The sequence below is a fragment of the Tistrella arctica genome (assembly GCF_039630945.1).
Taxonomy (GTDB): Bacteria; Pseudomonadota; Alphaproteobacteria; order Tistrellales; family Tistrellaceae; genus Tistrella; species Tistrella bauzanensis.
This window is the reverse complement of the sequence record NZ_JBBKTV010000003.1, coordinates 338204-568347: the sequence shown is the minus strand read 5'-3', so window position 1 is coordinate 568347 and position 230144 is coordinate 338204. Positions and strand designations below refer to the sequence as shown.

Here is a 230144-nt window from a genome sequence, read left to right as displayed (position 1 = left end):
ACGAGGGCCGGTCGGTGTTCTGGCGCTATTCCGACAACCGCTGCGCGCTGATCCTGTATTTCCCGGCCAGCGACGCCGCCAATCCGCGCGGTGCCCGGCCCAGCCATGGCGTGGTCCGCTGGTTCGCCGGCCACAGCGCCGCCACTGCCGATGCCGATTGTCTGGCCGGCTTCGATCGCAGCAATCTGGCGGCTCAGCTCTCGCCGACCGGCATCTGAACCGGGGCCGGCAGGGCGGCGGGTGGCGTCTTCAGCTTGTAGCGGCACAGATCCGCCACCATGCAGGCGGGACAATCGGGCTTGCGGGCCTTGCAGACGTAACGCCCATGCAGGATCAGCCAGTGATGGGCATGCAGGCGATAGGCCTTGGGGACTTTACGCTCCAGGGCCTTTTCCACGTCCAGCGGTGTGCGGCCGGGGGCAAGCCCGGTGCGGTTGCCGACCCGGAAGATATGGGTGTCGACCGCGATGGTCGGCTCGCCAAAGGCCACGTTCAGCACCACATTGGCGGTCTTGCGGCCAACGCCGGGCAAGGCTTCCAGCGCCGCCCGGTCGCGCGGCACCTCGCCGCCATGCAGATCGACCAGCAGCCGGCTCAGCGCGATGACGTTCTTCGCCTTGGCATTGAACAGACCGATGGTCTTGATATGCGCCTTCAGCCCGTCCTCACCCAGCGCCAGCATCGCGGCCGGGTTATCGACCTGCTGAAACAGCAGGCGGGTCGCCTTGTTGACCCCCACATCCGTCGCCTGGGCAGACAGAACCACCGCCACCAGCAACTGGTAGACAGTGCCATAGGCAAGCTCGGTCTGCGGCGCCGGATCGGCGGCGGACAGCCTGCGAAAGAATTCCTCGACATCGGCGCGCTTCATGGGATCAGACAATACCGCCGGCGGCCGGTGGTTGGAAGCGCCTGTGGTTGTGACGCATACTTGGCGGCGGCGGGCAACAATCCATATACTGAAGCCATGAGCCAGAACCCGCCCGCGCCGTCCGCACGCCTTGGTGATGTCGTTCCGCCAGTCACCGATCAGCCGCTGATCTTCGATGCGCTGCTGACGCCGCACCGGTCGTTGTCGCATGGCGGGTTCAAATGGGTGATGATCGCGCTGGCGGCGGTGCTGGCACCGATGGGGCTGTATTTCCTCAGCCTGGGCGCCTGGCCGGTCTTCGGCTTCTGCGGGCTGGAACTGCTGCTGGTCTGGCTGGGGTTCCGGTTCAGCTATCGCACCGGTCAGGCCCATGAACGCCTGCGCCTCACCCCCGACAATCTCAGGATCGAGCAGACCGACCATCGCGGCCAGACCCGCGCCCATGAATTCCAGCCCTATTGGCTGCGACTGGAACTGATCGAACCCGATGCCGGCCAGGAAGACGGCTTCGGCCCGCAGGAACTGGCCATCACCAGCCATGGCCGCCGCCTGATCATCGGCCGCTTCCTCACCCCGTCGGAACGCCGCGACTTCGCCCGCGCCCTGGAAGGCGCCCTCCACCGCGCCCGCATGCCCCAACCGACCCGGCAGGTGCTGGCGTGACTGGCGGTGGGGTCAGGCCTGCATGTCGGTCCTGAAAACGCCGCGCCCGGCAGATCAGGCACCCGCACCGTTATAGGCATAATCACCGGAAGCGATCTGACGATCGCGCTCCCGCAATGCGTCGCGCTGCCGACGATCCCGTTCAAGAAGTGCGCGCTTCCACTGCGGGAGCGCTTCATAGAGAGCCCGATTCCGTTCCGCAGTCGCCTGGAGTTCAGTTGACATCGTCTGTCTCCTCCTCTGGATCCCGCCCGGCCCTATATGCTTCCGCCGTCTCAAGGTCAATATATGGGAAGGTCGCGCTCGATCTCGATGGGATCGCTTCCACCGCATCCCATGACAGAGCATAGCCAGCACCATCCTTCCGTGGCCGCCATTCGAACAACCGCTGAAAATTATGAGGGGCTATCCCTACGAAGGGTTCGAACCGCGTCCGCAGTTTATCCTCACACTCGTCGGCCTCGCTTGCAATCAGTTGTCCGTAGAGCCGGGTGGTGAGGCTCTTCGGATAGGGTTCGATATAGACGACCCGGGAAATTCCAGCCGCGAGTATGTGCCGCGCACACATATGGCAGGGGAATGTCGTGCTGTAGAGAACGGCCCGGTCGACGCCGATACCCCGGCGGGCGGCATCGGACAGGGCATGCATTTCCGCATGCACCACACGCCCGAATTCGATCAGATTCGCCAGCCGCGTTTCCTTGAAACCTGTCTTGAGCGGCCCGGTGAGGATCTCAGCCGTGATTTTTTCGGCCGGTTCCTTCAGTTTATGGGCCGTGCCGAGCCATTCGAGAAATTCCGCCACGATCTCGTTGCGCATGATCGCATTCGCGTCATAGCCCAATCGGAAATCACGGCTATCCTCAGCCTCGTCATCACCGTCCCAGAAGATGCCGCCGCCTGAGCGGGGAACGTCATTGCAGCCGCCGGTCAGATAGGTGTCATCGGGCGAGATGATGACCGCGCCAACCTGCCGTGACAGGTCTGCCGACCGCATCGCCGCCGCCCGCGCATGGAACATCCAGTACTCATCGCGTTGTGGCGTCAGGAAAGGGTTGCCGAAAATCAGTTCAACGATGCGCCGTAACGTGTCAGGCAGGGATGGCGTCATCGACACGAAGGCATCGGCCAGTGGAAAGACATCCCGGAGGTTCTGACCAATGTCTGTGCCCGGTCGGCGCTCATCGATCTCAATCAGGCTGACAGCTTTCCTCCGTATAGCGTCATCCACCATGCAGCGCAGGCTGCGCGCGATCTGCCCGGCCAAGAACTCGATCCGCTGGCTGCGCGGCGCATAGGCGGATATGAGGAAGACCGACTCCCCATACACACGGCGCAGAACCGTTGCTTCATGGGGATGCTTCAGAGACCGGATGATGTAGGCCGTGGCGGCCACAGGCGTATTTCCAAGATCAACGATGTCGCTCTGTTCATGATCCTGCGCCCGGCCTGCTTGCTGCCCCTGATGTACTCGTATGCGGCGTGACTTGATATCCGAACAGACCAGCGACATCAGCGCGCCACCATCGCCGGACTCTTTGCGCATCCGATCGCCCTCATTCATCAGGTAAGTCAGGCGCTCAGCTTCATCTGCCCACGGCTGCGCGGCACGACCCGCCCAGGCTGCGATCAGCGCACTGACCCGGATGGCTTCCGTCCTATAGCCGACCCCGGCGAGCGCGCGGGTGAGTTCCGTCTCAACCCGAGCAAGGTCGGTGCCGGCAGCACCAATCAAAGCAAAAAATATTTCCGGGCGCTCAATTTTTGTTTGTATTTCTGAAGCTTTCGCGCCCATTGGCTGCTCTCATATTAACCATTGATCGTTTTATTTTAGAATCATCCTCCATTTACACTCAACATCATTGTTTTACCCGTTCCATAACTCGTCCCCATGCCAGACGACACGTCTACCCTCCCCTTGACCCGCCAGCACCCAGGCGCGATCATCCCCGCCTGTTTCGCAATCCACGCAACCCCCGCTTCATGAGGATCGCGATGTCGCAGAACGCACGCCCGCTGGGTGGTGCGACGCCGTTGGTGACGCGTGGCTTCGGGCCGGCCGATTATGGCTGCCTGGTGCTGCTGGCCGCACTGTGGGGCGGGTCGTTCATGCTCATCAAGACAGCGCTGCCGACCATCGGGCCGCTGACCATCGTGGTCGCGCGGCTGGTGCTGGGGGCGACCGCGCTGTTCATGGTCATGCGGCTGCGCGGGCTGCGCCTGCCCGCAGGGCTCGCGGGCTGGACACCGTTCCTGGTGTTCGGGGCGGTGGGCAATCTGGCGCCGTTCTCGCTGATCGCCTGGGGGCAGCAGCATGTGCCCTCGGCGGTGGCGGCGATCCTGATGGCGGCGATGCCGCTGTTCACGCTGGTGCTGGCGCGGGTGGTGCGGCCGGCCGAGAACCCGGTCACCGCCGGCCGGATCGCCGGCATCGCCCTGGGATTTTCAGGCGTGGTGGTGCTGGTCGGGCCGTCGGCGCTGACCCAGGCGGGGGGCGGCATCGGCGAGATGGCAATCCTGGGAGCGGCGCTGTGCTATGCCATCGCCTCGCTCTATGCCGAGCGGGTGCGTCATGTGCCGCCGCTGGTCTCGGCCACCGCCACCCTCACCTCGGGCGCCATTCTGGCCCTGCCGCTGGCGCTGATGCTGGAACAGCCCTGGACCCGGGCGCCGGCGCTGGACGCGGTGCTGGCGGTCACCCTGCTGGGCGTCGCCTGCACCGGGCTCGCCTATCTGCTGTTCTATCGGCTGATGGCGCGCGGCGGCGCGGTTCTGGTGGCGCTGAACAATTATCTGATCCCGGCATTCGGCGTGATGTGGGGCATGCTGCTGCTGGGCGAGGAACCCAGCCTGAATGCCTTCATCGCCCTTGGGCTGATCCTCTGCGCCATCACCGTCGCCAACCGCCGCAAGCGCTGAACTCGGGCGCCTCAGCGCAGATCCAGAACATCGCGCATGTCATAAAGCCCCGGCGTGCGGCCGGCCACCCAGATCGCCGCCGCCACCGCGCCCCGGGCAAAGGTCTCCCGCGACGAGGCCCGGTGGCCCAGTTCCAGCCGCTCGCCATCGGCGGCGAAGATCACCTGATGGTCGCCGACCACATCGCCGCCCCGCAGCGCCGCCATGCCGATGGCACCACGCCGGCGCGGGCCGGTATCGCCATCGCGGCCGCGATCGGCCACATCATCCAGCGAGACATCGCGGCCGCGCGCCGCCGCGCGCGCCAGTCCCAGTGCCGTGCCGGATGGCGCGTCGATCTTGTGGCGATGATGCATCTCGACGATTTCGATGTCGTAATCGGGCCCCAGCCGTGCCGCCGCCTGTTCAACCAGATGCATCAGCAGCGTCACGCCCAGCGACATGTTGGGCGCATAAACCATCGGCACACCACGCGCCGTCTCGCGCAGCATCGCCTCATCGCCGGCATCAAGGCCGGTGGTGCCGGTGACCAGCGCCTTGCCACGGGCGGCGGCGAGCCGCGCATGGGCCACGGTCGCCTTCGGGCGGGTGAAATCGATCACCACATCGGCCGCGTCGAACAGCGCCGCCGGGTCGTCGCCGACCGGGATCCCCAGCGGGTCCGTGCCCGCGAACCGGCCCAGATCCTGGCCCACCGCCTCATTGCCTCGCGCCTCGGTGCCGCCGGCGATGCGGCAGCCATCGGTGGCGGCGATCGTGGCCAGCAGCATACGTCCCATCCGCCCGGCACAGCCGACCACCCCGATCGCGATCCCGCTCATCTTGCCGTCTCTCCCGCTTGATCCATCATGCCAGCGTCTGGCGAAACATCGCCACGCACGCAAAAAAAGGCGCGAGGTGAGAACCCGCGCCTCGTGTCGCCTGCCCGCCGGTCTGTCCTACCGCATATCGGCGCGCAGCGAAAGCCGCGCGCCGATATCGTGGGCCAGCCGATCGGCCGGTCAATCGGTCAGGTCCGACCACAACTCCTTGACCTTGGCGAAGAAGCCCTCCGATTGCGGGCTCGATGACGAGCCGCCCTCGTCGCCGGCCTGTTCGAATTCCTCCAGCAATTCGCGCTGGCGGGCCGACAGGTTCACCGGGGTCTCGACGGTGATGATCACATACATGTCGCCGCGGGTGCCGCGCCCCTGCACCGCCGGCATGCCTTTCGACCGCAGGCGGAACTGATGGCCCGACTGGGTGCCGGCCGGGATGTTCAGTCGCACCCGCGCGCCTTCCAGCGTCGGCACCTCGACCGTGCCGCCCAGGGTTGCGCGCACCATCGGGATCGGCACCCGGCACGACACGTCGACGCCGTCACGCTGGAACACCGGATGTGGCGCCACCGACAGGAAGATATACAGATCGCCTGGGGGCCCGCCGCGCACGCCGGCATCGCCTTCGCCCGACAGCCGGATGCGCATACCGTCTTCGACGCCGGCCGGAATGTTCACCGACAGGGTCTTGTCGCGGCGCACGCGCCCGGCGCCACCACAGTTGCGGCATGGATCCTTGATCACCCGCCCCACGCCATGGCAGGCCGGGCAGGTGCGTTCGATGGTGAAGAAGCCCTGGGTCGCGCGCACCTTGCCGTGGCCCTGACAGGTCGGGCAGGTGACCGGCTGGGTGCCTTCGGCGGCACCGGATCCGTCGCAGACCTCGCAGGTGGCAGAGGACGGCACGGTGATGTCGGTCTGCTTGCCGTTGAAGGCATCTTCCAGGCTGATATCCAGGTCGAAGCGCATATCGGCGCCGCGCTGGCCACCGCCGCGCTGGCCGCCACCGCGCCCGCCGCCCATGAACTCGCCGAAGATGTCCTCGAACACATCAGCGAAGGACGATCCGAAATCAGAGGCGCCACGCCCACGGCCACCACCGCCCATGCCCGCCTCGAAAGCGGCATGGCCGAACTGGTCATAGGCCTGGCGCTTCCTGGGATCCTTCAGGATCTCATAGGCCTCGTTGATTTCCTTGAAGCGTCGCTCGGCCTCGGCATCCCCCGGATTGCGGTCGGGGTGATACTGCATGGCCAGCTTGCGGAACGCCTTCTTCAGCGCGGCGTCGTCGGCGTCGCGTGCGACACCCAGCATTTCATAGTAATCGGCCTTCGCCATGGTCGTGGACTATACCTTGAGCCGGGACAGCCGCGCCGGGGTGGCGGGCGCCTCTGCCGGAGCCTTCGATCATGGGCTGGGCACGCCGGACCGGACCCCCGCGCACCACCCCCTCAAAACGGCCGCGGGCGACCGGCGCCAGATATGGCACCGACCGCCCGTGGCATCAGGCGTCGGGCCTCAGGCCCGGCCGCCCTTGTCGTCCTTCACTTCCTCGAAATCGGCATCGACCACACCGTCATCGGCCGGGCCCTTGCCGCCGGCGGCGCCGGCACCGGGGCCCTGGGCGCCCTCCTGCTGCTCGCTCGCCTTGTACATGGCCTCACCAAGCTTCATGGCCGCCACCGACAGCGCCTCGGTCTTCTGCTTGATGTCGTCGGCATCGTCGCCGTTCAGCGCGGCCTTGAGCGCGGTCACGGCATCCTCGATCGCCGAACGCTCGTCGGCGCCGATCTTGTCGCCATGCTCGGCCAGGCTCTTCTCGGTCGAATGCACCAGACCGTCGGCGTGGTTGCGGGCCTCGACCAGCTCCTTGCGCTTGCGGTCGTCGGCGGCATTGGCTTCGGCTTCCTTCACCATCCGCTCGATCTCGGCATCCGACAGGCCGCCGGAGGCCTGGATGCGGATCGCCTGTTCCTTGCCGGTCGCCTTGTCCTTGGCCGACACATTGACCAGGCCGTTGGCGTCGATGTCGAAGGTCACCTCGACCTGCGGCACGCCCCGCGGCGCCGGCGGAATGCCGACCAGATCGAACTGGCCCAGCATCTTGTTGTCGGCGGCCATCTCGCGCTCGCCCTGGAAGACCCGGATGGTCACCGCCGTCTGGTTGTCATCGGCGGTGGAGAACACCTGGCTCTTCTTGGTCGGGATGGTGGTGTTGCGCTCGATCAGCTTGGTCATCACGCCGCCCAGCGTCTCGATGCCCAGCGACAGGGGCGTCACGTCGAGCAGCAGAACGTCCTTGACCTCGCCCTTCAGCACGGCGGCCTGGATGGCGGCGCCGATGGCGACCACCTCATCCGGGTTCACGCCGCGATGCGGCTCGCGACCGAAGAACTCCTTCACCTTCTCGATGACCTTGGGCATGCGGGTCTGGCCACCGACCAGCACGACCTCGTCGATCTCGCCGGCGGTCAGGCCCGCATCCTTCAGCGCCTTGCGGCACGGGTCGATGGTCCGGTCGACCAGATCGCCCACCAGCGCTTCCAGCTTGGCGCGGGTCAGCTTGATCGCCAGATGCTTCGGGCCCGACTGATCGGCGGTGATGAAGGGCAGGTTGACCTCGGTCTGCATGCCGCTCGACAGCTCGATCTTGGCCTTCTCGGCGGCTTCCTTCAGCCGCTGAAGCGCCAGACGATCGCCGCGCAGGTCGATGCCGCTCTCCTTCTTGAACTCGTCGGCGAGGTAATCGACGATCCGCATGTCGAAATCTTCGCCGCCAAGGAAGGTATCGCCATTGGTCGACTTCACCTCGAACACGCCATCGCCGATCTCGAGGATCGAGACGTCGAAGGTGCCGCCGCCAAGGTCGTAGACCGCGATGGTCTTGCCGTCGTTCTTCTCAAGCCCATAGGCCAGCGCCGCGGCCGTCGGCTCGTTGATGATGCGCAGCACCTCAAGGCCGGCGATCTTGCCGGCATCCTTGGTCGCCTGACGCTGGCTGTCGTTGAAATAGGCCGGAACGGTGATCACGGCCTGGGTGACGGTCTCGCCCAGATAGGCTTCGGCCGTCTCCTTCATCTTCTTCAGGATCTGCGCGCTGATCTGGCTCGGCGACTGCTTCTTGCCGCGCACCTCGACCCAAGCGTCGCCATTATCCGCCTTGACGATCCGGTAGGGGACCATCTTGGCGTCTTTCTGGGTCGTCGGGTCGTTGAAGGTGCGGCCGATCAGCCGCTTCACCGCGAACACGGTGTTCTCGGGGTTGGTCACCGCCTGGCGCTTCGCCGGCTGGCCGACCAGAATTTCGTCATCTTCGGTGAACGCCACCATCGACGGGGTCGTGCGCGCACCTTCGCTGTTCTCGATCACCTTGGCGTTCTTGCCGTCCATGATGGCGACGCAAGAATTGGTGGTGCCCAGGTCGATGCCGATGACTTTGCTCATGGTTTCGGTCTCTCTCAGGTAGCGGGCGCCGACGGCCCAGACAGAGCGGCGCCGACGGCCCCCCCGTTTCCATGTTGTGAATGGCTGGAAGGGTCCATGCGAGGCGGCGGTCCGATGCCCAACTTCATCCCACCGTCGCGGTCAGGGCGTCATATAGGGGGGCGGAGGCGGGCGCGCAACCATGGGAGGGCCCGAGAAATGCGGCAACCCCGACCGGATGATGATCCACGGCGACATTGAACGCACAGGCTTTGCTGTCGCATGATATATGCGCCTTATGCGGCATATCCGTGGATACCCGTGGACAATTTTTTCCGCAAGTTTATATTTAGGTGAACCCAGGTAAGCGATGAGACGCTGGCGGACGAATCGCTGATCCTCGTGTTCTCAGGAAAATGGCACGCCTTATGGATGTTGAGACAGGTGTTCGCGGCGATCGACGAGGCCGCCTGCAAAGCACAGTCGCGGAAAGCTGCCGGCAAAGTGCCGGAACGCTCTGACATCAGCGCCGATCACATGACAACCCTCATGGAGACATTCTGCGAGATCGGACGGCACAAGCTGCCGAAAACGAACTTCGTTCTGGAAGATCTGCCGACGACCAATCGGATCTATGCGTTCAAGCGCGATCAATTGAGGGTTTACGGCGCCTTCGTGGAGCCATCGGACCATCCACGGACGTTTCTCTGCACGGCCATCGATCCGGGAAAGAAGCGCAACCAGCCGAACAAGGCGATCATCGCTCGCGCGGACCGGCTGATGTCCGATCACCTCGATCTGATACGGGCACGGCTCGTGCCCTCTGACATGCAGGAGTAGACCCACATGTCCCGTCCCCAGCCAACAGGCTTCACCCGCCTCATCCCCCGCGACCGCGATCCGGTCAGTTTCGTGGTCGACACCCAGATCCGGATCGCGCGTCTGATGGAGGCCCGCGGCATGTCCAACAAGGAACTGGCCGACGCGTTGGGGGTTGGCAAATCGCGCGTCAGCAACATGTTCGGCTCTCAGCCCAATCTGACGCTCGAAACCCTGGCGAAGGTATTCCTGGCTCTGGGCGCCGAACTGCCCCGCGTCACCACCGACGAACTCGACGCCCTGCTTGCGGCCGATGAAGCGATCATGCCGCCGGATATGATGGATCGACAGGGGCACTGGCAACCTGTCAGCGAGGATACCGCCCATGATGTGCGGCCGGTGGTATCGACCACGACGCCCGCTGCCAGCACGAAACCGTTGACATCGCGTCGCTCTGGCGCGGGCGCGTCCTGGCTGGTGGCTGCCTGATGGCGGCGGGCAACGCCCGTTCGGATGCCTATGATCATGTTCACCGGCATGCGCAGATCGACGACGTCCTGCTGACCAAGGCGGATATCGAGGCACACGACGCGGCCCGGGCGCTCGTGGCCGACCATCGGCCGAAACTGCGCTTCCTGATCGAACGTCGCGAGCCGCTGGTTGATCTGGACCTCGAAACCGGCATCGCGACCGGGCGCTTCAGCATGTGTGTCACCATCGACGCGCCCAAGGCACTGGTCGAAGATCCCCAGGCAGTATCCACCCCCTCCGCCACAGACGACGCTGTGGATAAAACCCGCATTCTGATCATCGAGGCGGAACACAAGGCGATCTTCTCGAACATACCACACGATGCGGAACCCGACGCCGTCGGCCTGTTCATCGGCCTGGTCGGTAAATTCGCGGTCTATCCCTATTTCCGCAATCTGGTGTCGCAGGCGGCCGGCATGACCCATCTGGATCTGCCGATCCTGCCGGTGCTGCGCGATCCTCAGGACCGCCCGGACCGGCCACACCAGCCAGCCCCGGCCGCCGACACCACAACCGCGCCGACCAAACCCCGAAAACGCCGCAAGCCCGCTGAAGCCGCCAACAAGGATTGACGGCCTTAGCGGGCTTGAACGGGTCAGGTGAACGTCGGTGGTCAGGCCGAGGTATCGACCCGGCTGCCGGGGTTGGCGTCACCGGCGGGGGCGGCGCCCTCTTTCGGCCCGCCGCGCGACACCGACACCATCGCCGGGCGCAGCAGGCGATCGGCGATGACATAGCCGGTCTGCAGCACCTGCACCACGGTGCCCGACGGCTTCGTCTTGTCCTCGACCTCCATCATCGCCTGATGCAGCTTGCTGTCGAAGCGCTCGCCGGCCGGATCGACCCGGCGGATGCCATGGGTTTCCAGCGTCTGGCGGAAGCTCTGCAAGGTCATGTCGATGCCCTGGGCCAACTGGTCGACCAGCGGGTCGGCGCCGCGCTTGTCGGCCGGCACCGCCAGCGCCGCGCGTTCCAGATTGTCCGACACCGACAGCACGTCGCGGGCGAAGCGGGTGACGGCGTATTTGCCGGCATCCTCAACCTCGCGCTGGGCACGCCGGCGCAGGTTTTCCATATCGGCCAGCGTGCGCAGATGCTGGTCGCGGGCCTGGGCCAGCTCGGCCTCCAGCGCCGCGATCCGGGCCTCCGGCGCCTCGGCGGCTTCGGTCTCCGGCATCTCGGGCGCCTCGGCGCCGGTGATTTCGGCGGCCTCGGGGGCCTGCTTCTGGTCACTCATCTCGAACCTGCTCCATCATCGTTCAGTCGAACCCACGGCCCGGGCTGCTCTTGAAGGCTGTGGCCCGCCCCGGCCGCGCTCCGCGAAAGGCGGATCCCCCGGCATGTCCGGCCGCGATCCGCGCGCTCCTTGTGGCCACGCATCCCGTGGCCCGCCCGCCTCAACCGATCAGTCGCCCGATCAGCTTGGCGGTATAATCCACCACCGGCACGATCCGGGCGTAATTCACCCGGGTCGGGCCGATCACCCCGATAGCACCGACATAGCGCCGGTTCTGGTCGGTCAGGGGGGCCGCGATCACCGAACAGCCGCTCAGGCCGAACAATGCGCTTTCCGCCCCGATGAAGATCTGCACCCCCTCGGCACGCTGGCTTTCATTCAGCAGCCGCAGGATGTCCTTCTTGGTCTCCAGCGCCTCCATCAGCCGCCGGATACGTTCCAGATCCGACAGGGCCGACACGTTCTCCAGCAGCCGCGACCGGCCGCTCACGATCAGCAATCCGTCATCATGGCCCCCCGACCAGGTCGCCAGGCCCTGTTCCACCACCTTGGCGGTCAACTGGTCGATCTCGGCGGCGTTACGGGCGATCTCGCTGTCGATCAGAACGCGTGCGTCTTCCACCGTGCGGCCGCGCAGCCGCGCGCTCAGATAATTGCCGGCCTCGATCAGCTTCGATGGCGGCAGACCCGGTGGCAGCGGCATCACCCGGTTCTCGACCACGCCGTTCTCGTCGACCAGGATCACCAGTGCCCGGTTGTCCGACAGCGGCACGAATTCCACATGCTTCAGCCCGGCCTCGCTCTTGGGCGCGATCACCAGCCCCACGCAGCGCGACATCTCGGCGACCACGCCGCTGGCCTCGGTCAGAACCTGCGAGACGCTGCGGCCGGCGCCGGCGCACTGGGCATCGATGGTGCGGCGCTCGTCATCCGACAGGTCACCCACTTCCAGCAGCCCGTCGACGAACAGCCGCAACCCCATCTCGGTCGGCAGCCGCCCGGCGGAAATATGGGGCGCGTAAAGCAGCCCGCTTTCCTCAAGATCGGCCATGACATTGCGGATGGTGGCGGAGGACAGATTGCTGCCCAGCCGCCGCGCGATGGTGCGCGAGGCCACCGGTTCGCCGGTCTCGACGAAGGCATCCACCACGTGGCGGAAGACCTCACGCGAGCGTTCGTTCATCTGCTGGAAGGCACGCGGCGGCCCGCCCAGGCCTTCGAGCGCTTCGAGTGCCTGCCGGTCGATCGTCTCGCGATCCCCCGTGCCACGTGCCATGCCAACCCGTCCCGTCCTGTCCGCGTGCCAAGCCCGATGGCGGCCGTCCGCCATCGTCGGCGCGATATCGGCGTCGCCGCTATGTAGGAACCATGCCGCACAGCGTCAACGCCCACAATATCGGCCACCACACCGCCCCGATCCGGAATGATAGCCAGTTTCGCCACGGGCGTGTCGAATATCCCCGGTCGCCCCGTCACGACGGCGCGCCCCCTGTCATTGCAACCCCGGCGTCGAGCGCGTAGTTTTCCCGATCGGAGGCGGCGGTGCCGTTCATCCGCCCGCTCCCTCTCCCCACCGTCCAGGGCAGGTGCCCGTGCATCGCCCCGCTGCCGAGGCCCAGAACCCCATGCGCGAACTTCCCATGCGCCTTTCCGGTCGTGCCGCCGACGCGCTGCGCGTCATCCGCTTCGAACCCATGGTCAACAAATATGCCGAGGGCTCGTGTCTGGTTCATTTCGGCGACACCAAGGTTCTGGTGACGGCGAGCGTGGAAGAGAAGGTGCCGCCCTTCCTGCGCAACACCGGCAAGGGCTGGGTCACCGCCGAATACGGCATGCTGCCCCGCGCCACCCACAGCCGCACCGACCGCGAGGCGGCCAAGGGCAAGCAGCAGGGCCGCACCGTTGAAATCCAGCGCCTGATCGGCCGCAGCCTGCGCGCGGTGGTCGACATGCAGAAGCTGGGCGAGCGTCAGGTCCGCGTCGATGCCGACGTGATCCAGGCCGATGGCGGCACCCGCACCGCATCGATCACCGGCGGCTATGTGGCGCTGTGGCTGGCGCTTCAGAAGCTGGTCGCCAGCCGCGATCTGGCCGAGCACCCGATCACCCGCGCGGTCGCCGCCATCTCCTGCGGTCTGGTCGATGGCGAGGCGGTGCTGGATCTGGATTACGAGGAAGACAGCCGCGCCGAGGCCGATGCCAATTTCGTGCTGGCCGAAGGTGGCGGCATCGTCGAGGTGCAGGCCACCGCCGAGGCCGATCCATTCTCGCCCGCCCAGTTCCGCCGTCTGGTCGAACTGGCCGAGATCGGCACCGCCCGCCTGTTCGAGATGCAGAAGGAAGCGATCCTGGCGGCCATGGCCGGCCGGACCGACTTCGCCACCCCGCCGCCGCTGCCGCCCTCGCAGCAGCCCCAGAACCAGCGCAAATCGCAGGATCGCGGCGGTCGCGGCGGCCAGGGGCGTGGCGGCAATCACGGTGGCGGCAATCGGAGTGGTGGTGGCGGCGGCGATCGCAGCCAGCAGAACAACCAGCCCGGCAAGCCGCTGGGGACGCTGGGCGATGCGCTTGCCGCCGCCGCCCGCAAGGATCGCTGAGACCGGATGCCCGTTCAGGATGCCGAACCGATGACTGATGCCCGCACACACCGCCGCCTGACCGAACCGCGTCTGGTCATCGCCAGCCACAACCATGGCAAGGTGGTGGAAATCCGGGCATTGATGGCGCCGTTCGGCATCGATGTGGTCTCGGCCGGCGATCTGGGCCTGCCGGAACCGGATGAGACCGGGCTGACCTTCATCGACAATGCCGTACTCAAGGCCCGTGCCTCGGCCGAGGCATCGGGCCTGCCGGCGCTGGCCGATGACAGCGGCATGACGGTCGCGGCACTCGACGGCGCGCCCGGCATCTATTCCGCCCGCTGGGCCGGTCCGTCGAAGGATTTCGGCGCGGCCATGGAGCTGGTGCGCACGCGGATGGGCGACAATCCCGACCGCAGCGCCGCCTTTGTCTGCGCGCTCGCCATCGCCTGGCCCGACGGCCATATCGAGACCTTCGAAGGCGTCATCGGCGGCCATCTGGAATTCCCGCCGCGCGGCGATTTCGGCTTCGGCTATGATCCGATTTTCGTGCCCGAGGGCGAGACCCGCAGCTTCGGCGAGTTTCCGCCCGAGGAAAAGCACCGGATCAGCCACCGGGCGCGGGCCTTCAACGATCTGGTGCGCGCCTGCCTGGATGGCGCTGGCGGGGCGTGACCTGATGACCGAACCGCTGGCGCTGTATGTCCACTGGCCGTTCTGCGTGTCGAAATGCCCGTATTGCGACTTCAACAGCCATGTCCGCGCGCGCATCGACGGCCCGCGCTGGGAACGCGCCCTGCTGACCGAGCTTGAGGACGAGGCCGCCCGGCTGGGCCCGCGGCCGCTGGGCTCGATCTTCTTCGGCGGTGGCACGCCCTCGCTGATGGACCCGGCCACCACCGCCCGGATCATCGAGCGCGCCCGCGCCCTGTTCCCCACCGACGGCGCGCCCGAAATCAGCCTGGAGGCCAATCCGACCACGGTGGAGGCGGCGAAGCTGGCCGATTTCCGCGCCGCGGGAGTCGAGCGGCTGTCGATCGGCGTGCAGGCGCTGGACGATGCGTCGCTGGCCGCGCTGGGCCGCGCCCATGGCGTGGCCGAGGCGCTGGACGCGATCGGCAATGCCCGCAGCATCTTTCCCCGGATGTCGTTCGACCTGATCTATGCCCGCCCCGACCAGACCATGGCCGGCTGGATGGCCGAACTCGACCGGGCGCTCGATCTGGCCGCCGACCATCTGTCGCTGTATCAGCTGACCATCGAGCCGGGCACCGCCTTTCACACCCGCCATGCCCGGGGCGAGTTGGTCCTGCCGGAAGACGACGCCGCGGCCGATCTGTTCGAGGCCACGAACCACCGGCTGGCGCAAGCCGGCATGCCGGCCTATGAGGTGTCGAACCACGCCCGGCCGGGGGCCGAATGCCGCCACAACCTCGCCTATTGGACCTATGCCGATTATGCCGGCATCGGCCCCGGCGCTCATGGCCGGGTGCCCACCGGCCCCGGAGGCGCGCGTGAGGCGACCCGCCGCGCGCGGGCGCCCGAGACCTGGCTGGATCTGGTCGACAGCCATGGCCATGGCCGTGACGAGGCGGTGGTTGTGGGGCCGGCACGGGCGGCCGAAGAGGCGCTGATGATGGGGCTCAGGCTGGATGCGGGCATCGACCCGGCGGTCTTCGCCCGCCGCACCGGGCTGACACTCGATCAGGTGGTCGACCGCCGGCGGCTGGATCAGGCCATCGAGGGCGGCTTCGTTCAGAACCGCGCCGACCGGCTGGCCGCCACGCCATCCGGGCGGCTGGTGCTGGGCACCCTCACCGCCCACCTGCTTGCCGACGATCTCGACGCGCGCTTTCCCGACTGAGACCTGAAACCAACTGAGAACCGAACACGGTACCGGCCCGGCCGCCTCAGCGCGCCGGTGCCAGACCAGTCGGTGCCAGACCAGTCGGTGCCGCACCACTTGCCGACGGAGCGACACTGCCGGTTGCGGGCGTGGTGCCGGTGGGTGCGACGCTGCCATCCGGCACCGCCGGAGTGGCCGGGGTGGCAGGGGCCGTGGGGGCTGCCAGCGGGTTGGAGCGGATCACCCCCTCACCCGGCCGGGCGCCGGCGGTGAAGCGGTCGGCCGCCGGGTCGAGCAGATCGGCGCCGGTGGCGGCGACACCATAAATCGCCAGCGCATGTTCGGCGCCGCCGCGGGTGTCGAAACGGAACAGGCCGTTGACGCCGGCGAAACCGTCGGGGCTGTCGAGTTCGTGGGCAAGCTGGCCCTTGCGGCCCAGCACCGCCGCCAGGGCGGTCGCGTCATAGGCAAGGCCGGCAAGCGCCGGCGGCGTTGCGCCGAACAGGGCGCTGAAACGGCGGGCAAAGGTTTCCCAGGCCGCGCGGTCGGGGGCGGCGAACCAGGCTCCCTGAAGATTCTGGTCGCGGCCGACCGGCTGGTTCTGCCACAAGGCGGTGCCCAGAATCTGCACCTCGCCCTGATCGATGCTGTAATAGGGCAGCAGGCTGGCGATGGCACGCAGCCTTTCCCCCGCCTCAGCCAGCAGCAGGCTGTCGAAAGGCGGTTGCGGCTGGCCGCCCGACAGGCGCTTCACCGCATCCTGCGCATCGCTGCCGGGATCGGAATAGCGGGCGATGTCGATCAACTCGGCGCCGGTGCGGGTGACGGCCCGGCGATAGCTTTCGGCCAGCCGGTCGCCATAGGGGCCATAAGGCAGCAGGGCCGCGAAGCGGGTCTTGCCATGCTGGACCGCGAAATCCACCACCCGTTCCACCTGCACCTCGGGCGCCAGCCCGATCAGGTGCACGCCCGGGCGCAGCGCGCCGGTGTCGTTGGAGAACGCGATCACCGGCACCTCACGCGGGCGGGCGACATCGGCGACCGCCGGCACGTTGCGGCCATAGATCGGCCCCAGGATCACGGTCGCGGCCTGGGTCTCGATCAGATCACGGGCAGCGGCGGCGCTTTGTGGCGGCTCGGCACCGCTGTCACGCGGCAGCAGCACCACGTCATCGGCCTTCACATCCGACAGCGCCAGCGTCGCCGCATCGATCATCGCCTGACCGAAACCCGCCTGCGGCCCCGACATCGGCACCAGCAGGCCCACGCGCAGCGCCTGGGGCGGCAGGTCCAGCGGGCTTGGCGGGGCCACGGGCCCGACCGGCTGTTCCGGCAGCACCGTGATCGGCGCCGTGGGCTGCGGCGCTTGTGCCGGAGGGGCCGGCGGCTCTACCTTGGCAGTCTGACAGGCGGCCAGAACCAGCAGGGCCGCAAGAGGCAAGAGACGCAATGACGACGCGCGTGAGCGACGAAGCAGATGACGAAGCAGGCCACCACCAGCCCGGACAGGCCGGTGTGGCGGAGCGACAGAATCCTGAGGGTCCAGAGGGGCCTGAAGGTCTTGGTGCCGATGGGCGGTCATCACAGGATCGGATCTCATCAGATGTCGTTGCGGCAGGGGCCGACGCGGCCGGAACCGGCCCGGCGCGACCGGTTGCGCCAGAGGCGTCCGGTGGGCCTGCGGCCGACGACGATGATGCGGAGGCGGCAGACCCTGCAACCCCCGACGGCGACCAGAGTAACGGCAGCCCCCTGCCGAGACAACACGCCCTGCATGGCAACCGTGGGGCAAAGCCGGGACGGCCGCTTGATGCAGGCCCGCGGACGGTACGGCCGCTTGATCCAGGACTCTACGCGGTCGCGACGCCGATCGGCAATCTGGGCGACATGACCACGCGGGCGCTGGAGGTGCTGGCATCGGCCGATCTGGTGCTGTGCGAGGATACCCGCACCACCGGCCGGCTGCTGAGCCATTGGGGCATCCGCGCCAAGCTCGTCCCCTATCACGACCATAATGCCGCCCGGATGCGGCCCGAGGTGCTGCGCCGGCTGGATGAAGGCGCGCGGGTGGCGCTGGTTTCCGACGCCGGCACGCCGCTGGTGTCGGACCCGGGCTACAAGCTGGTGCGCGCGGTCGCCGCGGCCGGCCATCAGGTGCGGGCCGTGCCGGGGCCATCGGCGCTGACCGCCGCCCTGTCGATCGCCGGCCTGCCCACCGACCGGGTGCTGTTCCACGGCTTTCCGCCCGCCAAGGCGGGGGAGCGGATGCGCAGCTTCCGCCGGCTGGCGGACGAGCCGGCGACGCTGGTGTTCTATGACAGCCCCAACCGCATCGCCCGCACGCTGGCCGAACTCGCCGAGGCCCTGGGGCCGCGGCCGGCGGCCGTCGCCCGCGAATTGACCAAGCTGTTTGAAGAGGTGGTGCGCGGCACCCTGCCCGAGCTGGCGGCACGGTTCGAGGCCGCGACCCCCAAGGGCGAGATCGTGCTGCTGGTTGAAGGCCATCGCGCGCCCGAGGCCACCGATGCCGATGACGACGATGCCCTGCCCGCGGGCCCCGGCCGGCTGGATGCGGGCGCCGTCGACAAGCTGCTGCCGCCGCTGGTCAAGGCGATGGGGGCCGCGCGCGCGGCCCGGCTGCTGGCCGAGATCACCGGCAGCCCCCGGCGCGCCTTCTATGCCCGCGCGGCGGCGCTGGGCGGCGCATCCGACGATGGCGCCTGCGATCCGCAGGACGATCCGGCGGCATGACCCGGGAGCGCGCGCCTTCCGGCCGGGATGGCACAAGTCGGGATCGCGCAGACGGCGCGCGCGCCGGCCGGGGCCGCCGGTCGGAACGCGCCGGCAGGCGGGCCGAGTTTCTGGCGGCGCTGCGGCTCAGGCTGTGCGGCTGGCGGGTGCTCGCCCGCCGGCTGAAGACGCCGGCCGGCGAGATCGACCTGCTGGTGCGGCGCGGCCGGGTGGTGGCGATCGTCGAGGTCAAGCGCCGCCCCGACCGGATGGCAGCCGGCGAGGCGGTGATGCCCGCCCAGCGGCGGCGGCTGGCCGGCGCCGCCGCCTGGGTGCTGGGCCAGGGCGCGCGGATCGGTGCCGGCGGCGTCGATTGCCTGCGGTTCGATCTGGTCTGGGTTGACCGGCTGGGTCTGCCGCATCATCTGCCCGATGCCTGGCGGCTTGATCCATGATCCCGCCCCGGAAGTGATCCCGCCCCGGATACGGGCACGCCGGCACATGGCGTTGCCGCGCATCGCGGTGCTAGGATGCGCCCAACCCCGCACGACCACCGGTCCCGGATAGATGTTGACCCCATGACCAGCGAATTGATCACCGGCCCCCCGCGACATGTCCGGCCATGGCCGCTTCTGGCCCTGTTGTCGGCCACAGCCGGCCTGGGGCTGCTTCAGGCCTGCGCCCCGGCGGTGGCCACCGGCGGTGTGACGGCCGTATCGGCGGCGGCGGATGAACGCGGCATCGGCGGCGTGATATCGGACGCCGATATCCGCGCCGGCATCGCCCGACGACTGTTCGAGCGCCAGGTCGACGAGCTGTACCGCCCGGTGCATATCCAGGTGAATCAGGGCCGGGTGCTGCTGACCGGCCGGGTTGCCACGCCCGTATGGCAGGCCGAGGCGCAGGCGATCGCCGCCGGCGTGCCCGGTGTCACCGCGGTGATGAACGAGGTCCGGGTGGCCGAGGCCGGCGATCTTGGCGATTACGCCCGCGACACCTGGATCACTACCCGGCTCCGGGCCGCGATCCTTGCCGACGATACGGTCAATAGCTTCAGCTACAACATCGAGGTGTCGGGCGCCGTGGTCTATCTGATCGGGCTGGCCAGCAGCGATGCCGAACATCTGCGGGTGGTGGAGATCGCCCGTGGCATCCCCAATGTCAGGCGCGTGGTGTCACATGTTCAGGTCAAACCCGCGGCCGCTGCCGGAGAACGGTCATGAGCACAGAGACGCCCCCTGCCGGGCGGGCGGGTTCCGTCGATCGCGCGGCCATCGCCCGCCGGCTGGAAGCCATCGGCCGGCTGGATGACGAGGCGATCCCGATCGCCGAGACCGCGCTGATGCTGTCGATGCTCGACCATCCCTCAGCCGACCTCGCCGCCTGTCGCGACCTGCTCGACGAACTGGCGCTGGCCGCCGAGACCGAGGCCCGGGCGCGTGGCCTGAAGACCGGGGTCGATGCGGCCGACAGCGACGATGCCGCCGGCGACCGCGCCCGGCTGATCGCCGACACCCTGTATGGCCGCTTCGGCTTTGGCGGCGACGAGCAGACCTATGACGAGGACGACAATGCCAGCCTGGCGCGGGTGCTGATCCGCCGTCGGGGCATGCCGGTGGCGCTGGGCATCCTGGCCATGCATCTGGGCGAGGTGCTGGGCTGGCCGGTGACGGGGGTGAATTTCCCGGCGCATTTCCTGGTCCGGGTCGATGGCGCCCATGACCGGGTGCTGGTCGATCCGTTTCATGGCGGCCGGATCATGGAAACCCCCGATCTGCGCGCGCTGCTGAAACAGGTGTCGGGCGAGACCGCCGAGCTTGAGGCCGGGCATTACCGGGCGGTCGACCGCCGCGCGGTGCTGCTGCGGCTGCAGAACAATCTGAAGATCCGGGCGTCGGGGCGCGGCGAGCTTGAACGAGCCCGCGACATCCTGGCCCGCATGCTGCTGATCGCCCCCACCGACTGGGCGCTGTGGTACGAGCTGGGGCTGATGCGCGCCCGGCTTGGCGAACAACTGGGCGCCGTGCAGGCCCTGGAGGTTTTCGCCGCCAACACCACCGCCGAGGAACCCCGCCGGCGTGCGCTGACCCTGGTCGAGCGCCTGCGTGCCGAGATCAACTGACGCATCCCCGTGAAGGAAACCGTTCGATGAGCCTTGCCGTCGCCGTCCAGATGGACCCGATCCAGTCGATCGACATCAATGCCGACAGCACCTTCGCGCTGATGCTCGAAGCCGAGCGCCGCGGCCACCGGCTGTTCTATTACCTGCCCCGCGACCTGTCGCTGCGCGACGGCCGGGTCACCGCCCGCGGCCACGAGATCACCGTGCGCCGCATGGCCGGCGATCATTACCGCATGGGCGCCGCCGAGGTGCGGGATCTGGCCGGTACCGATGTGGTGCTGCTGCGCCAGGATCCGCCCTTCGACATGGCCTATATCACCACCACCCATATGCTTGAGCATGTGCATCCGAAAACGCTGGTGGTGAATGATCCATCATCGGTGCGCAATGCGCCCGAAAAGCTGCTGGTCACCCATTACCCCGACCTGGCGCCACCGACGCTGATCACCACCGACGTGCTGGCGCTGCGGGAATTCCGGGCCGAGCACCGCGACATCATTCTGAAGCCGCTCTATGGCAATGGCGGTGCGGCCGTGTTCCGCATCCGCCCGGATGACGAGAACTTCAACAGCGCGGTCGAGGTGTTCAGCCGGCTGGGCCGCGAGCCGATCATCGCCCAGCGCTATCTGCCCGATGTCCGCCAGGGCGACAAGCGGATCATCCTGGTCGACGGCGAGCCGCTCGGCGCCATCAACCGGGTGCCCGCCGAGGGTGAGGCGCGGTCGAACATGCATGTCGGCGGCCGGCCTGAGGCGACCTCACTCACCGCGCGTGAGCGCGAGATCTGCGAAGCGATCGGCCCGTCACTGAAGGCCCAGGGGCTGATCTTCGTCGGCATCGACGTGATCGGCGACTATCTCACCGAGATCAACGTCACCTCCCCGACCGGACTTCAGGAGATCGAGCGCTTCGACGGCACCAATCTCGCCGCCTCGATCTGGGACGCCATCGAAAGCCGGCGCTGAGGGCACACCGGCCGCTATCCATTCCCTGTTCATCAGGCCAGGAGAGATCCGGACCATGACCACCGACGACGTCATCATCTGGCACAATCCGCGCTGCTCGAAATCACGGGCCGTGCTCGACCGGCTCACCGCGCGCGGCGTCAATCCCATCGTGGTGCGGTATCTCGACACCCCGCCCGACGCGGTCAAGATCGCGGCGGTGCTCGGCATTCTGGGCGTGGATGCCCGCGCGTTGATCCGCAAGGGCGAGCCGGAATACAAGGCCCTGGGGCTGGATGACCCGGCGATCGGCGACAGCGCGCTGATCGCCGCCATGGCCGCCCACCCCAAGCTGATCGAGCGCCCGGTCGTGATCCACCGCCAACGCGCGGTCATCGGCCGACCGACCGAGGCGGTCGACAGCCTGTTCTGATCAGGCGCGGGGCCCGCGCGTCCCGACCGGCACGCAGCTTGCTTTACTTTGCGCGCATTGATTGATACGTAGCGCGATCATCACGAAAAATGGTTTAATCTCTCAGCATCGTTGCATGTTGGCTTCCGTGCGGCGCCATCCGCGTGATGCGCGCCGCGTGGACGCGCTGCGCAACGGACAGTGCAACGACCCAGCCGAGGGAGAGGCCGACGTGGACGCCAGCACCCACAGCCTGCACCGTTCCAGCCCTGCCATGGCCGAAGATGCAGGGGCCGGGGATACGGAGGCCGGGGATACGGGGGCCGATGATGCAGGGACGCCGCATCCATCGGCGCGAACCGGCACACTTGCCGACGCCGACGCCCTGTTTCATGCCGGCGTCGGCCAGCGCATCCGCCGCATCAGGCGTGCCCGTGGGCTCACTCAGGAACGCTGTGCCGCAGCCCTGGGCATCAGTTTTCAGCAGTTGCAGAAGTATGAGAAGGGCCGCAACCGCATTGCCGCCTGCACGCTGGTGCGTCTGGCCGAGGTGCTGGAGGTGGCGCCGGATGCCCTGCTCGACGACACCACCGACCCGCTGACCGTGCCCCCCCGCCGGCGGCGCGACCCGAAGCCGGACCCGAAGCCATTGGCCATCGCCCGGCCGACGCCGGGGGTGGAGGCGGTGGCCGATCCCACCGCGCGGCGTGCCCTGACCGATCTGATCCGGGCGCTGTCGAGCGCCGGCCTCAAGCGCGCGACCTGACCCGACGGACCGCCTACCATCGCATGCCCGACACATGAAACGCCGCCGGCTCCCTCTACGGGAACCGGCGGCGTTTCATGTGTGGCAGATCAGGGCGGGCAGATCAGGGCGGGCAGGGCATGGCGGGCAGGCATGGCCCCGGCGTCACGCCGCCATCACTGCGGCTGGCTGCGGCGCTGCTGTTCGGCCTGATACAGCTGCACGAAATCGATCGGGTCCAGCATCAGCGGCGGGAAACCGCCATCGCGGGTGGCGTCCGAGATGATCCGGCGCGCGAAGGGGAAGATCTGACGCGGGCCTTCGATCAGCAGGAAGGGCTGGACCTGTTCCTGCGGGAAATTCTCCAGCATGAACACGCCGGCATAGGACAGTTCGCACAGGAAGGTGGTGGTTTCTTCGTGCTTCGCCGAAGCCGACAGCTTCAGTTCGACCTCGAAATTGTTGTCGCCCAGTGGCTGGGCGCCGACATTCACCGTCACCGCGATGTTCGGCCGGTTCTGGGCCGAGGCGATCAGCGAGCGCGGCGCGTTCGGGTTCTCGAACGACAGGTCCTTGATGTACTGGATGGCAAGACGGAAGCGCGGTGCGGCATCGGTGCCGGCGCCGGCGGCATCATTGCCTTCGGGCGTCTGGGTGTCGGCCATGGGGTGCTGGTCTCCGCTCGGTGACGCAGGCGTGTGCCTGATGACGAGATGGGGTCTGGACAAGATCAGGCCCGAACAGGCGGGCGCCGGGTTGAACGGCGCCCGGATGGGCCGGCCCCGTTCGGCCTAACATGAGACCGCCCCCGACGGCAAGCCGCGCGGGTTGAAGATTGCCGGCTCGTGGCCGGAGGCCGGTGACAGATCTGACATGGCGGGTCAGCGGCCGATCAGCGGCGGGTCGTCATCGGGACCACCTGGCCGGTCCCGGCGGCGCGAGGCATCCTCCTGAGCCGAATACTCACCCTCGATGATCACCGTGCCGTCAGCCGATCGCCAGGTGCCGCCGCCCTGGCCGGGGCCGCCGCTGCGGGTGGCCATCATGAACCGGGCGCGGGCCTGGATCTGGCGCTGCAACACCCGGCGCAGGCCCGGCACCAGCAGCAGGGCGCCCAGCGCGTCGGTGAAGAAGCCCGGCACCAGCAGCAGCACCGCCGCCAGCCCAAGGAACAGGCCGTCGAACACCTCGTCGACCGGGGCTTCGTTGCGCTCCAGCCGGGCGCGGGCATTCATCAGCGCGCGAAGGCCCTGGCGGCGGAGCATCCAGGCACCGATCACCGCGGTCAGCACACACAGGCCCACCGTCGGCAGGGCACCGATCTCGCCGCCCACCTGGATGAACAGCACGATCTCGACCAGCGGCGTGATGAGAAGGATAAGAAGCAGTGAGACTGCGGCGACCATGCTTGCCCTTTCCTGAACCGACCCTTATGTAAGGGTGGAAGCGGCGCCGTCCAACCCTCGCTGTGTTCGTGTGACGTAATCCGAACCGCCGCCCTTGGCGATACGTTTGGTCGTGCCGGTTCCGGCGGGTGCGGCCGACCGATCGTGCCCCGCCGCCGAACTCCTTCGCGCGGACGCCTCCGACGGCCAGGTCCAGTGTTCATGGAATATCTCGACATACTCTTCTTCGCCCTGGTTGCCGTGTTCGTGGCATTGCGGCTGCGTGGGGTGCTTGGAACGCGGACCGGCCATGAGCGGCCGCCCGAGGACAAGGCGCTGTCGCGGCGAAATGCCGCAGCCGGTGCCAAGGCGGGCGATCCCGCCGCACCGCCCGGCCCCGCCCGGGTGCTGCCGTTTCCCATGTCCGACAGCGTCATGGCCCTGATCGACGAACCGGCGCGCGAAGGCATCGAGTATATCCGCCGCGCCGATCGCAATTTCGACCCCAAGGGCTTCCTCGACGGTGCCCAGCAGGCGTTCGAGATGGTTCTGGACGCCTTCGCCCGCGGCGACAAGCAGACGCTGGAAATGCTGCTGTCACCACAGGTGATGGCCGGCTTCTCGGCCGTGATCGACGAGCGCGAGGCGGAAGGTCAGACCCACAGCACCCGGATCGTGTCGGTGCGCGAGCCGCGCATCGCGGAAGCCCGGCTGGCGGGCAGCCTGGCGCAGGTGACGGTGCGGTTCTCGACCACCCAGATCAACCAGACCCTGGACAACCAGGACCGGGTGATCGCGGGCGGTGCCGAGGAAATCGACCTGATCGATCTTTGGACGTTCGAGCGTGACACCCGGTCCAGCGATCCGAACTGGATGCTGACCGCCACCCGCAGCGGCGCATGAGCCGAGCGGTGATGGCGCCGCGGGTCGCGGCAGCGGTCATTCTGCTGGTGGTGCTGGTTGTGACCGTGGTCGCCATCGGCCCGCGCGCGCCCGGCCCTGCCCCTGAGGCGCCCCCCCCGCCGGCCCCGGCGGCACCTGCCGGTCTCGCGCGGTTCGAACGGGTCGCCTTCACCGATCTGGCCGGCTGGGATGCCGATGACCAGTCGGCGGCGCTGGGCGCCTTCCAGATCTCGTGCCGGATCATCCTGCGCCGGCCGCCCGATGCCCTGCTCGACCGCAGCGGCCGGTTCGGCACGGTCGGCCACTGGCGCGATCTGTGCGGCGCCGCGGTCGATCTGCCGCTGGATGACGCCGGGGCCGCGCGCGGCTTCTTCGAACGCCATTTCAACGCCTGGCAGGTGATGAAGCCCGATGGCGACGTCCGGGGCCTGTTCACCGGCTATTACGAGCCCGAGCTTGCCGGCGCGCTCAACCCCGATACCCGCCATGACGTGCCGCTCTACCGGCTGCCCGATGATCTGGTGGTCGCCGATCTGGGCGCCTTCGACCAGAGCCTGGATGGCCGTCGGATCGTCGGCCGGGTCAGCGATGGCGGCCGACTTGAACCCTATTACGACCGCGCGGCCATCGCCGATGGCGCGCTGGACGATCGCGGCCTGGAACTGCTGTGGGTCGACGACCCGGTCGATGCCTTCTTCCTGCAAATTCAAGGCTCCGGCCGGGTGCGGCTGCCCGACGGGCAGGTGCTGCGCGTGGGCTATGCCGGCGCCAATGGCCGGCCCTATCGCTCGATCGGCAAGGTGCTGATCGATCTGGCCGAGATGAACCCGGAAGAGGTGTCGCTGCAGACCCTCCGCGCCTGGCTGGCGGCACACCCAGACCGGATGGCCGAAATCCTCGACCAGAACCCGTCCTATGTCTTCTTCCGGCTGCTTGAGGATGATGGGCCGCTGGGCGCCATGGGCGCCGTGCTCACCCCCGGCCGGTCGCTGGCGGTGGACCGGGGCGCGCTGCCGCTGGGGGCACCTGTCTGGCTCGACACCACCTATCCCGATGACGTCGGCTCTATCGGCGGCACGCCGCTGCGCCGGCTGATGGTCGCCCAGGATACCGGCGGCGCGATCAAGGGTGCGGTGCGCGGCGACGTGTTCTGGGGGCCGGGCGATTTTGCCGAACTGGTCGCCGGCCGCATGAAGCAGCCCGGCGGCTATACCCTGCTGCTGCCGCTGGCGATCGACCCGCAGGCCGCCGCCGCCGAGGCACCACCCGCCGGTTGAACCGCCGGTGCCGGGCCGTCTGCGCTGAAAGCTTGCCTCTGTGGCCGCATCGTCCCATCCTCGTCGGCAAATGGCGGTCGGACGACCATGCCCGCTCAACGGGCGGCGCCGGGCGCGAAGAAGGCTTGAAGAGGACGAGACCCAAGGTGAGCGCTGACGTTGAGGACAAGGCGGGATTGCCTCCCCGCGCCCTGCAGCCGGTGACGGTCGGGCTGTTCGCGACCTGTCTGGTCGACATGTTCCGGCCCAGTGTCGGCTTCGCGACCGCCAGACTTCTGGAAGCTGCCGGCTGCCGGGTGGTTGTGCCCGATGCCCAGACCTGCTGCGGCCAGCCGGCCTATAATTCCGGCGACAGCAAGGACGCCCGGGCGCTGGCCCGCGACATGATCCGGCTGTTCGAGCCGTTCGATTATGTGGTGGTGCCGTCGGGTTCCTGCGGCGGCATGATCTCGCATCATTATCCCGATCTGCTGCGCGACGATCCCGACTGGGGGCCGCGCGCCCGCCGGCTGGCGGCGCGCTGCTATGAGTTGATGGCGTTCCTGGTCGATGTCCGGGGGATGGACGCGGTCAGCGTCCGCCTGGATGCCACGGTCACCTATCACGACAGTTGCTCAGGGCTTCGTGAGCTTGGCGTCAAGGCCCAGCCGCGCCGGCTGCTCGACAGCGTCGAGGGGCTGACCCTGAAGGAGTTGACCGGCGCCGAGGATTGCTGCGGCTTCGGCGGCACCTTCTGCGTGAAATATCCCGACATCTCGGGGCGGATGGTGTCGAACAAGGTGGCCGATATCCGCGCCACCGGCGCCGACATGCTGCTTGCCGGCGATATGGGCTGCCTGCTGAACATGGCCGGGCGGCTGAAGCGCGAGGGTTCGACCGTTCAGGTCCGGCATGTGGCCGAGGTTCTGGCGGGCATGACCGACACGGCACCGATCGGCGATACCGCCGATGCGGCCCGTCGTCGCTGACCGCCGGAGGCCGATCGATGCAGGCGACCAGTCATCAGTTCAAAGACAACGTCAAGCGGGCGATGGGCGATGCCGAGCTTCAGGCATCCCTGTCGAAGATCAAGAACGGCTTCGTGCCCAAGCGGGCGGCGGCGGCGGCGGCGCTGCCGGAATTCGAGACGCTGCGCGACGAGGCCCGCGACATCAAGAACCACGTTCTCGGCCATCTCGACATCTATCTTGAGCGGTTCACCGCCGAGGTCGAGGCGCGCGGCGGCCATGTCCACTGGGCACCGACCGCCGCCGATGCCCGGCGGATCATCATCGACCTGGCCCGCGAAAGCGGCGCCCGGACGATCACCAAGTCCAAATCGATGGTGACCGAGGAAATCGCGCTCAACGACGCGCTGGAACAGGTTGGGATCGAGCCGATCGAGACCGATCTTGGCGAATACATCATCCAATTGGCCAAGGAACCGCCCAGCCACATCATCGCGCCCGCGATCCACAAGACCAAGGAACAGGTGGCGGAACTGTTCCTGCGCCACCATGGCCGCTATGGCAAGACCCAGCGCCTGACCGAGCCGACCGACATGGTCCGCGAGGCGCGCGAGGTGCTGCGCCAGAAATATCTCGATGCCGATATGGGCATCACCGGCGCCAACTTCCTGGTCGCCGAGACCGGATCGATCATCCTGGTCACCAATGAGGGCAATGCCGACCTGACCCTGGCCCTGCCCAAACGCCATGTGGTGGTGGCGGGGATCGAGAAGCTGGTGCCGACGCTGGAAGACGCCTCCACCATGCTGCGGGTGCTGGCGCGATCGGCCACGGGGCAGGAATTCTCGTCCTACACCACGCTGGTGACCGGGCCGAAGCGCGATGGCGATCTCGACGGCCCCGACGATTTCCACATCGTGCTGCTCGACAATGGCCGCTCGGGCATGATCGGCACCGAGTTTCAGGACATGCTGCGCTGCATCCGCTGTGGCGCCTGCATGAACCACTGCCCGGTCTATAACGCCGTCGGCGGCCATGCCTATGGCTGGGTCTATCCGGGGCCGATGGGCGCCGTGCTCACCCCGGCGCTGATCGGGGTGGATGAAGCCGGGCATCTGCCCAATGCCTCCACCTTCTGCGGGCGCTGCGAACAGGTGTGTCCGGTGCGCATTCCGCTGCCCCGGATGATGCGCGCCTGGCGTACGCGGGAATTCGAACGCGGACTGAACCCCACCGGACAGCGCTGGGGCCTGGGCCTGTGGGCCTGGTTCGCCCGCAGGCCGCGTGCCTACCGGCTGCTGTCGCGCACCGGTGCCGCGGTGCTGGGCCGGCTGGGGCGCGGCAATGGCCGCTTCCGCCGCCTGCCACTGGCCGGCGGCTGGACCGGGGTTCGCGATCTGCCGGCACCGGAAGGCCGCAGTTTCGTCGCCGCCTGGAAGGCCGATGGCCGTCCCACAGCCATGCCCATCTCCCCGACACAGGGCACCACCGGGAGCACGAAGTCATGACCGCCGACAGCGCCCGTACCGAGATCATGGCGGCGGTCCGCGCCGGCATCGGCCGCGATGCCGCCAATGAAGCCGATGCCCGCGCCCGGGTCGCGGCCCGGCTTGCCGCCCACAAACCCAATACCGTGCCCGCCCGCAGCGATCTGGACCCGGCCGGCCGGGTGTCGCTGTTCATCGACATGCTGCGGAAGGTTTCGGGCACCGTGGCGCGGGTGGACGGCACAGGCCAGGTGCCGGCGGCGATCCTGGACTATCTGGCGGCCTGCAACCTGCCGATGGCCGCCGCCCGCGCGCCCGATCCGCTGCTGGATGCCATCGACTGGCAGGGGTTGGCGCCGATGCTGTCCCTGCGCGCCGGGCCGGCGCAGGCCGCCGACGAGGTGTCGGTGACCTCGGCCTTCGCCGGCATCGCCGAAACCGGCACGCTGGCGCTGGCATCGGCCGCGACCCATCCGACGACGCTGAATTTCCTGCCGGAAACCCATATCGTGGTCTTGCCAGCGGCCCGCATTGTCGGCACCTATGAGGATGTCTGGGCGCGGATGCGGGCCGAACTTGGCCTGCTGCCGCGTGCGTTGAACCTGATCACCGGCCCCAGCCGCACCGGTGATATCGAACAGCAGATCGAGCTGGGCGCCCACGGCCCCCGCCGGCTGCATGTCGTGATCGTCGACGAGGCCTGAAACCACCCATGCCGCAACGCCCGCCCCGACTGCCGCAGAGGCCGACGACCGACCGGCCGACCAGAGAGAGGCCGGGCACGGACAGAGATGTGTTGCGCCCCGATCTCGATACCGAGGCGCGGCTGTTCGAGCGGGCGATGCGGGCCGAGGCGGTGGCGGCCGAAACCGGCTGGCGCGGCCCCGACCTGCCATCCACCCATGCCACGGCTGCTGCCGGCGATGCCGATGGCGTGGCGCCGCAGCCGCGCCGCCGGGCACTGGACGCGCTGAAAAAGCCGGCCGCGACGCCAAAGCTGGTGCGCCGGTCGGCCCGTGGCCTCAGCCGCGCCGAAACCGCGCTGTTCGGCGCGGCGATGTCCGACGTGACGCCGATCAAGGGTCATGCGCCGGTCGCCGTGCCGCCGCCGCCCGCCCCGCCGCCGGCCGCGCCGTCACCGGCCATGGCATCCCCGGCACCGCCGGCATCCGCCCCATCCGCGCCGACATCACGCGGTCGCGTGGCCACCTTGGCACCGCAGCCGCTGGAAGCCCTGACCCGCAAGCCGGTCGATGGGCTGGATCTGCGCAACCAGACCCGGTTGCGGCGCGGCGCGATGCCGGTTGAGGCGATGCTGGACCTGCATGGCCATAACCGCGAGGTCGCGCGCGGCATGCTGGTCGATTTCATCGCCCGCTCCCATGCCCGGGGCCTGCGCTGCGTGCTGGTGATCACCGGCAAGGGCGGGCCGCGCCCGCAGCCGGTGGTGCGCCGGCGCGGCGACCCGCTGCCCGACGAGACCGTGGCGGCGCCACGCGATCCCTGGGCCACCAACCCGGCGGGCGTGATCCGCGGCGAATTGCCGCGCTGGCTGAACGAACCCGAGACCCGGCCGAAGGTGCTGGCCTTCACCCATGCCCGCCAGATGCATGGCGGCTTCGGCGCGGTCTATGTGCTGCTGAAACGCGACCGATGACCCCGTTCGGCGAAAGGCTGCGCCAGCTTCGGGCACGCCGCGGGATCAGCCAGAAGCAGATGGCCCATGACCTGCAGATCTCCAACGCCTATCTCTCGGCGCTGGAACATGGCCGGCGCGGTGCACCCACCCGGTCGCTGCTGATCCAGATCTGCACCTATTTCAACATCATCTGGGACGAGGCCGAGGAACTGGAGCGGCTGGCCGGGCTTTCGCATCCGAAGGTCACGGTCGATACCGGCGGCCTCAGCCCCCGCGCCACCCGGCTGGCCAATCTGATCGCCGACCGCATCGCCCGCTTCGATGATGCCACCCTCGACCGGCTGCTCGCCATTATCGACAGCGTGCCTGGCATCGACAGCGTACCCGGCTCCCGCCCCGAACGCCCCTAGCTGCCACCAAACGCCCGCAATCATGAGGACATCCGTCATGGCCCCGCCCGCCCAAGCCCGTATCGCCATGGTCGCCAGCCTGAACGCCGACCGGGTGATCCGTCTGGACCGGCGGATCGTGTCGGGCGGCCGGCCGCGCGGCACCGATGAGGGGCCGCGCATCGGCGGGTCGGGCGTCAATGTCGGCACCGCGCTGATCCTGGCCGGCCACCCGGTGCAGCTCATCACCCGGGTGGCGCATGACGCCCTGGCCGACCGGCTGGTGGCCGAGGTGGAGGCGATCGGCTTCGATGTATCGAAGCTCGACCGCGGCCTTGACCATTCGCCTGAAACCATGCTGCTGCTCGACCCGGAAGGCGAGCGCACGATCCTGAAGATCGGCCATCATCTGGCCTGGGTGCCGCCCGAAGACGTGCTGGATGGCGCCGACTTCCTGTTCCTGAACAGCCGCAACCCCGATGCCGGCCGGATCCTGGCCGCCGCCGCCGCGCGTGGCATGCCGCGCATCGCCCAGATCCCGCCGGCCGAACATGAAGCCGGCCTGCCCGCCGGCAGTTGGCCGGCCGAGGTGTTCGTGGCCTCGATCGACGATCTGGCGCCGGCCGCCGCCGCCGATCCCTGGGCCGCCGCCAGCCGGCTGGCCGGGCCGGGCCTCCGCTGGGTGATCGTCACCTATGGCGCCGATGGCTGCGATGCGATCGGCCCCGATGGCCGTCGGCATCACTGCGCCGCCCCGCATGTGGCGCATGTGGTCGATACCACCGGCGCCGGCGACGCCTTCGCCGGCGGCTTCACCGATGCCTGGCTGCGCGGCGCCGATATCGACACCGCGCTGGCCCGGGGCAGCGCCTTCGGCGCGCTGGCGGTTCAGACCGAAGGCAGCGTGCTCAAGAGCCTGCCCGACTAAGCAAAGCTGACCCGCGCCCGGATCAGCAGCGCCGCCATCGCCAGTACCAGGGTCGCCGCCAGGATCACGCCGGTGGCGCCATTGGCATCGAAGATCAGGCCGCCCGCCGCCGCACCAGTGGCGATGGCCAGTTGGATCGCGGCGACGATCAGCCCGCCGGCGCTTTCGGCCTCGTCCGGCACCGCCCGGGTCAGCCAGGTCGACCACGCCACCGGTACCGCGCCGAAAGCCATGCCCCACAGTGCCAGCATCGCCGCATCGCCGGCGACACTGCCGCCGAACCACACGAGCCCCAGCCCCAGCGCCACCATCAGCACCGGCATCGCCAGCAGCACCGCCTTCAGATTGCGGGCGATCAGCGGCCCGGCCAGACCGGTGCCGACGAAATTGGCCGCGCCGAAACCCAGCAGGATCGCCGAGATGCCGGTGATGCCGACCCCGGTCACGGTTTCAAGGAAGGGCCGCAGATAGGTGAACACGGCGAAATGGCCGGTGAACACCAGCAGCACCGCGATCATACCGGCGCCGATGCGCGGCCGGCGCAGCACCAGCACCAGGGTGCCCAGCCGGGTGGTGCCGGTGGGGGCCATGCGCGGCAGGGTCGCGAACTGTACCATGAAGGCCAGAAGCCCGAGGCCGGCCGCCATCAGAAACACCATCCGCCAGCCCAGCAGATCGCCCAGAAAGCTGCCCAGCGGCGCTGCCGCCACGGTCGCGGCCGAGACACCCGCGAACACCATCGACAGCGCCTTGGGCACCATCGCTTCGGGCACCAGCCGCATCACGGTTGCGGCCGACATGGTCCAGAATCCACCCAGCGCCACGCCCAGCAGCACCCGCGCCGCGATCAGCAGCCCCAGATCCGGCGCCACCGCCACAAGCAGGTTCGATGCCACCAGCAGGCCGGTGAAGCCCAGCAGCACATACCGCCGGTCAAGACGGCGGGTGGCGGCGGCAATCACCAGGCTGGTCACCAGCCCCACCGCGGCGGTGGCGGTCACCGCCTGGCCGGCCAATCCTTCCGTCACACCCAGATCGGCCGCCATCGGCGTCAGCAGGCTGGCGGGCAGGAACTCGGCCGTCACCAGGCCGAACACGCCCAGCGCCATCGACAGCACCGCCCACCACGCCCCGGCACTGGCACTCGCACCGGCCGGACCGGCGGCGGTGGCGGTCGTCACACAATCACTCACGACCATGTCCTTATCGTCAGGAAGGGTTCAGTCAGGTGCGGAGGATAGGCTGGACAACCCGGACGCACCATGCCATCACATCCGGAATGTTTGACCAATCGTCCGGAAGCCATGGCTGACCCGTCCACTTACCCACCTTCCGCCGATCTGATCAGCGAATTGCTGATGGGGATGCGGATCGACGGCGTGCGATATCGCCGCATCCAGCTCACCGCCCCCTGCGGCATCCGCTTTGGCAATGACGCGGATGCCGATGGTGGATGGGCGCAGTTTCATTTCGTCGCCCGGGGCACCGTGTTTCTGCGCAGCCCGGCCGGTGTGGCGCACAAGCTGGCGGCGGGGGATGCGGCCCTTCTGCCCCGGGGCGGCGCCCATGGCCTGCTGTCCGCCCCCGATCTGCCGGCGCGGGACCTGGCGGGTTTCCAGGCCCACACGATCTGCGAGCGGGTGGAGATGGTGCGGGCCTGCGATGGCGATGCCTGCCCGCAATCGGGGGCCGTGGTGTTCAGCGGCTGCATGGCGTTCGATCTGGGCGGCATGCATCCGCTGCTGGCGCTGATGCCCGAGGTGATGTCGGTCGCGACGCTGCTTGATCGCAATCCGGAAATTCTGCCGATGCTTGAGGCGATGGAGCGCGAGGCCTGTGCCGGGCGGGCCGGGTTCGCGGCCATTCTGGCGCGGCTGGCCGATGTGGTCGCCGCCTCGATCATCCGTGGCTGGGTGGAATGCGGTTGCGGCGAGGCCACGGGCTGGGTGCAGGCGCTGCGCGACCCGCGCCTCGGCCGGGTGATCCTGGCCATGCATCGCGACCCGGGCCGCGCCTGGACCCTGGCCGAACTGGCGGCACAGATGGGCGCCTCGCGTTCCGTCTTCGCCGAACGCTTCCTGGCCGCCACCGGCACCACGCCGCTGCGCTATCTCACCGATCTGCGCATGCGCCTCGCCGCCGGCTGGATCGCGCGCGACCGCCAGTCGATCGACAGCGTCGCCGAGCGCCTGGGCTATGCCTCGCAGGCCGCCTTCAGCCGCGCCTTCAAGCGCGTGACCGGCCATCCGCCGGGGGTGGCGCGTGGTGCCAGCGCGTGATGCCTGAGGAGAGGGCCTTACAGATATGCAATTGCAGAAACATATATTCTTATAGTTGAATTTCTATTGTTTATTTGAACGCAGATTAATTTTGGGCAACACTTCCAACGGTTACATCTGCGGAAGGAGAGCGACGGATTGGAAGCGATCGAATCCGCAGCGAACGTTGTCATGCGCAACGCGCCACAATTCAGTTCGGTGGAAACCGCGACCATCGTCATGACGTCCGCCACCATCATGCTGGGCGCCGTTGCGCTTCTGATTGCGGTGGTCGCGTTCTTCGGCGCCACCTATATTAAGCGGACAGCCAGCCGACAGGCGGAGCAGGTTGCAGGCAAGGCCCTGACCAGCGCGGTTCGGACCTATCTGGACGGACCGGAATTCCAGGCCAGGATCGAGCTTCTGATCGAACGCGGCATCGCGGGACTGGCGGCAGCCAGCGTCGTTGCCGCCGACGAGCGCAGGCCCGGTTCCCAAAGGCCGCAGGAGACCACCAGCGATGATTGAGCATGCCCTTCGCGCAGATGAGGCAGATGCAGGGGCGCCCCATGCCGTGGTTCCCGGCGCCGTGTCGCGCCACCAGCAGTCAGCACCGGTCAAGATCGTCGCCATCGCACGAGATTTGGGACTGAGAGTGTGGACGGAGCCATTGCCCGATGCCCTCTCGGGCAAGCTGGTCCGCGACCCGGAACGTGCCGGTGCCTCCGGCTGGGCAATCATCGTCAACGCCCAGCATGTGAAGGCACGTCGTCGGTTCACCATCGCCCATGAGATCGCCCATTTCCTGCTGCATCGCGATCAGGCATTGCAGGGCGTTCAGGATGATGCCTTCTATCGCAGTCATCTTTCAGGCGCGATCGAAACCGAAGCTAACCGGTTCGCGGCCCAGTTGCTGATGCCATGGCCGTTGATCCGCAGCCTGAACGCCGAGGGCGTGACCGAAATCCGCGACCTTGCCGCCCGGCTGGAGGTCTCGGAAACCGCCATGCGCATCCGGCTGGGACTGCCGACCTGACAGACCCTGAATTGCCATGCAGATAACGGGCGCCGCGTCACCGCGACGCCCGTTTTCGGTATTATTCCGCCCACGACATCTCGGTCAGCGGGGTGATCAGCTCGGGCGCGTTCTGCCAATAGCCGCGCAGGCGCGCGTCATAGACACCGGCCTGGGCAAGCTGGAACAGGAAGCCGTGCACCGCGTCGTCGGCCAGCTTGGTCTGCATGGCCTTCAGCTTGTCGGTCTGAGCGGCCGGGTCGACGGTCTTGCGGAAATCGTCATACATCGCGCGGAAGTCGGCATTGTCATAGCCATAGAAGTAATCCAGGCCGCGGATGTAATTGTTCAGATCGCGCGGCGAGACATGCGCGATGACCGTCATGTCATACAGCTTCTTCTTATAGACCTCCGACAGCCAGAACGGGAATTCCACGTTCGAGAGCTGCACACGAATGCCGCCTTCCGCGAGCTGTTCACGGATGATCTCGCCCGAGCGGCGGGCATAGGGCGGGGGCGGCAGTTGAAGGGTGGTCTCGAAACCATCCGGAAAGCCGGCCTCGGCCAGCAGTTCCTTCGCCTTGGCCACGTCATGCGGATAGCGGCCGGTCAGGTCGACATAGGCCGGGTTATGGGGCGGGAAATGGCTGCCGATCGGCGTGCCATAGCCCGACATGGCGCCGTCGATGATCTCGCGGCGGTCGAGCAGATGGTTGATCGCCCTGCGCACGCGGATGTCGTTGAACGGCGGCTTGGCGTTGTTCAGCGCCAGGATCACCTCGCCCTCGGTTGTGCCCGAGACCACGACGAAGCGCTTGTCCTGCTTGAACTGTTCCAGCGTCTCGGGCGCCGGGATCACCGGGAAGGCATCGATATCGCCGGAAAACAACGCGGCGGCGGCGGTGTTGGGATCGGGGATCACCCGGAACGACACCTCGCGCAGCGGCGCCGAGGCTGCCAGCCGGTTGGCGTCGTTGCGCTCCAGCACCACCCGGTCGCCCCGCACCCAGCCCTTGACCTTATAGGGGCCGGAGCCGACCGGATCGGTCTTGTTGGTGGCGGCGCTGTCGGGATGCACGATCGAGGCATCCCCCATCGCCAGATTCGACAGGAAATAGGCGTCGGGTTCCTTCAGCCGGATCACCACCGTCAGCGGGTCGGGGGTCTCGATGGCGGTGATCAGCGCGAAGATGGTCTTGGTCGGGTTGACGCTGTCGGGCGCCATCGCGCGCTCGAAGGCGAACTTCACCACCGAGGCGTCCAGCGGCTTGCCGTCGGTGAAGGTCACGCCCTCATGCAGCTTGAAGGTGTAGACCGTGCCATCGGGCGAAATCTCCCAGGACTTCGCCAGCAGCGGCTGCACCGCGCCCGACTGGTCGGCCGTGGTCAGGGTCTCGAACACATTGCGGGTCAGGATGGTGTCGATCGAGGCGGTGGCATCCGCGGTCGGATCCAGCGAGGTCGGTTCCTGCTGAATGCCGATGACCAGGGTATCACGGGGTGCCGCCTGGACGGACATGACTGCGCCAAGGACTGCGAAGGCAGCCAATGCAGCAGCTTTGAGCGTGCGACGATGCATGCGGGTGCGATCCTGTTCCTGTCTTGTGGCGGCGTCCTGTCCGTGGCGCGGGCGCCTGCATACGGAAGCCTGCCTTATGGGTGCGCCGGGGGGAGAGGCCGGTGAACGACAAGATGGTAGCGGATCACGACCGAAGTTTTGCAGAAATATGACAGTTGCATGACGACACCCGCATCGATTGAACGATGCGGGTGTCGCCGGCTTTGCGGATCTTGCGCGGTTGCAAGCGGGCAGCCATCCGGGCGAGGGGTGCCCGGCCTAGAGGATGAACTTCGACAGATCCGAATCACGCGAGATGTCGCCCAGCCGCGCCTCGACATAGGCGGCATCGATCACCACCGTGTCGCCGGAATGATCGGTGGCGGCGAAGCTCACCTCGTCGAGCAGCTTCTCCATCACCGTATGCAGCCGGCGGGCGCCGATATTCTCGACCCCGCGGTTGATTTCCGCGGCGATATCGGCCAGGGCCGCAATGCCGTCGGTGCGGAAATCGAGCGTCACCCCCTCGGTTCCAAGCAGGGCCGCGTACTGCTTCACCAGGCTCGCCTCGGGCTCGGTCAGGATCCGGACCAGATCGTCGCGGTTCAGCGCATCCAGCTCCACCCGGATCGGCAGCCGGCCCTGAAGCTCGGGCAGCAGATCGGACGGCTTGGCGACATGGAAGGCGCCCGAGGCGATGAACAGGATATAGTCGGTCTTGACCGCGCCATGCTTGGTGGCGACCGAGGTGCCCTCGATCAGCGGCAGCAGGTCGCGCTGCACGCCCTCGCGGCTGACATCGCCACCGGTGCGGCCTTCGCGCGCGCAGATCTTGTCGATCTCGTCGAGGAACACGATGCCGTTCTGCTCAACCTGGGCCAGCGCGGTCCGGGTGATGTCTTCCTGATCGAGAAGCTTGTCGCTTTCCTCGGTCAGCAGCAGTTCCATCGCCCGCTTGATCCCAAGCTTGCGGCGCGACTGCCGGCCGCCGAACATCTTCGACATCATTTCCGACAGATTGGCCATGCCGGCCTGGGGCGGCAGGCCCGGCACCTCGAACACCGGTGCTGCACCGGCGCTTTCGGCAATCTCGATCTCGACCTCGCGGTCGTCGAGCGTGCCCTCGCGCAGCATCTTGCGGAATTTCTGGCGGGTGTCGGCATTGGCGTTCTCGCCGACCAGCGCGTTCAGCAGCCGTTCCTCGGCGGCAAGCTCTGCCGGGGCGCGGACGTCGCGGCGGCGCTGCTCACGCACCTGCACCAGCGCCACTTCCACCAGATCGCGGATGATCTGTTCGACATCGCGGCCGACATAGCCCACCTCGGTGAACTTCGTCGCCTCCACCTTCAGGAACGGCGCGTTCGCCAGCTTCGCCAGCCGGCGGGCGATCTCGGTCTTGCCGACGCCGGTGGGGCCGATCATCAGGATGTTCTTGGGCAGAACCTCCTCGCGCAGCGCTTCAGGCAGTTGCTGGCGGCGCCAGCGGTTGCGCAGCGCGATCGCCACCGCCCGCTTGGCCTGGCTCTGGCCGATGATGAAACGGTCGAGTTCCGAGACGATCTCGCGCGGGGAAAAGGCCGGGGTATCCATCACGCGTTCTCCAGGCTCTCGACGATGACTTCGTGGTTGGTGTAGACGCAGATATCGGCCGCGACCTTCATCGCCTTGCGGGCGATCGCCTCGGCGTCCAGCCCCTCGATATCGGCCAGCGCGCGGGCGGCGGCCAGGGCATAGGTGCCGCCCGATCCGATGCCGATGATGCCGTCCTGCGGCTCCAGCACGTCGCCATTGCCGGTCAGCACCAGCGACACCTTGGCATCGGCCACCGCCATCATCGCCTCCAGCCGGCGCAGATACCGGTCGGTCCGCCAATCCTTGGCAAGCTCGACGCAGGCCCGCGCCAACTGCCGGGGGTGGCGTTCCAGCTTGGCTTCAAGACGCTCCACCAGCGTGAAGGCATCGGCGGTGGCGCCCGCGAAGCCCACGATCACGCTGCCGTCGCCGATCCGCCGCACCTTGCGGGCATTGGCCTTCATCACCGTCTGACCGAGCGACACCTGCCCGTCACCCGCGATCACCACCCGGCCGCCGCGGCGCACCGAAAGGATCGTGGTGCCGTGCCATGTCGTCGTCGTCTCACCATTGCTCATCTGTCTGGAGCCCGTCCTCGATAGACACCGGTGGCAAAGGCGGATGCCACCGGAATGCCCGCTCATGTGGCCCGGAACGGCGCGGGGGTCAAGTACCGGCTGCCCCGCACGGGCTCAGTGGCTGTGATCGCCCATGGGTGCCGGGCGGCCATGATCGCGTGGGTGGGCGCCCAGCAGATGGCGGACGACCGGCGGCTCGGTGCCCCGGTGGAAACCGGCCACCCGCTCCTGATGGGCGACATCGCTCAGGGTCACCCGGCGGTGATGGCGCAGATGTTCCAGCCAGGATGCGGCGAAGAAGATCTCCTCGAACCGGCCCGGATCCTCGGCATCCTCCAGCACCCGCCAGCCGAAGGCGCCGTCGCGGCGGCGGATGCGGGCCAGGGGCTGGATGGCGTGCAGAAACGCCTGACGCTCCGCGGGATCGATCCGATAGGTGATGGTCACCAGCACCGGCCCGCGATCCCCGGCGATCGGGCCTGCCTGCGCCGGCTCCGGCCAATGCATCGAGGGCGTGAGGTCAGGCGTGCCGGCGGGCAGGGCAACCAGACGCGCGACAATCAGGGCCGCCAGACCGCCCCCGGCGGCGGCGATCAGCAGTGCCGTCTGGATCGACAGGGCCTGCGCGACACTGCCCCAGATCGCCGATCCCGCGGTCATCGCGCCGAAGAACACCATCAGATAGATGGCAAGCCCGCGCGCGCGCACCCAGTTGGGCAGCACCGACTGGGCGGTGACGTTCAGATTGGTCAGAACCGCGATCCAGGCGCCGCCGGCCACGAACAGCAGCAGGCCGGCGATCCAGGGCAGCTCCACCAGGGCCAGGGCGGCGGTGGCGGTGGCGGTTGCCAGGCTGCCGGCCAGCACCAGCATGGCACCGGGCAGCTTCAGCCGCGGCATCAGCAGCGCGCCGCTGACGGCGCCGGCGCCGATCGCCGCCAGCAGGATGCCATAGGTGGTGGCATCGGCGTTCAGCCGTTCGCGCGCGATCAATGGCAGCAGCGCCCAATAGGCCGATCCGAACAGGAAGAAGGTGGCGGCGCGCAGCAGAACCCGCTTCAGATCGGCCGATCCGGCAGCATAGCGCAGCCCGGCGCGCATCGCCGGCAGAAAGGCTTCGGGCGGCAGATCGGCTGGGGCGGGCATCCGGCGCCACCAGATGAACACCGCGATCACCACCAGATAGGACAGGGCATCGAACAGATAGGCGGCGGCAACCCCGGCCGTGGCGACGATCAGCCCGCCCAGGGCCGGCCCGATGGCGCGCGACACGTTGATGCCCAGCGAATTCAGCGCCACAGCCGGGCGCAGTTCAGCCTTGCCGACGATTTCGGGAATGATCGCCTGAAAGGCCGGCCCGGCCAGGGCGGCGCCGGCGCCGGCAACCAGGATCAGCGCCAGCAGCAGCCAGGGTGTCATCAGCGCCAGATGCGCCGTGGTGGTCAGGGTCAGCGCCACCAGCAGCAGCCCGGCCTGCACGCCGATCAGCAGCCGGCGCCGGTCGACGATGTCGGCGAGCGCGCCTGCCGGCAGCGACAGCAGGAACACCGGCAGCGTCGTCGCCGCCTGCACCATCGACACCAGCAGCGGCGAGGGCGACAGCTCGGTCATCAGCCAGCCGGATGCCACGTCGCGCACCCAGGTGCCGGTGTTCGACACCAGCACCGCCAGCCAGATGAACAGGAACACCCGGTTGCGGAACGGCGCCCAGGCGCTGGCGGGGGCGGAAGCGGGTGTGGTGGCGGGATCAGGGGCGGCGGATGTGGTCATGGCGATGGCTCACTTGGTCTGGAAGGGAACCTGTACGGCAGTTAGACCGCCCAGCAGGAACAGCCGAACACGCCCCAGAAGCTGCGGTCATCCGCGGCAGGCCCGCGGGCGGCAAGCGCGCGGGCATGATCATGGCCATGCACGCCGCAGCCATTGGCGCAGCCGCAGGCATGGGCCATGGCCGGGCTGGCGGCCGGCCCGTCAACCACCGGCCGGCGCTGATAGCCACCGAACCGCCGGACCGGCGACCAGTCGGGCATCGCCGGGGGCAGGTCGGGCGCCAGCCCCGCGAAATCCTCGCTGGCATGAACCACACTGCCGCCAAGCAGGGTCAGCACGCTTTCGGTGTCTTGCAGCGCGTCGTCCGGCACGGTCATGATATCGCGATCCAGCACCGCCAGATCGGCCAGTTGGCCGGGCGTGATCCGGCCCTTCTTGCCCTCTTCGGTGGAAAACCAGGTATTGCCGGCGGTCCACAGATGCAGCGCCTCGTGCCGGTCCAGGCGATTGGCCCACGGATAAAGCTGCAGGCCCCCCAGGGTGCGCCCGGTCACCAGCCAGGCGAACGACACCCATGGATTATAAGAGGCCACCCGCGTCGCATCGGTGCCGGCCCCCACCGGCACGCCGGCCTCCAGCATCCGCCGCACCGGCGGGGTGCGTTCGGCCGCCGCGTGGCCATAGCGGTCGACGAAATCCTCGCCCTGGAACATCATCCGGTGCTGAACCGCGATGCCGCCGCCCAGCGCCGCCACCCGGTCGATATTGCGGTCGCTGATCGTCTCGCAATGGTCCAGCATCCAGTGCAGGCCATCGATCGGCATCTCGCGGTTCACCGCCTCGAAGGCGTCCAGCGCGCGGGTGACGGTCTCGTCATAGGTGGCATGCAACCGCCAGGGCCAGCGGTTTTCCACCAGCACCCGCACCACATCCTCAAGCTCGGTTTCCATGGATGGGGCCAGGTCGGGCCGGGGCTCGCGGAAATCCTCGAAATCGGCGGCCGAGAACACCAGCATCTCGCCGGCGCCGTTATGGCGCAGGCTGTCATCGCCTTCGCCGGGCCGGATCATCCCGCCCCAGCGCTTGAAATCCTCGACCTCGCCACCCGGCTTCTGTGTGAACAGGTTATAGGCGATGCGGAGCGTCAGCAGCCCCTCGGCATGAAGCTGGCGGATGATCGCATAGTCATCGGGATAGTTCTGGAAGCCGCCGCCGGCATCGATCACGCCGGTGACACCCAGCCGGTTCATCTCACGCATGAAATGGCGGGTGGAATTCGCCTGATACTCCGGCGGCAGCGGCGGCCCCTTGGCCAGGGTCGCATACAGGATCATCGCGTTCGGCCGGGCCAGCAGCAGGCCGGTCGGCTCGCCGCGGGCATCGCGCTGGATCTCGCCGCCGGGCGGGTTGGGGGTGTCCTTCGTATAGCCCACCACCCGCAGCGCCGCGCGGTTCAGCAGCGCGCGGTCATACAGATGCAGGATGAACACCGGGGTGTCGGGGGCGACCGCATTCAACTCGTCCAGGGTCGGCAGACGCTTTTCGGCGAACTGATGCAGGGTGAAGCCACCCACCACCCGCACCCATTGCGGCGCCGGGGTGTTGTCGACCTGCCGCTTCAGCATCGCCATCGCATCGGCCAGCGAGCGCACGCCATCCCAGCGCAGTTCCAGATTATAGTTCAGCCCGCCGCGAATGATGTGCATATGGCTGTCGATCAGCCCCGGCACCACCCGCCGGCCGCCCAGATCCAGAACCCGGGTATCCGGTCCGGCGCTGGCCATGATCGGCCCGGCATCGCCCACGGCGCTGAACCGGCCATCGGTGATCGCCACCGCCTCCGGGTCCGGTATCGACGGGTCCATGGTGGTGAAGCGGCCATGGGTGAGGATCAGGTCCGGGGCGGTGGTGCCGGTCATGACGGGTCTCCTGAAGGGGCGTGCAACGGGTCAGCCGCGGGGGTCGGGATCACAGGGCGGGGTGGGGTGCGCCCCGGTGCCGCCCGACGGCAGGTCGCCCAACACATGCGCGGCACAGGTCTGGCTGATGCTCGACACGGTCAGCGTCTCGCCGCCGATCACCCGCTTGGCCAGCGGCACCACCTGTTCGCCCAGAAGAATGCCCAACAGGCCGATCAGCGCGATCACCGGCGGTGCGGGGGAGCGGACATGCAGCATGGAATAGACCACGCCGACCAGCAGCCCGGCCCCCAGGGCCATGGCATAGGATCTGATATCGGCCATCACCGGCCTCCTGCATGGGGTGCGGGCCTGCCGGGGCAGGCCCGTTGACGCGGGGGGGAGACGATGCGGGGAAGACGGGGGCGGATCAGGCGGCGGCGACCGGGTCCAGGGTCGGCCCGTGGGTCACGCGCTCGGGCGCGCCATGAACCATGGTATAGGCATAATCGACACCCATGCCATAGGCGCCGGAATGCTCGCGCACGATGTCCATCACCGCGTCGTAGCTGTCCTTGCGCGCCCAGTCGCGCTGCCATTCCAGCATCACCTGCTGCCAGGTGACCGGCACCACGCCGACCTGGATCATCCGCTGCATGGCATAGTCATGGGCGGTCTTGCTGGTGCCGCCGGAGGCATCCTCGACCATATAGATCTCGTAGCCGCCTTCCAGCATCGCCGACAGCGCGAAGGAGTTGTTGCAGACCTCCGTCCACAGGCCCGACACCACCACCTTTTTGCGGCCATTGGCGGCCAGCGCGTCGCGCACCTTCTGGTCGTCCCAGGAATTCATCGAGGTCCGCTCCAGGATCGGGCTCTCGGGGAACACGCCCAGCAGTTCCGGATAGGTGTGGCCCGAAAAGCCCAGGGTCTCGACGGTGGTGATTGTGGTGGGGATGGCGAACACCTTCGCGGCCTTGGCCAGCGCCACGACGTTGTTCTTCAGCACCTGCCGGTCGATCGACTGCACGCCGAAGGCCATCTGCGGCTGCTGGTCGATGAAGATGATCTGGCAGTTATGGGGGGTGAGCAGTTCCAGCTTGGTATCGGTCATGATCCTGGTCCCGTGATGTCGATGATGATGGAAAAGGTGAGGCGTCGAGACCGCTCAGCCGCGCAGGAAGGCGAGCATGTCCTGATTCAGCTGTTCGTTGTGGGTGTTGGTCAGGCCGTGGGGCGCGCCGGGATAGACCTTCAGCTCGGCATGCGGCACCAGATGCTTCGAGGCGCGGCCGGCGGCATCGATCGGCACGATCTGGTCGTCGTCGCCATGGACGATCAGGGTCGGCTTGTCGAATTTCGCCAGGTCTTCGGTGAAGTCGGTTTCCGAGAAGGCCTTGATCGAGTCGAAGGTGTTCTTGTGACCGCCGGTCATGCCCTGGAACCAGAAGGCATCGATCATGCCCTGCGACGGCGTGGCGCCCGGCCGGTTGAAGCCGAAGAACGGGCCCGAGGCGATGTCCTGATACAGCTTGGAGCGGTCGGCGAGGCTGGCGGCGCGGATACCGTCGAACACCTCGATCGGCAGACCGCCGGGATTGGCCTCGGTCTTCAGCATCAGCGGCGGCACCGCCGAAATCAGGCCCAGCCGCGCCACCCGGCCGGTGCCATGGCGGCCGACATAGCGGGTGATCTCGCCGCCACCGGTGGAGAAGCCGAACAGCGACACGTCATGCAGATCCAGGGCCTGGATCAACTGCGCCAGATCGTCGGCGTAATGATCCATGTCGTTGCCGTCCCAGGGCTGGCTCGACCGGCCATGACCGCGACGGTCATGAGTGATCACGCGGAAGCCGTTATCGGCCAGAAACAGCGCCTGGATCTCCCAGCTGTCGGCGTTCAGCGGCCAGCCATGGCTGAGGATGACCACCGGCCCGTCCTTCGGCCCCCAATCCTTGTAATAGAGCTCGACATTGTCGCGGGTGATGATGCTGGGCATGACATGGGTCTCCGTGAAATTGAGGTCGCACCGGTCCTGTCACCGCCGGATCTGATCCGACGGGGTGGGGCATAGCAGCGTGGTGATCGATGGGAAAAGCCCAGGTCACACAAGTCATGGCCATGTCATATGACCATTCCGACCCGGATTAACTTGAAGATCTGTTCGACATCAAGGCAGAAAGATGCCTGTCACATCCGTGTCATCTGCTCCCTGCCCGGTCTGTCCTCGTGCTGTGTCTTCAGAATACCGTGGGGTTAAAAAACTGCAAATTGCGATACTGCAAAAGGATGTTTGCAGAAATGCGGGTGGCGATGGCACGAACGCAAATGGACCGTAACGCCGGTCAGGGCATTACGGTCCATCGGGTATGGACAACCGCCGGCTCAGAGCAGATGTCGGTACTGCACGAAGCCTGAGCGGGTGGCGATGCGGTCGTACAGTTTCATGGCGTCGGTGTTGGTCTCGTGGGTCAGCCAGTGGACGCGTGAGCAGCCGGCGGCGCGGGCGATGTCGTAGACATGGGTGATCAGCCGGCGGCCGATGCCGGCGCCGCGGATCGACGGGTCGACGAACAGATCCTGAAGATAGCAGTAGTCTTCGGTCGTCCAGCACGAGCGGTGGCGGACATGGTGGACCATCCCGATCGCGGCATCGCCCCGCCAGGCCAGCGCGCCGCCCATCGGCTCGGCCGCGTCCAGCATCCGCGCCCAGGTGACCGCCCTGACCGCGTCGGGGATGTCGACCTTGTAGAAGGCCTGATAGCCCCGCCACAGCGGCAGCCAGGCGTCGTGGTCGGCGGCGGTGAACGGCCGGATGGTGATGGTGGTGTCGGGGGTGTCGGGGGTGTCGGTCATGATGCGGATCTCGATGCCGGAGGGGAGGGGAGCGACGATGCCGCCGCCGCCGGGCGCGGGGGCCGCGAGCCCAGCGCGCACAGCGCGGCGATGAAGATCAGGGTGAAGCCGGCGATATCGCTGGTGGATGGCCGCTCGCCCAGCAGCAGCACGGATGCCGCCACCCCCACCACCGGCACCAGCAATGTACCCAGACCGGCCATGGCGGCGGGCAGCCGCGACACCGACTGGAACCACAGCAGATAGGCAAGCGCGCTGCCGATCAGGGTGTTATAGGCCAGCCCGATCGCCGGGATCAGGTGCAGGCCCTGGCCGATGCGGGCGCCGTCGATCAGGAAGCCGATGGTCACCGCCACGGTGCCGGCAGCAAGCTGCCAGGCGGTGATCGCCAGCGGGTGGCCGCGGATGCCGGCCCATTTCAGCCAGACCGTGCCCGCCGCCCAGCTCACCGCCGAGCCAAGCGCGAACAGCACGCCCACCGGCATGTCCTGGCCCCAGAGCGGCCAGAGCAGCACGCCGAGCCCGGCCATGCCCAGCAGCAGGGCGCCACCCCGCCACCGGTCCAGCCGTTCCCCCAGCGCGACGCGGGCAAACAGCGTCGCCCAGATCGGCATGGTATAGGCGCAGATCGCCGTGCGGCTGGTGGTGGTGCCAAGCTGCGCGAAAGCGGCCAGAATGCCGAAGCCGCCGGTGCTGAGCAGGCCCGCCATCGCCAGATGATATCTCTGGCGCCCGGATTCGATGTGAAGGCTGACACCGCGCCAGCGCGCCACCGCCATCAGGATCGCCGCCGCACAGCCGAACGACACCACCCGCAGCGCCCAGGGCGACAGATCCTGAAGTGCCGCGCGGCCCGCCGGCCAGTTCAGCCCCCAGATCACCGTCACCAGCAGCAGCGAGGCGCGGGCGGCCAGATCGCCGCGATGGTGGCTGCCGGCGGAAGCGAGGCCGGTCATCAGAAGCGCAGCCGCTGATGCTGGCGGCCGGTCTCGTCGAAATTCTCCGGCCGCAGCCATGCCTGATAGCCGGCCTTCAGCCGCGGCCATTCGCCATCGGTGATCGAGAACCATGCGGTGTCGCGGTTGTGGCCCTTCACCACCATGTGCTGGCGGAAGATGCCCTCGAAGCTGAAGCCGAAGCGTTCCGCCGCCCGCCGCGAGGGCGCGTTCAGGGCATTGCATTTCCATTCGAACCGACGATAGCCGCTGGTAAAGGCCAGATCGGCGAACAGGAACAGCGCCTCGGTCGCCACCCGGGTGCGGGCGATCGCCGGCCCCCACAGGATGCTGCCGATCTCGATCACCCCATGGGTGGTATCGATGCGCATCAGGGCCTGCCGGCCCTCGGCGCGGCCGGTCGCCTTGTCGATCACCGCGAAGAACAGCGGATCCGTGCCCGATGCCGCCTTGTCGAACCAGGCGCCGAACGCGGCTTCATCTTCCGGCGGCGTCTCGAACAGCCAACGGAAGCGGTCGTCGGCGCCGGGTGCCGCCGATGCCTGAAACAGCGCGCGGGCATGGGCCGTGGCATCGAACGGCTCCAGCCGGACATAACGGCCGTCCAGGGCCGCGCGCGGCGGCGGCGGCGCGCCGGTCCAGGCGGTGAGATCGGAAGACGGTGTGGTGGTCATGAGCGTATGTCCTGCGGGTCGGCGACGCGATGGCGGGTGCTTGTCATTTGCACGCCCGACAGGTCTGATGTAAACGTCCAGTTTCAGGATTATGACCAGACCGGTTTGACAGGGACATCATGCACCCGGCCCCGACATGGCTGATGCCCGACCGCGCGGCCGGGGATCTGGAAGGCCAGATCTATCGCGGCCTGCGCGACCGCATCCTGTCGGGCCAGATGGCGGCGACGCAGCGCCTGCCATCGACCCGCGCCATGGCCATGGCGCTGGGGGTGGCGCGATCGACCGTGGTCCATGCTTATGACCGGCTGAAGGCCGAGGGCTATCTGGATGGCCGGCCCGGATCGGCGACCGTGGTTGCGGCGATCGCGCCGGCACCGGCACCGGCGCCGCGCCGGGCGCCGTCACCGGTGCCGGTGACCGCTGGTGCCGGCGGCGAGGCACCGCCCCGGCTCTATGCCCCCGGTATGCCGGATCTGGCCAGCTTCCCGCATGCCGACTGGGCCGCCTGCCTGAAGGCCGGCGCGCGGTCGTTCCGCACCAGCGATCTGGGCTATGCCGAAACCACCGGCCTCGCGGCGCTGCGGCAGGCGATCATCGATCATGTCAGTGTGACGCGTGGTGTGTCGGCGACCGCCGATCAGGTTCTGATCCTGCCATCCACCCGCGCCGCGATCGATCTTCTGGCCACGGTTCTGCTGACCGGCCGGGGTGCCGGCCGCGAGGATGTCGTCTGGCTGGAAGAACCGGGCTATCCCGCCGCCCGGGCCGTGTTCGCCGCCGCCGGCGCGCGGCTGGCGCCGGTGCCCTGCGATGCCGCCGGGATCGATGTCGCCGCCGCCCTGGCCACCGGCCAGCCGGCCCCGCGGATCATCTACACCACGCCCTCGCATCAATACCCGACGGGGGTGACCATGACGCTGCCGCGCAGGCTGGCGCTGCTGGAGGTGGCGCGTTCGGCCGGCGCGATCGTGATCGAGGATGATTACGACAGCGAGTTTCATTATGGCGCCCATCCCATCGCCGCCCTTCAGGGCATCGACCGGTCGGATGTGGTGGTCTATCTCGGCACCTTCTCGAAGACCCTGGCCCCCGGATTGCGGGTCGCCTACATGATCGTGCCGCAACGCCTGTGGGCCCCGGTCTCCACCGCCTTCCGGCGGCGGGGGGCTGCGGTGTCGGGCCATATCCAGGCGGGCCTTGCCCGGTTCATGCGCGATGGCCGGCTGCGCGCCCATCTGCGCCGCATGACGCCGGTTTATGGCGCGCGCATGCGGGCAACGGCCGACGCCCTGCGCCGCCATTGCGGGCCGGTGCTCGATCTTGGCGATGGCGAAGACGGGCTGCAGCGCGCCACCTGGTTTCGCGATCCCGCCTGCCCGGATGTCGCCATCGCCGGCCGGCTGGCGGCACAGGGCTTCGGCATGCAGCCGATGTCGGGCTTCTTTCTGGGGCCGCCGCGCCCCGGGCTGCTGTTCGGGATCGCCGCCGTCGATCCTGCCCGCATCGATGCCGATGCCGCGCGGATCATGGGCTGCTGCGGCCCTCGATGAACGACCGCCGCCGGGCCAGCATGGTGGCGCAGTACTCCAGAAAGGTGTGCACCCGGCCGGATTTGCGCAGATCCGGATGGGTCAGCAGCCACAGCGCATCGGCCAGCGCCGGATCGGCAGGGCCGATACGGACCAGATCGGGGATCATGTCGCCGGTCATGCAGGGCAGATAGCCAACGCCCACCCCGGCCGAGATCGCCGCCGCCATGCCCTGCACAGAATTGGTCCGGAACACGATCCGCTCAGGCGGCACTATCGTGTCGATCAGCCGGGTGACCTTCAGCCCGGCCAGCTCGTCGCAGAAGGATGCCCACATGTGATCGGCCAGACGGTCTGGGTCAGGATGGCCGGGGCCAGAGGGTCCGGGGCCAGAGCGTTCGGGGCCAGGGGGGCCGCCGGCAAAATCGCTCCGCCGGCCATAGGGTGCCCAGCCGATGTCGGCAATGCGCCGGCCGACCATGGTCTCAGGCGGATTGTCGGTCGCGCGCACCGCGATATCGGTTTCACCACGCGCCAGGTTCAGCGCGTCATTGCCGATCACCATCTCGATCCGCACCGCCGGATGCAGCCGGGTGAAGCCGGCGATCACCGGCATCAGCAGGAATGTCGCCAGCCCATCGCTGGTGGCGATGCGCAACGCACCGGCCAGTTCCTGATCCAGCCCCGCCAGCCTGCGGGTGACGGCGACGATGTCGATTTCCAGCCGCTGGGCCAGGGCCACCAGCTCGGCACCGACCGGGGTTGCGACATAGCCCTGGCGGCGGCGCTCGAACAGCGACAGCTCAAGCAGCTTCTCGATCTCGCCCAGCCGCCGGAACACGGTCGAGGCATTGACCCCGATCTGCGCCGCCGCGGCCGACAGGCTGCCCAGCTCGCCGATCGCCTTCACCACCCGCAGATCGTCCCAGCACAGCTTCTTCAGCGGATCGTTCACGCAGGGCCCCTTCACCCGGTGTCCGGCCGGCGCCGGAGCGATCATGGTTCCGCCCGCATGATCGCCCATGACCGCCGCCGATGTCATGGCGATTTGGCGGGTATTGCTCCGCATGGCGGGCGACACCCGGTCATCCGGCCGATTTTCTTTGGGTTTTCCCCCTGAATTTCATACATCTACCCCAGATCCCGATCCACCACCCCAAGGCCCGGCAGAACCCGCCAGCGGAGACGAGATGAGCCAGCGCACCGCCACGGTCACGCGCAACACCCGCGAGACGCAGATTTCCGTGACCGTCGACCTCGACGGCCAGGGCCGTTATGACGTGAAGACCGGCATCGGATTCCTCGATCACATGCTGGACCAGTTGTCGCGTCACAGCCTGATCGATCTGACCGTGCGTGCCGAAGGCGATCTGCATATCGATTTCCACCACACCACCGAAGACAGCGGCATCGCGATCGGCGAGGCGGTGGCGAAGGCGCTGGGCGACCGGCGCGGCATCACCCGCTATGCCCATGCCTATATCCCGATGGACGAGACCCTGACCCGGGTATCGCTCGACCTGTCCAACCGGCCCTATCTGATCTGGAAGGTGAATTTCACCCGCGACAAACTCGGCCAGATGGATACCGAGCTGTTCAAGGAATGGTTCCAGGCCTTCGCTCAGGCGGCCGGCGTCACGCTGCACGTTGAAAACCTCTACGGCGAGAACAATCACCACATCGTCGAGTCGTGCTATAAGGGCCTTGCCCGGGCGTTGCGGCAGGCGATCGAGATCGACCCGCGCGCGGCCGGCGCCGTTCCGTCCACAAAAGGGGTGCTGGGCGGATCGCTCTGACCGCCCCCCCACCGCCACCCCCCTCTGCCATCATCACCATCCGGTTCCGGAGCCCATGCGCATCTATTCGGTTCACGTGCCCCCGCTGATCAGCCCCATCGACCGCGCCCGGGTCGTGGCCGAGGGGTTTTCGTGGGCGGGGTTCGTGCTGGGGGTGCTGTTCGCGCTGTGGCACCGGCAATGGCTGGCCGCCGTGCTGCTGCTGGTGGCCGGCATGGCGGTCTCGGCGGCGCTGGGTCTGGCCGGTGCCGGCGAGGTTGCGATCACCATCGCCAATCTGGCGGTGAGCGCGGTCTATGGCGTGGTCGCCAACGATCTGCGCCGCCGCCGCTATGCCCGGCTTGGCTGGCGCGAGATCAGCCCGATCGCGGCCAGCGATGGCGACGAGGCGCTGTATCGGGCGGCGATGCTGTATCAGCCGGCCGCCCCGGCACCCCGCCCTGGTCACGACCAGCAGCCGCTGCACAACCTTGGCCATGGCGGGGGCCATCTGGGCGGTCTCGGCGCATCCTGAGCCCGCCATCGCCGCCGGTCGATGCAACCGGCACCAGACCCGCTTCCTGACCTGCACGTGAAGGCACCCATGAACATCGTCGTCATCGACTACGGCTCAGGCAATCTGCGCTCCGCCGCCAAGGCCTTCGACCATGGCGCCCGAGAAGCCGGCGTCGCCGCCACGGTGGTGGTCAGCTCCGATCCCGATCAGATCATGCGTGCCGACCGGCTGGTGCTGCCCGGGCAGGGCGCCTTCGCCGATTGCCGCGCCGGGCTCGACCAGATCGACGGACTGGCCGAGGCGCTGGAGGTGGCGGTGCGCCGCAAGGGCACGCCGTTCTTCGGCATCTGCGTCGGCATGCAGTTGCTGGCGACCAGCGGCTTCGAGCATCGCGTCACCGAGGGGCTGGACTGGATCGGCGGCCGGGTCGAGGCGCTGACCCCATCGGACCCGGCGCTGAAGATCCCGCATATGGGCTGGAACGGGCTGGACTTCACCCCCGGCTGCCATCCGGTGCTGGCGGGCATCGCCCCCGGCGCCCATGTCTATTTCGTCCATTCCTATGCCATGCGGGTCGATGAGCCGCGCGATCTGCTGGCGACCGCCGATTATGGCGGACCGGTCACCGCGATCATCGGCCGCGACAACATCATCGGCACCCAGTTCCACCCGGAGAAAAGCCAGCATGTCGGTCAGGCGCTGATCGGCGGCTTCCTGCGCTGGAAGCCCTGACCCGCTCTCCCCGCCCCACCCCCACCCTCACCCGCCACACCGACACCGACACCGACACCGACACCGCGTCATACCAGTCGAGGACCGCTGCCCCGTGATCATCTATCCCGCCATCGATTTGAAGGACGGCGCCTGCGTGCGTCTGGTGCAGGGCGACATGGACCGCGCCACGGTGTTCGCCGACGACCCGGCGGCCCAGGCCGCGCGCTTCCAGGCCCAGGGCTTCACTTGGCTGCATGTGGTGGACCTGAACGGCGCCTTCGCCGGCCGGCCGGTCAATGGTGCCGCGGTCGACGCCATCATCCGGGCGGTCGACATGCCGGTGCAATTGGGCGGCGGCATCCGCGATCTGGCGACGGTTGAAAGCTGGCTGGGCCGTGGCCTGTCGCGGGTGATCCTGGGCACGATCGCGGTGCGCGATCCGGCGCTGGTGCGCGAAGCCTGCCGGCTGTTTCCGGGCAAGGTGGCGGTGGGCATCGATGCCCGCGACGGCATGGTGGCGGTGGAAGGCTGGGCCGAGACCTCGACCATGAGCGCCGCCGATCTGGCGCTGGCCTTCGAAGATGCCGGCGCCGCCGCGATCATCTATACCGATATCGGCCGCGACGGCACCCTGGAAGGCCATGATGCCGAACAGACCGCCCGCCTGGCCGACCGGCTGACCACGCCGGTCATCGCCAGCGGCGGCGTGGCGGCCATCGACGATATCCGGGCGCTGAAGGCGGTGGAGGCGCGCGGGGTCGCCGGCGTCGTCACCGGCCGCGCGCTCTATGACGGCCGGCTCGACCCGGCCGAGGCGCTGGCGGTCGCGGCCGGCGCCTGATCCACTCCCCCGCCTCCGCACCACCGCACCCACGCATCATCTTCCAGCCAGCGGACGCCCCGGACATGTTGAAGACCCGCATCATTCCCTGCCTGGACGTCAAGGACGGCCGCGTGGTCAAGGGCGTCAATTTCATCGGGCTGCGCGATGCCGGCGATCCGGTGGAGCAGGCGCGGGCCTATGACGCCGCCGGCGCGGATGAATTGACCTTCCTCGACATCACCGCCTCGCATGAAAATCGCGGCACGATCCTCGACGTGGTGGCGCGCACCGCCGAGCATTGCTTCATGCCGCTGACCGTGGGCGGTGGCGTCAGGGCGGTGGAAGACATCCGCGCGCTGCTGTTGGCCGGGGCCGACAAGGTGTCGATCAACTCCGCCGCCGTGACGCGTCCGGAACTGGTGGCGGAGGCCGCCGGCAAATTCGGCAGCCAGTGCATCGTGGTCGCGATCGACGCCAAACTGGGCGAGAGCGGCCGGTTCGAGGTCTTCACCCATGGCGGCCGCAAGCCCACCGGCATCGATGCGGTCGACTGGGCGATGCGGATGGCGGAACTTGGCGCCGGTGAATTGCTTGTCACCTCTATGGACCGTGACGGCACCCGCGCCGGCTTCGATCTGCCGCTGACCCGGGCCATGGCCGATGCGGTGCCGGTGCCGGTGATCGCCAGCGGCGGCGTCGGCACGCTCGACCATCTGGTCGACGGTGTCCGGCTTGGTCATGCCTCGGCGGTGCTGGCCGCCTCGATCTTCCATTTCGGCCAGCACAGCATCGCCGAAGCCAAGGCCCATATGGCCGCCGCCGGCATTCCGGTGCGGATGCCCGGCCAGTGACGCGCCCCACCGCCTTGTCCGCTTTATTCGAGGTATGATGCCGATGTGCGCCAGCCATGAGACAGACACCACCAGCCCCGGTCTGGATGCCGCCGGCGGCGCGGGGCGGTATGACGCGCTGCTGGCCCGGATCGCCTTCAACGCCGACGGCCTGGTGCCGGCGATCGCGCAGGATGAGGCCACCGGCCAGATCCTGATGATGGCCTGGATGAATGCCGAAGCGGTGATCGAGACGCTTCAGACCCGCCGCGGCGTCTATTGGTCGCGCTCACGCAACCGGATCTGGCGCAAGGGCGAGAGTTCCGGCCAGATGCAGCACTTGAAGGCGTTTCGCATCGATTGCGATGGCGATACTGTGCTGTTGCTGGTCGACCAGCAGGGTGTGGCCTGCCACACCGGCCGACGCAGTTGTTTCTATGACCAGGTGAACCCGGAGACCGGCGCCATCACCACCATCATGACCCCAGAGATCGACCCGGAGACGCTTTATGGCCGCTGACACCACGAAAACCGCCCAGACCCCGGCCAGCAGCACCGGTTTCAACGCCGCCGGCCAGACCGATTGGGAGGTTCTGGAACGGCTGGTGACCACCATCCGGTCGCGCAAGGGCGCCGACCCGTCATCCTCTTATGTCGCCAAGCTGCTGGGCAAGGGCCGGCTGAAGATGGCGCAGAAGGTGGGCGAGGAAGCGGTCGAGGTCGCCATCGCCGCCGTGGCCCAGGACAAGGCGGCGCTGGTCGATGAAAGCGCCGATCTGCTGTTTCACCTGATGGTGCTGTGGGCCGATGCCGGGCTGGACCCGGCCGATGTGATGGCGACCCTGGCGCGGCGCGAGGGCCGGTCGGGCATCGAGGAAAAGAAGAGCCGTAAGGGCTGATGGCACCGCTGCACCGCGCATGCGAATGGTTGACGCGGCGGGCAGGGCGCTGGAACATGGCGTCCGCCCTTCGTTCTTCATGCAAACCTCGTCTTTCGCGCAGACCCGGCAGCCGGAGCCAGCCCGCCATGGCCTATGACCAGACCAATATCTTCGCCCGCATCCTGCGCGGCGAATTGCCCTGCGATACGGTCTATGAGGACGAGCATGTGCTCGCCTTCAACGACATCCGGCCGCTGGCGCCGGTGCATGTGCTGGTGATCCCCAAGGGCCCCTATACCTCGCTGGACGATTTCACCGCCGATGCGGGGCCCGAGGTGGTGGGCCACTACTTCAAGGTGGTGGGCGAGATCGCCCGCAAGGCCGGCGTGGCCGAAACCGGCTATCGGATCCTGTCGAATATCGGCGGCCATGGTCATCAGGAAGTGCCGCATCTGCACGTCCATGTGCTGGGCGGCCGGCCGCTTGGCCGGATGCTGCCCGACGCCCGTGGCTGACGACGCCCGTGGCTGACGGCGCAGGCGTGCCGAAGCGGCAGGCTAAGCCTGCCGCTTCATCCATATTGCCGGCCGCTTAATCCATATTGACCAGCGGCGCGGGGGCGCTGATTGTGGCCGCGATCTTGGCCCCTCAGAGAAGCACGCCCATGCGCCGCAGCCTTGCCCACTTCCTCGGATCGCGGGGATGGGAATATTTCATCATCGCCGTCATCGTCCTGAACGCCATCACGATGGGGCTGGAAACCGATGCCGGCCTGCGCGCCGCGATCGGCGGCACGCTGGCGGTCATCGACCGGATCATTCTGGCGATCTTCGTGGTCGAAATCGCCCTCAGGCTGTTTGCCTTCGGGTTCCGGTTCTTCCGCGACCCGTGGAGCCTGTTCGACTTCGCGATCGTGGCGATTTCGCTGATGCCGGCCAGCGGCCCGTTCCAGGTGCTGCGCTCGCTGCGCATCCTGCGGGTGCTCAGGCTGATTTCGGTGGTGCCGTCGCTGCGCCGGGTGGTCGGCGGGCTGGTCGCGGCCCTGCCGGGCATGGCGTCGATCGTGGTTCTGCTGGTGCTGATGTTCTATGTCTTCGCGGTGATGGCGACCGGGCTCTATGGCGCCAGTTTCCCCGACTGGTTCGGCACGCTTGGCGCCTCCACCTATACGCTGTTCCAGGTGATGACCCTGGAAAGCTGGTCGATGGGCATCGTGCGGCCGGTGATGGAAGCCCATCCGCTGGCCTGGACCTTCTTCGTGCCCTTCATCCTGTGCAGCACCTATGCGGTACTCAACCTGTTCATCGGTGTCATCGTCTCGGCGATGCAGGAACAGCATCAGGCGGCGGTCGATGCCGAACGCGTGGTGCCTGAGATGGACACCGCCGCCCTGGTGGCCGAGGTCCGCGCCCTGCGCAGCGAAATCGCCGAACTGAAGACCGCGATGTCACCACCGGCCGCCTGATCGGCATCCGCCGCCCGGTCAGTCGCGTTTCTTGGGCGGCCGGCCCCGGCGGCGGCGCGGCGGCAGCGGCGGGCCGCTGCCCTCGGGCGGCAGGTTCAGGCCCTGGAAGGCGTCGGCGATGTTGCGGATGGCGGTGGCCAGCGCCCGCCGCCGCGCCGGATCGCTGATCCGGGCATAGGCGACCAGCAGATCCTGAAGCTGGCGATCCTCGACCGGCGACACCACCGGAAACGGTGTCGGTGCCTCGGCGGCATGGGGCTGCGACATCCAGGCCTCCAACCGGGTGCCGGTGGGCAGACCTTCGAAGAAATACGACACCGGCACCCGCAGAAAGCGCGCGGCCAGAAACAGCCGCCCGGCGCTGATCCGGTTCATGCCGCGTTCATATTTCTGGATCTGCTGGAAGGTCAGGCCCAGCGCCTCGCCCAGTTGATGCTGGCTGATCTCGCGCATCTGGCGCAGTGCCAGGATACGGGCGCCGACATGCGCATCGATCGCCTGGGCGCTGACCACTCGCGGGTCGCTGCCGCCAGCGTCGTCATCGGCTGGTGGCCAGTCGGGCACGCCGCCTTCGGCGACCAGTTCCCCGGCAGCATCCGGCATCGCTGTCGTCTCCGCTGATTGCACCATGTCCGGTTGCCGCCTGCGACCTTTTGACGGGGCCTTGTGGTCTGGGGCGTCGTTCTGGTCGTTGTCTGTCATCGGAAGCGGTCCGTTGGTCACTGGTGATGATGGGGAAGACGGGGCCGGTTTCCGCCCCCATCGGAGGGTGGCACACGCATGCCTGCGGCCAGCCGTGGTGGGCGGCGATAGGCAAGCGCCTCACCCAGTTGCGCCCGGCCTATGGTGTCACGGCCGGCAAGATCGGCGATGGTCAGCGCCACCCGCAACACCCGGGTCATGCCCCGTGCCGACAGACGCAGGCGGTCGGCCGCCGTCAGCATCAGGGCTCGGGCGTCCGGTTCCAGCACCGCCGCCCGGTCCAGCGCCACGCCGTCGAGTTCGGCATTGCACAGTGGCCGGCGCAGATGCGCCGGCATTTCGGGCGTGGCCACCAGCGCGTGATTACGGGCATTGGCGCGGGCACGGGCGGCCATTACCCGGTCGCGCACCGGCGCGCTGGCCTCGCCCGGCCCCTGGGTCAGGATGGCCGCCGGCGGGGTTGGCGCCAGTTCGATGGTCATGTCGAACCGGTCCAGCAGCGGCCCGGACAGCCGGGTCTGGTAATCGACGGCGCAGCGCGGCGCGCGCGGGCAGGCGAGCGCCGGATCGGCGACATGGCCGCAGCGGCACGGGTTCATCGCCGCGATCACCTGCACCTGCGCCGGATAGGACACATGCAGTGCCGCCCGCGACACCACCGCCTCGCCCTGCTCGATCGGCTGGCGCAGGGCTTCCAGGGTGGCGCGCTGAAACTCGGGCAGCTCGTCCAGGAACAGCACACCGCCATGCGCCAGACTGATCTCGCCAGGGCGCGCCCGGTTGCCACCACCGACCAGGGCGGCGGCCGATGCCGAATGATGCGGATCGCGGAACGGCCGGCGGATGCGCGGGCGGATCGCACCACGCCCGGCCACACTCTCGATCAGGCACAGATCCAGCGATTCCGGCGGTGACAAAGGGGGCAGCAGGCCGGGCAGGCGCCGCGCCAGCATCGATTTGCCGGCGCCGGGCGGCCCGATCATCAGCAGATTGTGCCGGCCGGCCGCCACCACCTCCAGCGCCCGCCGGGCCAGAGGCTGGCCGCGGATATCGGCCAGATCCGGCGCCGGCGGGTCGTCGTCCAGCCGGGGTTCGGCCGGCACCGGCAGGGTGCTGCGGCCCGACAGATGCCCCAGAAGCCCCAGCAGATCGGCCGCGGCCACCACCGCATGACGATCGCCGGCCCAGGCCGCCTCGTCGGCATTCGCCGCCGGGCAGATGATCCGCCGGCCGGTTTCAGCGGCCATCACCGCCGCCGGCAGCACGCCCGCCACCGGTGCCAGCGCGCCATCCAGCGACAATTCGCCCAGCGCCAGATGGCCGTCGAGCGCGCCGGCCGGCAGGGCGCCGATGCCCAGCATCAGTGCCAGCGCGATCGGCAGGTCGTAATGCGAACCTTCCTTGACCAGCCCCGCCGGCGCCAGATTGACCAGGATCCGTTTGGGCGGCAGGGTCAGCCCCAGCCGACCCAGCGCCGCGCGCACCCGTTCGCGCGCCTCGGTCACCGCCTTGTCGCCCAGGCCGACCACGGCGAAGGCCGGCAGGCCGGCCGAGATCGCCACCTGAACCTCAACCGGAACCGCCCGAATGCCAACCAACGCCACCGTGTCTACATGTGCCATCACGCGCCAGCCATTTCATGCGCGTGCAGGGCCCGCCGGCCGCTGCCGCCGGTGGGTTTCAACAAACGCCGGACGCACGTCACATCGGCACGGCCGCGCGCACCAGCGGGTCGGCCGCTGCCGAAGCACTCAATCCACAACGCCTGCACGCAGGAAACTCCTCCGCCGCACGCCGTGGGCGTGTGGCGTGCTATCTGTGCGCCATACTGTTCTACCTGATCGTTAGTCGACCGCCATGATTTCGTCAATAATCATGGAGTTTAAATCAAGTTCTTCCCGACATTTACAGCTAAAGCGGGTTGTCAGACAAGCTTAAATACCTTGACGGGTAATCAACACGAATAAACTACCGATACGATAGTACTATGGTTAATTTGTTACCTAAAGAAGAAAGCCCAGTGTGAATGGACAGCCTATACCGCAGATAGGCACGCGACGGTAGTTTTAGATTATCCAAAGAAACCTTAAATCGTGTATCCGCAGACGGATATCACGTCTCTTCATCAAAGATCGCCACCAAAACGTGGAAGGCAAGGTAAAAATCGCGGCGGACATCCACCTTATCTTAAAAAAATATCCAAAATATCGGTCGCCCTGCACCAAATTGCAGTCATAACCACCATGATCTGGCCAGTCCCCTCATAGTCAAATGATCCGAAAGTTGGACTTTAACCATGATGTCATGCAACAGCAGGTTATATCAATTTGTGAAATATTATCCCGCCGGTCAGACCGCCCTATGGATCTGTCAATGACCGCCGCGCCGCGGCACAGGCTGCGCCGCCGCAGATCGTCGCAGAAGCAGGGTGGCCGCAAAGGGCGGTCACGGCGGAAGGCAAAGGGTGACGGCGAGGACTGAAACCCGGCTCAGTCTTCAGCCAGCCACAACGCCGCTTTGACCTCTTTCAGAATGAAGGCCTGATGGGCTTCCAGTTCGGCCGGTGTCGGCGCATGGGGGCGGGGCGGGCGGGCGATGGTGCGGCGGCGGCCATCTGTCTGGCCATCGCTCCGGCGGTCGGCGGCCAGATCGAAGCCGCGCTGACGGTCGCCCAGCAGGTGCAGATACACCTCTGCCAGCAGTTGGGCGTCGAGCAGCGCGCCATGCAGATCGCGGCCGCTGTTGTCGACGCCGAACCGGCGGCACAGCGCGTCCAGGCTGGCCGGCGCGCCGGGAAACCGGATCCGGGCCATCTGCACGGTGTCGATCGACCGGCTCATCGGGATCGGCGCGCGGCCCAGCCGGGCAAGTTCGGCATTGATGAACCGCATGTCGAAACTGGCATTGTGCGCGACAAGCGGGCTGTCGCCCACGAAGTCGAGAAACCGGTCCGCCACCGCCGCGAAAACCGGTTCTGGCTTCAGCCGCTCCCAGGTCAGGCCGTGCACCGCCACCGCCGCCTCCGGCACATCGCGTTCCGGATTGATATAGACGTGGAATTCGGCGCCGGTGCGCGCCTGATCCAGAATCTCCACGCAGCCGATCTCGACGATCCGGTCGCCGGTCGCCGGGTCGAAGCCGGTGGTCTCGGTGTCGAACGAAATCTCGCGCATCGGGCGGGTCTCCGGGTGGGCTGGGTAGCTTGGATGAAAGCGCGTGCGGAACGGCGGTCGGTATCAGCCGCCCGGCCGCCGTCTGGCGCCGGTTGGTGGCTGACTGCGTGGATGATGCAGGCGCGGGCGCTGCCAATGGCTCTTCCACATCCGGTGCGGCCGGCCGGCCAGCCGGTCCAGGGCCAGGGTCAATGCGCGGAAGGCATGGGCGCGGCCAAGCCCGGTCTGGATCACCGCATCGGCGCCGCGGCGCTTCTCGGCATCCGGCACCTGTTTGGCCAGGATGTCGCGGAATTTGGGCCGGGTCATCCCCGGCCGCGCCAGCACGCGGCGCGCCTGCACCCAGTTGGGGGCGCTCACCACCAGCACCGCATCGACCCGCCGGTTGCCGCCGCTTTCGAACAGCAGGGGGATATCCAGCACCACCAGCGGCGCGCGCCGGCGGGCATGGGTTGCGATGAAATGGTGCTGGGCGTCGCGGACCAGCGGGTGGAGGATCCGCTCCAATGCCCGCAATTCCGCCTTGCGGCCGAAGACCCGGGCGCCCAGCGCCACCCGGTCGATGCGGCCATCGCGCACCGCTTCGGGGAAGCGCTCGGCCACCGGCCCGAAGCCGCGGCCGCCGGGTGCCAGAAGCTGATGAACCGTGGCGTCGGCATCGAAGACCGGCACCTTCAGCCGCCGCAGCATGGTCGATGTGGTCGATTTGCCCATGCCGATCGATCCGGTCAGGCCGATGATCTGCATAAACCTCAGTCTCCGATCAGATCGGCCGCGACATGGCGGCGCAGGGCATCGTCGACCACCGGCCGCAGGCCGAACCAGTGCTCGAAACCCGGCACTGCCTGATGCAGCAGCATGCCCAGCCCGTCCACCGCCACCAGCCCGCGCGCGCGGGCCATGGCCAGCAGGGGGGTGTCCAGCGGATCATAGACGATATCCGACACCACCAGGCCGGCGCCGGCCATATCCAGCGCCATATCCAGCGGCGGCTGGCCGGCCAGGCCCAGGCTGGTGGTGTTGACCAGGGTGCCGCAGCCGTCCAGCGCCTGCCCGCGTTGCTGCCAGTCCACCGCCAGCAGCCGGCAGCCGGGCAGATGCGGCCCCAGATCGGCAACCAGCGCCGCCGCCCGCGCCCCGCTGCGGTTGGCGATCCGGATCTCGGTGCATCCGGCCGTGGCGAGCGCATGGACCACGGCGCGCGCCGCGCCACCCGCCCCCAGCACCAGCGCCGGCGCCACCACGTCGCGGCCGGGGGCACCGGCTGCGAGCGCCGCGCCAAAACCATAGCCGTCGGTGTTATAGCCAGCGATGCCATGGGCGTCATCGAAGACCAGCGTGTTCACCGCCCCGATCGCGCGGGCGGCGGGATCGATCCGGTCGACCATCGCCATCGCCAGTTGCTTGTGCGGCAGGGTGAGGTTCACACCGCGAAACCCCATCCGGGGCAGGGCATGCAGCACCGCCGCCAGATCGGCCGGGTCCACCGCCAGCGGCAGATAGGCGCCGTCGATGCCATGGCGGGCCAGCCAGAAACCGTGCAGCCGGGGCGACCGCGAATGGCTGACCGGATGGCCGATCACCCCGGCCAGCCGGGCCTTGCCGCTGATCCAGCCGGGGTGCGGCGCCGGCGGCATGTCGGTGGGCTGCGCGCTCATGTCTCGATCACCCCGCGGCCGCGCAGGAAGTCCAGCAGTTCGATCAATGGCAATCCCAGTATCGTGAAGTAATCACCCTCGATCTTCGAGAACAACTGTGCACCCAGTCCTTCGAGCTGATAGGCGCCCACCGAGGTCAGCATGTCGTTGCCGGCGCGGTCGAGATAATGCTCGATGAACGCGGCCGAAAGCGGCCGCATGGTCAGCCGGGCACGGCCGATGGCATGCCAGACCCGGTTGCCATCCACCATCACCACCGCCGCCGAGATCAACTCATGGCGCCGGCCCGACAAGGCTTCCAGGGTGGCGCGCGCGTCGGCGCGGCTGGCGGGCTTGTCGAACCAGCGGCCATCGGCGACCAGCATCTGATCGGCGCCCAGCACGGCCAAGCGGCCGGCACGGGCACTCAGCCGCCGGGCCTTCATCTCGGCCAGCATCACCGCCACATCCTCAGGCGGCGCCGCCTCGGCCTGCATCGCCTCTTTCACCGCGGTCTCGTCGATCCGCGCGGGCAGAGCGATGAAATCCAGCCCGGCGCCGCGCAGCATCGCCGCCCTCGCCGGACTTTCCGAGGCCAGGATCAGCCGGGGTTCGGGCGCATCACCGGGCGGCGCCTGATCTTGCGGGTCGTGGTCGGCCATGGTCATCGGGTCTCCGGTGTCCACTGGGTCAGTTGTCGCCGATATGGCGCAGATACATCTGATAGATCGCCGCGGCGGTTTCCTCGATCGAGCGGCGGGTGACGTCGATCGACGGCCAGCCCTTGCGCTCGAACAGCCGGCGGGCGGCGATCACCTCGGTGCGCACCGCCTCCAGGTCGATATATTCGCTGTCATCGGGCTGGTTCAGGCTCAACAAACGGTTGCGACGGATCTGGACCAGCCGCTCCGGGCTGGTGGTCAGGCCGACGATGAACGGCCGGGTTGCCGCCTCCACCTCGTCGGGCAGCGGATGACCGGGCACCAGCGGCACGTTCGCGGCCTTCACGCCCCGATTGGCCAGATAGATCGCGGTCGGGGTTTTCGAACTGCGCGACACGCCGACCAGGATCACGTCGGCATCGTCAATATCCCATAGCGACTGGCCGTCATCATGGATCAGGGCGAAATGCATCGCGTCGATCCGGGCGAAATATTCCTGGTCCAGCATGTGCCGGCGGCCGGGCCGGCGCGACACCGTCACTCCCAGATAGCCGCTGACGATGTCGGTGATCGGGTCCAGAACCGGCACGCACGGCACTTTCAGGCGCCGGCAGGCCTCTTCCAGCCGCTCGCGCAGTTCTGTCAACGCCAGGGTGTACATCACCAGCCCCGGATGGGCCTCGATCGAATTGATCACCTTCTCAAGCTGAGCAGGGGACCGGACCAGCGACCAGACATGCTCGCGCGCATCGACGCCGTCGAACTGGGCCAGCACCGCGCGCGCGACCGTGTTCACGGTCTCACCGCTTGAATCCGATACCAGATGCAGGTCGAACAACACCTGCTGGCGGGCGGCATCCACGCCATGGGCGCCACCGCGCAGCGGCATCATCGCCGCATCATTGTCGATTGACTGTGGCATTCCGGCTGCAGGTGGGATCGCCGGTAGGGTGCCGGTGCCGGCATCGACCGCCGGCGCCGACGCGGCATCAGGCTCGGTTTTCCGGTCAGGCATGGGGGTCTCCGGCAGAGCAGGGTGATCCTCGGTACCACAGCAAGCAGCACGGGAACAGAGATCGCGGCAGCGTTCGTGTTCTCATTTTGTTCGCTTCTTGTTCACGTCTGTGGATAACCGGGAATCATGGGGGTTAAAGCCGTTTCGGGGCTGGGCGCTCATATTGCGTCACCATGTTTCATCTGTCATCCGCCGAGCCGTCTCCATGTGGGCTTCTTCAGGGCGTGGGCTGCACCGACCCCGGGAGGAGGTCGGCCGGATTCGGAGTTTTCCACGTTATCCACGACATTATCCCCTGCGAGAAAACGCCTGACTCCGAAGTTATCCACGCTCACACCCGCAGAGCCCCTTGAGATTGCCCACATGAGGATGGATCTGTGGATGGTTTGTGGACGGGTGGGGATCCCCGTTATCCACAGGCACCTACTATCCTCTACAGCCTTCATCCCAATCCTCTCCTTTCATTTGAGAGGAGGCGGTCTTGTCCACAAACCGGGTCTGAGGTCATGATGTGTGGCGGACACCGCGCCCCGATCGGGTACCAGCCCGATGCCCGCCCCTGGTCGAGACCACTGAAGCCGTTGCCGAAACGGCAACAGGTACCGGGGTTCGTCGCTCGAAAGCGCCGGCTGGGACATTCGGTCGCGGGCCAAAACGAAAGCCGGCCCGGTGACGGTGCTGGTGTCGCCCGCCGGTGCAGGGCATGATCCGTCGCACCGGGATCAGGGCCGGTCGATGTCATCCATCGACGCGGCCGTTTTGCCTGACAGGGAACCGAGGACCGCATCGATGACCGAGACCACCAAGCCGCTGCTCGCAGCCCTGAAGGGCGGGCATCCGGACCGGACCCCGATCTGGCTGATGCGTCAGGCTGGCCGTTATCTGCCCGAATATCGTGCGTTGCGCGCCCAGGCGAACGGCTTCCTCGATCTGTGCTACACGCCCGATTTCGCCACCGAAGTGACCCTTCAGCCCTTGCGCCGCTTCGACCTGGATGCGGCGATCCTGTTTTCCGACATCCTGGTCGTCCCCCATGGACTGGGCCAGAAGGTCTGGTTCGTCGAAGGCGAAGGGCCGAAGCTCGAACCGCTGACCGGGACGGCGGCACTCGACGCGCTCGATCTGGCCGCCATGGCTGAGAAACTGAAGCCGGTCTATGAAACCGCGGCCCGGGTGAAGGCGGCCCTGCCGGCCGGCAAGGCACTGATCGGTTTCGCCGGCGCCCCCTGGACGGTCGCCACCTATATGCTGGAAGGCGGATCGAGCCGGGATTTTCTGAAGGCCAAGCGCTGGGCCTATGGCGATCCGGACGGGTTTCAACGCCTGATCGACCTGCTGGTCGATGCCACCGTCCAGCATCTCGAAGCCCAGATCGCAGCCGGTGCCGAGGCCGTGCAGATCTTCGATAGTTGGGCCGGCACGCTGGATGAAGACGCCTTCGAGCGTTGGACGGTCGCCCCGATCCGCGCCATCGCCAGCCGGATCCGGGCCAATCATCCCGATGTGCCGATCACGGGCTTTCCCAACCGCGCCGGCACGCTATATGAGAGCTTCGCCCTGCATGCGGGTGTCGATGCGGTCAGCATCGACCCCACCTGGACCGTCGAGGCCATCGCCCGGCGGCTGCGGCCGCATGTGGCCGTTCAGGGCAATCTCGATCCCGGCCGTCTGGTCGCGGGCGGGCCGGACATGATCCGCCGGGTGCGGGCGATATGTGACCGCCTGGCCCCGATGGGCGGCTTCGTGTTCAATCTCGGCCATGGCGTTCTGCCGTCCACCAATCCTGATCATGTGGCTCAGGTGGTCGAAGCGGTACGGGCCGCCGATGCCGACCGGGTGTAAAGACAGGTCATGATCCAGGAACGTGATAATTCGGAAACGGGACGAATTGCTATCCTGTTATTCAATCTGGGCGGCCCGGATGGTCCCGACGCCGTCCGGCCGTTCCTGTTCAACCTGTTCAACGATCCGGCGATCATCGGCGCCCCGGCGCTGATCCGCTGGGCGATCGCCACGCTGATCAGCCGCAGGCGGGCGCCATTCGCCCGCCAGAACTACGCCCTGATGGGCGGTGGTTCCCCCCTGCTGCCGGAAACCCAGGCCCAGGCACGTGCGCTGGAGGCCGATCTTGCCGGCCGGGGCATGACGGTGAAGACCTGGCCGGTGATGCGCTACTGGCATCCCTTCGCCGACCGGGTCGCCGCCGAGGTCAAGGCCTGGTCGCCTGATCGGATCGTGGCCCTGCCGCTCTATCCGCAATATTCCACCTCGACCAGCGCCTCGTCGCTGAAGGACTGGGCCAAAGCCGCGCGCCGTGCGGGCCTTGATGTGCCGACGACCACCCTCTGCTGCTATCCGCAGCAGCCCGGGCTGATCCGTGCCCATGCCGAGTTGATCGCCGAACGCTGGCGTCAGGCCGAGACCGGCGCGGATGGCGGGCCGGCCAGGCCGGTGCGGCTGCTGCTGTCGGCCCATGGTCTGCCGAAGAAGATCATCGAGCGCGGCGATCCCTATCAATGGCAGGTGGAACAGAGCTGTGCGGCGATCGTGGCCGCACTGGCGCCGCTGATCGGCCGTTCGGGGCCGGATGATCTCGACTGGCAGGTCTGCTATCAGAGCCGGGTGGGGCCGCTGGAATGGATCGGCCCGTCCACCGATGCGGAAGTGGAGCGGGCCGGCCATGATGGCCGGGCGCTGATCGTGGTGCCGGTGGCTTTCGTGTCCGAACATGTCGAGACCCTGGTGGAACTCGACATCGAATATCGCGAACTGGCGGAGAAAGCCGGCGCCATGCCCTATTACCGGGTGCCGACACCATCGGTGCATCCGGCCTTCATCGGCGGGCTGGGCGATCTGGTGGTGCAGGGGCTGGACCGGCTGACGGCAAGCGGGGGCCGGCCGGTCGCGCCGGATGTGGCCGGCACCGGCTGTCCGGCCAGCTTCAGCCAGTGCGCCTGCCGTGCCGCACGGCTGAGCCACGCCTGAGCCTGCCGTGCCGCCATCTTGAGCCCGTTCTCAACGACCCAAGCCAACGGAGCCATAGCCGATGATCGACAGCCTGGCGGGTGCCTATCCCTGGATCAAGGCGCTGCACGTGATTTCGGTCATCGCCTGGATGGCTGGCATGCTGTATCTGCCGCGCCTGTTCGTGTATCACGCCGACGCCGTCCCCGGTTCCGAGGTGTCGGAGCGGTTCAAGGTGATGGAACGACGGCTGCTGAAAGCGATCATCAATCCGGCGATGATCGCCACCTGGCTGTTCGGCCTGGGCATTCTGGCGACGGGCGCGGTGTCGCTGTCGGAAGGCTGGCTGCATGCCAAGCTGGCGCTGGTGCTGGTGATGTCGGGCATGCATGGTGCCTTTGTCGGCTGGACCCGGGCCTTTGCCGAGGATCGCAACACCCGGCCGGCGCGGTTTTATCGCTGGATGAACGAGGTGCCGACCCTGCTGATGATCGCCATCGTCATTCTGGTGATCGTGAAGCCGTTCTGACCGGCGGATGTGCCGGGATATGCCCCTGAACGGGGGGATGTGCCGGGTCGATCTGATCCCCGTCGGGTGGTTTTCCGCGAAAATCGACCAAAGCAGGGGGTGTTTCTGTCGTATCGGGTTTGACAGCGGCCATCCGAAGCGCTAACTGATTAGGCATCGGTACGGTCAACGTGCCGATGAAGCCGGTATCGGGACACCCGCTCCTCGGTCGATGGCAGGCCGGAACGTCAGGCCAGCCAAGACGGATCATACGGATGGGCGTCGCGACGCGGCCCGTTTGCCCGGTGGTGTCACCCAACCTTGCAGCCTTGTCTGGCTCACGGCCAATCTGGCTGGTTCGGGTGGACTTATCATCCGGGACCGTGGCTGCCGATACCGGTCAGCGGATTGCCCGGCTGTATACGCCGACGTGGTCCATCACGTCCTTCCTTGTCGATCGAACCTCTTCAGGGCCTGTCATCATGGGTCTGTCATCGGGCGCCGGCGCGAAACGGCGACCGCCGGTTCGGGTTGGTCTCCGGCAATCTCCGGTCACCAGCATCCGCCGGTCCGGGTGACAGCATGATCGTGAACCGTCCGGCGGTCTGCCGGGCGTTCATCCATATGCCTGAGCGCGAAGTGCGATCGATCTATCCCGGCCTGACGTCCGGACGGCCCGGCCGTTTATCGCCCGGCCCGACCAGTGTATGGCATAGGGTCAGTGCAGCCTTGCGGGCTGCCGGCCCCCGATCGGAATCCATCGCATGAACCTGCAGGAACTGAAGACGAAAACCCCGGCGGAACTGTTGCAGTTCGCCGAAACCCTGGGCGTCGAGAACGCCGGCACGTTGCGCAAGCAGGATCTGCTGTTCGCGATCCTGAAGCAGTCGGCCGAACAGAATGTCGCCATCCATGGCGGTGGCGTGCTCGAAGTACTTCAGGACGGGTTCGGCTTCCTGCGGGCCCCGGAAAGCAATTATCTCGCAGGGCCGGATGACATTTATGTCAGCCCCCAGCAGATCCGCCGCTTCGGCCTGCGCACCGGCGACACGGTCGACGGTCAGATCCGGGCGCCGAAAGAGGGTGAGCGCTATTTCGCGCTGCTCAAGGTCACCACGATCAATTTCGAAGAGCCGGACCATGCCCGGCACAAGATCAATTTCGACGATCTGACCCCGCTCTATCCCAATGAGCGGCTGAACCTGGAACTCTCCGACCCGTCGAAGAAGACCACCACGGCGACCCGGGTCATCGATCTGGTGTCGCCCTTCGGCAAGGGCCAGCGCGCCCTGATCGTGGCGCCGCCGCGCACCGGCAAGACCGTGCTGCTGCAGAACATCGCCCATGCGATCGCGACCAACCATCCGGAATGCTATCTGATCGTGCTGCTGATCGACGAGCGGCCGGAAGAGGTGACCGACATGATCCGGTCGGTGAAGGGCGAGGTGATCAGCTCCACCTTCGACGAGCCGGCTTCGCGCCATGTTCAGGTCGCGGAAATGGTGCTCGACAAGGCGAAGCGGCTGGTCGAACACAAGCGTGACGTGGTGATCCTGCTCGACTCGATCACCCGTCTGGCCCGCGCCTACAACACCGTGGTCCCGTCCTCGGGCAAGGTGCTGACCGGCGGTGTCGATGCCAACGCCCTGCAGCGCCCGAAGCGTTTCTTCGGTGCGGCCCGCAACATCGAAGAGGGCGGTTCGCTGACCATCATTGCCACCGCGCTGATCGACACCGGGTCGCGCATGGACGAGGTGATCTTCGAAGAGTTCAAGGGCACCGGCAATTCGGAACTGATTCTCGACCGCAAGCTGGCCGATAAGCGCACCTTCCCGGCGATCGATATCGGCAAATCCGGTACCCGCAAGGAAGAGCTGCTGGTCGATCGCGGCACCTTGTCGAAGATGTGGGTGTTGCGTCGCGTGCTGATGCCCATGGGCACGATCGATGCCATGGACTTCCTGGTCGACAAGCTGAAGCATACCAAGAGCAATGCCGACTTCTTCGACTCGATGAACAGCTGACGGCCGCAGGCCCTTCTGATCACGACCGAATGATGTTCCACGTGAAACGGCCGCCGTACCCATTGCAGGTGCGGCGGCCGTTTCACGTGGAACTCAGGGTACCATCTGACTGGCCGATCATCCGATCGGGCATCATCCGATCAGGGGGCGGATCAGGGGATCAGAACCGTGGCGCCGGTGGTGGCGCGGGCTTCCAGATCGCGATGCGCCTGGGCGGCGTCGGCGAGCGGATAGGTGCGGGCGGCCCCCACCTTGACCTTGCCCGATGTCACCACGTCGAACAGATCCCGGGCGGTGTCGCGCAGCTCCTGTTTGGTGCCGGTATAATGCATCAGAGAGGGGCGGGTGACGTACAGGCCGCCGCGCTGGTTCAGTACCACCAGATCGACCGGCCCGACCGACCCTGAGGACTGGCCGAAGCTGACCATATAGCCACGGGTCTGCAGGCAGTCGAGCGAGGCCATGAAGGTGTCCTTGCCGACCGAGTCATAGACGACCGGCACGCCCTTGCCATCGGTCAGCGCGCGGACCCGCTCCACCAGATTCTCCTCGCGATAGAGAATCGTGTGATCGCAACCATTGGCCCGCGCCAGCTCGGCCTTCTCGGTCGAACCGACCGTGCCGATCACCGTGGCGCCCAGCGCCTTGGCCCATTGGCAGGCAATCTGGCCCACGCCACCGGCCGCGGCATGGATCAGGATCGTCTGGCCGGCCTGGACCGGATAGGTACGGCGCAACAGGTATTGTGCGGTCATGCCTTTCAGCATCATCGACGCGGCGGTGACGTCGTCGATCGTATCGGGCACCGGCACCACGCGGTCGGCGGCGATCAGCCGTTCCTCGGCATAGCTGCCGACAGGGCCGCTGGCATAGGCAACCCGGTCGCCCGGCTTCAGGTCGTCGACGCCGTCACCAACGGCCACCACCTCGCCGGCGCCTTCCATGCCGAGCACCGCGGGCAGGGCAGGCAGGGCATACAGGCCGGTGCGGAAATAGACGTCGATGAAGTTCAGGCCCACGGCCGTGTGCCGGATGCGGATCTGGCCGGGGCCGGGCGCCGCGACCTCGACCTCGACATAGGCCATGACCTCGGGGCCGCCGGTCTTCTCGATCCTGATCGCCTTCACCATGGGGGTGTCTCCTTGCATTTGCGGGGCGGGTGTCCAAGTTTGGGCCATGATGATCGGCGACGGCGCGTCGTCATGCAATGGCGCTGCCCGGGCCCGGAACGGAACAGCCCGTTTCCCGAGGCCGGCAGCGAACGAAAAAGGGGCAGCTCTGAAGAGCCGCCCCCATGGTTCGCATATCTGGTCGCCAGGGTTCCGGCGATGATCTCGTTCCGGCGATGGTCTCGTTCAGGCAATGGTCTCGTTCAGGCGATGGTCTCGTTCAGGAAGGCGAGGGTGCGGTCGTCGGCCTTCAGCGCCGCCTCCTGGACGAAATTGCCGCCGCCGGGGCGGGCGAAGGCATGGTTGCAGCCCTCATAGACGTGCAGTTCCACCTGAGGATTGCCCGACAGGCCGTCTTTGATCTTGGCCTGGGCCTCTGGCGGGACGAAATCATCCTTCGCGGCAACATGCATCAGCACCTTGCCTGAAATATTGCCGGCCTCGCCCAGATGCTCGTCCAGCATCACGCCGTAATAGCTGACCGAGGCATCGATATCGGTGCGGGCGGCGGTCAGGAAGGCCAGACGGCCACCCAGACACCAGCCGATGGCGCCGACCTTGCCGGTGCTGCTTTCGCCGCGGGCATAGGCCACGGTCTGGGCGATGTCGTCGACACCCTTGTCGACATCGAAGCCCTGGAACAGTTCGAAGGCGCGCTGCCAGTCGGCCTCGCTCTGATCTGTCAGCATGATGCCGGGCTCCTGGCGCCAGAACAGGTCCGGCACGACGACCGTGAAGCCCTTGGCGGCGAAGCAATCGGCCTGATAGCGCATCAGGTGATTGACGCCGAAAATTTCCTGGATCAGCACCAGAGCCGGCCCGCTGCCACCGCGCGGCCTGGCCACATATGCCTCGAACGTGCCGCCATCTTTGGCTGTGATCTGAACCATGCTGCCCACTATTCGGTCCCTTCGGCTTTCTGGATCAAGGACATGATATCCGCGTCTGCCGCGATCCCCGCACCAATCCGGCCCGTATGATGAGACCACAGGCTTCTAGAGCAGACGCAGGGTTTCGCCCGGCATCCGGGCCCGCTCAAGGTGAAGCAGAAACCGTTTGGTGTCAACGCCACCCCGTGCTGAGAAACCCCCGATTGATGAACCACCCCCCACCACCCGGTGGCAGGGGATGATGATCGGGATCGGGTTGGCCCCGCAGGCGCCGCCGACCGCCCGCGCCACCGACCCCAGTTGCCGGGCGATGGCGCCATAGGTCAACGTCTCACCATATGGAATATCGAGCATGGATTGCCAGACCGCGCGGCGGAAATCGGTGCCCGCTGGCGCCAATGGCAGGTCGAACTGCATCAGCTCTCCCGCCAGATAGGCGCGAAGCTGGGCTTCGGCTTCGTCCAGCAAAGCCGTGACCGACGGATGCGGGCTTCCCGTGACGCGGTTCTGAGCGGCGGACGGCAGATCTGCCGGATCGCACCAGTCGAGGGCGACCAGAGCATCGGCGCTGGCGGCAATCCGCACCGGCCCCATCGGTGTATCGGTCACCAGCCGGGTGGCGATAGTCCGGGCCGATGCGGCGCGGATCCGGCCTGATGGCGGCGGTGTCGCGATGTGGGTGTCGGTCATGTCGCCTCCGGTCCTGATGCGCCGGCGCTGCCGGCGGATGACAGGGTGCTGCCCTCAAGCCGCGTCGGGCAGAAGTGCTGCCGCCAATGCCGCCGGATCGTGGATCGGCAATCCGCAGCGTGTGCCCTGGCAATGATAGGCGGTGGCGCGGCCGTCGACCATGGCTTTGCCGGTGGCCGGATGGCCGGCGGGCAGGGGGGTCGTGGGGTCGATCCGGCGCAGGTCCAGCAGCGGCCGGCCGCTGGCCGCCGCCGCCCGCCACAGGGCTTCGGTTTCGGGCGCGCCGGCCGGACCGGCGATGACCACCTGATCGGCCGTGTCGAGCAGCAGGCTTGCCACCAGCAGCGAGGCGATGCCGAACGGGTTCTGGTCGGCATCGGCCGAGAAGGCGGCAATGGTCGCGCGGGCACGGGCCGCATAGGTGTCGTCGCCCGTGGCCAGGAACAGCCGGGCCAGCGCCTGGGCCATCAGCCCGTTGCCCGATGGCAGCGCATTGTCGGCGGCGGGGCGGCTGCGCACCGGCAGCACCTCGCCATCATCGGCGGTCATATGATAACCGCCGCCCGATGCGGCATGATGGCGCTCCACCGTGTCGGCCCAGCCCCGGGCCAGCGCCAGGCGCCGGCCGCCATCATCGTCGCGCGCCGCCTGATCCAGAGCAATGGCCGCCAGAATCATCGCCGCATAATCATCCACCAGCCCCGGATAGACCAGCCGCCCGGCGCGCGCCGCATGGCCGAGCCTGGGGCCCTGGGCGTCGTCGCGGCCATGACTTGCCACCACCGCATCGAAGGCGCGCGCCGCGCGGGCGATCCAGTCCGGCCGGTCCAGGATCATGCCGGCCTCGGCCAGGCCCGCGATCATCAACCCGTTCCAATCGGCCAGAACCTTGTCGTCACGCCCGGGATGCACCCGCGCCTCGCGGTGCAGCCGCAGCGTTTCGCGGATGTCGGCCAGCCGTGCTTCCACCTCGTCCGACAACCGCTCGCCGCTGAACAGCCGGTTGGGGATCGACGCGCCCTCGAAATTGCCGCCGGGCTCGATGTCATAGACCCGGTTGAACAGCGTGGCCTCTTCAGGGCTCAGGACATCGGCCACCTGTTCAGGCGTCCAGACATAGAACCGGCCTTCCTCACCCTCGCTGTCGGCATCCAGGCTGCTGGCAAAGGCACCGCCGCCGGTTTCCATCTCGCGCTCCAGCCAGGCCACGGTTTCGGCCACCCGCTCGGTGAAGACGGACACCGGATTGCCGGCAGCCGCGGTCCTGGCGGCGGCGCGGGCATAGATCGGCAGCAACTGGGCGTTGTCGTAGAGCATCTTTTCGAAATGCGGCACCAGCCATTCGGCATCCACCGAATAGCGCGCGAAGCCGCCGCCCAGATGGTCATAGATGCCGCCGGCGGCCATCTGGTGCAGGGTGATGTCCAGCGCCTCGGCGGGTTTGCGGGCGTTAGCGCCGCCTCTGGCGGTGGCGGCATCCAGCAGCGCCAGAAGTGGGGTGTTGGGGAATTTCGGGGCGCCGCGTATGCCGCCCTGCTGCAGATCATAGATCCCGGCCACACGAACCGCTGCTGCCATCACCTGTGCCGGCGCGGGCAGGGGGCCTGGCCGGCTCTGGGCCAGAACGGCCAGTTTGGTGCCAATCGCGGATGCGTTGTGACGCACGTCATCGGATTGGTCATGGTATATTCTGGCAATCTGTTCGAGCATGTCACGAAAGGCCGGCAGGCCATGGCGTGGCTCGGGCGGGAAATAGGTGCCCCCCCAGAACGGGGCGCCGTCGGGGGTCAGGAACATGGTCAATGGCCAGCCGCCGGGCTGGCCAAGGGCCTGCAAAGCCGCCATGTATACTTCATCGACGTCGGGCCGTTCCTCGCGATCGACCTTCACGTTGACGAACAGACGGTTCATGACGGCGGCGGTTTCGGGCTTTTCGAAACTCTCATGCGCCATCACATGGCACCAGTGACAGGCGGCATAGCCGATCGACAGCAGGATCGGCCGGTTGTCCGCCCTGGCACGCGCGAAGGCCTCCGGGCCCCAGGGCTGCCAGTCCACCGGATTGTCCTTATGCTGAAGGAGATAGGGGCTGACTTCCCTGTGAAGTGAGTTACCGGACATCATTTAAACCTACGAGTGTGTTGGCGCTTGCATTCTCGGCAGCGATCACGGACTGTCCTAACCAAGTGGCGTCCATGACCGTGTGTGGCAAGCGCGGACGAGCGAAGCAAATCAGGGAACCTGCCCGATGAAGATCTCTGTTGATCTCGATTGCACGCCCGAAGAGGCCCGCCGCGCGGTGGGTCTGCCAGACCTGACGCCACTCCATGACATGTTCCTTGCCGAAATGCAGAAGCATATGTCGTCGGCGATCAAGAACATGGACAGCGACCACATGATCCGAAGCTGGATGCCGGGAGGGCAGGGCTGGGACCAGATGCAGAAATTCTGGACCGGTCTCGCCGCTGCCGGCACCACCGGAGGCGTCAAGAAGGACGGTTGACGTGAGCGGGGAACGTCTCGACCCGCCGCTCTATTACGAGCGGCACATTTTCGTGTGCACCAACGAACGCCCGGCCGGGCATCCGCGCGGCTGCTGCGAGGCAGGCGGTGCCACGAAGCTGCGCAATTATATGAAGGCCCGCGCCAAGGAACTCGGCATCCCGTCCGCACGGGTCAACAATGCCGGCTGCCTGGATCGCTGCGAGTTGGGGCCGACATTGGTGATCTATCCCGAAGGTGTCTGGTACGGTTATCGGACCACCGAGGATATCGACGAAATCCTGACGGTTCACATAGCCGGCGGCGGTCGGGTCGAGCGGCTGATGTTGAAGCCGGGCGACGACGAGCGGGCCAAGGCCGCACTGGCCGAGGCACGGGCGGCGGCAAAGGCGGCGGCCGCAGCCGGTTGATCCGTCATCCCGGTCTTGTCACCGGCGGCTGACCCCCGCATCCTGTGGCCAATGGGGCCGGCGCTGTTCGCGGTGCCGGCCCTGTTGCATTCGCGGCCATGTCTCTGATCAGGGTCAGGGGCGCTGTGCCGATGCCTCCTATCATCCAGGGCCGCCGTCTGTCGTGACCATTGCTTCCGATCCATCTTCGCCGATGCCTGCCATGCCGTCATCGGCGGGGGCGCGACCAGCCACTATCTTCGCGCGGGCGACGCCGCCGGGGCGGGGGGCGGTGGCGATTATTCGCCTGTCGGGTCCGGCGACCGATGCGGCACTGACGGCGTTGACCGGCGGGCGCGATCTGCCGGTGGCCCGGATGGCGGTGGTGCGGCGGCTGGTCGATCCGGCCGATGGCCGGATGCTCGATCAGGCGCTGGTGCTGCGCTTCGAAGGCCCTGCCAGCTATAGCGGCGAGGATGCGGCCGAGCTTCATCTTCATGGCGGACCGGCGGTGGTGGCGGGTGTGCTCGACGCGCTGGGCAGGCTGCCGGGTCTGGTGCCGGCGGGGCCAGGCGATTTCACCCGTCGCGCCGTGCTCAACGGCCGGCTCGATCTCACCGCGGCCGAAGCCGTTGCCGATCTGGTCGCCGCCGATACCGCCGCCCAGGCGGGTCAGGCGCTGGCGCAGCTCGGTGGCCGGCTGGGGCGGATGGTCGAGGACTGGCGCGCGCGTCTGATCCGGGCCGCGGCCATGGTCGAGGCCGAGATCGATTTTCCCGATGAAGACGTGCCCGATGGCATCGCCCGCAGCGTCGCCCCGGCGATCCTGAAGCTTGCCGCCGAGTTGCGGCTGGCGCTGGCCGATGACCGTTCGGGGGAACGGCTGCGTGACGGCGTGGTTGCGGCGGTGATCGGGCGGCCCAATGCCGGCAAGTCGAGCTTGGTCAATGCGCTTGCCGGGCGTGACATCGCCATCGTCACCGACCGGCCCGGCACCACCCGCGATCTGATCGAGGTGGCGCTTGATCTGGACGGTGTCGCCGTCACCCTGATCGATACCGCGGGCCTGCGCGACAGTGACGATCCGATCGAACTTGAAGGTGTGCGGCGCGCCCGCGCCCGCGCGGGCACGGCCGACATCCGGATCGTCGTGGTCGATCCGGCCGGGATCGCGGCGGCCGGAGGCTTGGGTGCTCTGCTGGCGGAAGCTGGTGCGCGGCCGGGCGATCCGGTGGTGCTGACCCGTCGCGATCAGCTCGGCGATCAGGCGGTCACGGCGTTGACCGCAACCCTGCCACCCGGTCATCAGGCGTCGGCGGTGTCTTGCGTTTCAGGGCTGGGCATGGAAGATTTCGCTCGCCGGCTCAGCGGAATTGCAGCCGATCTCACCGGCGGCCGCGAGGGGGCGATGATCACCCGGGCACGGCACCGTGCGGCATTGGAGGCGGCGGCCGACGGCTTGATGGCGGCGGTTGCCGGCCTCGATCATCCGGTGCCGATGCTGGAGCTGGTGGCCGAGGACCTGCGGATGGCCGGTGATGCGCTGGGCCGGATCACCGGCCGGATCGATGTCGAAGACCTGCTGGATGCGATTTTTCGAGAGTTCTGCATCGGCAAATGATATTCAGACGGAACATGAGGCGCCGGCGGAAAACGACGTCGGATGAGGCCCTTGGCCGATGATGTTCCACGTGAAACAATGGGGGACCGAGGTGATGTCCGATACCGCCCAGACCAGCGCATCGCGGCCGGTGGCCCGTGTCGGGGGCGTCGACGTCATCGTCATCGGTGGCGGGCATGCCGGGGTCGAGGCCGCGGCCGCTGCGGCCCGCATCGGGGCGCGGACCGTTCTGGTCACCCATCACCGTGCCACCATCGGCGCGATGTCGTGCAATCCGGCGATCGGCGGCATCGGCAAGGGAACGCTGGTGCGGGAGGTCGATGCCCTTGACGGGCTGATGGCGCGGGCCATCGACCGGTCGGGTATTCAGTTCCGGATGCTCAATGCCAGCCGTGGACCGGCAGTGCAGGGGCCGCGGGCGCAGGCAGACCGTAAGCTCTATGCCGCGGCCATGCTCGATCTGGTCACCCAGACCGCCGGGCTCGACATCGTTGAAGGCGCGGTCGACGATCTGATCGTCGATGATGCCGGGCGGGCGGCGGGCGTCGTTCTGGCCGACGGCCGGCGGTTGACCGCGGCGGCGGTGGTGCTCACCACCGGCACCTTCCTGCGCGGGGTGATCCATCTGGGCGACAGTCGCATCCCGGCCGGCCGCGTGGGGGAGGCGCCGGCGGCGGCACTGGGTGCGCGACTCGAAGCGCTCGATCTGCCGATGGGTCGATTGAAAACCGGCACGCCGCCACGGCTCGACGGGCGGACGATCGACTGGGCGTCGCTGACCATCCAGCATGGCGATAGTCCGCCACGGCCGTTCTCGGTGATGACCGACCGGATCACCGTGCCCCAGATCGCCTGCCACATCACCCAGACCACGCCGGCGGCTCATGACGTGATCCGGGCCCATCTGCACGAAAGTGCGGTCTATTCCGGGCGGATCGCCGGGCGGGGGCCGCGCTATTGTCCCTCGATCGAGGACAAGGTGGTCCGCTTCGCCGATCGGGACAGTCACCAGATCTTCCTTGAACCCGAGGGGCTGGACGACGACACCGTCTATCCCAACGGCATTTCCACCAGCCTGTCGGAAGCGGCACAGGCGCTGATGCTGCGCCAGATCCCCGGGCTCCAAGCGGTGCGGATCATCCGGCCGGGCTATGCGATCGAGTATGATTATGTCGATCCGCGCTCGCTGTTGCCGACGCTTGAAAGCCGGGTGATGCCGGGGCTGTATCTTGCCGGCCAGATCAACGGCACCACCGGTTATGAGGAAGCGGCGGCCCAGGGCCTCACCGCCGGCGCCAATGCAGCGCTGGCGGCGGGCGAAGGCGGTGCCGCCCACAGCGGCGGCCGGCGACTTCTGCCCGATCGGGGCCGCTCGCTGACCGGGGTGATGATCGATGACCTCACCACAAGGGGCGCCGACGAGCCCTATCGGATGTTCACCTCGCGCGCCGAGTACCGGCTGTTGCTGCGGGCCGACAATGCCGACCTGCGGCTGACCGACGAGGGCGCGGCCCTGGGCCTGATCGGGCCGGAGCGGCGTGCCGCCCATGCGGCCAAGATGGCGGCGCTGGGCGAGGCCCGGCAGATGGCCCGGTCGCTCACCCTCACGGCCGAGCAGGCCCGTGGACATGGCATCCCGGTCAACCGCGATGGCCGGCCGCGCAGCCTGTCGCAATTGCTGGTTCATCCGGAAGCCGGCCGGGATCTGCTCGCCGGCATCTGGCCAGCCTTTGGCGCTCTTCGCCCCGACATCCTTGAACAGATCGAAATCGAGGCCCGCTATGACGGCTATCTCGGCCGGCAGGAGGCCGATGTCGCGGCCTGGCGGCGCGAGGGCGGGCTGGCGATTCCCGACGGGTTCGATTATCGCCAGGTTGGCGGATTGTCGTCGGAGATGCGCGAGAAGTTCGATCGTCACCGTCCCGCCACCATTGCCGCCGCTCAGGCGATTGCCGGGGTGACGCCGGCGGCGCTGACCCTGGTCATCGGGGCGATCCGGCGCGGTCATGTCGCGGCCGTGGCGGCGGCGGAGTAGGGAGCATGGCGCGCAAGCCCGCACAGGGTAAACTACCGGGTAAACCACAGGGCAAACCACCGGGCAGATCAGATCCCGACCACAGCCGCCGATCGACGGCTGCCGACAGCGTCGCGGCACCCGGTGCCGACCATGACCGGGTCTGGCCGCGCATCCTTGATCTTCTGCCTGAGGTTCCACGTGAAACAATCGGCCGGCTGGAGGTTTACGCTCGGAGTCTCATCCGCTGGCAGGGTGCGATCAATCTGGTCGGGCCGGCAACTCTGCCCGAATTGTGGCGTCGCCATATGCTCGATTCGGTGCAGCTTCTGCCGCTGATCGGTCCGGGCCGTGGCCGGCGGCTGGTCGATCTGGGCTCGGGCGCCGGCTTTCCCGGGCTGGTGATCGCGGCCTTGGGCGATTTCGAGGTTCATCTGGTCGAGAGCGATACCCGCAAGGCGATTTTCCTGCGTGAGACGGCGCGGGCGATGGGGATCACGGTCACGGTCCATGCCCAACGGATCGAACGGCTGAAACCATTCGGCGCCGACATCGTCACCGCCCGTGCGCTGGCGCCACTCGACCGGTTGTTTGACATGGCTGTACCACTCGCCGGGCCCGATGCCGTATTCTGGTTCCTGAAAGGCGCGCAGGCGCCGGCCGAGCTGGCATCTGCCCGTGCATGCTGGACAATGCAGGTGGTATGCCATAGAAGTATGACCGACGAGGATGGCGTCATCCTTGAAGCGAAGGGGCTGTCTCGTGTCCAAGACCGTGACCAATCCCGCTGATGCGGCGCCTGCGGGCCCCGGTCGCGTGCTGGCCATCGCAAACCAGAAGGGCGGCGTGGGTAAGACCACCACCGCGATCAACCTTGCCACCGCGCTTGCCGCCGCGCGCAAGCGGGTTCTGGTGATCGATCTCGATCCGCAGGGCAATGCGTCCACCGGCCTGGGCATCGATGCCTCGCGGCGCAATCCCTCAAGCTACGATGTTCTGATGGGCGATGCCTCGCTCAAGGACGCCATCGTCAAGACCGAAGTGCCGGGGCTGGATGTGGTGCCCTCGGTGGTCGACCTGACCGGTGCCGAAATCGAGCTGATCGAGCGGCCGGCCCGTGAACGGCGGCTGCGGATGGCGTTGGGAGCCGAGGGACTACCGCGGTATGACTATCTGTTCATCGACTGCCCGCCGTCGCTCGGTATCCTCACCCTGAACGCGCTGGTCGCGGCCGATGCGGTGCTGGTACCGCTGCAGTGCGAGTTCTTTGCGCTGGAAGGCGTCAGCCAGTTGGTGCGGACGGTCGATCGGGTCAGGCGGTCGCTGAATCCCCGGCTCGATATTCAGGGCGTGGTGCTGACCATGTTCGACAACCGCAACAACCTGTCCAATCAGGTGGCCGCCGATGTGCGCAATTTCTTTGGCGACAAGGTCTACAAGACGGTGATCCCCCGCAATGTCCGGGTCTCGGAAGCGCCGAGCCATGGCAAGCCCGTGCTGCTCTATGACCATCGCTGTGCCGGTGCCCGTGCCTATATCCATCTGGCGGGCGAGGTGTTGAAGCGTGAACGGGGGGTGGCTGCGTGAGTGCGGAGGAAACCGGCGGCCGCAAGCGCGGCCTGGCCCGTGGCCTGTCGGCGCTTCTGGGCGATACCGTGATTGAAGACGCAGCCCCGGCCGCCGCCGTGGGCGACATCCGGATGATGCCGATCGAGCGGCTGCATCCCGGCCGCTATCAGCCGCGCCGCCATTTCGACGAAGAGGCATTGGCCCAGCTTGCCGCCAGCCTGCGCGAGCGTGGTGTGGTGCAGCCGATCCTGGTCCGACCGGTCGACGATGGCCGCTTCGAGATCGTCGCCGGCGAACGCCGCTGGCGGGCGGCCCAGATTGCCCGGCTGCATGAGGTGCCGGTCATCGTCCGCCATATGGCGGATCATGACGCGCTGGAAATCGCGTTGGTCGAGAACATCCAGCGCCAGGATCTGACGCCGCTGGAAGAAGCCGAGGGCTATCGCCGGCTGATGGGCGAGTTCTCCTATACGCAGGAAGAGCTGGGCCGGGTGATCGGCAAGAGCCGCGCCCATGTCGCCAACATGCTGCGCTTGCTGAACCTGCCCGACGCGGTCAAGGAAATGCTCGACGATGGCCGGCTGACCATGGGCCATGCCCGGGCCATTGCCACCGCCGAGGACCCGGCGTCCCTGGCCCGGCGGATCGTCGATCGTGGATTGACCGTGCGCAATGCCGAGGATCTGGCCCGCGGCGACGCCGAAAAGCGCGCCGGCCGCGATGGCAGCCGCAAGCCGGCCGGCGGCCGGCCGCGCAAGGCGGCGGGCGATGCCGCCCCGACCGCTGCCGCCGGTACCAAGGACGCCGATACGCTGCGACTGGAAGAAGATCTGAGCGAAACGCTGGGGCTGAAGGTGACCATCACCCCGAGTTCACCGCAGGCGGGCATGCTCTCGGTCAGTTACGGTTCGCTCGAAGACCTGGATGACCTGCTGGCCCGGCTGACCTCCCGCGGGTAATGCGGCGACCACCGGTATGACGAGTATGACCGATAAGAAGGACATGCCGGTATGGCCGTCAGCGCCGCCGGCGCCGGGCGGCCGCTTCGGCGGTAATACCCATAAGCGCCTGCCCGACAACGGTTTCCTGCGGTAGTCCCTGCTTCGCGCGCGCTTCCGCCTCGGCAAGCCTGCCCAGCGCCCGTGCCAGTGCCGCTGCCGGCCATACCGCCAGGGTCTGCTTGAAGACCGGGATCTGCTTGAAGAAGACCGGCGGCTTCAGCACCCGCATCGCCGCCTCGATATCCTGGCCGGCATCCAGCTCTGCCCGTGCCTGCAGCAGCCGGCCGAAATGCCGGGACACGACACGGAGCAACGCGATCGCCGAAATGCCTTCGGCAAAGGCACGCTCCAGCGCCCGGTCGAGGGCGGCGGCATCGCCGCCGGCACTGGCCGTCGCCACCTCGTCGAGCGCCACACTGCCGGCATCCCCGATCGTCGCCTCGACATCGTCGAGCGTGATGCGTTGCCGACCATGGGCATAGAGCACCAGCTTGTCGAGTTCCATCCGGGTCAGCGCGCGATCGGCGCCAAGAACCGCGGCCAGGGCCAGCAGAGCATCGGCATCGGCCATGAAGCCGGCCTCGCTCAGATGGCTGCGGATCACCTCGGCAAGATCGCGGCCTTCATCGCCATAACAGGCGATGGCGGCGGCGTTGGCGGCGGATTCAAACAGTTTGCGCAGCTTCGATGCCGGCCCGAGTTCGCCCGCATCCACCACCACCAGCGCATCGCCAGCCGGATCGGCCAGGAACGCCGCCAGCGCCGATGCCACAGTGTCGGTCCCCTCACGCAGCCGCACCACCCGCCGCCCGCCGCCAAAGGCAATAGCGGCCGCCTCGTCGGCCAGCCGTGCCGGATCCTCGGCCAGGCTCCGGGGATCGAGTGTGGCGATGCGGAACGGATCGGCCAGATCCGGCACCACCGACCGGGCCAGACGATCGGCGCGTTCCTTGATCAGCCCGCGATCCGGACCATAGAGCAGCACGGCGCGCCAGGCTGAATCCGGCCGGCTGGTGCGGGCCTCGGCGTCGCGGGGGGCGATCTTGACCATCGGCGGCGGCGGCCGTCAGGCCGGGTTCTGGTCGAAATAGATCGCCAGCCGGATCTGCACCTCGCGGGCCGCTTCTTCAAGCGCACGCTCGATCGCATCCTGCCGCGACACCAGGATCGCATAGGGCGCGGTGATCTGATTGTAGCTGTTGATCTGGCTGACCGTGCCGTCGGAGAGCAGCAGATCGGCGTTGTTCTCGCCGGCCCGCACGGCCACCAGCCGATAGACCACCTTGACCGTCACGTTATAACGGCTGGCCGTGGCGTCTTCGTTGATCGCAAGCCCGGTTTCGCTGATCTCAATGCCGCTGTCGAGCCGATAGCGGTTCGGCTCGACATCACCCTTGCCGGCCAGCAGCCGCTCCAGAGTGTTGCGATAGATCTGGCCGGCGCGGTCGGGTACCGGTGACACCGATACCGCGGCCAGGGCCCTGGTCACGTCGGCCCCGCTTGAGGCCGGCGCATAGAGCGGCCGGAAGCCGCAGGCGCCGAGTGCCAGCGCCGCGACCACGGCGAGCACCGCCGGGATACCCGCCCGGTGGCGTCGCGCCAGGACACCAGGTCGGCGGTCAGCCGACAATGTTGAGGATGCGGTTCGGGACATAGATCACCTTCCGCGGGCTGCGGCCGTCGAGGGCGACCTTGACCTTGTGATCGGCCAGGGCCTGTTGGACTGCCGCGTCCTGATCGAGATCGGGCACGACATCGAGCTTGCTGCGCACCTTGCCATTGACCTGAACCGGCAGGGTGATGGTGTCCACCGTCACCAGCGCCGGATCGAAATCGGGCCAGGCCTGATTGGCGAGCAGGCCGTCATGGCCGGCCACTGCCCACAATTCTTCGCCCAGATGCGGTGTCATCGGCCCGATCAGGCCGATCACCGCATCCAGAACCTCGCGCGCCACCGCGGCGTCGGTGGCATTGTCGGCCAGCGGCGTGAAATCGAACAACGTGTTCGACAAGGCCCGCAACCGGGCCACCGCCTTGTTGAAGTGGAAGCGCTCCAGATCGTCGGACAGATCGCGGATGGTCCGGTGCAGCGCCCGGCGGATCTCCAGCGCCGGGCCCTCGGCCGCGGCAAGCGCCGCCGTGATGTCGGCACCGGCGGGTGCCGACAGCACCTGCCATTCCTCGACCAGACGATATAGCCGCGACAGATAGCGATGCGCGCCTTCGGCGCCGGCATCGGTCCATTCCAGATCGCGTTCGGGCGGGCTGTCGGACAGCATGAACAGCCGCGCGGTATCGGCGCCATAAGCCTCGATGATCGCCATCGGATCGACGACATTGCGCTTCGACTTGCTCATCTTCTCGATGCGGCCACGGGTGATCCTGCCTCCGGTCTCGGCATGGACCAGTTCACCCTCGGCGTCCTTGACCACCTCTTCCGGATAGACCCAGCGGCCCTGATCGTCCTTATAGGTCTCGTGAACCACCATGCCCTGGGTCAGAAGCCCGGCGAAGGGCTCCTTGATGTCCAGCAGCCCGACCTCGCGCATCGCACGGGTGAAGAAGCGGGAATAGAGCAGGTGCAGCACGGCATGCTCGACGCCGCCGATATACTGGTCGACCGGCAGCCATTTATCGGCGGCGGCGCGCGGGAAGGGCGCATCGCTGGTCAACCCGGTATAGCGGGCGAAATACCAACTGCTTTCGAAGAAGGTGTCGAAGGTATCGGTTTCGCGCCGCGCGGGCTTGCCGCAGTTGGGGCAGTCGACATGCGCCCAGGTCGGATGACGATCCAGCGGGTTGCCGGCGCCGTCGAACACCACGTCGTCGGGCAGGGTCACTGGCAGTTGATCGTCGGGCACCGGCACCGGCCCGCAATCGGGGCAGTGGATGATCGGGATCGGGCAGCCCCAATAGCGCTGCCGCGACACGCCCCAGTCGCGCAGACGGAAGGTGGTTTCGCCCCGGCCCGCGCCCAGGCGTTCCAGTTCCTCGATCGCGCGGCGCTTGGCATCCGCCACGCTCAAGCCGTCGAGGAACTGCGAATTGATGATCATGCCGTCGCCGGTCAGCGCATCGGCGCCGATCTCGACCGGGGCATCGCTGTCGGTGCCGGCCGGTCGCACAACGGCCTTGACCGGCAGATCGTATTTGCGGGCGAAATCCAGGTCGCGCTGGTCATGCGCCGGGCAGCCGAACACGGCGCCCGAGCCATATTCCATCAGCACGAAATTGGCGACATAGACCGGCAGCGTCCAGCCGGGCACGAAGGGGTGGGCGGCCTGGACATCCAGCCGGAATCCCTTCTTTTCCGCGGTTTCAACCGCTTCCTCGCTGGTGCCGGTGCGGTTGCATTCCTCGATGAAGGCGGCGAGGTCGGGGTTGGTGGCGGCTGCCGCCTCGGCCAGCGGATGATTGGGCGCGATGGCGCAGAACGAGGCACCGAACAGGGTGTCGGGGCGGGTGGTGAAGACCTCCAGCCCGTCGAACGCCGTGCCGTCCAGGGAGGCGGGCGTGTTCGAGAGCGCAAAGCGCAGCCGTGCGCCTTCCGAACGGCCGATCCAGCGCGCCTGCATGGCCTTCACCCGCTCAGGCCAGCGGTCCAGCCCGTCGAGACTGTCGAGCAGATCGTCGCCGAAGGCGGTGATGCGCAGGAACCATTGCGACAGCTTGCGCCGTTCGACCAGCGCGCCCGAGCGCCAGCCACGGCCGTCGATCACCTGTTCATTGGCCAGCACGGTCTGGTCGACCGGATCCCAGTTGACCCAGCTCTCCTTGCGATAGGCGAGACCGGCCTTCATGAAGGCCAGGAACATGCGCTGTTCATGGACGTAATAATCGGGCGAGCAGGTGAAGATCTCGCGTGCCCAGTCGTAGGACAGGCCCATGGACTTCAACTGGCCACGCATGGCGGCGATGTTGTCATATGTCCAGGTGCCTGGGTGAATGCCGCGCTCGATGGCGGCGTTCTCGGCCGGCATGCCGAAGGCGTCCCAGCCCATCGGGTGCAGCACGTTGTAACCACGCGCCCGGCGATAGCGCGCCGTCACGTCGCCCAGGGTATAGACCCGGACATGTCCGATATGGATCCGGCCGGACGGGTAGGGGAACATCTCCAGCACATAGTATTTCGGCTTCGACGACGTTTCATCGGTCGTGAAGGTGCCGTTCTGGTCCCACACCTGCTGCCATTTGGGCTCGATCGCCTTGGGATTATACCGGGCCATTTTTCCGTAACGCACTGCGCGGGCACGAGATGCCGGCATCGTTCCGCTCAGGAAACGGCGCCGGCACCGGTCGCCCGGTTGAAGAGAACGGGCCGGGAGACGCGCCACGCTGCTGCGGTGGCGGTGGCCCCCGGCTCCGGGAGGGGGCGGCGTCAGCGCGCGGTGCTGACCACGCGAAGCTGACGGGCGCGGGTGAGGATCGCGTCCTCGATCCGGGTGGTGACCCCGGGCTCAAGCGCCATGTCGACCCAGGCACCGGTCTCGTCGCGGCGCTGCTTGAAGGCGGCGACGCGCAGACCGTCGGCACGAAGCTGACGATCGAGGATATAGACCGTCAGCTTCATGCGCTCGGCCGGGGTTTCCGGCGCGCTGTACCAGTCGGTGATGATCACGCCGCCGAACGGGTCGGCCGAGGCCAGCGGCATGAAGCTGATCGTGTCGAGCGAGGCGCGCCACAGAAAGCTGTTGACGCCGATCGGCGAGGCGCCGCCGGTGCCGTCGCGGGCCTTGTCGGTGTCGAGAATGTTCAGGCCGCCATCGCCGAAGATGGTCTGGCGCTCGGTCTGATAACTGCCGCCGCGCTGTCCGGGCACCGATGTCGGATAGCTTGCCTCGGTTGGCACACCGCTGCAGCCTGCGAGCAGCGCAAGCGCGCCCGCGAGCGCCGCGAACCGCAACTGATCCTTGCCCGTGACTGCCATGGCCGTTCCAAACCTCTCTGGTTTCAAGTCCGGCATCCTGCCGGCAGTGGTCGTGTGGCCGCATCCCGCGTGACGTAGCCGGACCTTTGGTTGCCGAACTATATGGCAAGCCGTCCGCCGCCTCAACCGAAGCCGACATGGCGCCGGGCGGCGACGGCCGGGCATTGCGTAAATCCGGCCGTCTCCGCCCGTCATGGGCGCCCTCCGCGCGGATCACCAGACATCCGGGCAACCCGGAGGTGATCGTGATGATCCTGTGATCATCCTGTTGCTCTTTTGCTACATTGTGACGGAAATCACTGACTCGCGGTATTGCGGCGCGTTGACGGCGCGTGCAGTGCGGAAGAACATAGGTCTCGACGGACAGGGCGGTTCCCCGCGCATCAACGCCCATCAGGTTCCGCGACAGACCAAGAAGATTGAGTGGCCGGCATCAGGCCCGATCGAACACATGACGGCCCTGGCCCATGCCGGCTTCCGGACAGCCAAGGTCATACCGGCTTCAGATCCGGCACCTGACCGGACGCTTTTGACACGTTCTCCAAGGGGACCCGACCCGATGAAGAAGATCCTGCTCGGCAGCACCGCGCTCGTCGCCGCCGCCGCTGCCTTCGCAGCCCCCGCTTCGGCTGCCGAGAAGATCAAGCTCGGCCTGGGCGGCTATTATCAGACCGCCTTCGTGCTGATCGACGAAGATGTCGCCAACACCCGCACCGACAGCCTGAAGCAGGAAGGCGAGGTCTATTTCACCGGCGAGACCACGCTCGACACTGGCATCACCGTCGGCGTGATGGTTCAGCTTGAGGCCTATACCACCGACGACCAGGTCGACGAGCACTATGTCTACTTCGATGGCGGCTTCGGTCGTGTCCAGTTGGGTGCCGCCGACTCGGCCGCCTATCTGATGCACTATTCGGCCCCGACCGCGATCGCCGGCCATGGTGTCGACAGCCCGAACTTCTTCCATGCCACGCCGCCCGGCACCCATGGCATCGCGTCGAACTACACCTTCCTGAACACCACCAGCGACGCCAACAAGCTGACCTATTTCACCCCGCGCTTCGCGGGCTTCCAGCTTGGCCTGTCCTACACCCCCAGCCTGGCCGGCGGCCTGGGCGGCAGCTCCGGTTCCTATGGCAACCTGCCCGACAACACCGTCGGCGCGCAGGAGAAGATCGTCGAGATCGGCGCCAACTACGTCAACAGCTTCGGTGGTATCGACGTCGCGATCTCGGCCGGCTATCTGACCGGCTCTCTGGAGCAGGATGCGGCCGGGTTCGATGACCAGGAAGTCTTCACCCTGGGCACCCAGATCGGCTTTGCCGGCTTCACCTTCGGCGGCGGCTATCAGAAGAACAATCTGGGCGTGGCGCTGGACGAAGACCTTGAGCAGTGGAATGTGGGCCTGACCTATGGCTTCGGTCCGTTCACGGTCGGCGCCGGTTATGGCTATGGCAGCCAGACCTATGTCGGCGGCGTCGAAGACGAGCTCAGCACCATCGAGGTCGGTGGCACCTACGAGATGGGCCCGGGCATCAGCCTGATGGCCGGCTATTTCAACTACGAGTTCGACTCGACCATCCCGGCGAACCGCAACACCTCGGACGCCTTCATGATCGGCACCTCGTTCGACTTCTGATCGGGCGAACCGCCCCCGGTCCGGCAAGTCCGGCCGGGGGCGGTACACTGATCGGTCAGTTGCGATGAACCCCCTCGAACCCGGCCTCCGCTCTTTGTTCAGCCGATGATGACCCGATCCTGGCCATCCTCATGCCTGTTGTTTCTGCGCCACAGTGTGGCGGGAAGCGCGCCATGCAGGGTGAGTGTTGCTTGACCACCGATAGCCTCGGATGGAACATGGCGACGCACAGCGCTTTGGATACGGCTTCGACGGCACCCTATTACGGGCTGTATCCCCTGGCGCGCGATGCCGCGTCGGGCCATTCGTGCTTGGAGAAAAATCCGAGACGACGGGCCTGGCTCCCACCGGTTCTAGGGGAACTGACCGATGAAGAAGATTCTGCTTGGCACGTCCGCCATCGTCGCCGCCGGCCTGCTGGCTGCGCCCGCCAATGCCGCCGAGAAGATCAAGCTGGGCCTGGGTGGCTATTACCAGACCGCCTTCGTGCTGATCGACGAAGATGTCGAGAACACCCGCACCGACAGCCTGAAGCAGGAAGGTGAGATTCACTTCCTGGGTGAGACCACGCTCGATAACGGTATCAAGGTCGGCGTGAATGTGCAGCTGGAGGCCTACACCACCAGCGACCAGGTTGACGAGCATTACGTCTATTTCGAGGGTGGCTTCGGTCGCGTCAACCTCGGCGCCGAGAACTCAGCCCCGTATCTGATGCATTATTCGGCTCCGTCGGCGGTTGCCGGCCATGGCGTCGACAGCCCGAACTTCTTCCATGCCAGCCGTCCGGTCGGGCATGCCCTGGGCTCGAACGTCACCTACCTGAACACAACCAGCGATGCCAACAAGCTGACCTACTTCACCCCGCGCTTCTCGGGCTTCCAGCTGGGTCTGTCGTACACCCCGAGCCTGGCCGGCGGCCGTGGTGGCTCGTCGGGCGCCTATGGCAACCTGTCTGACAATGTGGCGGGTCGTCAGGAGAAGATCGTCGAGGTCGGCGCCAACTACGTCAACACCTTCGGCGCCTTCAATGTGGCGGCCTCGGCCGGCTACACCGGCGGTTCGCAGGAAGTCGACATGGTCGGCGGCGACGATGTCGAGGCCTGGAGCCTGGGGGCGAATGTCGGCTATGCCGGCTTTACCTTCGGTGGCGCCTACATGACCAGCAACCAGGGCCTTCAGCTCGAAGACGATCTGGAGCAGTGGAATGCCGGTCTGACCTATGGCTTCGGCCCCTACAAGGTCGGCGTCGCCTATGGTTATGGCAGCCAGACCATGCTCGGTGGTCGTGAGGACGAACTGGCGACCCTGGAAGTCGGTGGCACCTATGCGATGGGCCCGGGCGTCAACCTGATGGCCGGCTACTACAACATCGACTTCGACTCGACCGACAGCACCCTGCGCAACACCGCGGACGTGTTCATGGTCGGCACGGCGCTGTCGTTCTGATAGCAGCCAGAGGTCACCGATCGGGTCTGCCTGATCGGATGAAGACGGGGATGGGCTTCGGCCCATCCCCGTTTTTTGTGGCATGACCAGCTTGTCTGCCCGCTGATCCTCCCCCCGCGCGGCGGACGTCCGGGGCGGAGGCCGAAGCCCGACAGGCCCTCTCCGGTGCATGGCCGGCGGGATCCTGTGGCGCCCGGGCCGTCTTTCATCACCACGATAAAAAGAGCCGGGCACCGGATGGCGCCCGGCTCTTTTTATTGCGCTGCACAGGGCACACAGGCGGCGTGGCGCCTGAAAAATCAGGTCACTATGTGGCATCGCAGCGGCATATCATCTGGCGCTGCACGGTGTGGTGTTGATGACACAGTGCGCGGTAACCGACACAGAAGGCCGCCGGTTTTCTTGACGGGCATGGGTGCCCTGCGTTTATTTGAGACGTCGATTGTGACGGTGATCACGGAACGCCCGGAACGGGGTGACGTCTGTCACGTCAGTCAGCATCAGCCTTCGGGAGCACGGGCCCCGATGGAATGTACCGCCCGGGCACATGTTTCGAGGCGGCCTCGATCGAGAGAGTGAGGGAGAGCATGAAGAAGATTCTCATCGGCACCACGGCCCTCGTCGCCGTCGGCCTCATCGCCGGCCAGGCTTCGGCCGCCGAGAAGATCCAGCTGGGCCTGGGCGGCTACTACCAGTCGTTCTTCAAGATCACTGACCAGGACGACATCGGCGCGACGGCCTATCGCAGCGACAGCGTTGTTCAGGAAGGTGAAATTCACTTTAAGGGCGAGACCGTCCTTGACAACGGCCTGAAGGTCGGTGTGCAGGTGCAGCTGGAAGGCTATACCACCGGCGATCAGATCGACGAGCACTACGTCTATTTCGATGGCTCCTGGGGCCGCGTGCTGCTCGGTGCCGAGAACTCGGCTGCCTATCTCATGCAGTACACCGCGCCGTCGGCCATCGTTGGTCATGGTGTCGCCACCCCGAACTTCTTTGGTTTCTCGATTGGCGACAATCAGACCGATCTCACCTATGTGAACGAGACGTCTGACGCCAACAAGCTGACCTACTTCACCCCGCGCATGGCCGGCTTCCAGCTCGGTCTGTCGTACACCCCGAGCCTCGCGGGTGGCACGGGTGGTTCGTCGAACTCCTATGGCAACCTGACTGATGACGTGGCTGGCCGTCAGGAGCAGATCGTCGAAGTCGGCGTCAACTACGTCAACAAGCTTGGCGCCGTCGATCTGGCCGTGTCTGGTGGTTACCTGAAGGGCAGCCTTGAGGCGGAAGCGCTCGGCGTGGACGACCTGCAGGTCTGGAGCTTGGGCATGAATGTGGGTTATGCCGGCTTCACCTTCGGCGGCTCCTACATCAATGACAACAACGGCCTTGAGGGCGACAACGACATGGATCGTTGGAACGTGGGCCTGACCTACGCTTTTGGCCCGTATACGGTTGGCGGCGCCTACGCGCACAGCGCCCGTGAGTTCAGCAACGGCAGCGGCGATGACGAGCTCGAGTTCTACGAGATCGGTGGCACCTATGCCATGGGCCCGGGTGTGAGCCTGAGCGCTGGCGTCCAGTTCATCAATGCGGACAGCGATCGCGCGAGCGCACGTCAGGAAGGCACGTCCTTCCTGGTTGGTACCGGCATCAGCTTCTGATCCTGTCGGTATCACCGCTATCATCAGCCCTCCGGGTCGATGGCACGAAAAGAGGGCGGGTCTTTGGACCCGCCCTTTTTGTATGGTGGCCGGCGCGGGCATGGCGGCCGGTCATCTGTCGGGCAGCTTTTGTCGGGCGCCATTTTCGGCTATGGATGGGGGCCAAGCATTCCCAATGCCGGCGGCCCATGTCGTCGGATATCCGGTCGAGGATTTTTGCCGTCATGGGCGCGATCATCTGGCTCGCCTCTTACCCCAAATCGGGCAACACCTGGACGCGTGCGTTCCTCCACAATCTGCTGCGCGATGCCAAGTCCCCGATACCGCCCGACCGCTTCGCTGAATTCTGCTTAGGCGAGAGCAAACCCGACTGGTATCTGCGCTATCTGGGCAAGCCACTGACCGAGGCGACCGAGGCCGAGATCATGAAGATCCGGCCGCTGGTGCAGCGCGACATGACGCAGGCCTTCCCCGACAGCGTCTTCGCCAAGACCCACAACATGGTGGCTGAGCGCCATGGCGTGCCGCTGATCAGCATGGCCCACAGCGCCGGCGGGATTTACATCGTGCGCAATCCGCTGGACGTGGTGTCGTCGGTGGCCGATCACTTCGGCCTGGATATCGATGGCGCCAGCGCGATGATGGCCAATGAGGGCGCGATCACCGCCACCGACGAGCGGAACGTCTTCGAGGTGCTGGGCAGTTGGTCGCAGCATGTGGAAAGCTGGACCCAGGTACCGAGCCCGGGGCTGCATGTCATGCGCTATGAGGACATGACCGACCGGCCGCAGCAGACCTTCCGCAAGCTCACCGATTTTCTGGGCCTGAAGCCGCCGCGCGAACGGCTGGAGCGGGCGATCCGTTTCTCGTCATTCAAGATGCTGAAACAGATGGAAGAGCGTCACGGCTTCCGCGAGCGCAGCGTCAATTCCAAAGCCTTCTTCCGATCGGGCGGCGCCGGCAAGTGGCGTGAACGCCTGACCCCCGACCAGATCCGCCGGATCATCGCCGATCATCACCAGCAGATGGCGCGGTTCGGCTATATCCCCGCAGATTATGCCGATGCGCTGCCGGATCCCGAGGCGGGGGTGATGGCGGGCGGCGGTGAAAGGACACGATGAGCGAGCAGCGTGCCCGGCGTTTAGCCCTGTCGACCGCGCTCGGTCTGGCAAAGCGCGGCTATTTCATTCCATATCGTTATGCGGAACAGGTGGAGGCGGTCCGGCCCAAGGGGCCGCATCCGGCCGCCGAGGCGCTGTTCCAGGCCATGGAACCGGTGTTCGCGGCCGTGCTGGATGCCGCGGCCGATTATCGCGACGATCTGGCACGCCTTGCCGGCGCGCGGCCGCCGGCGCCGCGCTGGTCGCAGGACTGGTTTCCACGACTGGATGCGCTGGCCGCCTATACCATGGTGCGGGCGGCGCGGCCGCGGCGGATCATCGAGGTCGGATCGGGCCATTCCACACGCTTCATCGTTCAGGCATTGAGGGATGACGGCCACGGCGCCGAGATGACCGCGATCGACCCGGAACCGCGCGCCGCCATCGACGAGCTTGGCATCGCGGTGATCCGCAAGCCGCTGCAAAGTGTGCCGCTGGGCCATTTCGCGGCGCTGGGCCCGGGCGATATGCTGGTGGTGGACAGCAGCCATATCCTGATGCCGGGCAGTGATGTCGACATCGTGCTGAACCGGATTCTGCCGATCCTGCCCAAGGGCGTTCTGATTCATTTCCACGACATCTTCCTGCCCGACGGTTATCCGCAGAGCTGGGCATGGCGGGGCTATAACGAACAGCCGGCGGTGGCGGCACTGCTGTTCACCGGCGGTTACAAGCCGCTGTTCGCCAGCCGTTACGTCGCCACCCGGATGACCGGCCGGGTGCAGAACGGCATTGCCGGCGGCCTGCCGCTGCTGGAAGGCGCCTATGAATCCAGCCTGTGGCTGGAAAAGCTGGTCGATGCGGCGGTGGCGCCGCCGGATTGAGCGGCGCGGCCAGGGCCTGCCGACAGCGCCTGCGGTCAGCGCGCGAAGGCGTCGATGGCGGCGAAACCCTTGAGATTGGGGCAGGGGGTCACCTGGCGAAACGTGGCGGCGGTCATGCCGCCCATCGCCAGCACCGGCAGGCCGGCGCGCGTGGCCAGCGCCCGGAAGCGCAGCGGCCCCAGCACCCGGGCGCCGGGATGGCTGCGGGTGGGCAGCACAGGCGAGACCAGCACCAGATCGACCTTCAGGCGCCGGGCGCGGACCAGATCCGCCCGGTCATGCACGGCGGCGGTGACCAGCATCGGGCGCGGCTGACGCTGGATATCGGGCCGCTGCAGAAGGTGGCCGGGCAGATGCAGACCGTCGGCCCCCACCGTCAGCGCCAGACCGATATCGCCGGCGATGATCAGAACCAGACCGCGCGCGCGGGTGATGGCGCGCCAGCGTCGGGCGAGGGCAGGCCGGTCGGCCGCCGGATAATCGCGCAGCAGCACGGCGTCGCCACGCCTGAGGCCCCGGGTCAGGCCGGCTTCGGGCGGGCCCTGGCGGGGGCGGTCGGTGACCAGAACCGTCAGGCGATGCATGCCGTCGCTGTTGAGAAGCCTGCTGCCTCGGCTATGATGGCGCCCCATATCGCAGTCGCCCATGCATGAAGGGTGGTGGCGGGGCCGTTGGCCCGGTCCTGTACATCCGCAAGCCTTGAGGGAGCCCCAGCCCGATGACCGACGTCAAGGCCAACCTGGCTCATGTCCGGGCCGAGATCGACCGCGCCGCCCGCGATGCCGGGCGCGCACCCGCCGATGTGACCCTGGTCGCCGTGTCCAAGACCCATGACGGGCCGGCGATCCGGCCGGCGCTGGACGCGGGGCAGCGGGTGTTCGGTGAAAACCGGGTGCAGGAAGCGGCCGGCAAATGGCCCGCGCTGCGCGCGGCGTTTCCCGATATCGAACTGCATCTGATCGGGCCGCTGCAGACCAACAAACTGCGTGAGGCGGTTGAGCTGTTCGACGTGATCCAGAGCGTCGACCGGCCGAAACTGGCGCGCAAACTGGCCGAAGAGGCGGGGCAGGCCGGTCGCCTGCCGCGGCTGCTGGTGCAGGTGAACACCGGCGAGGAACCGCAGAAAGCCGGAGTGCTGCCGGCTGATCTGGATGGATTTCTGCGCGAATGCCGCGAGGAGCTGGGACTGGGCATCAAGGGGCTGATGTGCATTCCGCCGGTCGATGATCAGCCGGGGCCGCATTTCGCCCTGCTGGCCGATATGGCGAAAGCCCATGACCTGCCGGTGTTGAGCATGGGGATGAGCGGCGATTTCACCGTCGCGGTGCAACTGGGCGCCACCCATGTCCGGGTTGGCACGGCGATCTTCGGCAGCCGGCCGCCGCTGCCCGGCACCTGAGACGTTACCGACGCAGTCTTAAGGCCAGACGCGGGCTCAAGGTCAGAAGCGCGCGCTGATGGTCAGGGTGTCGCCGGGGCCGGCATCGGCCAGCACGCCACGCAGGTCGTCCATCGCCAGCGCGATGCAGCCTTCGGTGCCGGCGAAATCCGGCCGGGCCACATGCAGGAAGATGGCGCTGCCACGGCCCGGCACCACTGGTGCATCATTCCAGCCCAGCACCGCGATCAGGTCATAGACGTGGTCGTCGCGCCACAGCCGTTCGTGATGGGCGGGAAAGGGCAAGTCGACCGGGCGGTTATAGAACGGGTTCTCCGGCTCATCACACCAACCATGCTCGGGGCGGATTTCCTCGACCGGCAGCCGGGTCTGCGGCGGCTCGATGCGGTCGGCACGATACAGCACCCGGCGGATCGGCAAGGTGCCGATCGGGGTGGCGCCGTCACCTTCGCGCTTGGCGACGGTAATGCCGTTGCGGCCGATCGCGACCGGCAATCGCCGATCACGCCACCAGAACCGGAATTTTGCGAGCAATGGATCATAACGTACGAGCATGGCGCCTAGTCTGCCACGGCAGCGGTACGGCTTGAACCGCAAGCGGCCCATGACCCGCAATTGTCACGGCGCCTCAGCATTTCACGCCAAGGCTCCGGGATTGTAAGGCTCAGAGATCGCGGGCGATACCGGCCGTGCCGGCGGCGGCGCCCCGGCCGGCCCGCATCTGCGCCTGATAGCGGTCCAGCGCCTGGTTCATCCGGGCCGCGAAATCGGCCGCGGCGAGCGGGCCGGCTGCGGCTGCGGCGGCACTGGTGTCGGCGCTGGCATCGCTGGCGGCCGGTGCGGGCTCGTTCAAGGCACGCAACTGTTCGACCTGTGCGGCATCGGTGCCGCCGGAACCGGCCTTCTCGGCGCCGGCTGCGGACTGGCGTGCGGCATAGGCGGCGGCACCGGGGGCGGTGACCGGCAGTCGCGGCTTCAGGGCGGTGGGGCCGTCGATACCGAGGAAGGCGGCGGCGGGGATGATCCGGCCGCCCATATCGCTGCCAGACGACCCGCCGGCAGCGATCCGGCCGCTGGCACCGTCGTCGAAGGACAGATCCGCAAGCGGCGTACCGCCGGCACCGCCGCCGGGGATGCTGTCGCGCAGCATGGCTTCAATCTCGCGCTCGCTGGGCCGGGCGCCGGCGGTGCGGCGGTCGTCGGTGCGCCGGTCATTGGTGCGGCGGGCGCCGGCGGCGCGGGCCTCGGCTTCATCGATCGCCAGGCTGGCGGTGGCCGGCAGCCGTCCGGGTGCCGCCGCCGGCGCCGGGGCGGCACCGAAGGCGCCCAGCAGCGCCGCGAACTGATCTTCGTTCAGGCCGCGACCACCGGCGGCCGGCTGCCCCTGCGCCAGTTGCGCCTCGGCGGCGCCGGCCGGCTTCGCGCGCGGCGGCTGGCCGAGGGCTGCCACATGGGCACTGCCGGCCAGACGCTGGGTATCGGCGGCGGCGGTGTCGACCATGCCGGTGGTGGTGGCGGGGTCGGGCAGGGCGCTGTCATCGCCGGCATCGGCCAGGGCGGTGCCGCCGGTGTCGCCGCCGGCCTCGTCGCCGGTCACCCAGGCGAGCATGCGGTCGCCCAGCGTGGCGCCGTTGGTGTCGGTGGTGGCGTTTTCCATCATGGCGCCGATCAGGCCCACCGGGCCGCCAAAGGCGATGCCGCCCAGCATCCGGGCGCCGGGGGCGATGCTGTCGCCGGTGATCGCCCGATAGACCGTGCCCACGATCGGCAGTTGCTGCAACGGATTGACGAGGTCGACCAGGTCTCCAAAGGTGAAGCCGTCCTCGCCCCAGAAGCCGGTCTCTTTCGCGCTGGTCCCCGTGTCGACAGCCGTGGCCTCGGCGTCGCGGCCACGTGCCGACGGCACATCGCTGGCACCGCCGGCCCAGGCCGGCGTGTCATAGCGGTATTCCGAGCGGTCGCTGATGAACATCGGGGGGAAACCGGTTGCGATGAAGGGGAACAGGGGATGCCGTATGCCATACGGCACCTGTGAGCCCTGTCCCTTTCAAGCATCGTGCCAGATGCTCCAAATGCCCGACAGATCACGAAAAAACGCCGCAGAACCCGGCTTGCAGGGCGATGCGGCGTGGCGTGGGTGTGTGGAGCGGCGCGTTCGACGCAGGCGGTTCCGGTCGTTCACGATGGCCACGCCAGGTTGCCGGGGGCAGGAATTGCCGGTCGGCAGCCCTTGCCGCCCCGGCCGGATCATTCCTGGCCGGGGCAGGTCACAGCATATGGCCGGCGCGCCGTGCCTTGGTCGACAGATAGCCGGCATTGTGGCCATTGGCGGGGAAGGCGTGGGGCACCCGCTCCACCACCTCGATGCCATGGGCGCCCAGCGCCACCACCTTGGCCGGGTTGTTGGTCAGCAGCCGGATGCGGGTATGGCCCAGCGCCCGCAGCATCTCGGCCGCCGGGCGGAAATCGCGTTCATCCGCCTCGTAACCCAGCGTCAGATTGGCATCGACCGTATCCAGCCCGCGATCCTGCAAGGCATAGGCGCGCAGCTTGTTGATCAACCCGATGCCGCGGCCTTCCTGGGCCAGATACAGCACCACGCCGCCACCACTGGCGGCCATGGTGCGGATGGCACCTTTCAACTGTTCGCCGCAATCGCAGCGCAGCGAGCCCAGCAGGTCGCCGGTGAAGCATTCGGAATGCAGCCGGGCCAGGATCGGCGCCCCCGGCTCGGGCTCTCCCACCACGATCGCCAGATGCTCGGGCCCGCCATCGGCCGGGCGGAAGGCGATCAGCCGGCAGTTTTCGGCATCGGCCAGCGGCACGCGGGCTTCGGCCACTCGGGTCAGATGGCCGGCGGCGATCTGGCCTTCCTTCAGCAATCGGGCATCGATGATCACCGGGTCGAGCGCCGTGGCGCCACCCGGCAACTGGCCGGCGGGCAGTTCCACCGCCACCAGCGCCGGCAGCAGCCCGCCGCGCTTGGCAAGCGCGATCGCGGCTGCCGAGGCGCGGCCTGCGGGCCTCAACCGGCCAAGGGCATGGGCGCGTGCGGCGGCGCCATCGCCCGAGAGCATCGGGTCGGCCGCCAGCCGCCAGGACGGGTCGTGAATGTCACGGATCGGTGCCGCCACAGGCTCCACCCCGCGTGGATCATCGGGGTCGATCGGGGCCACCAGCCCGGCCAGGGCGGCACGGCGGCGCGAAATCAGCAGGTCGGCGGGGGCGCCGGTCAGGGTCGCCAGAGCTGCCAGCCGGTCGGGCGCCGCGCGTTCGGGCGAGAGCACCAGCACGTCGTTCTGATCGTCGCGGAGCAGTACGGCCCCCCCGGCGCGCAACTCCGCCTGGGCACGCTGAAGGTGCCGTTCATTCGCCTCGCTCATCTGGCCCGTCCCGTCGCCTGCCGTTTCCGCGGTCGTCGATGTGTCATCCACCGTCGAGGTCACATTCACTCCCGGCGTGCCTCCATTTCAAGGATCAGTGCAATCTCGTCAGCCACGAGGTCGCCATCCAGGCCATAGGTCATGCCGAAATCGCTGCGCCGGATCGTACCACGCGCAGAAACCCCCACAACATAGGGGCGCGCGCCGAATACGCCAGTGCCGAAGGGATATTCGGCGCTCTTGTTCCATGTGACGTCAAGTGTCAGCGGCTTGCGGACGCCCAGAAGCTCCAGCGTGCCGGTCACGGTGCCCTGCCGGCCGGCGGTGGCCCGGGCCCCGTCCAGCCGGAAGATCATCTCGGGAAATTCATCGGCGTTCAGGAAATCGGGGCCGCGCAGATGCTCGTCGCGCTTCTCGTGGGCGGTCGACACGCTGGCGGTCTTCACCCGGATCTCGCCCTGCTCCAGCGCAGGCGCCGCCTCGTCGAACACGAAGCTGCCCTCGACCTGATCGAACCGGCCCAGCACATTGGCATAGCCCGCATGCATCACCAGAAAGCCGACCACGGCGTGTTCGGGATCGAGCGTATAGGTCGCAGGCTCGGCACGCGCCATCCGGCCCGTACCGAAGACCGCCGCGGCGGCGATCAACCCCGTCATCAGAAGCGACATCATCCGGCCGTGGGCCGTGCCATTCCGGATCTGTGCCGCCGTGGCCGGTGCCCGGTGGGCGTGAAGGGTCATGACGGTCCTCTCCCTGCATGGGCCGTGTTGTCGGTGTCGCCGCCGGCGCTGCCGTCATCGGCCCGCTTGCGCAGCACCAGAACCAGATCGATGGCGAAGGAGGCGGTGAGCATGGCCACCGCCAATACCGCCGAGATGGTGCCGGCCACGGCCGAGACCGGGTTCAGCGCGCCCACCAGCGCCGCCACACCCAGCGCGCAGACGGCACGGCGGCGATGGCTGGCCGGCAGCGGCCGGGCCAGCAGCGGCCAGATCCACGACGCCAGCACCCAGGCATAACGCAGGCCACCCGCCACCAGCACCCAGCCGCCGGCCCGGCCCGCATCCAGCGCCGCCAGCGACAGCACGGCCACGAACAGGGCATCGAGTTCCATGTCGAACCGGGCGCCGAACGGGCTCGCCACCTTGCGGCGCCGCGCGATCCAGCCATCCACCCCGTCCAGCGCCAGACAGATGGCGGCGGTGGCGAACAGCACCCAGGGGGTCAGGGCCGATCCGCCGCCCTGATCATGCGCCATCAACGGCTCGCCGATCGCGGCCGCGACCAGCGCCACCAGGCCGGCGCGGAACAGGGTGACGCGATTGGCAGGACCAATGCGCCGCTGCGGCAGATGCTGGGCCAGCGCCGGCCAGGCCAGTGCCAGCGCGCAGGCCAGCCAGGCCACGGCCTTGACGGGATACACCGGCGACAGCAGGCTGTCCTCCTGCATGGCGAGCAAGACGCCCGCCGCCGCCACCGCCCCGGTGGCACCGATCGCATGCAGGCCGGCATCGAGCCGCAGGGTGGCCAGGGGAGCGGCCTCTCGTTTCGCTGTCATGCAACACCATATGGAGACGAAGACGGGCCGGGTGTAGATGGGCGGCCCCGAGAACGTTACGGTTTATCGTTGGCGTGATTTACCAATGAAGGGTTGAATGAGGGTTGATTGGCCTCGGCGATGCTCATCCAGACCGGCAGGTTCGAGGTCTACGCCATGTGGCGGCCGGCGGATCGATCGCTCCTGGAACAAGCGGTGTCGGCCGGATGTTTCAGGCGGTGATCAACCATCCGATGACCTATCAGGTTCCGGGCGACAGTCCACAGCCATTCCGCCTATGAGGAGCCCTCCCGCCTATGAGGAGACAGTGCCACCATGACCCTGCCGCCGCCCAGCCCCCGGTCCGCCGCCACCGCAACAGCGACCGCCGCCCCGTCGGCGGCCCCGCGGCTGGTGCGGCTGGGACACGACCATATCTGGGCCGGCCTGCTGGCGATTGCCGCCGCCCGCGAGCCGGTGGCGGGGCTGGCGCTGTGCCGTGACGGCGGATTGCGACCGGTGACGAACCCCGCCGAGGCCGATGCGATCCTGATCAACGACCCGGCCCATCCATCGGGCCCTGCCTGGCCCGCCGGCGGTTGGGCGACCCGGATCGAGGTGGAGCCGGCCGCGGCGCGGCTGCTGGATCTGTATCTGCCGGTGCTGCGCGCCGCACCCGACCACCGGCCACGGGTCTATGCCCATCTGGCGCAGAGTCTGGATGGTCGCATCGCCACCATGAGCGGTTGTTCGCAATGGCTGTCGGGCGAGGAGGATCTTGTTCACGCCCACCGTATGCGCGCCCTGTCGGATGCCGTGCTGGTCGGCGCCGCCACGGTCGCCGCCGACGATCCGCGCCTGACCGTGCGTCTGGTCGATGGCCCGAACCCCTTGCGCGTGGTCATCGACAGCGGCGGCAGGCTTGGCACCGACCACAAGCTGTTCGGCGACGGCGCTGCCCGCACCCTGGTTGTCTATGCCGATGACATGCCGGCACCCGCCGGCTGTGTTGCCGGCGGCGATGCGGTCACCGGGCTGGCGGTGCCGCGCAGCGCCTGCGGCCGGCTGGATCCGGTGGCGGCGCTGGCGGCGCTGCGGCGCCTGGGCATCCGCCGGCTGTTCGTGGAAGGCGGCGGGGTCACGGTGTCGCGGCTGATCGAGGCGCGGCTGGTCGACCGGCTTCAGGTCGCCATCGCCCCGGTGCTGCTGGGATCGGGCCGGCCGGTGCTGTGCCTGCCGGAAATTGACGATCTGGCCGAGGCGCTGCGCCCGCCCTGCCGCAATTTCATATTGGGGCCGGATATCCTGGTGGAATGCTGCTTCGATCTGGCGGAGGCGCGGGCATGACCGCCACCGCGCGCGCCTTGTGGACCACAGGCCCCGGCCGGTTCGAGATCCGCAGCCAATCCCTGCCCGTGCCGGGTGACGGCGAGGTGCTGGTGACCACCTTGCAGACCGCGGTCAGCCGCGGCACCGAAACCCTGATCGCGACCGGGTCCGTGCCGGAAAGTGAATACCAGCGCATGAAGGCACCCTTCCAGGAGGGGGATTTCCCCTTCCCGGTCAAGTACGGCTATGCCGCTGTCGGGCAGACCCCCGACGGCACGCGGGTCTTTGCCCTGCACCCGCATCAGGACCGGTTCGTTCTGCCGCGTGCCGCCCTGCGGCCGGTGCCCGATACCGTCCCCACCGCGCGCGCGGTGCTGGCCGCCAATATGGAAACCGCGCTGAACGTGCTGTGGGATGCCGGTGCCGGGCCGGGCGACCGGATCACCGTGATCGGCGCCGGGCTGGTCGGGCTGCTGGCCGCGCGTCTGGCCCGGCGCCTGCCGGGGGCGGTGGTGCAGATCGTCGACCGCGATGCCGGACGGGGCGATCAGGCGCGGGCGCTGGATCTGGATTTCCGCGCGCCCGATGCCGCCACACCCGACCGCGACATCGTGATCAATGCCAGCGCATCGGGTGCCGGACTGGATCAGGCGCTGGCCCTGGCCGGGTTCGAGGCGACGGTGGTCGAGGCGAGCTGGCATGGCAGCCGGCCGGTGAGCCTGCATCTGGGCCATGGCTTCCACGCCCGCCGGCTGCGGCTGATATCGTCGCAGGTCGGCCATGTCGCGGCCGGCCGGCGCGCCAGACTGACCCATGCCGACCGGCTGGACATGGCACTCGGTCTGCTGGACGATCCGGTGCTGGATGCGCTGGTGGTCGATGCGGTGGCCTTTGATCAGGCGCCGGCGCGTCTGCCCGGCCATCTCTCGGGCACTGGCCCCGATCCGGCGCTGACCGGCACCGTGCTGCGCCTGCTCTATTGACCCAAACTGGAAAAGGATCGACCCCGCCCATGTTCACGCTCGGCGTCCGCGACCATGTGATGATCGCCCACAGCTTTCGCGGCGAGATTTTCGGCCCCGCCCAGCGCCTGCACGGCGCGACCTATGTGGTGGATGTGGAATTCAAACGCAGCCGCCTGGATGATGACGGGCTGGTGGTCGATATCGGGCTGGCCCACACGGCCCTGAAGGCTGCGATCGAGCCTCTGGCCTATCGCAATCTGGACGATCTGCCGGACTTCGCCGGCATCAACACCACCACCGAGTTCCTGGCGCAGTATCTGCACGGCCGGATGGCGGCGGCGATCGACGACGGACGGCTGGGCGCCAGTGCCGCCGGCATCGACGCAATCCGGATCGTGCTGAAGGAAAGCCATGTCGCCTGGGCCGCCTATGAGGCGCCGGTGGGCCGGGCGGCGGCATGACCGATATTCTGCTGGTGGTGCCGGGGCCGGTGGATCTGGCGACCGGCGGCTATGTCTATGACCGCCGGATCATGGCGGCGCTGGCGGCGCTGGGCCATGAGGTGGAGACGCTGGCCCTGCCCGCCGGCGAGGAGGCCCGCGCCGAAACGATCCGCGCGCGGCTGCATGCGGACAATGCGCCGGCGGTGGGCGCGATGCTGATCGACGGTCTGGCGCTGCCCGGGCTGGCGCCGCTGCTGGCGGATCTGCGGCGCCATGCGCGGTGTCCGCGCCTGCTGGCGCTGGTGCATCACCCGATGGCGCTGGAGACCGGGCTGACGGCGGAACGGGCGGCGGAGCTGGAACGGCAGGAACGCGCGGCACTGGCGCTGGTCGATGCCGTGGTCGCGACCAGCCCGGCCACGGCGGCATTGCTGACCGATGGCGGCTGGACCCGGCATCCGGTGGCGGTGATCGAGCCGGGCCTGTCCGTTGAGGCGGCGATGCCGGCCGTGCCGGGGGATGATGGCGGGGCGGATGATGGCGGGATCCGCCTGTTATGCGTGGCCAGCCTGACGCCCCGCAAGGCGCATCAGGATCTGGTCGCGGCCCTGTCTGATCTGGGCGGGGCGCCGGGCGGCCGCGCATGGCGGCTGGATCTGGTCGGGCCCGATACGCTGGACGCTGAGCATGCGGGCCGGGTGCGGGCGGCGATCGACGCCGCCGGGCTGGGCGATCGTATCCGCTGTCATGGCGTGCTGTCGGGTGCGGCGCTGGCCCGCTGCTATGCGGCGGCGGATGTCTTCGTGCTGCCGTCGCGGTTTGAAGGCTATGGCATGGCCTTCGCCGAGGCGATGGCCGCCGGCCTGCCGGTGGTGGGATGCGCCGCGGGCGCGGTGCCCGATCTGGTGCCGGCCAGTGCCGGCATTCTGGTGCCGCCGGGCGATGTTCCGGCGCTGGCCCATGCCTTGGGGCGGCTGATCGCCGATGCCGATCTGCGCCGGCAACTGGCGGCGGGTGCCGCCGTGGCGGGTGCCGCCCTGCCACGCTGGCCCGATCAGGCACGGCGGCTGGCCGCGCTGGCGGGCCTCTCGGAAGCGGGCCTGTCGGAAGCGGGCCTCTCGGAAGAGGACAGGTCATGAGCGACGAGACCGGCGGCTTCGATGCGGGCTGGCTGGACCTGCGGGCGGGTTTCGACCATGCCGCGCGGGTGCCGGCGCTGGAACGGCGGCTGGCCGCGATGCTGCGCCGCCGGCCGGGCAATCAGTTGACCATCGTCGACCTTGGTGCCGGCACCGGCGGCGGACTGATGCATCTGGCGCCCCGCCTGACCCGTTGGCTCAGCCCCGGCATTCATCAGTCATGGCGGCTGGTGGAACGCGACCCGGCGCTGATCGCCGCGGGCCAGACCCGGCTGGCGACGCTGCCGGCGGTGGTGGCGGGCGGTCTGCGCGTCACCTATCAGCCGGCCGATCTGGCTCTGGAAGATCTGTCCGGGCTGATCGCCGGTGCCGATCTGGTGCATTTCACCGCCCTGATCGACCTGGCGGGCATGGACTGGCTTGTCGGGCTGGCGGATGCGGTGGCCGCATGCGGCGTGCCGCTGCTGGGGGCGCTGACCTTCGATGGCCGCATGGACTGGTCGCCGCCGGCCGATGGCGACGATGCGGCGGTGGCCGGCTTCATCCATCATCAACGCCGCGACAAGGGCCTGGGCGGCGTGGCGCTGGGGGCCGACGCGGCACCGGCACTGGCGCGGCTGCTGACCGACCGGGGGATGACGGTGCGGCTGGTGGCATCCGACTGGGTGATCGGGCCTGAGGATACCGCGATGCATGCGGCGATGGTCGACGGCGTGGCCGGCGCGCTGGATGATCTGGCGGCCGATGGGCTGGTGCCGGCCGGACAGCCGGCGGCCTTCCGGGCCGCCAGGGAGGCCGCCGGCCCCGGCCGGCTGATGGTCGGACATCTAGACCTGCTTGCCTGGCGCCGGGGCCATGAGTAAAACCAGAAGAGGGCCCGCCCGCCTACCGTACGGCCGGCTTGCCGTATGGCCAGCCGCTTGATGTGCGGCCCCCCCTGATGTGCCAGACTGACCCATGATGGCGCAGCCCGCCGCCCTTGCCGGAGACCGCCCGCCGCCATGTCAGCCCAGAAGCGCATCCTGCTGATCGACGACGACCCGCTGCTGCGCCAGACCCTGGCCGAACAGCTTGCCCTGTATGAAGAATTCACCATCGACGAGGCGGCAAGCGGCGCCCAGGCGCTGGAGGTGGTGAAGGCGGGCTTGAAGTCCGCGCCCCATGATCTGGTGATCCTGGATATCGGCCTGCCCGATCTGGATGGGCGCGAGGTCTGCCGGTTGATGCGCCGCGCCGGGCTGAAGGCGCCGGTGGTGATGCTGACCGGTGCCGATACCGAGGCCGATACCATTCTGGGCCTGGATGCCGGCGCCAATGATTACGTCACCAAGCCGTTCCGCTTCGCCGTGCTGCTGGCACGGGTGCGGGCGCATCTGCGCCAGCATGAACAATCGGACGATGCGGTGTTCGCGATCGGCCCCTATCAGTTCCGGCCTGCCGCCAAGATGCTGGTGACCGAGGACGGCCGGCGCAAGCTGCGTCTGACCGACAAGGAAACCCAGATCCTGAAATTCCTCTATCGGGCCGGTGACAAGCCGGTCACGCGGGAACGGCTGCTGGATGAGGTTTGGGGCTATAATGCCGGCGTCGCCACCCATACGCTGGAAACCCATATCTACCGCCTGCGCCAGAAGATCGAGCCTGACCCCGGCAACGCCCGGCTGCTGGTGACCGAGCCCGGCGGCTATCGGCTGATGATCTGATCCGGATCGGAACTGAACCTCGTCAGTCGGGCCGGGGCGCGGCGATCGCCGGCCCTGTCCGCATGGTCGCGATGTCCGGGATGGCGGCGATGGCGCGGGCCAGGATCTCGTTGCCCTCGTCGGTGAAGTGACCGGTCGGGTCGAGGAAGCCATTGGCGTGGTCGTCGAAGGCATCGCCCAGATCGACCACCCCCGGCAGGTTCAGGGTGGCGATGCGATCGCGCAGGGTGCGGATGGCTGGCCCGACGCGTTGGCTGAGACGTTGCCATTCATCCTGATCGACGACCCCGCTGTCGTCGCCATCCGCGTCATGCGGCGTGGGCGGCATGATGATCGTCAGCCGGATATGGTGACGATCGGCGAAGGCCAGCACGTTTTCAATGTCATAGATGACACGGTCGGCCATATCGCGCTGCGCGTCCGGTGTCGCGCAGGCATATGGCGCCGACGCCGGGCGTGCGGAAAAGACGTCCCGCAGGCGTCGGGCGACATCCAGCAGAAACGGGCGCAGGAGGGGTGCTGCCTGTGTGCTTCTGGGCGAGCAAAGGGCAAGGGCATCGATGGCGCCGCCGATCAGGACCGCCCGATCGATACGATCCCCGGCGGCGATCCGTTGTCTCAGGACCATCACCGATGCGGCGAGGCGCTGGCCGGGGCCTGCAAAGTTGCGCACCGTCACCCCCGGCATCTGGTGTTCCAGTCTCGCCGCGAGGGTGTTCTCGTCGGCGTTCAGGAACCCGAATGCCTGAGATGCGCCCAGGAGCAGGATCTGGCGCCTGTCGTCGTCGGTCGCGGCCTGGCCGCCATGCAGCCGTTCGCCGCCGGGGCCAATGGTCACGCCGGGCGCGGTCGCCGGCTCCAGCACCTCCCCCACGCCCGGCACATAGCTCACGGGCATCCCACGCATGATCGCCATCCGGTCGCTGACGATCCTCTGTCTGATCACCTCGGCATCGTCAGCCTTGCCCGGGGCGACGACGGCGGCGATGGCCGGCCTCACCCGTTGCGCGATACCGGCACCGATGTCGAGAACCCCATCGATCAGGCAGATGACGATGAAGGTGTTGAACAGGATCAGCAGATATCTCTTTATCACGGGGCCGGTCATCCATGATGCGGATCGGGTATGATCGCCGCACACTACGCGCCATCGGCGGCCACGGCAAACCGACGGGACGGTTCATCGATCGCAGCGCCGCGTTGCGCGGCGCCTCGGACCTGTTTACCGTTTGGGAGACACGCACCGCCACCGGGCCCCGTCCCCGCCCGTCCCCTCCCACCCGTCCACCCAAGGCTGCCGCCGTTCCATGGATGCCACCATTGACCTCGCCGGCCGGATCGGTCCCGCCGCCGATATCGCGACCCCCGATCGCGAGGCCGTCGACCTGATCGCGGCAATGCCTGATGCCGCCCATCGTCGTGACGCGCTGATGGCGCGGCTGATCGCCTTCGACACCACCAGCCGGTTGAGCAATCTGCCGCTGATCGATTTCGTCGAGGCCTGGCTTCGCCGCTTCGGCGCCAGGGTGGAACGTCTGCCCTCGGCCGACGGCGTGAAGGCCAATCTCTATGCCACCATCGGCCCCGAGGGGCGTGGCGGCGTGATGCTGGCCGGCCATACCGATGTCGTGCCGGTCGACGGCCAGCCCTGGACCTCCGACCCCTTCCGGATCGTTGAGCGCGGCGGGCTGATCCATGGTCGCGGCACCTGCGACATGAAGGGCTATCTGGCCTGCGTGCTGGCCAAGCTGCCCGACTGGGCGGCGCTGCCGCTGGCCGATCCGGTGCACATGGCCTTCACCTATGACGAGGAAGTCGCCTGCATGGGCGCGCCCGAACTCGCCCGCCACATCGCCGCCAAGCCCTGGCGGCCCAGGCTGGCGGTGGTGGGCGAGCCGACCTCGATGCGGGTGGTGACGGCGCATAAGGGTGTCTGCCTGTGCACCACCCGGGTGACCGGCGCCGAGGCCCACAGCTCGCAGCCCCATATGGGCGCCAACGCCATCATCGCCGCCGCCCGGATCACCGGTTTCCTGGATGAGCTGGAGGCCGAATACGCGGCCGTCGCCGGCGCCGACAGCGGTTTCGAGCCACCCCATACCACCGTCACGGCGGTGACGATCAATGGCGGCACGGCGCCCAACATCATCCCGCGTGAGGCGATACTGGGCTGGTCGGCGCGGCTGATGCCCGGCGACAGCATCGACGATATCGTCGACCGGCTGGATCTTCGGGTTCAGGCCGAGGTTCTGCCGCGGATGCGCGCGGTCGCGGCCGATGCCGGCGTCGTCACCACGGTGTCGGTCAATGTCGATCCGCTGACCCCCATTCCCGACAGCGAGGCCGAGCGTCTGGCCCTGGCGCTGACCGGCGCCAACAGCACCCATGTGGTTGCCTTCGCCACCGAGGCCGGTATCTTCCAGCAGGCCGGCGTGCCGACGGTGGTGTGCGGTCCCGGCAGCATCGATCAGGCACACCGGGCGGATGAATTCGTGGCCCGCGAGCAACTGGACCAGTGCCTCGCCTTTCTGAACCGGCTGGATGACTGGCTGGTCGACGGGCTCGACCGCCGCCTGGATCTGAGCCGTATCAGTGCGCCCGCCGCCGTGACCGGGAGACAGCGATGACCGACCACAAGACCGATCACACAGCCGAGGCGCGGCCCGCCGCCGCCGGCGACGACAGCGGCTGGATCTTTCATTTCGCCGAGGCGGCGCGCTGGGCCGCCGCCACACCCGGCGCCTATCGCGGCGGCAAGCTGTGCGAGACCGACGGCTTCATTCATTGTTCGACGGCGGCCCAACTGGTCGAGACCGCGCGGCTGCATCTGGCCGGGCGCGACGATCTGCTGCTGATCACCATCGACATCCGCCGGCTGGGGCCGCTGCTGCGCTGGGAGCGATCCCGCGGGGGGCAGTTGTTTCCGCATATCTATGGTCCGCTGCCGTCGGTGGCGGTGGTGCGTGCCGATCCGCTGCCGCTGGACGCGGCGGGCCACCACCTGTTTCCGGCCCATACCGGCGTCGGCCCATGACCGGAGGGCGGAGCCGGGACAGGTGGCCGACCCTGCGGCCATTGGTTTTCCGACTGGAGGCCGAGCGCGCCCATGCGCTGTCGCTGTGGGCGCTGCGCACACGCATGGCGATGCTGGTGATGCCGCCGCGGCGGGTGCCGCCGCCGCCGGGGCTGGCGCGGCGGCTGTGGGGGCTGGATTTCGCCCATCCACTGGGGCTTGCCGCCGGATACGACAAGAACGCCGTCGCCATCGACCCGCTGTTCGATTACGGCTTCGCCTTTGTCGAAATCGGCGGCGTGACGCCCCGGCCGCAGCCGGGCAACGACCGGCCGCGGCTGTTCCGGCTGGCCCCTGACCGGGCGGTGATCAACCGCATGGGCTTCAACAATGACGGGCTGGACATGGTGGCGGCGCGTCTGGCCGCCCGCCGCCGCCGGCTGGCGGGCGCCCCCGTGGGGCGCCGGCGCCCGGTCTTCGCCAATCTGGGCAAGAACAAGACCAGCGAGGACGCGCTCGCCGATTACACCGCCGGTCTGGCCAGGCTTGGGTCGCTGGTCGATGTGGTGGTGGTGAACGTGTCGTCGCCCAACACGCCGGGCCTGCGCGATCTTCAAGGCCGCGCCCTGCTGACCGGGCTGCTTTCAGGGCTGATGGCCGCCCGCGATGGCGGCATCGCCGGCGAGGCCCGCCCGCCGATCCTGGTCAAGATCGCGCCCGACCTGGATGACGCGGGGCTGGCCGATGTGGTCGATGCCGCCCGGGATGCGGCGATCGACGGCATGGTGGTGGCCAACACCACCCTGGCCCGGCCCGACAGCCTGCAAGGCCGCAACCGGGCCGAGGCCGGCGGCTTGTCGGGCCGGCCGCTGAAGGCGCGGGCACTGGCGCTGACCCGCGAGGTGTATCGCGCCACCGGCGGCGCCATGCCGATCGTGGGTGTCGGCGGCATCGAAAGCGCCAGGGATGCCTGGGACCGGATGGCCGCCGGCGCCGGTTTGCTGCAACTGTATTCGGCGCTGGTCTATGAGGGGCCGGGGTTGGTGGCGCGGATCGTGGACGGGCTCAATGGCCGGATGATCGCCGAAGGGGTGCGGGATGTTGGGGAGATCGTCGGCACGGCGGCGTGAACCACGCATCGCCATGCCCGAGGGCGTCGAGGACGACATCCTTGGCGATGTCGATGCCGTCGACGTCACCGGCAGACGGGTGCCGCCGCCCGAAGATCCGTTCGCCCTGGGCCGGCGCGACCGGCTGCTGATCGCGGGCTATGCCGTGTTCGGCCTGCTGCCGGCGGCCCTGCTTCCGGCCGAGGGCGTGCTGTTCCGGCTGCTGGTCTGGACTGGCGCCGCCGGCGCGCTGACCCTTGGCCATCTGGTGGTGGCGCTGTTGTCGCGACTGGCGGTGGAGCGGCGCGAACGGGTGCGGATGTCGGTCGATCTGCAGGCGCTGACCGATCGGGTGGACCGGCTGGAACAGGCCGCGCGATCGGACGAACTGGTCGATGAGCTGCGCAGCCTGCAACGGATGCTGCCCGATCTGGCGCGCGGCCGGCGCGACAAGGCGGGCACCCCGCCGCCGCCGGCACCCTCGGATGTGTTCGAGGTGCGGGCCGGCCTGCCGCCGATGCCGCCGCCACCGCCGATGGACCCGGAAGCGATTCTGGATGCGGCGATCGGATCGGGGGCGATCGATGTGATGGTCACCCAGATCGTGCGCCTGCCCAGCCGCCGCGCGGCGCTGGTCGAGGCCCGCGCCGAGGTGCACGGCCCCGATGGCCGGCGGATCGGCCTGGATGTGGTGGAAGATCGCGCCCGGGTGCCGGGTCTGGCCCAGCGGCTGGATAATCACCTGCTGCTGCGGGCGTTGAAGGTGGGGCGCCGGCCACGGGCGGGGGAGCCGAACCTGCCGGTGGTGGCCCATGTGACCGCCCATGCCCTGGCCGACCCGCTGGTGCGCGAGGATCTGGCCGATTATCTGGCCGAGGATGCCGGCGTGCCGGCCTCGGTGATCATCGCCGCCCCGGCGACGGCGATCCTGGCCCTGAACGAGGGCGATGCGGCGGCGTTGCAGCGGCTGACCCGGCTGGGCTGCCGGTTCATGGCCACGGGGCTCGACCCGAAGCGGTTGAACACCGAAAATCTGTCACGCCGCCGGTTGCTGTCTTATGTGAAGATGCCGGCGCATGCGGTGCTGGCGGCGGCGCGCACGCCCGAGGATCAGGCCTCGTTCCGCGACCTGCTGCGCGAATTGCGCGCCCGTGGCATCCGAACCGTCGTCGACCAGATCGACAACGACCAGCGGCTGATCGACCTGTTGGACCTTGGCATCGAATACGGTGCCGGCTATCTGTTCGGCGAGCCGAGGCGGCTTGGATAGGCAGCTCCGACGCTTGTCCGTCTTCCGCCCCCATCTTTTCTGACAGAACGGATCTGCAGCCCTGATGTCCATGACCGTGTATGACGGCGTCGCCGCCATTGCCCCCGCCCATGACGGTTTCATCCTTGATCTGTGGGGGGTGATCCATGACGGCCGCGAACTCTATCCCGGTGCGGTCGACTGCCTGACCCGGCTGCGCGACGGTGGCCGGCGGATCGTGTTCCTGACCAATGCCCCACGCCGCGCCGCGCGGGTGATCGAACAGCTCGACCGGTTCGGCGTCGATCGCGGGCTGTATGACGGCGTGGTGTCGTCGGGGGAAACCGCGCGCGATGCCGCGGCCGGGCTGCTGGCCGCGGGCGAGATCGGCCGGCGGGTGCTGCATCTGGGGCCGCCGCGCGACGCGGGGCTGCTCGACGGGCTCGATTTCACGGAAGCGGCCGATGCCGAGGGCGCCGATCTGGTGCTCAACACCGGCTTCGACGACGAGGACCCGCGCCTGGAGCCGCTGATGCCGGCGCTTCAGGCGGCGGCGGCGCGCGGCTTGCCGATGATCTGCGCCAATCCGGATATGGTGATCGTGCGGCTGGATGGCTCGCGCTTTCCCTGCGCCGGGCTGATGGCGCAGGCTTACGAGAACCTGGGCGGACGGGTGATCGCCTTCGGCAAGCCCTTCGCCTCGGTCTATGACCGCTGCCTGGGCATTCTGGATCTGCCGCGCGACCGGGTGGCGGCGGTCGGCGACGGCCCGCACACCGATATCCAGGGCGCCACCGATTACGGCATCCCCGGTTATTTCATCGCCGGCGGCATCCTGGCCGAGAAGCTGGGCCTGTCGCATGGCGCCATGCCCGACCCCGACATCGCGGCGCGGGTCTGCGCCGAGGAAGGTTTCGCGCCCACGGCGATGCTGCCGGCCTTCATCTGGGGGCGCTGACCGTGGGGCGGGGCGTGACACCGTCGCGCGCGCCTCGGCGTCACGGCGTCTCGCGCCCATCGGCGTCACGGCGTCTCGCGCCCATCGGCGTCACGGCGTCTCGCGCCCATCGGCGTCACGGCGTCTCGCGCCCATCGGCGTCACGCCGTCTCGCGCCCATCGGCGTCACGCCGTCTCGCGATTGAAGCCATCCTGATATAAGGTGATCGGCATCACATCCGTGGCGACCGAACCGGAGCGGCCAGACCGATGACCATCCGACATCTCGACGCCCTGTTCAATCCCAAGGCGGTGGCCGTGATCGGCGCCAGCACCCGCCCCGGCAGCGTCGGGCGCATGGTGATGCGCAACCTGCTGGATGGCGGCTTCGCCGGACCGATCATGCCGGTCAACCCGCGCTACAATTCGGTGGAAGGGGTGCTTGCCTATCGCGCCATCGCCGATCTGCCGGTGACGCCCGATCTGGCGCTGATCTGCACACCGCCCGAACAGGTGCCCGAGATGGTCGCCCAATTGGGCAAGCGGGGCGCGCGGGTGGCTGTGCTGATCGGCGCCGGACTTGGGCGCACCTATACCAGCGGTGGCGCGTCTCTGGCTCAGGCGGCGGTGGATGCCGCCAGGCCCTCGGGCCTGCGCCTGCTTGGCCCCAACACGCTGGGGCTGGTGGTGCCGCGGGTGGGGCTGAACGCCAGTTTCGCGCCCGCGCGTGTGCCCAAGGGCCGCATCGCCTTCCTGACCCAGTCGGGCGCCATCGGCACCGCGGTGATGGACCATGCGGTGGCGCAGGGCGTCGGCTTTTCGGCCATGGTCAGCCTGGGCGACTGCCGCGACATCGATTTCGCCGACGTCATCGACTATCTGGCCGGCGATCCATCGACCCGCGCGATCCTGCTGTATATCGAGGCGGTGGGCGGCGCGCGGCGGTTTCTGTCGGCTGTGCGGGCGGCGGCGCGCAACAAGCCGGTGCTGGCGATCAAATCCGGCCGCGGCCCCGATGCCGCCCGTGCCGCCGCCACCCATTCCGGCGCGCTGATGGGCGAGGATGCCGTCTACGATGCCGCCCTGCGCCGCGCCGGCATTCTGCGGGTGGGCGAGATCGACGAATTGTTCGATGCGGTGGAAACCCTGGCGCGCTTGCAGCCGCCGCGCGGCGACCGGCTGGCGATCCTGTCGAATGGCGGAGGCCCGGGGGTGATGGCGGTCGACAGCCTGATCGCGGGCGGCGGCCGGCTGGCGGATCTGGCGCCCGAGACCGTGGCCCGGCTGGATGGCGTGCTGCCGGGCGTGTGGTCGGGTGGCAACCCGGTCGATATCGGCGGCGACAGCGGCACCGAACGCTATGCCGAGGCGCTGGATATCCTGCTGGAGGACAAGGGCTGCGACGCGGTGCTGGTGCTGCACGCGCCGACGGCGGTGACCGATGGCGCCGAGGTGGCCCGGATCGTGGCCAAGGCCGCCGAACGCACCCGCCGGCCGCTGCTGACAAGCTGGCTGGGCGGACCCGGTGCCGCCCCCGCGCGGCGGATTCTGAACGATGCCGGCATCGCCACCTATGACACGCCCAACAATGCCGTGCGCGGCTTCATGCACCGGGTGGGCTATCGCCGCATTCAGGACATGCTGATGCAGACCCCGCCATCGGTGCCGGAAACCTTCACCCCCGATATTCCGGCGGCGAAGGCGGTGATCGCCGGCGCCAGGACCGAGGGGCGCACCCGACTGACCGAGATCGAGGCCGGGCGCATCCTTGGCGCCTATGGCATCACCACCATCGAGACCCGCTTCGCCCGCGATGCCGAGGAGGCGGTGACCGCCGCCGGCGCCCTGGGTTTTCCGGCGGTGGTCAAGATCGCCTCGCCATCCATTGAGCACAAAAGCGCGGTCGCCGGGGTGGCACTGGATCTTGAGAATGCCGACGAGGTTCGCCGCAGCATCGCCACATTGACCGAACGCATGGCGCGCCGGGCACCCGATGCGGTGCTGGACGGTTTTCTGGTGCAGCGGATGATCCGCCGCCCGCGCGCTCATGAACTGCTGGTGGCGGTGGTCCACGACCCGGTCTTCGGCCCGGTGATCGCCTTCGGCCAGGGTGGCACGGCGGTGGAGTTGATCGAGGATCGCGCGCTGGCCCTGCCGCCGCTGAACACGGTTCTGGCGCGCGAGATGATGGGCCGTACCAGGGTGCACAAGCTGTTGCAGGGCTATCGCGACCGGCCGGCGGCGGATCTGGATGAGTTGTCGGGGCTGCTGATCCGGATCTCGCAGATGGTGGTCGATCTGCCGGATATGCGCAGCCTGGACATCAACCCGCTGGTCGCCGATGAAAACGGCGTGCTGGTGATCGATGCCCATGTCGAGGTGTTCGAGGACAACCGCACCCGCGGGCCGCTGGCGATCCGCCCCTATCCGCTGGATCTGGTGGAGACGGTGACGCTGGCCGATGGCAGGCGCGCGGTGCTGCGGCCGATCCGCCCCGAGGATGAGCCCGGCCATCAGGATTTCGTCCGCCATCTGACGCCTGAGGACATCCGCTATCGGTTCTTCGGCGTGGTGCGCGAATTCAGCCACACCGAGATGGCCCGCTTCACCCAGATCGATTACGACCGCGAGATGGCGTTCATCGCCCGCGCCCGCTTCGATGGCGGCGACATTCCCGAAACCCGCCCCGGCCGGCTGCCCGACGAGACCGGGGCCGAGACCCTGGGCGTGGTGCGGGTGGTGTTCGATCCCGATGGTGTCGACGCCGAATTCGCGGTGGTGGTGCGGTCCGATCTGAAAGGCCGGGGGCTGGGCATCCGGCTGATGAACAAGGTGATCGCCTATTGCCGCAGCCGTGGCATTCACCGGATCGTCGGTCAGGTGCTGCGCGACAACCGGCCGATGCGCAAGCTGATGGTGACCCTGGGCTTCACCGTGCGCGAAAGTCTGGAAGACGATGTGGTGGAAGTGGTGCTGGATCTGGTGCCGCCTGCTCCCCCACCCCGGCCGGCGCCGGCTGCCGCGAAACCCGGCTGACGTGATGGCGTCGCCCGCCACCGGCCCGCGCCGGAAGTTGCCGGTGGATCTGCCGCGCGGCCGGCTGATCGCCCATCGCGGCGGTGCCGCCCATGCGCCGGAAAATACCCTGCAGGCATTGGCCGGCGCCGCGATGCTGGGCACGGACTGGGCGGAAATCGATATCCGGCTGACCGCTTGCGGCACGCCGGTGCTGATGCATGATGCCGATATCCGTGCCACCACCGATGCCGCGGGCCGGGTATCCGCGCTGACCGCAGCACAGGTGGCGGTGCTGGATGCCGGCGCCTGGTTCGGCACCGCCGATGCCCTGGCATCGCGAGAGCCGCCGCCAACCCTGGCGCGGGCCTTGGGTCTGGCGGCACGCATCGGCCTGGGCATCGATCTGGATCTGAAGCTCGACGCGCATGGCACGACGACCGCCACCGCCACCGCCGCAGCACGGCTGGTCGGCGCGGTGGCCGGGGCGCTGGCCGGCGCCGGCATGCCGCAGCGACGGATCATCCTGACCAGCGCCGCACCCGAGGTTCTGGCCGCCGCCGCGCGGCTGCTGCCACAGGTGCCGCGCGGGCCGGTGCTGCGCCGGCCGGGCGATATCGGCCGTGCCGGCATGGCTGCCTGCATCGCGGATGGCGATGTGCTGGTGCTGAACGCCTGTCGCTTCGGACCGGCGCGGATCCGCGCCATGCGGGCGGCGGCGGTCGCCGCCACCGGCACGGCGCCGATGATCCTGCTTTATGGCAGCGGCAGCCACCGCCGGCTGAACCGGCGCTTCACCGCCGGGGCCGATGCGGCGATCGTGGATGCGCCGGACCGCCTGTTCGGCGCACCCCTGCCGACCCCGCTGCTGCCGGTGGCCCTGCGCCGCTGGCGCAATGCCCGGCGCCGCAAGGGGGCACCATCGACGGCAGCGGGTGGCGGCCCTATCCCGCCATCGCCAGTGCGCGTGGGGTGACGAAGCGGCTGAGGCGGCCGGCCTCGGCCACGCTGACCGGATCGGCGGTGCCGGGCCAGGCGGCGCTGTCGAAATCGATCACCGCCAGACCGGCGGTGGGAAATTTCTCGGCCAGGGTGGCGCGGCCGGCGGGGTCGCCGCTGCGGATCAGATGGGTGGCCAGTGCCTGAAGGCCGGGATTATGACCGACGATCATCACCGTCGCGGCGTCGCCGGCAAGCGCGTTCAGCCGCGCCAGGATCATCTCCGGCTCAGCCAGATACAGGCCGGCGTCATAGATGATGCGGGCCTCGTCGATGGCGCCGGCCTCGACCAGCAGGCTTGCGGTTTCGCGGGTGCGGGCGGCATCCGAGCACAGCACCAGATCGGGCGCCAGCTCGGAGACCGCGCGTGCCATGGCCAGGGCGGCGGCACGGCCACGCGGGTTCAGCGGCCGGTCGTGATCGGCCAGGGCCGGATTATCCCACGCCGATTTGGCGTGGCGGAGCAGAACAAGTCGCTTCATGCGGGGCATCCGTCGACAGAGGGCGTGGCGCGGAGACGTGAAGAACAACATTGCCGTCATGAATCACATGGCACCACCTTCATGCGCTCGCAACAATCATCAGCTATCCTGAGTAGGATTTTTGTGTCGACGTGTCCCGTGAGGGCGATTGTCGGCAGCGACGACCCGAAATGCACTGAATGCCGCCCCCGCCCGCTGTTCTCAGGAACACCCTGCCGATGACGGTGGAGCCCATGCCCAGGAGAGTTGCCTTGTCGACCGAGCCGCGCACCGCGAAGTCCGACGCCGTGGCCACGCCAGCCGAACACGACGCAACCGATGCGGCCATGCCCCTTGAGCGGACTGCGGCCACGGCGTCTGAGCGGGCAGTCCCGGCCGATCCGGATATCGGCACGGCGCAGGCGCTGGTCGAGCCGCTGGTGACCGAACAGCCGGTGCCGGTGACCACCGAGACCGCCGCCGAGGTCGAGGCGCGCGCGGTTGCCGCCGCCACCCGCGCCGCCGACCCGCTGCCGCCACCGCCGGCACCGGCCGCGCGGCCGCAGCGTGGTCAGCGCCGGATCGACATCAATTCGCCGCAGCGCTTCATCAATCGCGAGCTGTCGTGGCTGGCCTTCAACAACCGGGTGCTGGAGGAGAGCTGGAACACCCGCCATCCGCTGCTGGAACGGGTGCGCTTCCTGTCGATCTCGGCCAACAATCTCGACGAGTTCTATATGGTGCGCGTGGCGGGCCTGTGGAGCCAGGTGGAGATGGGCATCGAGCTGATCGGCCAGGACGGGCTGTCGCCGGCCCAGCAACTGCGCCAGATCCGCCAGCGCACCCATGAGACGATGCGTGAACAGCAGCGATCGGTGCGGGCGCTGCGCCGCGACCTGAAGGAACAGGGCATCCGGGTGGTCAGCCCGTCGGAACTGACCAAGAAGGAACGGGTGTGGCTGGATGCGCATTTCCGCAACCAGATCTTTCCGGTGCTGACACCACTGGCCGTTGACCCTGCCCACCCCTTCCCGTTCATCCCCAATGGCGGGCTGGCGCTGGTGCTGGATCTGCGCCGCAAGGCCGATGGCACGCTGATGAACGCGCTGGTGCGCCTGCCGACCCAGGTCGGCCGTTTCGTGCGCCTGCCCGAGACCGACGAGGTGCGGGTGATCGGCATCGAGGACACGATCCTGCTGCTGATCGACGGGCTGTTCCCCGGCTATGACGTGATCGCCTCCGGCGAATTCCGGGTGCTGCGCGACAGCGACCTGGAAATCGAGGAAGAGGCCGAGGATCTGGTGCGCCTGTTCGAAAGCGCGCTGAAGCGCCGCCGCCGCGGCAGTGTGATCCACCTTGAAATCGATGACGAGATGCCCGAAGGCCTGCGCAATTTCGTCTCGGGTCAACTGGGCGTGAAAAGCCCCGACATGGTGGTGGTGACGGCCATGCCGGGCATGGCCGATATCCGCCAGTTGATCATCGATGACCGGCCGGATCTGAAATTCTCAAGCTATAACAGCCGCTTCCCCGAACGGATCCGCGAGCATGGCGGCGACTGCTTCGCGGCCATCCGCCAGAAGGACATGATCGTCCATCACCCTTACGAGAGCTTCGACGTGGTGGTGCAGTTTCTGCGCCAGGCGGCGGCCGATCCGGCGGTGGTGGCGATCAAGCAGACCCTGTACCGCACCAGCAATGACAGCCCGATCGTGAAGGCGCTGGTCGCCGCCGCCGAGGCCGGCAAGACCGTGACCGCGCTCGTCGAGCTGAAGGCGCGGTTCGACGAGGAGGCGAATATCCGCTGGGCGCGCGATCTGGAACGCGCCGGCGTGCAGGTGGTCTATGGCTTCATTGCGCTGAAGACCCATGCCAAGGTCAGCCTGGTGGTGCGCCGCGAAGGCGAGGGCCTGAATACCTATGTCCATTTCGGCACCGGCAATTATCACCCGATCACCGCCAAGGTCTATACCGACCTGTCCTATTTCACCGACAACCCCGATGTCTGCCGCGACGCCGCCTATCTGTTCAACTATCTGACCGGCTATGCCGAACCCACCCATTTCGAGAAGCTGGCGATCAGCCCGCGCGGCGTGCGGTTGCGGCTGCTGGAGCTGATCGATGCCGAGATCGCCAATGCCCAGGCCGGTCTGCCGGCGGCGATCTGGGTCAAGCTGAACAGTCTGGTCGACCCGCTGACCATCGATGCGCTGTACCGGGCATCGCAGGCCGGTGTTGAGGTGGAGCTGATCATCCGCGGCATCTGCTGTCTCCGGCCCGGCGTGCCGGGGCTGTCGGAGCGGATCCGGGTGAAGAGCATCGTCGGTCGCTTCCTGGAACACAGCCGGATCATATGCTTCGGCAACGGCCAGGCTCTGCCCTCGCCACAGGCCAAGGTATTCATCTCGTCGGCCGACTGGATGCCGCGCAATTTCGACCGCCGGGTCGAAACCCTGGTGCCGATCGAGAACCCGACCGTGCAGCAGCAGGTGTTGGACCAGATCATGGTGGCGAACCTGAAGGACACCCTGCAAAGCTGGACGCTCGGTCCCGACGGCGTGTATAAGCGCATGGCACCGGTTGGGGAGGGCTTTTCGGCCCATACCTATTTCATGACCAACCCCAGCCTGTCGGGTCGGGGCAAGGCACTGCGCAAGCGTGGTGAGGTGCCGCATCTGTCGCTGACCTGACCGACACTGCCGGCAGGGCATATCCGGCGCGGCACCGATCGGCGGGAACCCTGGCGGGCCGGGTCGTGTTGCCGGAAGGCAACCAATTGGATGGAGTGAATGAGCGATCGCGCCTTCCCCACCACGGCCGGCACCGATATGGCGCCGGACCACAGGCTTCCCGGCAACGGGCCGCGCCGACTGGGCGTGGTCGATATCGGATCGAATTCTCTCAGGCTGGTGATCTTCGACGGCCTGAAGCGGATGCCCCAGCCGATCTTCAATGAAAAGGCGCTGTGCGCGCTGGGATCGGGTGTCGCCGAAACCGGCCGGCTTGATCCGGAACGGGTCGAGGTGGCGATCACCGCGCTGAAGCGGTTTTCCGCCATCGGCCGGGAGCTTGCCGACAACTGGCTGATCGCGGTGGCCACGGCCGCGGTCCGCGATGCCGAGGACGGGCCCGCCTTCATCCAGCGGGTGGAGCGCGACTGCGGCATGTCGGTGCGCACCATCACCGGTGTCGAGGAAGCGACCCTGTCGGCGCTGGGCGTGTTGTCGGCCGAACCCGAGGCCGACGGGCTGGTCGCCGATCTGGGCGGCGGATCGCTGGAACTGGTGCGGGTGGAAGCGGGCGCTGTCGGCCGCCAGATCACCCTGCCGGTGGGCGCGCTCCGCCTGGCCGCCAAGGGCACCGACAACCGCAGTTGGACCGAGGCGGTCGAGCGCGCGCTCGACGATGCCCCCTGGGCCGCCGAGGCCGAGGGCCGGGGCCTGTATCTGGTGGGCGGCGGCTGGCGGGCACTGGCCCGGGTGCATATCGCCGAGGTCCGTCACCCGATCGCGGCCATCCATCGCTATACCCTGGACACGGCCGCCGCCCTGGCGCTGGCCGACCGGGTGATGGCGATGAAACCGGCCGAGCTTGCCCGGCTGAAGGCGGCGCCCTCGCGCCGTGTCGCCACCCTGCCCCATGCAGCGGCAGCGCTGGCCGGGCTGGTGCGCCGGGTGCGCCCGCGCGAGATCGTGTTCTCGGCCTATGGTTTGCGTGAAGGCGTGCTGTATGAAAACCTGCCGGCCAGCCTGCGTGCCGCCGACCCCTTGATGGCGGCCTGCCGGGATCTGGTCGATCAGCATGCCGGCTTCGCCGATTACGGCGACCATGTCCATGAGTGGATCAAGCCGCTGTTTCCGGACGAAAGCCCGAACGACCAGCGCCTGCGCCACGCCGCCTGTCTGCTGTCGGAAATCGCCATCGCCGCCCATCCCGACCGCCGGGCCGAGCATGCGGTAAGCGAGATCCTGTCGCTGCCGTTCCTGCCGCTGCGCCATGCCGAGCGCGCCTTTCTGGCGCTGGCGATCTATGCGCGCTATGCCGGCAACATCACCGGTCTGCATGCCAAGCCGGCGCGCGATCTGCTGGACCAGCCGTCGCAGGCCCGCGCGCGGCTGATCGGTCTGGCGCTCAGGCTGGCGGATACCTTCTCGGGCTGCGCCTCGGCCCTGCTCGACCGGGCGCGGATCGAACCGACGCCCGGCACCCTGACCCTGCATGCCCGCCCCGATGGTCGCGACCTGATGGGCGAGGTGGTGGAACGGCGCCTGGAATCGCTCGCCAAGGCCATGCGCCGCCGCTATCGGATGAAAGCGGACGGGTGATGACACGCGGCGCCGTCGCGGGGTGTTGATCTGGGCCATGAAGCAGCCGACATTATATGTGAACAAGGCCCAGGTAGGAGTGCCCCATGCACATCTCCGTCACGGACGCCAAGGAACAGTTGGCTGATCTGATCCGCCGAGCCGAAGCTGGTGACGACGTTGTTCTGACCGAACACGGTCACCCGGCCGTGCGCCTCGTTCCGATCAAACCTGTACCGGATCGGACAGCGCGCAGGCTATTGCTGGAATCGGTGCGGGCCTCGGGGGCCGCGAAGGCAACGTCTGGCGCGCCAGCCGCGCGCAGCCAGGATTTTCTTTATGACGAGAACGGCCTGCCCGGATGATCGTGGTGGATACTTCGGCGTTGATGGCGATCATCCTTGATGAGCCGGAGGCAGGATGCCTGCATTGCTGTTCTGATTTCGGAAAACAATCTGCTGATGTCCTCGGCCACGCTTGCCGAGGCGCTGATTGTGGCAAGCCGTCGCAATGTCGGTGACGACATGGTCCGGCTGATCGACGGGCTGAACGTCGACGTCGTCAGCGTCACCCCGGCGACGGCGCGTCGCGTGGCGGATGTCTATGATATCTGGGGCAAGGGGATCCATCCTGCTGCCCTGAATTTTGCCGATTGCTTTGCATATGATCTTGCAAAGCAATGTGGCTGCCCTCTGCTTTTTGTGGGAAACGACTTCGGCCGGACAGACATTCAGCGCGCTGGCGGGCGAATCGGGCCTGAGTCCGCCAGATCCCTAAGGTAGACCGGGCCCCAAGGTAGACCGGGCCCCAAGGTAGACCGGGCCCCAAGGTAGACTGGCAGCCCTGTCACTTGATGTGTCGGCGATTTCGATCAACCATGCGTCGATGAAAACCGGCCAGCCAACCTGCTGGCGTCGTCGCTGAAGGATCGTCCCGATGATCGAGACCGCCCGCCTGGAGATCGCCGGGCCGCGCGCCACCCTGACCCTGACCCGGCCGGCCAAGCGCAATGCCCTGCTGATGCGCGAGATCCCGGCTGTGATCGGGTTGATCGACCGGGTCGAGGCCACGCGCGGCGTGCGGCTGCTGGTGCTGACCGGCGAGGGCGGCACCTTCTGTTCCGGGGTGGCCTTCGACGATCTGTCGGGGGTCGACTGGACCGAAAATCCGCTGGAAAAACTGTGTGAGCGGGTGGCGCGGGTGCAGGTGCCGACGATCTGCGCCATGAATGGCGGCGTGTATGGTGGTGGCGCCGATCTGGCCCTGGCCTGCGACATGCGCATCGGCACGCCCGCCACCCGGGCGGTTCTGCCGCCGGCCCGGATCGGCGTGATGTATCACGTGACCGGTCTTGAACGTTTTGTGCGCAAGCTGGGGCCATCGGCAGCCAAACGGCTGCTGGTGATGGCCGAGCCGATGGCCGCCGACGAGTTGCTTCGCATCGGCTTTCTGGACCAGATGGTGGCGGAAGACGGGCTTGGCACCGCGGTCGACGACCATGCCATGCGCATCGCCGAGCTGGCGCCACGCACCGTGCGCGGCTTCAAGCGCCTGCTCGACGACATCGCCGCAGGCCGTCTGGATCGCGCCGCCGCCGCGGCCGAGATCGGCGCCAGCTTCACCTCGCCCGAGGCCCGCGAGGGCTATGCCGCGCTGAAGGAAAAACGGCCGCCGCGTTTCGACGACATCTGAGGCATGGTCTGAGGCGTGGTGCTGGCTTGTCTGGCTCAGCCCAGCGTCACCTCGCCCTCGTCCATGCCGTTCCAGTAATGCATGCGGGTGGCGCGGACCCGGATCATCACCACGCCCGGGGTATCGACGCCATTCGGGAACCAGCGGTCCAGATCCGATGTCCAATGGGCCTTGAACTGGGCCTTGTCGCGGATCAGTTCGGCGGTGCCTTCAACTGAAACGAACAGCGGCCGCTGACCCAGCACGCCGCTGCTGCCCTGGAAGCTCAGCGACACATTCGGATCGGCCTCAATGTCCGACACGGTGCGGGTCTGGTCATTGGCGAAGTAATAGCTGTCACCAGTGTAATCGACATCGCGGTTGTTGCTCATCGGCCGGCCGGCAAGGGCACCGTTCGATGTGCGGGTGACCAGCATCGCGAAGTCGATCTCGCGCATCTTGCGCGACAGGTCTTTCATGGTCATGTCGGCCATAGCAGTGATCTCCGGCGTTGATCCGGGGCCGCGACATGCGGCCGCCCGGATCAACCCTTCAACCGGATCATGGTTCCTCACCCCGGATCGGGGAGCAGGCCCGCGCCTCACCCCTGGCGGCGGGCGGCGAGGGTCAGGCTGGCCAGAAAATCCTGCGCGACCTCGTGGGCGGCCATGATGTGGCGGTGCAAGGCCGCCTCGGCGGCGCGGCCGTCGCCGCGCAGAATGGCATCGACCACCGCCTGATGTTCGTGATGCGATGCGCCCAGCCGGGCCAGATGGTTGAACTGCACCCGCCGGAACGGCGCCACCCGCCGGCGGACCGCGGCGGTCAGCTCGACCAGCACGTCGCTGCGGGCGCCGGCATAGATCTGGTCGTGGAACCGGCGATTGCCGGCCTCATAATCGCCGGCCTCGCCATCGCGCATCGCCACGCCCAGCGCGCGATGGGTCTGGTCCAACTGCCCGCGCTCGGCCGGGGTCATCCGTTCCGCCGCCAGACGGCCGCAGGTCGCCTCCAGCTCGGCCATCGCCTCGAACATCGAGGTCAGCCGCTCGGGGGCGGGCAGGGTGACATAGACCCCGCGATTGGGGCGTTTCTCGACCAGCTCGGTCGCCGCCAGCAATTGCAGTGCCTCGCGGATCGGCGTGCGCGAGACGCCGAACCGCCGGGCCAGCGCCAGTTCCTCCAGCCGGGCGCCCGGAAGGATGCGGCCGCCGACGATGTCGTCCTCCAGGCGGTGGCACAGCAGGGCCGCCGTCACTTCATCCTCGTGGCCACCGCCGATCTGCCTGCCCATTCCGGGCCTCCTTCTCTCCGTGCATACACGGTGTCAAAGCTGTTATGGTCCGATAAGGGCGGGATTTCGAGATAATTCCGCCAAGCTGGCGATGGCTGGAATTATTTCGCCTAAAAAATAATCATTCGTGAAAATCTGTACATAAATTGGGCAGAAAAATCAGAAAACATGCCAGGGCATACCGTTCAACCCGTTGATCCTTATGATTCGGCACAAGGATTGCTCGTGTATACACGATCGATGTTGCCTGTTTCGAGGGGAGGCTCCAGGGCCATGACGGATGTGAGGCGCCGCGGATTTCTGAAGGCCGGTGCGGCCGGGACGGTGGCAGGGGTGTTCGCCGCCCCCGCGATCGTGCGGGCGCAGGAACGGTTCAGCTGGAAGATGACCAATGCCTATGGCCCGGGATCGCCGTTCTATGTCACCGGGCCGGGCAGCCCGACCGATTTCTGCGAGCGGGTGAAGGAGATGTCGGGTGGGCGGCTGACCATCCAGCATTTCGCTGCCGGCGAGTTGATCCCGGCACTGGAGGGCTTCGACGCGGTTCGCGCCGGCATTGTGGAGATGAACGCCGCCAACGCCTATTTCTGGGCCGGCAAACTGTTCGCTGCCCAGTATTTCACCACCGTGCCCTTCGGGCTGAATTTTCAGGGCATGAATGCCTGGCTGTACCATGCGGGCGGCCTGGAGCTGTGGCACGAGATCTATAAGCCGCTGGGGCTGATCGCGTTTCCGATGGGCAATACCGGGGTGCAGATGACCGGCTGGTTCCGCGAGCCGATCAACGGCATCGAGGATTTCAACGGCCTGAAGATGCGGATTCCGGGCCTTGCCGGCAAGGTTTACCAGCAACTGGGCGTGGAAGTGAAGCTGCTGCCCGGGGGCGAGATCTTCCCGGCGCTGGAGCGCGGCGTGATCGACGCCGCCGAATTCGTCGGCCCCTATCAGGACCGGCGCATGGGGCTGCACAAGGCCGCCAAGAATTATTACACCACCGGCTGGCATGAGCCGTCGAACGTCACCGAGCTGCTGATCGGCGCCAAGGCCTGGGACAGCCTGCCCAAGGATCTGCAGGCGATCGTGAAATCGGCGGCGCAGGCCTGCAACCTCGACAGCTTCGCCTGGTCGGAGGCGGTGAACGCCGATGCGCTGAAGGATCTGGTCGAGAACGAGGGCGTCATCGCCCGGCAACTGCCGGTGCCGGTGGTCGACCGGCTGAAGGCGGTGACCGACGAGGTGCTGGCGGCGGAAGCGGCCAAAGACGCGACCACGAAGAAGGTCCATGACAGCTTCATGGCCTTCCGCGCCAAACACGCATCCTGGGCGGCGGTCAGCGAACGGCCTTATGAGACCATCATCGCCGATGCCGGCAAGGAGGCCTGAGCCATGAAGGGGCGAGAGCCATGGCGGAGGCCTGAGCCATGGAGGGGGCTTGAGCCATGACCGGGGCCATCGGTCCTGCCAGCCCGCTCGACCGCATCCTCGGCGCCGTCATCGACGGTGCCGGGGCGGTGGCGGCGGTGTGCGGGTTCGCGCTGGTGCTGGTGGTGGGCGGCAATGTGCTGCTGCGCTATGTGCTGGGCACCGGCAGTGTCGGCTTTCAGGAACTGGAATGGCACCTGATCTCGCCGATCGCGCTGCTCGGCATGTCCTATGGCATGCGCCATGGCGCCCATGTCCGGGTCGACGTGCTGTATGATCGGCTGGGGCCGGCAACGCAGGCGGCGATCGACACCGTGGCCGCGATCCTGATGGGGGCGATGGCGGTGGCGATGATCCTGTTGTCGCTGCCCTATGTGCAGCAATCCATCGGCATGATGGAGGGCTCGCCCGACCCCGGCGGGCTGCCCTGGCGCTTCGCGTTGAAGGCGTTCATCCCGCTGGGCTTCGCCATTCTGGTGTTGCAGGCGCTGGCTCAGGCGATGATGTCGGCGCGCCAGTGCCGGGCGGCCCTGGCGGCCGCCGCGTCGGCGGGAGGTCGGCCATGACTGGCAATGAATGGCTGGCCATCGCCATGGTGGCCGCGTTCTTCGGGCTGCTGGTCGCCGGCATCCCGGTCGGCATCGCGCTGGCCGTGTCGGGGCTGGGCTTCGGCTTCGCCGGCTTCGGGCCGCTGCTGCTGCAACTGATCCCGTCCAGGGTCTACGGCGTCGTCACCAACTACACCCTGCTGGCCCTGCCCCTGTTCATCTTCATGGGGGTGATGCTTGAGAAATCCAAACTCGCTGAAGAGTTGATCGACGTCATCGGCCACGCCATGGGCCGGCTGACCGGCGGCATGGGGCTGGCGATCGTGCTGGTCGGCGTGCTGATGGGGGCATCCTCGGGTGTGGTCGGCGCCACCGTGGTGACGGTGGGGCTGCTGGCCTTGAAGCCGCTGATCGCGCGCGGATACGACAAGGGCGTGGCGGCGGGGGTGATCTGCGCCTCCGGCACGCTCGGCCAGATCATCCCGCCCTCTCTGGTGCTGATCCTGCTGGCCGATATCATGGGACTGTCGGTGGGCACGCTGTTTGCCGCCGCCCTGATCCCCGGCCTGGTGCTGGCGGCGCTGCTGGCGGGGTATCTGATCGTTCTGGGCATCCTGCGGCCGAAGCTGGTGCCGGCGATCCCGGCCGATGAACGGGCCGGCATGTCGCCGGCGGTGCTGCGGGCCAAGCTGCTGAAGGTGGTGGCGCCGCCGCTGGCGCTGGTGTTCGTGGTGCTGGGCTCGATCGTCGGCGGGATCGCCGCCCCCACCGAGGCCGCGTCGATGGGGGCGCTGGGCGCGCTGCTGCTGGCGGCCGGCACCCGGCGGCTGAGCTGGCCGGTGTTCACCGACACGCTGAAGACCACGCTGATCACCACCACCATGGTGTTCTTCATCCTGATCTGCTCGCAACCCTTCGGCCTGGCCTTCCGGGGCCTGGGCGGCGAGGGGCTGGTGCACCGGATGTTCGACCTGATCCCCGGCGGGCTCTATGCCGAGCTGCTGTTCCTGATGGCGCTGCTGTTCGTGCTGGGCTTCTTCCTGGAATGGATCGAGATTTCCTATATCGCCCTGCCGCTGTTCCTGCCGGTCTTCGCCAACACCGATATCGATATGGTGTGGCTGGCGATCCTGGTGGCGATGAACCTGCAGACCAGCTTCCTGACCCCGCCCTTCGGCTGGGCGCTGTTCTTTCTGAAGGGGGTGGCGCCGCCCGGTGTGACCAGCATGGACATCTATCGCGGCGTGCTGCCTTTCATCGGCCTGCAGGCGCTGGCGCTGGTGGCGTTGTTCCTGATGCCGGCCATGGCCACCTGGCTGCCGCGCGCGATCGGCTGGTAGCGACCGCGCCGATCCTTCCCCTCAACCCTCTCAACCCCGATATCCACCCTCACAACCGGTGACCCCCCGCACCCGGAGATCCGACCTTGACCCTAGATGCGCTGCTTCATGCCGATCCGTTCTTCCTGGCCGCCTTCGCCGCGGCGCTGCTGGCAACCGGCGCCGTCGCCGGCACGCTTGCCGGCCTGCTGGGCGTTGGTGGCGGCATCGTCATCGTGCCGGTGCTGTTCAATCTGTTCCCGCTGATCGGCATTCCTGAAGAGGTGCGGATGCATGTGGCGGTGGGCACCTCGCTTGCCACCATCATCCCGACCTCGATCATCTCGGCGCGGGCGCATTACCGGCGGGGCGGGCTGGATACCGCCCTGTTCCGACGGCTGATGCCGGCGGTGCTGGTGGGGGTGCTGATCGGCAGTTGGCTGGGCAGCGGCGCCAAGGGCGAGGTGCTGACCCTGATCTTCGGGGTGGTGGCGCTGCTGGTGGCCGCCAATATGGCGCTGCGGCCCGAGGGCATGACCTTGGGGGCGAGCCTGCCCGGCGGCATCCTCCGCCATCTGATCGGGCTGGTGATCGGCGGGTTCTCGGTGGTGATGGGCATCGGCGGCGGCACCTTGTCGGTGCCGATCCTGACCGCGTTCAACTATCCGATCCGACGCGCGGTCGGCACCGCATCGGCGTTGGGGCTGGTGATCGGCCTGCCCGGCGCCATCGCCTTCATCCTGGCCGGATACGGCCGGCCCGACCTGCCGCCGGCGAGCCTGGGCTATGCCAATCTGCTGGGCTTCGCGCTGATCGTGCCGGCAACCATGCTGACGGCGCCGCTCGGCGCCCGGCTGGCGCATACCATCTCGCCGGTCTGGCTCAGGCGCGCCTTCGCGCTGTTCCTGTTCCTGACCGCCGCCCGCATGTTCTATTCGCTCAGCTGAGGACGCCCGACCGATGATCCGCGCCCGCACCGCCCTTGGCGGCATGGTCACCGCCCCCCATCATCTGGCAGCCGAGGCCGGCCGCAGCGTTCTGGCCGAGGGTGGCAATGCCGTCGAAGCCATGGTCGCCGCGGCGGCCGCCATCGCTGTGGTCTACCCGCATATGAACGCGATCGGCGGCGATGGCTTCTGGCTGATCGCCGAGCCCGGGCAGGCGCCGGTGGCGATCCGCGCCTGCGGCGCCGCCGCCGCGCGCGCCACCGAGGGCTTCTATGCCGAGGCCGGCCACACCGGCAGCCTGCCGACCCGTGGCCCGCTGGCCGCGCTGACCGTGGCCGGTGCCGTCGGCGGCTGGGCGGCGGCGCTGAGGGTGGCCGAGGACTGGCGCGGCAGTCGGCCCGCGCTGCCGCTGTCGCGCTTGCTGGACGACGCCATCCGCCATGGCCGCGACGGCGTGCCGGTGACCAGCTCGCAGGCGGCCCTGACCGCGCAGAAGCTGGGGGAACTGGCGGGCCAGCCTGGCTTTGCCACGGTCTACGCCCCTGATGGCCACCCGCCGGCGCTGCACCAGATCCTGAAACAGCCGGCGCTGGCCGCGACCTTTCAACGGCTGGCCGAGGCCGGGCTGGATGATTTCTATCGCGGGGACATCGCCCGCGCCAATGCCGCCGGGCTCGAAGCCACCGGCAGTCCGTTGTCATTGGCCGATATGGAGGCCTGGCATCCGGCGGTGGTGGCGCCGCTGACCCTGCGCATCCCCGGCGCCACGGTGTGGAACCAGCCGCCACCGACGCAAGGGGCGGCGTCGCTGGCGATTCTCGGGATCTTCGACCGGCTGGGGGTGACGGTGGCCGAGGGGTTCGATCATGTCCACGGGCTGGTCGAGGCCACAAAGCGCGCCTTCCTGCTGCGCAACGCCCATATCGGCGACCCCGGGGCGATGACGGCCGATCCGCAATCCTGGCTGACGCCCGAGGCGCTGGCGGCCGAGGCGGCGCATATCGACCGTCAGAGGGCCGCGCCATGGCCGCAGCCGGCACGCGCCGGGGATACCGTCTGGCTGGGGGCCGCCGACGCCACCGGCCGGGTGGTCAGCTATATCCAGAGCATCTACTGGGAATTCGGCAGCGGCGTGGTGGTGCCCGAAACCGGCGTGCTGTGGCAGAACCGGGGCAGCGGCTTCGGCCTTGGGGCCGCTGCCGGCGCCAACCGGCTGGCGCCGGGGCGGCTGCCCTTCCACACCCTGAACCCGGCCATGGCCCGGCTGGATGATGGCCGGCTGATCGCCTATGGCACCATGGGCGGCGAGGGCCAACCCCAGACCCAGGCGGCGGTGTTCACCCGCCATGTCCGCTTCGGGCAGGACATTCAGGCGGCGATCACCGCGCCGCGCTGGCTGCTGGGCCGGACCTGGGGCGCCGGCACCACATCGCTGAAGCTTGAAAGCCGGATCGATCCGATCCTGGCCGACCAGCTTGCCGCCGCCGGCCATGCGGTGGAGATGGTGGATGCCTGGGACGACCTGATGGGCCATGCCGGCGCCGTGTCGGTGCACCCCTCCGGTGTGATCGAGGGGGCCAGCGACCCGCGCTCGGACGGGGCGGTGGCGGCGGTGTGACGCCGGGTCACGCGCGCCAGTCTTATCTCACCCAAGGGGTTCACGCGCGCCAATAGGCGCGCGTGAACAGGACCAGCACCGTGAACAGCTCCAGCCGGCCCAGCAGCATGGCGAAGGCCAGCACCGCCAGCACCGGGTCGCTCATGGTCGAGTAATTGCCCGCCGGGCCGATGATCGGCCCGAGCCCGGGGCCGACATTGGCCAGCGCCTGCGAGACCGCGGTGGCGGCGGTGATGAAATCGACCCCCAGCGACGCCACCACGATCGACAGGATCACGAACACCGCGAAGAACACGGTCACGAAGCTCAGAACCGACAGCAGAATGGCTTCGGGCACCGGCCGGCGGTTATAGGTCGGCACGATCACCGCATTGGGGTGGATCAACTGGTGCAGATGGCGGCGCGCGGTGGTGACCAGAATGACGAAGCGGAAGATCTTGATCCCGCCCGCCGTGGAACCGGTGCAGCCGCCGACCAGAATCAGCCAGAAGAACACGGCGAACGGGAAGGTGCCCCACAGATTGTAGTCGGCGGTGGCGAAGCCGGTGGTGGTGATCACCGATACCACGTTGAACAGCGACATCCGCACCGCCTGCAGCGGTTCCACATCCTGGCCCAGCACCAGCCACAGGCTGAGCGCCGCCGTCCAGATGGCGATGCCGGCCAGAAAGGCCCGCACCTGGGCGTCACGCCACAGCGCGTCGTGGTTCTGGGTCAGCGCCCGGATATAGAGTGCGAAGGGCAGGGCACCGCCGATCATGAACACCACGACGATCATCTCGATCAGCGGGCTGTCGAAATGGCCGATCGAGGCGTCGGAGGTGGAGAAGCCGCCGGTGGAGACGGTGGACATCGCATGCACCAGCGCCTCGAACCCGGTCATGCCGGCCGACCACAGCAGCACCATGCAGGCGATGGTCATCACCAGATAGATCCGGCCGAAGGCCGAGGCCAGTTGGGCTGCGCGCGGCACGATCTTTTCCGAATTGTCCGAGCTTTCGGTGCGGAACAACTGCATACCGCCGATCCGCAGCATGGGCATGATCGCGACCGAGGTGACGATGATGCCGATACCGCCCAGCCAGTGCAGCATGCCGCGCCAGACCAGAATGCCGGGCGGGGCCGTGTCGAGCCCGCTCAACACGGTCGATCCGGTGGTGGTCAGCCCGGACATCGCCTCGAAAAAGGCGCCGGCATAGGTGATGTCGGGGGATGCGAACATCAACGGCAGGGCTGCGAAGGCCGCCACCCCGGTCCACGACATCGTGGTGGTGAGAAAGGCGTGACGCAGCCCCAGCGAGGTGGGGTGCGCGGTGCGGGTGGTGAGCACCAGGCTGACGCCCGCGAACACCGTCACCAGCGACGACACCACGAACACCGCCCAGTCGGCATGGCCGGCCAGCGCGTCGAAGGCGGCCGGCAACAGCATGGCCGCGCCCAGCAGCGCCAGCAGCACGCCGATGATGAACAGCACCGGCTTGATGTCGATCACAGTGGCGGGCTCCCGATGCTGCAATGCAACACAATGCGGCCGCGGGCCCGGGTTCGGGCGCGGCACCGCCGGCGATGATCGGGGAAACCGCCGCCGCTGTCCATGGGGCTGGTGCTGCCGCAACGCGGCAACACCAGCTTGCTGGTGCCAAACGGCCTGACGGGTTCAGGTGAAGAGGCCCCGGCAGCGGCCGGTGGCGTTTCACGATATGGGACAGAGATGATGAGCACGGATGCATCGGACGTGATTTATCAATATCCGGAAACCGAGATCGCCGTGGCGACCTATTGCAGCAGGGTCAATGGGCTTCTTCCCACGGGTGTCGATCCGGAACCTGATCAGGGCGGCAGCCCCCCTGGCGAATACAACCTGCACACCGAGGCGCGGACGCTGGCCGAGAAGCTGAATGCGCAGTATCTCGATGCCCGCGACTTCGGCGCCACCGGCGACGGCATCAGCGACGATACCGATGCCCTGCGGACGCTGTTTGATGCACGGCTGGACCTTGTCGGCTGGGGCAAGACCTCGGCGGATATCAACATCGGTACAGGCGCCGGCCTGCCCGAGACCTTTGCGGATGCCTGGAAAGTGGTGCTGCTGCCGCCGGGCACTTATCGGGTCCGCAAGGCGCTGTCGGTCCGCTCCAACACCATCGTCCTGGCTCATGGCGCAATCATCAAGGCGCTGCCGGTGAACGAGGTCGACCCGTTCATCGACTGGGATCGCGGCTACTGGGATGCCCGAACCAACACCAGCGACAGCGGGACCGGGCATCTGGGCGGGCTGGTCAGCATCCGTCATGCCCAGAACGTTCACTGGTACGGTGGCACGCTGGACGCCAACAACATCGTCATCCGCGCCGGCTGCAACGCACTTGGCATCTCCGCCCCCTCGGCCAATGCAATCAGCCATGGCGGGCGGATCATCGTTCAGGATGTGCGCATCCGTGGCTGCCGCAACAACCTGCTGTCAAACACCGTGGGCCTGCTCGACAGTTTCCAGGGCGGCGGCGGCAAGGCGATCACTCTTCAGCTTGGTCAGAGCGAGGTGATCCTGCGCAACATTCTGGTCGACGATTGCGACTATGTCGCGACCATCGAAGGCACGGCGTCGAATGACCGTGAACTGCGCCAGGTGGTGGTGGACACTCTTATCGCCAAGAACTGCAAATACGGCTTCATCATCCAGGGCACGGCGAGCCAGATGGAGTCGTCCTGCGATCTGAAGAACATCTGGCTGCACAATGTCGGCAATGCCGCTTATGAGGCCGAGATCCCGGACGGGACGACCTATGGGGACTTCGCCGACGATCCCCGGCGCATCGGTGGCGTGCTGACCCTGTATAATGCGAACAATGTCCATGCCGACATCCGGATCTCGAACGACAACATCACCGGCGTGACCGGCACCGGCGGCAGCGATCTGATCCGCGGCACGGCGCGCAACAGCCATATCCGCATCCAGGGCTACGTCGCCAAACTGAACCATCTGTGGAACACCACCTTCACGCAGCAGGATGCACGTATCAGCAGCATCACGGTCACCAATGGCGGCAGCGGCTATGCCGACACCGACACGGTCGACTATCACCATGATCTGATCGGCGGCGGCCCGAGCAACGACCGGGCCGTGACGCTGACAATCGTCGGCGGCGTCATTACCGAAGCGGTAATGGAACCCACGGCATTCTACGCCGATGGACCGGACGGTAAGACCCTGGATACCGGCAAGGGCTATCAGCGCCCGCCGACCCTGACGGTGGTGTCGTCCAGCGGCAGCGGTGCCGTGCTGACACCGGTGATGAGCTATCCGTTCAATACAGCGAACGGGACCGGTGGCATCTTCAATGTCACGCTGGACGTCGAACTTGAGGTGGGTGAGCACGGCGGGTTTCTGGTGAAGCACCTGCCGCATGCGAAGCCGACCGGGCTGGATATCCGCGCGGCGATCCGGCGGGCAAGTTCGTTGGCGGCACCGGTTACCGCGATCTATGATTATGAGGAGGATGACATCGACAATGTCCAGGCGCGCAATCGCTTCGAACTGGTGATGCGTGATACCCAGAAGGTGATCCGTGGCCGCTTCGACCGGACCCTCAATGTCATGAAGACCGCGGATCTTCAGGCACTGGACGGGCCGCTTGTCGAGCTTGGCGATCAACTGTTTCAGGGCGCCACCCGCTTCGACGGAACGATCGACAACCGTTTCATCAACCACCGCCTGAACCTGACCAATGGCACGCCCGCGGTCGTGGTCGAGAATGCGGCGCTGCCGGCCGGATTCCGAGGCGTGATCATCGTCAGCTCTTTGGGGCTCAGCTATCAGCACACGGCACTGGTGCTGAAGTCCGAGGTCAGCGCCACGCTGGTGCTGGTCCCTCTCGGCACCGGCAGCGCCTATACGCTCAGCGTCGATGCCGCCACCCAGGATGTCATCGCAACATCCACCGCCGCTGGCACAGTGGCCACCCGTGTGGTCGTGGTGCCGTTCGACGCCTCGACCCACTGATCCTGCCAGGTACGGATCCTGCCAGCCACGACACTGTCAGACAGAAGAAGGCCCCGCCGGCATTGCCGGCGGGGCCTTTATTCATGCTTCAGTGTGTATCGCCGCCCCGATCAGAACCCGGCCGGGTTGCCGATCAGGGTCAGAAATTCGCGACGCAGCGTCGGGTTGTGGCGGAATTCGCCCAGCATCCGGCTGGTGACCATGCTGACGCCGGGCTTGTGAACGCCGCGGGTGCTCATGCACTGGTGCTCGGCCTCGATCACCACGCCCACACCCTTGGGCTTCAGCACCTCTTCGATCGCATTGGCGATCTGCGAGGTCAGCTTCTCCTGAATCTGCAGGCGCTTCGAAAACGCCTCGACCACGCGGGCGAGCTTCGAGATGCCGACCACGCGGCTGCGCGGCAGATAGGCGACATGGGCGACGCCGATGATCGGCACCATGTGGTGCTCGCAATAGCTTTCGATTCGGATGCCGCGCAGCGCCACGACCTCGTCATAGCCGTCGGTTTCCTCGAAGGTCCGCTGCAGGATCTCGACCGGATCCTGCGCATAGCCCGCGAAGAATTCCTCATAAGATCGGACCACGCGATCGGGCGTGGACAGCAGGCCTTCGCGGTCGGGATCGTCGCCGGCCCAGCGGATCAGGGTCCGCACGGCGGCTTCGGCTTCGGCGCGGTCGGGCCGCGCCGCAGAGGTCGCGTCCGGGGTCTTCACCTGGCCGTCAAGTTTCACCGCCAGCACGTTTTCGCGTGTCATCGCTCAAGCAACTCCCAGGGTGCGGCCGGCTGGACACGTCGCTCCGGCTGAAAGCTTGCGCGGAGCGTCGTGTCGGGCGGCGGGCCGATAGTACGAAAGCGGTCGGGTTACGTGGGCACCCGCCTGCCGGATCGCCGGTGCGGACATGCCCTGACGGCTTTCGTGATCACGCGGAACAGTTGGCCGCGATACGGCGGCCTTCCGGTCCGCGAACCGGCGGCAGGATGGGGCGATGCAACCAGAGATCGCCCTGCACCTGCCTGATGGAACTTCTACTATAGGTTTTGCCAGCTACCCCTGCAAGCCCGTCCACGGCGAAAATCGCGGACGGCGAAGCAGCGCCCGGTGCCGGCAGTCCCTGCGCGCGCGCCCCAAAGGGGCTCAGACCTGATCTAGTCCATTCTGCGCGGATTGCCAGAGGCAGGCCCCTCATCCGGTTGCGACCGGGGGCCGGCGGTCAGTTTATCGTCTGGGCGGCATGGGGGCTGTCGAGCGAGAAACTCGGGATTTCGACCTCGAACGTCTCGCCGGCCGCGCTCTCCATCTGATAGCTGCCGCCCATGATGCCCGACGGCGTGGTCAGCGGTGCGCCGCTGGTGTATTCGAAGCTCTCCCCCGGTGCCAGCACCGGCTGCTCACCCACCACGCCCGGCCCGCGCACCTCCTGAAGCCGGCCCAGCGCATCGATGATCCGCCAATGGCGGCTGCGCAACTGGACCGTGTCGGCGCCGTGATTCTCGATCCGGATGTGATAGGCGAAGACAAACTGCCCGTCTTCCGGCGATGACTGGTCGTCGACATAGAACGGACGTACCGCCACCATGATCGAGCGGGTTGTCGCGCTGTATTCATGTTCCGCCGCCATCATCCCCACCTGCTCAATCGTCGCATCATGGCGACACCCTACCGATGCCGCCACCCCGGCAAACCCGCCCGCATGCCGGCCTCGAAGGGTCTGCGAAGCCAATATTGCGACCAATGCAGCGGATTTCCAGTGCCGAGCGCAAGCCCTAATCGGCAGGCCGGTGTCGCGGGCGGTTATGCGGCGTCGAGTGCGGCCCCCAGATCGGCCGCCAGATCGTCCACATCCTCAAGCCCCACCGACACCCGCACCAGCCCTTCGGTGATGCCCACGGCGGTCCGCTGATCGGCGGTCAGGCGCTGATGGGTGGTGGTGGCCGGGTGGGTGGCCAAGGTCTTGCTGTCACCCAGGTTGTTCGAGATGTCGGCCACCTCCAGACGCTCAAGGAAGCGGAAGGCCGCATCCTTGCCGCCGGTGAAATCCAGCGCCAGCACCGTGCCGCCGCCCTGCATCTGCCGGCGTGCCAGGGCATGCTGGGGATGCGAGGCGAGGCCCGGATAGATCAGCCGCGTCAACGCCGGATGATTTTCAAGCCGCCGGGCCAGCGCGGTGGCGGCCCGGGTCTGTTCCCGCACCCGCAGCGGCAGGGTTTCCAACCCCTTCAGCAGCACCCAGGCGTTGAAGGCGCTCAAGGTCGGGCCGGTATGGCGCAGGAAATTGCGCAGCTCGCCATCGCAGAAGGCTTCGTCCGACAGGATCGCGCCGCCCAGCACCCGGCCCTGGCCGTCGATATGCTTGGTGGCGGAATAGACCACGACATGGGCGCCCAGTTGCAGCGGCTTCTGCAGGATCGGTGTGGCGAACACGTTGTCGACCACCAGTCTGGCGCCGCAATCGCGCGCCACCGCCGCCACCGCCTGAAGGTCGATCAGTTCAAGCTGCGGGTTCGACGGGGTTTCCAGAAAGAACACCTTGGTGTTCGGCCGCACCGCCGCCGACCACGCCGCGATATCGTCGCCGCGCACGAAGCTGGTCTCGATACCGAACCGGGGCAGCAATTCCGTCAGGATGTACTGGCACGATCCGAACAGTGCTTCGGCCGCGACCACATGATCGCCCTGGCGGAGCTGGCAGACCAGGGCGGTCCATACCGCCGACATGCCCGATGCCGTGGCCCGGCAGGCCTCGGCGCCCTCCAGCGCCGCCAGGCGGGTCTCGAAGGTGCGCACCGTCGGGTTGCCATAGCGGCTGTAGACGAAGCCGGGCTCCTCGCCTTTGAACCGTGCCTCGGCCCTGGCCGGGCTGTCATAGACATAGCCCGAATTCAGGAACAGCGCTTCCGATGTCTCGCCATGGGGGCTGCGGTCCAGCCCGCCGCGCACCGCCAGCGTCGCCTGACGGCGGCCGGCGCCGGCCGCCGTCCTGTCGCTGCCGCCCCGATCGCTCTCCCACAGCCCGTCATCGGCCGCACATTCGTCCTCGACGCCGTTCCGGCCCCCGTCTTCCCGCATGGTCACATGTCCGCATAAAAAAACCCGGCCTCTGGCCGGGTCGACGCACAATCCGTTCTGCGCCCGCTCCCGACCTTTTAGCAGCGAGATTTACGTGGTCCGCAAGCCGGCCGGCCCAAATCCCCACGGATGCGCCGGCACAAGCCACACGTGCCCCGCGACATCAGGGCGCCACGATACGCCCGGCCGCGACCGGGGGTCAAGTCCTGAAGATATCAGTATCTTTCACCCATCCGCGGCCTGTAGATCCAGCACCGGCCCGCCGGCCGCCGCCGCCTCGTCGGGATCATGGGTCACGATCAGCGCCGGCACCGCCTCGGCGCGGATGCGGGCGAACACGGCCGTGCGCAGCCTCTGGGCCAGCGGCCGGTCCAGCCGTGCGAAGGGTTCGTCCATCAGAACCATGCGCGGGCGTGCCGCCAGCATCCGCATCAGCGCCACCCGTGCCCGCTGCCCCCCCGACAGGGTCAGCGGGTCGCGGCCACCCAGCCCGGCAAGCCCCGCCTCGGCCAGTGCCGCGTCGATCAAGGCCCGGCGCGTGGTCCGTGGCAGCCCGGCAGGCAGGCCGAAGCCGATATTGGCGGCAACCGTCAGATGCGGGAACAGCAGGTCATCCTGCATCATCAACCCCACATGCCGCGCCTCGGGCGGCAGAGTGTCGATGGCGGTGCCGTCCAGCCACACCCGGCCGGCCATGGTCACCCCCGGCCCGGCGATGCCGGCGATCACCGCCAGCAGGGTGGATTTGCCCACGCCCGACGGGCCGACCACGGCGCCGATCACGCCTGCCGGCACCGCCAGATTCAGCGGGCCGATCAGCGGCCGGCCATGGATGCGCAGGGCCAGCCGGTCAAGCACCAGCCCGGCGGTCATTGCCGTACCGCCCGGGCCGGCGCGCGGATCAAGCTGGCCAGAAGGAAGCCGATGGCGGGCAGGACGGTCATCAGCAGGGCGGCCGTCGATGCCGCCCGCCGGTCGATGCCCGATGCGGCGGCGACGGCTTCGGTGGCCAGCACCGGCAGCCGGCCGCCGCCGATCATCAGCGCCGGCAGATATTGCGCCACACCAACCGCGAAGCCGATCGCTGTGGCAATCGCCATCGGCCGCGCGGTCAGCGGCAGCATCACCGCCACCCAGGCGCCCCCCGCCCCTCGCCCCAGGCTGCGCGCCAGCAGCCGCGGCCGGGGATCGGTGCGGCGATAGCTTTCGCGCAGCGCCAGAAACAGATAGGGGAACACATAGAGCAGATGGCACCACACCACCGCCGCCACCGTGCCGTCCAGCCCCAGACGCAGCGCCAGCGCGCGGATGCCGGCCAGGAACGCCGCCGGCGGCAGCAGCAGCGGCAGATAGACCAGCGCCTCCGCCGCCTGCGACAGCGAGCGGCCGGCCCCGGTTCCGCCGTCGGCACCCAAAGCCTCGCGTTCCAGCACCAGCACCGCCAGCGGCAGGGCGATGGCCACCGGCAGCAGCCCCAGCCAGACCGTGCGGGCGATGACATTGCCGAGCAGCGCCACGGTATCGGCCAGCCGGTCCGGCGCCCAGCGCATGGGCAGCAGATCGGGGAACCGCCAGCTTGCCGCCAGCGCCCAGATCACCAGGGTGGCAAGGCTGGCGGCTGCCAGCAGCAGCGCCAGACCGCCGACCAGCCCCGACAGGCCCGACAGCGCCGGCGCCACGGGCTGGGGTGGCCGTCGCACCAGCGGTGGATCGATGCGGGCCGGATGATCGCCGCGACCGCCCGCCAGCCAGAACCGCGCCAGCCGCGCGCCCAGCCACCAGATGCCCACCGCCACCGCTGCCAGCGCCAGTTGCGCCAGGGCGGCGGCATGGCCGGCGGCGGCACGGGCGGGGTCGGCATCGAACAGCAGCGACAGGCTGCGCACGGCGAAGCTCGGCGGCAGGCTCGGCCCCAGCACCACGGCCATATCGACCGTGCCGATGCCATAGACCAGCACCGCCACCACCGGCCAGCGCAGCACCGGCCAGATCTGTGGCGCCACCACCCGCCACCACGCGCTGGCCGGGCGCCAGCCCAGGCAGCGCGCGCGGGCCAGCACCGCGCCGGCACCCAGCCGCGCCTGTGCCGCCAGCAGCAGCGCCAGCAGGAACGGGGTTTCCTTGAGCACCAGCCCCACGATCAGCGCCAGCCCGAACCGGTCGCCGGGGACGGCCAGGTCCGGCGGCAGGGCGCCGCCACCGCCGCTGATGGCGCGGAAGATCAGCCCGGTGGGGGCGATCAGCAGTGCCAGCCCCACCGCCACCGCCGCATGGGGGGCCGCCACCATCACCAGGGCGGCGCGTTCGGCCATGCGGCCGAAACCGGGCAGGGCGGCCAGCCCCGCGGCCATGCCGCCGGCCAGCAGCACCGACAGCAGGGTGGCGGCCAGCGCCGTCCACAGGCTGAGCAGGGCCGACCGCAGCAGGCCCGGCTCAGTCACCAGCACCTGCCATGCGGCGCCATCGGCGGCGGCCAGCCCGGTTGCCGCCAGTCCGCCCAGCAGCGGCACGGCCAGCAGCAGGATCACCGCGCCCGGTGCCACCATCAGCGGCCATGACGGGCGGATCACCGCCGCCGGGCGGAAGGCGGCCGGCCCGGCCGGGTTCGGGGTCTGCATCTCAACCGCCCAGATAACGCCGCGCCCATTCGGCTTCCAGCCAGCCGGTCCAGTCGGGATGCGGTTCGGGCAGGGCCGGGCCCAGTTCGTCATCCGACGGCCATGCCGGACCCAGATCGATGGCGGCAAAGCGGGCGCGGCCGTCATCGCTCAACCGGTCCGCCGCCAGCACGGTCATGTCGCCCCACACCGCCGGGTCCAGCTTGGCGGCCTGGGCTGCCGGTGAAATCAGATGGTTGGCGGCAACCATCGCCGCCGCCTTGGCCGGGGCATTGCGCGGGATCGCCACGAAATGGGCATTGGCGATGCCGCCGCCCGACCAGCCGGCAACCCGGGCGGTGTCGGCCATCAGCCCGGCGGCGATCGCCGATGCCGCCTGTCCCGGATGGAAGGCGAAGCCCAGATCGACCGCCCGGTCGATCAGCAGTTGTTCATGCGCCGGGCCGCTTGGCGGATAGGCCTGACCGGCTCGCCACAATGACGGCCGCACCCGATCGAGCCAGTCCCACAAAGGTGCCGTGATCAGAGGCGCGCGGGCGGGGTCGACCGGTGCCGCGAGCGCGGCGCGGCCGGCATCGTCCAGCAGCATCATCAGCATCTGCTTCAGAAAGGTGGTGCCGATGAAATCCGGCGGCGCCGGATAGGTGAAGCGGCCGGGATGGGCGCCGATCCAGCCGGCCAGCGCCTTTGGGCCGCGCGGCGGCCGCGGGGTCACCGCGCTGTCATAGACCAGCGCGAATTGCGACAGGCCCCAGGGCACCTCATAGCCGTCGACCGGGATATGGCCGTCGGAGGTCAGCGCCGGATTGGCGCCAAGGTTGATCGCCCGCGCATCGGGCAGCCGGTCCAGAAACGGGCCATACAGCAGGTCGGCCTGCCGCAGCGCCACGAAATTCTCGCCATTCACCCACAGCAGATCGACCGATCCGCCATCCTGAAGCCGCCCGGCCGCCGCCTCGGCGCGGATCCGGCCCACCGCCTCGGCGGTATCGGCAAGCTTCACCTGTTCAAGCGTGATCGCGCAGCAATCGGCCAGTTGCCGGCCGATATCGGCGATGAAGGCATTGATCTTGGGGTCGCCACCCCAGGCGTTGAAGCGCACGGTCTGGCCGCGCGCCTCGGCGAGCACGGCATCCCAGGCCGCCGGGTCACCGGCGGGCGCGCCGGCCGGCGCATCCGCGTCCGCCGCCCGCGCCACGGGTTGATGCACCATCAACCCGATCAGCAGCGCCGCCGCCGCCGACAGCAGCCATCCACCCGTTTTCGCCACGCCTGCCGTCATCATGCCCGCTCCCTGGCCGCTGGTCTGTCCGATCGCCACCACCATAAGCCGGAACCGGGCGTCTGCGGCAAATCACGAAGGCTTGAGCGGTGTCTTCCGGGGGCTGCAGTGGTCGGGACGCTTACGATGGCCGGGGCGCGGAATCCGGGCGGTCAGCGCTGCCGTGCGGCGAGCATCTCCGCTTCGCGACGGGCCATCGCCGCGCGCTCGGCCTGTTCCATGGCCGCCCTCTGGCGTTCGGCCTCGTGGCGCTGCTCCAGCATCTGCCGCTCGCGCTCGGCCGCCGCGTCCATTGCCGCGCGCAGCGCATCCGGGTCGCGCACGTCGCCCCGATCGATGCGCGCCTCCTGCATCGCCCGCATCTCGTCGAGCTTGCGGTCCAGCGCCTCCTGCTGCCGCGCGTGACGTTCGTCAAGCTCGGGCGTTGGGGGTGGCGTCTCCGGGCGGGCCAGAATGTCGTCGCGGTTCTGCTCGAAGGTGTCGAGGCGTTCCACCAGCCGCGCATTCGCGGCCAGAACCTCGGGCGGCAGCGCGCCTGGCGCGTGGCCCAGCGTTTCGGCGGTCTCGATCAGTTTCGCGGTCGACGTCGACTCGGCCCAGAGCGCCACCTCGCCAGGGGTGGGCAGGGCCTCGATCGTGGTTGCAACCACCTGCATCGCGGCGCCATCCAGATGTGCGGCCTGCTCGATCACGGTCGACAGCGTCTCATGCCCAAGCATGGCAAGCGGATCCGCCTCCCGTGCTGGTCCGTCGGCCGGAGGGATCCGTTCGTCCAGCCAGGCTGCCCGCTGCGGGTCGGTCTGGGCAACCTCCATCTCCAGCGCGGTGACCGCGGTCTCGGCGGCGACTTTCTCGTCGCGCAGCCGGTCGACCTCGGCGGTCTTGTCCGCGCGCGCCGCCTCGTCCTGCGCCAGATCGCGTGCCATCTCGGCCTCGCGAAGCGCCTGGGCCGCGCGGCCGGCCTCGGCAAGTTTTTCCTGATGAGCCTGCCAGACGTCACGATATCCGGGATCCCAGGACATGCCCTTCTCCTCGTCGCCGGTGGGTTGCGATCCGGTCCGTTCAGATCCGGCCTTCAGATCACTGTTTCGCCCGACGACGACGCCGGCACGAAGGGGGCGGCGCCCACGCGGTCACGCAGGATCTCGTCCTTCCAGGCGAAATCCTTTCGTATCCGGGCGGGGCGGCTGCCCAGGCCGAAAACCACCATCTGCTCGCGGAAGGCGGGACCGGCCAGTTCCGCCGCCTCGACCACCCGGCGGCGCTGGCCGTCGACCAGGCTGTCGGTATAGCCGATCTCTTCCGACAGGCGCTCGGCAAGGCCGTCGGCGCCGGTCGGGTTCATATAGGCGCGCACCGCGCAGGCGCTCATCATGCCGTCGGCGTTCTTATAGGCTTCCTGCATCTGGCCGACGCTCTGGGCGAACATCCACAGCCTGAGCCCGTATTTGGCGCCGATGTTCAGCGCTTCGTCGACCGGCGGCATGGTGCGCAGCCGCGGCAGTTCGTCGAGCATGAACAGGATCGGTGGCGAGCCGCGCGGCGGCACGGCACCGGCGGTGAGCATGCGGATGTGCTGGCCGATGAAGACCCGCAGCAGCGACAGATAGGCGTCGACCTCATTGGGGCGCATATAGATATAGATCGTCGGATTGCCGCCGCCGCGCAGGTCGAGCGGGCTCCAGTCCGAACGCGCGGTCACCCGCGAGATCCGCTCGCCCGTCCAGGCGCCCAGACTGGAGCGCGCGGTCTGCAGCACGCTCGACAGCGTCTTCTCGTTCATACCCTCGAAGGCGTTGGCGTGCTGCATCATCACCCGCACGTCGACCGCCATGCGCAGGCCCATCAGCATGTTCTGCCAGGCCTCGCCGCCATAGACGATGTCGAGCACCGCATGCATCGGCCGGTTCTCGGGCGGGTTGGCATAGCAGATATGGGCGATGGCCGCGGTCAGCACGGTCCGCGCCTCGTTCTCCCAGAAGAGATCGTTCGCATTCGACGGCACGATCATCATCTCGGCGAGGAGCTTTGAATCCTCCCAGATATAATCGGGCTGGCTGCGCACGAAACTGAGCGGATTGTAGCAGTGGCTGCTCTCGGGTTCGAGCGGGCTGAATTTCCACACCGGGCCGACATTCTCGGCCCGCCACCGGCTGGTGGTCTCGTAGATGTCGCCCGAGATGTCGAGCACCACGGCCGGCCCCGTCCAGGTCAGCAGGTTCGGGAAGACGTGGCATTGGGTCTTGCCCGAGCGCGGCGGGGCGATGGTGATGATCGAGCCTTCACCGGAATAGGTCAGCGGCTGGCCGGTGGGGAAGCTGCCGATATGCAGCGCATGCGGCGACTGGGGCGCGAAGATGGTCTCGGCCACCTGCTCGGGTTTCAGCCAGCCCTGACCGCCCGGCGCCAGACGATCCGAGGCGTCTGCCACCACCTGGCCGAGGGCCGCGGGCAATGCGCCAACCCGGCGCTTCTCGGTCAGATGATTGTTGATCGCCGACACCACCCGGTCGACGCTGCCCCCCTTGTGTTCGATGGCAATGGCGACCGGCCGCCCGGTATCGACGTTCTGATACTGGCTGCGGCCGCCTTCACCCTTGCCGTCGCCCCATATCAGTGCCGTGCGCCAGAGACGGTACAGGTCTTCCTGGCCGTCGGCGGCGCTGTTGAGCAGTTCGACGATCTGGAGGTATTCACGTTCGCGGTTGTCCATCACCGCCAGATTGCGTTTCACGCTGAAGCCGACGTAATGGGTCGTTTTCTCCGGGCCGGACCATGTGTCCCAGGTCAGGAACTTCACCGCTTCGAGCGTTTCGGTGCGCTCGGCGAACATCGCCTCGATCCGAGCCGTCCGGCTGTCGTGATCGGGGCCGAGCGCCGCCAGCCAGGCCTGGTTCGCCTCGATCTCGTCCCGCTTCAACTGCTTCTCGCTCTTGTAGACCATCTTCCCGCCCTTGTTGGACTTTGAGAAGAAGATCGTGAGCAATGCCAGGATGCCGAGCAGCGGCATGGCCAGGGACAGGAGGAGGGAGACGATCAGGCGGACCCGGTAGGTGCGCAGGAAGACCGGCAGATAGGCTCCGAGAGACAGGGTTTCATGCGGTTTGTCGCCGTCGCTGTCGGTCATGCGATGCCGGATCGCCAGAACCACCGCCGCGCAGACGAGGTAGAGAAGCAGCCCGCCGAACAGCCAGCCGATCAACCAATCCATCACACACCCCTGCTTCGACCCATACCCAGGTCAACGATAGGGCATATTGTGCAACCGCAACAAGTCGGTTTCATGAATAGAAACCGCATTCCGCGCTCTGGTCTGGAAGAGAGGCGAGGTGATGCATCCCATATCTGCGGGAGCGGCCAATCGGGGCGAAGCTGCGTGCAGTGTCACGTCAAGTCCCGGCCCGGATGTCGACAGAACGGGGTGCTGTCAGATACCGAGCGTCTTGCCGGTGCCGGTGCCGCGACGGTCTCAGGCCGGCCGGGCGCAGGTCAGGCTTGCCACATAGCGCAACATCAGCTCACGGCTGGTGCCGCGCCGTGCCTCGACAGTGATGTCGAGATCCTGGCGCAGCGGCAGGCCGGTTGCGATGTCATAGACATTGTCGGCGATGGCGCGGCTGTCCAGATCGTCATGACTGTCGAGGGCGGCGGGCCGGGCGAGGCCCGGGGCGCCCTCGGTGCGCTGGCGATAGCTGCCGCGGACCAGCACGCCGGCATGGCCGTCGACATCCACCCGGCCGATGACGCTGCGGTGGCTGTCGGCCGCGTCGGGCCCGCGCCGGGAGGCCTCGGGGGCGGCGGTGAAGATCCGGTCAAGCAGGGCGATCAGCAGCGGCGGTTCGGTCATCGCCATCCGCTGTCCGGCATCGAGCGCGCGGCCATAGACGCCGTCGCCGCCCAGAAACGCCAGATGGGTGGCCGGCATCACCGCCGGGCTGATGCGCGGCCTGGCCGAGACCGCATCGGCCGGTGTCAGCACCGTCACCCGGCCTTGATCGGGCTGGATCATCGCGGTGGCGGTCTGGTCGTTCAGCGACACGGCCAACGCGACGCCGCCATCGGGTCGGGGATGATAGGCCACACCCATCGGCGCCCGATCGATGGCAACCGAGCGGCCGATCTGCGGGTGGGTGGTCACGTCCAGGTCGATCAGGCAATCGAGGGTGACGTCGGTTGCGGGTCCGCTGCTGCCCGGCGCCGTCAGGCGCACCGGTGTGGTCAGCGGCGCGATGTCGGCGGCAGGGGTGAGGCCCGCGCCATCGCCATCCGGCCCGCCGGCACAGGCGGCAAGGCCCAGGGCCAGCAGACAGGCGCCAAAGCGGCGCGCGAACATGGTCGGTGACGGCATCGGCGGCGGATCTCCCGGTCATGGGGCGCAAGGGTCGGAGATGTGATCCGGTCCATACACGACGCAGTCGGCGGCGCGGGTCAAGAAAAACGAAACCGGCGGGCAGGGGCGAGGGTTCCGGCTGATCTGCGCGCTTGATCACCGCGCGGCGCCCGGCTATCTTCGGGCCATCGCGGGCGTAGTTCAGCGGTAGAACGTCAGCTTCCCAAGCTGAATGTCGTCGGTTCGATCCCGATCGCCCGCTCCAGTTTCCTATGAAATCACCCCGCCAGGGCCATCCTGGCGGGGTGTTTTTGTCTGGATCGGCCAGAGTCTGGATCGGCCAGAGTCTGGACCGGCCAGAGGCGCGCCGGTCAGGCCTCGCCCTGGTCGCGGCTGAAGGCGTCGGCGCCGTTGAAGGCCGCCAGCTTCTCGACATGCATCCAGCGATGACGCTGGCCGATGCGGCCGATCAGCGCCAGTGCCGCCGCATCGTCGAAACCGGTCGTCCCGCCACCCATCGTCTCGCCGGCCGCCGCATCATCACGGCACAGGAAGCGCGCCCGCCAATGCGGGGTCAGCTCGGTGCGCGCGGCATCGCCCGGCCAGACGGCGGTGCCGCGATTGGACAGATGCTTCAGCCGGAACGGCGTCTCCCCGGCCAGCGCGGTCAATTCGGCGCCAAGGGCCGCCGGGTCGCCGTCCTCGACCTCGAAGAACAGGTCGAAGCCGGTATCGGCGCGGGTGTCGACCACGATGCGGTCGGGCAGGGCGCCGGGGATGGGGGCATCGGCGGTGGCGGCCGGGCCTGGAACCGGCAGATCCGACAGATCGATACGCGCCAGATTGGCGGCCACCGCCTCGGCGAAGGCCATGGTGGACGACGGGGCGACGCCGCGGCCGCGGGCAAGATCGCCGGTCAGCACCCGGCCCTCGGTCAGGGTCAGGGCCAGCGCCGCCTCGATCCGGGTGGCGGCCATGGTCTCGCCCAGATGGCGCAGCAGCATCAGCGCCGCCTGCAGGAAGGCGGTGGGATTGGCGAGGCCGCGGCCGGCGATGTCGGGGGCCGAGCCATGGACCGCCTCGAACATCGCGGCATGGTCGCCGATATTGGCGCTGGCGGCCAGACCCAGCCCGCCGACCAGCCCGGCGGCCAGATCCGACAGGATGTCGCCGTTCATGTTGGTCATCACCGCGACGTCGATCTGTTCCGGCGCCACCACCAGCTTGTGGGCGCAGGCATCGACGATCATGTCGTCGGCGTTGATGTCGGGGTAATCCCGCGCCACCGCCTCGACCGTGCGCTTGAACAGCCCTTCGGTCAGCTTCAGGATATTGGCCTTGTGCACGGCGGTCACCCGGCCGCGCCCCTCGCGTCGGGCCAGTTCAAAGGCCGCGCGGGCGATTTTGGCCGATCCGCGCCGGGTGATCAGCTTCAGCGCCTGGGCGGTGTCGGGGGTCTGCATATGCTCGATGCCGGCATACAGGTCTTCCACATTCTCACGCACGATCACCAGATCGATGCCGCGCCCCGAAAATGGCGTGGTCACCCCCGGCAGTTCCTTCACCGGCCGGATATTGGCATACATCTCGAACAGCTTGCGCAGCGTCACGTTGGCGCTTTTGCCGCCATGGCCGACCGGGGTTTCCAGCGGCGCCTTCAGCACCAGCCGGGTCTGTTCGATCAGGGCCACGGTGTCGGCCGGCACGCCGGTGCCGATACCGGCCGCGAAGGCCCGCCCGCCCGCCATCGCCGGCTGCCAGGCGACGGGGGCCGCCGCCGCGTCGAAGATCAGCCGCACCGCCGCCGAAATCTCGGGACCGATGCCGTCGCCCTCGATCAGCACCACATCGTGGGTGGCGGGACGGGCAGGGCTGCCGGGCTGGGCAGACTTCGCGGGCTCGGTGGTGACGGGCGACATATCCGGGGTCTCCAGAACAAGGTGAATGGTGGGCGGGGCCGGGGCGTGCGGGCGCGGCGGCACGCGCCTGCGCGGCATTTGGGCATACCATGAGGCTTTGTAAAGCCACTTCAAATGCGGTTTGACGTCGCGCGACCAAAGTTGGGGGGCGGATATCGGGACGGAGCGCATTGTGAAGACCGCCCGCCGATATTGCAGTGCGGATGGTTACAAACCGTGGATCGGCCAGATGTCGTCCTGGATTCCCGATTGTCGTCCAGGGTCAAGTTGCGGCGCGGCATAGGGGGGAAGCTTGTCGTCATAAGGGTCGGGACAGCGGCCGGGTGCAGGCTGGGGAGCCTGCCGCCCGCCCCCGTCGCATAACGACCCACGCATGGTCGCCAAGCCGCCGGGGAGCCGGAGGCCGCGTTCCGGACGACAAGGGGGTCTTATGTCCATCGCAACCGAAACCGGCGGTGCCGGCACACCGGATGTCAGCGCCGTTGCGGCACCGGGCGGCGGCCTGCGCCGCGATGCCGTCGGCGTGCCGCATATCGTGTTCTTCGTGCTGGCCGCCGCCGCCCCGCTGACCGCCGTGGTCGGCGCCTCGCCCGCGGCCTTCGCCTTCGGCAACGGCGCCGGCGTCGCCGGCACCTATCTGCTGGTGGGTGCGCTGTATCTGCTGTTCAGCGTCGGCTTCACCACCATGAACCGCTTCGTGGGCTCGGCGGGCGGCTTCTATCCGTTCATCGCCCATGGCCTGGGCAAGCCGGTGGGCGTTGGCGGCGCGCTGATCGCGCTCGCCACCTATAACGCCATCGACATCGCGGTCTATGGGCTGTTCGGTTTCTTCATGGCCGATATCGCCGCCCAGTCGGGCATCGCCGTGCCGTGGTGGGCGTTCGCGGGTGCGCTGGGCCTTGCGGTCTATGTCTGCGGGGTGCGCAAGATCGAATTCAGCGGCAAGCTGCTCGGCATCTGCATGCTGGCGGAAATCGCCATTCTGCTGGTGCTGGATCTGGCGATCGTGGCCGCCGGCATCGGTGGCGGCGGTGTGGCGGGCGGCGCGGTGCCCGAGGGGTTGACCATTGTGCCGTTCACGCCTTCGGCGATCCTGTCGGACGGGCTGGGTGTCGGGCTGGTGTTCGTGGTCGCCTCGTTCATCGGCTTCGAGGCAACGGTGATCTTCGGCGAGGAAGCCCGCAATCCCAAGCGCACCATTCCCGTCGCCACCTATGTGGCGGTGATCGTGGTCGCCTGCTTCTATGCCTTCTCGACCTGGGCAATCACCCAGTATTACGGCCCGTCGGCGATCGCCGCCATTGCCACCGAGCACACCGCCACCCTGTTCTTCGACGCGTCGGACGCGCTGCTCGGGCCTTCGATGACCCTGGTCATGAACGTGCTGCTGATCACCAGCCTGTTCGCCTGCGCGCTGTCGTTCCACAACACCATCAACCGCTATTTCTTCGCCATCGGCCGCGAGGGGCTGGCCTGGACGGGGCTTGCCGCCACCCATCGTGATCACCAGTCTCCTCATGTGGCGGGGATGGTGCAGACCGGGCTGGCGCTGGGGGCGGTGGCGCTGTTCGCGCTGGCCGGCCTCGACCCCTTCGCGATCGTCTTTGCCTGGATGAGCACCTTCGCCAGCATCGGCATTCTGGTGATCCAGATCCTGGTGTCGCTGGCGGTGCTGGGCTTCTTCCGCGCCGACAGCCATGGCGTCGGCATCTGGCACCGGCTGATTGCGCCGGCGCTGGCGATGCTGGGCCTGGGCATCTGTCTTATCCTGGTGATCAGCAATGTCGAGCTGGTCAGCGGCTCGGATTCGATGATCGTGGCCGGCTTCCCGCTGATCATCGCCGCCATCGGTCTGGCGGGCGCCGGCATCGCGCTCCGCCTGCGCCACCGCCGCCCCGCCATCTATCAGCGCATCGGCCGGGCCTTCGAGGAGGTCGCCTGACCTTCCCCTGCCCATACCTCCCGCCTGCTCCCATCCCCCCGCCGGCCCCCGCCCCCGCCCTCCGTTTCCGTTACCCGAAGGAGTTTCCGTCCATGGATTGCTGTCACGCTGACGCCCCCGCCGCGACGGCGCCGGTCATCACCCATCCGCTGGCGCCACTGTCGCCGGCCGAGATCCTGAAGGCGGTCGCGGCGATCCGCGGCGAGGCGCGGCTGGCCGGGCTGTTCTTCGAGACCATCGAGCTGAAGGAGCCCGACAAAGCCAGCCTGCGCGCGGGTGTGGCGGTGCCGCGCGAGGCGCGGGCCAATCTGTTTCATCCGGAACGGATCGGCGTGGTGCGGGTGGTGGTGGATCTCGATGCAGGCGCGCTGAGCTCGGTGGTCGAGCTGCCCGATGCCCGGCCGATGATCCAGCTCGAACAGTTCATGGCGATCGAGGACATCGTGAAGGCCAGCCCCGATTTCATCGCGGCCTGTGCGAAACGCGGCATCACCGACATGGCCATGGTCTGCGTCGACCCGTGGTCGGCGGGCAATTTTTCGGTGCCGGGCGAGGAGGGGCGCCATCTCTGCCACACCTTCGCGTGGTTGCGGCTGCGCGAGAACGAGAATTTCTATGCCCATCCGATCGAGGGCGTAAACGCGGTCGTCGATCTGAAGACCAGCGCGGTGATCCGGGTCGATGATTACGGCGTGGTGCCGGTGCCGATGACCGAGCACAATTACGAGACCGAGTTCCGCGACAGCTTCCGCACCGGGCTGAAGCCGATCAATGTCGTGCAGCCCGAGGGGGTGAGCTTCACCCTGAACGGGTCGCGGCTGGTCTGGGACAAGTGGTCGCTGGTGGTGGGCTTCAATGCCCGCGAGGGGCTGACCCTGCACGACATCTCGTATGACGGCCGGCCGATCGTGCATCGCGCCTCGCTGGTCGAGATGGTGGTGCCCTATGGCAGCCCGGATAACGGCCATTTCCGCAAGAACGTGTTCGATATCGGCGAATATGGCATCGGCAAGCTGGCCAATTCGCTGAAGCTGGGCTGCGACTGCCTGGGCGCGATCGAATATCTGGACGCGCATCTGAACACCATGACCGGCGAGGTCATGACCATCGAGAAGGCGATCTGCATCCACGAGGAAGACAGCGGCCTGCTGTGGAAGCACTGGGATTTCCGCACCAACCGCGCCGAGGTGCGCCGCGCCCGCAAGCTGGTGGTGTCGTGCATCTGCACGGTCGGCAATTACGAATACGCGCTCTACTGGTATCTGCACATCGACGGCACGATCGAATTCGAGATGAAGGCGACCGGGATCATCAACACCGCCGCCTGCATCCCCGGTCAGCCGCCGAAATATGGCCGCGAGGTGGCGCCGGGCGTGGTCGGCCACATCCACCAGCACATCTTCTGCGCGCGGCTGGACATGGCGGTGGACGGCGATGCCAACAGCATTGTCGAGTGCAACACCTATGCCTGCGAAGAAGGCCCCGACAACCCGTATGGCAACGGCTTCTACGAGGCGGAAACCGTGCTGCGCACCGAGCTTGAAGCCTGCCGTCGCGCCAACCCGGCCAGCCATCGCTATTGGAAGATCATCAACCCCGGCAAGACCAATCATGCCGGCACGCCGGTTGCCTACAAGCTGGACGCGCCGAATTGCGTGACATCCTTCGTGCGGCCGAATTCGCCATCGGGCCAGCGTGCCGGCTTCGTGCAGAACCATGTCTGGGTCACTGCCTATGACCCGGAAGAACGCTATCCGGCCGGCGAGTACATGAACCATTCCACCGGCGCCGGCGGCATCGTCGATTTCGTGGCCCAGGACCGGCCGGTCGAGAACACCGACATCGTGCTGTGGCATGTCTTCGGCCTGCACCATCCGGTGCGGGTGGAGGATTTCCCCGTCCAGCCCTGCGTGATGACCGGCTTCAAGCTGATGCCGGCCGGGTTCTTCAACGGCAACCCGTGCCTGGACCTGCCGCCGGAGGTGAATGCCGCGAGTTGCTGCGCCAACGCCGCCGGTTGAGACGGCGGGCAGGGGGCGGTGAACCAGGCCGGGAGGGGCGCCGATGTCGACCATGCCGACCTTCATGGGCGGGCTGCTGCTGGGTTTGGCCGGCAGCCTGCATTGCGCCGGGATCTGCGGCGGCATCGCCTCCGCCACATTGCTCGCCGCCGAACCCCGCGGCACCGCCGGCACCCGCGCCGGGGCGCTGATGCAGATCCAGCTTGGCCGCGCCACCACCTACACCCTGGCCGGTGGCGCGGTCGGTGCCGGATCGGGCGCCCTGGCCGGGCTGCTGGATCTGGCCGGCGCCAATCAACTGCTGCGGGTGCTGGCCGCCGCCAACCTGTTATGGGTGGGGGCGGCGCTGGCCGGCATCGGCGCGGGGCCGCGGCTGTTCGATGGCTGGGCGCGGGCGATCGGCCGGCAGACCGGCCAGCTCACCGGACAATATAGGCGGCCCCAAGGCCGGGGTGCCGGCGGCTTCGCCATGGGCGCGATCTGGGGATTGATGCCCTGCGGCATGGTCTATGCGGCGCTGCTGACCGCCCTGCTGTCGGGCAGCACCGTCGGAGGGGCGCTGGTCATGGCCGGGTTCGCGCTCGGCACCATGCCGGCGGTGGCCGGCAGCGCCTATGGCATTGCGGCGCTGGCCGGGCATGGCCAGGGGGCGGGGCATCCGCGCAGGGGTGGATTGCGTGCCGGCCATCTGCGCATGGGGCTGGGTGTCGCCATCGCCGCGATCGGCGCCGCGACGCTGCTGATCCCGGCGCCGCTGCTTGCGGAAATATGCCTGTTTTGAGTGCATATATGCCGCTATGGTGATATCTGCATAAAATATATGCATGTCATCCGAGGCGATCGGCCGCAGACCGGCGGCTTTACGGGCCTCAAGTATTGGCACAAAATTTGCCTTGTGATCCGCATCCTGAACAAGAACGGCCAAGAAAAATTCCGTTCTGACAAGGGTCCGGGTCATGATCTCATCCCATCAATTCGGCACCATCACCACCGGTGCCATTTACGGCCTGCATGCGGTTATCAAGTCGAAGGGCGGTCGTCCGGAAGATGTGTTCGCGCGCATCGGCCTGTCGGGCGATCCCGATTGCGGGGTGCAACCGGTTCTGCCGCTGGCGAGCTTCACGGCCACCCTGGAGGCGGCGGCGTCCGAGGTCGGCAGTTCCACCTTCGGGCTCGATTTCGGCCGGGCCTTCGACATCCGCCGGCTGGGTGGCATCGGCGAGGTGTTTCATTGCGACCAGACCGTGGGTGCGGCCCTGGAGAAATTCTGCCGCTATCTGCCCACCGCCCAGGACAACAGCCGGGCGGTCTGCGCCGTGTCGGGCGATCTGGCGCGGGTCAGCTATGAGATCGAGGATCCGACCGTGCATGAGCGGGTCCAGGATGCCAATTTCACCCTGGCGCTGAAGCATGACGTGCTGAAATGGCTGCTGGGGCCCCGGTTTTCCGCCAGTTGGGTGGAATTCCGCCACCAGCCCGATGGTGACGCGGCCGATTATCGGCACCATTTCGGCTGCCCGGTGCGCTTCGGCGCCGGCGGCAATGCGCTGGTGTTTCCGGCGCGCTGGCTGGAGACCCCCATTGCGACGGCCGATCCGCGCGCCTGCCATCAGGTGACCGCGCGGCTGGCCGACGATCTGGCGACCCGCACCGCGCGGATCGATTTCACCGGCGGCATCGAGGCCTGGATCACCGAGGCGATGTGCCGTGCCGCCCCGATCGAGCTTGAGCATGTCGCCGCCGATCTGGGTATGAGCGCCCGCACCCTGCAACGCCGGCTGGATCAGTGCGGGGTGAGTTTCGCCGATCTGCGCAACACCGTGCGTCGGCGGCTGGCTGTGGTGATGCTGACCGAAACCGCCATGCCGGTGACCCTGATCGCCCTGCATCTGGGCTATAGCGAAACCAGCGCCTTCACCCGCGCCTTCAAGGCGATGACCGGCCGTGCCCCGCTGGCCTTCCGCAATCGGGCGGTGATGGCCGCGCGCTGACGCTTTCTCTTGTCTCAAGCAGCCGCGCCCGCGAAGATCGCGGCCCGGCCGCTGGATGATCTTTGAGAGGATGTGCCCCCGATGACCGACCGTCTGCGCCTCGTCACCTGGAACATCAATTCGCTGCGCCTGCGCATGGCCCTGCTCGGCCGCGTGGTCGAGGAGACGCGCGCCGACGTGGTCTGCCTTCAGGAAACCAAGGTCGACGACGCCAATTTCCCGATGGAGGCGGTGCGGGCGCTGGGCTTCGAGCATGTGCTCTATCGGGGCGACAAGGGCTATAACGGTGTCGCGATCCTGTCGAAGCGGCCGATCGAGCCCGCCGGCCATCGTTTCTGGGGTGGGGTGGAGGATGCCCGCCACATCTCGGCGCGGCTCGCCGACGGCATGGTGGTGCACAATTTCTATGTGCCGGCGGGCGGCGACATCCCCGATCCGGCGCTGAACGTGAAATTCGCCCACAAGCTGCGCTTCCTGGACGATCTGACCGCGTGGGGCGCCACGGTTGCCGGCGACACCACGCCGCGGGTGATGGTGGGCGACCTGAACATCGCGCCGCTGGAAACCGATGTCTGGAGCCACAAGCAGTTGCTGAAGGTGGTCAGCCACACGCCGGTCGAGGTCGAGAAGCTGGCCCGTGTTCAGGCGGCCGGCGCCTGGACCGACGTCGTGCGCCAGGTGATCAGCCCCGACATCAAGCTGTATTCCTGGTGGTCCTATCGCGCCCGCGACTGGGCGGCGGCCGATCGCGGCCGCCGGCTGGATCATATCTGGACCGATGGCGTGCTGGCGCCACGCGTGCGTGGCGCCAGCGTGCTGAAAGACGCCCGTGGCTGGACCCAGCCATCCGACCATGCACCGGTGATGGTCGACATCGATCCGGCCTGAGCCGGGGACTGCCGAGCGGCGCTGGCCTCAGCCGCGCCGCCGCCGGCCCCGGGTGAAACGTCGCGCCGCCGCGGCGATGCCCTGGGCGTCGATGCCGTAATGGGCATAAAGATCCTCGACCGTGCCGGTCTGGCCGAAATGGTCGACACCCAGCGCCGCCACCCGGTGGCCGTTGACCCCGCCCAGCCAGGCCAGCGTCGCCGGATGGCCGTCGATGACGGTGACGATGCCTGCATGGTCGGGCACCTGGTCGAGCAGGCGTTCAACCGGCGAGACGGCGTCCATGGCCCCCTCCGCCCGGGCCTTTTCCGCCGCATGCCAGCCGGCATGCAGCCGGTCGGCCGAGGTGACGGCCAGCACCGCGACATTGCGCCGGGCGCCGCCGATCAGCCCGGCCGCCGCCACCGCCTCGGTGATCGCCACGCCCTGGCAGGCGATGACCACCTCGCATCCCGGCTCCGGTGCCTTCAGCCAGTAGCCGCCGGTAATGATGGCCTCGGCAAGCTCGGATGTCATCTCGCGGCGCGGCTGGTCGACCGGGCGGGTCGACAGGCGCAGATAGACGGCGCCGCCGGCGGCGTCGGCCAGGAAGCTGACCGGGTCGGGGGTCTTGGGGCCGCTGCGCTGCATATGGTTGAAGCCCCAGTCGATGATCACCGCCAACTCGTCGGCGAAGGCCGGTTCGAACGAGGCGAGCCCGTCCTGGCTCATGCCGATCAGCGGCTGGGCGATCGACTGATGCGCGCCGCCCTCGCCGGCCAGCGACACACCAGACGGTGTGGCGACCACCATGAAGCGGGCATCCTGATAGCAGGCGTAATTCAGCGCATCCAGCCCGCGTGAGATGAACGGATCGTACAGCGTGCCCACCGGCAGCAGGCGCTCGCCGAACAACTCGTGGGCCAGGCCGGCGGCGCCCAGCAGCAGGAACAGGTTCATCTCGGCGATGCCCAGCTCGATATGCTGGCCCTGGGGCGAGAAATGCCATTTCTGGGCGCTGGGAATGCGCTGGCGCTGGAAGATGTCGGCGATCTCGTCGGCGGCGAACAGCGCGCGGCGGTTCACCCAGCCGCCCAGATTGGTCGAGACCGTGACATCGGGCGAGGTGGTGACGATGCGCCGGGCCAGATCGGTGTCGGTCCTGGCGATCGTGTCCATGATCCGCCCGAAGGCGGTCTGGGTGGAGGTCGTGGCCGGTGTGGCGGTGGCGCCGGTCGCCTGCGGCCCGATCGCCGGCACCGGCGCCGCGGTCAGGCGCCGGCTGGCGCCGGTGTTGAACGGCACCCGGTCGAGGAAATCGCGCAGCGCCGCCTCGTCGATGCCGAGCCCCTCGAACGGTGCCCATTCATGGCCGGGGCGCACGCCCATGGCATCGCGCAGCGCATGGATCTGCGCCTCGGTCATCTGGCCGGAATGGTTGTCCTTGTGGCCGGCCAGCGGCGTGCCCCAGCCCTTGACGGTATAGGCGATGAACACGGTCGGCCGGTCGTCGTCGATGCCGTGGAAGGCATCGAGCAGGCTGTCCAGGCAGTGGCCGCCCAGATTGGCCATCAGATCGGCCAGTTCGGCATCGTCGCGACGCGCGATCAGCGCACTGACATCGCCCTGGTCGCCCAGATCATCCTGCAGGCGCGCGCGCCACGCCGCACCGCCCTGATACATCAGCGCCGAATACAGGCCGTTGGGGCAGGCATCGATCCAGGCCCGCAGCCGCTCGCCGCCCGGCTCGGCAAAGGCGGCGCGCTGGCGGGCGCCGTATTTGATCGTCACCACCCGCCAGTCGAAGGCCTTGAAGATCGCGGCGATCCGGTCGTACAGCCCCTCGCGGACCACGCCGTCCAGGCTCTGGCGGTTATAGTCGATCACCCACCAGGTGTTGCGCAGGCCCTGTTTCCAGCCTTCCAGCAGGCATTCATAGACATTGCCCTCGTCCAGCTCGGCATCGCCGACCAGGGCGATCATGCGGCCTTCGGGCATGTCGGGCCGCGCCCAGGATTTGGCGCGGATATAATCCTGCACGATCGACGCGAAGGCGGTGAAGGCCACACCCAGCCCGACCGATCCGGTCGAGATGTCGACATCATCGGTGTCCTTGGTGCGCGACGGATAGGATTGCGCGCCACCAAGGCCCCGGAACGCCTTCAGCTTGTCGAGCGTCTGGCGGCCGAACAGATACTGGATGGCATGAAACACCGGCGCGGCATGGGGCTTCACCGCCACCCGGTCTTCCGGGCGCAGCACATCGAAATAGAGCGCCGCCATGATCGCGGTCATCGAGGCCGAGGACGACTGATGCCCGCCCACCTTCACCCCCGACGCATTCGGCCGGATGTGGTTCGCGTGGTGGATCATCCAGTTCGACAGCCACAACGCCTTGCGGCTGAGCGCATCGAGCATCGCCAGATGGGTGTCGTCGCGCGTCTCGCCCGCCATCCGGGCAGCGATCCTGGTCATGCGGTCTCTCCCGTCATCGTCCGGAAGCCTTATTCTGCGCCCGGTTGCGCGCCGGTTCTTGCCTATTTTCGGCCCCGTACCCATGCTGCACGCAGTTATCTGCCAGGAAAGGGCATCGGTATGGCGATATCCACCAAACCGGATCTGGACCCGATCGACCGCCGCATCCTGAAGGCCCTGCAGGAAGACGGCCGGATGACCGCCCAGGCCCTTGCCGAACGCGTCGGCCTGTCGCCCTCGCCCTGCCTGCGCCGCATCCGCCTGCTGGAAGAGGCGGGGGTGATCACCGGCTATGCGGCGCTGGTCAACCAGAACAGCGTCGGCCTGCCGGTCTCGGTGTTCATCTCGATCAAGCTGGAACGCCAGCGCGCCCCCGAACTCGACGCCTTCGCCCGCGCGATCACCGCCTGGCCCGAGGTGATGGAGTGCTATCTGATGACCGGCGCCCGCGATTTCCTGCTCCGCGTGGTCTGCGCCGACCTCGCCGCCTATGAAGCCTTCCTCCGCGACCGCCTGACCAAGCTGGACGGCGTGGGCTCGATCGAATCGAGCTTCGCGCTGGGGCAGGTGAAGTATTCACGGGTGTTGCCGTTGGGGTGAGGGGCTTTTATTATGCATCGTATTGATATATTTTTGTGTATGAAGAAAATTTTCTGCAATATAGGGTCGACGGGTGATCAAAAATTTATGATAAGCCTGAGAGGCCGATTATTAAATCTGAATTGTTTATATATATTGTTAGCTGTATCGATAACAAAAACAGATAAATTTCAATGGATTTTGTCGATTCTATAATATAGATGATCACTATTATACTTCTATTGACCGGATGGATGTCTGTATAGATCCCTCCGGGAAATGTGGCCTTGATATAAAATCGATATCTTGTGCATATAATTCAGATATGGCATCCGATTTCTTAATGATTGAAGATATTTATGGAATGGTCAAAATGATAAACATAGAATGTGATATTTTGAGAATATTATTTATAAAATAAAACGACGTCTCCTATTTCAAGATGATTTTCTCCCTAGAAAATTTTTTCTTTTCCCCATCAATAAGCGGCCATGATCGTGACCGTTACATTCCTTCCCTGCCTCCTTGCGGTGGTGATCAGCCTGTAGCGCGCCATCAGCAGGCGGGCATGGGCCAGATCGATCGGCGGCCGATGCCTCGTCCCTGCCCACCATAATTTCTGCATCGATCATTACATAAAGCCGTTGACTCCATCGGGCGTGGCGTTTAGTTATTTTTGTGCTGAACGATACATAATAAATGCCAAGGCGCCGGCGGGCTGGGCAGTGCCCGTCGCGGGGCCGGCCGACCACGGATCATTCCGGGTTCCTGAAGGATATTATCCCCATGAAACACATGTCGAACCGACAGATCGTCCTGGCGGCCCGCCCAGATGGCATGGCCCGATTGAGCGATTTCAAAGCCGTGGACACGGACATACCCTCGCCCAAAGACGGCGAGGTTCTGTTTCGCAACCGGCTGTTCTCGGTCGATCCCTATCAGCGCAACCTGATGGGCAACGGCTCGTCCGAATGGCCGGCCATCGACATCGGCGACCCGATGGGGGGGCCGACGGTTGGCGTGGTCGAACAGAGCAGACACCCGGATTTCGCGGTCGGCGATCACGTCCAGTCCTGGTCCGGCTGGCAGCGATATGCACTGTCCGATGGCTCGGACATCCGCAAGCTCGATGCCGACGCGGCACCGCTGTCGACCGCGCTGGGTCCGCTCGGCCTGACCGGCTTCACGGCCTGGTACGGGATGACCAAGCTTCACGCATTCAAGCCCGGCGGTACGCTGGTCGTCACCGGCGCGGCCGGCGCTGTCGGCTCCACCGCGGCTCAACTGGGAAAACTGCGCGGGCTTCGGGTGGTGGGTGTCGCCGGTGGACCCGCCAAGGCCGCCCGGCTCACCGACGAACTCGGCCTGGACGCGGCCATCGACTACAAGGCCGCGGATTTCGAGGATCAGGTCAGGCGCGCCCTGCCGGATGGGATCGATGCGTTCTTCGAGAATGTCGGCGGGCCGATCTTCCCGGTGCTGATGGAATATTTCAACACCGACGCGAAGATGACCCTCTGCGGCACGATCGCCGACTATAGCGAGACCGAGCTGCCGACCGGCACGAATTATCTGCCGAGGCTGATCACCCTGATCCACTACAGGTTCGTCAGCATCAAGGCGTTCGCAATTCCCTATGTCTTGGACAGCTTCCCCGAATTCCTGGCCGAGATGGCGCCCCTGGTCCGCGACGGCCGGATCCGATATGGCGAAGAGTTCATCGACGGGTTCGATGCCCTGCCCGCGGCATTGATGAGCCTGTTCGACGGCACGCATAGCGGCAGGAAGCTGATCGTCAGGGATCGCTGAAAACATCGGCATGGCGTCTGGCCAGACCGACGCCACCGACGCCGCCGGACCGGTGGGAAAGAGTCCGACACACCCTTCGAAAGGCCGGGATATGAGCACAGAGCAGAATAAGGCTGTGGTTCGGGACTTCTGCGATCTCTTCGGGCGATCCGCCATCGACGAGGCGCTGGGCATGATGACCGACGACGCCACATGGTGGGTCAACGGCAAGCCGCATCTGTTCGCCGGTTCAGGAACCAGGACCAGGGCCGAGATGGCGGTGATCTGGCCCGGCCTCTATGCCGCGCTCAATGGCGGGTTGCACATGAACGTCCTCGACATGATCGCCGAGGGCGATCGCGTGGCGGCGGAAATCCGCTCCCATGCCGTGACCAGGACCGGTCAGGTCTATGAGAATGATTACCACATGCTCTTCACACTCCGCGACGGCAAGGTCGCCCGGGTGAAGGAATACACCGACCTTATGCACGCGGCGGAAATCTTCGGCTGACGTCGTCCAGTTCAAATGGGCGAAGAAAAAACGCAACGCCATGTCCGTCGATGGCAGAAAACGACGGAAATCCGCCCTTGTGGACATGATACCGCCCCCGTAGCCTCGTTCCTGTAAGATCGTCTGATATCAATACGCAAGGTCAACTTGCCGGCGAGCTTATACCGCAGGGGAAGACTGCGAAGACGGAACGACACAGGGGGACCACGACATGAAAATGCAGAAGGACGGCGGTTCCGCGTCGAAAAGACGCGATCTGACCTGCCGGTTGTTTGCCGCCGCCGCGATGACTGTTTCGGCGGTGGGGCTGACGGCCGCGCCGGCGGCCGCGCAGATATCGGGAGATGTCGTCAAGATCGGCATCGTCAACGATCAGTCGGGGCCGTTGTCGGATCTGGCCGGCCCGGGATCGGTGGTGGCGGCCAGGCTGGCGCTCGAAGACTTCAAGGCGATGACGCCGTCGCTCAATGTTCAGGTCGTGTCGGCCGACCACCAGAACAAGGCCGATATCGGCGTCGAGGTGGTGCGCCGGTGGTACGAGGCCGACGGCGTCGACATGGTGGTGGATGTCGGCAATTCGGCGGTCGCCCTGGCGGTGCAGTCCATCGCCCGCGATCAGAAGAAGCTGGTCATCTATGCCGCGGTCGGCACCACCGACATCACCGGCAGCCAGTGCTCCCCGACCGGCCTCGCATGGCTGCACGACAATTACAATCTGGTCAGCGGGCCGATCCGCAAACTGGTGGCGCAGGGCCAGGACAAGTGGTTCTTCATCGCCGCCGACTATGCGTTCGGGCAGAACATGGTCAAGGAGTCGCAAAGCGCGCTCGCGGCGGCGGGCGGCACCTCGGTGGGCGCGGTTTTCCATCCGCTGGGCAACACCGACTACGCGTCGTTTCTTCTTCAGGCGCAAAGCTCGGGCGCCGATGTCGTTGCCTTCGCCAATGCCGGGTCACAGCTCGTCACCTCGATGAAGCAGTGGAACGAGTTCGGCATGAATAGCGGACCGCAGCGGGCGGTGGCGGAACTCATGTTCCTGACCGACATCCACGGCATGGGGCTGGAAACCGCACAGGGCCTGACCGGGGTTACCGCCTGGTACTGGGATCTGAATGACGAGACCCGGGCCTTCGCCAAGCGCTTCTTCGATCTGCATGGCGCCATGCCCACAGCGCCCCAAGCCTCGGTCTATTCGTCGGTGCTGCACTATCTGAAAGCGGTGGCGGCCACCGGGACGGACGAGACCAGCTCTGTCGTTGCCGAAATGCGGGCGGCACCGGTCGACGATTTCTATGCGCCCGGCGCCACGCTGCGGGCAGACAACAAGCTCGTCCACGATTTCTATCTCGTCCAGGTCAAGAAGCCGGCCGAGCTTGAGACGCCTTGGGCCTATTACAATGTCGTCGAGACGATCGCCGCCGCCGACGCCTACAGTCCTCTCAGCGAAAGCGATTGCAGCCTGGCGGCGGCGGCCGGCAAATAGCAGCCGGCCTTACCGGCAATTCGGATTAGGAAAGCCGGACGGATCATGAAAGCCCGGGCGCGCGGATCTTGCCGCGGCCCGGGCTTTCATGACTGTCGGCCAGCGTCAATCAGGCCGACGCCAATCAGGCCAACGTCAATCGGGGCTGGCGGCGCCTCCGGCCAGGATCTGCCGCACCAGATCCACCCGGCGTTCTCGGCTGGCCCTGAACTTGTCTTCCGCGAGGGCCACGACCTCTGCCGGTGCCGTGTCCGGAGACCCGGCATTGAAGGGCGGCGCCGGGTTGTATTCTATCCGCAACTGGATGGCCTCGGCGGCCTGCCGATCCACAAGCCGGGACACGACGGTCAGTCCCAGGTCGATGCCGGCGGTGACACCGCCACCGGTCATGCGGTTGCGATCGATACAGACCCGCTCGCGCGACACGGTCACGTCAAACAGGGCCAGCGCCTCGACCGCGCTCCAATGGGTGGCTGCCCGATAGCCGTCGAGCAGCCCGGCCGCCGCCAGCACCAGAGAGCCGGTGCACACCGAGGTGACATACTGGGCGCCTTCGGCCTGACGGCGCAGGAAATCCAGCGTCTCGGTGTCGCTCATCAGCGCGTCGGTGCCATAGCCGCCCGGCACGCAGATCACGTCGAGTTGCGGACAGTCGGCAAAAGTGGTCGTGGGCGTTATCGACAGCACGCCATCGCTCTGCACCGGTGCGGTGTTCTTCCAGAGAAGATGAACCTCGGCTCCGGGCAGGGACGAGAAGACCTGGAGCGGACCGGTCATATCCAGTTGTGTGATGTTCGGAAAGACCAGCAGGCCGAATTGCAGGGGTCTGGACATTGTGGCACCTCGAAACAGCTTGACGAGGCTACGGTGCCATGCGCGGAATTAATCCGAAATGCCATAGTTCCCTCGTTTACGGACGAGGTTTTGATTGGATGGGCCAATGATCGGCATCCTGATCTTTCCCGATTTTCAGTTGCTGGACGCGGCAGGCCCGGCCACGGTCTTCGAGATCGCGCAACGCATCGTGCCGACAGCCCCGACGGCGCGGATGATCGCGGTGCGCGCCGGCACGGTGCGCAGTTCGTCGGGGGTCGAGATCCTGTCGTCGGGGTTGAGATCGGCCAATGCCATCACCACACTGGTCGTGGCGGGTGGCTTCGGCGTTGACGAGGCCGTCGGTTGCCCGAAGACGCTGGGTTTCGTGCGCCGGCTGGCGAAACGGGGGGTGCGGATCGCCAGCGTGTGTTCCGGCGCCTATGTCCTCGCCGCCGCCGGCCTGCTGAACGGCCGCAAGGCGACCACGCATTGGTGCCGCACCCAGGATTTCGTCGCGCGCTATCCCGAGGTCAGGCTGGATCCCGACCGGATCTTTCTGCGCGACGGAACGATCTGGACATCCGCCGGCATCACTGCCGGGATCGATCTGGCGCTCGCGATCACGGCCGAGGATCATGGCGACGCGGTTGCCAAGGACATCGCGCGGCAACTGGTTCTCTATCACCGTCGCGGCGGCGGGCAGTCGCAGTTTTCGTCGCTGCTGGAACTGAAGACACCGAACGGGCGCTTCGGTCCGTTGCTGTCATGGATGCGCGAGAATCTGGATAAGACGCTGACGGTGGAGTGTCTGGCCGAGCGCGCCGGCCTCAGCCCGCGCCATTTCGCCCGAACCTTCACCGCCGAAACCGGCTCCACGCCATCGAAGGCGATCGAGCGCCTGCGGTTGGAAGTCGCGCGTGAGCGGGTGCAGTCCTCCGGCCAGTCGATCGAGCGGGTGGCCGAGACCACCGGCTTCGGCGATGCCGAACGCATGCGGCGCGCCTTTGTCCGGGCATTCGGCCACCCGCCGCAATCGGTGCGGCGGACGGCGCGTCTGCCATAGGCGCCCCGGACCATGGGCGTCGTCTCAGTCGATCAGTCGATCAATCCGCCGGCCTTGTCGAAGAACGGATGCGGCCCGTCGAAGCGGCCGGGATAGGTCAGGTGGCTGATCAGCCGGCCCGCGGGGTTGAGGTGGAACAGGCGGATGGCCGGCGGTTCCATGGTGAAGGTCGAGGGCGCCACCGGGCTGAGGTCCAGCGTCACCGCATGGGCGGCGTTGGGGGCGATGGAGACCGGCACGCCGTCGATCATGGTGTCGATCGCGCGGTGGACATGGCCGCAGGCAAGATGGCGAAGCTGCGGGTGGCGGCGCAGCACCGCGATCAACGCCTCGCCGTCGCTGAGATTCTGCACGTCCATATGGCCGATGCCGGTCTCGAATGGCGGATGGTGAACGAAGACCAGGGTGGGGGCGTCGGGGCGCGCGGCCAGTGTGGCGTCCAGCCAGGCAAGCTGCGCCGTACCGATCATCCCCCAGGGCACGCCATCGACCGAACTGTCGAGGCCGATCAGCCGCAGGGGGAAATCCTCGACCACACAGGCCGCGAAATCGACCGCCGGCGCGAACGGCACCACATCGCCGAAGGCCGCCTTCAGGGCGTCGGCGCGGTCGTGATTGCCGGGCACCGCGTACCAGGGCATGCGCAGCCGGTTCAGCAGCGGCCGCAGCACGGCGTATTCGGCAGCGGTTCCAGTGTCTGTCAGGTCACCGGACAGGATCACCGCATCCACCGCCGGCGTCAGCGCGTTGACATGGTCGATCGCCGCCACCAGCAGGCCGGCGGTGTCGACCCGGCCATAGGCGGGGCGGCCGCCGGGCTTCAGATGGGTGTCGGTCAGTTGTGCGATCAGCATGAGGCGGCCTTGTTGTCCGGCGCGGCGCCGGACGTGCCGGTCAGCGCGATACGTGCCATGTCGGGAACGTCGATGCCAATGGTCTGACCCAGGGCCAGGCCGTCACGCGGCGACAGGTCGAGCATCCAGGTCTCGCCCGCCGGGCCGTCAAGCTTCACCCGGCAGCGATCACCCAGAAAATGCACCGCGGCGACGGTTGCGGTGAGCAGGGCGGACCCGGCCGGCACGATCCGGGCATCTTCCGGGCGGAACAGGATCGCCGTGCCGTCGGGGGCGGTGGCGCGGTTCATGGTGCCGATGAAGCCGGCCACGAAATCGTCGGCCGGATGGTGATAGATGTCGCGTGGCGACCCGGCCTGCGCGATGCGGCCGGCATTCATCACGATGATCTCGTCGCCCAGCACCATCGCTTCGGCCTGATCATGGGTGACATAGACCGCGGTGATGCCCAGCGTCCGCAGCAACCCGTCGATTTCCGTGCGCAGATGCTCACGCAAGGCGGCGTCGAGCGCGGTCAGCGGTTCGTCGAGCAGCAGCAGCCGGGGGCGCACCGCGATGGCACGGGCGAGTGCCGTCCGCTGGCGCTGCCCGCCCGAAAGCTGATCGATCCGGCGGTCGGCCAGGGCCTCGATCCGGACCAGCGCCAGCATCTCGTCGACGCGGGCGGCGATGGCGGTCCGGTCCATGCGCCGGACCTTCAGCCCATAGGCGATGTTCTGGCGCACGGTCATGTTCGGGAACAGGGCATAGGATTGGAACACCATGCCGACATCGCGCGCCTCGATCGGCCGGCGGGTGACGTCCTCGCCGTCGAACAGCACCCGGCCGCCCGGATCGGGCTGGTCGAGGCCGGCGATGATCCGCAGCAGGGTGGTCTTGCCGCAGCCCGAGGGGCCGAGCAGCACGACGGTGCGCCCGGCCGGAATGTCGAGGTCGATGGGGGTGAGCGCGCGGGTGCCGTCGGGCCAGGTGCGCGCGCAGCCGCGCAGGCTGATGGCGGTTGCCCGGCTGGACGTGGTGGCGCGGGCGCGGATTGTGGAGGGCGAGGTGGCTGTCATGACGTGGTCCGTTTCGATCGGCGTCCCGCGACCTGCATCGCGACCAGCAGCGGCACGATCATCACGAAGAAGACGAGGGTATAGGCGCTGGCGATCTCCAGCCGCATCGAGGCATAGCTGTCGGCAAGCCCGACCGGCAGGGTCTTGGTCAGGGGCGTGTGCAGCATCCAGGTGAGGTTGAATTCGCCGATCGACAGCGTCACCACCATCAGCCCGCCCGCGAGCACGCCGGGCAGAGCATTGGGCACGACGACGGTCAGGAAGCGGCGGGTGAAGCCGGCTCCCAGGCTGGCGGCGCCTTCCTCCAGCGTCTTCATGTCGATCGCCACCATCACCGCGATCACCGAGCGGAGCATGAAGGGCAGGGTATAGATGACGTGGCCGGCCAGCACGAAGCTGCTTGAGGTGCGGAAGCTGCCGGCACCGCCCCAGGTGAGGATCAGCGCCAGCGCCAGCGCCAGGCCCGGTATGGCGATCGGCAGCGCCACGGTTTCCTCGATCGCGCGGGCGATGGGGCCGGGATTGCGGGCGAGCACATAAGCCGCCGGCACGCCGATGACCGCGGTGATGCCAAGGCTGGCCAGGGCCAGCCAGATCGATCGCCAGATGGTGTCGGCATACAGCCGCCAGACCTCGGCCACCCAGTCGAGGGTGAGGCCGCTCGACAGGCCGCGGAAGAAATTGACCGTCACCCCGGCCAGCGCCGACATCACCACCGGGACCACCATGAAGGCGCAGACCAGAAGCGTGAAACCGAGACCGGCCCAGAAGCCGGGGCCGCGTGGCGGGCGGCGCCGGGATGGGGCATGGCCGGGCGACGGGGGCGGGTTGTGAGCAATGGTCATGGGCTCAGCCCCCTCCGGCGGCGCTGGCGCGGCCGCCCAGGCTGCGGGCCGCGAACAGGCTGACCCAGGTGATCAGGCCCAGCACCAGCGACAGTGCCGCGGCCCCGGCGATGTTCGCCTGAAGGGTGAACTCGGTATAGATGGTCATGGCCAGCACATCGATATCGGTTGCCAGTGCGAAGGCGGTGCCGAAGGCGCCCATGGCGGTGGCGAAACAGATGGCGCCGCTGGCGATCAGACCGGGGGTGAGGGCGGGCAGCACAACGTCGCGCAGCACCCGCAACGGCCGGGCCCCCAGCGATCGCGCGGCTTCGGCCAGCGCCGGATCCAGGGTTTCGGCCGCGGCCATCACCGTCAGGATCACCCGCGGAATCGAGAAATACAGATAGCCGATGAACAGCCCGGCCGCCGAATAGGCAAAGACCAGCTTGTCGCCGGTCAGCGCCTTGCTGATCGTGGCGACCAGTCCCTGGCGCCCGCCCAGCATGATCACCAGAAACCCCACCACAACGCCTGGAAAGGCGAGCGGGAAGGTGAGCATGGCGATCAGCACCGACCGCCCCGCAAAACTGTGCCGGGCCAGAAACAGCCCGGCCACGGTCGAGATGGCGAGCGCCGTGGCGGTGACGGTGATGGCCAGCGCCAGGGTGGCGATGGTCACCGACAGATGGCGCGGATTGGTCAGGATCGACAGATAGGCGGCGGCGCCGTCGGGGCCCTGGGCGCCGGCGATGGCAAGCTGCACCAGCGGCACCAGCAGAAACGCGGTGAGCACGATGCCGGCCGGCAGCATCAGCAGCAGCAGGCGGGGCTGGCGCCAGCCCTGGACAGAGATGGACATGGGGGCAGGGCGATCAATCAGAGTGAGGCGGCAACGGCCGTGACCGCATGGCGCGATGGCACCATACGGTCACGTGTCTGTTCAGGCTCAGCGAACCTCGGCCAGATACTTGTCGGCGAAGGCCTTCTGGTTGGCGGCCATGGCGGCGTAATCGACCGGGGTGGCGCGGGCATAATCGGCGGCGGGCAGGAAGCGGGCCGCGACCTCTTCGGGCAGCGCCACGTCACGCGCCGGGCGCAGATAGGCATTGGCCCAGACCGACTGGCCCTTGTCGGACAGCACGAAGTCCAGGATCTTGCGGCCGTTATCGGCGTGGGGCGCGCCTTTCACCAGGCTCATCACATAGGGCACGACGAGCGAGCCCTCGGCCGGGATGACGAAGGCGATGTCGCCCTTGTCCTTGTACTTGGCGCGATAGGCGTTGAAATCGTAATCGATCATGATCGGGATCTCGCCCGACAGCACCCGCGCATATGAGGTCTGCTTGGGCACGATCGGGTCGTTCTTGGCCAGCTTGGCGAAGAAATCGATGCCCGGCTGCCAGTTGGTGAAATCGCCGCCCATGGCGCGGTTGATGGCAACGGCGCCGGCATAGCCGACAAAGGCGCTGGTCGGGTCGAGATAGCCGACCATGCCCTCATAGGCCGGGTCGAGCAGGTCTTCCCAACGCTGCGGCACCGGCGCGCCGCCCAGGGCCTCGACATTCACGAACAGGCCGATGGTGCCGGAATGGATGGTGAACCAGCGGCCATCGGGATCCTTCAGACCCTCGGCGATGTCGTCGAAGCCCGCCGGGCGATAGGGTTCCACCAGCCCCTGTTCGGCGGCCTGGATGCCGAAGGACACGCCGTAATAGGCGACGTCGGCGACCGGATTGGCGCGCTCGGCGGTCAACTGTGCCACGGTCTGGCCGGAATTCTTGTTGTCATGGGGCACGTCCAGGCCCAGTTCAGCCTTGATCGCCTGAAGCTGGCTGGCCCAGTCGGCCCATTCCGGCGGGCAGTTATAGCAGATGGCATCGGCGGCGGCGGCGTCTTGCGCCGGGGTCGCGGCGGCGGCTAGGATCAGCCCGGCCGCGACGGTCATCGATTTCAGAGCGGTTCCGATCATGGGTCAGCTTGTCCTTGTCGACAGGTCCAGGTCGGCGACCGGAGAGGCGGCGGGGGCTTGCTTGGCGGCGTTCCCCGTCGTCTCGACCGGTGCCACGATTGGCGAGGGTCGGGTGAAACAGACCGGACCGGTGGAGCCGGCGGGCCTGAGGGTGAAGGGCAGCAGGTGATGGCCCGGCACACTGCCAGGGGCAGGCCGGTCGCCATCGGCCGACATCAGCGCGATCAGATGGCGGGCGGCGATGCCCCCCATCGCCCGTGACGGCTGAACCACGGTGGCCAGCGGCGGGTTCAGATGGGCGCCCAGCGCGATGCCGTCGAAGCCGAAGACACTGACATCGCCCGGCACCGACAGGCCCCGCCGGGTCAGCGCGCCGATGGTGGCGATTGCCAGCCAGTCATTGGAACAGAACAGCGCCGTCGGCGGGCCGTCGGGGCCGCTGGCGAAGGCTTTGAGCGCCGCATCCGGGTCGGGCGCCTCGAAATCCACCTCATGCACACACGGGCGGGCAAGCCCCGAGGCGCGGGCACCGTCGAGGAAGCCGGCCAGACGCGCAGCCGCCCGGTCCGACCCGCCCAGCGCGCCGGTGATCATGCCCAGCCGCCGATGGCCCAGCGCCACCATATGCAGCGCCACCGCCCGGCCGGCGGCGACATTGTCGACCGTCACCGTCGGCACGGCGCGGGTCGGGGCCGGCTGGTTGTAGATCAGCACATGGGGCAGCCCGGCCTGATCCAGGCTGTCCAGCGCCGGGCTGGTTGCGGGGGCGGCGACCGTCAGGATCATGCCGTCGACCCGATAGGCGAGCAGCGCCTCGACCGCGCGCCGTTCCTCGGCGGCATCGTAATTCGACACGCCGAACAGCAGCGTGAAGCCGGCGGCGCGGGCCTCGGCCTCGATACCGGCGACGGCATCGGCGAAGACCGGATTGCCCAGCGACGGGATCATCACCCCGATCAACCGGCTGCGCCGCGATTTCAGACTGCGACCCATGCCGTTGGGCCGGAAGCCCAGCGCGGCGATCGCGGCCTGCACCCGTGCCGCCGCGTCCGGGCCCACCCGGCCGGTGCCGTTCAGCAGCCGCGACACGGTGGCGACCGACACGCCGGCGCGGTTGGCGACATCACGAATGGTGGCGGGCATCGGGGGCGGCTCCGTCTACGGCTGGGGGCGGGCTGGCCACAGAATGCGGCGGAAATGGCCGTGGGTAAACGTTTACATGATGACGTTTCGAAGACGTCGGCATGATGCAGATCTTGCTGCGGCGCAGCGTGTGCAGGGTGGAGATGCAGCAAAAAGAATGCCCCCGCATGCCATGCGGGGGCATGGTGGCGGGGGCATTCCGTCACGATGTCGAAACGCTGGTCAGACAGCCGGTCAGCCGCCGATCACACCGCCATCGGCCTTGGTGATCGCCACGACCGACGGGCGCGGCGGCACACCGTCCTTGAAATCGGGCCAGCGGGTCGAGGGGGTGTCGAAGCTCGACCCCTTGTCCTCGCCCGGATGCTGCACCGCCACGAACAGGGTGGTGTTGTCGGGGGTGAAGCAGGGGCCGCACATCTCGGCGCCGGTGGGCACGCGATAGAAATGCCGCGGCACCGCGCGGCCGGCGCCGGTGGTGTCGGTGGCATAGACGCCGTCGGCGATCTGGCGCTTGCCGGCGGCCGAGCCCTGATCGGTGGTGATCCACAACCGGCCCTTGTTGTCGAAGGCGCAGTTGTCGGGGCAATAGAGCTGGCCGGCCTCGGTGGTGCCGGCACCATAGACCGCGCCGTCTTCGGCGTTGCCGGCCATCAGGAACATGTCCCAGGTGAAGCGGCCGGCGGTGTGGTCGCCATCGGGGGCGGTCAGCTCGATCACCTGGCCGGACTCGTTCTTGGCGCGCGGATTGGCGGCGTCGAGCTGGTCGGCGGTGCGCTTGTTGTTGTTGGTCAGCATGACATAGATCTTGCCCGTCACCGGGTTCGGCTCGACGTCTTCGGGCCGGTCCATGCGGGTGGCGCCCAGCAGGTCGGCGGCGCGGCGGGTTTCGATCAGCAGGTCGGCGGCCGAATTGAAGCCGTTGGCCGCCGTCAGCGGACCCTGGCCCCAATCGAGCGGCAGCCATTCCAGGGCGCCGTCGTCGGAGAATTTCGCGACCGACAGCCGGCCGTCATCCAGGATGTCGCGGGCGGCGGCCGGGTTGGCGCGGTCGAGCTTTGCCGTGGCGATGAAGCGGTAGAGATATTCGAACCGCTCGTCATCGCCCATATAGACCACGACCGTGCCGTCATCGCCGACATGGACATTGGCGGCTTCGTGCTTCATGCGGCCAAGGGCGGTGCGCTTCTTCGGCATCGAGGCCGGATCATAGGGGTCGATCTCGACGATCCAGCCGAAGCGGTTGGGCTCGGTGGGGTTGGCGGCGATGTCGAAGCGGGCATCGAAGCGGTGCCACTGATACCAGGGCTTGTCGGTGATGCCATAGCGCTTGTGGTTGGCTTCCTCGGCGCCGGCCGGGGTGCCGGCGAAATAGCCGTGGAAGTTCTCTTCCGCCACCAGAACCGTGCCCCAGGGCGTCACGCCGCCGGCGCAGTTGTTGATGGTGCCGACAACCTTGGTACCGGTCGCGTCGGCCTTGGTCTTCAGGCGATCATGGCCGGCGGCGGGGCCGGTCAGCACCATCGGCGTGGTGCCGGTGTCGATGCGGCGCGCATAGCGGCTGCCCTCGACCACGGCCCATTTGCCGTTGCTGCGTTTCACCTCGATCACCGACTGGCCATGGGCCGCGATCTCGACCGCGACCTGCGCCTCGCTGAGCTGGGTGTCGGCCGTCACGCCCGCGAACATCATGTCGGCGCTGGTGTATTCATGGTTCACAACCAGCAGGCCATGATCGGATGCATCCGACCCGGCCGGCAGCGGCAGGTAGCCGATGAAGTCGTTGTTATAGCCGAACTGGCGGCGCTGCCCTTCGGCGGTCTGGGCGGCGGGATCGAAGGCCGGCGCATCGGCCAGAACCTTATCGCCCCAGCGGATCAGCACGTCGGCCGAATAGCCGGGTGCGACGGCGTCGGCGGTGGTATAGCCCACCGGCACCTCGGTGAAGCCCAGCGTGGTGACGGCGGCATCGGCCGCATGTGCCGCACCGGCGAGACCGGTGGTGCCGAGCAGCCCCGAGGTCAGCGCGCCACCGGCGACGACCGCGGCGGTACCGCCGAACAGGCCCTTCAGCGCCGTGCGGCGGCTGAAACGACGATCGATGATCTCGCCGATCGACGGGCCGGCCACGGTCTTGTTGGTGGGATTGGCATCGTCTTCATCGTAACGCAGCAGCCGGTCGCCCCGCGGAGCCATCTCGGTCATGATCCGACATCCTCATTCACGCAAAAGGCCGCCGGTCGCGTGCGCCGACGGCCGTGTTGCGGTGAAATTAACCGGAGGTCATGACAGGCTGGTGACACCGGAATGAAAGATCCGGCGTGATACCGGCCAGGGCCGCGCGGGCAGCGGCTCAGGCGGCCGTGCCCTGCACGTCCAGCGCATAGCCGGCCGAGCGGACGGTGCGGATCAGGTCGGGCAGGTTCTCGCCGTTCAGCGCCTTGCGCAAGCGGCGGATATGAACGTCGACCGTGCGCGGCTCGACATAAATGTCCTGCCCCCACACGCCGTCCAGCAACTGTTCGCGGGAAAACACCCGGCCGGGATGCTCCATCAGGAAACGCAGCAGGCGGAACTCGGTCGGGCCCAGATGCACCGGCTCGGCCGACCGGGTCACCTTGTGGGCGGCCAGGTCCATCTGCAGGTCGGCATAGGCCAGCACCTCTTCCGAAAAGGCCGGCCGGATCCGGCGCAGCACGGCACGGATGCGGGCGATCACCTCCTGCGGCGAGAACGGCTTCGGCACGTAATCATCGGCGCCGCTGTCGAGCCCGCGCACGCGGTCGGTTTCCTCGCCCCGCGCGGTCAGCATGATGATCGGCAGATTGCGGGTCTCGGGGTCGCGACGCAACTGGCGGCAGAGTTCCAGCCCCGAGAGCTTGGGCAGCATCCAGTCCAGCAGCAGGACGTCGGGTTTCACCTCGCGGATGCGCCACAGCGCTTCCTCGCCATCATTCGCTTCCTCGACGGCGAAGCCGGCCCGTTCCAGATTGTAGCGCAGAATGGTGACGATCGCGGTTTCGTCTTCGACGACCATGATCTTCGGACGCATCGCTCGGGTGTCCTCCATGGGCGTTACGCGGCGGCGGCATCAGGGTCGCGGCCTGCCGGGTCGGATGTTTGAAGATGGGCGCGGCGCGGGGGCGGTGCCGGGTTTGGATGAGGAGAGAGGCCGCGCGCGGAACCGGCCTTGAGAGCCGGTTCCGCCGGGCGGTCAGTCGTCGACCGCGGCCTCGCCCGACCGGTTGATCACGGTCTCGGCCTTGGGGCGCAGGGTGTGGGGCTTGCTGCCCTCGACCACGAAGATCACCTGCTCGGCGATGTTGGTGGTGTGGTCGCCCATGCGTTCGATGTTCTTGGCGATGAACAGCATATGGGTGCATGCGGTGATGTGGCGCGGGTCTTCCATCATGTAGGTCAGAAGTTCGCGGAACAGGCTGTTGTGCAGCTCGTCGACCTCGGCATCATGGCGCCAGACCGCGCGGGCGCGCTCGGCATCGCGCTCGACGAAGGCGTCGAGCACGTCCTTCAGCATCCGCTGCACGACAGCCGCCATCCGCGGCAGCACATGCACCGGGCGTACCGGTGCCGCCTGGTTCAGAATGATCGCGCGCTTGGCGGCATTCTTGGCCAGATCGCCCATCCGCTCCAGCTCGGCCGCGATCCGCATCGCGGCGAAGGCCAGCCGCAGATCGTTGGCGACGGGAGAGCGCAGGGCGAACAGGCGGACCACCTGTTCCTCGATCATGTCTTCCAGGCCGTCGACCTTGCTGTCGCCGGCGACGACTTCGCTTGCAAGCTCGCTGTCGCGGGTGGCGATCGAGCGCATCGCCAGATCGATCTGGGTCTCGACCTGTCCGCCCATGCGGACGATGTCGTTGCCCAGACGCGCGATTTCCTCGTCGAAGGATTTCACGATGTGCTGGCCGGTGATGGGCATGGGTATGGTCTCCCCCTCAAGGCTTCCGGTCAGCCGAACCGGCCGGTGATGTAGTCCTGGGTGCGGGTTTCACGCGGGTTGGTGAACACCTGCTCGGTGTCGCCATACTCGACCAGCTGGCCCAGATGGAAGAAGGCGGTGCGCTGCGACACGCGGGCCGCCTGCTGCATCGAATGGGTGACGATGGCAATGGTGTAGTTCTCGCGCAGCTCGTCGATCAGTTCCTCGATGCGCGCGGTGGCGATCGGGTCCAGCGCCGAGCAGGGCTCGTCCATCAGAATCACTTCCGGGTCGACCGCGATGGCGCGGGCGATGCACAGCCGCTGCTGCTGGCCGCCCGACAGGCCGGTGCCGCCTTCCTGAAGGCGGTTCTTCACTTCCTCGAACAGGCCGGCGCGCTTCAGCGACCGCTCGACGATATCGTCGAGCTCGGCGCGACTGTCGGCCAGGCCATGGATGCGGGGCCCGTAGGCCACGTTCTCGTAGATCGTCTTCGGGAAGGGGTTGGGCTTCTGGAACACCATGCCGACCCGCGCCCGCAACTGCACCACATCGACCATGCGGTCATAGATGTCGGTCGTCTCAAGCTTCACCTTGCCGTCGATCTTCACGCCGGCGATGGTGTCGTTCATGCGGTTCAGGCAGCGCAGGAAGGTCGACTTGCCGCAACCCGAGGGACCGATCAGCGCGGTGACGCTGTTGGCGAAGATGTCGAGGTCGACATCGAACAGCGCCTGCTTCTCACCATAGAACAGGTTGAGCTTGCGCGCGGTCATCTTGGGCACGGCGCCCGAGGGGATGGAGCTGCTGTTCATCGGGCGGAGTCTCCGCTGAAGGGTCCGGCCCGCGGCCCGGATCTTGCTGTCGGGCGCGCGGGATCAAGGGGCTTGGATCAGAGAGCGGGGCTCACCAGCGGCGCTCGAACCGCCGGCGCAGCACGATCGCGATCGCGTTCATCAGGATCAGGAAGCTCAGCAGCACCAGAATGGCGGCCGCGGTCTTTTCGACGAAGGCGCGTTCCGGGCTGTCGGCCCACAGGAAGATCTGAACCGGCAGCACGGTCGCGGGCGACGAGAAGCCCCCGGGCGTGTCGGCGATGAAGGCGACCATGCCGATCATCAGCAGCGGGGCGGTTTCACCCAGCGCCTGCGCCATGCCAAGAATGGTGCCGGTCAGCACGCCGGGCATGGCCAGCGGCAGCACGTGGTGGAACACCACCTGCACCGGGCTGGCGCCCAGCCCCTGGGCGGCCTGACGGATCGAGGGCGGAACCGCCTTCAGGGCGGCGCGGGTGGCGATGATGATGGTCGGCAGGGTCATCAGCGCCAGGGTGAAGCCGCCAACCACCGGTGCCGATCGTGGCATGCCGAAGAAGCCGATGAACACCGCCAGACCCAGCAGACCGAACACGATCGAGGGCACCGCCGCGAGGTTGTTGATGTTGACCTCGATCAGATCGGTCCAGCGGTTCTGGGGCGCGAACTCTTCCAGATAGATGGCGGTGGTGACACCGATCGGGAAGGACAGCATGAAGCAGATGAACAGCGTCAGGGCCGAGCCCACCGTGGCGCCCCAGATGCCGGCCAGCTCGGGCGACCGGCTGTCGGCGCCGGTGAAGAAGCGGGTGTTGAAGGCACGGTCGACGGCATCCTTGGCGTCCAGCGCGTCATACCAGCCGAGCACACGGTCATCGACCCGGCGCTGGTCCTCCGGCAGATCGCGATCGATCCAGCCCTTGTCCAGCATGTCGATATCGCCTGAGGCGGTCAGCCAGATGGTCTGGGTGGTGCCGATCAGCTCGGGGTTCTCAAGCACGAAGTCGCGCAGCTCGAACCGGGCATCGCGGCTGAAGACGCCCAGCGACTTCAGGATATCCCGGCGCTGGGTGGCGCCGAAATTGTCGCGGACGATGTTGGTCATCAGGCCGGTGTAGTTGGCATCGCCGATAACCCGCAGGTCGCGATTGCCTTCAGGGTCGAGCAAAGCGGGGTCGAGATTGACCTCGACCGCGATCTGGGTCTGGGTGAAGGCACCCAGACCCTGGCCGGCCAGGGTGCTGAGCAGCACGACCAGCATGGTGATGGCGAGCAGCACGGCGCCGAGGCCATAGGCCTTGAAGCGGCGTTCCGAGCGGCGACGGGCCTTCAGCCGGGTGGCGGCGGCCGCCCCGGCATGGGGGCTTTCCCGGCGGATGGCGGGGGCGTTGGTCTGGTCCATGGTGCTGTCGGTCATGACCTGTGGCTCCCGTCGCTCAGTCATATGCCTGGCGGTATTTGCGGACGATGTGCAGGGCGACCACGTTCAGCGCCAGCGTCATCACGAACAGCACCAGGCCCAGGGCGAAGGCGGCCAGTGTCTTGGCGCTGTCGAATTCCTGGTCGCCGACCAGCAGCGTCACGATCTGCACGGTCACCGTGGTCACCGCCTCGAAGGGGTTGGCGGTCAGGTTGGCGGCGAGGCCGGCGGCCATCACCACGATCATCGTCTCGCCGATCGCGCGGGAGAAGGCGAGCAGGCAGGCGGCGGCGATGCCCGGCAGGGCGGCCGGCAGGATGACCAGCTTGATGGTCTCCGACGTCGTGGCGCCAAGGCCCAGCGAGCCGTCACGCATGGTCTGGGGCACGGCATTGATCACGTCGTCGGTCAGCGAGGACACGAAGGGGATGATCATGATGCCCATCACCAGACCGGCGGCCAGCGCCGATTCCGACGCGGCATCGATGCCCAGCCCTTCCCCGAAGCCGCGCACCAGCGGTGCCACGGTCAGGGCGGCGAAGAAGCCATAGACCACGGTCGGGATGCCGGCCAGGATCTCAAGCAGCGGCTTGGCGACCGCGCGGGTGCGGCGGCCGGCATATTCCGACATGTAGATGGCGGCCAGCAGGCCGATCGGGATGGCGACCAGCAGGGCGATGAAGGTGATCAGCAGGGTGCCCGCGAACAGCGGGATGATGCCGAACGAGCCTTCCGCCGCGACCTGATCGGCGCGGATCGCGATCTGCGGGCTCCAGTGCAGGCCGAACAGGAAGTCGAAGATCGGGATGCGCTGGAAGAAGCGGATCGATTCGAACAGCACCGACAGCACGATGCCGATGGTGGTGAAGATCGAGAGTGTCGAGGCGATGATCAGCAGGATGCGCAGGATCCGCTCAACCCGGTTGCGGGAGCGGAAATCGGGGGTGATCCGCCGATAGGCGAAGGTGAGGCCGGCCAGCGCCAGTGCCATACCGATACCGGCGAAGGCGAGGTTCACCGTGCGGGTCAGGCCGAGGATGATCGAGGCCGCTTCCTGCACCGCCGGGGTCGGTTCCCGTGAGACGATGTTGCCGGTGGCGAGGTTGTAGGCATCGGCCATGAACAGATTGACCGGGCCGCTGCCGGCGGCGACCACGTCGGGCGGGATGACATCCGACACGGCGCCGTTGATCAGCGGCGTGCGCAGCACGATCCAGGTCAGCGCCATCAGGATCGCGGGCAGGCCGCACCACAGCGCGACATACCAGCCGTAATATCCCGGACGCGAATGCAGCGTCGACATCTTGCCGCCGGCAAGCGACATCGACCGTCTGCGTCCCAGGAAAAATGCGATCGCGCTCAGGATCAGCACGATCAGCACGAATGAGCTTACCGTCATGCGCCGCCTCTGCCTTCAGGCATCGGGCCGTCGCGGGTGCCGTCAGTCTCCGGCATCCCGGCCCGGTCAGGATAACGGCGGCTTCGCTGGCAATATCGGTGCCGGGCGAAGCCGCCGCTGTCGTCACGTCAGGCATTCACGGGGATCATGGGATGATGACCGCCCATGGATATGCCGTCGGTCACATCTTCATCGGAGTCAGCGACTGCGCGGTCTTGGCAACCTCGGCGCGCTCCGCGTCCGGCAGGGCGATCAGGCCGCGCTGGGCCAGATAGCCGACCGGGCTGAACGCGTCTTCCGAGGTGAACTCGGCGACATATTCCTTGATGCCCGGCACGGTGCCGACATGGGCGTTCTTGACGTAGAAATACATCGAGCGCGAGACGGGGTATTCGCCGCTGGAGATGGCGTCATATTCCGGCGCGATACCTTCGACGGTGGCGGCCTTCACCTTGTCGCCGTTCTCTTCCAGGAAGCTGTAACCGAAGATGCCGAAGGCGGTCGGGGTCGAGACCAGCTTCTGCACGATCAGGTTGTCGTTCTCGCCGGCTTCGATGAACGCGCCGTCTTCGCGCATCGACTTGCAGATCGCGCCGCGCATCTTCTTGTCTTCGATGGCCTTCACGGCATCGAACTCTTCGCAGCCATGTTCCATGACCAGCTCGACGAAGGCGTCACGGGTGCCCGAGGTCGGGGGGGGGCCCAGAACCTCGATCGCCTCGTTCGGCAGCGACGAGTCGATCTCGTTCCAGCTCTTGTACGGATTGTCGACCAGCTTGCCGTCGACCGGAACCTGCTTCGCCAGCGCCTGCCAGATCTGGGCGCGGCTGATGTCCATCGTCGGACCATTGATGTTGTTGGCCAGCACGATGCCGTCGAAGCCGATCTTCACCTCGGTGACCTCGGTGGCACCGTTCTTGGCGCATTCCTCGACCTCGGACTTCTTGATCCGGCGCGAGGAATTGGTGATGTCGGGAAACTGGGTGCCGACGCCGGCGCAGAACAGCTTCAGACCGCCGCCGGAACCGGTGCTCTCGATGACCGGTGTCGGGAAGCTGGAAGTCTTGCCGAATTCCTCGGCGACCGCGGTCGCGAACGGATAGACGGTCGACGAGCCGACGATGCGGATCTGGTCGCGGGCGAGGGCCGGGGTGCTGATCGCAACGATCGCAACCGCCGACAGAAGCGCGGCTTTCTTGAACACGGTTCCAACTCCTGTTGGATGTAAACTTGTGTGCTGTCCGGTGGCCGTGCGCCGACCGGTGCCGATCTCGAACGCGGCGGCGGCGGATGTATGTCCGTCTCGGCCTGCGCACCCCATGGTCTAATCCTGCTCAGAGACGGGAATATCACAGTTCGATGACAGAATTATGACGAGAAGCCATGGCCGCCATGCATGGCGGCCTCCCGCTAAATCAAGCTGTTTCATTGGCTTAATCCAGGACTGACAGTGGTTTTCGACCATGCGGACCATGCCCCGGCGGTTGTCTAGCAAACCGGCAGCCTGTCACGGAAGCACTTGGTCTCCTTACATAAAATCGCGGCGGGGACAGCCCCGCCGCCCGATGATCATGACAGCCCTGTTACCCCTGTTCAGCCTGTGGGTGTGACGAAACCTGCCGGTGTCAGCCGCCGAACAGGTAATCGGCCGGGTCGACCGCGCGGGTCATGCGCCAGAAGTCGTCATTGCGCCAGGGGGTGATCGCCACCACCCGTCCCCGACTGTTCCGATACCAGTTGTCGGTGCCCTGATGGGTCCAGATCATGCGGTCGTGGTGGACATCGACCTGCTGGTTATAGCGATCATGGACACCGGCGCGGACCTCGATGGTGCGGGCCTTGCAGGCGAACATCCGCTCCAGCGCGCTGATCAGGTAATCGGTCTGGAGTTCCACGGCGGCGATGATGCTGCCGCCATGGCCCAGTCCGACATTCGGCCCCAGCAGGGTGAAGAGATTGGGGAAGCCCGGAATGGTGGTGCCCAGATAGGCGCGGGCGTCGTCGCCATCCCAGACCTCGGCCAGCCGACGGCCATCACGGCCGAAGACCTCGAACGACGCCAGGAATTCCGACGCCCTGAAGCCGGTGGCCATCACCAGCACGTCGGCCTGATGGCGGCTGCCATCGCCGGCAATCAGGGTGCTGCCGCGCACCTCCGCCAGCCGCTCCGTCACCAGCGAGACATTGTCGCGGGCGATGGTGCGATACCAGCCATTGTCCAGCAGCATGCGCTTGCCGAAGGGCGGGTAATCGGGCAGCACCTTGTCGACCAGATCGGGGCGCTCGGCCAGTTCGTCGCGGATATAGGCGGTGAAAGCGCGGCGATGGCCGTCATTCACAGCATTCAGTGCCCGTTCAGGATGTGGCCAGTCGGGATCCTTCTGCAGCGAGCCGTGGATGCGGTCGTTGAAGGTCCAGGCCAGACGCTGGCGATACCAGGCCTGATACAGCGGCAGGCTGCGCAGCAGGAAGCGGACCGGATCGGGCACGGGCTTCCTGAATTGCGGGAAGGGGGCTGCCCACTGCTTCGATCGCGCCAGAATGGTCAGATGCGCCACCTGACCGGCGATCGCCGGTGCCACCTGCATCGCCGATGCGCCATTGCCGACGATGGCCACGCGCTGTCCCGCAAGATCCAGCCCCTCGGGCCAGCGGGCGGTGTGAAAGCACGGGCCGCTGAAGCCATCGAGGCCGGGGATGGCCGGCACCAGCGGGGTGTTCAGCACGCCCACGGCGCTGATCACGATATCGGCGGCCAGTATGTCGGTGCGGCCGTCATCGCCCCGGGTCGTGACCGCCCACCGGCAGGCGGCCGCATCCCAGCGTGCGGCCTGAACGGTGGTGTCGAAGCGGGCGCAGGTCCGCAGCGCGAAGCGCTCGGCCACGCCTTTGAAATAGGCGAACAGCTCGCCCTGAAGCGCGAAATACTGCGGCCAGTCGTGCTGGGCGAACGAGAAGGAATAGATATGGTTGGGGGTATCGACCCCGGCACCGGGATAGCGGTTCTCGCGCCAGGTGCCGCCGAAATCATGGCCCTTTTCCACAATCGTTACCCGGATGCCGCGCGCACGCAGCCGGATGGCGGCGCAGATCCCCGACACGCCGGCGCCGATGATCACCGCATGAAAGCCTGCCGGGACAGCGGACGGGGCGGTGTCGTCTATGACCGTGTCCAGCCGGTGCGGCTTCAGCCCAAGGCCGGATGCGATGATTTCGCCATAGGCGGCCGGCACCGGCTCGGCCATCGCCACGCTCAACATCCGCACCAGCAGGTCGTCGGATGGCGCCGGGATCGCCACCGGCCGGCCATCGCGCCAGGCCAGAACCGCCGCGAGCGCCGCATCGCGGATACGGGCCTGGATGTCGTGGGCCAGGCCGCCATCGTCGTTGTCGTCGAGCCCCCGGCCCCGGCGCGGCCGATATGGCGCGTCCAGCCACGACGGATCGCCGGTCAACTGCACCAGCACCATCAGCAGGGTGGGGATGTTGGCGATGCGGATCGCCGCCGCAAAGGCCTTATCCGGGGCCGCGCGGGCCTCGTCGGACGGCGGCGTGATGCCGGGGACGGGCGTCTGAATGGTCATGCTGAAGGTTTCCTCACCCCATCTGCGGGGTTCACCCCCGCCTGTTGACGCATGTCGGGCCTTGGTTTACGGTAATTAAGCCGATTGCTTTAGTCGATAGATTTATATGATCGACTTAAATCTGCAACGGCGGCACCGGGTCAGGGCTGCACCGACGGGTGACGAACAGAGAGGACAACCGCATGACCATGGCGCATGCCGCGGCCGAGCCTTACCGGCGTGCCCTGGCGATGGTCGGGGACAGTGAGATCCGCGTGGACGGTATCTGCCATCCGCGCTTCACGGCGGTGGCCGATGCCTTCGCCGATAATTTCACCACCCATAACGAGGCCGGCGCCTCGGTGAGCGTGGTGCATGACGGCCGGGTGGTGGTGGATCTGTGGGGCGGCATCGCCGACCCCGCCACGGGCCGGGCCTGGGCGCCTGACACGGTGGTGGTGGTGTTCTCGGCCACCAAGGGCGCGACGGCGCTGTGCCTGCATCTGCTGGCGGCGCGCGGGCAGTTGGATCTGGATGCGCCGATCGCCGATGTCTGGCCGGATTTCGCCGCCCATGGCAAAGGCCGCGCGACTGCGCGCATGATCCTGGACCACAGCATCGGCCTGCCGGTCATCCGCGCCCGGCTGAAGGTCGATTGTCTGACTGACCCGGATTACATGGTGGCGCATCTGGCCGACGAGACCCCGTTCTGGGAACCCGGCACCCGTACCGGCTATCATCCTCTGACCATGGGCTTTCTGGCTGGCGAGCTGATCCGGCGGGTCGACGGCCGCGGCCTCGGGGAATTCTTCGCCGACGAGATCGCCGGGCCGCTCGGCCTGGATTTCTGGATCGGGCTGCCAGAGGCGCGGGAGCCACGGGTGGCGCCGGTGATCGTCCACCGCCCGGTGCGTGATGTGCCGCCAAGCCCGTTCCTGATGGCGGCGCGCGAGGCCGGCAGCATCCAGAACCTGTTCGTGTTCAATCATGGTGACTGGTCGGCGCGCGGCGTGAACACCCGCGCCGGGCGCGCCGCGGTGATCGGTGCCGCCAGCGGTGTGACCAATGCCCGTGGTCTGGCCGGGATGTATGCGGCCTTGCTGGCGCCGGCGGGCGACCCGCTGGGGATTGGCGCCGGCCGCATCGCCCGCTTCGCCGACCCGATGGGCGCCACCCAGATGGATGCCACGCTGCTGCAACCGACCTGTTTCGGTCCCGGATTCATGCTGCGGATGGACAATCGCGGCCGGCCGGGCAATCCCGACAGCCTGATCGTCGGCCGGGCGGCGTTCGGCCATGTCGGCGCGGGTGGATCGGTGGGCTTCGCCGACCCCGATCGCGGGCTGGCCTTCGGCTATGCCATGACCCGCATGGGGCCGGGGTTGCTGCTGAACCCCCGCGGCCAGTCGCTGGTGGATGCCGCCTACCGGTGCCTGTAAGACAGGGCATGTGACCGGGCGTATGATCGGCCGGCAGCGTCGGCCTTTCCCGGCTTGTCCACACTCTGTCCCCAGGTTTTTCCGTCGTTTTCCACCCGCTTTCCCACCAGATTTCCACCGGTTTTTCCCTGGTTTTCCCCTGGATCTCCCGGTGATATCCCCAGGCTTTTCCACAAAAACGGCTCACAACGGAGACCCCGATGGCCCAGGACCGGTTGCCCGACCGCGGCGATGGCGGCATGCCCGCCGCCGCGGCCGAGGATGCGACCCGCGACCGCCTGAAGGCGGCGGCCCGGCGGCTGTTCTCGCGGCATGGCATCGATGCGGTGTCGGTGCGCAACATCGTCACCGAGGCCGGCATGCGCAACGGCGCCTCGCTGCACTATTATTTCGGCGCCAAGGACGCGCTGGTGCGCGAACTGGTGGTGGAAGCGGCAATGCGCAGCGACCGCGCCCGCAATCTCAGGCTGGATGCGATGGAAGCGGCCGGCGGCCCGCGGCGCTTAAGCGACGTGGTGCGGCTGATGATCGAGGTGGAAACCATCGGCACCGGCGACCCCGACGAGGTCAAGGGCCTGCCGATCGGCTTCGGCCATATGCGCTTCGTGATGGCGGTGCAGGTCAACCATCGCGCCCTGTTCCTGGACGCGGTCGGTGATCGCTGGGTGTCGAGCTATATGCGTTGCATCGACCATCTGCGTCGGTTGCTGGCGCATCTGCCGGCACCGGTGGTCAGCCAGCGTCTGGCCTTCATGGCCCTGTTCATGAACAGCAGTCTGGCGGCGCGCGAGGCCGCTTTCGAGGCGGATCCGTCGGGCGGCGGCCTGTGGGGCAAGCCTTATGCGCTCGACAATCTGATCAGCGCGATCTGCGGCGCGCTCGACGCGCCGCAGATACCGGAGCTTGAGACGCGCGGGCCGGACTGAGCCCGCGCGTCTGATCGGCTGTGGGGCGGCGGCGGATCAGCCCTCGGCGAAATCCTGGCGCAGCGTGCGCTTCAGGATCTTGCCGGCGGTGTTGCGCGGCAGGGCGTCGATGAAGTGGACGGTCTTCGGCACCTTATAGGCGGCCAGACGCTCGCGGGCATGGGCGATCAGGGTTTCGGCATCGACCTCATGGCCGGGGCGCAGCACCACCATCGCGGTCACCGCCTCGATCCATTTCGGATCGGGCAGGGCGATCACCGCCACCTCCGACACCGCCGGATGGGTGAACAGCGCGTCCTCGACCTCACGGCTGGCCACGATCACGCCGCCGGTCTTGATCACATCCTTGACCCGGTCGACGACGAAAAGGAACCCGCCCTCGTCAAAATAGCCGACATCGCCGGAATGGAACCAGTCGCCCGAGAAGGCCTCTTCGGTCTCGTCGGGCTTGTTCCAATAGCCGATCAGCAGTTGCGGCGAGCGGTGGACGATCTCGCCCTGTTCGCCCGGCGCCATGTCGTTCATCTGCGCGTCGACGATGCGGGTTTCCACATTCATCACCGGCCGGCCGGCCGAGGCCGGGCGGTCGGTGTGCTCATCGGGGCCGAGCACGGTGGCGAGCGGCCCGATCTCGCTCTGGCCATAGCAGTTATAGGGCCGGGCGCCGGGCAGCCGCCGGCGCAGTTCCTCAAGCACCGGCACCGGCATGATCGAGGCGCCGTAATAGACATTCATCAGCGTGGCGAGGTTGCGGCGGTCGAAATCCTCGTGACGCAGCAGGCTGATCCACACCGTCGGCGGCGCGAAGAACGAGGTGATCGCCTCGCGCTCGATCAACTCCAGGCACAGCGCCGGCACCGGGGTCTGGATCAGGATGGATGTGGCGCCGACCAGGATCTGCGGCATGGTGAAGCAATGCATCTGCGCTGAATGATACAGCGGCAGGGCCGCCAGCGCCCGGTCGCTGCCCTTCAGGTTCAGCTCGACGATGCAGCTTGCATATTCGGCCAGCAGCGCGCGATGGGTCATCATCGCGCCCTTGGGGGCCGCCGTGGTGCCCGAGGTGTACAGGATCTGGGCGAGATCCTCGTCGGCGACACCCGCATCCAGTGGCGCCGCGTCGTCGGCCGCCAGCGCGATCGCCAGCGGGTCGACATCGGCACCGCCCGTCATCGGCGTCGACAGCAGCAGATCCACCCGGCCGGCCACCGCCAGCGCGGTCTGGGCCAGATCGGGATCGTGGATCAGGCCGCGGGCGCCCGACTGGTCGACGATGTAATGCAGCTCGGGCTCGGTGAGGGCATAGTTGATCGGCACATGCACCAGACCGGCGCGCAACGCGCCCAGCCAGGCCAGCAGATAGGCATCGGAATTGCGGGCATAGACCGCCAGCCGGTCGCCCTTCACGAAGCCCAGATCCAGCAGCCGCCGGCCGATGGCATCGGCGGCGCGGTTGATCTGCGCGAAGCTCCAGCGCCGCTCGCCATGGATCAGCGCGGTCTGGTCACGGAACTTGGCGGCGGAGCGGCGCACGGCGTCGTTGATGGTGTTTCTGCGGATCACATCCGACATGGCATTTCCCCGGTGGTCTTCTGGCTGTTGCCTGGCAACTGGTTGCTCCGGTGCTCATAGCATGATTCCGGGGCGCGGTGACCGGCTGATCTGCCATAGTCTGTGCGGGATCGGGTTCATCACGATGGAGACGGAGCAACCGATGTCGGACGAAGACAGCAAGCCGGGTGGCGCGCGGGCGGCGGATGGTCACGTGGCGCCGGCGGAATGGCCGGGATACATGACCTTCGACCGGCCGGGCTGGGCGGCCTTGCGCGCCAACACCCCGATGACCCTGGCTGAAGACGATCTGGCGGCGCTGCGCGGCCTCCAGGATCCGATCGGCATCGCCGATGTCGAAGAGGTGTTCCTGCCGCTGTCGCGGCTGCTGAACCTGCATGTGGCTGCGGCGCGCCAGCTTGGCCAGGTGAAGGATGCCTTCCTTGGCCGGCCGGTCAAGCGGCCACCTTATGTGATCGCGGTGGTGGGCAGTGTCGCTGTGGGCAAGAGCACCTTCGCGCGCGTGCTGCGGGCGCTGCTGGCGCGCTGGCCCGATCATCCCCGGGTCGATCTGGTCACCACCGATGGCTTCCTGTATCCCACCCGGGTGCTGAAGGAGCGCGGGCTGATGACCCGCAAGGGCTTCCCCGAAAGCTATGACACGGCGGCGATGATCCGCTTTCTGGCTGCGGTGAAGGCCGGAGAACCAATGGTGGAGGCGCCGGTCTATTCGCATCTGAGCTATGACATCGTGCCCGATGCCGGCCAGAGCGTCCGCCAGCCCGACATCCTGATCCTGGAAGGGCTGAACCTGTTGCAGGTGAACCCCACCAGCAGCGTGGTGGTCTCGGATTTCTGCGACATCTCGATGTATCTGGATGCCGACGAGGCCGATGTCGCCGCCTGGTATGTGCAGCGTTTCCTGCTGTTGCAGAAAACCGCCTTCCAGAATCCATCCTCCTATTTCCACCATTACCGTGACCTCAGCCACGATGCGGCCGTGGAAACCGCGCGCGGCATCTGGCAGACGATCAACCGGGTGAACCTGCACGACAACATCCTGCCGACCCGCAAGCGCGCCGATCTGGTGCTGCGCAAGGCGGCCGATCACACGATCAGCGAGGTGCGGCTGCGGATGACCTGACCGGCCTGGCGCCGTCCGCCGACCCGGCCACCGGCAGGAAAATGGTAAAGCTGCTGCCCTCGCCGGGCTTGCTGTCGATGGCGAGGTGGCCGCGATGGCGGTTGATGATGTGCTTGACGATGGCAAGGCCAAGACCGGTGGAGCCGACCTGACGCGACCGGGCGCTGTCGACCCGATAGAAGCGCTCGGTCAGCCGGGGCAGGTGCTCGCGCGGGATGCCGTCGCCCTGGTCGGTCACCGAGAACGCCACCGCGTCCATCACTGCCGCCAGCCCCACCGGGCGCGGTGCCTGGGTGGTGCGGAACAGCCTGACCGTGATCCGGCTGTCATTGCGGCCATATTTGATCGCGTTGTCGATCAGGTTCTGCGCCACCTGGGCCAGTTCGTCGGCATCGCCCAGCGCCGAGGGCAGGCCGGGTTCGGCGCCGACCTCGATCTCGATGCCGCGGGCGCGGGCCTTGAATTCCAGCCCTGAGATGACATCGTCGACCACATCGACCAGATCGACCGCCTGGGCGGGCGGCATGTGTTCGTTCATCTCGATACGCGACAGGGACAGCAGGTCGTTGACCAGTCGCGACATGCGCCGCGCCTGATCGTCCATGATCGACAGGAAATGCTCGGCCGCCTCCGGGTCGTCCTTGGCGGGGCCGCGCAGGGTTTCGATGAAGCCGATCAGGGTGGCGAGCGGCGTGCGGATCTCGTGGCTGGCATTGGCGACGAAATCGGCGCGCATCTGTTCCAGCTTGCGGATCTGGGTCAGGTCGTGCAGCGCGATCACCGCGCGGCGGGCATCGCCCGGATCGTCGCCGGCGCGCAGGGTCTCGACATGGGCCTTGTATTCCCGCCGGTCGGGGGCTGCGGTGGAAAACACCACATCGGCGAAATCGCCGCGCACCAGTGCCTGATCCACCGCATCCAGCAGCGCCGGATGGCGCAGAACCGCCACCAGTTCGCGGCCCACAAGCCCTTCACCCATCGCCTCTTCGGCGGCGCGATTGGCCGAGCGGATGCGGATGCGTTCGTCCACCGTCAGCACCAGCAATGGCAGCCGGTCCAGAACCTGGGCGAAATCGCTGGCCTGGATCGCCAGACGCTCGGTGCGCCGGCGTTCCTTCAGCCACAGCCGCAGCATGGCGCGGGCGATGTCCTGCACGATCCGGCCGCCGGGCGGGGGGGCGGGGCGTTCCTCGCCCTGGGCCAGCGCCTCGGCGAAATCGCGCAGGGCATGAAAGCCGCCCAGCAGTAGCTGCGCCACCGCCACCGAGCCTGCCAGCGCCACCAGCATGCCGGCCACCGCCCACCACCACGACAGGGCGCCGACCAGGCCCAGCCCCGCCAGCGTGCCGGCCGATGGTGCGGCGATCGCCGCAGTCGCCCCCAGAAGTCGTGTAATCTCGCTGCGGTCGAAACCAGCCATGCCTTGTCTCCGCCAGCGCCCGGCCCCCCGTGACCGGCGCGACCCGACAGACTGCCCGAGCCACGGCGCCGGTCAACTGTCGCGGGATGAAAGTTTCGCGTAACTCGACGGGAGACAAGCCTGCCCCGACACGACGACGCGCGCAAACCCGCCGGGGGCTTGCGCGCGTCGTGCTTGGCCGGGCATGGCCTGGATGGGCGTCCGCGTGGATCAGCGGTGCGCCTTCTCCTGCCCGTCGACCAGAGCGTCATGGGCGGCGACAGCGGCGATATTGACCATTTCGGCCACGGTCGCGCCCATCTGCACGATCTGCACCGGCTTCGACATGCCGCGCAGCAGCGGCCCGATCTGGACCGCGCCACCCAGGTTCTGCAACAGCATCGCCGAAATATTGGCGCTGTGCAGGCCGGGCATGATCAGCACATTGGCCGGGCCGGTCAGCTTGCAGAACGGGTAATAGCGCTGCATCAGTTCATGGTCCAGCGCCACATCCGCCGACATCTCGCCGTCGAATTCGAAGTCGACGCCGCGGCTTTCCAGGATGCGGCAGGCGGCACGGATCCGGTCGGCCTTCTCGCGGTGCGGGTTGCCGAAATTGCTGTAGGACAGCATGGCCACCCGCGGCTCCAGCCCGAAGCGCTTCGCCGACGCGGCGGCCTGGATGGCGATGTCGGCCAGCGCCTCGGCTTCCGGCAGTTCGTTGACCGTGGTGTCGGCGATCATGATCGTGCGGCCGCGGCTGACCATCACCGACAGGCCGATCAGGCGCTGGTCCGGCTCGGGATCGATGACAAGCTGCACGTTTTCCAGCGCCACCCAGTAATTGCGGGTCAGGCCGGTGATCAGCGCGTCGCCGTCGCCGCAGGCGACCATGCAGGCGCCGAAGACGTTGCGGTCCTGGTTCACCAGCCGCTGGACGTCGCGATACAGATAGCCGCGCCGTTGCAGGCGGGCATAGAGGAAGTCGGTATAGGCCTTGTTCTTGTCCGACAGCCGGGCGTTGTGGATGTCGATCTCGAGGTCGGAGCCGTCACCCAGGCCCAGCCTCAGCATGCTGGCCTTGATGTGCTCTTCGCGCCCGATCAGCACCGGCTTGCCCAGGCCGGATTTGGCCCACTGGGTGGCGGCGCGGATGGTCTGCTCTTCCTCGCCCTCGGCGAAGACCACGCGCTTGGGGTTCTCGTGCACCCGCTCGATGATCCGCTCCAGGCTGTCGGCCGTGGGGTCGAGCCGGGCGCGCAGCGCGCGGACATAACGGCCGCGATCGACCAGCGGCTTGCGGGCGACGCCGGTCTCGGTGGCGGCCTTGGCGACGGCCAGCGGCACGGTGGTCATCAGGCGCGGATCGAACGGCGCCGGAATGATGTAGTCGCGGCCATACTGCATGCGGCGGTTGCCATAGGCGCGCGCCACCTCGTCGGGCACGTCTTCCCGCGCCAGCCCGGCGATCGCATAGGCGGCGGCGATCTTCATCTGCTCGTTGATTTCCGTGGCCCGCACATCCAGCGCGCCGCGGAAGATATAGGGGAAGCCCAGAACGTTGTTGACCTGATTGGGATAATCCGACCGGCCGGTGGCGACGATGGCGTCGCTGCGCACCTTGGCCACCTCTTCGGGCGTGATTTCCGGGTCGGGATTGGCCATGGCGAAGATGATCGGCTGCGGCGCCATCGAGGCCAGCATCTCAGGCGTGAACGCACCCTTCACCGACAGGCCGAACACCACATCGGCGCCCTTCAGGGCATCGGCCAGGGTGCGGGCATCGGTTTCCACCGCATGCGCCGACTTCCACTGGTTCATGCCCTTCTCGCGGCCCTGATAGATCACGCCCTGGCTGTCGCAGAGGATGGCGTTCTCGTGCGGCAGGCCCATGGCCTTGACCAGTTCCAGGCAGGCGATGCCGGCGGAGCCGGCGCCGTTGACCACCATGCGCACGTCGCGGATCGACTTGCCGGTGATCTCCAGCGCGTTGATCAGGCCGGCGGCCGAGATGATCGCGGTGCCGTGCTGGTCGTCGTGGAACACCGGCACGTCCAGCAGCTCGCGCAGCCGCTGTTCGATGATGAAGCATTCCGGCGCGCGGATGTCTTCAAGATTGATGCCGCCCCAGGTGGGGCCCAGGAAGCGGACGCAGTTGACGAACTCATCCACGTCCTCGGTCGAGACCTCGATGTCCACCGCGTCGATATCGGCGAACTTCTTGAACAGGACCGCCTTGCCCTCCATCACCGGCTTCGAGGCCAGCGCCCCCAGATTGCCCAGACCCAGAACCGCGGTGCCGTTCGAGATGACGGCGACCATATTGCCCTTCGACGTATAGTCGTAGGCCTTGTTCGGATCCTTGTTGATGTGCAGGCATGGCCAGGCAACGCCGGGGCTGTAGGCGAGCGACAGGTCACGCTGGGTCATCAGCGCCTTGGTGGGCGTGATCGACAGCTTGCCCGGCCGATCTCCCTGGTGGAATTCCAGGGCCTCCTGCTCGGTCACATAGTACTTCTCGCCATCCATCCGGCTTGCCCTTCGGGTGATCATTCTTCTGGTGGTGATGTGACGGCCCGACCGTCGACCGTAACCCGGACGCGGATTGCGCGCCTGACGCGGGTTACGAAAAGGCCGTTAATGTAACGAAATTTCACGAAGCCGTCGCGCGACATGATTGGGGCCGGATGCGGTGCATCCGCGCGGCCGGGGTCTGGATGCCGGATCTGCCGTCATCGGCTGGCGGGCATCCTCAGATGGGTCATACTGTTATATAAATCATCTGCTTCCGGTCTTATTATTCCAATTTGAGGCGACAGTCGGATTTTTTATAGCCGAACGCGGTTCGCCTGTCGACGGCTGAAACATGGGGGCGCCTTTAGGGCGGCCGGGTCGCCGCACAGGTACACCCATCCGTGCGGCTTGTCGCCGCACAGGCGCGCCCATCCGTGCGGCTTGTCGCCGGGCGGCTGGTCGCGTTAGGGTCGGCGGCGCCCGTCTCAAGGACAAGACCCTCACCGAAAGGCAGAGCCGCCCGATGACCAGAGCCCGCGCGCGCGGCCGCGACGACCGGCCAGACGATGACGCTGCGAGCACCGCCGATGCCGCTTCTGCCGCCACCGATGCCGCCATCGCCGGCGCCACGCCGATGATGGCCCAGTATCTGGCGGTGAAGCGCGATCATCCAGGCTGTCTGCTGTTCTATCGGATGGGCGACTTCTATGAAATGTTCTTCGACGATGCGGTGCTCGCCGCGCGGACGCTGGACATCACCCTCACCCGTCGCGGCCAGCACAAGGGCGAGGACATCCCCATGGCCGGCGTGCCGGTGCATGCGGCCGAGCATTACCTGTCGCGGCTGATCCGCGCCGGCCATCGGGTCGCGATCTGCGAACAGGTGGAAGACCCGACCGAGGCGCGGCGCCAGCGCGGCTACAAGGCGCTGGTCCGGCGCGAGGTGGTGCGGGTGGTGACGCCCGGCACCATCGTCGAGGACACGCTGCTCGATGCCCGCCGGTCGAACAATCTGGCGGCGCTGGCCCGCGCCGATGGCCGGCTCGCTCTGGCCTGGGTGGATATCTCGACCGGCGAATTCGCGGTGACCGGGGTCGATGCGTCGGCGCTGGCGGCGGAACTGGCGCGGCTGGACCCGTGCGAACTGGTGGTGTCGGACCGGCTGCTGGCGCGCCCCGAATTCGGCCCCCTGCTGGGCGAGCTTGGCCCCGCGCTGACCCCGCAGCCGGCGGCGCTGTTCGACCCCGCCGCCGCCGGCCGGCGGGTGATGGAGCATTACGGTGTCGGTGCGCTCGATGCCTTCGGCATCGAAAGCCGGGCCGAGGCGGCGGCCTGCGGTGCGCTGATCGATTATGTCTCGCTGACCCAGAAGGGCCGGGTGCCGCATCTGGCGGCGCCCCACCGTCAGGCGGCCGATACGGTGATGGCGATCGACCCCGCCACCCGCCGCAGCCTGGAACTGGTGCAGACCATGGCCGGCGAACGCCGCGGCAGCCTGCTGGGATTGATGGATCTGACCGTCACCGGCGCCGGCGCCCGGTTGCTGGCGCGCCGGCTGGGCGCGCCGCTGACCGATCCGGCGGCGATCGGCCGCCGGCTGGACGCGGTGGATCATCTTCTGGCCGACGAGGATCTGTGCGCGGATCTGCGCCGGCTGCTGGATGGCATGCCCGATCTGGAACGCGCCCTGCAACGGCTGTCGCTGAACCGCGGCGGGCCGCGCGACCTGCGGGCGATCGGTGACGGGCTGCATCAGGCGGGGTTGATCCGCGACCGGCTGACCCGGCTGGGGGCCTCGGACCCGGCGCCGCTGGGCGACGGCATCCTGCCGGCGGAACTGGCCGATGGCCTGCCGGCGCTGGGCCATCACGGCGCCCTGGCCCACCGGCTGCGCACGGCGCTGGTGGCCGAGCCGCCGCTGCTGGCCCGCGATGGCGGCTTCATCGCCCGCCATTTCGATGTGGCGCTGGACGAGGTGAAGTCGCTGGCAACCGAAGGCCGGCGCCATATCGCGGCGCTGGAAGGCGCCCATCGTCGCGACACCGGCATTTCCTCGCTGAAGGTGCGCCACAACAATGTGCTGGGCTTCTTCATCGAGGTGACGCCGGCCCATGGCGACAAGCTGGTGCAGGACACCCGCTTCATCCATCGCCAGACCCTGGCCAATGCGGTGCGCTTCACCACCGTGGAACTGGGCGAGCTGGAAACCCGGCTGACCCGCGCCGCCGATCAGGCGCTGGCTGCCGAGCTTGAGGCGTTCGAGGGGCTGATCGCCGAGGTGATGGCGGCGGCCGACGGCATCGCCGCCTGTGCCGGATCGCTGGCGGTGCTGGACGTATCGGCGGCGCTGGCCGAGCTGGCGCGCGGCCGCAATTATGTCCGCCCGCAGATCGACGACAGCCTGAATTTCGCGATCGAGGGCGGGCGCCACCCGGTGGTCGAGGCCTTCGTCGAGGCCAATGGCGGCACGCGCTTCGTTGCCAATGACTGTGATCTGGGCGGGAACGGCGATCCGGGCGGTGATGGCGATGCTCCCGGCGCGGCCGTCATGCCCGGCGCGGCGCGGGTCGCGGGCGGCGGACCCGGCCTGTGGCTGCTGACCGGCCCGAACATGGCCGGCAAGAGCACCTTTCTGCGCCAGAACGCGCTGATCGCGGTGATGGCGCAGGCCGGCAGCTTCGTGCCGGCGGCCCGTGCGCGGATCGGGGTGGTCGACCGGCTGTTCAGCCGGGTGGGTGCGGCCGACGATCTGGCGCGCGGCCGGTCGACCTTCATGGTCGAGATGGTCGAGACCGCGACCATCCTGAACCATGCCGGCCCGCGCGCGCTGGTGATTCTGGACGAAATCGGCCGTGGCACGTCCACCTGGGATGGCTTGTCGATCGCCTGGGCGGTGGTGGAGCATCTGCATGACGTGAACCGTTGCCGGGGGCTGTTCGCCACCCATTATCACGAGTTGACCGCGCTGGCGGCGCGGCTCGACCGGTTGTCGTGCCACACCATGCGGATCAAGGAATGGCAGGGCGATGTGGTGTTCCTGCACGAGGTGGCGGCCGGCGCCGCCGACCGGTCCTATGGCATTCATGTCGCCCGGCTGGCGGGCCTGCCCAAACGGGTGATCCGGCGGGCGGAGGCGGTTCTGGGTCAGATCGAGCGTGGCGAGGCCGGCTCGCCGGCGGCGAAGCTGGCAGACGACCTGCCGCTGTTCGCGAGCCTGCGCCTGCCCGACGCGCCGGCGGCCGCGCAACCAGACCCGGAGCCGGACACCGAGGCCGTGGCGGCGCTGGCCCTGAAGGCCCGGCTCGCCGCCATCGACCCCGACGACCTCACGCCCCGCGCCGCGCTCGACCTGCTGTATGATCTGCTGCGCGACGCGGGCGGCTGAACGGGGCGCGGTTCCGGCGCGCGGTCCTGGTACACGGTCCTCAGGCCGTCGGCAGCTTGTAGTCCTTGAACGTCTCGCGCAGCTTCAGCTTCCAGATCTTGCCGGTGGCGGTGTGGGGCAGTTCGTCCAGCACCACCACGTCATCGGGCATCCACCAGCTTGCGATGCGCGGCTTCAGATGGTCGAGCACGTCCTGGGGCGTGAACTCGGCATCGGCGCGACGGGTGACGATCAGCAGCGGCCGTTCCTGCCAGCGCGGATGGGACACGCCGATCACCGCCGCCTCCAGCACGCCTGGATATGATACGGCCTCGTTCTCGATCTCGATCGAGCTGATCCACTCGCCGCCCGATTTGATCACGTCCTTGGTGCGATCGGTCAGCCGCAGAAAGCTGTCGGCGTCGATGGTGCCGACATCGCCGGTGGGGAACCAGCTTTCCGCATCGACCGCCGGCTCGTCGCGGCCGAAATAGCCCTTCACGATCCAGGGGCCGCGCACCTGGACATGGCCGGGGGTGCGGCCGTCATGGGCGATGATGCCGCCATCCTCGCCCACGATCCGCACCTCGGTGCCGAACACCGGCCGGCCCTGGGTCAGGCGCAGCGTGCGCATCGCGTCGGCCGGCAGCCCGGCATGGCGGGCCAGCGGCAGGGCGACGGTGACGATCGGGCTGGTTTCGGTCATGCCCCAGGCGTGGATCATGGTCACGCCCAGCTCGCTGTCGAACCGTTCCATCAGCGTGCGCGGCAGGGCGCTGCCGCCGACGAAGATGCGCTTCAGTGTGGTGGGGCGGTCGCCGGGGTTCTGGTCCAGATGCTGAAGATAGCTGAACCATATCGTCGGCACGCCGCCGCTGACCGTCACCCCCTCGCCATTGATCAGCGCCACCATGCTGGGCGCGTCGAGCCGGGAGCCGGGGAAGACCAGTTTCGCCCCGGCCATGGCCGCGGCATAGGGCACGCCCCAGGCATTGGCGTGAAACAGTGGCACCAGCACCAGAATGGTATCGGCGGCCGACGCGGCGATCGTGCTGTCGACCGAGAGGCTGATCAGCCCATGCAGCACGGTCGAGCGGTGGCTGTAGAGCACGCCCTTGGGGTTGCCGGTGGTGCCCGATGTGTAGCAGAGCGTGGCGGCGGTGTTCTCGTCCAGATCCGGCCAGACATAGTCTTCAGGCTGTGCCGCGATCAGCGTTTCATAGCAGAGCGCGCCGGGGAGGGTGGTTTCCGGCATCTGATCGGCGTCGGCCAGGATCACCCAGGTGGTGACGCCGGGCAGATCGGCGGCGACGCTTTCCGCGACCTGGACCAGATTGGGATCGACGAACACCACCCGGTCGTCGGCATGGTTCATGATATAGGCGATCTGGTCGCGGAACAGCCGGGGATTGACCGTGTGCAGCACGGCGCCCGACCCTGAGACGCCGAAATACAGCTCGTAATGGCGATGGGTGTTCCAGGCCAGGGTCGCCACCCGGTCGCCGACATGAACGCCCAGCGCCGCCAGCGCATTCGCCAGCCGTTTCGCCCGCCGGTTGATCTCGCCATAGCTGCTGCGGTGGATCGGCCCCTCGATCGTGCGCGTGATGATTTCGGTGCCGCCATGACAGCGGGCCGCATGCTCGATGATCGACGAGATCAGCAGTGATCTGTCCTGCATCAGTCCGTACACGTGAACCTCCCTTTATTGCCGGGGCGTCTCCCCGGTCATCATTTGTCTCGGGCGCCGCGAAACGGCCCGAAATATTCCGCAGTGCACCCGAATTCTGCCGCGATGCAAGTCAGATATGTTGCGGTGCGCAATCAATCCGGCCTGTCTCGTCCGGAATGATCAGCATGTATTTCAACAGGGATGATGTCTTCTCTCGGAACATCTTTCCAGGGTGCCAAGGGGGACTTGACGACTGAACTCACTAGCAGATAGCTTACCCGTGAGTAAATACCCTAACAACAGATATGGGTGTCCGCCATGGCATGCGGCACGGCGACCGGCCGGAGAGCATGGCCGGTGGCCGATGACGCATGCCCGCATCGCAACCGGCGATACCAGAACAACGCCGGATCAGGCCAATTACAGTGGAGGATCAATCATGAGATGTCTGAAGGGGGTCGCCTGTGCCGCGGCTCTGCTGTTGCCGGTGATGGCGGGTGCCGCCTCGAATGCCAGTGCCGCCTCGAATGCCAGTGCCGCCTCGAATGCCGGTGCCGTCTCGGACGATGTGGTGCGGATCGCGGTGATCAACGATCGCTCCGGCCCCTATTCCGACTTCAATGGCGAGGGTTCGGTGGTCGCGGCCAGGCTGGCGATCGCCGATTTCGGGCCGACGGTGCTTGGCCATCCGATCGATCTGATCTCAGGCGATCACCAGAACAAGCCGGATGTCGGCATCGGGCTGGCGCGGCGGTGGATGGACACCGACGGCGTCGACATGATGGTCGATTTCGGCAATTCGGCGGTGTCGCTGGCGGTGCAGGATCTGACCCAGGGCAAGCGGGTGGCGATCCATGTCGCCTCGGCGTCGGATGCGCTGTTCGGGGCCAAGTGCTCGCCCACCGGCTTTCTGTGGAATTATGACACCACGGCGATCGCCAACGCGATCGGCAAATCGGCGGTCGAGGCTGGCGGCGAGAGCTGGTACTTCATCACCGCCGATTATGCCTTCGGCCATGCGATGGAAAAGCAGTTGACCACGGTGATCGAGAAGGCCGGCGGCAAGGTGCTGGGCCATGTCCGCCACCCGGTCGGCAACACCGATTTCAGCTCGTTTCTGCTTCAGGCCCAGGCCTCGGGCGCTAAAATGGTGGCGGTGCTGAACGCGGGCGAGGACACCACCAACACCATCAAGCAGGCGGCCGAGTTCGGGCTGGTCGATGCCGGGCAGAAACTGGCCGGCACCACGTTCTACATTCTGAACGTCCACGGCCTGGGCCTGGAGGCGGCACAGGGTTTGCAGGTCGTGACGCCGTTCTACTGGGATCGCAACGATGCGTCGCGCGAATTCACCCGGCGCTGGCGCGAGGCCATGAATACCGACCGCGCGCCCACCCATCCGCAGGCCGGCGTCTACAGCGCGGTGCTGGCCTATCTGCGCGCGATCGAGGCCGCCGGCACCGACGAGGCGATGGCGGTCTCGGCCAGGATGAAGCAACTGCCGGTCGACGACTTCTATGGCGAGAACTCGCGCATCCGCGAGGATGGCCGGCTGATGAAGGACATGTTCCTGGTGGAGGTGAAATCGCCGGCGGACTCGACCGGCCCGTGGGATTATTACAAGGTGCTGGCCCAGATGCCCGCCGACGAGATCATCCGCCCGATGTCGGAAGGCGGCTGCCCCTTTGTGGGCAAAGCCGCCGCCGCCGGATCATGACCCGCCGACAGACGATTTCTTAATCAGACCCGTATTATCTGAAGCGAGGTGATGGCTCCCCTGCGGGCCGCCGGCTCGCTTGTCGCTTGTACCTCTGCGCCGACAGCCGGATAGTGCGGCCCCGGATACCGGCCCCGCCCCCCATGCGGGCGCCGGTATCCGGGGCCGATGCCGATACCGGCTGGCGGCTTGCGATGAGGGACGAGATGGACGGACAAGGCCGAATGGCGCGATGGCTGTCGCCGCGCATCCTGCGGCCGGTGGCGGCGATCGGGATGCTGGCGGTGTTCGGGCTGGCCTTGTGGGTCATCCAGTATGAAACCCGCAGCATGTCCTTCGCCGACATCCGGGCGGCGATCGCCGCGGTCGGCATCGGCGATGTGGTGTGGGCGGGGGTGTTTACCGCCCTGTCCTTCGTGGCGCTGATCGGCTTCGATGCGCTGGCCCTGCGGGATGCGGGGGTGCGGCTGCCGGCCGCACGGGTCGCCTTCGCCGCCTTCTGCGCCCAGGCGATCGCCCATACCGCCGGCTTTGCCGCCGTCACCGGCACCTCGGTGCGGCTCAGGGTCTATGGCAATGCCGGGGTGTCGCCGGCGGTGGTGGCGCGGCTGATGGTGTTCGGCGCCACCGCCTTCGCGCTGGGATCGGCGCTGACCGGCGGCGTCGCGGCGGTGCTGGAAGGCCGGCGCGTGGCCGTGGCCACCGGCCTGCCGGTCATGGCGGTGCAGGCGCTGGGCGTGGCGATCCTGGCGGTGCTGGCGGCCTATATGGTCGCCTCGGCGCGCGGGCTGGCGATCAGTTTCCGCACCTGGCGGCTGTCGCTGCCGCGCTTGTCGATGACCCTGGGCCAGACCGCGCTGGCGGTGGCCGATCTGGTCTTTGCCTGTGCCGTGCTGTGGATGCTGCTGCCCGCCGACCTGCCGTTGTCGTTTGCGGCCTTTCTGGGGCTGTATGCGGTGGCGATCGTGGCCGGGGTGATCGCCCATGTCCCCGGCGGGCTGGGGGTGTTCGAAGGCATCGTGCTGCTGTTTCTGCCCGGCGTGCCGGCGCCAGAGGTGCTGGGCGCGCTGGTGGTCTATCGGATCATCTATAACCTGCTGCCGCTGATCCTGGCGGCGGCGCTGATCGCCGTGGCCGAGGCCGCGCGCGCGGCAGGGCGGGTGGCGCCGGCCGTGCGCCGGGCGGGCGCCGGCGTGGCGCGCGCCGGTGCCGGTGCGGCCCAGGTGGCGCCGATCGCCTTCGCCATGCTGGCCATGGCCTGTGGCGCGGCCCTGCTGATCTCGGCCGCGACCCCCGCCGCCGATGGCCGGCTGGCGCAACTGGGGCAGATTCTGCCGCTGGCGGTTCTGGAGACCTCGCATCTGGCCAGCGGCATCACCGGGCTGTTGCTGCTGGTGATCGCCCGAGGGCTGTCGCGGCGGGTGGATGCGGCCTGGGCGGCCGCCGTGGTGCTGACGGTGACGGGCTCGGTCCTGTCGCTGCTGAAGGGCTGGGACTGGGAGGAAGCCTGCCTGCTGGCGCTGGTCGCCGGGCTGCTGGTGCTGGCACGTCCGGCCTTTCACCGTCATGGATCGCTGCTCCGCCAGCCGATGACGCCGGGCTGGGTGGCGGCGGTGGCGATCGCCGTGCTGGGCTCGACCTGGCTGATGTGGTTTTCGTTCCGCGGTGGCGCGCTGATGGCCGAGGGCGTCGCCCTTGGCACCGGCCTGTCGGACGCGCTGTGGACCGTGGGGCTGGATGCCGAGGCGTCGCGGGCGCTGCGCGCGATCGTGGCGGTGGTGGTTCTGGGCGTGGTGCTGCTGGCCACCCGGTTCTTCGCGCCGGCACTGCCCCGGCCGCGTCCGGCGGATGCGGCCGAACTGGAGCAGGCGGCGCGGATTTCCGGACAGTCGTCATCCAGCATGGCGCAGTTGGCCTTTACCGGCGACAAGAGCTTCATCTTCTCGGAATGCGGCGACGCCTTCGTGATGTATGCGGCCTCGGGCCGGTCGCTGGTGGCGATGGGCGATCCGATCGGGCCGCGCCATGCCTGGGCCAATGTCGCATGGATGTTCCGGGAACTCTGCGACACCCATGGCGCGCTGCCGGTGTTCTATCAGGTCTCGGCCGAGGCGCTGCCGCTGTATCTGGATCTGGGGCTGCGGCTGGTGAAGCTGGGCGAAGAGGCGGTGGTGCCGCTCGCGGGCTTCAATCTTGAAGGCAAGCCCCGCGCCGAGCTGCGCTATGCCCATCGCCGTGCGATCAAGGATGGCGCCAGCTTCGAACTGCTGGCACCGGGGGCGGCCGCGCGGATCATGCCGCAGCTCCGCGAGGTGTCGGAGGCCTGGATGGAGGAACGCCAGGCGCGCGAGAAGCGGTTCTCGCTGGGCCGGTTCGATCCCGACTATCTGAACCGCTGCCCGATCGCGGTGGCGCGGGTGGGTGACCGGATCGTGGCCTTCGCCAATCTGTGGCCATCGGCCGACCGGGCGGAACTGACCCTGGACCTGATGCGCCATGTGCCCGATGCCGGCTATGGCATCATGGATTACCTGCTGGTCGAGACCATGCTGCATGCCCGCGACGCCGGCTGGCAGCGGTTCTCGCTGGGTATGGCGCCGCTGGCAGGCCTGCCCGACAACCCGCTGGCGCCGGCCTGGAGCCGGATCGGCACCTTCATCTATCAGCGTGGCGAGGGCCTTTACAACTTCCAGGGGCTGCGCCGCTTCAAGCAGAAATTCCTGCCCGACTGGCGGCCGCGGTTCCTGGCGGCCCCCGGTGGCGCCGCCCTGCCGCAGGTGGGGCTCGATCTGGTGGCGCTGATCTCAGGGGGCATCAAAGGGGTCATCGGGCGATGAGACGGAGCCTGCGGGTCGCCGCCATGCGGGTGGCGCGGATGCTGGCGGTGGTGCTGACGGTGGCGCTGGCCGTGGGCGATGGCGGGGTCGGGTTGACGGCGGCCGAGACCGCCGCGGCCATGACCGGTGCCATCGACGATCCGGCGGCGGCGCATGCCGACTGGCTGGTCGATCTGCCGGCCGGTGGCGCCGGCGGGGCCGATGGCGCCGGCGGGGTCCATGGCCGCGATCTGGCGGTGATCATCTCGGGCGATGGCGGCTGGGCCGATCTGGACCGCGACATGGGCGCCCGGCTTCAGGCGCGCGGCGTGGCGGTGCTGGGGGTGGATGCGCTGCATTACTTCTGGACCCGGCGCAGCGCCGCCGACGCGGCCCGGGATCTGGCCGGGCCGATCGCCGACCGCATGGCGCGCTGGCACCGCGACCGACTGGTGCTGATCGGCTTCTCCTTCGGCGCGGCGGTGCTGCCGGCCATCGCGGCCGACCTGCCGCCGGCGCTGCTCGACCGCGCGGTGCTGGGGGTGATGCTGACCTCCAACACCTGGGCCAACTGGGAAATCCACCCGACCAACTGGCTGCACGACACGCCCGAGGATGGCGCGACCGATGTGGTCGCCGCCGCCCGCGCGCTGGCGCGGCCGCCATTGCTCTGCGTCTATGGGCTGGACGAGGCCGATATCTCGGCCTGCCCGCGGATCGGCGACCGCGCCACCGTGCTGGGCATTCCCGGCGGCCATCATTTCGATGGCGACTACGACCGTCTGGCGGATCTGGTTCTGGCGCAGATGGACGGCCGCTGAACGGCGGTGGCGGCCACGGATGCGGCCATTGATTTCGGCCGCCCTCGCGGCGACACTCTGGTCCTGATCCCCGATCCGCCGACCTGCCGAGCAAGTGGAGCCATGAGATGAGCCCTGTTCCTGAGCGCCACACGACCCCCGATCCGCAGGCCGCCTGGATCCTGGATCTGGTGAAGGCGTCGGGCCGCGATCCCTATCACCGCATGACCCCGGCCGATGCCCGCCGGATGTTCGACGAGGTGGTGGTTCTGCTCGACCTGCCGCGTGCCGAGTTGGCCGTGGTGCGCGATCTGGCGCTGCCCGGCCCGGCGGGCGACATGGCGGTGCGGCTGTACCGGCCCGAGCCGCTGACCCTTGAGGCGGCGCCGCTGCCGGCGCTGCTGTTCATCCATGGCGGCGGCTGGACGATCGGCAGCCTCGATGCCTATGACCGGCTGTGCCGGCATGTGGCGGCGGCGGCCGGCATCGCCGTGGTGTCGCTGGATTACCGGCTGGCGCCGGAGCATCCCTTCCCGGCGGCGGCCGAGGATGCGATCGCGGCCTGGGGCGCGCTGCTGCGGGCGGCGGGTGATTTCGGCATCGATCCTGAGCGGGTGGCGATCGGCGGCGACAGTGCCGGCGGCAATCTGTCGGCCGTGGCGGCACTGGCGGCGCGCGATGCCGGGCTGGCGATGCCTCGCCTGCAATGGCTGATCTATCCGGCGACCGATCTGGCGGTGCGCCACCCCTCACGCGATGTCTTCGCCGAGGGCTATCTGCTGGACGATGCCACCATCACCTGGTTCCTGGCCCAGTATCTGCCGGACCCGGCCCTGGCCCGTGACTGGCGGGCCTCGCCGCTGCACGCACCCGACCATCGCGGCCTGCCGCCGGCGCTGATCGTCACCGCCGGCTGCGACCCGCTGGCCGACGAAGGCCACGCCTATGCGGCGGCGCTGCGCGCGGCCGGTGTCGCGGTTGAGCACCGGGTCTATCCGGGCATGCTGCACGGTTTCATCAACACCGCCGGCGCGCTGGATCAGGCCCGTGACGCGGTGGCGCGATCGGTGGACGCGTTGAAGGCGGCGCTGCGGGTCTGATCAGCCACGCGGGAAGGATTGCCAGGCGTGATCAGGTCGTATCATTATGCGTCACTCGTTCCTGCCATCCGCTCCGCGTGAGGTTCTCCAGGATGTCGCCGTCCCACGTCCCCGCACCCGCCCCTGCGTCGGCCGTACCCGACAGCGCCGGCCATCTGGCCTTTGTCGAGGCATTGATCGCCGGCCATCACGACGCGCCGCCGCCATCGGGCGACGACCCGCTGTCGCGGGCGCTGGCCCGTCTTGCCGGGCATCTGGCCGAGACCGCCCGTGGTGACACCGACCGGATCGTCGGCGCCTGTATCGAGGCCGCCGAGGCCGGGGTGGGCGTGGTGCATGCCGTGGCCGCCGCCCGCGATCTTGAGGATCGGACGTCGGGTGCCGCGTCGGCGATCGGCGAGCTTGCCGCCAGCGGCGGCCGCATCCGCGAGGCCAGCCGTGCTGCGGCCGAGGTGGCACGCGAGGCGAACGAGGCCGCCGAAACCGGCGTGCGCCGGCTGCGCGAGGTGGCCCGGACCGTGGCGACCCTGACCGATGGCGTCACCACCGCGGCGGGCCGTGTCGATGCGCTGGCGGCGGCATCGCAGCAGATCGATACCATTGTCGGTTCGATCGAGGCTGTGGCCCGCCAGACCCGGTTGCTGGCGCTGAACGCGACCATCGAAGCGGCCCGTGCCGGCGAGGCCGGCCGTGGCTTCGCCGTGGTCGCGGGCGAGGTGAAGGCCCTGGCCCAGCAGACGGCGGCGGCCACCGACGATATCCGCGACCGGATCAACGCCCTGCGGGCCGAGATGGCGGCGATCGTCACCGCGATGGGCGATGGCGCGCGTGGTGCTGCCGAAGGCCGCGCCGCCATCGACGGGCTGGGTCGCGAGATCGAGGCCCTGGGCGGCCGGATTGCCGATGTGTCGGGGCGCATGACCCTGGTGGCCACGGAAATCGATGCTCAGGGCGTGGCGTCGGATCGACTGGCGGGTGATATCGCCGCGGTCGCGGGGCTGGGGGCCGACAACCGCAATGGCATCGAAACCGTGGCCGACGCGCTGGACCGGCTGGAGGGCCGCATCGCCCCGGCGCTTCAGGCGCTGGCCGGGCGCCGCCAGAACGATCAGGTGGTGCGTCTGGCCAAGGCCGATCATGCGCTGTGGAAAAAGCGGCTGGCCGCGATGGCGACCGGCCGGGCCAAGCTCGCCGACCGCGAATTGACCGACCATCATTCCTGCCGGCTGGGCCGTTGGTATTATGGCGACCAGTCGGCGGCATGGCGCGGCGACGCGGCTTTCCGGGCACTGGAGGCGCCGCATGCCGCCGTCCACGATCATGGCCGCGAGGCCGCCCGGCTGATGGCCGCTGGCCGGCCGCGAGAGGCCATGGCGGCGATCGGCCGGATGGAGGTCGCATCGCAAGACGTGCTGCGGTTGCTGAACCAGATCGCGCCGGAGCAGGGGGCTATATAACAGCCGTCTGCCGGTATGTGGCAGAGCGGGGGGAGTGGTTCACATTGCTGAACCGCTTCTCTGGAATTCTGTTGACGGTGAAGGGGGTGAGCCCACATCGTTTGGCGCTGGAGCGATCGGCGGCCCGCGAGCCGGCGACGGCCGCTCCGGCGTCCGGCATGCGGCCCGGCGTCCTGTATCACGGCCTGCCCTCCGACCGGCCCAGGGACCGAGAGCTGACACCATGTTTCGTTCCGCCACCATGCGCCGTCGCGGCGCCCGCGCCGCGTTGCCGATGATCACGGCGCTGTTCGCGGTTCTGATCGCAAGCCTGTGCGTGACGACCGGCTCGCGGGCGACCGATGCCCCCCAGCGTACCGATACGGTCCGGCTGGGGGTGATCGACGGCCCCGAGGTCGAGATCGCCGAGGTGGTGAAGATCGTTGCGGCCGAAAAGGGTCTGACGGTCGAGATCGTCACGTTCAAAGAGTATAACGAGCCGAACGCGGCGCTGGCCAAGGGCGAGCTGGATGCCAACGCCTTTCAGCACCGGCCGTTCCTGGAGGCCGACAGCGCCGCCCATGGCTATGACCTGGTGTCGGTGGGCTATACCATCGTGCAGCCGATGGGCATCTATTCCCGCACCTTGAAGACCCTGCGCGCGCTGCCCACCGGTGCGCGGATCGGCATTCCGTCCGACCGCAGCAATGGCGGCCGCGCGCTGCGCCTGCTGGCCGAACGGGCGATGATCGGCCTGTCACCGGGCGCGCGGCTGACGCCCCGACCCCAGGACGTGATGATCAACACCCGCAAGTTCCAGTTCATCGAGATGCCGGCCGAGGATCTGCCGGCGGCGCTGGACCGGCTGGACGCCGCCGCGATCAACGGCAACTACGCCCAGGCCGCCGGCTTCGACCCGCGCACCGACACGATCGCGATCGAGAACCGGCGCAGCAACCCTTACGGCAATATCCTGGTGGTGCGCCGCGCCGACGAGAACCGCCCCGAAACCCGCATTCTGCTCGACAGTTTCCAGTCCCCCGAGGTCTCGGCCTTCCTGGACGCGCGGTTCGAAGGCGCCTTCATGCCGGCGTGGTGAGGGGCGTGCCGGCGTGGTGAGGGTGACCGGGAGGCCAAGTCACCACAGACCAGGTCACCACAGACATGACAATGGCGCGGCCGCCAGCCTGTCGCCAAATGGGACGACATTGGCGCTGTCATAGAGAACCACGCCGTAGGCGAAGCGGTCTCCGCAGGCGTCTGCCAGCGCATTCAAGCCCGAGAAATCGTCTGCGTTGACCGACGCGCTTGCCTTCACCTCGATGCCCGCGATCATGCCGTCGTCACGTTCCAGCACGATATCGACCTCACGAAAGTTGCGATCCCGGAAATGATATGCCGTCAGCCGCAGGTCCGAGGCCGTCATGAGCTTCAAGACTTCTGAGAAGACAAAGCTTTCCAACAGGGCACCGAATGTCCTGCGATCTCTCGTGATCCGCTCGAACGTCAATCCACGCGCAGCGGCAAGCAGGCCGGAATCAAGGAAGTGCAGCTTCGGTGTCTTGACGATCCGCTTCAGCGCGCTGGTGTACCAAGGGGGCACTGTCGTCATCAGAAAGATCTGTTCGAGCAGCCCGATATAACGTTGGCTTGTCTTGTGGGTGACATTGATGCTGGCGCCCATCTGCGAATAATTGACGAGCTGGCCGGAATGCTCGGCCAGAAGTCGCACGAACACTGGAAGTTCGGTCAGTTTTTCCACAGCGGCGATATCGCGCAGATCGCGTGTCAGGATCGATGTGAGATAAGACCGTGCCCAGTCCTGCCGCCGCCGTTCGCTGTCGCGGCTGACGACTTCTGGAAATCCCCCGAGCAGAACCAGTCGGACCAGATCATCACCGAGCGTTGCCGCCGGTCTCCTCCGCAGCGTCCCCTCAAACAGGCCTTCCAGAAAATCCGGCGTCCGGCCGGCGATTTCGGCCCGCGCCAGTGGCAGCATCCTGATCGTTTCCATCCGCCCCGCCAGACTGTCGGCAACGCGCGGCAGGGTCTGCACATTTGCCGAGCCTGTGAGCAGGAACCGGCCGGGACGATAGTCGTCGTCGATGGCCTTCTTGATGGACAACAGCAGATCAGGTGCGCGCTGGATCTCGTCGATAATGGCGTTGTCCAGCCCCCGGATGAAACCGACCGGATCGGATCTGGCTGCAGCGAGCACTGTCTGGTCATCAAGCGTGATATAGCTGCGCCCGGCTGTCTCCATCTGTCGGACAAGGGTGGTTTTGCCGGCGCGGCGCGGCCCCACGATCAGGACCGCCGGCGTATCCGAAAGGGCTTCCTCCGCCCGTCGCTTCACAAACCGCTCGTACATTTGCCCCTCCGGCTCCGGCTGATTGGGACTGTCAGCGCCGGCTGATTGGGAGTCAAGCGCCCGCTCATTGGGAATCGAGCGCCCGCTGATTGGGAGTCGAGCGGGCGCGGACCGGGGCCGTGCTGGTCCGTCAGAGGCCAGGCATTCATGCTGGGCGTCATGGGTGCAATAATAGCAGGTATGCAATGTATAATATGATCTATTGACTATCATGCGCGTGAATTTCATCATCGACGCAAATGACCTTGTGGAATTACGCTATCGATGTTCATATAGCGTAAATTATGTGTAAAATTAAAATGTGCGGCGGAGGATGCGAGGCGCGATGTTCCGGTTCCAGGCAGAGGCGGGTGTTGCCCGTTCAGGGTCCGATGATGATCTGCGCCGGCGGCTTCTGGCGGCGGTGCTGGGGCTGGCGATCCTGGTCGCGGCCTTTGCCGGCGGCATGCTGGCCGGCCAGGGTGACGGTGCGGACCGGGGGGACGGGCCGGACCGGGCCGGGGTTGCGGATGCGGCGGCAAAGCTCGTGGCGGCAGGGGGCTGACGACGTCTCGCATCATGCCCATGTTGTGGGGTAGGCTGGACCGGTTCCGGTGTTTCCCCCGACCGCCGGCCCGTGCACCCCAAAGCCCGAGGCCTCGTTCCTGATGACCGCGATCCGCAACAAGCGCCAGATCATTCACCGGCGTGCCCTGATGGCCGAGATCGAGCGGCAGGTGGAAGCGACCGGCCGGCCGGTGGATGGCCTGCGCCGCGAGATCCTGGCCTTGCTGAAGGACCATCTGGCCCGCGGCCGCGCCGAGATCCGGCGCCGGTTCGACGAGGGGGCCGACGGTGCCCATGTCGTGCGCGAGAACTGCTATCTGGTCGACCAGATCGTGCGCACCCTGTTCGAGCTGGCCTATATCCATGTCTATCCGGTGGCCAACCCGACATCGGCCGACCGGCTGTGTCTGGTGGCGATCGGCGGCTATGGTCGTGGCGAGCTGGCACCCCATTCCGACGTCGATCTGCTGTTCCTGATGCCCTATAAGCAGACCCCGCGCGGCGAGCAGGTGGCGGAATACATTCTGTATCTGCTGTGGGATCTGGGGCTGAAGGTGGGCCATGCGGTGCGGTCGGTGGATGACTGCATCGCCCGCGCCCGCGCCGACATGACCATCCGCACCAGCCTGCTGGAAAGCCGCCAGCTCTGCGGCGAGATGGTGCTCTACGAGGATCTGCGCCGGCGGTTCGCCGCCGATATCATGGTCGGCACCGCCAGCGAGTTCATCGACGCCAAGCTGGGCGAGCGGGACGAGCGTCACCGCCGCATGGGCGACAGCCGTTATGTGCTGGAGCCGAATGTGAAAGAGGGCAAGGGCGGCTTGCGTGACCTCCACACCCTGTTCTGGATCGCCAAATACACCTATCGGGTCCAGAACCTGTCGGACCTCGTGGAGCAGAAGGTGTTCACCGCCGGTGAATATCGCCGCTTCGCCAAGGCCCAGAACTTCCTGTGGACGGTGCGCTGCCATCTGCATTTCCTGGCCGGCCGTCCGGAAGACCGCCTGACCTTCGATGTCCAGACCGAGATCGGCCGGCTGATGGGCTATGCCGACCGGCCGGGGGCGCGCGGCGTCGAGCGGTTCATGAAGCACTACTATCTGGTCGCCAAGGATGTGGGCGACCTGACCCGCATCCTGTGCGCGGCGCTGGAAAGCGCCAATCAGCGCCAGCCCAAGATCCGCCTGCCCAGCATCCTGATGCGCCGTGAAATCGACGGCTTCCGGATCGAGGGTGGCCGGCTGACCCTGGCCAACCGCCATGAACTGGCCGAGCAGCCGATCCGCATGCTGCGGCTGTTCCGGGTGGCGCAGAGCCGCGAGATGGACGTGCATCCGCAGATCCTGCGCTGGATCACCCAGAACCTGAAATATATCGACGACGACATTCGCGCCGATCCGGCGGCCAATCAGGTGTTCCTCGATATCCTGACCTCGCCCAAGGATCCGGAAGCGACCCTGCGCCATATGAACGAGGCCGGCGTGTTCGGCCGCTTCGTCCCCGATTTCGGCCGGGTGGTCGCCCAGACCCAGCATGACATGTATCATGTCTATACGGTCGACGAGCACACCATCCGGGCGATCGGCATCCTGTCGGGCATCGAGAAGGGCGCCTTCGGCGAGGATCTGCCGCTGGCCACCCGCATCGTCCACGACGTGCTGTCGCGGCGGGTGCTGTATATGGCGGTGCTGCTGCACGACATCGCCAAGGGCCGGGGCGGCGACCATTCGGTGCTGGGTGAAGAGGTGGCGCGCAAGCTGTGCCCGCGCGTCGGGTTGACCCCTGAGGAAACCGAAACCGTGGCCTGGCTGGTGCGCTGGCACCTGCTGATGAGTGCCGTGGCCTTCAAGCGCGACATCGAAGACCCCAAGACCGTGCTCGATTTCGCCGATCAGGTGCAGTCGATCGAGCGTCTGCGGCTGCTGACCGTGCTGACCGTGGCCGATATCCGTGCGGTCGGGCCCAATGTCTGGAACGGCTGGAAGGGGACGCTGATCCGCGAGTTGTATTATCGCGCGGCCGAACGGCTGTCGGGCGGCCATGTCGAGGGGCTGAACCGCGCCGGCCGGATCACCGCCGTGCAGGACAAGCTGCGCGATCGGCTGGCCGATTGGGCCGAGCCCGCCTTCCGGGCATATGTCGAGCGGATGCCCGGCTCCTATTGGCTGGCCCATGATGCCGAGGTGCTGGAACGCCATGCCCGGCTGGTGGCGCGGGCCGACCGCCAGGGGCCGGCGCCGCTGGTGATCGATGTCGCCCCCGATCACTTCCGGTCGGTGGCGGCGATCACGGTCTATGCCCCCGACCATCACGGCCTGTTCGCCGGCGTCGCCGGCGCCATGGCCTTGGCCGGCGGCAACATCGTCGACGCCCGCATCGTCACCACCACCGACGGTATGGCTCTGGACACCTTCTGGGTGCAGGACGCCGAGCGGACGGCCTATGACGACGAGGTGCGGGTGGCGCGGATGCGCGATCTGGTCGGCCGCACCCTGTCGGGCGAGTTGCGCCCGGCCAAGGCGCTGGCCGAGCGCCGCGACGGGCCGAAGCGCACCGATGTGTTCCAGGTGACGCCACGGGTGCTGATCGACAACCGTGCCAGCAACACCCAGACGGTGATCGAGGTCACCGCCCGGGACCGGTCGGGTCTGCTGTTCGCCATCACCCGGGTGCTGTCGGATCTGGCGCTGACCATTTCGTCGGCCCATGTCGCGACCTATGGCGAGCGGGCGGTCGACACCTTCTATGTCAAGGATGTCTTCGGGCTGAAGATCACCCATCAGGGCAAGCTCACGCGGATCCGCGAGGATCTTCTGGCCGCGCTGGACGCGGCCGGACCGGTGATCGAAAGCGACGGCAGCCTGCGAAGCTCGCTGATCAATGGTGCGCGCGACGATGAGGAGGGTGCGCGCGACGACAAGGAGGGGGCGGGCAGCGATGAGGGTGGCGCGCACGGCGAAGCCGCTGAATGAGCCATCGACCGGCGCGCCGCGGATGATGCTTTCCGCGCGGCCCGGTTTCGGATACACCCGCCATCCATGAGCCTGATCCGCGCCGCGGCCACTGTGGGTGGCCTGACCATGATGTCGCGCGTGCTGGGATTTGCACGCGACGTTCTCGTTGCCGGCCTGCTGGGGGCGGGCGCGTCGGCGGACGCGTTCTTCGTGGCCCAGAAGATCCCCAACCTGTTGCGGCGGATGTTCGCCGAAGGCGCGTTCAGCGCCGCCTTCGTGCCGATCTATAACCGCATCCGGGTGGAGCAGGGGGCGGCGGCCGCCCATCATTTCGCCGAGCAGGCGCTGGCGGTGCTGGTGACCTCGCTGGTGCTGATTCTGGTGCTGGCGGAAGCGGCGATGCCGGCGGTGGTGACGGTCTTCGCGCCCGGCTTCGCCGACGATCCCGCAACCTTCGGGCTGGCGGTGGATCTGGCCCGGATCGTGTTTCCCTATGTGGTGTTCATTTCGGCCGTGGCGCTGGTCGGCGGGGTGCTGAACTCGCTGGGGCGGTTCAGCGCCTTCGCCGCCGCCCCGGTGCTGTTCAATCTGTGCCTGATCGGCGGCTGCATCGTGTCGTTGCAGGGCTGGAGCGATGCCGGTGCCGCCGTGGTCCAGGCCTGGGCGCTGCTGCTGTCGGGCATGGTGCAGCTTGGCGCCATGCTGGTGGCGGCCCATCGCGCCGGTGCGGTTCTGCGCTTCCGCCTGCCACGGATAACCCCGCAGGTCAGCCGGCTGCTGAAGGTGGCGGCACCGGCGGCGCTGGGCGCCGGGGTCTATCAGGTGAACGTGCTGGTCGACACCATGATCGCCTCGCTGCTGGCCGAGGGCACGGTGTCGGCGCTGTATTATGCCGACCGGCTGGTCCAACTGCCGCTGGGTGTGGTCGGCATCGCGGTCGGCACGGCACTGCTGCCGCTGCTGTCGCGGCGGATCAGGGAAGGCGCGCTGGATGATGCCCGCAGCCACATGAACCGGGCGATCGAGATCACGTTGCTGGTCAGCCTGCCGGCGCTGGTCGGGCTGGCGACGCTGGGCCTGCCGATCGTGGCGACCCTGTTCGAACGCGGCGCCTTCACCAATACCGCCACCATCCGCACGGTCGAGGTGATGACCCTGCTGTCGCTGGGCCTGCCGGCCTTCGTGCTGGCCAAGGTGCTCAGCCCCGGCTTTTATGCCCGCGAGGACACCGCCACCCCCACGCGTTATGCGGTGGTGGCGCTGGTCGCCAATGTGGTGCTGAACCTGGCCTTCATGCAGCCGCTGGCCCATATGGGCATCGCGCTGGCGACCGCGCTGTCGGCCTGGATCAACGTCTTCCTGCTGGCCCGGCGGCTGAACCGCGACCGGCTGCTGGTGGCCGATGCCCGCATGCGCCGCACTCTGCCACGGCTGATCCTGGCCAATCTGCTGTTCGCCGGCGCCATTCTGGGTGCGCTCCATGCCCTGCCGGCCTTCGCCGACATGCCCCATGCCGCGCGCGCCTTCTGGCTTGCCTTGCTGATTGCGGCGACACTTCCGGTGTATATTGGTCTGGCGCTGTTGACGGGCGCCGCGCGTCTGGCCGATTTCCGGGCCCTGCTGCGCCGGCGTCGCGGCTGACGCCGACCCGAAGCCCCGAAACCCCGAAGCCCCGAAGTCACCATTCGCAATGGCGGTGCCGTCTCATGAGCCTGGACATCTGGCTGATCTATGCCGCGGCCGCCATCGGCCTGTCGCTGACCCCGGGGCCGAACGGCCTGCTGGCCCTGAACCACGGCGTGCGCTTCGGCCTGCGCCGGACGGCTGCCACCGCCGCCGGGGGCGTGTGCGGTTTCATGGTGCTGGTCGCCGCCTCTCTGGCCGGGCTGGGCGCGCTGCTGGCGGCGTCGGAACAGGCCTTCACCATCGCCAAATGGGTCGGCGCCGGCTATCTGGTCTGGCTGGGCATCCGCACCTGGCGGGCACCGGCTCCGGCGGCGACGATCACGGCCGCCATCCAGGACGCGGGCGCCGCCCGCGCCGCCGGATCGGCCCGGCTGTTCGGCCAGGGCTTTCTGGTCGCGGTGTCGAACCCCAAGGCGCTGATCTTCTTTGCCGCCTTCCTGCCGCAATTCATGGTGCCGGGGGTGTCGCTGGTGACCCATTTCCTGGTGCTGGGCGGCACCTTCGCGGTGGTGGAATTCCTGTATGAACTGGTGCTGGCCGGCACCGCCCAGCGCATCGCCCCCTGGCTTGGCCGCAATGGCCGCTGGTTCAACCGGGTGACCGGGGCGGCCTTCGTGGGCATCGGCGGCGTGCTTGCCACCACCAGCCGCGGCTGAGTGGCGGGGGATCTGTGATTTCGGGTGAAAAATCATCCGGGTCACGACGCTTGACCAGCCGGCGGCCCGCGCGCGATATAGGCGCGCTTCCCGATGAATGCCGCGCGCGATATAGGCGCGTTTCCCCATGAACGGCCCATGGCGGATCGATCACCCGTGCCGGTACTCCACCCCCGGACGGCGACCGCACAGGCCAAAGGCGAGGACCAGATGGCGAGGATCTTTTCCGGCGCACAGCCGACCGGCAACCTGCATCTCGGCAATTATCTGGGCGCGATCCGCAACTGGGTCGGGCTTCAGGACAGTTATCAGTCGGTCTTCTGCATCGTCGACCTGCATGCGATCACCGTCTGGCAGGATCCGGTGGCGCTGACCCGCCAGACCCGCGAACTGACCGCCGCCTATATCGCCGCCGGCATCGATCCTGAGCGCTGCGTGATCTTCAACCAGTCGGCGGTGACGGCCCATGCGGAACTGGCCTGGCTGCTGAACTGCCTGACCCCGATCGGCTGGCTGAACCGGATGACCCAGTTCAAGGAAAAGGCCGGCAAGGACCGCGAGAAGGCGAGCCTGGGCCTTTATGCCTATCCGGTGCTGATGGCCGCCGACATCCTGGCCTACAAGGCCACCCACGTGCCGGTGGGCGAGGACCAGAAGCAGCATCTGGAACTGACCCGCGACATCGCCCAGCGCTTCAACCAGCTCTATGGCCGCGACGTGCTGCCGCTGCCCGAACCGATGATCCTGGGGGCAGCCACCCGGGTGATGTCGCTGCGCGATGGCACCAAGAAGATGAGCAAGTCCGATCCGTCGGATTATTCGCGCATCAACCTGACCGACGACCGCGACACCATCGCCCAGAAGCTGCGCAAGGCCCGCACCGACAGCGAGCCCGGCGTGACCTATGAGCCCGAGCGCCGGCCCGAGGTCGCCAATCTGATCCGGATCTATGCGGCACTCGACGGCCGGACCACCGATGCGGTGGTGGCGGAATATGCCGATGCCCCCTTCACCGATGTGAAGGCGAAGCTGACCGATCTCGCGGTCGAAAAGCTGGGACCGATCGCCGAACGGATGAAGCAGCTGATGGCTGAACCGGCCGAGATCGACCGCATCCTGGCGCGGGGCGCCGAGCGGGCGCGCGCGATCGCCGATCCGGTGCTCGACGAGGTCCGTCAGACCATGGGGCTGCTCAGGCCCTGACCACCCCGGCGTCCTGACCACCCCGGCGTCCTGACCATCCCGGCGCCCTGACCATCCTGGCGTCCTGATCGTGCCGAACCGCTGTCTTGCCGCCGGCTGCGGGTTGAAACCGTCACCGGCCCGGATCACAATGGTCCGGGCCGGCGGCATATGATGCCGGCCTCTTCCGCTGACGGACCCCGATGCAGATCTATCTTCCCATCGCCGAGCTGTCGATCGATGCGATCGCGATCCTGTTGATGGGGCTGGGCGTGGGATTCCTCTCGGGGCTCGTCGGCGTTGGCGGCGGATTTCTGATGACGCCGCTGCTGATGTTCGTGGGCGTACCGCCGCCGGTGGCGGTGGCGACCGGCGCCAATCAGGTGGTTGCGGCCTCGGTCTCGGGGCTGCTGGCGCATTGGCGGCGCGGGACGGTGGATGTCCGGATGGGCGGGGTGCTGCTCGCCGGCGGCCTGGTCGGGTCGGGCATCGGTATTTTCATCTTTCAGTGGCTGCAAGCGATCGGTCAGATCGATCTGGTCATCGGCGTGTCCTATGTGCTGTTTCTGGGCACGATCGGCGTGCTGATGGGGATCGAGTCGGTCCGCAGCCTGCTGATGCGCAATCAGCCGGCCAAGAAGCGGCACCAGCACAACTGGATGCACGGGCTGCCATTCAAGCTCCGCTTCCGCAAGTCGAAGCTGTATATCTCGGCGCTTCTGCCGCTGTCCTTGGGCTTCGGGGTCGGTATTCTCACCGCCATTCTCGGCGTGGGCGGCGGCTTCGTGATGATCCCGGCGATGATCTATATCCTGGGCATGCCGACGCTGGTGGTGGTGGGAACCTCGCTGTTCCAGATCATGTTCGTCACCATGAACGTCACCATTATGCATGCGGTGACGACCGAAGCCGTGGATCTGGTGCTGGCGGCGATATTGGTGGTGGGCAGTGTGATCGGCGCGCAGGTCGGTTCGCGCCTGACCACGCGCCTGCGCGGCGAACATCTGCGCGGGCTGCTGGCGGCGGTGGTGGTGCTGACCGCGATCAAGATCGGCGCGGATCTGGTGATCCGGCCCGACGAGCTGTTCTCGGCCGTGGTGGTGGGCCCCGGATGATGCCGGCATCGGACCGCTTCGCCCGCCTGCCCGCGATCCTGGCCTTCGTGCTGGCACTGGCGGCCGCTCTGGCCGTGGCCCTGATCGGCCCCTTGCGCGCCCGCGCCCAGCCGCTGGTGGCCGATCTGTCCAGCCATCTGATCTCGATCACCTCCAGCTTCACCGGCACCGAATTGCTGCTGTTCGGCGCCACCGACGGGCCGGGCGAGGTGATCGTGGTGATCCGCGGGCCTGCCGAGACGGTCGACATCCGCCGCAAGGACCGTATCCTTGGGATGTGGATCAACGCCCAGAGCGTGCGGTTCGCGCAGGTGCCGGCCTTCTATTGGGTGGGGGCCAGCGCGCCGCTGGACCAGTTCACCAACGACCAGATGCTGAGCCGGCATCGCATCGGCCTGAACCGGCTGGATTTCCCTGGCGGTGGCGACATCACACCCGAGGAGCGCATCACCTTTCGCGACGCGCTGATCCGCAACCGCCAGCAGGCCGGCGTGTTCGTACCCTCGATCCAGCCGATCTCGCGCCTGGGCGACCGGCTGTTCCGGGTGACGGTGTCGTTCCCGTCGAATGTGCCGACCGGCGCCTATCGGGCCGAGATCTTCCTGGTCCATGATGGCCGGGTGGTTTCAGCCCAGACCACCCCCCTGTTCGTGCGCAAGGACGGGCTTGGCGACAACATTGCGCGGCTGGCCCATGAACAGCCCTTTGGCTATGGCGTCGCGGCCGTGTTGATCGCGCTCGGCGCCGGCTGGGCCGCCGGCTTCGCCTTCCGCCGCTTCTGAAGGAGGCCCCTGATCCGATGTCTGACGATCCGTCGAATGGCGGCCCCGATGCCGGGCCACCACCATCTGCCGCGCCGCCCCGGCGCGCGCCGGTCAAGTTTCTGGTCTGTGTGGATGGCAGCGCCCACAGCCGCGTGGCGGTGCGCTATGCCTGCCGCCGCGCCCGCGCCCGTGGTGGCCGCGTCACCCTGCTGACCGTGATCGAGCCGGCCGACAACCAGCACTGGATGTCGGTGGGCAATCTGATGGCGCAGGAACTGCGCGATCAGGCCGAACAGGTGCTGCAGGAAATCGCTGCCGAAGTGAACGCCTTTGCCGGGCTGCTCCCCGAATTGCTGGTGCGGGTGGGCCCGATCGGCGATGAAATCATGCGTCAGATGCGCGAGGACGCCGATATCGGCATGGTCGTGCTGGCCGCCCGCCCGCCGGCGGAAGGTCCGGGCAAGCTGGTGCGCTGGCTGGCCAGCCAGTTGGCCGGCGATCTGCACGTGCCGCTGACCATCGTGCCCGGCAACCTGTCGGAAGACGACCTGTTGCGCCTGACCTGAGCCGGACCTGAGCCGGGGGAACCCGGCCGGCGGCTGATTGCGGCCGTCAGATCGTCCGCGCCAGACGGGTGATTTCGGCCCGCAGCCAGCGATGCGCGGGCAGACCCTCGTCGCGGCGATGGAACATCAGCCCCAGCCGCGCCGGCTGGGGCGCCAGTTCCAGCGGCGGCCGGTGGATGGTGAAGCCGCCGCGATGGGCGATGGCCCGCGCGGTGGGGCCAACCACCGTCAGCAGGGCGCCGGCACAGGCGGCCATTTCCGCAGCCCCCAGCAGGGTCGACGCCACGGCCAGCAGGCGGCGCTTGCGGCCATGTTCGGCCAGCGCCAGATCCATCACCCCCTCGGCGCTGCCGGTGGCCGAAACCAGCACGTGATCGGCTTCGGCATAGCCGTCGAGCGTGATGACCGGCAGGGCGTCGCCGTCATCGGCCAGGGTCTCGATCGTCAGTCCGGCCGGCACCAGGGTCAGCAGCGGGTCGCGCCGCAGATAGATCCGGGTGATCCGTGGCGGCGGTTCGGGCAGCATGCCCAGCGCCAGCCAGATCGTGCCGTCATCGAGGGCGGTTGCGGCATCGCGCCGGTCGATATGGTGGAAGCGCGGCGCCAGACCGGGTGCTGCGCGCGCCAGATGGCGCACGATCGCCGGCCCCAGCACCAGTTCGGCGATCTCGGTCACCCCGATGCCGACCTCGGCGGTGACCGTGCGGGGATCGAAGGGTGCGGCCGGGGTCAGCGCCGCGCGCATCTGGCCAAGGGCCGACGAGATGGCCGGCCAGACCTCGATCGCCCGCGCGGTTGGCTCCACCCCGCGCGGGGTGCGCAGGAACAACTCGTCATCGAACAACAGGCGCAGCCGGCGCAGCGCGTTCGACGCCCCGGCCTGGGTGATGCCCAGCCGTTCGGCCGCCCGGCCCACCTGGCGTTCGGTCATCACCGCCGCGAACACCTTCAGCAGATTAAGGTCCATCCGGTCGGGATCGCCGGCATCCATGGGCCTGCCTCCGCTGTGGCTGATGCCACGATATTCCCACCGGCAATATCAATCGTTCAAGAGGGTGATTTGAGTTATGGGGCAGCCGATGGCAGCTTCAGGTCACACCCCGGGCGCCGGGGGCTGTTCCCGCCGCGCCAGATCGATCCCTGGAGGTTCGTCATGTCTCTGCTCACCGGTTCCAATGCGGCCCTGGCCGCGCTGATCCTGCGCCTCACCCTTGGCATCGCCGCCCTGGCCCACGGGCTGATGAAGGTCTTCGTCTTCACCCTGCCGGGCACGGTGCAGTACTTCGAAAGCATCGGCTATCCCGGCATCTTTGCCTATCTGACCGTGCTGGCCGAAGTGGGCGGCGGTCTGCTGCTGATCGCCGGTATCGGCACCCGGCTGGTGGCGCTGGGCCAGATCCCGGTGCTGATCGGCGCCGCCCTGGTCCATGCCGGCAATGGCTGGGTGTTCTCCAGCCCGAATGGCGGCTGGGAATTCCCGGTGATCTGGATCGCCGCCCTGGTGGTTCAGGCGCTGCTGGGTGACGGCGCGGCCGCCATCGGCCCGCGGCTGTATGGCCGGCTGTTCGCGCGCGGTGCTGTGGTCCGCGCCTGACCATCCGCCTTGTCCGTTCACACAAACATCCAGCCGGAGCCCCCGCCCATGATCCCGTCCGCCCCCTCCGCCCCGTCCGCCCCCTCCGCCCGGTCCGTCAGCCGCCAGCCGGTTCTGTTCGTGTCGCACGGGGCGCCGGACATGGTGCTGCGATCCGGCGCGACCCGCGATTTCCTGTCGGGGCTGGCCGGCCTGCTGCCGGCCCCGCCACGGGCGGTGCTGGTGATCTCGGCGCATTGGCGGGCGTCGGTGGCAACTGTCGCCACTGCCACGGCACCGGCCACGATTCACGACTTCTATGGCTTTCCCGAGGCGCTGTACCGGCTGCGCTATAAGGCGCCGGGGGCCCCCGCCCTGGCGGCCCGTGCCCGCGATCTGCTGCTGGGCGCCGGCCTTGCGGTGGCCGAGGATGCCGGGCGCGGTCTCGACCATGGTGCCTGGACGCCGCTGATGCTGGCCTGGCCCGCGGCCGATCTGCCGGTGGCGGCGCTGTCGCTGGTGCCGGGCGATGCTGCGGCGCATCTGACCATCGGCCGGGCGCTGGCGCCCTTGTCCGATGATGGCGTGCTGATCCTGGCCAGCGGCAGCCTGACCCATGACCTGCGCGGTTTCTTCGCCCAGCGGGGGGCCGGGGGCGCGGAAGCCGGTTATGTCACGGCCTTTGCCGGCTGGGTGGATGGCGTGCTGGCGGATGGCGACGAGGGGGCGGGCAGCGATCTGACCGCCCTGGCCGACTGGTGGCGTCTGGCCCCGCATGCCGCCTGCAACCACCCGACCGACGAACATCTGATGCCGCTGATGGTGGCCGCCGGCGCCGGCGCGGGGCGCGTGCCCCGGCGGCTGCACAGCGCCGTCGAGGGCCGGGTGCTACGCCTCGACGCCTGGGGCTGGTTCTAAGGCTGGTTCCGAAACCGGCCGCAGCGTCGCCGGCAGCGTGGCGCGGTAATCGAACAGCGACAGATCGTGCCCGTCCAGACGGCGGATCTGGGTGGGGGCGGCCGGCAGGTCGTAGCGGGCGCGCAGGGTGAGGTCGCGGCCGGCGAAGGTCAGCCGGCCGGTCGCCGCGATCCGCCGGTCCCGATCGCCGAAGGTGGAGCTGCCGATCACCACCTCGTCGGCACCGATCGACAGGCCGCGGGTGATCAGGCTGTCGACCTGGACGATGATGCCCTGGCGATCGATCAGAAAGCCGCCCATCGAACCGTTGGCGATCAGCCGACCATCTTCCAGCACCACCAGATCATGGCACATCACCCCCGGCAGGCCGAACCGCTCCACCGGCTGGAACCCGCTGTCGAGGCGCAGAACCTCCGACGGCCGGCCGGGCCTGGTGCCGGCATGGCTGAGCATGACCAGAAGGTCGCGGCCATCGCCGCCGATGCCGTTCATATGGACATAGGCCGGATCGCCGGTATCGGCCATGGCGATGCCGGCCGGGTGATGGACCGCGCGGGTGCTGAAATCGGGCGGGAACACGATCAGCGCCTGACGATAGGTATCCACCACCACCAGACAGCCGCGCACGAAATCGATCTGATGGCAGCCATTGTCCAGCCCGTCGGCCACCACCTCGACCGGCCCGCAGGCGGCGCTGACCGGGTCGATCGCCAGCCGCAGGATGCGGCCGCGACAGGTGGGGGCGTGCAGATCGCTGTCTTGCGCCTCGAACAGCCAGACCATACCGTCGCGGATGGTGGCACCGAAGAAGATGCCGTCCATCACGCGCTGGTACCCATCCTGACGGGCGACATACATCCCCTCGCGGGATGCCACGAGATGGGTGAAGGGGGTGGTGCTGCCGGTCATGCCGCCTCGTCATCTGCCGGATAGGTGCCGCCTGCGCGTCGACAGCCATGGTCGCACATGTTAAGCCTTCAGGCGACCGGTGCCGGCAATGCGTGAGGACAGATGTATCGATACCGCCATGGCACGATGGTCATTGGCTCGGCCCTGCCCCTTCCAGATCTGATCAGTGACGCGGCCGCCATCGGCGAGGGCGACTGTGACGTCCTCATCCGCTCCGGCGCGGTGCCTGAGATCCTGCCCGATGCGGTGGCTGCCCGCGAGCTGTGGCAGGTGGGGGGAGACGGCGCCAGCGGCCCGCGCGTGCTGATCACCATCCCCGGGATCGCGCGTTTCCTGGTCACCGGCGGCCGCGAGGTGCTGGTCGAGGCCGGGCCGGCGGTGGCGGAGCGGCCAGAGCGCCTGCTGACCTGGCTCTATGGCACGGTGTTCTCAGGTCTGCTGCTGCAACGCGGCACCCTGCCATTGCATGTGGCGTCGATCCGCACCCCCCACGGCCTGCTTGCCATCACCGGCCAGTCGGGTGCCGGAAAATCCACTCTGGCCGGCGCGCTTCTGTCGCGGGGCCACCGGCTGCTGGCCGATGACCTGCTGCAACTGGTCGATGGCGCGCGCCCTGACCGGCTTGGCAGCGGCGGCCCGCTGACCGGCCATGCCGGCGTGCCCCGGCTGCGGCTGTCGGTGCCGGCGATCACCGCCTTCGGCCTGGACGATGCCCCCTGGCAGCCGGTGGAGGGCCGCGACAAGAGCGAAACCGCCCTGCCGCTGCCCGGCCGCGGCGCACCCGACCGGGTGCCGGGCCAACTGGCGGCACTGGTGGTGCTGGTGCCAGGGGCGCCGGACAGCCCCGCGCGGCTCGACCGTCTGACCGGTATCGAGGCGATCCGCGCGGTGCAACTGGCGCTTTATCGCCCCGGCCTGACCCATGCCATGATCGGCACCGCCGCCACCCGCACGATCTGCTTCCTGATCGCCGCCCGCCTGCCGATCTGGCGCCTGACCCGGCCGATGGGCCTGGATCGCATCGATCAGGGTATCACCGCGCTGGCGCCGCTATTGGGCTGAGGTCGCTACAGCGCCGCCACCCAGTCCTCGATGCGCGGTTCCTGGCCGATCAGGGCCAGGCCGTGGGCGATGGAGGTAAGCTCGCCGCCGGTGGCGATGCGCTCGGGGCCGAAGCGGCTGGCGAAGATGCGGCGGATCGCCGGGATCAGCGATGAACCGCCGGTCAGGAACACCCGGTCGATCTGGTCGGGCGTGGTGCCGGCGCGGGCGAGGGCCGTGTCGACGGTGTCCTCGATCCGGGCGATGTCGGGGGCGATCCAGGTCTCGAAATCGGCGCGGGCGACATCGGCATCGATGGTGAGGCCCGGGGCCTTGAAGTGGAAATGGGCGGCGGGATCGGTCGATAGCTGCCGCTTCAACCGGCCGACCGCGTCATAGAGCGGATAGCCAAGCTCGCCCTCGATCACCGCGATCATCCGGCCGACCGCGTCGGGGTCGAGTGCGGCCGCCTTCAGGCGGTGCAGGGCATCCATGGTGCGGGCATTGCGCATCAGCGCCAGCCGCGACCAGTCGCCGAAATCGGAAAAGAAGCTCAGCGGAATATCGAGCACCTTGTCGAACGACCGGTAGCGGCCGCCCTTACCCAGCATCGGCAGCACCAGATTGTCGAGGATACGATAGTCGAACCGGTCGCCGGCGATGCCGACACCGGCCGAGCCCAGGGGAGTGCAGCGCCGCGCGGCGCCCGGCTCCGCCACCCGCACGATCGAGAAATCGCTGGTGCCGCCGCCGAAATCGGCCACCAGTATGGTCGCGGGCTCGGTCAGCCGTGATGCATAGCTGAAGGCGGCGCCCAGCGGTTCGTAGACATAATGGATCTCGGTGCCGACGGTCTGGAACATCCGGTCATAGCGTGCGCGCGCCAGCGCCGGATCGGGCCGGAAGCCGGCGAATTCCACCGGCACCCCCACCACGATCCGCGCGGGCGTGCCACCATCCGCATCGCCGCCGAGGCCACCGTCGGCATGGGCGGCCATCCGCGCCAGGAACATGGCGCCCAGATCCTCGAAGCGATAGCGCTTGTCGAAGACGGTGGCATGTTCGAACAGATGGCTGGCGGCCACCGTCTTGAACGACTGGATGAAGCGGCTGTCCTGCGGGAAATCGAGATATTCGGCGATCGCCCAGGGCCCGGCCTCATGCGCCAGCCCGCCCTTGACCTCGTCGTCATGCCAGAAGCACAGCGCCGAGCGGAAGACGGCGCCCGTGGCCTTGTCGCCGCGGAAATCGACCAGCGCCGACGTCCCCGGCGCGCCGGCCCGTGCCACCACGCTGTTGGTGGTGCCGAAATCGAGCCCCAGAACGTCGCCCGCGCGCTGTTGCATGCTCCGTCTCCCGCGAATACCGGCCATCCCCCGGCGATATGCCGCTGTCAACCATGTGATTTCATTGAAATCAAAGGGTTAATCAGAATTGAGGGACGCCGAGACTATGCGCGTGACGACGATTGTGCAAGCCGCGCGTTGTGACAGCCTTGCCATCGAATGCGGGGGCCGCGCGGGGGTTGTCTCTCACACAGTACCAACAAATGGCGTTGTATCTCAGATTTCCGGAAAAATGATACACAACATGGATGACCCACGATCCCCCGCCGGTTACGACCTGAGCGATGCTGTCGACTATCACTATGACCGATTCCCGCCGACGATCAGGGATTATGGGGTGTTGAATAAGCCGATCGCCCAGGCGTCGGCGGCTTTGGCCCGGTATGATCAGATGTTGAAGGGCATGCGCAGCAGCGAGATTCTTCTCGCCCCGATGCGCAGCCAGGAAGCCGTGATCTCATCGCGCATGGAAGGCACCATCAGCACACTTGACGAAGTCTTGCGGTTGGAGGCCGAGCAGGAAGACGAGGGGGATGGTGATGTTACCCATGCGAAGGCCCGTAGTGAGGCCATTGAGGTCTGGCTCTACAGTCGGGCCATGAAGCAGGCGCAGGCGCAGATGAAGGATGGGGTGCCGCTGTCGAACTGGCTGATCCGCTCATCACACCAAATCTTGCTCAACTTTGGCCGGGGAGCCCATCTCTCGCCAGGTGTATTTAAGATCGAGTAGAATTATCTGGCGGACCAAGACAGACGAAAGATCATATTCGTTCCTATCCGGCCGGAATTTTTGGATAAGGGACTTGAGCGATTTTTGCTTTCGTTAATGAAGATGCTTGCGACATCCATATGAGGACCGCGATCGCCTATCTTGAATTCGAAGAATTACATACATTCAAAGATGGGAATGGGCGAAACGGCCGTATGATCATTCCGCTCATACTCTGGAAGGCCGATTTTATATCGGAGCCGCATTTTTATATCAGTGAGTTCTTCAAGAAAAACAAGGATGAATATATCGATCGAATGCGGGATGTCTCAGCCTCCGATGCATGGGAGGCTTGGATTTTGTCCTTTCTGTCGGCCCTGGAGACCCAGGCGAGGCAGAATCTTGAGAAGGCGGAACAGATCCGTGCGCTATATGAAGACATGAAGGGGCGGTTTCAGGATGCATTGGCGTCCAAGTGGACGATCACCGCGCTTGATTTCATCTTCACCCGCCCGGCTTTTTTGAACAGCACTTTCACCCGCCGGTCTGGAATCCCAGCGCAGACGGCGCATAAATTCACCAGGAGCCTTTTGGACGCAGGGTTGCTGAAAACCATCGAACCCGCGGCCGGCCGCAGGTCTGCGCTCTATGCATTCGAGCCGCTGCTGGCTCTGGTTCGAGGCTGATGCCCCCGGCCGGCCGACCTTTGGAAAGCCGCGCCCGCTTATCTCATCTCGAACAGTTCCTGATGGAACCGCCGGGCCACGGGGAAGCCCTGGGCCTTGAAATCCCGTCGCAGCGCCTCGCCAAACGCCGCAGGGCCGCAGAACCAGATCTCCGCCGCGCGCCAGTTGGGCACCGCCGCCCGGATGCGCTCTCCGGTCAGCCGGCCGTCGCGGCTGTCGATCGAGACATGCAGCCGGATGCCTGCGGCCTCGGCATCGGCGGTCAGCTTGCCGATGGCCTCGGCGTCATGGTCGGCGGTCGAGTGGAACAGGTCGATCACCGGCCGGGCTCCCTCCGGCGCCGCCGCACGTTGCAGCGCGATCGCCTTCATCCCGGCGATGAACGGCGTGATGCCGATACCGCCGCCGATCCAGATCTGCCGGGGATGACCGCCCGCAAGGTCGAAGCAGCCATAGGGCCCCTCGATCGTCACCGACTGCCCGACCCGCAGCTTATCGCGCAAGCGGCTGGTGTGGTCGCCCAGTTCCTTGGCGATGAAGCGGATGTGCCGGCCCTGATCAGGTCGCTCCTGATCGTTCCAGGCCGAGGCGATGGTATAGGGGTGCGCGCCCTCGGCCGGGTCAGAGGTGGCGAAGGCGAACTGGCCGGGCCGGTGGCCGGGCCAGCCCTGTGGCACCGCGATCTCGATGTCGAGCGACGTCACGCCGGGATAATATTGAAGCGCTGCAATCCGGCCCTGAACCCGACGTCCGGCGCCGACGCGCCCCAGCAGCACGATCACCGCCGCATGGCCGCCGCCGGCGAGGAGACCCGCCATCACCAGCCCCACGGACGATATCCAGTCGTCGAAGGTCATCAGCACGACCGCGTGGAACACCAGCAGCAGATAGACGACGGCGAGCAGGCGATGGGTCTTGTAGAACAGCCGGTAGGGGACGGCCTTGATCAGCGCCAGCGCGATCAGCAGCACCGCGGCATAGAAGGCCCATTCGCCGACACCTTCAGCGGTGCCGCGCAAGGACATGAACACCTGTTCGACCGGGTTTTCCAGCGGCGGTCTCTCGCCGCGTGCCGGCCGCCCGATCAGGCCCCAGCCGACCGCCCATTTCGGGCCCTTGCTCCACAGCCAGTGGATGATCGCCGCGACCAGCGCGGCGATGCCCAGCCATTTGTGCAGCCGATACATCTTGTCCAGCCCGCCCAGCCGGCCTTCGGGCCAGCGCGGCCGCAAGGCCAGAAGCATCGCCAGGCTCATCGCAGCCATCGCCATCACGCCGGTATACTGAACCAGGCTGGCGCGGCGCGCGAAGAACCCCGCCGGCTGAAAGATCTGCGGCTGCGCCAGCAACCACAGCATCGTCAGCGTGATCAATGCCCCCCAGAGTGCGTATCTGATAGCCCGCATCGTGCAGCCGATCTTTGTGCAGCATGGTCTTGTGCCACACACTATGGCCCGGACCGGCCGGGGGCATTGACCCTGGTCAAGATCGGGGGCTGCCATCCGCCGCCGCAGTCGCCCGCCCGCCGCAGTCATCCGCCCGCCGCACACGAAAACGGCCCGATACCGTAAGGCATCGGGCCGTTCGAAGTCGTGCTCGTCGCCTGTTACACCGGCTGTGGCAAGCACATTGGGTGAGGTCTCAGGCGAATGGCGGAGAGGGTGGGATTCGAACCCACGGTACGCTTGCACGCACAACGGTTTTCGAGACCGTCCCGATCGACCACTCTGGCACCTCTCCGCTCGGGACGGCGCGGACATTAGCCGAGATGTCATGATGGCGCAAGCACCGTCTGCATCCGGGCCGTGGCCGTCAGCCACGACGCTTGAGGGCCGAGGGATTCACGCCGTACTGCTTGCGGAAGGCGACAGCGAAATGGCTGGTGTTGGTATATCCAAGATCGACCGCGATCCGGGTGACGCTCTCGCCGCCATCGAGCAGGCGGCGATGGGCATCTGCCATGCGTTCCTGCTGGAACAGGCCATAGACGCTGGTGCCGAAAAGCTGGCGGAAGCCCCGTTCCAGCCGGGTCACGCTCATCCCGGTCGCGCGGGCGAGCGCCGGCAGCCCCGGTGGCTCCGACAGATCGGCCAGCAGCAGATCCCGGGCCCGGCGCAGGCGCAGCCGGTCGCCTGGTGACGCGGGCAGGGCGGCCGGAACCGCGCGGCGGGCATCCAGAAACAGCCCGACCAGCGCCAGCCCCTGGGCGCGGAACCATAGCGGATGGCGGGTTGCCGATGGCAGGGCCGGTGTCCCGGTACCGAGTGCCGCATCGCCGGCGGCCCGCAAGGCCCGGCCCAGGCCATGGGCGGTGTCGGCGAGATCGCGGCCACGGTGACCATCCAGGAAACAGCGTTCGGCCGTGAGCGCCCGGTCGAGTGCCGGATCGAGCATGCCGTCCCAGCCGCGCAGAATGTCGGGGCGGACCATCACGGTGACATTCTCAAGCGTGCCCCGTTGATGATAGCTGCCGTGATGGCCACGGCCGAAGCTGATGCAGCCGGCATCGGCACGGATGTCGTGGTCCCTCCGCCCATGGCCGTCGTGGAAGCAGCAGCGCGCGGCGCCGTCGAGCCGGCCGGTGAAGCTGAAATGCACCCGGTTGCTGTCGTCGCGCAGTGCGAAACAGGTCTCGCGGTCGAAATGACCGAACCAGTGTACCGCCTCCACCCCGTCTTCCAGCACCAGCCGGGTGACCTGCCAGTCGGCCGGCCCGGGCGCCGGGCCGCTGCCGGCAATCAGCCGCGACACCGGGATTTCGCCGGGTGGGGCGCCGGACGGGGCGGTCGTGGCGGGGAGCGGGTGTCTGGTGGCCATGGGCGTTCGATTCGGGTGGAAATGGACCGGATCCGGGCGGAAATGCGATTGCAACGCATTATCATCACGAAACACAACGTGGTGCAATCGACACCGCCGCATGCATGCGGCCGCAAGCCGCCAATGCCGGGACGTATTCCATGATGACTGATCTGCCGCCGCGTCCGCCCCGGGGGGCGGGGCCGGCTTCCACCGCCATGCCTCTTGCGGTTCTTGCCGCCGTCGCCGCCCTCGCGGTCGCGACTGTCCCGTCGGCCGGCCGCGCCGACGAGGCCGCCGCGAAAGATGCCGCCGCCGCGACGACCGAACTGGCGCCGATGACCGTGACCGCACGCCGGGCCGAGGAGGGCGCCAGGGACGTGCCTTTCGGCCTGACGGTGATCTCGGGTGACGACATCGAGACGCGCCGCCTGAACACGATCGAGGATGTGTTGCGGGCGACACCGGGCGTGTCGGTCAATTCCTCGGGTGGGCCCAATCTTTACAACCTGTCGATCCGTGGCGTCGGCGCGCTCTATCAGATGAGCATGGACGATGCCTCGGTGGTGCTGAACATCGACGGCACCGCACTGACCCCGCATTATTCCGGGCTGGGCACGCTGGATGTCGAACGGGTCGAGGTGCTGAAAGGCCCGCAGGGCACGCTGTTCGGCGGCAATGGCGAGGCCGGCGCGATCAACATCACCACCCGCCGCCCGACCCGGCACCTTGAAGGCTATCTGCGCGGCGAATACGGCCAGGAGAACCAGCGCCTGATCGAAGGCGCCGTCGGCGGGGCGCTGGCCGAGAACCTGAGCGGCCGCGTTGCCCTGCGCCATTCCGGATCGGATCTGTGGGCGGACAATCTGCAGACCGGCGACCCGTTGAGCGAGCCCACCGATCTGGCCTTTCGCGGCAGCCTGCTGTGGGAGGATTTCGACGGCACCAGCGTGCTTGCCACCGCCGAGCGCCAGCGGGTCGAGAATTTGACCAATCTTCTGGTGCTGATGCCCTATCGCGATCCGCCGGTCAATGATCTGACCCCGGGGCTGTTCGACGACAACGAGAAGACCATGGAGCGCTATGCGCTGGAGATTGCCCATGATTTCCAGGGCGCCCGGCTCACCGCCACCACCTCGGTCGCCCGCGCCGATTTCACCGGGCTGGTCGCCTATGACCGGCTGATTCAGGCGGCAATGGGCCGGGGTGGCGAATACTGGATCGTCGACACCTCCGAGGAAACCGTGTTGTCGCAGGATATCCGGCTGTCGTCGCTGCCGGATGCCGACATTTTCTGGGTGGCCGGCGTCAATCTGCACCATGCCGACCGGTCCTATGACACGCCGCGCAACACCTATGGCACCGGCAGTGCCACCGAACGCGATTTCACCACCCGCCGCTATGCCGTCTATGGCGAGGCGACGGTGCCGGTGGCGCCGCGCCTGAAGCTGACCGCCGGGCTGCGTCAGGCGTGGGAGGAGAAGACCTATGACGCCACCTATCATGGCGGCGGCACCGCGGTGAGCGATGCGCGCGACCTCAGCGACGCCTATACCACCGGGCGGCTTGGCCTGTCTTACGCGGTGACGCCCGAGACCACGATCTATGCCCTGGCCTCGCGCGGCTACAATCCCGGCGGCTTCAGCGATTATTCCACCCAGCCCGCCGACAGCGTGCCCTACAAGCCGGCGGTCAACCGCAGCATCGAGGCGGGGGTGAAGACCGAGACCGCCGACCGCCGGTTCCAGGCCTCGGCCGCCCTGTTCTTCAACGACGTGAAGAACAACCATCTGCTGAGCTATGACCCCGCCACCTATGTGACCAACGCGGTCAATGCCGACACCCGCAGCCAGGGGGCCGAGATCGAGGCAAGCTGGCGGATCGGCGGGGAGTTGACCCTGTCGGGCGGGCTCACCCTCATCGACACCGAGATCCGCACCAATCTGATCGGCCCTGGGGCGGGCGATGTCCGGGCCGGCAACCGGGTGCCCGACGTGCCGCGCTGGGCGGGCCGGTTCTCGGTCGCCTGGATCCACGATCTGCCGGTCCGGTTCGGCAACCTGCCGCAGCCGGCGCTGAATGTTCGTGCCGATTATACCCATGTCGGCGCGCGCACCGCCGATCCACAGAACAGTTTCGACCTTGCCGCCTATGACGAGATCGATCTGCATCTGGGTGTGATGAGCGGCGGGGCCGAGGTCTATCTGTGGGGTGACAACCTGCTCGACGAGACCCGCGACCTCTATGGCTATTTCTCGGCGCCCGCCACCGCCTATGGCGCGCCGGCCCGAGGCCGCACGGTCGGCGTCGGCATGGCGTGGCAGTTCTGAGGCGGACATGACCCGACATCATCACTCCGCCAATGCCGCCGCCGCGCCCGCCGATCGTCTCGGCGGGCGCGTGCGGCTGCTGCTCGCCAGCCTCTACACCACCCAGACGCTGGCGCTGATGTTCTTCGTGGCGGCGCTGATCGCCATCCTGGCTGATGGCGGCGCCAATGCCGACCGGCTGACCCTGGTCTATATGCTGGGGCTGGTCTGGCCGCTCAAACTGCTCTGGGCGCCGGTGATCGACCGCTGGCGACTGGGGCGCGTCGGGCATTACCGCGGCTGGGCGATGGTCTCACAGACGGGCATGGTCGCGGTGCTGGTGGTGATGGCCGCGTTCGATCCGCTGGCCGATTTCGCCGTGGTCTATGGCTTGTGCCTGGCACTCGCGCTGCTCTCGGCCACACAGGATGTCGCGGTCGATGGGCTGGCCTGCCGGCTGCTGCCGCCGGGCGCGCGCGGCCCCGGCAATGCGCTGCAGATTTCCGGCGGGCTGCTCGGCACCATGCTCGGCGCGGGCGGTGTGCTGGTGCTCTATCCGTATCTGGGCTGGGTGGGGGCAATGGCCCTGCTTGGCGGGATTACCGCCGTCAGTCTGGTTCAACTGGCGCTGTACCGCGAGCCCGACACCGTGGCGGCGGTGGTCGCGGGGCCGTCGTGGCGGGCACGGCTGGCCGGTCTCGGCCGCCGGCGCGCGATCGGCTGGGCGGTGCTGCTGCTGATCTGGCCGGTGGGGGCGGGGATGGCCTATGCCCTGATCATGCCGGCGCTGGTCGCGGCCGGCTGGCCGCTGGACCGGATTGGGCTGGTGGTGAATGTGGCGGGGCCGGTCGCCGGTATCGCCGGCGCGCTGCTTGCCGGCCGGATCGCCATCCGCATGGGGCGGCGGCGGGCGCTGATCGCGGCGGCCATGGTCCAGCTTGCCGGGATCGCGGCCGTGGCGCTGCCGGTGCTGGACGGCGCCTGGGTCGGGCCGGCGGCGGTGGCGGTCTGCCTCTATTTTCTGGCCTATAACCCAGGGGCCACGGTGATGGCGATGGTGATGATGGACCGCGCCTCGGTGGCGCGCCCGGCCACCGATTACAGCGTTCAGTCGGCGCTGCATGCGGGGATGGGCATGGGCTCGGTCTCCGCGGGGGCGGCGATCGCGGCGGCGACCGGGCCGGCGACCACGCTGTGGGTGGCGGTGGCCGCCGGGGCGCTGGCGCTGGCGGTAAGCCTGCTGTTCCGCCCGACGGCGGAGAGCGGGCGATGAGTGCCGCTCCCTGGCCGATCCTGGCGCCGGTGCGTCGCCGCATCGCCGTGGCCATGGCGCTGTCGGGCCTGTCGGCGGTGATGGCGCTGGCGACGCTGGTGCTGATCGCCGCCGCCGTGGCGCGGCTGCTGGTGCCGGGCATGCCAGTGCCGGGCGCCGACGTGCCATGGTCGCTGGACGGCCCTGTCGCCTTCTGCACACTGGGCGCCTTGTGCACACTGGCCGCCATCGGCCTCAGGCTCGCGGCCTTCGGGCAGTCGCATCGGGCGGCCTTCCGGCTGGAACTGCTGCTGCGCCGGCGGCTGGCCGCCCATGTCGCCACCCTGCCCATGGGCCGGGTGCAGCAGATCGGCCCGGCCGCCATCGCCAAGGTGATGCAGGACGATGTGAAGGCGCTGCATGTCTTCGTCGCCGACGCGACACCGCTTTATGCCCGCGCGGTGGTGATGCCGGCGGCGACGGCGGTGGCGCTGGTCGTGCTCGACTGGCGTTTCGCCGCGGCGGCGCTGGCGGTGGCGGCTGCCGGCATCGTGGTGATGGCGGTCGCCATGCGCGACGGCGGCGTGTTGATCCGCGCCTATCATGCCGCACGTGAGCGGGTGTCGGCGGCGGTGATCGAGTTCGTGCAGGCGATGCCGGTGGTGCGCACCTTCGATGCCGGCCATGACAGTTTCGGCCGCTATCAGCGGGCGCTGGATGCCTATCTCGCGATGCTGGTGCTGTGGTACCGCCGCTCGGGGCTGGCGGCACGGGCCTCGCTCGCCATCCTGGCGCCGCTGCCGACGCTTGCCGTCCTGCTGGCGGTTGGCTTGTGGACGGGGGCGGGCGACGATCAGGGGCCGTGGCTCGCGGCCCTGCTGACCGGCACCGGCATGGCCGAGGCGATGATGCCGGCCATGGCGCTGCGCGACATGGTCGCCCGTGCCGGCCTCGCCGCCGCCCGCATCGCCGAAATTGTGGCCGAGCCGCCCATGGCCGTCCCCGAACCCGGCCCTGCCGGCCAGGCGGTGCCGCGGGGGCTGGACCTGTGCTTCCAGGATGTGGGCTTCCGCCATGCCCCCGACGAACCGCCGGTGATCGAGGATCTGAGCGTCACCATCCCCGCCGGCAGCGTCACCGCCCTGGTCGGCCCGTCGGGGGCTGGCAAGAGCACGATCGCGGCACTGCTCTGTCGCTTCCACGACGTCACCGCCGGCCGGATCACCATCGGCGGCGTCGATCTGCGCGACCTGCCGCCCGAGCGGCTGGCGGAACTGGTCGGCTTCGTGTTTCAGGACAGCTTTCTGTTTGCCGGCAGCATCGCCGACAACATCCGCCTGGGCCGGCCCGATGCGCCGATGGCGGCGGTGATCGATGCGGCCCGCGCCGCCCGCGCCGACGATTTCATCCGGCGGTTGCCGCAAGGATATGACACGCCGGCGGGCGATCGCGGCGTGTTCCTGTCAGGGGGGGAGCGGCAACGGATCACCATCGCCCGCGCCCTGCTGCTCGACCGGCCGATCCTGGTGCTGGACGAGGCCACCGCCTTCGCCGATGCCGGAAACGAGGCGGCGCTGATGGCGGGGCTGGCGGCGCTGATGAGCGGCCGCACGGTGATCGTGGTGGCTCACCGCCTGTCGACCATCCGGGATGCCGACCGCATCCTGGTGCTCGATCGTGGCCGGCTGGTCGAGGCCGGCAGCCATGCAGCCCTGCTGGACGAGAACGGCCTCTATGCCCGGCTGTGGCGCGCCCATGAACGGGCGCGAGGCTGGACCATCGGCGGACACCACCACGGAGAACCGGCATGACCAGATCTTCCGGATCGAACGGGATCGGTGGCGATGTGGTGCCGCTGCGGCACACGCTCGGCCGGCTGTTCGCGGCGATTGGGCCGCATGCCCCGGCCCTGCGCCGGGCGCTGGCCGGGCTGGTGGCTGCGGCGGCGGTTCAGGGGGCGGCGCTCGCCCTGCTGGCACCTCTGCTGCAGGCGGCGCTGGGCGATGGCGGGACCGTTGCGGCGGCACCCTGGTTCGCCGGGTTCTGCGGGCTGGCGGCGCTTGCCGCCGTGCTCCGCTGGCGGGCCCAGGGCTTCGATTATGGCGGCGACATGGCCCGTGCCACTCATGATCTGCGCAGCCGCCTTGGCGACCAGTTGCGTCGGATGCCGCTCGACCGGCTGCAGGACCGGCGGTCGGGCGAGGTGAACGCCGCCCTGCTCGGCAATGTCGACGAGACCCTGCATCATGTGCTGACGGTGGCGAATCTGCTGGCCCAGGCGGTGGTGACGCCGATCGTGGCGGCGGCGGGCCTTGCCTTTGCCGACTGGCCGGTGGCGTTGGCGCTGGCGGCGGTGTTTCCGCTGATCCTGGCCCTGACCCGCTGGCGGCGGCCGGGCCAGGGCTCCCAGATGGACCGTCTGGCCCGGGCCCATGTCCGCACCGCCGCCGATATCGTGGAATATCTTCAGGGGCTGGCGGTGCTGCGGGCTGCGGGCCGGGCGGGCGTGCGGGCGGCGGCGCTCGATGACGGGTTCACCCGGCTGGAAGCGGTGCAGGTGGCGGATCATCGCCGCGCCACGGGACCGAACCTGACGGTCGCGACCGCGGTCGAACTGGCCCTGCTCGCCGTTGCCGGCCTCGGCATCTGGCGGGTGACGGCCGGGCTGCTCGACCCGGCGGTTCTGGCGGCGGTGCTGGTGGTGACCGTGCGCTTCGCCGAACCGCTCGCCACCGTCACCGCCTATACAGTGGTGATCGATCTGATCGAGGCGGCTCTGGTCCGGATCGAGGCGCTGATGGCGGTGCCGCCGCTGCCGGTACCGGAGCGGCCATTGCGGCCAGCGCGGTTCGATGTCGGCTTCGATGCCGTCACCTTTGCCTATAATGGCGGCACCCAAGGCGACCGCACGCATGCACCCGCGTTGCGTGCCGTCTGTGCGCATCTGCCCGAACGCAGCCTGACCGCTCTGGTCGGGCCATCGGGGGCCGGCAAGACCAGTATGGCGCGGCTGATCCAGCGCCATGGCGAAGTGACGGCCGGGCGGGTCGCGATCGGCGGTGTCGACGTTCGCGACATCGCGCCCGATCATCTCGACAGCCTGGTGTCGGTGGTGTTCCAGACGGTCTATCTGTTCGACGACACCGTGCTGGCCAATATCCGCATGGGCCGGCCCGGGGCCGATGACGCGGCGGTGCTGGCCGCGGCCCGCGCCGCCCAGTGCGACGGCTTCATCGACCGCCTGCCCGCCGGCTGGCAGACCCGGCTTGGCGAGGGCGGCGCCCGGTTGTCGGGCGGAGAGCGCCAGCGCATCGCCATCGCCCGCGCGCTGCTCAAGGACGCACCGATCGTGATCCTGGACGAGCCGACCGCGGCGCTCGACACCGAAAGCGAGGTGGCGGTTCAGGCGGCGATCGACGCGCTGCTGCGCGACCGCACGGTCATCGTCATCGCCCATCGTCTGTCGACCATCGCCGGTGCCGACCAGATCCTGGTGCTGGAGGCGGGCCGGGTGGTGCAGCGGGGGCGCCATGACGCACTTCTGGCGGTGCCGGGGCGCTATCGTGACCTGTGGCGGGCCTCGACTGGTTCCGGCTGACCGGCCGCGACGTCGGGCCAGACAACGCCAACATCGTGCAAAAAAAACGGCCGACCCTGTTCCCGGGGCCGGCCGTTTTCCTGTGGGGGATGTCGTCCCGCCTCAGCGGCGGGCAACCATCCGTCCCGCCTCAGCGGCGGGCAACCATCATCTTCTTGATCTCGGCGATCGCCTTCGCCGGGTTCAGGCCCTTGGGGCAGGTCTTGGTGCAGTTCATGATCGTGTGGCAGCGATACAGCCGGAAGGGGTCTTCCAGGTTGTCGAGCCGGTCGCCGGCATCCTCGTCGCGGCTGTCGGCCAGCCAGCGATAAGCCTGCAGCAGAATGGCGGGGCCCAGATAGCGTTCCGGGTTCCACCAATAGCTGGGGCAGCTTGTGGAGCAGCAGGCGCACAGAATGCACTCATACAGCCCGTCGAGCGCTTCGCGCTCTTCCGGGGTCTGAAGCCGCTCACGTGCCGGCGCCGGGCTCTGGCTGCGCAGCCAGGGCTTGATCGACGCATACTGCGCATAGAAGTTGCTCATGTCGGGGACAAGATCCTTCACCACCTGCATATGGGGCAGGGGGTAGACCTTGACCTCGGCCTTCACGTCTTCCATCGGCTTCAGGCAGGCCAGCGTGTTCGTGCCGTCGATGTTCATCGCGCACGAGCCGCAGATGCCTTCACGGCATGACCGGCGGAAGGTCAGCGTGGGGTCGACCTCGTTCTTGATCTTGATCAGCGCATCCAGAACCATCGGTCCGCAGTGATCCAGATCCACCTCATAGGTGTCCACCGACGGCGTCTCGCCGCTGTCGGGGTTCCAGCGATAGATCTTGAACACCTTGATGTTCTGGGCGCCGTCCGCCTTGTAGGTCTTGCCCTGGCGGATCTGCGAATTCTTGGGAAGGCGGAATTCAGCCATCGCTCGTCTCGTCCTCAGTCGCGGTGGGTCGATGAATGACTGCGCGTCAGTAGACGCGCGCCTTCGGCGGGAACACCTCGACCTCGTTGGTCAGCGTCGTCATATGCACCGGGCGATAGTCGAACGAGACCTCGCCGGCATCGGTGCAACAGGCGACCGTGTGCTTCATCCAGTCCTTGTCGTCGCGGTCGGGATAATCCTCGCGGGCATGGGCGCCACGGCTTTCCGGCCGGTTGGCGGCACCGGCGATGGTGACCAGCGCCTGCCCCAGAAGATTGTCCAGTTCCAGCGTCTCGACCAGATCCGAGTTCCAGATCAGCGAGCGGTCGGTGACCCGGATGTTGTCGCGCTGGTCATAGATCTTGTGCATCTCGGCCAGGCCGCCATCCAGCACCTCGCCGGTGCGGAACACCGCGCAGTTGTTCTGCATGGTGCGCTGCATCTCGTCGCGCAGCTCGGCGGTCGAGACGGTGCCGTTGGCGTGGCGCAGCTTGTCGAAGCGGGCGATCGCACGCTCGGACGCGCTGGGGCCAAGCGCCTTGTGGCTCTGGCCGGGGGTGACGATCTCGGCGGCGCGGATCGCGGCCGCGCGACCGAACACCACCAGATCGAGCAGCGAGTTCGAGCCCAGGCGGTTGGCGCCATGCACCGACACGCAGGCCGCCTCGCCGATCGCCATCAGACCGGGCACCACCGCGTCGGGATTGTCGCCGTCGGGGCGGACCACCTCGGTGCGGAAATTGGTCGGAATGCCGCCCATGTTGTAATGCACGGTCGGCAGCACCGGAATGGGTTCACGCGTCACGTCCACCCCTGAGAACACCTTGGCGGTCTCGGCGATGCCCGGCAGGCGCTGGTGGATGATGTCGGGATCCAGATGTTCCAGATGCAGATGGATATGGTCGTTGCGCTTGCCGACGCCACGGCCCTCGCGGATCTCGATGGTCATGGCGCGGCTGACGACGTCGCGCGAGGCCAGATCCTTGGCCGACGGCGCATAACGCTCCATGAAGCGCTCACCGTTGGAATTGGTGAGATAGCCACCCTCGCCGCGCACACCCTCGGTGATCAGGCAGCCGGCGCCATAGATGCCGGTGGGGTGGAACTGCACGAACTCCATGTCCTGCAAAGGCAGGCCGGCGCGCAGCACCATGGCGTTGCCGTCGCCGGTGCAGGTGTGGGCCGAGGTGCACGAGAAATAGGCCCGGCCATAGCCGCCGGTGGCGATGACCACCAGATGCGAGCGGAAGCGGTGCAGGATGCCGGTCGCCAGATCCCAGCTCATCACGCCGCGGCAGACGCCTTCGTCGTCCATGATCAGGTCGAGCGCGAAATGCTCGATGAAGAACTCGGCG

The 230144-nt window shown here is 67.7% G+C and carries 200 protein-coding genes, 2 tRNA genes, 3 pseudogenes and 1 riboswitch (2 of these 206 running past the window's edge); of the genes and pseudogenes, 116 read left to right on the top strand and 89 right to left on the bottom strand.

What is annotated here, in order from left to right:
* Nucleotides 1-218 carry the 3' portion of a hypothetical protein gene (locus tag WG924_RS09480; RefSeq protein ID WP_345932758.1) on the top strand. It extends 217 nt beyond the left edge of the window, so the window shows 218 of its 435 coding nt (coding positions 218-435); the start codon falls outside the window, past its left edge; it ends in the stop codon at nt 216-218.
* Here the strand turns inward: WG924_RS09480 and nth are convergent.
* Nucleotides 194-871 carry an endonuclease III gene (gene nth, locus WG924_RS09475; protein WP_345932757.1) on the bottom strand — a complete coding sequence of 226 codons (678 nt, stop codon included), beginning with the start codon at nt 869-871 and terminating at the stop codon, nt 194-196. The genes WG924_RS09480 and nth overlap by 25 nt on opposite strands.
* Before the next feature lie 96 nt (nt 872-967).
* On the opposite strand from nth, the gene WG924_RS09470 reads away from it, so the two are divergent.
* On the top strand, nt 968-1534 hold the full coding sequence (locus WG924_RS09470) for a DUF2244 domain-containing protein (protein ID WP_345932756.1): 567 nt from the start codon (nt 968-970) through the stop codon (nt 1532-1534).
* Between the two features lie 54 nt (nt 1535-1588).
* Here the strand turns inward: WG924_RS09470 and WG924_RS09465 are convergent, their stop codons facing one another.
* Together WG924_RS09465 and WG924_RS09460 are read right to left on the bottom strand one after the other, a co-directional pair.
* Entirely contained in the window at nt 1589-1759 is a 171-nt protein-coding gene (locus WG924_RS09465; protein ID WP_345932755.1) for a hypothetical protein, read from the bottom strand.
* Complete coding sequence (locus WG924_RS09460; protein ID WP_345932754.1) at nt 1749-3329, bottom strand: anti-phage dCTP deaminase; 1581 nt, start codon at nt 3327-3329, stop codon at nt 1749-1751. The genes WG924_RS09465 and WG924_RS09460 overlap by 11 nt, the downstream gene beginning before the upstream one ends.
* Nucleotides 3330-3529: 200 nt before the next feature.
* Here WG924_RS09460 and WG924_RS09455 point away from each other — a divergent pair, with 200 nt between their 5' ends.
* Nucleotides 3530-4453, top strand: a complete 924-nt coding sequence (locus WG924_RS09455; protein ID WP_345932753.1) for a DMT family transporter — start codon at nt 3530-3532, stop codon at nt 4451-4453.
* Nucleotides 4454-4464: 11 nt separating this feature from the next.
* On the opposite strand, the gene dapB is transcribed toward WG924_RS09455, so the two are convergent.
* The 3 genes from dapB to dnaK form a co-directional block, all read right to left on the bottom strand.
* Nucleotides 4465-5265 (bottom strand): 4-hydroxy-tetrahydrodipicolinate reductase, encoded by an 801-nt coding sequence (gene dapB / locus WG924_RS09450; protein WP_345932816.1) that lies wholly within the window; start codon nt 5263-5265, stop codon nt 4465-4467.
* A 189-nt stretch (nt 5266-5454) separates the two neighbouring features.
* Nucleotides 5455-6609, bottom strand: a complete 1155-nt coding sequence (gene dnaJ, locus WG924_RS09445; RefSeq protein WP_345932752.1) for a molecular chaperone DnaJ — start codon at nt 6607-6609, stop codon at nt 5455-5457.
* Between the two features lie 180 nt (nt 6610-6789).
* Nucleotides 6790-8715 (bottom strand): molecular chaperone DnaK, encoded by a 1926-nt coding sequence (gene dnaK / locus WG924_RS09440; protein WP_345932751.1) that lies wholly within the window; start codon nt 8713-8715, stop codon nt 6790-6792.
* 423 nt (nt 8716-9138) lie between these two features.
* Between dnaK and WG924_RS09435 the strand changes: the two genes are divergently transcribed.
* The 3 genes from WG924_RS09435 to WG924_RS09425 are packed head-to-tail and all read left to right on the top strand — an operon-like array spanning nt 9139 to nt 10616.
* Nucleotides 9139-9534, top strand: coding sequence for a hypothetical protein (locus tag WG924_RS09435; RefSeq protein WP_345932750.1), 396 nt, complete (start codon nt 9139-9141; stop codon nt 9532-9534).
* A 6-nt stretch (nt 9535-9540) separates the two neighbouring features.
* Nucleotides 9541-10002, top strand: coding sequence for a helix-turn-helix domain-containing protein (locus WG924_RS09430; protein ID WP_345932749.1), 462 nt, complete (start codon nt 9541-9543; stop codon nt 10000-10002).
* A complete protein-coding gene (locus WG924_RS09425; RefSeq protein ID WP_345932748.1) occupies nt 10002-10616 on the top strand; it encodes a hypothetical protein in 615 nt (204 codons plus the stop codon). Before WG924_RS09430 ends, WG924_RS09425 begins: the two co-directional genes overlap by 1 nt.
* A 41-nt stretch (nt 10617-10657) precedes the next feature.
* Here WG924_RS09425 and grpE read toward each other — a convergent pair whose 3' ends face one another.
* Together grpE and hrcA are read right to left on the bottom strand one after the other, a co-directional pair.
* Entirely contained in the window at nt 10658-11281 is a 624-nt protein-coding gene (gene grpE, locus WG924_RS09420; protein ID WP_345932747.1) for a nucleotide exchange factor GrpE, read from the bottom strand.
* A gap of 160 nt (nt 11282-11441) precedes the next feature.
* Nucleotides 11442-12557: a heat-inducible transcriptional repressor HrcA gene (gene hrcA, locus WG924_RS09415; protein ID WP_345932746.1), complete on the bottom strand. Its 1116-nt coding sequence runs from the start codon at nt 12555-12557 to the stop codon at nt 11442-11444.
* 364 nt (nt 12558-12921) lie between these two features.
* Between hrcA and rph the strand changes: the two are divergent.
* The 3 genes and pseudogenes from rph to hemW form a co-directional block, all read left to right on the top strand.
* Nucleotides 12922-13629, top strand: a pseudogene (rph, locus tag WG924_RS09410) (ribonuclease PH); the annotation flags it as partial.
* Nucleotides 13630-13908: 279 nt separating this feature from the next.
* Nucleotides 13909-14535, top strand: coding sequence for an RdgB/HAM1 family non-canonical purine NTP pyrophosphatase (rdgB, locus tag WG924_RS09405; protein WP_345932745.1), 627 nt, complete (start codon nt 13909-13911; stop codon nt 14533-14535).
* A 4-nt stretch (nt 14536-14539) separates the two neighbouring features.
* Nucleotides 14540-15724 carry a radical SAM family heme chaperone HemW gene (gene hemW / locus WG924_RS09400; protein ID WP_345932744.1) on the top strand — a complete coding sequence of 395 codons (1185 nt, stop codon included), beginning with the start codon at nt 14540-14542 and terminating at the stop codon, nt 15722-15724.
* 46 nt (nt 15725-15770) lie between these two features.
* On the opposite strand, the gene WG924_RS09395 is transcribed toward hemW, so the two are convergent.
* Complete coding sequence (locus tag WG924_RS09395; RefSeq protein WP_345932743.1) at nt 15771-17018, bottom strand: penicillin-binding protein activator; 1248 nt, start codon at nt 17016-17018, stop codon at nt 15771-15773.
* 575 nt (nt 17019-17593) lie between these two features.
* On the opposite strand from WG924_RS09395, the gene rsmI reads away from it, so the two are divergent.
* The 7 genes from rsmI (at nt 17594) to WG924_RS09360 (ending at nt 22680) form a co-directional block, all read left to right on the top strand.
* Complete coding sequence (gene rsmI / locus WG924_RS09390; protein ID WP_372044874.1) at nt 17594-18457, top strand: 16S rRNA (cytidine(1402)-2'-O)-methyltransferase; 864 nt, start codon at nt 17594-17596, stop codon at nt 18455-18457.
* Nucleotides 18454-18891, top strand: coding sequence for a YraN family protein (locus tag WG924_RS09385; RefSeq protein ID WP_345932742.1), 438 nt, complete (start codon nt 18454-18456; stop codon nt 18889-18891). Before rsmI ends, WG924_RS09385 begins: the two co-directional genes overlap by 4 nt.
* A 123-nt stretch (nt 18892-19014) precedes the next feature.
* Complete coding sequence (locus WG924_RS09380; RefSeq protein WP_345932741.1) at nt 19015-19659, top strand: BON domain-containing protein; 645 nt, start codon at nt 19015-19017, stop codon at nt 19657-19659.
* On the top strand, nt 19656-20558 hold the full coding sequence (locus WG924_RS09375; protein WP_345932740.1) for a SirB1 family protein: 903 nt from the start codon (nt 19656-19658) through the stop codon (nt 20556-20558). The genes WG924_RS09380 and WG924_RS09375 overlap by 4 nt, the downstream gene beginning before the upstream one ends.
* Nucleotides 20559-20584: 26 nt before the next feature.
* Nucleotides 20585-21523, top strand: a complete 939-nt coding sequence (gene gshB / locus WG924_RS09370; protein ID WP_345932739.1) for a glutathione synthase — start codon at nt 20585-20587, stop codon at nt 21521-21523.
* Nucleotides 21524-21578: 55 nt separating this feature from the next.
* Nucleotides 21579-21935, top strand: a complete 357-nt coding sequence (gene arsC / locus WG924_RS09365; protein WP_345932738.1) for an arsenate reductase (glutaredoxin) — start codon at nt 21579-21581, stop codon at nt 21933-21935.
* 211 nt (nt 21936-22146) lie between these two features.
* Entirely contained in the window at nt 22147-22680 is a 534-nt protein-coding gene (locus WG924_RS09360; protein ID WP_345932737.1) for a helix-turn-helix domain-containing protein, read from the top strand.
* Between the two features lie 155 nt (nt 22681-22835).
* Here the strand turns inward: WG924_RS09360 and secB are convergent, their stop codons facing one another.
* Together secB and WG924_RS09350 are read right to left on the bottom strand one after the other, a co-directional pair.
* A complete protein-coding gene (gene secB / locus WG924_RS09355) occupies nt 22836-23324 on the bottom strand; it encodes a protein-export chaperone SecB (protein WP_188582618.1) in 489 nt (162 codons plus the stop codon).
* A gap of 216 nt (nt 23325-23540) precedes the next feature.
* Nucleotides 23541-24065, bottom strand: coding sequence for an FxsA family protein (locus WG924_RS09350; RefSeq protein ID WP_345932736.1), 525 nt, complete (start codon nt 24063-24065; stop codon nt 23541-23543).
* A 201-nt stretch (nt 24066-24266) separates the two neighbouring features.
* On the opposite strand from WG924_RS09350, the gene WG924_RS09345 reads away from it, so the two are divergent.
* From WG924_RS09345 to WG924_RS09310, 8 genes are all read left to right on the top strand, one after another.
* Nucleotides 24267-24947 (top strand): Tim44/TimA family putative adaptor protein, encoded by a 681-nt coding sequence (locus WG924_RS09345; RefSeq protein ID WP_345932735.1) that lies wholly within the window; start codon nt 24267-24269, stop codon nt 24945-24947.
* Nucleotides 24944-26224 (top strand): murein transglycosylase A, encoded by a 1281-nt coding sequence (gene mltA / locus WG924_RS09340; RefSeq protein WP_345932734.1) that lies wholly within the window; start codon nt 24944-24946, stop codon nt 26222-26224. Before WG924_RS09345 ends, mltA begins: the two co-directional genes overlap by 4 nt.
* Nucleotides 26225-26370: 146 nt before the next feature.
* Nucleotides 26371-27192: a (Fe-S)-binding protein gene (locus tag WG924_RS09335; RefSeq protein ID WP_345932733.1), complete on the top strand. Its 822-nt coding sequence runs from the start codon at nt 26371-26373 to the stop codon at nt 27190-27192.
* 17 nt (nt 27193-27209) lie between these two features.
* Nucleotides 27210-28679, top strand: a complete 1470-nt coding sequence (locus WG924_RS09330) for a LutB/LldF family L-lactate oxidation iron-sulfur protein (protein WP_345932732.1) — start codon at nt 27210-27212, stop codon at nt 28677-28679.
* On the top strand, nt 28676-29362 hold the full coding sequence (locus tag WG924_RS09325; protein ID WP_345932731.1) for a LutC/YkgG family protein: 687 nt from the start codon (nt 28676-28678) through the stop codon (nt 29360-29362). The genes WG924_RS09330 and WG924_RS09325 overlap by 4 nt, the downstream gene beginning before the upstream one ends.
* A 92-nt stretch (nt 29363-29454) precedes the next feature.
* Nucleotides 29455-30315, top strand: coding sequence for a Smr/MutS family protein (locus WG924_RS09320; protein ID WP_345932730.1), 861 nt, complete (start codon nt 29455-29457; stop codon nt 30313-30315).
* Nucleotides 30312-30707 carry a helix-turn-helix domain-containing protein gene (locus WG924_RS09315; RefSeq protein WP_345932729.1) on the top strand — a complete coding sequence of 132 codons (396 nt, stop codon included), beginning with the start codon at nt 30312-30314 and terminating at the stop codon, nt 30705-30707. The genes WG924_RS09320 and WG924_RS09315 overlap by 4 nt, the downstream gene beginning before the upstream one ends.
* 37 nt (nt 30708-30744) lie before the next feature.
* The gene (locus tag WG924_RS09310) at nt 30745-31614 is read left to right on the top strand and encodes a carbohydrate kinase family protein (protein WP_345932728.1); all 870 of its coding nucleotides are present in this window, start codon (nt 30745-30747) and stop codon (nt 31612-31614) included.
* On the opposite strand, the gene WG924_RS09305 is transcribed toward WG924_RS09310, so the two are convergent.
* Complete coding sequence (locus WG924_RS09305) at nt 31611-32723, bottom strand: MFS transporter (RefSeq protein ID WP_345932814.1); 1113 nt, start codon at nt 32721-32723, stop codon at nt 31611-31613. The two genes, WG924_RS09310 and WG924_RS09305, sit on opposite strands and share 4 nt — an antisense overlap.
* Nucleotides 32724-32876: 153 nt before the next feature.
* Between WG924_RS09305 and WG924_RS09300 the strand changes: the two genes are divergently transcribed.
* The 3 genes from WG924_RS09300 (at nt 32877) to WG924_RS09290 (ending at nt 34908) form a co-directional block, all read left to right on the top strand.
* Nucleotides 32877-33893, top strand: a complete 1017-nt coding sequence (locus WG924_RS09300; protein WP_372044875.1) for an AraC family transcriptional regulator — start codon at nt 32877-32879, stop codon at nt 33891-33893.
* A gap of 138 nt (nt 33894-34031) precedes the next feature.
* A complete protein-coding gene (locus WG924_RS09295; RefSeq protein ID WP_345932726.1) occupies nt 34032-34400 on the top strand; it encodes a hypothetical protein in 369 nt (122 codons plus the stop codon).
* A complete protein-coding gene (locus WG924_RS09290) occupies nt 34393-34908 on the top strand; it encodes an ImmA/IrrE family metallo-endopeptidase (RefSeq protein WP_345932725.1) in 516 nt (171 codons plus the stop codon). The genes WG924_RS09295 and WG924_RS09290 overlap by 8 nt, the downstream gene beginning before the upstream one ends.
* A gap of 61 nt (nt 34909-34969) precedes the next feature.
* Here the strand turns inward: WG924_RS09290 and WG924_RS09285 are convergent, their stop codons facing one another.
* From WG924_RS09285 to WG924_RS09235, 11 genes are all read right to left on the bottom strand, one after another.
* Complete coding sequence (locus tag WG924_RS09285) at nt 34970-36406, bottom strand: ABC transporter substrate-binding protein (protein ID WP_345932724.1); 1437 nt, start codon at nt 36404-36406, stop codon at nt 34970-34972.
* Between the two features lie 318 nt (nt 36407-36724).
* Nucleotides 36725-38035: an ATP-dependent protease ATPase subunit HslU gene (gene hslU, locus WG924_RS09280; protein WP_345932723.1), complete on the bottom strand. Its 1311-nt coding sequence runs from the start codon at nt 38033-38035 to the stop codon at nt 36725-36727.
* Nucleotides 38035-38595: an ATP-dependent protease subunit HslV gene (hslV, locus tag WG924_RS09275; RefSeq protein ID WP_188579279.1), complete on the bottom strand. Its 561-nt coding sequence runs from the start codon at nt 38593-38595 to the stop codon at nt 38035-38037. Before hslV ends, hslU begins: the two co-directional genes overlap by 1 nt.
* Before the next feature lie 114 nt (nt 38596-38709).
* The gene (locus tag WG924_RS09270) at nt 38710-40365 is read right to left on the bottom strand and encodes an MFS transporter (RefSeq protein ID WP_345932722.1); all 1656 of its coding nucleotides are present in this window, start codon (nt 40363-40365) and stop codon (nt 38710-38712) included.
* A 41-nt stretch (nt 40366-40406) separates the two neighbouring features.
* Nucleotides 40407-42284 carry an amidohydrolase gene (locus WG924_RS09265; protein WP_345932721.1) on the bottom strand — a complete coding sequence of 626 codons (1878 nt, stop codon included), beginning with the start codon at nt 42282-42284 and terminating at the stop codon, nt 40407-40409.
* Between the two features lie 30 nt (nt 42285-42314).
* The gene (locus WG924_RS09260; RefSeq protein WP_345932813.1) at nt 42315-42599 is read right to left on the bottom strand and encodes a DUF1427 family protein; all 285 of its coding nucleotides are present in this window, start codon (nt 42597-42599) and stop codon (nt 42315-42317) included.
* A 94-nt stretch (nt 42600-42693) separates the two neighbouring features.
* The gene (locus tag WG924_RS09255) at nt 42694-43377 is read right to left on the bottom strand and encodes a hydrolase (RefSeq protein ID WP_345932720.1); all 684 of its coding nucleotides are present in this window, start codon (nt 43375-43377) and stop codon (nt 42694-42696) included.
* Between the two features lie 54 nt (nt 43378-43431).
* Nucleotides 43432-44262: an alpha/beta fold hydrolase gene (locus WG924_RS09250; RefSeq protein ID WP_345932719.1), complete on the bottom strand. Its 831-nt coding sequence runs from the start codon at nt 44260-44262 to the stop codon at nt 43432-43434.
* A gap of 386 nt (nt 44263-44648) precedes the next feature.
* Complete coding sequence (locus WG924_RS09245; RefSeq protein WP_345932718.1) at nt 44649-45119, bottom strand: GNAT family N-acetyltransferase; 471 nt, start codon at nt 45117-45119, stop codon at nt 44649-44651.
* Nucleotides 45116-46075, bottom strand: a complete 960-nt coding sequence (locus tag WG924_RS09240) for a DMT family transporter (RefSeq protein WP_345932717.1) — start codon at nt 46073-46075, stop codon at nt 45116-45118. The genes WG924_RS09245 and WG924_RS09240 overlap by 4 nt, the downstream gene beginning before the upstream one ends.
* A complete protein-coding gene (locus WG924_RS09235; RefSeq protein WP_345932716.1) occupies nt 46075-46749 on the bottom strand; it encodes a GNAT family N-acetyltransferase in 675 nt (224 codons plus the stop codon). The genes WG924_RS09240 and WG924_RS09235 overlap by 1 nt, the downstream gene beginning before the upstream one ends.
* Before the next feature lie 143 nt (nt 46750-46892).
* Between WG924_RS09235 and pdxR the strand changes: the two genes are divergently transcribed.
* Nucleotides 46893-48302, top strand: coding sequence for a MocR-like pyridoxine biosynthesis transcription factor PdxR (gene pdxR, locus WG924_RS09230; protein WP_345932715.1), 1410 nt, complete (start codon nt 46893-46895; stop codon nt 48300-48302).
* On the opposite strand, the gene WG924_RS09225 is transcribed toward pdxR, so the two are convergent.
* Nucleotides 48277-49236 carry a LysR family transcriptional regulator gene (locus WG924_RS09225; protein ID WP_345932714.1) on the bottom strand — a complete coding sequence of 320 codons (960 nt, stop codon included), beginning with the start codon at nt 49234-49236 and terminating at the stop codon, nt 48277-48279. The two genes, pdxR and WG924_RS09225, sit on opposite strands and share 26 nt — an antisense overlap.
* A gap of 235 nt (nt 49237-49471) precedes the next feature.
* On the opposite strand from WG924_RS09225, the gene hisB reads away from it, so the two are divergent.
* The 9 genes from hisB to WG924_RS09180 all read left to right on the top strand — a co-directional run bounded on the left by hisB (nt 49472) and on the right by WG924_RS09180 (nt 55286).
* Nucleotides 49472-50077 carry an imidazoleglycerol-phosphate dehydratase HisB gene (gene hisB, locus WG924_RS09220; protein ID WP_345932713.1) on the top strand — a complete coding sequence of 202 codons (606 nt, stop codon included), beginning with the start codon at nt 49472-49474 and terminating at the stop codon, nt 50075-50077.
* A gap of 55 nt (nt 50078-50132) precedes the next feature.
* On the top strand, nt 50133-50591 hold the full coding sequence (locus tag WG924_RS09215; protein WP_345932712.1) for a DUF2628 domain-containing protein: 459 nt from the start codon (nt 50133-50135) through the stop codon (nt 50589-50591).
* Nucleotides 50592-50660: 69 nt separating this feature from the next.
* A complete protein-coding gene (hisH, locus tag WG924_RS09210; RefSeq protein ID WP_345932711.1) occupies nt 50661-51305 on the top strand; it encodes an imidazole glycerol phosphate synthase subunit HisH in 645 nt (214 codons plus the stop codon).
* Nucleotides 51306-51399: 94 nt separating this feature from the next.
* Nucleotides 51400-52128, top strand: coding sequence for a 1-(5-phosphoribosyl)-5-[(5-phosphoribosylamino)methylideneamino]imidazole-4-carboxamide isomerase (hisA, locus tag WG924_RS09205; protein WP_345932710.1), 729 nt, complete (start codon nt 51400-51402; stop codon nt 52126-52128).
* A 65-nt stretch (nt 52129-52193) separates the two neighbouring features.
* Nucleotides 52194-52961: an imidazole glycerol phosphate synthase subunit HisF gene (gene hisF / locus WG924_RS09200; protein WP_345932709.1), complete on the top strand. Its 768-nt coding sequence runs from the start codon at nt 52194-52196 to the stop codon at nt 52959-52961.
* A gap of 43 nt (nt 52962-53004) precedes the next feature.
* Nucleotides 53005-53460, top strand: coding sequence for a phosphoribosyl-AMP cyclohydrolase (gene hisI / locus WG924_RS09195; RefSeq protein ID WP_345932708.1), 456 nt, complete (start codon nt 53005-53007; stop codon nt 53458-53460).
* The gene (locus WG924_RS09190) at nt 53450-53839 is read left to right on the top strand and encodes a phosphoribosyl-ATP diphosphatase (protein ID WP_345932707.1); all 390 of its coding nucleotides are present in this window, start codon (nt 53450-53452) and stop codon (nt 53837-53839) included. The genes hisI and WG924_RS09190 overlap by 11 nt, the downstream gene beginning before the upstream one ends.
* Before the next feature lie 128 nt (nt 53840-53967).
* Nucleotides 53968-54336 (top strand): histidine triad nucleotide-binding protein, encoded by a 369-nt coding sequence (locus WG924_RS09185; RefSeq protein WP_345932706.1) that lies wholly within the window; start codon nt 53968-53970, stop codon nt 54334-54336.
* A gap of 149 nt (nt 54337-54485) precedes the next feature.
* A complete protein-coding gene (locus tag WG924_RS09180) occupies nt 54486-55286 on the top strand; it encodes an ion transporter (RefSeq protein ID WP_345932705.1) in 801 nt (266 codons plus the stop codon).
* A gap of 18 nt (nt 55287-55304) precedes the next feature.
* Here WG924_RS09180 and WG924_RS09175 read toward each other — a convergent pair whose 3' ends face one another.
* From WG924_RS09175 to WG924_RS09145, 7 genes are all read right to left on the bottom strand, one after another.
* A complete protein-coding gene (locus WG924_RS09175; RefSeq protein WP_345932704.1) occupies nt 55305-55889 on the bottom strand; it encodes a helix-turn-helix domain-containing protein in 585 nt (194 codons plus the stop codon).
* Between the two features lie 116 nt (nt 55890-56005).
* Nucleotides 56006-57610, bottom strand: a complete 1605-nt coding sequence (locus WG924_RS09170; protein WP_372044877.1) for a YifB family Mg chelatase-like AAA ATPase — start codon at nt 57608-57610, stop codon at nt 56006-56008.
* Nucleotides 57611-58477: 867 nt separating this feature from the next.
* Nucleotides 58478-59161: a DNA polymerase III subunit epsilon gene (dnaQ, locus tag WG924_RS09165; protein WP_345932702.1), complete on the bottom strand. Its 684-nt coding sequence runs from the start codon at nt 59159-59161 to the stop codon at nt 58478-58480.
* Between the two features lie 63 nt (nt 59162-59224).
* The gene (gene coaE / locus WG924_RS09160; protein ID WP_345932701.1) at nt 59225-59908 is read right to left on the bottom strand and encodes a dephospho-CoA kinase; all 684 of its coding nucleotides are present in this window, start codon (nt 59906-59908) and stop codon (nt 59225-59227) included.
* Between the two features lie 5 nt (nt 59909-59913).
* Entirely contained in the window at nt 59914-60819 is a 906-nt protein-coding gene (locus WG924_RS09155; protein WP_345932700.1) for a shikimate dehydrogenase, read from the bottom strand.
* Nucleotides 60816-61460, bottom strand: coding sequence for a Maf family protein (locus tag WG924_RS09150; protein WP_345932812.1), 645 nt, complete (start codon nt 61458-61460; stop codon nt 60816-60818). The genes WG924_RS09155 and WG924_RS09150 overlap by 4 nt, the downstream gene beginning before the upstream one ends.
* 28 nt (nt 61461-61488) lie before the next feature.
* Nucleotides 61489-62349, bottom strand: a complete 861-nt coding sequence (locus WG924_RS09145; protein WP_345932811.1) for a pyruvate, water dikinase regulatory protein — start codon at nt 62347-62349, stop codon at nt 61489-61491.
* 915 nt (nt 62350-63264) lie between these two features.
* On the opposite strand from WG924_RS09145, the gene hemE reads away from it, so the two are divergent.
* The 4 genes from hemE (at nt 63265) to rho (ending at nt 67971) form a co-directional block, all read left to right on the top strand.
* Nucleotides 63265-64317 carry a uroporphyrinogen decarboxylase gene (gene hemE / locus WG924_RS09140; RefSeq protein ID WP_345932699.1) on the top strand — a complete coding sequence of 351 codons (1053 nt, stop codon included), beginning with the start codon at nt 63265-63267 and terminating at the stop codon, nt 64315-64317.
* Between the two features lie 9 nt (nt 64318-64326).
* Complete coding sequence (hemH, locus tag WG924_RS09135; protein ID WP_345932698.1) at nt 64327-65460, top strand: ferrochelatase; 1134 nt, start codon at nt 64327-64329, stop codon at nt 65458-65460.
* 61 nt (nt 65461-65521) lie between these two features.
* Nucleotides 65522-65968, top strand: a complete 447-nt coding sequence (gene hemJ, locus WG924_RS09130) for a protoporphyrinogen oxidase HemJ (protein WP_345932697.1) — start codon at nt 65522-65524, stop codon at nt 65966-65968.
* Between the two features lie 743 nt (nt 65969-66711).
* A complete protein-coding gene (gene rho, locus WG924_RS09125) occupies nt 66712-67971 on the top strand; it encodes a transcription termination factor Rho (RefSeq protein WP_345932696.1) in 1260 nt (419 codons plus the stop codon).
* Nucleotides 67972-68123: 152 nt separating this feature from the next.
* Here rho and WG924_RS09120 read toward each other — a convergent pair whose 3' ends face one another.
* The 4 genes from WG924_RS09120 to WG924_RS09105 form a co-directional block, all read right to left on the bottom strand.
* Entirely contained in the window at nt 68124-69101 is a 978-nt protein-coding gene (locus tag WG924_RS09120) for a quinone oxidoreductase family protein (protein WP_345932695.1), read from the bottom strand.
* Nucleotides 69102-69343: 242 nt separating this feature from the next.
* A complete protein-coding gene (locus WG924_RS09115) occupies nt 69344-70039 on the bottom strand; it encodes a dienelactone hydrolase family protein (RefSeq protein ID WP_345932694.1) in 696 nt (231 codons plus the stop codon).
* Nucleotides 70040-70135: 96 nt separating this feature from the next.
* On the bottom strand, nt 70136-70720 hold the full coding sequence (locus WG924_RS09110) for a methylated-DNA--[protein]-cysteine S-methyltransferase (RefSeq protein ID WP_345932693.1): 585 nt from the start codon (nt 70718-70720) through the stop codon (nt 70136-70138).
* A gap of 54 nt (nt 70721-70774) precedes the next feature.
* Nucleotides 70775-72841, bottom strand: coding sequence for a thioredoxin domain-containing protein (locus tag WG924_RS09105; RefSeq protein ID WP_345932692.1), 2067 nt, complete (start codon nt 72839-72841; stop codon nt 70775-70777).
* Nucleotides 72842-72968: 127 nt separating this feature from the next.
* On the opposite strand from WG924_RS09105, the gene WG924_RS09100 reads away from it, so the two are divergent.
* The 7 genes from WG924_RS09100 (at nt 72969) to WG924_RS09070 (ending at nt 79774) form a co-directional block, all read left to right on the top strand.
* Nucleotides 72969-73223 (top strand): DUF6489 family protein, encoded by a 255-nt coding sequence (locus WG924_RS09100; RefSeq protein WP_188579218.1) that lies wholly within the window; start codon nt 72969-72971, stop codon nt 73221-73223.
* A gap of 1 nt (nt 73224) precedes the next feature.
* Nucleotides 73225-73632, top strand: coding sequence for a (2Fe-2S) ferredoxin domain-containing protein (locus WG924_RS09095; protein ID WP_345932691.1), 408 nt, complete (start codon nt 73225-73227; stop codon nt 73630-73632).
* A gap of 193 nt (nt 73633-73825) precedes the next feature.
* The gene (gene mnmE / locus WG924_RS09090) at nt 73826-75232 is read left to right on the top strand and encodes a tRNA uridine-5-carboxymethylaminomethyl(34) synthesis GTPase MnmE (RefSeq protein WP_345932690.1); all 1407 of its coding nucleotides are present in this window, start codon (nt 73826-73828) and stop codon (nt 75230-75232) included.
* 94 nt (nt 75233-75326) lie between these two features.
* A complete protein-coding gene (gene mnmG, locus WG924_RS09085) occupies nt 75327-77267 on the top strand; it encodes a tRNA uridine-5-carboxymethylaminomethyl(34) synthesis enzyme MnmG (protein WP_345932689.1) in 1941 nt (646 codons plus the stop codon).
* Nucleotides 77268-77272: 5 nt separating this feature from the next.
* Nucleotides 77273-78037 carry a 16S rRNA (guanine(527)-N(7))-methyltransferase RsmG gene (gene rsmG, locus WG924_RS09080; protein ID WP_345932688.1) on the top strand — a complete coding sequence of 255 codons (765 nt, stop codon included), beginning with the start codon at nt 77273-77275 and terminating at the stop codon, nt 78035-78037.
* Nucleotides 78009-78833, top strand: a complete 825-nt coding sequence (locus tag WG924_RS09075) for a ParA family protein (protein ID WP_188579209.1) — start codon at nt 78009-78011, stop codon at nt 78831-78833. Before rsmG ends, WG924_RS09075 begins: the two co-directional genes overlap by 29 nt.
* Nucleotides 78830-79774, top strand: coding sequence for a ParB/RepB/Spo0J family partition protein (locus WG924_RS09070; RefSeq protein ID WP_345932687.1), 945 nt, complete (start codon nt 78830-78832; stop codon nt 79772-79774). Before WG924_RS09075 ends, WG924_RS09070 begins: the two co-directional genes overlap by 4 nt.
* 58 nt (nt 79775-79832) lie before the next feature.
* Here WG924_RS09070 and holA read toward each other — a convergent pair whose 3' ends face one another.
* The 4 genes from holA to WG924_RS09050 all read right to left on the bottom strand — a co-directional run bounded on the left by holA (nt 79833) and on the right by WG924_RS09050 (nt 84743).
* A complete protein-coding gene (gene holA, locus WG924_RS09065) occupies nt 79833-80867 on the bottom strand; it encodes a DNA polymerase III subunit delta (protein ID WP_345932686.1) in 1035 nt (344 codons plus the stop codon).
* Between the two features lie 15 nt (nt 80868-80882).
* Nucleotides 80883-81386, bottom strand: coding sequence for an LPS assembly lipoprotein LptE (gene lptE / locus WG924_RS09060; protein ID WP_345932685.1), 504 nt, complete (start codon nt 81384-81386; stop codon nt 80883-80885).
* Nucleotides 81387-81435: 49 nt separating this feature from the next.
* Nucleotides 81436-84042, bottom strand: a complete 2607-nt coding sequence (gene leuS, locus WG924_RS09055; RefSeq protein ID WP_345932684.1) for a leucine--tRNA ligase — start codon at nt 84040-84042, stop codon at nt 81436-81438.
* 152 nt (nt 84043-84194) lie between these two features.
* Entirely contained in the window at nt 84195-84743 is a 549-nt protein-coding gene (locus tag WG924_RS09050; RefSeq protein ID WP_345932683.1) for a DUF3576 domain-containing protein, read from the bottom strand.
* Between the two features lie 559 nt (nt 84744-85302).
* Here WG924_RS09050 and WG924_RS09045 point away from each other — a divergent pair.
* The 5 genes from WG924_RS09045 (at nt 85303) to WG924_RS09025 (ending at nt 91479) form a co-directional block, all read left to right on the top strand.
* Nucleotides 85303-86382 (top strand): porin, encoded by a 1080-nt coding sequence (locus tag WG924_RS09045; RefSeq protein WP_345932682.1) that lies wholly within the window; start codon nt 85303-85305, stop codon nt 86380-86382.
* A gap of 369 nt (nt 86383-86751) precedes the next feature.
* Nucleotides 86752-87828 (top strand): porin, encoded by a 1077-nt coding sequence (locus WG924_RS09040; protein WP_345932681.1) that lies wholly within the window; start codon nt 86752-86754, stop codon nt 87826-87828.
* A 587-nt stretch (nt 87829-88415) separates the two neighbouring features.
* Nucleotides 88416-89495: a porin gene (locus tag WG924_RS09035; RefSeq protein ID WP_345932680.1), complete on the top strand. Its 1080-nt coding sequence runs from the start codon at nt 88416-88418 to the stop codon at nt 89493-89495.
* A gap of 224 nt (nt 89496-89719) precedes the next feature.
* The gene (locus WG924_RS09030; RefSeq protein WP_345932679.1) at nt 89720-90616 is read left to right on the top strand and encodes a sulfotransferase domain-containing protein; all 897 of its coding nucleotides are present in this window, start codon (nt 89720-89722) and stop codon (nt 90614-90616) included.
* Entirely contained in the window at nt 90613-91479 is an 867-nt protein-coding gene (locus WG924_RS09025) for a class I SAM-dependent methyltransferase (protein ID WP_345932678.1), read from the top strand. Before WG924_RS09030 ends, WG924_RS09025 begins: the two co-directional genes overlap by 4 nt.
* Before the next feature lie 35 nt (nt 91480-91514).
* Here WG924_RS09025 and WG924_RS09020 read toward each other — a convergent pair whose 3' ends face one another.
* On the bottom strand, nt 91515-92063 hold the full coding sequence (locus WG924_RS09020; RefSeq protein ID WP_345932677.1) for a thiamine phosphate synthase: 549 nt from the start codon (nt 92061-92063) through the stop codon (nt 91515-91517).
* 134 nt (nt 92064-92197) lie between these two features.
* Between WG924_RS09020 and WG924_RS09015 the strand changes: the two genes are divergently transcribed.
* The gene (locus WG924_RS09015; RefSeq protein WP_345932676.1) at nt 92198-92878 is read left to right on the top strand and encodes a YggS family pyridoxal phosphate-dependent enzyme; all 681 of its coding nucleotides are present in this window, start codon (nt 92198-92200) and stop codon (nt 92876-92878) included.
* Between the two features lie 42 nt (nt 92879-92920).
* Here the strand turns inward: WG924_RS09015 and WG924_RS09010 are convergent, their stop codons facing one another.
* The 5 genes from WG924_RS09010 to WG924_RS08990 form a co-directional block, all read right to left on the bottom strand.
* On the bottom strand, nt 92921-93433 hold the full coding sequence (locus tag WG924_RS09010; protein WP_345932675.1) for a L,D-transpeptidase family protein: 513 nt from the start codon (nt 93431-93433) through the stop codon (nt 92921-92923).
* Nucleotides 93434-93542: 109 nt separating this feature from the next.
* Nucleotides 93543-94850 (bottom strand): hypothetical protein, encoded by a 1308-nt coding sequence (locus WG924_RS09005; protein WP_345932674.1) that lies wholly within the window; start codon nt 94848-94850, stop codon nt 93543-93545.
* A gap of 295 nt (nt 94851-95145) precedes the next feature.
* The gene (gene ribA / locus WG924_RS09000) at nt 95146-96261 is read right to left on the bottom strand and encodes a GTP cyclohydrolase II (protein ID WP_345932673.1); all 1116 of its coding nucleotides are present in this window, start codon (nt 96259-96261) and stop codon (nt 95146-95148) included.
* A 65-nt stretch (nt 96262-96326) separates the two neighbouring features.
* Nucleotides 96327-96932, bottom strand: coding sequence for a YceI family protein (locus WG924_RS08995; protein ID WP_372045174.1), 606 nt, complete (start codon nt 96930-96932; stop codon nt 96327-96329).
* Between the two features lie 68 nt (nt 96933-97000).
* Nucleotides 97001-97822 (bottom strand): CDP-alcohol phosphatidyltransferase family protein, encoded by an 822-nt coding sequence (locus WG924_RS08990; protein WP_345932671.1) that lies wholly within the window; start codon nt 97820-97822, stop codon nt 97001-97003.
* A 315-nt stretch (nt 97823-98137) separates the two neighbouring features.
* On the opposite strand from WG924_RS08990, the gene WG924_RS08985 reads away from it, so the two are divergent.
* From WG924_RS08985 to WG924_RS08960, 6 genes are all read left to right on the top strand, one after another.
* On the top strand, nt 98138-99148 hold the full coding sequence (locus WG924_RS08985) for a RibD family protein (RefSeq protein WP_345932670.1): 1011 nt from the start codon (nt 98138-98140) through the stop codon (nt 99146-99148).
* Entirely contained in the window at nt 99145-100113 is a 969-nt protein-coding gene (locus WG924_RS08980) for a zinc-dependent alcohol dehydrogenase (protein WP_345932669.1), read from the top strand. Before WG924_RS08985 ends, WG924_RS08980 begins: the two co-directional genes overlap by 4 nt.
* Nucleotides 100114-100142: 29 nt before the next feature.
* Nucleotides 100143-100556, top strand: coding sequence for a 6-pyruvoyl trahydropterin synthase family protein (locus WG924_RS08975; protein WP_345932668.1), 414 nt, complete (start codon nt 100143-100145; stop codon nt 100554-100556).
* Nucleotides 100553-101677 carry a glycosyltransferase family 4 protein gene (locus tag WG924_RS08970; protein WP_345932667.1) on the top strand — a complete coding sequence of 375 codons (1125 nt, stop codon included), beginning with the start codon at nt 100553-100555 and terminating at the stop codon, nt 101675-101677. The genes WG924_RS08975 and WG924_RS08970 overlap by 4 nt, the downstream gene beginning before the upstream one ends.
* Nucleotides 101674-102540, top strand: a complete 867-nt coding sequence (locus WG924_RS08965; protein ID WP_345932666.1) for a class I SAM-dependent methyltransferase — start codon at nt 101674-101676, stop codon at nt 102538-102540. Before WG924_RS08970 ends, WG924_RS08965 begins: the two co-directional genes overlap by 4 nt.
* A 138-nt stretch (nt 102541-102678) precedes the next feature.
* Nucleotides 102679-103380: a response regulator transcription factor gene (locus tag WG924_RS08960; protein ID WP_345932665.1), complete on the top strand. Its 702-nt coding sequence runs from the start codon at nt 102679-102681 to the stop codon at nt 103378-103380.
* Nucleotides 103381-103402: 22 nt separating this feature from the next.
* Here the strand turns inward: WG924_RS08960 and WG924_RS08955 are convergent, their stop codons facing one another.
* The gene (locus tag WG924_RS08955; RefSeq protein WP_345932664.1) at nt 103403-104476 is read right to left on the bottom strand and encodes an SGNH/GDSL hydrolase family protein; all 1074 of its coding nucleotides are present in this window, start codon (nt 104474-104476) and stop codon (nt 103403-103405) included.
* Between the two features lie 211 nt (nt 104477-104687).
* On the opposite strand from WG924_RS08955, the gene argE reads away from it, so the two are divergent.
* The 7 genes from argE to WG924_RS08920 all read left to right on the top strand — a co-directional run bounded on the left by argE (nt 104688) and on the right by WG924_RS08920 (nt 113679).
* Complete coding sequence (gene argE / locus WG924_RS08950; RefSeq protein ID WP_345932663.1) at nt 104688-106007, top strand: acetylornithine deacetylase; 1320 nt, start codon at nt 104688-104690, stop codon at nt 106005-106007.
* Nucleotides 106004-106414, top strand: coding sequence for a DUF952 domain-containing protein (locus WG924_RS08945; RefSeq protein WP_345932662.1), 411 nt, complete (start codon nt 106004-106006; stop codon nt 106412-106414). Before argE ends, WG924_RS08945 begins: the two co-directional genes overlap by 4 nt.
* On the top strand, nt 106411-107523 hold the full coding sequence (locus WG924_RS08940; RefSeq protein WP_372044880.1) for a quinone-dependent dihydroorotate dehydrogenase: 1113 nt from the start codon (nt 106411-106413) through the stop codon (nt 107521-107523). The genes WG924_RS08945 and WG924_RS08940 overlap by 4 nt, the downstream gene beginning before the upstream one ends.
* Complete coding sequence (locus WG924_RS08935; protein ID WP_345932660.1) at nt 107492-108772, top strand: EAL domain-containing protein; 1281 nt, start codon at nt 107492-107494, stop codon at nt 108770-108772. The genes WG924_RS08940 and WG924_RS08935 overlap by 32 nt, the downstream gene beginning before the upstream one ends.
* A 64-nt stretch (nt 108773-108836) precedes the next feature.
* The gene (locus WG924_RS08930) at nt 108837-109709 is read left to right on the top strand and encodes a TIGR01459 family HAD-type hydrolase (RefSeq protein ID WP_345932659.1); all 873 of its coding nucleotides are present in this window, start codon (nt 108837-108839) and stop codon (nt 109707-109709) included.
* A gap of 249 nt (nt 109710-109958) precedes the next feature.
* Nucleotides 109959-112724: a bifunctional acetate--CoA ligase family protein/GNAT family N-acetyltransferase gene (locus WG924_RS08925; RefSeq protein ID WP_345932658.1), complete on the top strand. Its 2766-nt coding sequence runs from the start codon at nt 109959-109961 to the stop codon at nt 112722-112724.
* Nucleotides 112725-112728: 4 nt separating this feature from the next.
* Nucleotides 112729-113679, top strand: coding sequence for a glycerophosphodiester phosphodiesterase (locus WG924_RS08920; RefSeq protein WP_345932657.1), 951 nt, complete (start codon nt 112729-112731; stop codon nt 113677-113679).
* Here WG924_RS08920 and WG924_RS08915 read toward each other — a convergent pair.
* A complete protein-coding gene (locus WG924_RS08915; RefSeq protein WP_345932656.1) occupies nt 113648-114184 on the bottom strand; it encodes a SixA phosphatase family protein in 537 nt (178 codons plus the stop codon). The two genes, WG924_RS08920 and WG924_RS08915, sit on opposite strands and share 32 nt — an antisense overlap.
* Nucleotides 114185-114624: 440 nt before the next feature.
* Here WG924_RS08915 and WG924_RS08910 point away from each other — a divergent pair, with 440 nt between their 5' ends.
* The 5 genes and pseudogenes from WG924_RS08910 (at nt 114625) to WG924_RS08890 (ending at nt 120159) form a co-directional block, all read left to right on the top strand.
* Nucleotides 114625-116853 carry an RNA degradosome polyphosphate kinase gene (locus tag WG924_RS08910; protein ID WP_372045175.1) on the top strand — a complete coding sequence of 743 codons (2229 nt, stop codon included), beginning with the start codon at nt 114625-114627 and terminating at the stop codon, nt 116851-116853.
* A gap of 99 nt (nt 116854-116952) precedes the next feature.
* Nucleotides 116953-118488 carry a Ppx/GppA phosphatase family protein gene (locus tag WG924_RS08905; protein WP_345932654.1) on the top strand — a complete coding sequence of 512 codons (1536 nt, stop codon included), beginning with the start codon at nt 116953-116955 and terminating at the stop codon, nt 118486-118488.
* 86 nt (nt 118489-118574) lie between these two features.
* Nucleotides 118575-118832, top strand: a complete 258-nt coding sequence (locus WG924_RS08900) for a type II toxin-antitoxin system Phd/YefM family antitoxin (RefSeq protein WP_345932653.1) — start codon at nt 118575-118577, stop codon at nt 118830-118832.
* Nucleotides 118829-119249 (top strand): annotated as a pseudogene (locus tag WG924_RS08895) (type II toxin-antitoxin system VapC family toxin). The gene WG924_RS08900 and the pseudogene WG924_RS08895 overlap by 4 nt, the downstream one beginning before the upstream one ends.
* A gap of 154 nt (nt 119250-119403) precedes the next feature.
* Nucleotides 119404-120159 (top strand): enoyl-CoA hydratase/isomerase family protein, encoded by a 756-nt coding sequence (locus tag WG924_RS08890; RefSeq protein WP_345932652.1) that lies wholly within the window; start codon nt 119404-119406, stop codon nt 120157-120159.
* Between the two features lie 35 nt (nt 120160-120194).
* Here WG924_RS08890 and WG924_RS08885 read toward each other — a convergent pair whose 3' ends face one another.
* Nucleotides 120195-120632, bottom strand: a complete 438-nt coding sequence (locus WG924_RS08885; RefSeq protein WP_345932651.1) for a pyridoxamine 5'-phosphate oxidase family protein — start codon at nt 120630-120632, stop codon at nt 120195-120197.
* Nucleotides 120633-120739: 107 nt separating this feature from the next.
* A complete protein-coding gene (locus tag WG924_RS08880; RefSeq protein WP_345932650.1) occupies nt 120740-121432 on the bottom strand; it encodes a GntR family transcriptional regulator in 693 nt (230 codons plus the stop codon).
* A gap of 273 nt (nt 121433-121705) precedes the next feature.
* Here WG924_RS08880 and WG924_RS08875 point away from each other — a divergent pair, with 273 nt between their 5' ends.
* The 5 genes from WG924_RS08875 to WG924_RS08855 all read left to right on the top strand — a co-directional run bounded on the left by WG924_RS08875 (nt 121706) and on the right by WG924_RS08855 (nt 127286).
* Entirely contained in the window at nt 121706-122815 is a 1110-nt protein-coding gene (locus tag WG924_RS08875; protein ID WP_345932649.1) for a TRAP transporter substrate-binding protein, read from the top strand.
* 56 nt (nt 122816-122871) lie between these two features.
* Nucleotides 122872-123420 carry a TRAP transporter small permease subunit gene (locus WG924_RS08870; RefSeq protein WP_345932648.1) on the top strand — a complete coding sequence of 183 codons (549 nt, stop codon included), beginning with the start codon at nt 122872-122874 and terminating at the stop codon, nt 123418-123420.
* Nucleotides 123417-124742, top strand: a complete 1326-nt coding sequence (locus WG924_RS08865) for a TRAP transporter large permease (RefSeq protein WP_188580583.1) — start codon at nt 123417-123419, stop codon at nt 124740-124742. The genes WG924_RS08870 and WG924_RS08865 overlap by 4 nt, the downstream gene beginning before the upstream one ends.
* Nucleotides 124743-124828: 86 nt before the next feature.
* Entirely contained in the window at nt 124829-125668 is an 840-nt protein-coding gene (locus tag WG924_RS08860; protein WP_345932647.1) for a sulfite exporter TauE/SafE family protein, read from the top strand.
* A 13-nt stretch (nt 125669-125681) separates the two neighbouring features.
* Nucleotides 125682-127286 carry a gamma-glutamyltransferase family protein gene (locus WG924_RS08855; RefSeq protein WP_345932646.1) on the top strand — a complete coding sequence of 535 codons (1605 nt, stop codon included), beginning with the start codon at nt 125682-125684 and terminating at the stop codon, nt 127284-127286.
* A gap of 40 nt (nt 127287-127326) precedes the next feature.
* On the opposite strand, the gene WG924_RS08850 is transcribed toward WG924_RS08855, so the two are convergent.
* A complete protein-coding gene (locus tag WG924_RS08850) occupies nt 127327-128778 on the bottom strand; it encodes a TrkH family potassium uptake protein (protein WP_345932645.1) in 1452 nt (483 codons plus the stop codon).
* Nucleotides 128779-129000: 222 nt separating this feature from the next.
* Between WG924_RS08850 and WG924_RS08845 the strand changes: the two genes are divergently transcribed.
* The gene (locus tag WG924_RS08845; RefSeq protein ID WP_345932644.1) at nt 129001-131286 is read left to right on the top strand and encodes a glycosyl hydrolase family 28-related protein; all 2286 of its coding nucleotides are present in this window, start codon (nt 129001-129003) and stop codon (nt 131284-131286) included.
* A gap of 110 nt (nt 131287-131396) precedes the next feature.
* Here WG924_RS08845 and folE read toward each other — a convergent pair whose 3' ends face one another.
* The 9 genes from folE to WG924_RS08800 all read right to left on the bottom strand — a co-directional run bounded on the left by folE (nt 131397) and on the right by WG924_RS08800 (nt 142605).
* Nucleotides 131397-132044: a GTP cyclohydrolase I FolE gene (folE, locus tag WG924_RS08840; RefSeq protein WP_229708342.1), complete on the bottom strand. Its 648-nt coding sequence runs from the start codon at nt 132042-132044 to the stop codon at nt 131397-131399.
* 457 nt (nt 132045-132501) lie between these two features.
* The gene (gene apaG / locus WG924_RS08835; protein WP_345932643.1) at nt 132502-132909 is read right to left on the bottom strand and encodes a Co2+/Mg2+ efflux facilitator ApaG/CorD; all 408 of its coding nucleotides are present in this window, start codon (nt 132907-132909) and stop codon (nt 132502-132504) included.
* Between the two features lie 173 nt (nt 132910-133082).
* Nucleotides 133083-134357, bottom strand: a complete 1275-nt coding sequence (gene metZ, locus WG924_RS08830; protein WP_345932642.1) for an O-succinylhomoserine sulfhydrylase — start codon at nt 134355-134357, stop codon at nt 133083-133085.
* Nucleotides 134358-134414: 57 nt separating this feature from the next.
* Nucleotides 134415-134494: riboswitch (SAM riboswitch) on the bottom strand.
* A gap of 88 nt (nt 134495-134582) precedes the next feature.
* Nucleotides 134583-135230, bottom strand: a complete 648-nt coding sequence (locus WG924_RS08825) for an ATP-binding cassette domain-containing protein (protein ID WP_345932641.1) — start codon at nt 135228-135230, stop codon at nt 134583-134585.
* On the bottom strand, nt 135227-136975 hold the full coding sequence (locus tag WG924_RS08820) for an ABC transporter permease family protein (protein ID WP_345932640.1): 1749 nt from the start codon (nt 136973-136975) through the stop codon (nt 135227-135229). Before WG924_RS08820 ends, WG924_RS08825 begins: the two co-directional genes overlap by 4 nt.
* A gap of 1 nt (nt 136976) precedes the next feature.
* A complete protein-coding gene (locus tag WG924_RS08815) occupies nt 136977-138260 on the bottom strand; it encodes an ABC transporter substrate-binding protein (protein WP_345932639.1) in 1284 nt (427 codons plus the stop codon).
* A gap of 149 nt (nt 138261-138409) precedes the next feature.
* Nucleotides 138410-139279: a hypothetical protein gene (locus tag WG924_RS08810; protein WP_345932638.1), complete on the bottom strand. Its 870-nt coding sequence runs from the start codon at nt 139277-139279 to the stop codon at nt 138410-138412.
* A 53-nt stretch (nt 139280-139332) separates the two neighbouring features.
* Entirely contained in the window at nt 139333-141468 is a 2136-nt protein-coding gene (locus tag WG924_RS08805; RefSeq protein WP_345932637.1) for a type IV secretory system conjugative DNA transfer family protein, read from the bottom strand.
* A 258-nt stretch (nt 141469-141726) separates the two neighbouring features.
* Nucleotides 141727-142605, bottom strand: a complete 879-nt coding sequence (locus tag WG924_RS08800) for a hypothetical protein (protein WP_345932636.1) — start codon at nt 142603-142605, stop codon at nt 141727-141729.
* 172 nt (nt 142606-142777) lie between these two features.
* On the opposite strand from WG924_RS08800, the gene WG924_RS08795 reads away from it, so the two are divergent.
* Nucleotides 142778-142852: transfer RNA gene (locus tag WG924_RS08795), tRNA-Gly, on the top strand.
* Nucleotides 142853-142958: 106 nt separating this feature from the next.
* Here WG924_RS08795 and WG924_RS08790 read toward each other — a convergent pair.
* Nucleotides 142959-144506 (bottom strand): isocitrate/isopropylmalate family dehydrogenase, encoded by a 1548-nt coding sequence (locus WG924_RS08790; protein ID WP_345932635.1) that lies wholly within the window; start codon nt 144504-144506, stop codon nt 142959-142961.
* 430 nt (nt 144507-144936) lie between these two features.
* On the opposite strand from WG924_RS08790, the gene WG924_RS08785 reads away from it, so the two are divergent.
* The 5 genes from WG924_RS08785 to WG924_RS08765 all read left to right on the top strand — a co-directional run bounded on the left by WG924_RS08785 (nt 144937) and on the right by WG924_RS08765 (nt 151348).
* Nucleotides 144937-146448 carry an APC family permease gene (locus WG924_RS08785; protein ID WP_345932634.1) on the top strand — a complete coding sequence of 504 codons (1512 nt, stop codon included), beginning with the start codon at nt 144937-144939 and terminating at the stop codon, nt 146446-146448.
* Nucleotides 146449-146540: 92 nt separating this feature from the next.
* Nucleotides 146541-148469, top strand: coding sequence for a primary-amine oxidase (locus tag WG924_RS08780; protein WP_345932633.1), 1929 nt, complete (start codon nt 146541-146543; stop codon nt 148467-148469).
* A 43-nt stretch (nt 148470-148512) separates the two neighbouring features.
* The gene (locus WG924_RS08775; RefSeq protein ID WP_345932632.1) at nt 148513-149250 is read left to right on the top strand and encodes a sulfite exporter TauE/SafE family protein; all 738 of its coding nucleotides are present in this window, start codon (nt 148513-148515) and stop codon (nt 149248-149250) included.
* 175 nt (nt 149251-149425) lie between these two features.
* The gene (qhpR, locus tag WG924_RS08770; protein WP_345932631.1) at nt 149426-150460 is read left to right on the top strand and encodes an AraC-like transcriptional regulator QhpR; all 1035 of its coding nucleotides are present in this window, start codon (nt 149426-149428) and stop codon (nt 150458-150460) included.
* A gap of 81 nt (nt 150461-150541) precedes the next feature.
* Nucleotides 150542-151348: an exodeoxyribonuclease III gene (locus WG924_RS08765; RefSeq protein ID WP_345932630.1), complete on the top strand. Its 807-nt coding sequence runs from the start codon at nt 150542-150544 to the stop codon at nt 151346-151348.
* Nucleotides 151349-151375: 27 nt separating this feature from the next.
* Here the strand turns inward: WG924_RS08765 and WG924_RS08760 are convergent, their stop codons facing one another.
* Nucleotides 151376-153802, bottom strand: coding sequence for a thiamine pyrophosphate-binding protein (locus tag WG924_RS08760; RefSeq protein ID WP_345932629.1), 2427 nt, complete (start codon nt 153800-153802; stop codon nt 151376-151378).
* Between the two features lie 120 nt (nt 153803-153922).
* Here WG924_RS08760 and WG924_RS08755 point away from each other — a divergent pair, with 120 nt between their 5' ends.
* The 4 genes from WG924_RS08755 (at nt 153923) to WG924_RS08740 (ending at nt 158163) form a co-directional block, all read left to right on the top strand.
* Nucleotides 153923-154402, top strand: coding sequence for an Lrp/AsnC family transcriptional regulator (locus WG924_RS08755; RefSeq protein WP_188581071.1), 480 nt, complete (start codon nt 153923-153925; stop codon nt 154400-154402).
* A 765-nt stretch (nt 154403-155167) separates the two neighbouring features.
* The gene (locus WG924_RS08750; protein WP_345932628.1) at nt 155168-156190 is read left to right on the top strand and encodes an NADP-dependent oxidoreductase; all 1023 of its coding nucleotides are present in this window, start codon (nt 155168-155170) and stop codon (nt 156188-156190) included.
* Nucleotides 156191-156200: 10 nt separating this feature from the next.
* On the top strand, nt 156201-156680 hold the full coding sequence (locus WG924_RS08745) for a nuclear transport factor 2 family protein (RefSeq protein ID WP_345932627.1): 480 nt from the start codon (nt 156201-156203) through the stop codon (nt 156678-156680).
* A 211-nt stretch (nt 156681-156891) separates the two neighbouring features.
* Nucleotides 156892-158163, top strand: coding sequence for an ABC transporter substrate-binding protein (locus WG924_RS08740; RefSeq protein ID WP_345932626.1), 1272 nt, complete (start codon nt 156892-156894; stop codon nt 158161-158163).
* Nucleotides 158164-158298: 135 nt separating this feature from the next.
* On the opposite strand, the gene WG924_RS08735 is transcribed toward WG924_RS08740, so the two are convergent.
* Nucleotides 158299-158997 carry a DJ-1/PfpI family protein gene (locus WG924_RS08735; RefSeq protein WP_345932625.1) on the bottom strand — a complete coding sequence of 233 codons (699 nt, stop codon included), beginning with the start codon at nt 158995-158997 and terminating at the stop codon, nt 158299-158301.
* A 106-nt stretch (nt 158998-159103) separates the two neighbouring features.
* Between WG924_RS08735 and WG924_RS08730 the strand changes: the two genes are divergently transcribed.
* Entirely contained in the window at nt 159104-160042 is a 939-nt protein-coding gene (locus WG924_RS08730) for a GlxA family transcriptional regulator (RefSeq protein ID WP_345932624.1), read from the top strand.
* Nucleotides 160043-160074: 32 nt separating this feature from the next.
* Here WG924_RS08730 and WG924_RS08725 read toward each other — a convergent pair whose 3' ends face one another.
* From WG924_RS08725 to WG924_RS08660, 14 genes are all read right to left on the bottom strand, one after another.
* Entirely contained in the window at nt 160075-160896 is an 822-nt protein-coding gene (locus WG924_RS08725; protein ID WP_345932623.1) for a phosphodiesterase, read from the bottom strand.
* A complete protein-coding gene (locus WG924_RS08720) occupies nt 160890-161954 on the bottom strand; it encodes an ABC transporter ATP-binding protein (protein ID WP_345932622.1) in 1065 nt (354 codons plus the stop codon). The genes WG924_RS08725 and WG924_RS08720 overlap by 7 nt, the downstream gene beginning before the upstream one ends.
* Nucleotides 161951-162799 (bottom strand): ABC transporter permease, encoded by an 849-nt coding sequence (locus tag WG924_RS08715; protein WP_372044882.1) that lies wholly within the window; start codon nt 162797-162799, stop codon nt 161951-161953. The genes WG924_RS08720 and WG924_RS08715 overlap by 4 nt, the downstream gene beginning before the upstream one ends.
* A 4-nt stretch (nt 162800-162803) precedes the next feature.
* Nucleotides 162804-163640 (bottom strand): ABC transporter permease, encoded by an 837-nt coding sequence (locus WG924_RS08710; RefSeq protein WP_345932621.1) that lies wholly within the window; start codon nt 163638-163640, stop codon nt 162804-162806.
* A gap of 87 nt (nt 163641-163727) precedes the next feature.
* Nucleotides 163728-164750: an ABC transporter substrate-binding protein gene (locus WG924_RS08705; protein ID WP_345932620.1), complete on the bottom strand. Its 1023-nt coding sequence runs from the start codon at nt 164748-164750 to the stop codon at nt 163728-163730.
* A 3-nt stretch (nt 164751-164753) separates the two neighbouring features.
* A complete protein-coding gene (locus WG924_RS08700; protein WP_345932619.1) occupies nt 164754-165893 on the bottom strand; it encodes a substrate-binding domain-containing protein in 1140 nt (379 codons plus the stop codon).
* Nucleotides 165894-166127: 234 nt separating this feature from the next.
* Nucleotides 166128-168098: a PhoX family protein gene (locus WG924_RS08695; protein ID WP_345932618.1), complete on the bottom strand. Its 1971-nt coding sequence runs from the start codon at nt 168096-168098 to the stop codon at nt 166128-166130.
* A 148-nt stretch (nt 168099-168246) separates the two neighbouring features.
* Complete coding sequence (phoB, locus tag WG924_RS08690; protein ID WP_188580972.1) at nt 168247-168945, bottom strand: phosphate regulon transcriptional regulator PhoB; 699 nt, start codon at nt 168943-168945, stop codon at nt 168247-168249.
* Between the two features lie 162 nt (nt 168946-169107).
* Nucleotides 169108-169833 (bottom strand): phosphate signaling complex protein PhoU, encoded by a 726-nt coding sequence (gene phoU / locus WG924_RS08685; protein WP_345932617.1) that lies wholly within the window; start codon nt 169831-169833, stop codon nt 169108-169110.
* A gap of 29 nt (nt 169834-169862) precedes the next feature.
* Nucleotides 169863-170648 carry a phosphate ABC transporter ATP-binding protein PstB gene (gene pstB / locus WG924_RS08680; RefSeq protein ID WP_345932616.1) on the bottom strand — a complete coding sequence of 262 codons (786 nt, stop codon included), beginning with the start codon at nt 170646-170648 and terminating at the stop codon, nt 169863-169865.
* Between the two features lie 91 nt (nt 170649-170739).
* Complete coding sequence (gene pstA, locus WG924_RS08675) at nt 170740-172065, bottom strand: phosphate ABC transporter permease PstA (protein WP_345932615.1); 1326 nt, start codon at nt 172063-172065, stop codon at nt 170740-170742.
* Nucleotides 172066-172084: 19 nt separating this feature from the next.
* Complete coding sequence (gene pstC / locus WG924_RS08670) at nt 172085-173467, bottom strand: phosphate ABC transporter permease subunit PstC (RefSeq protein ID WP_345932614.1); 1383 nt, start codon at nt 173465-173467, stop codon at nt 172085-172087.
* 181 nt (nt 173468-173648) lie between these two features.
* Nucleotides 173649-174671, bottom strand: a complete 1023-nt coding sequence (locus tag WG924_RS08665; RefSeq protein ID WP_345932613.1) for a PstS family phosphate ABC transporter substrate-binding protein — start codon at nt 174669-174671, stop codon at nt 173649-173651.
* A 421-nt stretch (nt 174672-175092) separates the two neighbouring features.
* A complete protein-coding gene (locus WG924_RS08660; protein ID WP_345932612.1) occupies nt 175093-177051 on the bottom strand; it encodes a flavin-containing monooxygenase in 1959 nt (652 codons plus the stop codon).
* 182 nt (nt 177052-177233) lie between these two features.
* Here WG924_RS08660 and WG924_RS08655 point away from each other — a divergent pair, with 182 nt between their 5' ends.
* Complete coding sequence (locus tag WG924_RS08655) at nt 177234-178469, top strand: serine hydrolase domain-containing protein (RefSeq protein WP_345932611.1); 1236 nt, start codon at nt 177234-177236, stop codon at nt 178467-178469.
* A gap of 200 nt (nt 178470-178669) precedes the next feature.
* Nucleotides 178670-179395, top strand: coding sequence for a TetR family transcriptional regulator (locus WG924_RS08650; protein ID WP_345932610.1), 726 nt, complete (start codon nt 178670-178672; stop codon nt 179393-179395).
* Between the two features lie 36 nt (nt 179396-179431).
* On the opposite strand, the gene WG924_RS08645 is transcribed toward WG924_RS08650, so the two are convergent.
* The gene (locus tag WG924_RS08645; protein ID WP_345932609.1) at nt 179432-180967 is read right to left on the bottom strand and encodes an acyl-CoA synthetase; all 1536 of its coding nucleotides are present in this window, start codon (nt 180965-180967) and stop codon (nt 179432-179434) included.
* Nucleotides 180968-181187: 220 nt separating this feature from the next.
* Between WG924_RS08645 and coaA the strand changes: the two genes are divergently transcribed.
* Complete coding sequence (gene coaA, locus WG924_RS08640; protein ID WP_345932809.1) at nt 181188-182090, top strand: type I pantothenate kinase; 903 nt, start codon at nt 181188-181190, stop codon at nt 182088-182090.
* Here coaA and WG924_RS08635 read toward each other — a convergent pair.
* Entirely contained in the window at nt 182062-183510 is a 1449-nt protein-coding gene (locus tag WG924_RS08635) for an ATP-binding protein (RefSeq protein WP_345932608.1), read from the bottom strand. The two genes, coaA and WG924_RS08635, sit on opposite strands and share 29 nt — an antisense overlap.
* Nucleotides 183511-183720: 210 nt before the next feature.
* Nucleotides 183721-186018 (bottom strand): NADP-dependent malic enzyme, encoded by a 2298-nt coding sequence (locus WG924_RS08630; protein WP_345932607.1) that lies wholly within the window; start codon nt 186016-186018, stop codon nt 183721-183723.
* Nucleotides 186019-186526: 508 nt separating this feature from the next.
* Here WG924_RS08630 and mutS point away from each other — a divergent pair.
* Nucleotides 186527-189388 (top strand): DNA mismatch repair protein MutS, encoded by a 2862-nt coding sequence (gene mutS, locus WG924_RS08625; protein ID WP_372044883.1) that lies wholly within the window; start codon nt 186527-186529, stop codon nt 189386-189388.
* A 40-nt stretch (nt 189389-189428) separates the two neighbouring features.
* Here mutS and WG924_RS08620 read toward each other — a convergent pair whose 3' ends face one another.
* Complete coding sequence (locus tag WG924_RS08620) at nt 189429-191048, bottom strand: long-chain fatty acid--CoA ligase (protein ID WP_345932807.1); 1620 nt, start codon at nt 191046-191048, stop codon at nt 189429-189431.
* Between the two features lie 481 nt (nt 191049-191529).
* Between WG924_RS08620 and WG924_RS08615 the strand changes: the two genes are divergently transcribed.
* The 6 genes from WG924_RS08615 to WG924_RS08590 all read left to right on the top strand — a co-directional run bounded on the left by WG924_RS08615 (nt 191530) and on the right by WG924_RS08590 (nt 200007).
* Complete coding sequence (locus tag WG924_RS08615) at nt 191530-192756, top strand: ABC transporter substrate-binding protein (RefSeq protein ID WP_345932806.1); 1227 nt, start codon at nt 191530-191532, stop codon at nt 192754-192756.
* 224 nt (nt 192757-192980) lie between these two features.
* Nucleotides 192981-195593, top strand: coding sequence for a bifunctional lysylphosphatidylglycerol flippase/synthetase MprF (gene mprF / locus WG924_RS08610; RefSeq protein ID WP_345932606.1), 2613 nt, complete (start codon nt 192981-192983; stop codon nt 195591-195593).
* Complete coding sequence (locus WG924_RS08605; protein ID WP_345932605.1) at nt 195590-196393, top strand: AcvB/VirJ family lysyl-phosphatidylglycerol hydrolase; 804 nt, start codon at nt 195590-195592, stop codon at nt 196391-196393. The genes mprF and WG924_RS08605 overlap by 4 nt, the downstream gene beginning before the upstream one ends.
* 107 nt (nt 196394-196500) lie before the next feature.
* Nucleotides 196501-197472 (top strand): alpha/beta hydrolase, encoded by a 972-nt coding sequence (locus WG924_RS08600; RefSeq protein ID WP_345932604.1) that lies wholly within the window; start codon nt 196501-196503, stop codon nt 197470-197472.
* A 92-nt stretch (nt 197473-197564) separates the two neighbouring features.
* Nucleotides 197565-198929: a methyl-accepting chemotaxis protein gene (locus WG924_RS08595; protein WP_345932603.1), complete on the top strand. Its 1365-nt coding sequence runs from the start codon at nt 197565-197567 to the stop codon at nt 198927-198929.
* A gap of 223 nt (nt 198930-199152) precedes the next feature.
* Nucleotides 199153-200007 carry a MetQ/NlpA family ABC transporter substrate-binding protein gene (locus WG924_RS08590; protein WP_345932602.1) on the top strand — a complete coding sequence of 285 codons (855 nt, stop codon included), beginning with the start codon at nt 199153-199155 and terminating at the stop codon, nt 200005-200007.
* 54 nt (nt 200008-200061) lie between these two features.
* Here the strand turns inward: WG924_RS08590 and WG924_RS08585 are convergent, their stop codons facing one another.
* The gene (locus tag WG924_RS08585) at nt 200062-201279 is read right to left on the bottom strand and encodes an ATP-binding protein (protein WP_345932601.1); all 1218 of its coding nucleotides are present in this window, start codon (nt 201277-201279) and stop codon (nt 200062-200064) included.
* Nucleotides 201280-201604: 325 nt separating this feature from the next.
* On the opposite strand from WG924_RS08585, the gene WG924_RS08580 reads away from it, so the two are divergent.
* The 8 genes and pseudogenes from WG924_RS08580 (at nt 201605) to WG924_RS08545 (ending at nt 210748) form a co-directional block, all read left to right on the top strand.
* On the top strand, nt 201605-201823 hold the full coding sequence (locus WG924_RS08580; protein WP_345932600.1) for a hypothetical protein: 219 nt from the start codon (nt 201605-201607) through the stop codon (nt 201821-201823).
* Between the two features lie 103 nt (nt 201824-201926).
* Nucleotides 201927-204686, top strand: a pseudogene (locus WG924_RS08575) ([protein-PII] uridylyltransferase); the annotation flags it as partial.
* 177 nt (nt 204687-204863) lie between these two features.
* Nucleotides 204864-206420 (top strand): murein biosynthesis integral membrane protein MurJ, encoded by a 1557-nt coding sequence (gene murJ, locus WG924_RS08570; RefSeq protein ID WP_345932598.1) that lies wholly within the window; start codon nt 204864-204866, stop codon nt 206418-206420.
* A 65-nt stretch (nt 206421-206485) separates the two neighbouring features.
* Nucleotides 206486-207121 carry a LysE family translocator gene (locus WG924_RS08565; protein WP_345932597.1) on the top strand — a complete coding sequence of 212 codons (636 nt, stop codon included), beginning with the start codon at nt 206486-206488 and terminating at the stop codon, nt 207119-207121.
* A 210-nt stretch (nt 207122-207331) separates the two neighbouring features.
* Nucleotides 207332-208324: a tryptophan--tRNA ligase gene (trpS, locus tag WG924_RS08560; RefSeq protein ID WP_345932596.1), complete on the top strand. Its 993-nt coding sequence runs from the start codon at nt 207332-207334 to the stop codon at nt 208322-208324.
* A 182-nt stretch (nt 208325-208506) separates the two neighbouring features.
* Entirely contained in the window at nt 208507-209418 is a 912-nt protein-coding gene (locus WG924_RS08555) for a sulfite exporter TauE/SafE family protein (protein WP_345932595.1), read from the top strand.
* The gene (locus tag WG924_RS08550) at nt 209415-210200 is read left to right on the top strand and encodes a TIGR02186 family protein (RefSeq protein ID WP_345932594.1); all 786 of its coding nucleotides are present in this window, start codon (nt 209415-209417) and stop codon (nt 210198-210200) included. Before WG924_RS08555 ends, WG924_RS08550 begins: the two co-directional genes overlap by 4 nt.
* A 17-nt stretch (nt 210201-210217) precedes the next feature.
* Entirely contained in the window at nt 210218-210748 is a 531-nt protein-coding gene (locus WG924_RS08545; protein ID WP_345932593.1) for a universal stress protein, read from the top strand.
* 46 nt (nt 210749-210794) lie between these two features.
* Here the strand turns inward: WG924_RS08545 and WG924_RS08540 are convergent, their stop codons facing one another.
* Nucleotides 210795-211739 (bottom strand): LysR family transcriptional regulator, encoded by a 945-nt coding sequence (locus WG924_RS08540; protein WP_345932592.1) that lies wholly within the window; start codon nt 211737-211739, stop codon nt 210795-210797.
* A gap of 162 nt (nt 211740-211901) precedes the next feature.
* Between WG924_RS08540 and WG924_RS08535 the strand changes: the two genes are divergently transcribed.
* Together WG924_RS08535 and WG924_RS08530 are read left to right on the top strand one after the other, a co-directional pair.
* A complete protein-coding gene (locus WG924_RS08535) occupies nt 211902-212342 on the top strand; it encodes a DoxX family protein (protein WP_345932591.1) in 441 nt (146 codons plus the stop codon).
* 48 nt (nt 212343-212390) lie between these two features.
* Nucleotides 212391-213239: a DODA-type extradiol aromatic ring-opening family dioxygenase gene (locus WG924_RS08530; RefSeq protein WP_345932590.1), complete on the top strand. Its 849-nt coding sequence runs from the start codon at nt 212391-212393 to the stop codon at nt 213237-213239.
* On the opposite strand, the gene WG924_RS08525 is transcribed toward WG924_RS08530, so the two are convergent.
* Entirely contained in the window at nt 213210-214148 is a 939-nt protein-coding gene (locus WG924_RS08525) for a hypothetical protein (protein ID WP_345932589.1), read from the bottom strand. The two genes, WG924_RS08530 and WG924_RS08525, sit on opposite strands and share 30 nt — an antisense overlap.
* A gap of 102 nt (nt 214149-214250) precedes the next feature.
* Between WG924_RS08525 and WG924_RS08520 the strand changes: the two genes are divergently transcribed.
* The gene (locus WG924_RS08520) at nt 214251-215210 is read left to right on the top strand and encodes a hypothetical protein (RefSeq protein WP_345932588.1); all 960 of its coding nucleotides are present in this window, start codon (nt 214251-214253) and stop codon (nt 215208-215210) included.
* Nucleotides 215211-215215: 5 nt separating this feature from the next.
* On the opposite strand, the gene WG924_RS08515 is transcribed toward WG924_RS08520, so the two are convergent.
* Nucleotides 215216-216535: an Hsp70 family protein gene (locus tag WG924_RS08515; RefSeq protein ID WP_345932587.1), complete on the bottom strand. Its 1320-nt coding sequence runs from the start codon at nt 216533-216535 to the stop codon at nt 215216-215218.
* 106 nt (nt 216536-216641) lie between these two features.
* Between WG924_RS08515 and WG924_RS08510 the strand changes: the two genes are divergently transcribed.
* Nucleotides 216642-217265, top strand: coding sequence for a Fic/DOC family N-terminal domain-containing protein (locus WG924_RS08510; RefSeq protein WP_345932586.1), 624 nt, complete (start codon nt 216642-216644; stop codon nt 217263-217265).
* 119 nt (nt 217266-217384) lie between these two features.
* On the top strand, nt 217385-217930 hold the full coding sequence (locus tag WG924_RS08505; protein WP_345932585.1) for a Fic family protein: 546 nt from the start codon (nt 217385-217387) through the stop codon (nt 217928-217930).
* 38 nt (nt 217931-217968) lie between these two features.
* Here the strand turns inward: WG924_RS08505 and WG924_RS08500 are convergent, their stop codons facing one another.
* From WG924_RS08500 to WG924_RS08490, 3 genes are all read right to left on the bottom strand, one after another.
* On the bottom strand, nt 217969-219336 hold the full coding sequence (locus tag WG924_RS08500) for a ferredoxin reductase family protein (protein ID WP_345932584.1): 1368 nt from the start codon (nt 219334-219336) through the stop codon (nt 217969-217971).
* A 244-nt stretch (nt 219337-219580) separates the two neighbouring features.
* Nucleotides 219581-219670: transfer RNA gene (locus tag WG924_RS08495), tRNA-Ser, on the bottom strand.
* Between the two features lie 72 nt (nt 219671-219742).
* Nucleotides 219743-220747, bottom strand: coding sequence for a helix-turn-helix transcriptional regulator (locus WG924_RS08490; protein WP_345932583.1), 1005 nt, complete (start codon nt 220745-220747; stop codon nt 219743-219745).
* Nucleotides 220748-220887: 140 nt separating this feature from the next.
* On the opposite strand from WG924_RS08490, the gene WG924_RS08485 reads away from it, so the two are divergent.
* The 4 genes from WG924_RS08485 to WG924_RS08470 are packed head-to-tail and all read left to right on the top strand — an operon-like array spanning nt 220888 to nt 227885.
* On the top strand, nt 220888-223056 hold the full coding sequence (locus WG924_RS08485) for a TonB-dependent receptor (protein ID WP_345932582.1): 2169 nt from the start codon (nt 220888-220890) through the stop codon (nt 223054-223056).
* A gap of 7 nt (nt 223057-223063) precedes the next feature.
* Nucleotides 223064-224308 (top strand): MFS transporter, encoded by a 1245-nt coding sequence (locus WG924_RS08480; RefSeq protein ID WP_345932581.1) that lies wholly within the window; start codon nt 223064-223066, stop codon nt 224306-224308.
* On the top strand, nt 224305-226098 hold the full coding sequence (locus tag WG924_RS08475; RefSeq protein WP_345932580.1) for an ABC transporter ATP-binding protein: 1794 nt from the start codon (nt 224305-224307) through the stop codon (nt 226096-226098). The genes WG924_RS08480 and WG924_RS08475 overlap by 4 nt, the downstream gene beginning before the upstream one ends.
* Nucleotides 226095-227885: an ABC transporter ATP-binding protein gene (locus tag WG924_RS08470; RefSeq protein ID WP_345932579.1), complete on the top strand. Its 1791-nt coding sequence runs from the start codon at nt 226095-226097 to the stop codon at nt 227883-227885. Before WG924_RS08475 ends, WG924_RS08470 begins: the two co-directional genes overlap by 4 nt.
* A 130-nt stretch (nt 227886-228015) precedes the next feature.
* Here WG924_RS08470 and WG924_RS08465 read toward each other — a convergent pair whose 3' ends face one another.
* Together WG924_RS08465 and sdhA are read right to left on the bottom strand one after the other, a co-directional pair.
* Nucleotides 228016-228789 carry a succinate dehydrogenase iron-sulfur subunit gene (locus WG924_RS08465; RefSeq protein ID WP_345932578.1) on the bottom strand — a complete coding sequence of 258 codons (774 nt, stop codon included), beginning with the start codon at nt 228787-228789 and terminating at the stop codon, nt 228016-228018.
* A 46-nt stretch (nt 228790-228835) separates the two neighbouring features.
* Nucleotides 228836-230144, bottom strand: partial view of a succinate dehydrogenase flavoprotein subunit gene (sdhA, locus tag WG924_RS08460; RefSeq protein WP_345932577.1) — the 3' portion only. It continues 482 nt past the right edge of the window; 1309 of the gene's 1791 nt are visible here — the last part of the coding sequence; the start codon falls outside the window, past its right edge — the gene reads right to left on this strand; the stop codon is at nt 228836-228838.

Bases quoted from the DNA above. Each gene is read 5' to 3' on its own strand.
- WG924_RS08885 (WP_345932651.1), bottom strand. From the start codon at position 120,632: ATGGCCGACATGACCATGAAAGACCTGTCGCGCAAGATGCGCGAGATC.
- WG924_RS09455 (WP_345932753.1), top strand. From the start codon at position 3,530: ATGTCGCAGAACGCACGCCCGCTGGGTGGTGCGACGCCGTTGGTGACG.
- mutS (WP_372044883.1), top strand. From the start codon at position 186,527: ATGACCAGAGCCCGCGCGCGCGGCCGCGACGACCGGCCAGACGATGAC.
- WG924_RS08945 (WP_345932662.1), top strand. From the start codon at position 106,004: ATGACCGACCACAAGACCGATCACACAGCCGAGGCGCGGCCCGCCGCC.
- WG924_RS08525 (WP_345932589.1), bottom strand. From the start codon at position 214,148: ATGACCGGCAGCACCACCCCCTTCACCCATCTCGTGGCATCCCGCGAG.
- WG924_RS08550 (WP_345932594.1), top strand. From the start codon at position 209,415: ATGATGCCGGCATCGGACCGCTTCGCCCGCCTGCCCGCGATCCTGGCC.
- mprF (WP_345932606.1), top strand. From the start codon at position 192,981: ATGGCGCGATGGCTGTCGCCGCGCATCCTGCGGCCGGTGGCGGCGATC.
- WG924_RS09290 (WP_345932725.1), top strand. From the start codon at position 34,393: ATGATTGAGCATGCCCTTCGCGCAGATGAGGCAGATGCAGGGGCGCCC.
- WG924_RS09375 (WP_345932740.1), top strand. From the start codon at position 19,656: ATGAGCACAGAGACGCCCCCTGCCGGGCGGGCGGGTTCCGTCGATCGC.
- WG924_RS08710 (WP_345932621.1), bottom strand. From the start codon at position 163,640: ATGTCCATCTCTGTCCAGGGCTGGCGCCAGCCCCGCCTGCTGCTGCTG.
- WG924_RS08750 (WP_345932628.1), top strand. From the start codon at position 155,168: ATGAAACACATGTCGAACCGACAGATCGTCCTGGCGGCCCGCCCAGAT.
- qhpR (WP_345932631.1), top strand. From the start codon at position 149,426: ATGATCTCATCCCATCAATTCGGCACCATCACCACCGGTGCCATTTAC.
- WG924_RS08925 (WP_345932658.1), top strand. From the start codon at position 109,959: ATGACCATCCGACATCTCGACGCCCTGTTCAATCCCAAGGCGGTGGCC.
- phoB (WP_188580972.1), bottom strand. From the start codon at position 168,945: ATGCGTCCGAAGATCATGGTCGTCGAAGACGAAACCGCGATCGTCACC.
- murJ (WP_345932598.1), top strand. From the start codon at position 204,864: ATGAGCCTGATCCGCGCCGCGGCCACTGTGGGTGGCCTGACCATGATG.
- WG924_RS08975 (WP_345932668.1), top strand. From the start codon at position 100,143: ATGTTCACGCTCGGCGTCCGCGACCATGTGATGATCGCCCACAGCTTT.
- WG924_RS08940 (WP_372044880.1), top strand. From the start codon at position 106,411: ATGACCGGAGGGCGGAGCCGGGACAGGTGGCCGACCCTGCGGCCATTG.
- WG924_RS09120 (WP_345932695.1), bottom strand. From the start codon at position 69,101: ATGGTGAAGGCGATCAGGATCGAGAAGACCGGCGGCCCCGAGGTCATG.
- pstC (WP_345932614.1), bottom strand. From the start codon at position 173,467: ATGACGGTAAGCTCATTCGTGCTGATCGTGCTGATCCTGAGCGCGATC.
- WG924_RS08695 (WP_345932618.1), bottom strand. From the start codon at position 168,098: ATGACCGAGATGGCTCCGCGGGGCGACCGGCTGCTGCGTTACGATGAA.
- WG924_RS08615 (WP_345932806.1), top strand. From the start codon at position 191,530: ATGGCGGGTGCCGCCTCGAATGCCAGTGCCGCCTCGAATGCCAGTGCC.
- WG924_RS08600 (WP_345932604.1), top strand. From the start codon at position 196,501: ATGAGCCCTGTTCCTGAGCGCCACACGACCCCCGATCCGCAGGCCGCC.
- WG924_RS08825 (WP_345932641.1), bottom strand. From the start codon at position 135,230: ATGACCGCCGGGCTGGTGCTTGACCGGCTGGCCCTGCGCATCCATGGC.
- WG924_RS08865 (WP_188580583.1), top strand. From the start codon at position 123,417: ATGACTGGCAATGAATGGCTGGCCATCGCCATGGTGGCCGCGTTCTTC.
- WG924_RS09015 (WP_345932676.1), top strand. From the start codon at position 92,198: ATGACCGACGTCAAGGCCAACCTGGCTCATGTCCGGGCCGAGATCGAC.
- WG924_RS09460 (WP_345932754.1), bottom strand. From the start codon at position 3,329: ATGGGCGCGAAAGCTTCAGAAATACAAACAAAAATTGAGCGCCCGGAA.
- WG924_RS09265 (WP_345932721.1), bottom strand. From the start codon at position 42,284: ATGACCGGCACCACCGCCCCGGACCTGATCCTCACCCATGGCCGCTTC.
- WG924_RS08965 (WP_345932666.1), top strand. From the start codon at position 101,674: ATGAGCGACGAGACCGGCGGCTTCGATGCGGGCTGGCTGGACCTGCGG.
- rsmG (WP_345932688.1), top strand. From the start codon at position 77,273: ATGGCGCGCAAGCCCGCACAGGGTAAACTACCGGGTAAACCACAGGGC.
- rho (WP_345932696.1), top strand. From the start codon at position 66,712: ATGAACCTGCAGGAACTGAAGACGAAAACCCCGGCGGAACTGTTGCAG.
- WG924_RS09350 (WP_345932736.1), bottom strand. From the start codon at position 24,065: ATGGTCGCCGCAGTCTCACTGCTTCTTATCCTTCTCATCACGCCGCTG.
- WG924_RS08465 (WP_345932578.1), bottom strand. From the start codon at position 228,789: ATGGCTGAATTCCGCCTTCCCAAGAATTCGCAGATCCGCCAGGGCAAG.
- WG924_RS08800 (WP_345932636.1), bottom strand. From the start codon at position 142,605: ATGCCGTCACCGACCATGTTCGCGCGCCGCTTTGGCGCCTGTCTGCTG.
- WG924_RS09240 (WP_345932717.1), bottom strand. From the start codon at position 46,075: ATGACCGGCCTCGCTTCCGCCGGCAGCCACCATCGCGGCGATCTGGCC.
- WG924_RS08970 (WP_345932667.1), top strand. From the start codon at position 100,553: ATGACCGATATTCTGCTGGTGGTGCCGGGGCCGGTGGATCTGGCGACC.
- hisF (WP_345932709.1), top strand. From the start codon at position 52,194: ATGTTGAAGACCCGCATCATTCCCTGCCTGGACGTCAAGGACGGCCGC.
- WG924_RS09020 (WP_345932677.1), bottom strand. From the start codon at position 92,063: ATGCATCGCCTGACGGTTCTGGTCACCGACCGCCCCCGCCAGGGCCCG.
- WG924_RS08870 (WP_345932648.1), top strand. From the start codon at position 122,872: ATGACCGGGGCCATCGGTCCTGCCAGCCCGCTCGACCGCATCCTCGGC.
- hslU (WP_345932723.1), bottom strand. From the start codon at position 38,035: ATGGATACCCCGGCCTTTTCCCCGCGCGAGATCGTCTCGGAACTCGAC.
- WG924_RS08535 (WP_345932591.1), top strand. From the start codon at position 211,902: ATGTCTCTGCTCACCGGTTCCAATGCGGCCCTGGCCGCGCTGATCCTG.
- pstA (WP_345932615.1), bottom strand. From the start codon at position 172,065: ATGACCGACAGCACCATGGACCAGACCAACGCCCCCGCCATCCGCCGG.
- WG924_RS08595 (WP_345932603.1), top strand. From the start codon at position 197,565: ATGTCGCCGTCCCACGTCCCCGCACCCGCCCCTGCGTCGGCCGTACCC.
- WG924_RS09170 (WP_372044877.1), bottom strand. From the start codon at position 57,610: ATGGCACATGTAGACACGGTGGCGTTGGTTGGCATTCGGGCGGTTCCG.
- WG924_RS09105 (WP_345932692.1), bottom strand. From the start codon at position 72,841: ATGTCCGGTAACTCACTTCACAGGGAAGTCAGCCCCTATCTCCTTCAG.
- coaE (WP_345932701.1), bottom strand. From the start codon at position 59,908: ATGCAGATCATCGGCCTGACCGGATCGATCGGCATGGGCAAATCGACC.
- WG924_RS08810 (WP_345932638.1), bottom strand. From the start codon at position 139,279: ATGTCCTGGGATCCCGGATATCGTGACGTCTGGCAGGCTCATCAGGAA.
- WG924_RS09150 (WP_345932812.1), bottom strand. From the start codon at position 61,460: ATGGCCGACCACGACCCGCAAGATCAGGCGCCGCCCGGTGATGCGCCC.
- WG924_RS09305 (WP_345932814.1), bottom strand. From the start codon at position 32,723: ATGGCGCTGGGCGTGTTCGGCCTGGTGACGGCCGAGTTCCTGCCCGCC.
- WG924_RS08635 (WP_345932608.1), bottom strand. From the start codon at position 183,510: ATGGCTGGTTTCGACCGCAGCGAGATTACACGACTTCTGGGGGCGACT.
- pdxR (WP_345932715.1), top strand. From the start codon at position 46,893: ATGCCCGACCGCGCGGCCGGGGATCTGGAAGGCCAGATCTATCGCGGC.
- WG924_RS08515 (WP_345932587.1), bottom strand. From the start codon at position 216,535: ATGCAACAGCGCGCGGGCGACGTTCTGGGGCTCGATTTCGGCACCACC.
- WG924_RS08820 (WP_345932640.1), bottom strand. From the start codon at position 136,975: ATGCAGACCCCGAACCCGGCCGGGCCGGCCGCCTTCCGCCCGGCGGCG.
- WG924_RS08655 (WP_345932611.1), top strand. From the start codon at position 177,234: ATGACCATGGCGCATGCCGCGGCCGAGCCTTACCGGCGTGCCCTGGCG.
- WG924_RS09190 (WP_345932707.1), top strand. From the start codon at position 53,450: ATGGCCGCTGACACCACGAAAACCGCCCAGACCCCGGCCAGCAGCACC.
- WG924_RS08650 (WP_345932610.1), top strand. From the start codon at position 178,670: ATGGCCCAGGACCGGTTGCCCGACCGCGGCGATGGCGGCATGCCCGCC.
- WG924_RS09425 (WP_345932748.1), top strand. From the start codon at position 10,002: ATGGCGGCGGGCAACGCCCGTTCGGATGCCTATGATCATGTTCACCGG.
- WG924_RS09465 (WP_345932755.1), bottom strand. From the start codon at position 1,759: ATGTCAACTGAACTCCAGGCGACTGCGGAACGGAATCGGGCTCTCTAT.
- WG924_RS09310 (WP_345932728.1), top strand. From the start codon at position 30,745: ATGGCCCCGCCCGCCCAAGCCCGTATCGCCATGGTCGCCAGCCTGAAC.
- WG924_RS08805 (WP_345932637.1), bottom strand. From the start codon at position 141,468: ATGGATTGGTTGATCGGCTGGCTGTTCGGCGGGCTGCTTCTCTACCTC.
- pstB (WP_345932616.1), bottom strand. From the start codon at position 170,648: ATGAACAGCAGCTCCATCCCCTCGGGCGCCGTGCCCAAGATGACCGCG.
- WG924_RS09215 (WP_345932712.1), top strand. From the start codon at position 50,133: ATGCGCATCTATTCGGTTCACGTGCCCCCGCTGATCAGCCCCATCGAC.
- WG924_RS08990 (WP_345932671.1), bottom strand. From the start codon at position 97,822: ATGACAGCGAAACGAGAGGCCGCTCCCCTGGCCACCCTGCGGCTCGAT.
- WG924_RS09050 (WP_345932683.1), bottom strand. From the start codon at position 84,743: ATGGCAGTCACGGGCAAGGATCAGTTGCGGTTCGCGGCGCTCGCGGGC.
- WG924_RS08540 (WP_345932592.1), bottom strand. From the start codon at position 211,739: ATGGATGCCGGCGATCCCGACCGGATGGACCTTAATCTGCTGAAGGTG.
- WG924_RS09245 (WP_345932718.1), bottom strand. From the start codon at position 45,119: ATGACCGACACCCCCGACACCCCCGACACCACCATCACCATCCGGCCG.
- WG924_RS09315 (WP_345932729.1), top strand. From the start codon at position 30,312: ATGACCCCGTTCGGCGAAAGGCTGCGCCAGCTTCGGGCACGCCGCGGG.
- WG924_RS08845 (WP_345932644.1), top strand. From the start codon at position 129,001: ATGAGCACGGATGCATCGGACGTGATTTATCAATATCCGGAAACCGAG.
- WG924_RS08500 (WP_345932584.1), bottom strand. From the start codon at position 219,336: ATGCGGGCTATCAGATACGCACTCTGGGGGGCATTGATCACGCTGACG.
- leuS (WP_345932684.1), bottom strand. From the start codon at position 84,042: ATGGCCCGGTATAATCCCAAGGCGATCGAGCCCAAATGGCAGCAGGTG.
- WG924_RS08915 (WP_345932656.1), bottom strand. From the start codon at position 114,184: ATGAAGCGACTTGTTCTGCTCCGCCACGCCAAATCGGCGTGGGATAAT.
- WG924_RS08580 (WP_345932600.1), top strand. From the start codon at position 201,605: ATGTTCCGGTTCCAGGCAGAGGCGGGTGTTGCCCGTTCAGGGTCCGAT.
- secB (WP_188582618.1), bottom strand. From the start codon at position 23,324: ATGGCCGACACCCAGACGCCCGAAGGCAATGATGCCGCCGGCGCCGGC.
- WG924_RS08875 (WP_345932649.1), top strand. From the start codon at position 121,706: ATGACGGATGTGAGGCGCCGCGGATTTCTGAAGGCCGGTGCGGCCGGG.
- WG924_RS09145 (WP_345932811.1), bottom strand. From the start codon at position 62,349: ATGCCGCTGCGCGGTGGCGCCCATGGCGTGGATGCCGCCCGCCAGCAG.
- mnmG (WP_345932689.1), top strand. From the start codon at position 75,327: ATGTCCGATACCGCCCAGACCAGCGCATCGCGGCCGGTGGCCCGTGTC.
- hemH (WP_345932698.1), top strand. From the start codon at position 64,327: ATGATCCAGGAACGTGATAATTCGGAAACGGGACGAATTGCTATCCTG.
- WG924_RS09345 (WP_345932735.1), top strand. From the start codon at position 24,267: ATGGAATATCTCGACATACTCTTCTTCGCCCTGGTTGCCGTGTTCGTG.
- WG924_RS09030 (WP_345932679.1), top strand. From the start codon at position 89,720: ATGGGCGCGATCATCTGGCTCGCCTCTTACCCCAAATCGGGCAACACC.
- coaA (WP_345932809.1), top strand. From the start codon at position 181,188: ATGACCTTCGACCGGCCGGGCTGGGCGGCCTTGCGCGCCAACACCCCG.
- WG924_RS09300 (WP_372044875.1), top strand. From the start codon at position 32,877: ATGCCATCACATCCGGAATGTTTGACCAATCGTCCGGAAGCCATGGCT.
- WG924_RS08730 (WP_345932624.1), top strand. From the start codon at position 159,104: ATGATCGGCATCCTGATCTTTCCCGATTTTCAGTTGCTGGACGCGGCA.
- WG924_RS09250 (WP_345932719.1), bottom strand. From the start codon at position 44,262: ATGCCCAGCATCATCACCCGCGACAATGTCGAGCTCTATTACAAGGAT.
- WG924_RS08995 (WP_372045174.1), bottom strand. From the start codon at position 96,932: ATGTCGCTTCTGATGACGGGGTTGATCGCCGCCGCGGCGGTCTTCGGT.
- WG924_RS09180 (WP_345932705.1), top strand. From the start codon at position 54,486: ATGCGCCGCAGCCTTGCCCACTTCCTCGGATCGCGGGGATGGGAATAT.
- WG924_RS08775 (WP_345932632.1), top strand. From the start codon at position 148,513: ATGTCGACCATGCCGACCTTCATGGGCGGGCTGCTGCTGGGTTTGGCC.
- WG924_RS08630 (WP_345932607.1), bottom strand. From the start codon at position 186,018: ATGGATGGCGAGAAGTACTATGTGACCGAGCAGGAGGCCCTGGAATTC.
- WG924_RS08605 (WP_345932605.1), top strand. From the start codon at position 195,590: ATGAGACGGAGCCTGCGGGTCGCCGCCATGCGGGTGGCGCGGATGCTG.
- WG924_RS09330 (WP_345932732.1), top strand. From the start codon at position 27,210: ATGCAGGCGACCAGTCATCAGTTCAAAGACAACGTCAAGCGGGCGATG.
- hemJ (WP_345932697.1), top strand. From the start codon at position 65,522: ATGATCGACAGCCTGGCGGGTGCCTATCCCTGGATCAAGGCGCTGCAC.
- WG924_RS09380 (WP_345932741.1), top strand. From the start codon at position 19,015: ATGACCAGCGAATTGATCACCGGCCCCCCGCGACATGTCCGGCCATGG.
- WG924_RS08935 (WP_345932660.1), top strand. From the start codon at position 107,492: ATGTTGGGGAGATCGTCGGCACGGCGGCGTGAACCACGCATCGCCATG.
- WG924_RS08785 (WP_345932634.1), top strand. From the start codon at position 144,937: ATGTCCATCGCAACCGAAACCGGCGGTGCCGGCACACCGGATGTCAGC.
- WG924_RS09385 (WP_345932742.1), top strand. From the start codon at position 18,454: ATGACCCGGGAGCGCGCGCCTTCCGGCCGGGATGGCACAAGTCGGGAT.
- WG924_RS08620 (WP_345932807.1), bottom strand. From the start codon at position 191,048: ATGCAGGACAGATCACTGCTGATCTCGTCGATCATCGAGCATGCGGCC.
- WG924_RS08590 (WP_345932602.1), top strand. From the start codon at position 199,153: ATGTTTCGTTCCGCCACCATGCGCCGTCGCGGCGCCCGCGCCGCGTTG.
- WG924_RS08700 (WP_345932619.1), bottom strand. From the start codon at position 165,893: ATGCCCGCCACCATTCGTGATGTCGCCAACCGCGCCGGCGTGTCGGTC.
- WG924_RS08900 (WP_345932653.1), top strand. From the start codon at position 118,575: ATGCACATCTCCGTCACGGACGCCAAGGAACAGTTGGCTGATCTGATC.
- argE (WP_345932663.1), top strand. From the start codon at position 104,688: ATGGATGCCACCATTGACCTCGCCGGCCGGATCGGTCCCGCCGCCGAT.
- dnaJ (WP_345932752.1), bottom strand. From the start codon at position 6,609: ATGGCGAAGGCCGATTACTATGAAATGCTGGGTGTCGCACGCGACGCC.
- WG924_RS08565 (WP_345932597.1), top strand. From the start codon at position 206,486: ATGAGCCTGGACATCTGGCTGATCTATGCCGCGGCCGCCATCGGCCTG.
- WG924_RS08485 (WP_345932582.1), top strand. From the start codon at position 220,888: ATGATGACTGATCTGCCGCCGCGTCCGCCCCGGGGGGCGGGGCCGGCT.
- hemE (WP_345932699.1), top strand. From the start codon at position 63,265: ATGACCGAGACCACCAAGCCGCTGCTCGCAGCCCTGAAGGGCGGGCAT.
- hslV (WP_188579279.1), bottom strand. From the start codon at position 38,595: ATGAGCAATGGTGAGACGACGACGACATGGCACGGCACCACGATCCTT.
- dnaK (WP_345932751.1), bottom strand. From the start codon at position 8,715: ATGAGCAAAGTCATCGGCATCGACCTGGGCACCACCAATTCTTGCGTC.
- WG924_RS09005 (WP_345932674.1), bottom strand. From the start codon at position 94,850: ATGTTCATCAGCGACCGCTCGGAATACCGCTATGACACGCCGGCCTGG.
- mnmE (WP_345932690.1), top strand. From the start codon at position 73,826: ATGCCTGCCATGCCGTCATCGGCGGGGGCGCGACCAGCCACTATCTTC.
- grpE (WP_345932747.1), bottom strand. From the start codon at position 11,281: ATGAGTGACCAGAAGCAGGCCCCCGAGGCCGCCGAAATCACCGGCGCC.
- WG924_RS08855 (WP_345932646.1), top strand. From the start codon at position 125,682: ATGATCCGCGCCCGCACCGCCCTTGGCGGCATGGTCACCGCCCCCCAT.
- metZ (WP_345932642.1), bottom strand. From the start codon at position 134,357: ATGCGGGAAGACGGGGGCCGGAACGGCGTCGAGGACGAATGTGCGGCC.
- hemW (WP_345932744.1), top strand. From the start codon at position 14,540: ATGACCGAACCGCTGGCGCTGTATGTCCACTGGCCGTTCTGCGTGTCG.
- hisB (WP_345932713.1), top strand. From the start codon at position 49,472: ATGAGCCAGCGCACCGCCACGGTCACGCGCAACACCCGCGAGACGCAG.
- WG924_RS09035 (WP_345932680.1), top strand. From the start codon at position 88,416: ATGAAGAAGATTCTCATCGGCACCACGGCCCTCGTCGCCGTCGGCCTC.
- WG924_RS09155 (WP_345932700.1), bottom strand. From the start codon at position 60,819: ATGAGCGCGCAGCCCACCGACATGCCGCCGGCGCCGCACCCCGGCTGG.
- WG924_RS09235 (WP_345932716.1), bottom strand. From the start codon at position 46,749: ATGACCACCACACCGTCTTCCGATCTCACCGCCTGGACCGGCGCGCCG.
- WG924_RS08715 (WP_372044882.1), bottom strand. From the start codon at position 162,799: ATGACCATTGCTCACAACCCGCCCCCGTCGCCCGGCCATGCCCCATCC.
- WG924_RS08780 (WP_345932633.1), top strand. From the start codon at position 146,541: ATGGATTGCTGTCACGCTGACGCCCCCGCCGCGACGGCGCCGGTCATC.
- WG924_RS08765 (WP_345932630.1), top strand. From the start codon at position 150,542: ATGACCGACCGTCTGCGCCTCGTCACCTGGAACATCAATTCGCTGCGC.
- trpS (WP_345932596.1), top strand. From the start codon at position 207,332: ATGGCGAGGATCTTTTCCGGCGCACAGCCGACCGGCAACCTGCATCTC.
- WG924_RS08735 (WP_345932625.1), bottom strand. From the start codon at position 158,997: ATGTCCAGACCCCTGCAATTCGGCCTGCTGGTCTTTCCGAACATCACA.
- WG924_RS08930 (WP_345932659.1), top strand. From the start codon at position 108,837: ATGTCCATGACCGTGTATGACGGCGTCGCCGCCATTGCCCCCGCCCAT.
- apaG (WP_345932643.1), bottom strand. From the start codon at position 132,909: ATGGCGGCGGAACATGAATACAGCGCGACAACCCGCTCGATCATGGTG.
- WG924_RS09100 (WP_188579218.1), top strand. From the start codon at position 72,969: ATGAAGATCTCTGTTGATCTCGATTGCACGCCCGAAGAGGCCCGCCGC.
- hrcA (WP_345932746.1), bottom strand. From the start codon at position 12,557: ATGGCACGTGGCACGGGGGATCGCGAGACGATCGACCGGCAGGCACTC.
- WG924_RS08905 (WP_345932654.1), top strand. From the start codon at position 116,953: ATGAGCGATCGCGCCTTCCCCACCACGGCCGGCACCGATATGGCGCCG.
- arsC (WP_345932738.1), top strand. From the start codon at position 21,579: ATGACCACCGACGACGTCATCATCTGGCACAATCCGCGCTGCTCGAAA.
- rsmI (WP_372044874.1), top strand. From the start codon at position 17,594: ATGACCACGCGGGCGCTGGAGGTGCTGGCATCGGCCGATCTGGTGCTG.
- WG924_RS08585 (WP_345932601.1), bottom strand. From the start codon at position 201,279: ATGTACGAGCGGTTTGTGAAGCGACGGGCGGAGGAAGCCCTTTCGGAT.
- mltA (WP_345932734.1), top strand. From the start codon at position 24,944: ATGAGCCGAGCGGTGATGGCGCCGCGGGTCGCGGCAGCGGTCATTCTG.
- phoU (WP_345932617.1), bottom strand. From the start codon at position 169,833: ATGCCCATCACCGGCCAGCACATCGTGAAATCCTTCGACGAGGAAATC.
- WG924_RS08815 (WP_345932639.1), bottom strand. From the start codon at position 138,260: ATGATGACGGCAGGCGTGGCGAAAACGGGTGGATGGCTGCTGTCGGCG.
- WG924_RS09285 (WP_345932724.1), bottom strand. From the start codon at position 36,406: ATGTCCGTCCAGGCGGCACCCCGTGATACCCTGGTCATCGGCATTCAG.
- WG924_RS08890 (WP_345932652.1), top strand. From the start codon at position 119,404: ATGATCGAGACCGCCCGCCTGGAGATCGCCGGGCCGCGCGCCACCCTG.
- WG924_RS08720 (WP_345932622.1), bottom strand. From the start codon at position 161,954: ATGACAGCCACCTCGCCCTCCACAATCCGCGCCCGCGCCACCACGTCC.
- WG924_RS09110 (WP_345932693.1), bottom strand. From the start codon at position 70,720: ATGACCGACACCCACATCGCGACACCGCCGCCATCAGGCCGGATCCGC.
- WG924_RS08530 (WP_345932590.1), top strand. From the start codon at position 212,391: ATGATCCCGTCCGCCCCCTCCGCCCCGTCCGCCCCCTCCGCCCGGTCC.
- WG924_RS09470 (WP_345932756.1), top strand. From the start codon at position 968: ATGAGCCAGAACCCGCCCGCGCCGTCCGCACGCCTTGGTGATGTCGTT.
- WG924_RS08475 (WP_345932580.1), top strand. From the start codon at position 224,305: ATGAGTGCCGCTCCCTGGCCGATCCTGGCGCCGGTGCGTCGCCGCATC.
- WG924_RS09255 (WP_345932720.1), bottom strand. From the start codon at position 43,377: ATGACCGATACCAAGCTGGAACTGCTCACCCCCCATAACTGCCAGATC.
- WG924_RS09325 (WP_345932731.1), top strand. From the start codon at position 28,676: ATGACCGCCGACAGCGCCCGTACCGAGATCATGGCGGCGGTCCGCGCC.
- WG924_RS08480 (WP_345932581.1), top strand. From the start codon at position 223,064: ATGACCCGACATCATCACTCCGCCAATGCCGCCGCCGCGCCCGCCGAT.
- WG924_RS08510 (WP_345932586.1), top strand. From the start codon at position 216,642: ATGCGCGTGACGACGATTGTGCAAGCCGCGCGTTGTGACAGCCTTGCC.
- WG924_RS08725 (WP_345932623.1), bottom strand. From the start codon at position 160,896: ATGCTGATCGCACAACTGACCGACACCCATCTGAAGCCCGGCGGCCGC.
- WG924_RS08470 (WP_345932579.1), top strand. From the start codon at position 226,095: ATGACCAGATCTTCCGGATCGAACGGGATCGGTGGCGATGTGGTGCCG.
- WG924_RS08790 (WP_345932635.1), bottom strand. From the start codon at position 144,506: ATGTCGCCCGTCACCACCGAGCCCGCGAAGTCTGCCCAGCCCGGCAGC.
- WG924_RS08880 (WP_345932650.1), bottom strand. From the start codon at position 121,432: ATGGGCAGGCAGATCGGCGGTGGCCACGAGGATGAAGTGACGGCGGCC.
- WG924_RS08490 (WP_345932583.1), bottom strand. From the start codon at position 220,747: ATGGCCACCAGACACCCGCTCCCCGCCACGACCGCCCCGTCCGGCGCC.
- WG924_RS08760 (WP_345932629.1), bottom strand. From the start codon at position 153,802: ATGACCAGGATCGCTGCCCGGATGGCGGGCGAGACGCGCGACGACACC.
- nth (WP_345932757.1), bottom strand. From the start codon at position 871: ATGAAGCGCGCCGATGTCGAGGAATTCTTTCGCAGGCTGTCCGCCGCC.
- WG924_RS09430 (WP_345932749.1), top strand. From the start codon at position 9,541: ATGTCCCGTCCCCAGCCAACAGGCTTCACCCGCCTCATCCCCCGCGAC.
- WG924_RS09270 (WP_345932722.1), bottom strand. From the start codon at position 40,365: ATGACCACATCCGCCGCCCCTGATCCCGCCACCACACCCGCTTCCGCC.
- WG924_RS09175 (WP_345932704.1), bottom strand. From the start codon at position 55,889: ATGCCGGATGCTGCCGGGGAACTGGTCGCCGAAGGCGGCGTGCCCGAC.
- ribA (WP_345932673.1), bottom strand. From the start codon at position 96,261: ATGAGCGAGGCGAATGAACGGCACCTTCAGCGTGCCCAGGCGGAGTTG.
- WG924_RS08705 (WP_345932620.1), bottom strand. From the start codon at position 164,750: ATGATCGGAACCGCTCTGAAATCGATGACCGTCGCGGCCGGGCTGATC.
- dnaQ (WP_345932702.1), bottom strand. From the start codon at position 59,161: ATGCGCGAGATTTCGTTCGACACCGAGACCACCGGCTTCGACCCGGCG.
- WG924_RS08645 (WP_345932609.1), bottom strand. From the start codon at position 180,967: ATGTCGGATGTGATCCGCAGAAACACCATCAACGACGCCGTGCGCCGC.
- WG924_RS08505 (WP_345932585.1), top strand. From the start codon at position 217,385: ATGAGGACCGCGATCGCCTATCTTGAATTCGAAGAATTACATACATTC.
- WG924_RS08920 (WP_345932657.1), top strand. From the start codon at position 112,729: ATGGCGTCGCCCGCCACCGGCCCGCGCCGGAAGTTGCCGGTGGATCTG.
- folE (WP_229708342.1), bottom strand. From the start codon at position 132,044: ATGACACGCGAAAACGTGCTGGCGGTGAAACTTGACGGCCAGGTGAAG.
- WG924_RS09045 (WP_345932682.1), top strand. From the start codon at position 85,303: ATGAAGAAGATCCTGCTCGGCAGCACCGCGCTCGTCGCCGCCGCCGCT.
- WG924_RS08555 (WP_345932595.1), top strand. From the start codon at position 208,507: ATGCAGATCTATCTTCCCATCGCCGAGCTGTCGATCGATGCGATCGCG.
- WG924_RS09025 (WP_345932678.1), top strand. From the start codon at position 90,613: ATGAGCGAGCAGCGTGCCCGGCGTTTAGCCCTGTCGACCGCGCTCGGT.
- WG924_RS08755 (WP_188581071.1), top strand. From the start codon at position 153,923: ATGGCGATATCCACCAAACCGGATCTGGACCCGATCGACCGCCGCATC.
- WG924_RS08545 (WP_345932593.1), top strand. From the start codon at position 210,218: ATGTCTGACGATCCGTCGAATGGCGGCCCCGATGCCGGGCCACCACCA.
- gshB (WP_345932739.1), top strand. From the start codon at position 20,585: ATGAGCCTTGCCGTCGCCGTCCAGATGGACCCGATCCAGTCGATCGAC.
- WG924_RS08740 (WP_345932626.1), top strand. From the start codon at position 156,892: ATGAAAATGCAGAAGGACGGCGGTTCCGCGTCGAAAAGACGCGATCTG.
- WG924_RS09040 (WP_345932681.1), top strand. From the start codon at position 86,752: ATGAAGAAGATTCTGCTTGGCACGTCCGCCATCGTCGCCGCCGGCCTG.
- WG924_RS08960 (WP_345932665.1), top strand. From the start codon at position 102,679: ATGTCAGCCCAGAAGCGCATCCTGCTGATCGACGACGACCCGCTGCTG.
- WG924_RS08980 (WP_345932669.1), top strand. From the start codon at position 99,145: ATGACCGCCACCGCGCGCGCCTTGTGGACCACAGGCCCCGGCCGGTTC.
- WG924_RS08520 (WP_345932588.1), top strand. From the start codon at position 214,251: ATGTATCGATACCGCCATGGCACGATGGTCATTGGCTCGGCCCTGCCC.
- WG924_RS08660 (WP_345932612.1), bottom strand. From the start codon at position 177,051: ATGACCATTCAGACGCCCGTCCCCGGCATCACGCCGCCGTCCGACGAG.
- hisH (WP_345932711.1), top strand. From the start codon at position 50,661: ATGAACATCGTCGTCATCGACTACGGCTCAGGCAATCTGCGCTCCGCC.
- WG924_RS09185 (WP_345932706.1), top strand. From the start codon at position 53,968: ATGGCCTATGACCAGACCAATATCTTCGCCCGCATCCTGCGCGGCGAA.
- holA (WP_345932686.1), bottom strand. From the start codon at position 80,867: ATGGTCAAGATCGCCCCCCGCGACGCCGAGGCCCGCACCAGCCGGCCG.
- hisI (WP_345932708.1), top strand. From the start codon at position 53,005: ATGTGCGCCAGCCATGAGACAGACACCACCAGCCCCGGTCTGGATGCC.
- WG924_RS08985 (WP_345932670.1), top strand. From the start codon at position 98,138: ATGACCCTGCCGCCGCCCAGCCCCCGGTCCGCCGCCACCGCAACAGCG.
- rdgB (WP_345932745.1), top strand. From the start codon at position 13,909: ATGACTGATGCCCGCACACACCGCCGCCTGACCGAACCGCGTCTGGTC.
- WG924_RS08745 (WP_345932627.1), top strand. From the start codon at position 156,201: ATGGCGTCTGGCCAGACCGACGCCACCGACGCCGCCGGACCGGTGGGA.
- WG924_RS09010 (WP_345932675.1), bottom strand. From the start codon at position 93,433: ATGCTCGTACGTTATGATCCATTGCTCGCAAAATTCCGGTTCTGGTGG.